Annotated in this window: 162 protein-coding genes and 1 pseudogene; 94 read left to right on the top strand and 69 right to left on the bottom strand. The window is 63.5% G+C overall.

Annotation, left to right across the window (positions count from 1 at the left end; translation table 11 throughout):
- On the top strand, positions 1 to 476 hold a 476-nt coding region (locus FB464_RS19650; protein WP_142206786.1), incomplete at its 5' end, for a VIT1/CCC1 transporter family protein.
- Positions 477 to 795: 319 nt separating this feature from the next.
- On the opposite strand, the gene lgt (FB464_RS19645) is transcribed toward FB464_RS19650, so the two are convergent.
- The 8 genes from lgt (FB464_RS19645) to FB464_RS19610 form a co-directional block, all read right to left on the bottom strand.
- On the bottom strand, positions 796 to 1,722 hold the full coding sequence (gene lgt / locus FB464_RS19645; RefSeq protein WP_246093230.1) for a prolipoprotein diacylglyceryl transferase: 927 nt from the start codon (positions 1,720 to 1,722) through the stop codon (positions 796 to 798).
- Positions 1,723 to 1,727: 5 nt separating this feature from the next.
- Entirely contained in the window at positions 1,728 to 2,177 is a 450-nt protein-coding gene (locus FB464_RS19640; RefSeq protein WP_142206785.1) for a hypothetical protein, read from the bottom strand.
- Between the two features lie 8 nt (positions 2,178 to 2,185).
- Positions 2,186 to 2,644, bottom strand: coding sequence for a MarR family winged helix-turn-helix transcriptional regulator (locus tag FB464_RS19635; protein ID WP_116416882.1), 459 nt, complete (start codon positions 2,642 to 2,644; stop codon positions 2,186 to 2,188).
- Between the two features lie 264 nt (positions 2,645 to 2,908).
- The gene (gene crcB, locus FB464_RS19630) at positions 2,909 to 3,286 is read right to left on the bottom strand and encodes a fluoride efflux transporter CrcB (protein WP_116416881.1); all 378 of its coding nucleotides are present in this window, start codon (positions 3,284 to 3,286) and stop codon (positions 2,909 to 2,911) included.
- A complete protein-coding gene (locus FB464_RS19625) occupies positions 3,283 to 3,786 on the bottom strand; it encodes a fluoride efflux transporter FluC (RefSeq protein ID WP_116416880.1) in 504 nt (167 codons plus the stop codon). The genes crcB and FB464_RS19625 overlap by 4 nt, the downstream gene beginning before the upstream one ends.
- On the bottom strand, positions 3,783 to 5,123 hold the full coding sequence (gene eno, locus FB464_RS19620; RefSeq protein WP_116416879.1) for a phosphopyruvate hydratase: 1,341 nt from the start codon (positions 5,121 to 5,123) through the stop codon (positions 3,783 to 3,785). The genes FB464_RS19625 and eno overlap by 4 nt, the downstream gene beginning before the upstream one ends.
- Entirely contained in the window at positions 5,123 to 5,902 is a 780-nt protein-coding gene (locus FB464_RS19615; protein ID WP_246093229.1) for a 2,3-bisphosphoglycerate-dependent phosphoglycerate mutase, read from the bottom strand. The genes eno and FB464_RS19615 overlap by 1 nt, the downstream gene beginning before the upstream one ends.
- Entirely contained in the window at positions 5,884 to 6,432 is a 549-nt protein-coding gene (locus FB464_RS19610; protein WP_116416878.1) for a universal stress protein, read from the bottom strand. The genes FB464_RS19615 and FB464_RS19610 overlap by 19 nt, the downstream gene beginning before the upstream one ends.
- Before the next feature lie 298 nt (positions 6,433 to 6,730).
- Here FB464_RS19610 and FB464_RS19605 point away from each other — a divergent pair, with 298 nt between their 5' ends.
- On the top strand, positions 6,731 to 7,918 hold the full coding sequence (locus FB464_RS19605; RefSeq protein WP_116416877.1) for a permease: 1,188 nt from the start codon (positions 6,731 to 6,733) through the stop codon (positions 7,916 to 7,918).
- Here the strand turns inward: FB464_RS19605 and FB464_RS19600 are convergent.
- Both FB464_RS19600 and FB464_RS19595 read right to left on the bottom strand, forming a co-directional pair.
- The gene (locus FB464_RS19600) at positions 7,907 to 8,521 is read right to left on the bottom strand and encodes a uracil-DNA glycosylase (RefSeq protein WP_116416876.1); all 615 of its coding nucleotides are present in this window, start codon (positions 8,519 to 8,521) and stop codon (positions 7,907 to 7,909) included. The genes FB464_RS19605 and FB464_RS19600 overlap by 12 nt on opposite strands.
- A complete protein-coding gene (locus FB464_RS19595; protein WP_246093228.1) occupies positions 8,511 to 9,431 on the bottom strand; it encodes a LysR family transcriptional regulator in 921 nt (306 codons plus the stop codon). Before FB464_RS19595 ends, FB464_RS19600 begins: the two co-directional genes overlap by 11 nt.
- 86 nt (positions 9,432 to 9,517) lie before the next feature.
- Here FB464_RS19595 and FB464_RS19590 point away from each other — a divergent pair, with 86 nt between their 5' ends.
- The 7 genes from FB464_RS19590 to FB464_RS19565 all read left to right on the top strand — a co-directional run bounded on the left by FB464_RS19590 (position 9,518) and on the right by FB464_RS19565 (position 15,430).
- Positions 9,518 to 10,666, top strand: coding sequence for a TDT family transporter (locus FB464_RS19590; protein ID WP_116416874.1), 1,149 nt, complete (start codon positions 9,518 to 9,520; stop codon positions 10,664 to 10,666).
- A gap of 43 nt (positions 10,667 to 10,709) precedes the next feature.
- A complete protein-coding gene (locus FB464_RS19585; protein WP_116416873.1) occupies positions 10,710 to 11,216 on the top strand; it encodes a COG4315 family predicted lipoprotein in 507 nt (168 codons plus the stop codon).
- Between the two features lie 129 nt (positions 11,217 to 11,345).
- Positions 11,346 to 12,410 (top strand): sodium:calcium antiporter, encoded by a 1,065-nt coding sequence (locus tag FB464_RS19580; protein ID WP_116416872.1) that lies wholly within the window; start codon positions 11,346 to 11,348, stop codon positions 12,408 to 12,410.
- Between the two features lie 42 nt (positions 12,411 to 12,452).
- Positions 12,453 to 14,096, top strand: coding sequence for an FAD-dependent oxidoreductase (locus FB464_RS19575; RefSeq protein ID WP_116416871.1), 1,644 nt, complete (start codon positions 12,453 to 12,455; stop codon positions 14,094 to 14,096).
- Positions 14,093 to 14,266 carry a rhodanese-like domain-containing protein gene (locus FB464_RS19960; protein WP_170152058.1) on the top strand — a complete coding sequence of 58 codons (174 nt, stop codon included), beginning with the start codon at positions 14,093 to 14,095 and terminating at the stop codon, positions 14,264 to 14,266. Before FB464_RS19575 ends, FB464_RS19960 begins: the two co-directional genes overlap by 4 nt.
- Before the next feature lie 37 nt (positions 14,267 to 14,303).
- Entirely contained in the window at positions 14,304 to 14,594 is a 291-nt protein-coding gene (locus tag FB464_RS19570) for a metal-sensitive transcriptional regulator (RefSeq protein WP_116416870.1), read from the top strand.
- Positions 14,595 to 14,845: 251 nt separating this feature from the next.
- Entirely contained in the window at positions 14,846 to 15,430 is a 585-nt protein-coding gene (locus FB464_RS19565) for a recombinase family protein (protein WP_116416869.1), read from the top strand.
- Between the two features lie 122 nt (positions 15,431 to 15,552).
- Here the strand turns inward: FB464_RS19565 and FB464_RS19560 are convergent, their stop codons facing one another.
- On the bottom strand, positions 15,553 to 15,963 hold the full coding sequence (locus FB464_RS19560; RefSeq protein ID WP_116416868.1) for a heavy metal-responsive transcriptional regulator: 411 nt from the start codon (positions 15,961 to 15,963) through the stop codon (positions 15,553 to 15,555).
- Positions 15,964 to 16,017: 54 nt separating this feature from the next.
- On the opposite strand from FB464_RS19560, the gene FB464_RS19555 reads away from it, so the two are divergent.
- The 3 genes from FB464_RS19555 (at position 16,018) to FB464_RS19545 (ending at position 20,297) form a co-directional block, all read left to right on the top strand.
- Positions 16,018 to 16,317 (top strand): thioredoxin family protein, encoded by a 300-nt coding sequence (locus FB464_RS19555; RefSeq protein WP_116416940.1) that lies wholly within the window; start codon positions 16,018 to 16,020, stop codon positions 16,315 to 16,317.
- A complete protein-coding gene (locus FB464_RS19550) occupies positions 16,314 to 17,666 on the top strand; it encodes a dihydrolipoyl dehydrogenase family protein (RefSeq protein WP_116416867.1) in 1,353 nt (450 codons plus the stop codon). The genes FB464_RS19555 and FB464_RS19550 overlap by 4 nt, the downstream gene beginning before the upstream one ends.
- 522 nt (positions 17,667 to 18,188) lie before the next feature.
- A complete protein-coding gene (locus FB464_RS19545; RefSeq protein WP_425472449.1) occupies positions 18,189 to 20,297 on the top strand; it encodes a heavy metal translocating P-type ATPase in 2,109 nt (702 codons plus the stop codon).
- Positions 20,298 to 20,341: 44 nt separating this feature from the next.
- Here the strand turns inward: FB464_RS19545 and FB464_RS19540 are convergent, their stop codons facing one another.
- The 10 genes from FB464_RS19540 to cmtR (FB464_RS19495) form a co-directional block, all read right to left on the bottom strand.
- On the bottom strand, positions 20,342 to 21,217 hold the full coding sequence (locus FB464_RS19540) for an amidase domain-containing protein (protein ID WP_170152056.1): 876 nt from the start codon (positions 21,215 to 21,217) through the stop codon (positions 20,342 to 20,344).
- Positions 21,218 to 21,430: 213 nt separating this feature from the next.
- Positions 21,431 to 21,958, bottom strand: coding sequence for a DUF305 domain-containing protein (locus FB464_RS19535; protein WP_246093227.1), 528 nt, complete (start codon positions 21,956 to 21,958; stop codon positions 21,431 to 21,433).
- A gap of 158 nt (positions 21,959 to 22,116) precedes the next feature.
- The gene (locus FB464_RS19530) at positions 22,117 to 22,650 is read right to left on the bottom strand and encodes a DUF6153 family protein (RefSeq protein ID WP_116416864.1); all 534 of its coding nucleotides are present in this window, start codon (positions 22,648 to 22,650) and stop codon (positions 22,117 to 22,119) included.
- On the bottom strand, positions 22,647 to 24,884 hold the full coding sequence (locus FB464_RS19525) for a heavy metal translocating P-type ATPase (RefSeq protein ID WP_116416863.1): 2,238 nt from the start codon (positions 24,882 to 24,884) through the stop codon (positions 22,647 to 22,649). Before FB464_RS19525 ends, FB464_RS19530 begins: the two co-directional genes overlap by 4 nt.
- An 8-nt stretch (positions 24,885 to 24,892) precedes the next feature.
- Positions 24,893 to 25,219 carry a heavy-metal-associated domain-containing protein gene (locus tag FB464_RS20490; protein ID WP_342780881.1) on the bottom strand — a complete coding sequence of 109 codons (327 nt, stop codon included), beginning with the start codon at positions 25,217 to 25,219 and terminating at the stop codon, positions 24,893 to 24,895.
- A 29-nt stretch (positions 25,220 to 25,248) separates the two neighbouring features.
- The gene (locus FB464_RS19515) at positions 25,249 to 25,530 is read right to left on the bottom strand and encodes a metal-sensitive transcriptional regulator (RefSeq protein ID WP_116416937.1); all 282 of its coding nucleotides are present in this window, start codon (positions 25,528 to 25,530) and stop codon (positions 25,249 to 25,251) included.
- Positions 25,531 to 25,924: 394 nt separating this feature from the next.
- Positions 25,925 to 26,662 carry a ZIP family metal transporter gene (locus FB464_RS19510; RefSeq protein WP_116416862.1) on the bottom strand — a complete coding sequence of 246 codons (738 nt, stop codon included), beginning with the start codon at positions 26,660 to 26,662 and terminating at the stop codon, positions 25,925 to 25,927.
- A 72-nt stretch (positions 26,663 to 26,734) separates the two neighbouring features.
- Positions 26,735 to 27,265 (bottom strand): signal peptidase II, encoded by a 531-nt coding sequence (lspA, locus tag FB464_RS19505; protein ID WP_281279810.1) that lies wholly within the window; start codon positions 27,263 to 27,265, stop codon positions 26,735 to 26,737.
- Between the two features lie 56 nt (positions 27,266 to 27,321).
- Positions 27,322 to 29,136 (bottom strand): heavy metal translocating P-type ATPase, encoded by a 1,815-nt coding sequence (locus FB464_RS19500; RefSeq protein WP_425472448.1) that lies wholly within the window; start codon positions 29,134 to 29,136, stop codon positions 27,322 to 27,324.
- A gap of 89 nt (positions 29,137 to 29,225) precedes the next feature.
- Complete coding sequence (gene cmtR / locus FB464_RS19495; protein ID WP_116416860.1) at positions 29,226 to 29,585, bottom strand: Cd(II)/Pb(II)-sensing metalloregulatory transcriptional regulator CmtR; 360 nt, start codon at positions 29,583 to 29,585, stop codon at positions 29,226 to 29,228.
- A gap of 177 nt (positions 29,586 to 29,762) precedes the next feature.
- Here cmtR (FB464_RS19495) and FB464_RS19490 point away from each other — a divergent pair, with 177 nt between their 5' ends.
- From FB464_RS19490 to FB464_RS19450, 9 genes are all read left to right on the top strand, one after another.
- Positions 29,763 to 30,164: an ArsR/SmtB family transcription factor gene (locus FB464_RS19490; protein WP_116416859.1), complete on the top strand. Its 402-nt coding sequence runs from the start codon at positions 29,763 to 29,765 to the stop codon at positions 30,162 to 30,164.
- Entirely contained in the window at positions 30,161 to 30,769 is a 609-nt protein-coding gene (locus FB464_RS19485) for a cadmium resistance transporter (RefSeq protein WP_116416858.1), read from the top strand. The genes FB464_RS19490 and FB464_RS19485 overlap by 4 nt, the downstream gene beginning before the upstream one ends.
- Complete coding sequence (locus tag FB464_RS19480; protein WP_116416857.1) at positions 30,769 to 30,990, top strand: hypothetical protein; 222 nt, start codon at positions 30,769 to 30,771, stop codon at positions 30,988 to 30,990. The genes FB464_RS19485 and FB464_RS19480 overlap by 1 nt, the downstream gene beginning before the upstream one ends.
- The gene (lspA, locus tag FB464_RS19475) at positions 30,990 to 31,490 is read left to right on the top strand and encodes a signal peptidase II (protein ID WP_116416856.1); all 501 of its coding nucleotides are present in this window, start codon (positions 30,990 to 30,992) and stop codon (positions 31,488 to 31,490) included. The genes FB464_RS19480 and lspA (FB464_RS19475) overlap by 1 nt, the downstream gene beginning before the upstream one ends.
- A gap of 75 nt (positions 31,491 to 31,565) precedes the next feature.
- A complete protein-coding gene (locus FB464_RS19470; RefSeq protein ID WP_246093226.1) occupies positions 31,566 to 32,258 on the top strand; it encodes a DsbA family protein in 693 nt (230 codons plus the stop codon).
- The gene (locus tag FB464_RS19465) at positions 32,255 to 32,878 is read left to right on the top strand and encodes a TlpA family protein disulfide reductase (RefSeq protein ID WP_246093225.1); all 624 of its coding nucleotides are present in this window, start codon (positions 32,255 to 32,257) and stop codon (positions 32,876 to 32,878) included. Before FB464_RS19470 ends, FB464_RS19465 begins: the two co-directional genes overlap by 4 nt.
- On the top strand, positions 32,875 to 33,615 hold the full coding sequence (locus FB464_RS19460) for a cytochrome c biogenesis CcdA family protein (RefSeq protein WP_116416854.1): 741 nt from the start codon (positions 32,875 to 32,877) through the stop codon (positions 33,613 to 33,615). The genes FB464_RS19465 and FB464_RS19460 overlap by 4 nt, the downstream gene beginning before the upstream one ends.
- Positions 33,612 to 35,513, top strand: coding sequence for a bifunctional copper resistance protein CopD/cytochrome c oxidase assembly protein (locus FB464_RS19455; RefSeq protein WP_170152055.1), 1,902 nt, complete (start codon positions 33,612 to 33,614; stop codon positions 35,511 to 35,513). Before FB464_RS19460 ends, FB464_RS19455 begins: the two co-directional genes overlap by 4 nt.
- A complete protein-coding gene (locus FB464_RS19450; RefSeq protein WP_170152054.1) occupies positions 35,510 to 36,160 on the top strand; it encodes a copper resistance CopC family protein in 651 nt (216 codons plus the stop codon). The genes FB464_RS19455 and FB464_RS19450 overlap by 4 nt, the downstream gene beginning before the upstream one ends.
- Before the next feature lie 109 nt (positions 36,161 to 36,269).
- Here FB464_RS19450 and FB464_RS19445 read toward each other — a convergent pair whose 3' ends face one another.
- From FB464_RS19445 to FB464_RS19430, 4 genes are all read right to left on the bottom strand, one after another.
- Positions 36,270 to 37,247 carry an ABC transporter ATP-binding protein gene (locus tag FB464_RS19445; protein WP_246093224.1) on the bottom strand — a complete coding sequence of 326 codons (978 nt, stop codon included), beginning with the start codon at positions 37,245 to 37,247 and terminating at the stop codon, positions 36,270 to 36,272.
- 62 nt (positions 37,248 to 37,309) lie between these two features.
- Positions 37,310 to 38,830: an ABC transporter permease gene (locus tag FB464_RS19440; RefSeq protein ID WP_116416850.1), complete on the bottom strand. Its 1,521-nt coding sequence runs from the start codon at positions 38,828 to 38,830 to the stop codon at positions 37,310 to 37,312.
- Entirely contained in the window at positions 38,830 to 39,873 is a 1,044-nt protein-coding gene (locus FB464_RS19435) for an iron ABC transporter substrate-binding protein (protein ID WP_116416849.1), read from the bottom strand. The genes FB464_RS19440 and FB464_RS19435 overlap by 1 nt, the downstream gene beginning before the upstream one ends.
- A 211-nt stretch (positions 39,874 to 40,084) precedes the next feature.
- The gene (locus FB464_RS19430; RefSeq protein WP_116416848.1) at positions 40,085 to 41,485 is read right to left on the bottom strand and encodes an FAD-dependent oxidoreductase; all 1,401 of its coding nucleotides are present in this window, start codon (positions 41,483 to 41,485) and stop codon (positions 40,085 to 40,087) included.
- Positions 41,486 to 41,552: 67 nt separating this feature from the next.
- Between FB464_RS19430 and FB464_RS19425 the strand changes: the two genes are divergently transcribed.
- Genes FB464_RS19425 through FB464_RS19415 form a run of 3 tightly spaced genes read left to right on the top strand, consistent with a single transcriptional unit; the run spans position 41,553 to position 43,675 of the window.
- Positions 41,553 to 42,227, top strand: coding sequence for an arsenate reductase/protein-tyrosine-phosphatase family protein (locus tag FB464_RS19425; RefSeq protein ID WP_116416847.1), 675 nt, complete (start codon positions 41,553 to 41,555; stop codon positions 42,225 to 42,227).
- 16 nt (positions 42,228 to 42,243) lie between these two features.
- Positions 42,244 to 42,642 carry an arsenate-mycothiol transferase ArsC gene (locus tag FB464_RS19420; RefSeq protein WP_116416846.1) on the top strand — a complete coding sequence of 133 codons (399 nt, stop codon included), beginning with the start codon at positions 42,244 to 42,246 and terminating at the stop codon, positions 42,640 to 42,642.
- 43 nt (positions 42,643 to 42,685) lie between these two features.
- A complete protein-coding gene (locus tag FB464_RS19415; RefSeq protein ID WP_116416845.1) occupies positions 42,686 to 43,675 on the top strand; it encodes an arsenic resistance protein in 990 nt (329 codons plus the stop codon).
- On the opposite strand, the gene FB464_RS19410 is transcribed toward FB464_RS19415, so the two are convergent.
- Both FB464_RS19410 and FB464_RS19405 read right to left on the bottom strand, forming a co-directional pair.
- Positions 43,648 to 44,865, bottom strand: a complete 1,218-nt coding sequence (locus FB464_RS19410) for an MFS transporter (protein ID WP_170152053.1) — start codon at positions 44,863 to 44,865, stop codon at positions 43,648 to 43,650. The two genes, FB464_RS19415 and FB464_RS19410, sit on opposite strands and share 28 nt — an antisense overlap.
- Positions 44,866 to 44,901: 36 nt before the next feature.
- Positions 44,902 to 46,248, bottom strand: a complete 1,347-nt coding sequence (locus tag FB464_RS19405) for an NAD(P)-binding domain-containing protein (RefSeq protein WP_246093223.1) — start codon at positions 46,246 to 46,248, stop codon at positions 44,902 to 44,904.
- Between the two features lie 71 nt (positions 46,249 to 46,319).
- On the opposite strand from FB464_RS19405, the gene FB464_RS19400 reads away from it, so the two are divergent.
- The 4 genes from FB464_RS19400 (at position 46,320) to FB464_RS19385 (ending at position 49,786) form a co-directional block, all read left to right on the top strand.
- A complete protein-coding gene (locus tag FB464_RS19400; protein WP_211327511.1) occupies positions 46,320 to 46,664 on the top strand; it encodes an ArsR/SmtB family transcription factor in 345 nt (114 codons plus the stop codon).
- Complete coding sequence (locus tag FB464_RS19395; protein WP_116416842.1) at positions 46,661 to 47,167, top strand: GNAT family N-acetyltransferase; 507 nt, start codon at positions 46,661 to 46,663, stop codon at positions 47,165 to 47,167. The genes FB464_RS19400 and FB464_RS19395 overlap by 4 nt, the downstream gene beginning before the upstream one ends.
- 190 nt (positions 47,168 to 47,357) lie before the next feature.
- Positions 47,358 to 47,717 (top strand): Cd(II)/Pb(II)-sensing metalloregulatory transcriptional regulator CmtR, encoded by a 360-nt coding sequence (cmtR, locus tag FB464_RS19390; RefSeq protein WP_116416933.1) that lies wholly within the window; start codon positions 47,358 to 47,360, stop codon positions 47,715 to 47,717.
- Entirely contained in the window at positions 47,714 to 49,786 is a 2,073-nt protein-coding gene (locus FB464_RS19385) for a heavy metal translocating P-type ATPase (RefSeq protein WP_116416841.1), read from the top strand. Before cmtR (FB464_RS19390) ends, FB464_RS19385 begins: the two co-directional genes overlap by 4 nt.
- 115 nt (positions 49,787 to 49,901) lie before the next feature.
- On the opposite strand, the gene FB464_RS19380 is transcribed toward FB464_RS19385, so the two are convergent.
- The 3 genes from FB464_RS19380 to lnt form a co-directional block, all read right to left on the bottom strand.
- Complete coding sequence (locus tag FB464_RS19380; protein WP_142206783.1) at positions 49,902 to 51,167, bottom strand: M23 family metallopeptidase; 1,266 nt, start codon at positions 51,165 to 51,167, stop codon at positions 49,902 to 49,904.
- A gap of 90 nt (positions 51,168 to 51,257) precedes the next feature.
- Positions 51,258 to 51,620: a DUF6804 family protein gene (locus FB464_RS19375; RefSeq protein WP_211327510.1), complete on the bottom strand. Its 363-nt coding sequence runs from the start codon at positions 51,618 to 51,620 to the stop codon at positions 51,258 to 51,260.
- Positions 51,617 to 53,239 (bottom strand): apolipoprotein N-acyltransferase, encoded by a 1,623-nt coding sequence (gene lnt / locus FB464_RS19370; protein WP_170152052.1) that lies wholly within the window; start codon positions 53,237 to 53,239, stop codon positions 51,617 to 51,619. Before lnt ends, FB464_RS19375 begins: the two co-directional genes overlap by 4 nt.
- Positions 53,240 to 53,541: 302 nt before the next feature.
- Between lnt and FB464_RS19365 the strand changes: the two genes are divergently transcribed.
- The 10 genes from FB464_RS19365 to FB464_RS19320 all read left to right on the top strand — a co-directional run bounded on the left by FB464_RS19365 (position 53,542) and on the right by FB464_RS19320 (position 62,171).
- The gene (locus FB464_RS19365; RefSeq protein WP_246093222.1) at positions 53,542 to 54,258 is read left to right on the top strand and encodes a ZIP family metal transporter; all 717 of its coding nucleotides are present in this window, start codon (positions 53,542 to 53,544) and stop codon (positions 54,256 to 54,258) included.
- 197 nt (positions 54,259 to 54,455) lie between these two features.
- Complete coding sequence (locus FB464_RS19360) at positions 54,456 to 54,830, top strand: hypothetical protein (protein WP_116416837.1); 375 nt, start codon at positions 54,456 to 54,458, stop codon at positions 54,828 to 54,830.
- A gap of 516 nt (positions 54,831 to 55,346) precedes the next feature.
- Complete coding sequence (locus FB464_RS20360) at positions 55,347 to 56,039, top strand: M23 family metallopeptidase (protein WP_116416836.1); 693 nt, start codon at positions 55,347 to 55,349, stop codon at positions 56,037 to 56,039.
- Positions 56,039 to 56,539, top strand: coding sequence for a signal peptidase II (lspA, locus tag FB464_RS19350; protein ID WP_116416835.1), 501 nt, complete (start codon positions 56,039 to 56,041; stop codon positions 56,537 to 56,539). Before FB464_RS20360 ends, lspA (FB464_RS19350) begins: the two co-directional genes overlap by 1 nt.
- A 108-nt stretch (positions 56,540 to 56,647) precedes the next feature.
- Positions 56,648 to 57,298: a DsbA family protein gene (locus FB464_RS19345; RefSeq protein WP_116416834.1), complete on the top strand. Its 651-nt coding sequence runs from the start codon at positions 56,648 to 56,650 to the stop codon at positions 57,296 to 57,298.
- On the top strand, positions 57,295 to 57,918 hold the full coding sequence (locus FB464_RS19340) for a TlpA family protein disulfide reductase (protein ID WP_116416833.1): 624 nt from the start codon (positions 57,295 to 57,297) through the stop codon (positions 57,916 to 57,918). Before FB464_RS19345 ends, FB464_RS19340 begins: the two co-directional genes overlap by 4 nt.
- Positions 57,915 to 58,655 (top strand): cytochrome c biogenesis CcdA family protein, encoded by a 741-nt coding sequence (locus tag FB464_RS19335; protein WP_116416832.1) that lies wholly within the window; start codon positions 57,915 to 57,917, stop codon positions 58,653 to 58,655. Before FB464_RS19340 ends, FB464_RS19335 begins: the two co-directional genes overlap by 4 nt.
- The gene (locus tag FB464_RS19330) at positions 58,652 to 60,559 is read left to right on the top strand and encodes a bifunctional copper resistance protein CopD/cytochrome c oxidase assembly protein (protein ID WP_116416831.1); all 1,908 of its coding nucleotides are present in this window, start codon (positions 58,652 to 58,654) and stop codon (positions 60,557 to 60,559) included. Before FB464_RS19335 ends, FB464_RS19330 begins: the two co-directional genes overlap by 4 nt.
- Complete coding sequence (locus FB464_RS19325; RefSeq protein WP_116416830.1) at positions 60,556 to 61,215, top strand: copper resistance CopC family protein; 660 nt, start codon at positions 60,556 to 60,558, stop codon at positions 61,213 to 61,215. Before FB464_RS19330 ends, FB464_RS19325 begins: the two co-directional genes overlap by 4 nt.
- On the top strand, positions 61,215 to 62,171 hold the full coding sequence (locus tag FB464_RS19320; RefSeq protein WP_116416829.1) for a cytochrome c oxidase assembly protein: 957 nt from the start codon (positions 61,215 to 61,217) through the stop codon (positions 62,169 to 62,171). The genes FB464_RS19325 and FB464_RS19320 overlap by 1 nt, the downstream gene beginning before the upstream one ends.
- On the opposite strand, the gene FB464_RS19315 is transcribed toward FB464_RS19320, so the two are convergent.
- A complete protein-coding gene (locus FB464_RS19315) occupies positions 62,162 to 62,509 on the bottom strand; it encodes an ArsR/SmtB family transcription factor (protein ID WP_116416932.1) in 348 nt (115 codons plus the stop codon). The two genes, FB464_RS19320 and FB464_RS19315, sit on opposite strands and share 10 nt — an antisense overlap.
- A 128-nt stretch (positions 62,510 to 62,637) precedes the next feature.
- A complete protein-coding gene (locus tag FB464_RS19310) occupies positions 62,638 to 63,540 on the bottom strand; it encodes a cation diffusion facilitator family transporter (protein WP_116416828.1) in 903 nt (300 codons plus the stop codon).
- A 280-nt stretch (positions 63,541 to 63,820) separates the two neighbouring features.
- Here FB464_RS19310 and FB464_RS19305 point away from each other — a divergent pair, with 280 nt between their 5' ends.
- The 4 genes from FB464_RS19305 to FB464_RS20530 all read left to right on the top strand — a co-directional run bounded on the left by FB464_RS19305 (position 63,821) and on the right by FB464_RS20530 (position 65,636).
- Entirely contained in the window at positions 63,821 to 64,120 is a 300-nt protein-coding gene (locus FB464_RS19305; RefSeq protein WP_116416827.1) for a TFIIB-type zinc ribbon-containing protein, read from the top strand.
- A gap of 175 nt (positions 64,121 to 64,295) precedes the next feature.
- The gene (locus FB464_RS19300; RefSeq protein WP_142206781.1) at positions 64,296 to 64,523 is read left to right on the top strand and encodes a hypothetical protein; all 228 of its coding nucleotides are present in this window, start codon (positions 64,296 to 64,298) and stop codon (positions 64,521 to 64,523) included.
- 54 nt (positions 64,524 to 64,577) lie between these two features.
- A complete protein-coding gene (locus FB464_RS20535; protein WP_342780880.1) occupies positions 64,578 to 65,090 on the top strand; it encodes a calcium:cation antiporter in 513 nt (170 codons plus the stop codon).
- A gap of 111 nt (positions 65,091 to 65,201) precedes the next feature.
- Entirely contained in the window at positions 65,202 to 65,636 is a 435-nt protein-coding gene (locus FB464_RS20530; protein ID WP_342780879.1) for a calcium:cation antiporter, read from the top strand.
- A gap of 98 nt (positions 65,637 to 65,734) precedes the next feature.
- On the opposite strand, the gene FB464_RS19290 is transcribed toward FB464_RS20530, so the two are convergent.
- The 3 genes from FB464_RS19290 to FB464_RS19280 form a co-directional block, all read right to left on the bottom strand.
- Positions 65,735 to 66,193 carry a DUF3093 domain-containing protein gene (locus FB464_RS19290; protein ID WP_116416825.1) on the bottom strand — a complete coding sequence of 153 codons (459 nt, stop codon included), beginning with the start codon at positions 66,191 to 66,193 and terminating at the stop codon, positions 65,735 to 65,737.
- Positions 66,190 to 67,728 carry a cytochrome c biogenesis protein ResB gene (resB, locus tag FB464_RS19285; RefSeq protein WP_170152050.1) on the bottom strand — a complete coding sequence of 513 codons (1,539 nt, stop codon included), beginning with the start codon at positions 67,726 to 67,728 and terminating at the stop codon, positions 66,190 to 66,192. Before resB ends, FB464_RS19290 begins: the two co-directional genes overlap by 4 nt.
- 427 nt (positions 67,729 to 68,155) lie before the next feature.
- Positions 68,156 to 68,545 (bottom strand): hypothetical protein, encoded by a 390-nt coding sequence (locus tag FB464_RS19280; protein ID WP_142206780.1) that lies wholly within the window; start codon positions 68,543 to 68,545, stop codon positions 68,156 to 68,158.
- A gap of 229 nt (positions 68,546 to 68,774) precedes the next feature.
- On the opposite strand from FB464_RS19280, the gene FB464_RS19275 reads away from it, so the two are divergent.
- On the top strand, positions 68,775 to 69,638 hold the full coding sequence (locus tag FB464_RS19275) for a DNA/RNA non-specific endonuclease (RefSeq protein WP_116416822.1): 864 nt from the start codon (positions 68,775 to 68,777) through the stop codon (positions 69,636 to 69,638).
- Between the two features lie 32 nt (positions 69,639 to 69,670).
- On the opposite strand, the gene FB464_RS19270 is transcribed toward FB464_RS19275, so the two are convergent.
- From FB464_RS19270 to FB464_RS19245, 6 genes are all read right to left on the bottom strand, one after another.
- A complete protein-coding gene (locus FB464_RS19270) occupies positions 69,671 to 69,871 on the bottom strand; it encodes a hypothetical protein (RefSeq protein ID WP_116416821.1) in 201 nt (66 codons plus the stop codon).
- Between the two features lie 78 nt (positions 69,872 to 69,949).
- The gene (locus FB464_RS19265) at positions 69,950 to 70,657 is read right to left on the bottom strand and encodes a single-stranded DNA-binding protein (protein ID WP_116416820.1); all 708 of its coding nucleotides are present in this window, start codon (positions 70,655 to 70,657) and stop codon (positions 69,950 to 69,952) included.
- Positions 70,654 to 70,893 carry a glutaredoxin-like protein NrdH gene (gene nrdH / locus FB464_RS19260; protein ID WP_116416819.1) on the bottom strand — a complete coding sequence of 80 codons (240 nt, stop codon included), beginning with the start codon at positions 70,891 to 70,893 and terminating at the stop codon, positions 70,654 to 70,656. The genes FB464_RS19265 and nrdH overlap by 4 nt, the downstream gene beginning before the upstream one ends.
- 218 nt (positions 70,894 to 71,111) lie before the next feature.
- Entirely contained in the window at positions 71,112 to 71,537 is a 426-nt protein-coding gene (locus FB464_RS20050; RefSeq protein WP_211327508.1) for a hypothetical protein, read from the bottom strand.
- Positions 71,524 to 72,195: a ParA family protein gene (locus FB464_RS19250; protein WP_116416818.1), complete on the bottom strand. Its 672-nt coding sequence runs from the start codon at positions 72,193 to 72,195 to the stop codon at positions 71,524 to 71,526. The genes FB464_RS20050 and FB464_RS19250 overlap by 14 nt, the downstream gene beginning before the upstream one ends.
- A gap of 823 nt (positions 72,196 to 73,018) precedes the next feature.
- Positions 73,019 to 75,025: a hypothetical protein gene (locus FB464_RS19245; protein WP_142206779.1), complete on the bottom strand. Its 2,007-nt coding sequence runs from the start codon at positions 75,023 to 75,025 to the stop codon at positions 73,019 to 73,021.
- A 1,018-nt stretch (positions 75,026 to 76,043) separates the two neighbouring features.
- Here FB464_RS19245 and FB464_RS19240 point away from each other — a divergent pair.
- Positions 76,044 to 77,171, top strand: a complete 1,128-nt coding sequence (locus FB464_RS19240) for an alpha/beta hydrolase family protein (protein WP_116416815.1) — start codon at positions 76,044 to 76,046, stop codon at positions 77,169 to 77,171.
- Here the strand turns inward: FB464_RS19240 and FB464_RS19235 are convergent.
- The 3 genes from FB464_RS19235 to FB464_RS19225 form a co-directional block, all read right to left on the bottom strand.
- On the bottom strand, positions 77,137 to 78,069 hold the full coding sequence (locus FB464_RS19235; RefSeq protein ID WP_116416814.1) for a hypothetical protein: 933 nt from the start codon (positions 78,067 to 78,069) through the stop codon (positions 77,137 to 77,139). The genes FB464_RS19240 and FB464_RS19235 overlap by 35 nt on opposite strands.
- A complete protein-coding gene (locus FB464_RS19230) occupies positions 78,066 to 78,593 on the bottom strand; it encodes a hypothetical protein (RefSeq protein WP_142206778.1) in 528 nt (175 codons plus the stop codon). The genes FB464_RS19235 and FB464_RS19230 overlap by 4 nt, the downstream gene beginning before the upstream one ends.
- 80 nt (positions 78,594 to 78,673) lie before the next feature.
- Positions 78,674 to 79,117: a hypothetical protein gene (locus FB464_RS19225; protein WP_116416812.1), complete on the bottom strand. Its 444-nt coding sequence runs from the start codon at positions 79,115 to 79,117 to the stop codon at positions 78,674 to 78,676.
- A gap of 842 nt (positions 79,118 to 79,959) precedes the next feature.
- On the opposite strand from FB464_RS19225, the gene FB464_RS19220 reads away from it, so the two are divergent.
- From FB464_RS19220 to FB464_RS19170, 10 genes are all read left to right on the top strand, one after another.
- A complete protein-coding gene (locus FB464_RS19220; RefSeq protein WP_116416810.1) occupies positions 79,960 to 81,066 on the top strand; it encodes a hypothetical protein in 1,107 nt (368 codons plus the stop codon).
- An 80-nt stretch (positions 81,067 to 81,146) separates the two neighbouring features.
- The gene (locus FB464_RS19215) at positions 81,147 to 81,461 is read left to right on the top strand and encodes a hypothetical protein (protein ID WP_116416809.1); all 315 of its coding nucleotides are present in this window, start codon (positions 81,147 to 81,149) and stop codon (positions 81,459 to 81,461) included.
- A gap of 37 nt (positions 81,462 to 81,498) precedes the next feature.
- Positions 81,499 to 82,224 (top strand): DUF8175 domain-containg protein, encoded by a 726-nt coding sequence (locus FB464_RS19210; protein WP_116416808.1) that lies wholly within the window; start codon positions 81,499 to 81,501, stop codon positions 82,222 to 82,224.
- A gap of 1 nt (position 82,225) precedes the next feature.
- Positions 82,226 to 83,806 (top strand): hypothetical protein, encoded by a 1,581-nt coding sequence (locus tag FB464_RS19205; RefSeq protein ID WP_116416807.1) that lies wholly within the window; start codon positions 82,226 to 82,228, stop codon positions 83,804 to 83,806.
- A gap of 3 nt (positions 83,807 to 83,809) precedes the next feature.
- Positions 83,810 to 85,327, top strand: coding sequence for an SCO6880 family protein (locus FB464_RS19200; RefSeq protein WP_211327507.1), 1,518 nt, complete (start codon positions 83,810 to 83,812; stop codon positions 85,325 to 85,327).
- A gap of 98 nt (positions 85,328 to 85,425) precedes the next feature.
- Entirely contained in the window at positions 85,426 to 87,324 is a 1,899-nt protein-coding gene (locus FB464_RS20045; protein WP_246093220.1) for an ATP/GTP-binding protein, read from the top strand.
- Positions 87,321 to 89,045, top strand: coding sequence for a type IV secretory system conjugative DNA transfer family protein (locus FB464_RS19185; protein WP_116416806.1), 1,725 nt, complete (start codon positions 87,321 to 87,323; stop codon positions 89,043 to 89,045). The genes FB464_RS20045 and FB464_RS19185 overlap by 4 nt, the downstream gene beginning before the upstream one ends.
- 2 nt (positions 89,046 to 89,047) lie before the next feature.
- The gene (locus FB464_RS19180) at positions 89,048 to 89,482 is read left to right on the top strand and encodes a DUF4913 domain-containing protein (protein WP_116416805.1); all 435 of its coding nucleotides are present in this window, start codon (positions 89,048 to 89,050) and stop codon (positions 89,480 to 89,482) included.
- A gap of 88 nt (positions 89,483 to 89,570) precedes the next feature.
- Complete coding sequence (locus FB464_RS19175; protein ID WP_116416804.1) at positions 89,571 to 90,146, top strand: helix-turn-helix domain-containing protein; 576 nt, start codon at positions 89,571 to 89,573, stop codon at positions 90,144 to 90,146.
- Positions 90,146 to 90,718 carry a DUF6036 family nucleotidyltransferase gene (locus FB464_RS19170; RefSeq protein WP_116416803.1) on the top strand — a complete coding sequence of 191 codons (573 nt, stop codon included), beginning with the start codon at positions 90,146 to 90,148 and terminating at the stop codon, positions 90,716 to 90,718. Before FB464_RS19175 ends, FB464_RS19170 begins: the two co-directional genes overlap by 1 nt.
- A gap of 42 nt (positions 90,719 to 90,760) precedes the next feature.
- Here the strand turns inward: FB464_RS19170 and FB464_RS19165 are convergent, their stop codons facing one another.
- From FB464_RS19165 to FB464_RS19155, 3 genes are read right to left on the bottom strand one after another with little or no spacing between them, the layout of a single operon-like run.
- Entirely contained in the window at positions 90,761 to 91,669 is a 909-nt protein-coding gene (locus tag FB464_RS19165; RefSeq protein WP_142206776.1) for a hypothetical protein, read from the bottom strand.
- A 36-nt stretch (positions 91,670 to 91,705) separates the two neighbouring features.
- On the bottom strand, positions 91,706 to 93,352 hold the full coding sequence (locus tag FB464_RS19160) for a relaxase/mobilization nuclease domain-containing protein (protein ID WP_116416801.1): 1,647 nt from the start codon (positions 93,350 to 93,352) through the stop codon (positions 91,706 to 91,708).
- 26 nt (positions 93,353 to 93,378) lie between these two features.
- A complete protein-coding gene (locus tag FB464_RS19155) occupies positions 93,379 to 93,780 on the bottom strand; it encodes a plasmid mobilization protein (protein WP_116416800.1) in 402 nt (133 codons plus the stop codon).
- A gap of 242 nt (positions 93,781 to 94,022) precedes the next feature.
- Between FB464_RS19155 and FB464_RS19150 the strand changes: the two genes are divergently transcribed.
- Complete coding sequence (locus FB464_RS19150) at positions 94,023 to 94,337, top strand: hypothetical protein (RefSeq protein ID WP_142206775.1); 315 nt, start codon at positions 94,023 to 94,025, stop codon at positions 94,335 to 94,337.
- Between the two features lie 355 nt (positions 94,338 to 94,692).
- Here the strand turns inward: FB464_RS19150 and dprA are convergent, their stop codons facing one another.
- Positions 94,693 to 95,610, bottom strand: coding sequence for a DNA-processing protein DprA (gene dprA, locus FB464_RS19145; RefSeq protein ID WP_116416798.1), 918 nt, complete (start codon positions 95,608 to 95,610; stop codon positions 94,693 to 94,695).
- Between the two features lie 434 nt (positions 95,611 to 96,044).
- Between dprA and FB464_RS19140 the strand changes: the two genes are divergently transcribed.
- Entirely contained in the window at positions 96,045 to 96,983 is a 939-nt protein-coding gene (locus FB464_RS19140; protein ID WP_142206774.1) for a hypothetical protein, read from the top strand.
- Between the two features lie 170 nt (positions 96,984 to 97,153).
- On the opposite strand, the gene FB464_RS19135 is transcribed toward FB464_RS19140, so the two are convergent.
- The 6 genes from FB464_RS19135 to FB464_RS19110 all read right to left on the bottom strand — a co-directional run bounded on the left by FB464_RS19135 (position 97,154) and on the right by FB464_RS19110 (position 102,931).
- Positions 97,154 to 98,191, bottom strand: coding sequence for a PDDEXK nuclease domain-containing protein (locus FB464_RS19135; RefSeq protein ID WP_116416796.1), 1,038 nt, complete (start codon positions 98,189 to 98,191; stop codon positions 97,154 to 97,156).
- A 308-nt stretch (positions 98,192 to 98,499) separates the two neighbouring features.
- Positions 98,500 to 99,930, bottom strand: a complete 1,431-nt coding sequence (locus tag FB464_RS19130) for a ParB/RepB/Spo0J family partition protein (RefSeq protein ID WP_170152049.1) — start codon at positions 99,928 to 99,930, stop codon at positions 98,500 to 98,502.
- 92 nt (positions 99,931 to 100,022) lie between these two features.
- Positions 100,023 to 100,394, bottom strand: a complete 372-nt coding sequence (locus FB464_RS19125; protein ID WP_116416794.1) for a DUF3846 domain-containing protein — start codon at positions 100,392 to 100,394, stop codon at positions 100,023 to 100,025.
- Between the two features lie 389 nt (positions 100,395 to 100,783).
- A complete protein-coding gene (locus FB464_RS19120) occupies positions 100,784 to 101,197 on the bottom strand; it encodes a hypothetical protein (protein WP_116416793.1) in 414 nt (137 codons plus the stop codon).
- Positions 101,198 to 101,256: 59 nt separating this feature from the next.
- Positions 101,257 to 102,180 (bottom strand): ArdC-like ssDNA-binding domain-containing protein, encoded by a 924-nt coding sequence (locus FB464_RS19115; protein ID WP_116416792.1) that lies wholly within the window; start codon positions 102,178 to 102,180, stop codon positions 101,257 to 101,259.
- Positions 102,181 to 102,532: 352 nt separating this feature from the next.
- The gene (locus FB464_RS19110; protein ID WP_142206773.1) at positions 102,533 to 102,931 is read right to left on the bottom strand and encodes a hypothetical protein; all 399 of its coding nucleotides are present in this window, start codon (positions 102,929 to 102,931) and stop codon (positions 102,533 to 102,535) included.
- Here FB464_RS19110 and FB464_RS19105 point away from each other — a divergent pair.
- The 6 genes from FB464_RS19105 to FB464_RS19080 all read left to right on the top strand — a co-directional run bounded on the left by FB464_RS19105 (position 102,930) and on the right by FB464_RS19080 (position 116,895).
- Complete coding sequence (locus FB464_RS19105) at positions 102,930 to 103,157, top strand: hypothetical protein (RefSeq protein ID WP_116416790.1); 228 nt, start codon at positions 102,930 to 102,932, stop codon at positions 103,155 to 103,157. The two genes, FB464_RS19110 and FB464_RS19105, sit on opposite strands and share 2 nt — an antisense overlap.
- A gap of 667 nt (positions 103,158 to 103,824) precedes the next feature.
- Complete coding sequence (locus FB464_RS19100; RefSeq protein WP_142206772.1) at positions 103,825 to 104,025, top strand: hypothetical protein; 201 nt, start codon at positions 103,825 to 103,827, stop codon at positions 104,023 to 104,025.
- Complete coding sequence (locus tag FB464_RS19095) at positions 104,018 to 104,968, top strand: replication protein RepA (protein ID WP_116416788.1); 951 nt, start codon at positions 104,018 to 104,020, stop codon at positions 104,966 to 104,968. The genes FB464_RS19100 and FB464_RS19095 overlap by 8 nt, the downstream gene beginning before the upstream one ends.
- A 1,541-nt stretch (positions 104,969 to 106,509) precedes the next feature.
- A complete protein-coding gene (locus FB464_RS19090) occupies positions 106,510 to 112,653 on the top strand; it encodes an ATP-binding protein (RefSeq protein ID WP_116416929.1) in 6,144 nt (2,047 codons plus the stop codon).
- Positions 112,654 to 113,299: 646 nt separating this feature from the next.
- Complete coding sequence (locus FB464_RS19085) at positions 113,300 to 115,240, top strand: ATP-dependent nuclease (RefSeq protein WP_116416928.1); 1,941 nt, start codon at positions 113,300 to 113,302, stop codon at positions 115,238 to 115,240.
- On the top strand, positions 115,237 to 116,895 hold the full coding sequence (locus FB464_RS19080) for a UvrD-helicase domain-containing protein (protein WP_116416927.1): 1,659 nt from the start codon (positions 115,237 to 115,239) through the stop codon (positions 116,893 to 116,895). Before FB464_RS19085 ends, FB464_RS19080 begins: the two co-directional genes overlap by 4 nt.
- Positions 116,896 to 117,123: 228 nt before the next feature.
- Here FB464_RS19080 and FB464_RS19075 read toward each other — a convergent pair whose 3' ends face one another.
- From FB464_RS19075 to FB464_RS19065, 3 genes are all read right to left on the bottom strand, one after another.
- A complete protein-coding gene (locus FB464_RS19075; RefSeq protein ID WP_142206771.1) occupies positions 117,124 to 117,561 on the bottom strand; it encodes a hypothetical protein in 438 nt (145 codons plus the stop codon).
- A 176-nt stretch (positions 117,562 to 117,737) separates the two neighbouring features.
- A complete protein-coding gene (locus tag FB464_RS19070) occupies positions 117,738 to 118,433 on the bottom strand; it encodes a response regulator (RefSeq protein WP_246093219.1) in 696 nt (231 codons plus the stop codon).
- Positions 118,430 to 120,136, bottom strand: coding sequence for a sensor histidine kinase (locus FB464_RS19065; RefSeq protein WP_170152061.1), 1,707 nt, complete (start codon positions 120,134 to 120,136; stop codon positions 118,430 to 118,432). Before FB464_RS19065 ends, FB464_RS19070 begins: the two co-directional genes overlap by 4 nt.
- A 68-nt stretch (positions 120,137 to 120,204) precedes the next feature.
- Between FB464_RS19065 and FB464_RS19060 the strand changes: the two genes are divergently transcribed.
- From FB464_RS19060 to FB464_RS19050, 3 genes are all read left to right on the top strand, one after another.
- On the top strand, positions 120,205 to 121,062 hold the full coding sequence (locus FB464_RS19060) for an ABC transporter ATP-binding protein (protein ID WP_116416924.1): 858 nt from the start codon (positions 120,205 to 120,207) through the stop codon (positions 121,060 to 121,062).
- Entirely contained in the window at positions 121,059 to 121,958 is a 900-nt protein-coding gene (locus tag FB464_RS19055; RefSeq protein ID WP_116416923.1) for an ABC transporter permease, read from the top strand. Before FB464_RS19060 ends, FB464_RS19055 begins: the two co-directional genes overlap by 4 nt.
- A gap of 124 nt (positions 121,959 to 122,082) precedes the next feature.
- A complete protein-coding gene (locus tag FB464_RS19050) occupies positions 122,083 to 123,177 on the top strand; it encodes an ABC transporter substrate-binding protein (RefSeq protein WP_116416922.1) in 1,095 nt (364 codons plus the stop codon).
- Between the two features lie 431 nt (positions 123,178 to 123,608).
- Here the strand turns inward: FB464_RS19050 and FB464_RS19045 are convergent, their stop codons facing one another.
- Positions 123,609 to 123,959, bottom strand: coding sequence for a hypothetical protein (locus FB464_RS19045; protein WP_116416921.1), 351 nt, complete (start codon positions 123,957 to 123,959; stop codon positions 123,609 to 123,611).
- Positions 123,960 to 123,984: 25 nt separating this feature from the next.
- A complete protein-coding gene (locus FB464_RS19040; RefSeq protein ID WP_142206770.1) occupies positions 123,985 to 124,410 on the bottom strand; it encodes a hypothetical protein in 426 nt (141 codons plus the stop codon).
- A gap of 315 nt (positions 124,411 to 124,725) precedes the next feature.
- Here FB464_RS19040 and FB464_RS19035 point away from each other — a divergent pair, with 315 nt between their 5' ends.
- From FB464_RS19035 to FB464_RS19025, 3 genes are all read left to right on the top strand, one after another.
- Positions 124,726 to 126,960 carry a transglycosylase domain-containing protein gene (locus FB464_RS19035; RefSeq protein WP_116416919.1) on the top strand — a complete coding sequence of 745 codons (2,235 nt, stop codon included), beginning with the start codon at positions 124,726 to 124,728 and terminating at the stop codon, positions 126,958 to 126,960.
- A 609-nt stretch (positions 126,961 to 127,569) separates the two neighbouring features.
- Entirely contained in the window at positions 127,570 to 128,532 is a 963-nt protein-coding gene (locus FB464_RS19030; protein ID WP_116416918.1) for an LCP family protein, read from the top strand.
- Between the two features lie 306 nt (positions 128,533 to 128,838).
- Positions 128,839 to 129,447, top strand: a complete 609-nt coding sequence (locus tag FB464_RS19025) for a cation efflux transmembrane domain-containing protein (RefSeq protein ID WP_246093218.1) — start codon at positions 128,839 to 128,841, stop codon at positions 129,445 to 129,447.
- Between the two features lie 382 nt (positions 129,448 to 129,829).
- Here FB464_RS19025 and FB464_RS19020 read toward each other — a convergent pair whose 3' ends face one another.
- Entirely contained in the window at positions 129,830 to 131,074 is a 1,245-nt protein-coding gene (locus tag FB464_RS19020; RefSeq protein ID WP_116416917.1) for a S1C family serine protease, read from the bottom strand.
- Positions 131,075 to 131,281: 207 nt separating this feature from the next.
- Here FB464_RS19020 and FB464_RS20485 point away from each other — a divergent pair, with 207 nt between their 5' ends.
- Complete coding sequence (locus FB464_RS20485) at positions 131,282 to 131,407, top strand: hypothetical protein (RefSeq protein WP_281279807.1); 126 nt, start codon at positions 131,282 to 131,284, stop codon at positions 131,405 to 131,407.
- Positions 131,408 to 132,125: 718 nt separating this feature from the next.
- On the opposite strand, the gene FB464_RS19015 is transcribed toward FB464_RS20485, so the two are convergent.
- A complete protein-coding gene (locus FB464_RS19015) occupies positions 132,126 to 133,424 on the bottom strand; it encodes an alpha/beta hydrolase (RefSeq protein WP_116416915.1) in 1,299 nt (432 codons plus the stop codon).
- Between the two features lie 173 nt (positions 133,425 to 133,597).
- Here FB464_RS19015 and FB464_RS19010 point away from each other — a divergent pair, with 173 nt between their 5' ends.
- From FB464_RS19010 to FB464_RS18975, 8 genes are all read left to right on the top strand, one after another.
- Positions 133,598 to 134,335, top strand: coding sequence for an ABC transporter ATP-binding protein (locus FB464_RS19010; protein ID WP_116416914.1), 738 nt, complete (start codon positions 133,598 to 133,600; stop codon positions 134,333 to 134,335).
- On the top strand, positions 134,332 to 135,228 hold the full coding sequence (locus FB464_RS19005) for an ABC transporter permease (protein ID WP_116416913.1): 897 nt from the start codon (positions 134,332 to 134,334) through the stop codon (positions 135,226 to 135,228). Before FB464_RS19010 ends, FB464_RS19005 begins: the two co-directional genes overlap by 4 nt.
- Positions 135,225 to 136,196 (top strand): ABC transporter permease, encoded by a 972-nt coding sequence (locus FB464_RS19000; RefSeq protein ID WP_116416912.1) that lies wholly within the window; start codon positions 135,225 to 135,227, stop codon positions 136,194 to 136,196. Before FB464_RS19005 ends, FB464_RS19000 begins: the two co-directional genes overlap by 4 nt.
- Entirely contained in the window at positions 136,193 to 136,762 is a 570-nt protein-coding gene (locus FB464_RS18995) for a hypothetical protein (protein ID WP_116416911.1), read from the top strand. The genes FB464_RS19000 and FB464_RS18995 overlap by 4 nt, the downstream gene beginning before the upstream one ends.
- A 42-nt stretch (positions 136,763 to 136,804) precedes the next feature.
- Positions 136,805 to 137,485, top strand: a complete 681-nt coding sequence (locus tag FB464_RS18990; protein ID WP_116416943.1) for a response regulator transcription factor — start codon at positions 136,805 to 136,807, stop codon at positions 137,483 to 137,485.
- Positions 137,482 to 138,444: a sensor histidine kinase gene (locus FB464_RS18985; RefSeq protein WP_116416910.1), complete on the top strand. Its 963-nt coding sequence runs from the start codon at positions 137,482 to 137,484 to the stop codon at positions 138,442 to 138,444. Before FB464_RS18990 ends, FB464_RS18985 begins: the two co-directional genes overlap by 4 nt.
- A 217-nt stretch (positions 138,445 to 138,661) precedes the next feature.
- Positions 138,662 to 141,082 (top strand): bifunctional lysylphosphatidylglycerol flippase/synthetase MprF, encoded by a 2,421-nt coding sequence (locus tag FB464_RS18980; protein ID WP_116416909.1) that lies wholly within the window; start codon positions 138,662 to 138,664, stop codon positions 141,080 to 141,082.
- Between the two features lie 177 nt (positions 141,083 to 141,259).
- Positions 141,260 to 141,547: a hypothetical protein gene (locus tag FB464_RS18975; protein ID WP_116416908.1), complete on the top strand. Its 288-nt coding sequence runs from the start codon at positions 141,260 to 141,262 to the stop codon at positions 141,545 to 141,547.
- 585 nt (positions 141,548 to 142,132) lie between these two features.
- Here FB464_RS18975 and FB464_RS18970 read toward each other — a convergent pair.
- The 3 genes and pseudogenes from FB464_RS18970 to FB464_RS18960 form a co-directional block, all read right to left on the bottom strand.
- A complete protein-coding gene (locus tag FB464_RS18970; RefSeq protein WP_211327512.1) occupies positions 142,133 to 143,173 on the bottom strand; it encodes an ABC transporter ATP-binding protein in 1,041 nt (346 codons plus the stop codon).
- On the bottom strand, positions 143,173 to 144,693 hold the full coding sequence (locus FB464_RS18965; RefSeq protein ID WP_116416907.1) for an ABC transporter permease: 1,521 nt from the start codon (positions 144,691 to 144,693) through the stop codon (positions 143,173 to 143,175). The genes FB464_RS18970 and FB464_RS18965 overlap by 1 nt, the downstream gene beginning before the upstream one ends.
- A gap of 16 nt (positions 144,694 to 144,709) precedes the next feature.
- Positions 144,710 to 145,752 (bottom strand): annotated as a pseudogene (locus tag FB464_RS18960) (iron ABC transporter substrate-binding protein).
- Positions 145,753 to 145,909: 157 nt separating this feature from the next.
- Here FB464_RS18960 and FB464_RS18955 point away from each other — a divergent pair.
- The 16 genes from FB464_RS18955 (at position 145,910) to lgt (FB464_RS18880) (ending at position 159,529) form a co-directional block, all read left to right on the top strand.
- On the top strand, positions 145,910 to 147,115 hold the full coding sequence (locus FB464_RS18955; protein WP_170152060.1) for a sensor histidine kinase: 1,206 nt from the start codon (positions 145,910 to 145,912) through the stop codon (positions 147,113 to 147,115).
- A complete protein-coding gene (locus tag FB464_RS18950) occupies positions 147,112 to 147,780 on the top strand; it encodes a response regulator (protein WP_116416905.1) in 669 nt (222 codons plus the stop codon). Before FB464_RS18955 ends, FB464_RS18950 begins: the two co-directional genes overlap by 4 nt.
- Positions 147,781 to 147,889: 109 nt before the next feature.
- Entirely contained in the window at positions 147,890 to 148,648 is a 759-nt protein-coding gene (locus tag FB464_RS18945) for an ABC transporter ATP-binding protein (protein WP_116416904.1), read from the top strand.
- Positions 148,645 to 150,069 (top strand): ABC transporter permease, encoded by a 1,425-nt coding sequence (locus FB464_RS18940; RefSeq protein ID WP_116416903.1) that lies wholly within the window; start codon positions 148,645 to 148,647, stop codon positions 150,067 to 150,069. The genes FB464_RS18945 and FB464_RS18940 overlap by 4 nt, the downstream gene beginning before the upstream one ends.
- Positions 150,066 to 150,680 (top strand): VTT domain-containing protein, encoded by a 615-nt coding sequence (locus FB464_RS18935; RefSeq protein ID WP_246093217.1) that lies wholly within the window; start codon positions 150,066 to 150,068, stop codon positions 150,678 to 150,680. The genes FB464_RS18940 and FB464_RS18935 overlap by 4 nt, the downstream gene beginning before the upstream one ends.
- Positions 150,681 to 150,688: 8 nt before the next feature.
- Entirely contained in the window at positions 150,689 to 151,465 is a 777-nt protein-coding gene (locus FB464_RS18930) for an ABC transporter permease (protein WP_116416901.1), read from the top strand.
- On the top strand, positions 151,462 to 152,205 hold the full coding sequence (locus FB464_RS18925) for a phosphatase PAP2 family protein (protein WP_116416900.1): 744 nt from the start codon (positions 151,462 to 151,464) through the stop codon (positions 152,203 to 152,205). The genes FB464_RS18930 and FB464_RS18925 overlap by 4 nt, the downstream gene beginning before the upstream one ends.
- On the top strand, positions 152,202 to 153,038 hold the full coding sequence (locus FB464_RS18920) for an undecaprenyl-diphosphate phosphatase (protein ID WP_116416899.1): 837 nt from the start codon (positions 152,202 to 152,204) through the stop codon (positions 153,036 to 153,038). The genes FB464_RS18925 and FB464_RS18920 overlap by 4 nt, the downstream gene beginning before the upstream one ends.
- A gap of 239 nt (positions 153,039 to 153,277) precedes the next feature.
- Positions 153,278 to 153,631: a Cd(II)/Pb(II)-sensing metalloregulatory transcriptional regulator CmtR gene (gene cmtR, locus FB464_RS18915; RefSeq protein WP_116416898.1), complete on the top strand. Its 354-nt coding sequence runs from the start codon at positions 153,278 to 153,280 to the stop codon at positions 153,629 to 153,631.
- The gene (locus FB464_RS18910; RefSeq protein WP_116416897.1) at positions 153,628 to 154,314 is read left to right on the top strand and encodes a cation diffusion facilitator family transporter; all 687 of its coding nucleotides are present in this window, start codon (positions 153,628 to 153,630) and stop codon (positions 154,312 to 154,314) included. Before cmtR (FB464_RS18915) ends, FB464_RS18910 begins: the two co-directional genes overlap by 4 nt.
- A 143-nt stretch (positions 154,315 to 154,457) precedes the next feature.
- Positions 154,458 to 154,826 carry an ArsR/SmtB family transcription factor gene (locus tag FB464_RS18905; RefSeq protein ID WP_142206769.1) on the top strand — a complete coding sequence of 123 codons (369 nt, stop codon included), beginning with the start codon at positions 154,458 to 154,460 and terminating at the stop codon, positions 154,824 to 154,826.
- Positions 154,823 to 155,929, top strand: coding sequence for a cation diffusion facilitator family transporter (locus tag FB464_RS18900; RefSeq protein ID WP_116416895.1), 1,107 nt, complete (start codon positions 154,823 to 154,825; stop codon positions 155,927 to 155,929). Before FB464_RS18905 ends, FB464_RS18900 begins: the two co-directional genes overlap by 4 nt.
- A 188-nt stretch (positions 155,930 to 156,117) precedes the next feature.
- Positions 156,118 to 157,350, top strand: coding sequence for a chloride channel protein (locus FB464_RS18895; RefSeq protein WP_116416894.1), 1,233 nt, complete (start codon positions 156,118 to 156,120; stop codon positions 157,348 to 157,350).
- A 258-nt stretch (positions 157,351 to 157,608) separates the two neighbouring features.
- Positions 157,609 to 158,049 (top strand): MarR family winged helix-turn-helix transcriptional regulator, encoded by a 441-nt coding sequence (locus FB464_RS18890; protein WP_170152059.1) that lies wholly within the window; start codon positions 157,609 to 157,611, stop codon positions 158,047 to 158,049.
- A complete protein-coding gene (locus FB464_RS18885; RefSeq protein ID WP_142206768.1) occupies positions 158,046 to 158,591 on the top strand; it encodes a hypothetical protein in 546 nt (181 codons plus the stop codon). The genes FB464_RS18890 and FB464_RS18885 overlap by 4 nt, the downstream gene beginning before the upstream one ends.
- Positions 158,588 to 159,529: a prolipoprotein diacylglyceryl transferase gene (gene lgt / locus FB464_RS18880; protein ID WP_116416891.1), complete on the top strand. Its 942-nt coding sequence runs from the start codon at positions 158,588 to 158,590 to the stop codon at positions 159,527 to 159,529. The genes FB464_RS18885 and lgt (FB464_RS18880) overlap by 4 nt, the downstream gene beginning before the upstream one ends.
- Before the next feature lie 605 nt (positions 159,530 to 160,134).
- Here lgt (FB464_RS18880) and FB464_RS18875 read toward each other — a convergent pair.
- From FB464_RS18875 to FB464_RS18855, 5 genes are read right to left on the bottom strand one after another with little or no spacing between them, the layout of a single operon-like run.
- Positions 160,135 to 161,358: a sensor histidine kinase gene (locus FB464_RS18875; RefSeq protein ID WP_116416890.1), complete on the bottom strand. Its 1,224-nt coding sequence runs from the start codon at positions 161,356 to 161,358 to the stop codon at positions 160,135 to 160,137.
- Positions 161,355 to 162,023 carry a response regulator transcription factor gene (locus FB464_RS18870; RefSeq protein ID WP_116416889.1) on the bottom strand — a complete coding sequence of 223 codons (669 nt, stop codon included), beginning with the start codon at positions 162,021 to 162,023 and terminating at the stop codon, positions 161,355 to 161,357. Before FB464_RS18870 ends, FB464_RS18875 begins: the two co-directional genes overlap by 4 nt.
- Before the next feature lie 50 nt (positions 162,024 to 162,073).
- Entirely contained in the window at positions 162,074 to 162,823 is a 750-nt protein-coding gene (locus FB464_RS18865; RefSeq protein WP_116416888.1) for an FAD:protein FMN transferase, read from the bottom strand.
- Between the two features lie 2 nt (positions 162,824 to 162,825).
- A complete protein-coding gene (locus tag FB464_RS18860; protein ID WP_116416887.1) occupies positions 162,826 to 163,359 on the bottom strand; it encodes an FMN-binding protein in 534 nt (177 codons plus the stop codon).
- Positions 163,356 to 164,768, bottom strand: a complete 1,413-nt coding sequence (locus FB464_RS18855) for a ferredoxin reductase family protein (RefSeq protein WP_116416886.1) — start codon at positions 164,766 to 164,768, stop codon at positions 163,356 to 163,358. Before FB464_RS18855 ends, FB464_RS18860 begins: the two co-directional genes overlap by 4 nt.
- A 177-nt stretch (positions 164,769 to 164,945) precedes the next feature.
- Here FB464_RS18855 and FB464_RS18850 point away from each other — a divergent pair.
- Positions 164,946 to 165,207, top strand: a 262-nt coding sequence (locus FB464_RS18850; protein ID WP_211347327.1) for a VIT1/CCC1 transporter family protein, incomplete at its 3' end; no start/stop codon positions are given.

Genomic DNA, 165,207 nt, shown 5'->3' with positions numbered 1-165,207 from the left:
ACAGCCAGCGCGCCCTCATAGAGAAGGAACGCACCGAGCTAAAGACCGATCCGGCCGGTGAACTCACCGAGCTCGCCGGACTCTACCGTGAGCGCGGACTCAGCGCAGAGACCGCGCTGCAGGTCGCGACAGAACTCACCGACAATGACGCCCTGCGCGCGCACCTCTCCATGGAACTGAATATCGACGAAGACGACGTCGTCAGCCCCTGGCACGCCGCAGGCGCCTCCGCGCTCGCCTTCCTCATCGGCGGCATCCTGCCACTCCTCGCGATCCTTCTTCCACCCGAAACGGTAAGGGTCCCCATTACGTTCACCGTCGTCCTCATCGCCCTCGCGATCACCGGCATCATCGGCGCGAGACTCGGCGGCAGCCCCGTGGCACGCGCAACCATCCGGGTGGTCATCGGCGGCGCCCTCGCCCTCGCCGCGACCTTTATCGTCGGCACCCTCCTTGGAACAAGCGGAATAGTCTAAGAACTTTTTACGGCTCGGCAACCGCTTCAACTACCGCGGCTGACAACACATCAAACGGTTACGCGGGTGTTCCAGAAAACTAAAGGTTTTGAGACGTCTCAGGTTGAATCTTTCAAGGTGACGGATCGCTCTGAGGGCCTCAAATTCCAGCCCCTTGACCCTCAACATAGTTGTGTCGCTTTGGGTTTATGAGACATGCAAGGCTTGGTCAAGCAGCCGCGATGACAAGACTCAGGATGTTGCAAGGTCCGCGGCGCTGCCGATTCGGTCGGATTCGGTCGACGGCGAGCCTCGATGTGCGTGCGATGATCTGCGCTTCCTAGTTGCCGTGGGAATGGCGTATTTCAGCGACCCGGTCGACGTGGTCTGCTTCGCCATCCGGGCCCGGTGCAGGTGGCATGTGTTTCGAGTTTCTGCCTGGGATATGAGGGCTCCCGGGGTTCGGTGAGTGGCGCTTGGTCTGGATGGTGAACAGCACAACACCGGCGACGGCCAAGAGGAGGGCGGCGATGACGTTGGCTTTCAGGCCGGCGAAGACGAATTCGGTCGGGTCGAGGCGAAGGGATTCGAAGAACGCTCGTCCGATTCCGTACCAGATGAAGTACAGCGCCACGGTTCGGCCGGAGTGCAGCCGGAGGCGGCGTTCGAGGGAGATGATCAGGAACGCGCCGGCGATGTTCCAGATCATTTCGTAGAGGAAGAGCGGGTGAAACAGGGTGCCGGGTGGCAGGCCGGGCGGGAATGCGGCGTTCGTAGCCTCGATCTGCAGGCCCCAGGGCAGCGTCGTTGGCCCGCCGTAGAGTTCGTGGTTGAAGTAGTTGCCGAACCGACCGAACGCCTGGGCGAGGAGAAGACCCGGGATGAGGGCGTCGGTGAACGCCCAGAACCGGAGGCCCCTCCTTCGACAAGCGATGAATGCGCCGATGCTCCCCGCGATGATGGCGCCGAAGATCGCAAGCCCGCCTTCCCAGACGAACAGCACCTTCCAGAGGTCGGCGCCGGGGAAGAAGTAGTCGTTCGGGTGTGTGACGACGTGATAGAGCCGCCCTCCGATGATTCCGAATGGGACAGTCCAGAGGGCTACATCCAGCACGATGCCCTTCTCGGCTCCTTGGCGGCTGAGGCGGCGTTGGGTGAGCGCGACAGCGATGAGAATGCCGGTGAGGATGCAGAGTGCGTAGAAGTGGATCGTGAACGGTCCGATATCAAAAGAGCTGATCGGGGGGCTGGGAATGCTTTCGTGCATGGTGCTCATTTCAGTTGGGCAAGGTCGTCTCGCACCGTATCGATGGCGTGTTGGATCGTCTGCCCGCGGCTTTGGGTGATCAGGGTGCCTGTCCGGCTGCTGAGAAGCTCGGCCAGGTGATTCTGGAGGTCGTCAAGATCCGTCTGGGCTGACCCGTAGGCTCCGTCAGCTGCTTCGCGCGCGATCCCAGCGACGGCGGTCTGCAGCTGTTCGGTGGTGCTCGGGCTGAGATCTGGCGGATTGGGCACCACGCTCTCGAGCAGGGACTGCAGGTCATCCTGAAGCGGCCGCACCATCGGGGGCACAGTCGCTGCCGGAGCGGGGGCAGGCTCTGACACGTCCGACACGACGACGACCGTGAATGCCAGAGCGGCACCTACAAGCAGAGCCAGCACGCCGGCACGAAGTAACAACCACCGCGACGCCACGGCACGAGAGTCGGGGGCAGTACTCATCACACTCATCACAGCCCGATCGTCAGAAGGTCGTGGAGTGGACTCTCCCCTGCTGCGTTTGTGAAGGTGTCGAATGCGGCGGTCAATGCGACCTGCTCCTCTTCGCTGAGTGCTGAGAGGATCCTGGCCAGTTCGGTGCGACGCGACGCGGTGACGTGGTCGACAAGCGCCTGTCCCTTCGTTGTGATCGTGATGACGATCTCCCGACGGCTATCGGGGCTCGGTGTGCGATTCAGCCACCCCGCCGACACCATGCGCTGAACACTGCGGCTGAACGTGGACTGCACCGCACCCATCCGCGCGGCCAGGTCACCGATCCGGATCTGATCGGCACCTGAAACGACGATCAGAACCCGGAACTGCGGCAGCGTGACCTCCATCAATGCCTCGGTCATCGACCGGGCCACAACGCCCAGAAGCGCTCTCGATGCCAACAAAGTCGCGTCGACCAGCTCGATTTCACCCATCCATCCCCCACCATCGTGTGACAATTCACAGACATATGCAGTGATGCATATGAACTGAGTGTACTCAGTGGCAGCGATCGTGGCTCCCGAGATCAGCTGTCAGTACCGGTCTGGGTCGTGGGCTGAAGGGTGAGGGGTGAGGGGTGAGGGGTGAGGGGTGAGGGGTGAGGGGAAGTGTCGTTCCGCGGGCCCTTCCCCTCGTGCCCACCGCGGAGGACGTGGAACCTCTGGGGTGGGCGGTCTATGGGAATGGATGCGGTCAGGTCACAACGCCCCACCGATCGCGAGGCCGGCCAACGCTGCCAGGACGGCGAGCACGAGCATCCCGAACCCGTTCATCAGTGCAGCAACCCAGCGGCGTTCCTGCAGCAGACGAACGGTCTCGAAACTTGCTGTGCTGAACGTCGTGAACCCGCCCATCAGCCCGGTTCCGATAACCAGGTGCCATGACTCCGCGACCACATGGCTGAGGGCCGCACCAGTGATGAGTCCGAGGATGAATGAGCCAGCGACGTTGATGATCGTGGTGCCGAGTGGGTACGCGATCTTCATGCGGGAACGCACGACGCCGTCTGTGAAGAGTCGGAGTGCGGCCCCGACCCCGCCCGCCGCGGAGAGTGCGAGAAAAACCAGGGGTGTCACCCCGCCACCTCCAGCGCAGACGTGCGGTCGCGCCGTCTCCTGACCGCCGTGGCTAGTGCTATGCCGCAGAAAGTCGCTGCAGCGCCCAGCAGCACTGTCATGACGGCGTAGACAATCGCCGCACTGGTGCGGCCGTGGGCGAGCAGGATGCCCGTGTCGGTGGCAAGCGTGCTGTACGTCGTGAACCCCCCGAGCACACCGGTGCCGACCAGCAGACGCACGATGCGGCGGCGTCCGTGGTCAGGCCCGGCACTCACGAGGGTTTCCAGCAGTACGCCGAGTGCGAGGGCCCCGACGATATTGATCGCGATGATCGCGACGGTGATGTCGTCGATCTGGGGTGCGCCGAGTGCGAGCAACTCCCGGATCGCGGTGCCGACCGTACCGCCCACCGCGACCAGGGCGAGGTAGGCGGGCCGGATGTGGACCGGCCGAGGCGCCGCGCCTCTGGCCTGGTCGGTTTCGATGTCGCTGTCGACCGGGAGCTGATCGTCGCTCATGCGAGTCCGTACGGGATGGTGGGGTTCTGTGCCTCGATCTGAGTGAGTCGGTTGTATTTCGCGACGCGTTCTCCTCGTGCGGGTGCACCTGACTTGATCTGGCCGGCCCCGGTACCGACGGCGAGATCGGCGATGAAGGTGTCTTCGGTTTCGCCGGAACGGTGCGACACCATGCAGGCCATTCCGTTGCTGCGGGCGGCCGCAATGGCGTCGAGGGTCTGGCTCACGGTTCCGATCTGGTTCGGTTTGATGAGAGCCGCCGTCGAGTAGTGCTCGTGCGCTCCGTCGAGGATGCGGGCGGCGTCGGTGACGTAGAGGTCGTCTCCGACGAGCTGGATCCGGTCGGCGAGGCGTTCGGAGAGTGCGATCCACCCTTCGTGGTCGTCTTCGGCGAAGCCGTCCTCGATGCTCCGGATCGGGTACGAGTCGACGAGGTTCTCGTAGTAGTCGACGAGCTCGTCGCGGGCCAGTTCCCGGCCCGCGAGACGGTAGCGGCCGCCGCCGAGGGAGAAGCCGTTGGCGGCCGGATCCATCGCGATCGCGATACTGTCGACCCCGGGCGTGTAGCCGGCATCGGTGATCGCGGCCACCAGCAGATCAAGCGCTTCCTCGGCGGAGTCGATCGGTGGCGCGAATCCTCCCTCGTCACCGAGGCCCGCGGCGGCATACTTTTCACGGATGAGCCGGGCGAGGGCGTGGTAGATCTCCGCTCCCGTCTGTACTGCCTCGGCTTCGGTGGCCGCCTGCACGGGTGCGATCATGAATTCCTGGAAGTCGAGGGCGTTTGCTGCATGGGCGCCGCCGTTCAGCACGTTGAAATGCGGCACCGGCATCCGCTCTGCCGAACCCGTCACGAGCGACAACCAGCGGTGAAGCGGCAGCTCTGCCCGGTGCGCGAACGCCCGGGTTGCTGCGATCGAGACCGCGACCACGGCGTTCGCGCCGAGGCGGGCGAGGTTCGGGGTGCCGTCGAGGTCGCGGAGTGCCCGGTCGAGGTCACTGATCGTGTTGTACGAATGGTGCGTCAGGAGCGGGCCGATCTCGGTTCGCACGGCGGTGACCGCGCCCTGCACGCCCAGGCCGCCGTATGCGGAGCCGCCGTCGCGGAGTTCGACGGCCTCGAACGCTCCCGTCGAGGCTCCCGCGGGTGCTGATGCGACCGCCTCGAAACCGTCATCGAGACGAAGCGACACCCGAACAGTCGGGTTGCCGCGCGAGTCGAGAATCTGCTCGGCGGTGACCGTACTGATGGTGAGCGCGTGTCCTGTCGGGTGGCTGACGTATTCGCCTGCGTCGTAGGTGATGGTGCGGTTGTGGTGTCCGGTGTAGTCGTTCATCAGGTTCCTCCTTCGTGTGCCAGCAGCTCGGCGGCGGCGTGGGCGCTTTCTGTGTTCAGGTATGTGCCGGTGCGGGTGCGCACCCGGAGTGTTTCGTCGAACGAATACACGAGCGGATACCCGGTGGGAATGTTCAGCCGTTCGAGTTCGGTGTCGTCAAGGGGTTCGAGCACTCCGCAGAGCGCACGCAGCGAGTTGCCGTGAGCGACGACCAGCACGCAGCCGCCCGCACGCAGCAGAGGAACCAGGTGCTGGGCGAAGAAGGCCCGCACCCTGACCTGCACATCGGTAAGGGACTCCGTGCGGGTCAGCGCCTCGGCGGGCAGTCGCCCGAACAAAGGGCTGCCTGCCAGCGTTTCGTATTGGGCGTCTGTCATCGGTGGCGGGGCTCCGGAAACTGATCGACGCCATCGCAGAAACTGTGCGTCACCGTATTCGGCGCGAACTTCGGCCTTCGACAAGCCGGTCAGGGAGCCGTAGTTGCGTTCGTCGAGGCGCCAGTCGCGAAGCACACGGGCCGGCCAGAGGCGCAGATCATCGACGACCGTCTGAGCCGTGATCGTCGCACGCCTCAGTTCCGAAGCGAACACGGTGTTTGGCTCGATGTGCGCGGCGGAAAGCTGCGCGGCAGCACGGTGCGCTTCGGCGACGCCTGTCTGCGAGAGGCCGACGTCGAGCAGCCCGGTGAAGAGGCCTTCGGCGTTGGCGGTGCTCTGGCCGTGCCTCAGCAGCACCAGGCGGGATGCGCCGGCGTCGCCGGTCATGAGGTCGCCGCCCACGGGAGGGCCTCGTCTGATGCGACCGGTGCCACCGGGATGACAATCACCGGCCGGTGCTGGCGGTGGGCCAGATGCGCGGCAACGGAGCCGTTGAAGAACTCACCGACAGTGGACCGCATGGTGGCGCGGCGGGTTCCGACTACGATCGCCGTCGCGTCCCGCTGCTCCGCGAGCTGCGCGAGAGCATCTGCCGGGTCACCGGCCGACAGCAGGGTCGACCATTGGATACCCACCGAGACCGATGATGCAAGGTGCTCGCGCAGGTCAGCGGGGAACATGCCCGGATCGTCGTCTGCGAGGTCGGGATCGATCGGCGCCGATACAACCTCACCCGTGCCGTTCCGGCCCACGACATACCGGCCGGTATCGACGTACACGAACACCAACTGGGCGCCGAACCGTTCCGCGAAGACGACCGCCTGCGAGACCACGTCGTCAGGCACGCCTGGGAATACGCCGACGACGATGACCGGCGTGCCGCCTACCGCCGAGGGTTCGGGCGGTGACCATGCGGTGGCTGGCTGTGACACGGTGGGCTCCTATCTCGTGGCGCACCGAAGTGCTGAGATAGGGACTGTTGTCGACCTGGGTCGAGGTTGGTTACGGTGAGCCCCACCGCCGTCGCACCGAGGTGCCCTCTCAAGATGCCACAGATGACTTAGTAGCGCAACGGCTGAGACGTCGGCCTTGTGATCGTTTCCACCCGACGGCTGGTGGTTTCCACCCTCGCGTGCATACCCTAGGCGGGTATCAAATGGAGGATGTGCAAATGAGCTTTCGAAGTGCAGAAATCACCACGATGCAGAAGCTACTCGCGGGGTTCTGAGCATGTTCGCCTTTCAGGCCATTGGCGACGCTCTCGCCACCGCCGGGTCGATGGCCTGGCAGATTCTCTGGCCCCTGATTCTGGGCTTCGCGCTCTCCGGCGTCATTCAGGCGCTGATCCGGCGCGAGCAGATCACCCGGCTGATGAACACCGACTCGCCGCGATCCTTGGCCATCGCCAGTGGCCTGGGTGCGGCGTCCTCATCCTGCTCGTATGCCGCCGTCGCGCTGGCGCGGGCTCTCTTTCGGAAGGGCGCCAGCTTTTCTGCTGCAATGGCGTTCGAGATCGCGTCGACCAACTTGGTGGTCGAGCTGGGCCTGATTCTCGCCTTCGTGATGGGTTGGCAGTTCACTCTCGCCGAGTTCGTCGGCGGCCCCATCATGATCATCCTGGTGGCCCTCGGGTTCCGGCTCTGGATGCGTGGCAAGATCACCGACAAAGCCCGCGAGCAGGCAGAGAAAGGCCTCGCCGGCGGGATGGAGGGCCACGCCGGCATGGACATGTCGGTGCAGCGGGGCGGCACCTTCTGGCAGCGACTGTTCTCCGGGCCCGGCATCACCTCGGTGTCGCAGTACTTCGTCATGGACTGGGCCGCGGTACTCAAAGACATCGTCATCGGCCTGCTCATCGCAGGCGCGTTCGCTGCCTGGGTGCCGAAAGCCTGGCTGCAGGCCGTGTTCTTCGTCAACGACCCGACCGTGGCGTTCGTCCTCGGGCCGATCGTCGGCCCGCTGCTCGCGATGATCAGCTTCGTCTGCTCGGTCGGGAACGTGCCGCTGGCCGCAGTGCTGTGGAATGGCGGCATCAGTTTCGGCGGCGTGATCAGCTTCATCTTCGCCGACCTCATCATCATTCCGATCATCCTGATCTACCGGAAGTACTACGGCACGACGGCCGCCCTCCGCATCACCGCGATCTTCTACGGCGCCATGGTGCTCGCCGGGTACGCCGTCGAGCTGATCTTCACCCCGCTCAGCCTTGTTCCGACGAACCGCAACCTCACCATCGTCGACGACGGCATCAGCTGGAACTACACCACCTGGCTCAATATCATCTTCATCCTTCTGGGCGCCGTGCTGGTGATCGTGTTCTACCGAAGCGGCAGCGGGCCCATGCTGAAGATGATGGGCGGCAGCCCCGACGCCGGACACGACCACGACCACAGCGACCACCATCAGTCAGGGCAGTGATCTGCGGAGGGCGTTGACCGCGCGCACGTGGTTCTCGCCGCGTCTGTGCCCGTTCGCGGGTGATGGGTGCGGCGCTGCGAGCACGGGCACGATGACGGGATGATCGTGCAGGGTGTAGTAGCGCATCACCGCGGTCAGCGCTGTCGCCCCGAACGTCACGATCGACGACAGGCCGGGCATCAGCTCAATCACGGCAGCCAGAGCGGGCTGTGCCTCGTCGAGGTCATCGGCGTTCGGTGGGCGGCGTACGCCGGCTGCGTCGAACAGCGGCCAGGGAACCACGTTCCACCGGAGATAGTCTCGACGCGTCATGCCTGCCTCGATGCGGGCCGCCGCGAACGAACGCGACGTCGCGTTCTCGTTGTCCTCCGAGCTGAAGGCCGAGGCACCAGCGCTCACTGTCAGATTCGCCGGGCTCTCGAAAAGCACCAGCACTCGCGCATCCACTCCCCCACTGTCAGGGTCGGCCCACGGCACGACCCGGGGGCTGCCGCCGGTTGTACGCAGCTGTCGAACGAGACCGTTCAGGGCTGCCACATGGCGTTCTTCGAGTCGAGCGAGCTTCGACGGCATCCCCGCGACCCCTGTGGTCTCAGCGTGCATGCGTCAGGGCAATCGAGAGCAGTCGTTCAGCATTCTCCGGCAGCCCGGCTGGGTTCCGCGCCCACACGGCCGTGAGCGGACGTTTCAGTGAGAGCCCCGCAACACGAATTCGAACGAGGCGGCCGAGCGTCACGTCGTCGCGAATCGCAAGCGAACTCAGAACGGCGGGCGCCGGACCCGAAGCGACGGTCGACCGGATCGCCGTCGTCGTGGGTAAGACTGAAGCGGGAGCATCCGGAACCAGCGGTGGCTCGAGCGCGCCGAGCGCGAGTTCGAGCGTGCGTCTGGTGCCCGAACCTTCTTCGCGAACTACCAGAGCGGTCGAGGCGAGCTCGGCTGCGCTGATCGCGCGTCGACGCCGGGCCCACGGGTGGTTCACCGCGACGACGATGACGAGCTCGTCGAACCCGATGACCCGCGACTCGAGGTCGGACGGCACATCAGGGGTCTCGACGAACCCGATGTCGCGGGCACCCGCGCGAACCTGCTCGATGACCGCACGGCTGTTCGCCACAGCGAGGTCGACGGCAGCCGGATGCCCGCTGCCCGTCTGGAACGCAACCAGCCATTGCGGCATGAGGTGTTCGGCGACCGTCAGACTCGCGCCGACACGCAGCTGCGCGTGACTCTCGTCGCGGAGCGCGCTGACCGCGACCTCGAACCGGTCGGCAACATCCAGCACGTCCTTTGCCCACCCGGCCACCAGCAGGCCCGTCGCGGTCAACTGGGAGCCACGGGCCGACCGGGTCACGAGCGCTGACCCGGTGCGGATTTCGAGGGTGCGGATGCGCGACGAGACCGCCTGTTGAGTCACCCCGAGCGCCGCACTGGCCGACGTGAGACTGCCGAACTCGGCAACGGCCGCGAGCGTCTGCAGACTTTTCAGATCAGGTGGTTCAAAGTTACTCACGATCATCCCATCTCCACAAACTCTGCTTGTGACTCCACAACCGTATCGCTCTTCTGCGGCCGTGCCGTGAGGAGAAGGATTGAAGCATGTCAACCGTCCAGGCCCTCCGACCCGCCGCCCCGTCACGGGTGTTTTTGCGCGAGCTCGAACACCCGATGCACATGTTCAAGAACATCACTCCGAACTGGTACGCATCGGTCATGGGCACAGGCATCGTCGCCAACGCCGCAGCCACCCTCCCCCTGCAGTTCCCCGGCCTTCGCGCTGCGGCGACCGTGGTGTGGGTCATTGCCAGCGTGCTGCTCATCGCGCTCACCGCAGCAACGGTCATCCACTGGGTCACGAACCGTGAGACAGCCCGCACCCACCACCTGAACCCCGTGATGGCGCACTTCTACGGCGCACCCGCGATGGCCCTCCTTACCGTCGGGGCCGGCACGATCCTGCTCGGCAAAGACGTTCTCGGCGAACAGACCGCCGTCACCATCGACGCCGTACTCTGGACACTCGGCACGATCATGGGCCTGGCAACCGCCGTCGCGGTGCCGTACCTGACCTTCACGACGTTCACCGTCTCGGCCGACAGCGCGTTCGGCGGCTGGCTGATGCCCATCGTGCCACCCATGGTCTCCGCATCCACCGGCGCCCTGCTCATCCCGTACCTGCCCGAGGGCCAGGCGCGCCTCACGATGCTGCTGGCCTGCTACGGGATGTTCGGCCTCAGCCTCGTCGCGTCGCTCATCGTCATTACCCTCATCTGGTCGAGGCTCACCACCCACAAGATCGGGGCGGCAGCGATGGCGCCCACGCTCTGGATCGTGCTGGGCCCCCTCGGCCAGTCTGTCACCGCCGTGAACCTGCTCGGCGGCAACGCGCACCTCGCCACCACCGCACCCCTCGCCGATGCCCTGCAGGCCTTCGGCGTGATCTATGGCGTACCCGTACTCGGGTTCGCTGCCCTCTGGGCGGCACTCGCCCTCGCGATCACCGTGCGAACCGCGCGCGAACACCTCCCGTTCTCGCTGACCTGGTGGTCCTTCACCTTCCCCGTCGGCACCTGTGTCACCGGCCTGACCGGGGTCGCCCTGCACACCGGATCGGTCGCGTTCCAGGTCGCGGCGGTACTGGCCTTCGCCGCCCTCCTCGGCGCGTGGGCAGTCGTCGCCCTCCGCACTTTCCACGGCAGCGCCCTCACCGGCACGCTCTTCATCCCACCAACAGCAAAAACCTCCTGAAGCACCCCGCACCTCACCTCACCACACCTGAAGAGACTTCCCCATGAAATCGAAGATCGTCCTCACACTCGCGGCAGCCACATTCGCCACTCTCGCACTGGCAGGTTGCTCGGCCAGCAACACCTCCGCCGCCTCGGGCTCCGCACCATCGAGCATCCCCACCTCATCTGCGCCGACAGTGGCAGAGTCGGACGCCGCGACCGCGACAAGCAGCCTCGGCACGGTCATCGTCAACGGCAAAGGACTCACCGCCTACGCTTTCGACACCGACGTACCCAACTCCGGAACCAGCAGCTGCACCGACGTGTGCGCAACCACCTGGCCCGCCATCACCACCACCTCCAACACCCCCACCGTTACCGGAATTACCGGCACCATCAGCACCATCACCGGCGTGAACGGAGCGAAACAGATCACCGTCAACGGCATGCCGATCTACACCTTCTCGAAAGACGCAACCCCCGGCGACGTCAAAGGCCAAGGCGTCAAAGGCACCTGGCACGCCCTCACACCCACCGGAGAGAAAGTAACCACGCCTGCCGCGGGATGACATTCAGCCTTGCGTCAGATCTTCTGCAATCAAGCTCACTTGGCGGCCGACCTTACGGAAGGCTCAGCACAGATTGATGGCTTCTGACAGGGCGTTGCGGCAAACCCACGGGAAGGATTGGCTGGGCTGATGGACTCTCTTCCGTTGTGGCTACTCGCGGTAATCTTTCTCGGTGCGGCCGCGGTGGTGTGGATCGCTGGCATCCAGCTGTCGAAGACCACCGATGTTCTCGATGACAGACTGCACCTCGGAAGCGCGCTCGGCGGGCTGATCGTGCTCGCCGTCGCGACGAACCTCCCCGAGATCGCGATCACGGTCAGTGCCGCCCTGTCCGGCAACCTCGACGTCGCGGTCGGCAACATCCTCGGCGGAATCGCCCTGCAGACCGTCGTTCTGGTCGTTCTCGACGCGGCTGGAAAACGAGGAAAGGGCGTCAACCCTCTGACCTACCGTGCGGCGTCACTGGTGCTCGTCCTTGAAGCCGTGACCGTCGTTGCGGTGCTGTCTGTCGTCATGGCCGGCAGCCAGCTCCCCTCCGGCCTGATCTTCGCGCGCCTCACCCCCGACGTGATCCTGATCGCTGCTCTCTGGATCGTGGGCCTGTTCCTGGTGCGCCGCGCCGGCAAACACCTGCCCTGGCACGAAGACGGACTCGCTCCCGGAGCCACCCCGCACCAGGCCGGTCATCGCCGCCACAAACCACAACCCCCGCACAGCGACCGGCCGACGTGGAAGATCGTTCTCATCTTCACCGTGTCTGCGGTGGCCACCCTAGTGGCCGGTGTTCTCCTGGAACGCGCAGGCGACGCCGCAGCGAACCAGATAGGCCTGTCCGGTGTGCTGTTCGGCGCTACCGTCCTGGCATTGGCGACCTCCCTGCCCGAGATCTCCACCGGCCTGCAAGCCATCAAGCAGGGCGACGACAACCTCGCCATCAGCGACATCTTCGGCGGGAACGCCTTCCTCCCCGTCTTGTTCCTTGTCGCCACCGTCATCTCAGGCAAGGCCGTGCTCCCCGAAGCCAACGCGTCAGACATCTACCTCACCGCACTCGCAGCACTCCTCACCCTGGTGTACATCGTCGGCATCGTCTTCCGATCAACGAAACGGGTCGCCGGGATGGGCATCGACTCCCTCATCGTGCTCATCCTCTACATCGTCGGCATCGCGGGGCTCTTCGCCATCGCAAACTGACACCGAATACCCCCAGGGGTATACTTCCGTTGGGAGGCCAGAATGAAAACGGTCATCATTGGTGGAGTAGCTGGCGGCATGGCCGCGGCCACGAGATTGAGGCGGCTAGACGAAACAGCCGAAATCGTCGTCTTCGAGGCAGGCAGATATGTTTCGTTCTCCAACTGTGGGCTGCCGTACTTCATCGGTGGGGTCATCGAGGATCGCGGCAAGCTTCTCTCACACAGCCCGGAGTCGTTCCGTACCCGGTTCCAGATCGACGTGAACCTCGAACACGAGGTCGTCAGCATCGATCCGGCAGCAAAAGAGGTGACAGTCAGGAACTCTGCCGGCGACAGCGTCCACGCCTACGACCAGCTGATCATCGCGACGGGAGCCCTGGCGAACAATCCGGATGTTCTGCAATCGGATCGCACGTCCTCGCTACGCACCATCGACGACATGGACCGTATTCATGCCACCCTCAACGAACCCAGCACACGCTCAGTCGTCGTCATCGGTGGCGGATACATCGGTCTGGAAGCAGCCGAGAACATCCGTCGACGAAGTTTCACGACAACGCTCGTACAGCGCGGGCCCCGAATCTTTCCGGCATTGGATCCCGAAATGGTGGCGGCCCTGCATGACGAGCTCATCGCACACGGGGTGACAGTGATCACCGGCCGACAGGTGCGCACTGTCGAAAGCGCCACCGTCACTCTCGACGACGGCACAGAACTCGAGGCGGATCTGATCATCGACGCTACAGGCGTCGCTCCCGCCAGTGCTGTTGCGGAGAACGCTGGACTCCGGATCGGCGACAGTGGCGGCATCTGGGTCGACGCGCAGCACCGCACCAGTGACCCGTTCATTTTTGCGGTGGGTGACGCGGCGGAGAAGACCGACGCGATCACCGGCCTACCCACCCTGGTGGCGCTGGCGGGGCTCGCGAACAGGCACGGCCGCGCGACCGCAGATGTCATCGCTGGCACCACTGAAGACGCGGTGCCGGCCCTCGGCACATCGATCATCGGTGTGTTCGGCATCACGGCTGCAGCGACGGGATGGAACGAAACACGTCTTCGCGAGGGGAACCGCCCGCACCGGATCATCCACATCCACCCGCCGTCACACGCCAGCTACTACCCCGGGGCATCCCCGCTAGCGATGAAGCTCCTCATCGACCCCTCCACAGACCTCATCCTCGGCGCCCAGGTCGTCGGGCGAGACGGGGTCGACAAACGCATCGACGTCCTCTCCGTCGCGATCAGCGCAGGAATCACCGCATCAGCACTGAAGAACCTCGAGCTGGCATATGCGCCTCAGTACGGCTCCGCCAAAGACCCCATCAACCTCGCCGGGTACGTTGCCGAGAACACTGCCCCTGGCCAGATGCGAACGGTTCAGTGGCATGAACTCGACGCCCTCTCACGAACCGGCTCGACCATCCTCGACGTGCGAACAACCGAAGAGTTCGACAAAAGCCACATTCCAGGTGCGATCAACATCCCACTGGACGAGATCCGTGACCGGGCAGACGAGATCCCCGACGGTGACGTCATCGTGCACTGCCAAGTGGGTCAGCGCGGCAACACGGCCACCCGCATCCTCGCCCAGACCGGGCACACCGTCGCAAACCTCGACGGCGGATACCTCACCTGGCACGCCGGCATCAGCCAGACCAGCAATTCGAAAGAGCAATCATGAAGCACACCACCGTCACAGAACTTGCCCGCACGGCAGACGCAACCGTCATCGACGTGCGGGAGCCCGACGAACCCACCGAAATGCTCACCCGGCACGGCATCGACGCGATCAACGTCGAGGGTGGCACCAGCGCCTGGATCGCAGCCGGCCTGCCCACTGAGCATTTCTGAGACGGCCCGCAGAAGCCCCACCGCACCGAGGACAGAAATGACCATCACAGGCCCCGAGACCGACACAACCGAAGACCGTAGGGCGCAGCAGCGCAAAATCGTCAATCGGCTCCGCCGCGCAAACGGACAACTGAATGCGGTAATCGCAGCGATCGAATCCGGGGCCGAATGCCAAGACGTCATCATCCAGCTCGCCGCAGTCTCCAAAGCACTGGACCGCGCGGGATTCACGATCGTATCGTCCGCGATGCGCGACTGCATCACCGATCCCGACAGCCAACCAATGACGCCCGACAAGCTCGAGAAACTCTTCCTCACCCTCGCCTGATCATGAGGACCCTGCCAGATCGTTCCCGTCCGCCGTCGCGGTATAACAGTCACCTTCATTGGCCCGCGAACGAGGCCCCTGGAAACACGATGCGCCTCGAAAAGGTAAAGGTTTCTGAGGCACCCCACTCCCCCACGAAATGGTCTGCTGGATCCGCGAGATTCCGCGGTTGCCGGTTGTCTCGAAAACTCATCTCGTAGTCACATGTGTCTCACGCCGGTTTTTAGGAGTTGCTGAGGCATGATGGCCACATGAGACTACTCGGATACACGCGGGTCAGCACCGCCGCGCAGGATGCACAACTGCAGGTCGACGCACTCGTAAAGATCGGGGTGCAGCAGCGGGACATATTCTCCGACGTCACCTCCGGAACAAAGGTCGCCGCGAGCAGACCTGCGATGAGTCGGCTCCTCGAGCACGCCGTCGACGGAGATACCCTCGTGGTCTGGCGGATCGACCGGCTCGGCCGGTCACTGATTGACGTACTGAACACCGTGAAGTCGCTGCAACAAGCCGGAATCAACGTGCGGTCCGTGTCAGACGGCATTGACCCCTCGACGAAGACTGGTCGGATGATGCTCGGCATGCTCGCCACCCTGGCCGAATACGAACGCGAACTGATCGTCGAACGCGTCAACGCCGGCATTGCCGTCGCTCAAGCAGCCGGCACCAAGTTCGGACGACCCACGAGTGACCCGCGAATCATCGCGGAAAAGCTCGAGATCGTTCGCGCCGCTCGAAAGGCCGGAAAAACAGCGGCCGACGCAGCACAGCTCGTTGGATGGTCGCGCGCGACCTTATATAGGTACGAGCTAGCCGCAGGCGTCTCCGAATAGACCGGGACGGCCTCAAAGCCGTAACGCGAAGGTCGCCTGCGTTACAAAGCTTCGGACACTACCCGCGACACACGGTCAACGCCTTCGCGCACCGCTGCCCTGATCGGCTCGTGAACGGTCGTTCATGGACGCGTATGCGGTTTTACGATGATCTGGCACACGCTGCTGGCGGTGCAGTCGGCGGGGTCGAGTTGGCGGCTCGCGTCGAGGGCGTTTTCCAGTTCGGTCTCCAGAAGGGCAAGCTCCCGTTGCCGAGTACGGACGTCTTCGAGCTTGCCAGTAAGTAGGGCGGTGACGTGCTCGCAAGGCACCTCGCCCGCCTGCCGGAGGGCGAGGACGCTGCCGATGTCGGTGAGCGTCAAGCCGGCGGTCTGGGATGCTCGAATGAACCGCAACCGCGTAGCGGCCGCGGCGTTGTACTGCCGGTACCCGTTTGTCTCCCGATCGGGCGAGGGTAGGAGTCCCTGGCGTTCGTAGAACCGGATCGTTTGCGCGCTGACTCCGGTGGCATGGGCAAGGTTTCCGATTCGCATGACCTCATTCCATCACTTGACCTTGCAGTGGGGTGCAGGGTTTACAGTCGGGTCGTGGAGATAACCTTGCAATACTTTGATGGATGCCCGAACTGGACGGTTGCTGCAGCACGTCTCGCGGACCTCGCCCAGGATCGGCCCGGCTTGACCGTGAGACCGTTTCTGGTGGAGACGGTGGAGCAGGCCAGGGCGATTGGTTTCCGAGGGTCGCCGAGCATGTTGGTGAACGGCGCTGACCTTTTCCCCGATCCGGATGCGCTAGTCGGGCTTGCCTGCCGTATATATGTCACACCCGAAGGGCTCGCTGGCGCACCAACGGTGGAGCAACTGCGCTCCGCCCTGGCTGCAGCGTGAGCGCGGAGTTCGACCTGTTCGTCGTTGGTGCCGGGATGGCCGGTACGACGGCCGCGAACAAGTGTGCCGCCGAGGGCTGGCGTGTCGGGATCGTGGACGCCCTTCCCTATGGAGGCACGTGTGCGCTGCGGGGTTGCGATCCGAAGAAGATCCTCCGGCGCGGAGCGGAAGTCATCGACGCGGCCGATCTGATGCGCAGTAAGGGCATCAGCGAGGGCAGGATCTCGATCGACTGGTCGGCTCTGATGGCCCATAAACGAGGGTTCACCGATAGCGTGCCTGAAGGGATAGAGGACGAGCTCGTCGGAAACGGGGTTGTGAGCTTTCACGGCAGCGCCCGCTTCACCGGTCCGAACCGGATTGACGTCGACGAGATGCAGGTCAACGCGAAACGGTTCCTTATTGCCTCCGGTGCACGCCCGCGCTCGTTGGCGTTCCCCGGTCACGAGCACCTGATCGACAGCAGCGATTTCCTCAACCTCAACCGGCTCCCGGAGCGAATCGTGTTCGTTGGCGGCGGGTTCATCTCGTTCGAGTTCGCGCACATCGCCGCCCGCGCCGGAACCAACTGCACAATCATCGATCACGGCGACCGGCCCTTGAAGGAATTTGACCCGGACCTTGTTGATTTGCTCGTGGAACGCACCAAGAAAACGGGCATTTTTGTGCAGCTTGCCACCACGATCCATAGCGTCACTCCCACGGCGGCGGGTCTCGACATCACGCTCGAGCGAGATGGGCAGACCTTCGTGATCGGCGCCGACCTCGTGGTGCACGGCGCAGGCCGGATCCCGAATCTCGACGGCCTGGACCTGAACGCCGCAAACATCGCCTCTACCCCGCGCGGAGTCACCGTCACCGGACACCTGCAGAGCACCACCAACCCCGCCGTCTACGCAGCCGGCGACTGCGCCGACACACCAGGCAGACCCCTCACTCCGGTCGCCGTGTTCGAAGGGAAGGTCGCAGCCTCCAATATGCTCAAGGCCACCACCACGACCCCCGACTACACGGCCGTGCCCACCACCGTGTTCACCATCCCCGAACTCAACCGCGTCGGTGTCCTCGAACAAGACGCGAGAGACAGCGGCGCAGACATCACGGTCCGTCACCTCGACACCAGCGGCTGGTACTCGAACTACCGCGTCGGTGAGACGACTGCAGCTACGAAGATCATCATCGATATGAACACCGACACGATCCTCGGCGCGCACCTCCTCGGGCCCGATTACTCCGAACTGATCAACATCCTCGGTCTAGCCATCAAACTTGGACTCACCACCCGGCAGCTCAAGTCGATGACCGCCACCTACCCCTCTATAGCCTCCGACCTTGGCTCCATGCTCTAGCCGTCCCACACCGCACCCGAGCGGAATGAACCTGTGAGGAGGATGATCGGTAAATGCCTACCACTGATCGGCGAGCTGACTGGCTCGCACCAGCGTTTGACCACACGACTCACACCCGCCCCATTAGCAAAGCGGCCGGTACGGCCATTTCTCATGACTGTTGACACCCGCGTCGTGTGCTCCTGCTGCGGCAAACTCCGCAACAGGCGTCACGTCCACGAACTCGACAGAGGTGCATCGTACGTATGCCGCCGCTGCGGCCTCTGGATAGCCTTGCGCCTACACAACGACCGCCCACGCTAGCCCCCATCTCACGCAAGAAGCTGCTGCCAGAACAGCGCGACCCAGTATGGCGATGAGAAGCCACGCCCATTTTGACAACCTCCGAAGAGAAGCTCTTTGACGGCCGCCTAGGAGCCCAGCCTTGTCTCGACATATACCCCTAGGGGGTATATGGTTCGGTACATGAGTCGAATCGAGCACAGCCACCACCTGACCCCTGAAGCGCCTAATGCTGCCGCCATGGCACATGGCGAGAAGACCGGTCACAGCGGGATGGATCACGCAGCTCACGGGGGCCATGCCGGTCACGGCGATCATGTTGCCCAATTCCGGAGGTTGTTCTGGATCATGCTGGTCATCGCTGTCCCGGTCACATTTTTCAGCAGCATGTTCGCGATGATCCTGGGGTACGCGTTACCGGAAACCCCCGTCACCGAGTGGATTTCTCCGGCGCTTGGAACGGTGATGTATGTGTGGGGTGGGCGGCCGTTCCTGACGGGTGCTGCCACGGAGCTCCGCGCACGGAAGCCAGGAATGATGCTCCTCATCGCACTGGCAATCACAGTCGCCTTCCTCGCATCGTTGGGCGCAAGTTTGGGCCTGCTGGATCACCAACTGGATTTCTGGTGGGAGCTAGCGCTTCTGATCGTGATCATGCTGCTCGGACATTGGATCGAGATGCGCTCCCTCGCGCAGACATCGACCGCGCTGGAATCGCTGGCCGCTCTGCTCCCGGACGAAGCGGAACGTGTCGAGGGTGAGAGCACCGTAAAGGTTCCGCCGTCTGAGCTGGTGGTGGGAGATCTTGTTGTGGTGCGGCCTGGCGGCCGGGTGCCGGCAGATGGGGATATTACGGAAGGTACCGCTGACGTTGACGAGTCGATGATCACGGGTGAGTCCCGGGCAGTGACCAGAAGTGTGGGCTCTCATGTGGTGGCCGGTACTGTCGCGACCGATAACGCTCTCCGGGTGCGGGTGACAGCTGTTGGGGATGACACGGCGTTGGCGGGCATTCAACGCCTTGTCAGTGAGGCCCAGAACTCCACGTCCCGGGCGCAGCGGCTCGCGGACACTGCGGCCGGGTGGTTGTTCTGGTTCGCGCTCGGGTCGGCAGCTCTCACCGCGATCGTTTGGACAGCCCTCGGTGCACCCGATGACGCTGTGATCCGGACGGTCACCGTTCTCGTGATCGCGTGCCCGCACGCGTTGGGTCTGGCAATACCTCTTGTCGTGTCGATCGCAACGGAGCGTGCGGCGAAGGGCGGCGTGCTGATCAAGGACCGCCTCGCTCTTGAGAGCATGCGAACGGTGAACACAGTCCTGTTCGATAAGACCGGAACCCTGACCAAGGGCGAACCGATCGTTTCGACGGTCGCGGTCGTTGACGGGGTCACGGTGGAGGATGTGCTTGGCTGGGCGGCCGCGGTCGAGGCGGATAGCGAGCACCCGCTTGCACAGGCCATCATCACCGCCGCAAAAACCCGTGAACTCCCGACCCATCACGCGACCGAGTTTCAGGCCTCGACCGCGGTCGGCGTCTCAGGAACCGTGGATGGCAGCACCATCAGTGTCGGCGGGCCGAGCATGCTCACCACCCACCACGCTTCACCATTGGCGGAGACGACGGCGTGGGAGAACGACGGTCAGATCATCCTGCACGTACTCCGAGACGGCGCCGTTGTGGGTGCGTTAGGGCTCGCGGACGAGATCCGGCTCGAGTCCCGGCAGGCCGTCGACGCCCTCCACGCACTGGGGATTCAGGTCGTGATGATCACCGGTGATGCCGAAGCCGTCGCGCAGTCTGTCGCCGCGTCGCTCGGGATCGACCGGGTCTTCGCCGGCGTGCACCCGGAGGACAAGGCCCAGAAGGTCGTGCAGCTGCAGGCGGAAGGCCGGAAGGTCGCGATGGTCGGTGATGGCGTGAACGACGCACCCGCCTTGGCGCAGGCCGACGTCGGCATCGCGATCGGTGCCGGCACCGATGTTGCGATCGCATCCGCTGGCGTCATCCTCGCAAGCGACGATCCACGTTCGGTGCTTTCAGTGATCGAGTTGTCGAAAAAGAGCTACCGGAAGATGAAGCAGAACCTGGGGTGGGCCGCCGGCTACAACCTACTCTCCGTGCCCCTCGCCGCCGGCGTTCTCGCGCCCGTCGGGTTCATTCTTCCGATGGCGGTCGGCGCGCTGTTGATGAGCGTGTCGACGGTGGTCGTTGCGCTGAACGCGCAGCTGCTTCGCCGCCTTGACCTCCGACCAGAAGTCAGCGTCGTCTCGCCCGCCGCCGAGCACGATACGGCAGCAATAGGCGGGAGCACCGCAGAGAACGCGTCGGTCACCCTAAGCCGTTGACCCGGCCCCCGGACGCGCCTGGCGAAGGCGGGCCCGGGTTTGGGTTAGGCGATGCTGAGGAAGTGGGCAGTGCCGCCTGGGTGCTCGACAGTGATCCGGTCGTCGAAGTCCCGATATTGGGCGTCGACAGTGTGCCCGGCGAGCTTGATCGCGTTGACACCGTTGGCCTGCGGAATGACAGCTGAGACGATCATGGTGTGGTCAACACCGTTGTCGTTCTCCTGGTCCCAGTCGAACATGACGATGTCACCGATCTTCACTTGGTTACGGGCCTCGAACGGGAGGCGTGTGACTTCGGGTCGGGATTGGAGGTATTCGTCCATTTCGTTGCCGCGTACCCAGCTGAGGCTGAAGTCTCCGGTGGTCGCGTAGTCGCTGAACCAGTCCTCGTTCTGTTCCCAGCCGCGGGCGAGGAGGGTCTGGTTGGCGTAGTTACCGCAGTCGTTGTCCGGCAGCTGGCCCCATTCGGCGAGGTTGTAGTTCTGCCAGTAGGTGAACGCGTACGCCATCTGCTTATCGACCGGTGTGATGACCTGGTACTCGAACACCCTGCCGGCATCAATGGGTTCGCCACTGGTCTGGGTGAGAACGACGGGCACGGCGCCAGGCTGATACTCCGCCGCGTTGGGGGTGGTGAAGGTGACGGTGTCCTGGGTGGCGGTCAGCGCTACAACCGGGCTCCCGCCGACGGTCACGCCGGTGGTGTTGTGCAGGTTAGATCCGGTGACCGTGACGATCGTGCCGCCGATCAGCGGCCCGGACGTCCCTTCCACGTTGGCGACGGTCGCCGTGCCAGGCGGCGCATCATTTTCGACACGTGTGGAATTGGTGGTGGTGCCGGTGCCGGTGCATCCGGCGAGGGCCAGAGCGCCGGTGCCGGCCAGGCCGAGCAGAAATGTTCGTCGGGTTGGGAAAGACAAAGAGGGGTTCCTTACATTCGGGGTAAGAGCGAGAGTCACGGTTCACCGCGCCAGCCAAGGACGGAAGAAGGCATCGTCGCGGCCGGGTTGGGAAGCGTGAGCGTGTGACGGGGATGGTCGCCCGGGTAGGGGCAGACAGAACCGTCCCCGTGGGTGCGGGGGCGGTGTCGGGTGAGCGGGCTCTTTGACCGGCCGGCTCACCCGACGGCTGTGTTACTGGATGGTGTTGAGGAGGTCCGTCATGGTCTGGATCTCTTCGGTCTGGCTGCTGACGATGTTCTTCGCCAGCGCCAAGGCGTCGGGGTCCTGCCCGGAGCTGACTTCCGTGTTGGCCATCCCGATAGCGCCCTCGTGGTGCTGGGTCATCTGGGTCAGGAACAGCTTTGACGCCTCGGTGCCGGTCGCAGCATCAAGGGCTGACATGTCCTCCTCGGACATCATTCCCATGCCGGTACCCATGTCCATGCCCGAAATCCCGGTGCTTTCCGGGACCCCCCAGGTGGTGAGCCACCCGGTCATCGTGTCGATCTCGGGTGCCTGCTCTGCTTTGATCTGTGCCGCCAGAGCGATGACTTTCGGGTCGATGCCGTCCTTCTTCAGGAGGCTGTCGACCATGGTGACCGCCTGGGTGTGGTGCGGGATCATGCCGGTGACGAAGGTGACATCGGCGGTGTTGTTGGTGCCGGCCGTCATCGTGGGCGCAGAACTCATCGCGGCGCCCCCGTGGTTCATGCCGCCCATCGACCCGGTGGACGACGAGCACGCAGCGAGAGTCACCGCGGCCGCGAGAGCGGCCGTGACAGTAAGTGTGGTGCGAAGTTTTGGCATTAGATAGTTATCCATTTCAGTAGAGAAGAAAAAGTGCGTGCGTGTAGCGCCCGGGGTGCGGGCGGACGCAATCATGTTCTCGAAATGGATAGAACATTCAGATCAGGTGGTGCAGGCCCAGGCCGGGCGACTGCCGCATCGACGACCCGCAACAGCACAGGTGCGAGGGGCGTTGAGGTGTAGGTGCTCGCGGGTCTGATCGCGGCGAGGAGAAGGCCGGTGAGCAGAAGCGCGAGGACACAGATCATGCCCGCCATCGTGTGTTCCGGGTCACACATCCCCGAACACTCCGACGAAGTGACGTGCCGGTGTGAACCGCCCATGACGTCGGCGCCCACCACCGTGTCGGTGCCGGGCAGGGTCTCGTCGGCATGGTGCGCGGTGTCACCGATTGCGCTCATCTCGCCCGTGGAGTTCATGGGGACGTTGTGGTTGCCCATCCCGGTCTGCAGGGTGTGCATCGCGAGGAGCCCGAGGACGACAGCGCTGACGACGGCTAAGAGAAGCACCGTCCGCCGGATCGTGTTCGCGCCGAGAACCCGTGCCCGGGTTCGTCCAAGGCTCACCGGTGTGCTGTGCGGCCGGGTCGGCGTGGGCGGGGTCATCGGTGTGCCCTGGTGCCGGGCCGGAAGTTCCTGAGCCGGAGGCTGTTGCTGACGACGAACACGGAGGAGAACGCCATCGCAGCTCCCGCGAACAACGGGTTGAGGAGCCCGAGCATCGCGACAGGGATCGCTGCGACGTTGTACGCGAACGCCCAGAACAGGTTCCCTTTTATCGTGCCGAGGGTCCGCCTGGACAGGCGGATAGCGTCGGCGACGCCGGTGAGGTTGCCGCTGACGATTGTGATGTCGCTGGCCGCGATCGCACTGTCGGTCCCGGTACCCATCGCAACCCCCAGGTCGGCAGCAGCCAACGCGGCAGCGTCGTTGACCCCGTCACCGACCATCGCGACCACCCGGCCCGCCTCCTGCAGCGACCTGATCAGGGCGAGCTTGTCCTTCGGGGTGCTGCTGGCATGCACCTCACTGATACTGACCTGCCGCGCGACGGCATACGCGGATCCAGCGTTGTCCCCGGTGAGCAGGACCGGGCGGAGCCCGAGGGCCACGAACTGGGCGATGGCGTCGGCGCTGGAGGGTTTGACGGTGTCCCCGACGGCGATGATCCCGTAGAACTCCCCGTCCCAGCTGACCGCCATCACGGTCTGGCCGGCGGACTCTGCCTCCTCGATCGCCGGACGGAGGTCGGCGGGTGTCGGGACGGACCAAGAGTCCGAAAGCCACGCCGGCTGGCCGACAATGACAAGGTGCCCATCGACGACGGCCTGGACCCCGTGCCCCGGATGACCTTGGAACGCTTCCACACTCACTCGGTCGAATCCTTGAGCTTCAGAGTGCGCAACGATCGCGCGTCCGATGGGATGTTCTGATCCTTCTTCCGCGGCGGCGGCGAACCGGACAAGCTGCTCCGTGGACGTGCCGATGGTTGCCTCGACACCGGTGACGACCATCTTCCCGGTGGTGATGGTTCCCGTTTTGTCGAGCACGATCGTGTCGACCGTACGGGTCTGCTCGAGGACTTGGGGGCCGCGGATGATGATGCCCAGCTGGGATCCGCGTCCCGTGCCGACCAGCAGCGCGGTCGGGGTCGCGAGGCCCAGCGCGCACGGGCACGCAATGATCAAGGTCGCAACACCTGCCGCGAACGCCGTCTCTACCGACCCGCCAATAACAAGCCAGCCCGCGAACGCGATCAGGGCGAGGGCGATGACGACGGGAACGAACACGGCAGAGACCCGGTCAGCGAGCCGCTGCGCCTGGGCTTTGCCGCTCTGCGCCTCCTCCACCAGCCGGCCCATCCGGGCGAGCTCCGTGTCCGCACCGACCCGGGTCACCTCAACCAGCAACCGTCCGCCGACATTGATCGTCGCACCCACGACCCGGTCCCCGGGATGAACTTCCACCAGGACCGACTCTCCCGTCAGCATGCTCGCATCCACCGCGGAGACACCGTCAGTGATCAGCCCGTCGGCTGCGATCTTCTCCCCCGGCCTGACCACAATCACATCCCCGGGCAGCAACGTGTCGACCGGTACGAGCTCGTCGACATTGGAGCGCCTGCGGGTGGCGTCTTTGGCACCCAACGCCAGAAGTGCCTTCAATGCCGCACCCGACTGCTTCTTCGTGCGCGCCTCGATGTAACGGCCGGCGAGGATGAAGACAGTGACCGCGGACGCGACCTCGAGATACAGCTCAGACATCCCGTTGCCGGCCGCGCCCGTCACCGTGAAACTCATCCGCATCCCGGGATCCCCGGCGTGACCGAAGAACAGGGCGTACAGGGACCACCCAAAAGCTGCGATCACACCGACACTGATGAGGGTGTCCATGGTCGCGGCACCATGCCGGGCGTTCACCGCCGCGGCGCGGTGGAAAGGCCACGCCCCCCACACTACGACCGGCGCCGCGAGCATCAGCGCGAACCACTGCCAGTTCGAGAACTGGAAAACCGGAACCATCGACAACACCACAACCGGCACCGCCAAAACGGAAGAGATCAGTAGCCGCTGCCGAAGACCCACCAGCTCGTCATCAACCGGCTCATCGCCTTCTGGCTCGGTCACCGAAGCAACCGGAGGGAGGGCGGCGGTGTATCCGGCTGCCTCGACCGCAGCGATCAGGTCAGCAGCTTCGACGCCGACCGTCTGCACCCGTGCTTTCTCGGTCGCGTAATTGACTGACGCGGTAACCCCGTCGATGCGGTTGAGTTTCCGCTCAATCCGCGTCGCACAGGAGGCACACGTCATCCCCCCGATATCCAGGCTCACGTCAGTCATGGTCGTGCTTAGCCCGAAACCATCTCGTAGCCGGCCTCGACGATCGCGGCGCGCACGTCATCAACCGGAACCGGGGCAGAGCTGACAACTGTCACCGCGGAAGCACCGCCCACGTTCAAGGCAACACTCACGCTCTCCACCCCGGGGACTGCGCTGAGCTCCCCCGTCACGCTGGCAACGCAGTGGGAGCAGGTCATCCCGGACACCAGGTAATGCGATCGAACCACATCCGAGTTGGGATCGCTCGTGACGGCGCCGTGCCCCGTGTGACCGCAGGCGCACCCGCCATTCTTGTCGGTCAGACCCAAATCAGCGTTCATCGTCGTTTCAGTCATCAGGTTCTACTTTCTCACTGGGTCGAACATCAGGAACGGACAAGACGAGCGATCGCAGCGGACGCTTCCCGAAGCTTCTCCTCAGCCACCGGCCCACCCTCGGCACTCGCCTCAGCGACACAGTGCTTCAGGTGATCATCCAGAAGCGACAACGCAACCGTCTCGAGGGCCTTCGTCGCAGCCGACACCTGCGTCAAAATATCAATGCAGTACGTGTCCTCCTCAACCATCCGGGCAATGCCACGCACCTGCCCCTCCGCACGACTCAGCCGCTTCAAAAGAGCATCCTTGTTATCCGAGTACCCGACCAACACCACACCTCACCATTCATACCCCCTAGGGGTATAAACAGTAAGCCACGGAACGAAACTCAAGTCAAGACGCGTGGCACGCGAACCGCGGAGTTCACCGCGAAGCAATTGAGAACCGGAGGGCTACCGTTGCTGCTCACATGTACCAAAAACGGCTCTTCGTACGACGACACACTCACATCCTGAGTTTGCGAAAAGCCCACGGGAGTAAGAAGCCCTCCGAGCCCGACCGCCAATGAGCATCACCGTGTCATGGGTCATGTCTCTGTTATCCGGACCCAGTCATTCCGGTTTGCGTCCCGGTACTGGTTGCGTTCGAAAATCCGGTAGTCGTCCCTAGTCTGGCGGGCCTTGATCCACGCATAGGGGCGATCAGTAACGCGACTCTTGTGTGTCAGAGTACGCCGAGAATGTAGATCGTGAGGAAGCCGAGGAAGAACATGGCGCCAAGTAGCGTGGTTTCTTCTTGTTCGTGAGCTTCGGTGAGGAGTTCTTCTACGACGAGGTAGAGCAGGGCGGCGCCGCCGAAGGCAAGCACCGCCGCCAGGGTCGCCGACGAAGCACCAGCGAGGAGCGCTGCTCCGAGGATTGCGCCGAGGGCGGTGGTGAAGCCGAGGCTGCTGCTGATGATGACGGAACGACGACGACTGAGCCCTGTTTGATTGAGGGATGTGGTGACGGAGAGCCCGATGAAGAGGATCTCGATCGTGAGAGCGATGGTGATAATGAGCCCCTGTTTACTATCCAGGGTTGAGCTCAGCCCGACCAGGAGTCCGTCGAGGAGCAGGTCGATCCCTACGGCGATGATCAAGCCGAGTGGGACGACGGACGCGGTGTCGTCTTTGGGTTTACTTTCGATTTTGCGTCCGAGGGCGCCGAGGGTGAGCATTACGGCAGTTCCGGCTGTGAAGCCGGCAACTGCCCAGCCCAGATTGCCTTCCTGACGGAGGTCGGGAAGGATTTCGCCTGCTAACGCTGCGAGCACAACGCCGGCGGCGAAGTGTTGGACTGCGCTCGTGAGTCTGGGGCCAGGAGGTCGAAGAACCGAGACTACTGAACCGATGATTGCTGCCGCGACGGGGAAGGAAACCAGCAGAGAGGCCTGGGCTATTGCGCTTCCGGTGCTACCCATCAATGTCCCATTCACCGTGTTGCAGGTCGCAGCGGTTCGATTGTTGCCGCCGAACTCGCTCGATCAGTCCCCTCATCCTCGATTCGGATCTGCGTTTAGGGAAGGGTGCAGTCTCGGTTTGTGACCCGAGAAGAGAAAGATCAAACAAAGTAGGACACCGCTGACGATGAGGATATCGGCGACATTTCCGACGAAGAGGTTGCCATAAGCGATGAAGTCAGTGACGTGCCCTTGCCCGAAGGACGGCGGTTTCAGGAGCCGGTCTGCAAGATTGCCGACCGCGCCACCAAGTATGAGGCCCAGCGCAATGCCCCAGCGGATGCCCCGTAGTCGCACGGCGACGCCGATCATCACGGCCGCGGTGAGGACCCCGATGACCGTGAACACCCACGCGGATCCTGAGCCGACGGAGAACGCGGCTCCTGGATTTCTAACAAGCAACAGTGAGAGAGCGTCTGCGACGAGTGGGACACGGCTGCCCGTTGACAGCTGTGCAATCGCGAGCATCTTCGTGACCTGGTCAAGGATCAGCCCGAGAGCGGTGACGGCGAGAGTGATACCGAGCGCACGATGAGACCTCTTTCTACGCTTGCGACCGGACACGGACTTTTGAGCCTCTTCTGTAGCCGTTTCGGCAGGTGCCCCGGCACCCTGCGTGGTCACGAGATCGTCTTTCGGGTGCGCGCGGCGCGGAGCCCGTTGAGGATCACGATGACTTCCGCGACCTCGTGGACCAATACGACGGCGGCCAGCCCGAGGACGCCGAACAGTGCTAGCGGGAGCAGGGCGGTGATGATCAGCAGCGACAGGACGATGTTTTGGTTGATGATGCGTCGGCCGCGGCGGGCGTGGTCGAATGCGCGCGGGATGAGTCGCAGGTCATACCCGGTGAAGGCGACGTCTGCGGACTCGATCGCGGCGTCCGAACCGGACGCCCCCATTGCAATGCCAATGTCGGCGGCGGCGAGAGCGGGGGCGTCGTTGATGCCGTCGCCGATCATTGCGACCGACCCCGCCCGGGATAGCTCGCCGATCGCGGCGGCCTTGTCCTCGGGTCGGAGTTCGGCGCGGACGTCGCTGATGCCGGCCTGCGCTGCGAGGGTATGCGCGGTACGGGTGTTGTCGCCGGTGAGCATTGTCACACCGACACCTTGGTCGGCGAGGGTGCGGATGACCTCGGGGACCTCGGGGCGCAGTTCGTCGCGGACGCCGATCGCGGCAGCTGGTCTACCGTCGCGGTGAACGATGACGACGGTCATGCCCTGCTCTTCCATGCCGGTGACCTGGCTTCCGAGCTGGCCCGCGTCCAGCCAGCGGGGGCTGCCGACGGTGATCCGAGACGCACCGATCGTACCTTCTATGCCATGGCCTGCCTCTTCAATCACATCAACTGCCGCGGGAACTCCAGGCGCTGCGGCGGTGATCGCCGCAGCTAGCGGGTGGGTGCTGTGTTGTTCCAGCGCGGCCGCCCACTCCAGCGCCTGACGCTCGGTCACACCGTCGGCGGTGAGGACCGCGGTGACGGCCGGTTGGTTGCGGGTTAGCGTGCCGGTCTTGTCTACGGCGACGTGGCGGATCGTACCGAAGCGTTCGAAGGCGGCGCCGGATTTGATAATCACACCGAACTTGCTGGCTGCACCGATCGCGGCGACGACCGTGAGCGGCACCGAGATCGCCAGCGCACAGGGGCTGGCCGCGACCAGAACGACCAGAGCACGGGTGATCCACAGCTCTGGGTCTCCGAACAGGGAGCCGATCAGTGCGACCAGTGCGGCAAGGATCAGCACGCCGGGAACCAGGGGGCGGGCGATCCGGTCCGCAAGACGCGCACGGTCGCCCTTCTCGGCCTGTGCTTGCTCGACCAGTTCCACGATCGTGGTCAGGGAGTTGTCCGTACCCGCCGCGGAGACCTCGACCTCAAGCGCCCCGGCGGTGTTGATCGCGCCGGCTGAGACAGCATGGCCGGGCTCGACTTCGACCGGGATTGACTCGCCGGTGATCGCGGAGGTGTCCAGGCTGGATCGGCCGGAGTGGACGATTCCGTCGGTCGCGATCCGTTCCCCGGGACGAACGAGCATGATCTGCCCAACAGCAAGGTCCTTCGCTGCGATCTCGACCGAGGCCCCGCCACGGCGCACCATCGCAGTGTCGGGGATGAGCTTCAACAGTGCGCGAAGACCACCGCGGGCGCGGTCCATCGCCTTGTCCTCGAGCGCTTCAGCAATCGAGTATAGGAACGCCAGCGCAGCTGCTTCCTCTACGTAGCCGAGGATGACCGCGCCGACAGCGCTGATCGTCATCAGCAGGCTAATGCCGAGCTTGCCCGTGAATAGCTTCCGGATCGCCCCCGGCGTGAATGTCGACGCGCCCAGCAGCAGACCGATCCAGAACAGCACCAGTGCCGGGATCTCTGCACTGGACCACTCACAGATCAGGCCCGAAAGGAACGCGATACCGGAGAACACCGGGACCATGATCCCGCGATCCTTCCACCACGGCCCGTCGTAATCGTCATCGTCGTCGTCGACTACAGTCCCCTCCACCTGGGACTTCTCGACCGCGCTCACGCCCGCGCCTGCGTCCCGCAACATCCGGGCACTGTGCAGGATGTATCCCCGCACGGTGCATTCTCGTCGACAGCCAACGCAACATCCACCAGTGCGGTCAACGCTGCAGCAAGGTGCGGGTCCGAGATCTCGTAGCGCGTCTGCCGGCCCTCTGGTTCAGCGACGACAATCCCGCAATCGCGCAGACACGTCAGATGGTTCGAGACGTTTGAGCGGGTGAGTTCCAGCTCGCGCGAGAGCACAGCCGGGTAGCTTGGCCCGCCGAGTAGTGTCATCAGGATCCGCGAGCGTGTTGGATCCGCCATCGCCCGGCCAAGCCGGTTCATGACGTCGAGACGCGAAGCAATAGTCAGCATGCAATGACCATACAGTAAACAGTGAACTATGCCGTGCCCGCTATTCCGAATGAAGCGGGCTACCAAGAAATTCCTCGGCTACTGGGACCGGTGAGTTCCCGTTACACCCCGATAGCACGGAGGAGATGCCGGTCACCGGCCGTACCTGACATCGAATTCGTACGATATCATCGGTCTATGTCGATTGGTTATGAGCGGGGTGACACGGCTGCTGTGTCACTTTTTCATTCCCTGGCGGATCCGAAGCGGCTCCAGATCGTGCGGCGCCTCCAGCAGGGTGAAGCGCGAGTCAGCGACTTGGTAGCTGAACTGGGACTGGCTCAGTCGACGGTGTCTGAGCATGTCAGCTGTCTGCGTGAGTGCGATCTGGTGGTCGGGCGTGCGCAGGGCCGTCAGGTGTTTTACTCCCTAGCGCGGCCGGAGCTGATGGATCTTCTCGAGGCCGCTGAGGCTTTGTTGAAGGCAACCGGGTACCAAGTCGATCTCTGCCTGACGTACGGCACCGGCTCGAGCGGTGCGGGTGGGGCAGACGCAGCCTCTAGTGGCCTGGGCCGAAGCAACGCCGGGGTGGCGAAGTGATCGGTACAGTCGCCGCCGCGATCGGCCTGTTCGCCGCGACGAATATCGATGACATCGTCGTTCTGACAGTCCTTTTCCTGGCTTCCACGCGCGGCTCGATGCCGGCATGGAAGGTTGTCGTGGGCCAGTACCTTGGTTTTGCAACTCTTGTCGTGATCAGCGTTATCGCGGCCGCGGGTCTGACGATCATCCCCGATCAGTGGGTGGGGCTGCTTGGCTTGATCCCGCTGGGGATCGGAGTGGTCGGATTGATCCGCACCCTACGGAGAGGGGCCGACGACGATGACGATAACGAGAGTTCGATCAGTGCCGTTGGGTTGGTCGGTGTCGCAGGGATCACGATCGCGAACGGCGCGGACAACATCTCCCTCTACACGCCCGTGTTCCGCACCAGCCCTGTTGCTGACACGGTGGTTACGATCATCGTGTTCTTCCTCCTCGTTGCGGTGTGGTGTCTGGTCGCTCGTTCTGTCGGGACGAATAAGACGGTCACCGAGATGCTCGAGAAGGTCGAGCACTGGCTTGTCCCTGCGGTCTTCATTGGTCTCGGACTTTTCATCCTGATCGAATCGAGCGTCTTGCCCCGAGTCTTCCAACTGTTCTGATGGACGCCAAGTACGCGCCCACTTTCCTCGTGACGATGATGGCCACACTGATCGCAAAAGCCTTCACCCGTGATTTCACTACGATGCGGGTGCTAACGGAACTGCATGACGGACGCGTCATTGGGCCTGTTCTCGGAACGCAGCTCGAGCTGGCATCTGAGTTCGGGCTCGCTCTTGGTCTGTGTGCTGCTCTGGGCTTTGCAGCTGAGGTGACCCTGTGATGGGGCCGCCGATTTCCGGTTCGAGACGACCGCAGCTGGTCATCGGAAGTGTTCTTCTGGCCGGTATCGACCTGATCATCAAGGCCGTGGCCTGGTCCATCCTCGCCGACGGCAGAGTCATCCCGCTGGGTGTCATCGAACTGTGGCGGACAACAAACCCGGGTGTCGCTTTCAGTCTCGGTGAAGCATTGCCGTCTTGGGTTATCAGCGTAGGTTCCGGGGTCGTCCTTGCCGCCTTGATAAGCGTCGCTCTTGTCCGCGCCCCGTACCTCAGCGCTGCAGCGAGCTGGGCGGGTGTTTTGGTCATCGGAGGTGCTCTCGGCAATTTCATCGACAGGCTCGACGGGAACGGTGTCGTGGACTACCTGCATAGCAACTGGTTCGCGACCTTCAACCTCGCCGACGTCTTCATCACCGCAGGGGTGGTCGTCTTCTGTCTCGGCATGCTACTGGAACGCCGGCACCGTGCCGCTGACACCAAGACAGCCGCTGAGCGCTAGCGACGTCATGCCGATGAGTCCAAGACGACACGACCGTGCCTGCGCGTGTTTCTACAGGCCGGAATGCGTGTGCCCTTGATTCGTAACTACGATTCCGTCTCACTGAAGGAAGTCATGAAAACCAGTACAAAGTGGAACATCGGTATCGCAGCGACCCTGTTTGTTTGCCTCGCGGTGATTGTGACGGTGTTCGTGTTGCGGCCCTCCGCGAGTGAACGAGCCGATGCGGAAGGCCTGACCGCCGCCGCCGCCGCCAACAGCCACCGGCTGTCCGTCGCGGCGGAAGGCCAACCGGTCTTCGTCGAATTTCTGGATTTTGAGTGCGAGGTCTGCGGGGCCGCGTATCCGGCCATTGAGCAGCTGCGCGAGGAGTACGCCGGGCGGGTAAGTTTCGTGGCTCGGTATTTCCCGATCCCGTCCCATAAGAACTCGATGAACGCGGCGATCGCTGTCGAGGCGGCCGCGCAGCAGGGCCAGTTCGAGGCCATGTACAAGAAGATGTTCGACACCCAGACGCAGTGGGGCGAACAGCAAGACTCCAAAGCGTCCGTGTTCCGCGGTTACGCAGAGGAACTGGGCCTGGATATGGTCGCGTTCGATGATGCCGTCGCGGACCCTGCGACAAAGTCCCGGGTGCAGTCGGACTTCAGCCAAGGCACAGCATTGGGTGTGCAGGGCACACCCACCTTTTTCCTCGACGACGAAAAGCTCGACGTCGGATCGGTCGATGAGATTCGTACGCTCCTTGACCAGGCCCTCACCTCGTGAAACTCGACACCCAGACGCGCCGGCGCGCCAAAATCCTTGGGGCGCTGGTGATTGTCATGACATTGACCGGATGCGCAAGCAACGATCTCGCCGATCAGTACCGTGACGGGACAGGGAAGAACTACGTCTCCGGCAACGGCACCGTCACCGAGATCCCGGCCAGTGAGCGAAGCGAGGCTCCCACGTTCTCAGGCACCCTCGACACGGGACAGAGTGCGTCCTCCGAGAACTACAAAGGCCAGGTCACCGTGGTGAACTTCTGGTACGCCGGCTGCGCACCCTGCCGCGCTGAGGCCCCCGACCTGCAAGCGCTCTACACCCAGTTCCTCCCCGACGGCGTCGCATTCCTCGGTGTCAACGTCCGGGACCAGCTGCCCACGGCCCAAGCCTTCACCAAAACGTATGGGGTCACCTACCCATCCTTTATTGACACCAGCGGTTCCGTTCTTCTCGCCTTCAGCGGGGTCGTCGCCCCGAACGCCGTCCCAACCACCCTTGTCCTCGATCGTGACGGGAAAGTCGCCGCCCGGGTCCTCGGACAAATCCTTGCCCGTTCAACGTTAGAAGCTCTCATTCAAAAGGTGTTAGACGAACCAGGATCCGCAGGAAACACCAGATGAGCAACATCGTCGGCACCGTACTCTACGGGCAGTTGATCTTCGCGATCCCAGTGGCACTGCTGGCCGGGTTCATCTCGTTCGCATCCCCATGCGTGCTGCCCCTGGTCCCCGGATATTTCGCGTACCTCGGCGGAAGTCTTGACCAGGGCACCAGAAAAGCACGACAGCGCCTTGTTCTGGGCACGGTGCTGTTCGTACTCGGGTTCGCGGTGATCTTTATCGCCTATGGGGCTCTGTTTGGAACCTTCGGCGGGTGGCTCATCCGATGGCAGGACCTCATCGTGCGGATCCTCGGCGTGGTCGTCATCATCACCGGTGCGTCCTTCCTCGGCTACATCCCTGTTCTGCAACGAACCCTCAAACTGAACCTCAAGAACACCGGAAGTATCGCCGGCGCGCCGCTGCTGGGAGTGGTCTTCGGGCTGGGCTGGACGCCCTGCCTCGGACCTACCCTGACCGCTATCTCCGCCCTCAGCCTGAACACCGGCTCAGCATGGCGTGGCGCGCTACTCGGACTGATCTACTGCATCGGGCTCGGTCTACCGTTCCTGCTCCTCGCCCTCGGTATCGGATGGGCAAGCAACGCGCTGAAACTCCTCCGGAAACATTCCCGCCTCATCAACCGGATCGGGGGGCTGGGCTTGATCACCATCGGAGTACTGATGCTCACCGGTGTCTGGTCCGCATGGCTTTACCAGCTGCAGGCACTGATGGGATCGGTGATCCTTCCCCTATGACCCACGTACCTACCCCTCCACGTCTAGTGTTTCCTGTACCGGCTCGCGGGCGCTGGCGCCGACTACTCGCCCCGTTCGTTCTGGTCGGCGCAGCACTGATCGTCGTCATGCTGTTGTCCGCGTGGGTACTCGGCAACCGTCCTGCGCTTCTCGTCGACACCGGCGCCGCTGTGACCTTCGGCCTGCCTCTGGTCAAAGTGCTGGCCAATCTTGCAGCCGCCGGAACCATCGGTGGACTCGTGGTTGCCGGGACCTTCCTACCGCAAGAGGGTCCGGCCCACGGCCGAGCGATGGATGTCACAGCCGTCAGCGCCGCCGTCTGGTCAGTCCTGACGGGTATTTACGCGGTCCTCACGTTCATTACCATCGCAGGGCCCATCCGCGCCGGTATTTTCGGCCCCGCCCTCGGCCAGTACCTCACTCAGGTGAGTCTTGGCCAAAGCAGCACCGTCACCATTCTCCTGACAGCCATTATCTCCGTGGGCGCGTTCGCGTCCCGAAGACCTGTCTCTATCCTCATCCTGATGATCGGCGCGTTCGCCGCGTTGATCCCGCTGGCACTTCAAGGCCACGCAGCAGGCGCCGGCGGACATCGAACCGCCGCCGCCGCGCTCTGGCTGCACGTCGGTTTCGCGGGCACGTGGATTGGGACACTGCTCGTGCTGGTGATCACCCACCTCCGCGCCGGGCCGGGTGTTCTGCAACCTTTCTTGCGACGGTTCTCCTTTCTCGCGCTGATCTGTTTAATCGGGGTCAGCCTGAGCGGCGCGATCAGTGCTTCGCTTCGCCTGAACTCCGTCTCGGAGCTGGTATCAACCGACTACGGCGTAATTCTGCTCCTCAAAATAGTTGTATTGACACTACTTGGAGCGGCCGGCTACGGTCACCGCCGCTGGCTGATCAACCGGCTCCCCGTACAGGCGGGGCGATGGAATGCTGTGTGGGTTCGGCTGGTCATATCCGAAGGGTTACTGATGGGAATCGCCTCCGGGGCCGCCGCCGTTCTCGCCCGCACTCCCCCGCCAGCAGGCGAGCTGACGATCGCTGTCACCACAGCCGAAAAACTCACCGGCCAGGCTCTGCCCTCCGCGTTCTCAGCCCCCCGGCTGCTCGACTCGTTCGCCGTCGATCCCATCTGGCTCACCGCCGGAATTTTCGCCATCGGACTATACGCCGCCGGCGTTCACCGCCTGCGCCAGGCCGGCACCTCATGGCCTGTCCGGCGAAGCGCCGCCTGGATCATCGGATGGGCTGCCATCATCTACCTCACCAACGCCGCACCAGCAGCCTACGAAAACTATCTCTTCGCCGCGTACGCGACCAGCCACCTGACCCTCGTCACCCTGGTGGTGGTCGTGATCGGTGCGGGTAAACCCCTGCTTCTCGTCAGCCGAACAATTGACTACAGACACGACGGAACCGACGGTGTCAGAGAGTGGTTGGACTCCGCCGCCGCGACCAAAATCGCGGATCTCATCCGTCACCCCGTCGTCGCTACGACCATCTTCGTCGTGTGTCTGATAACCGCGTTCGCTCCCCCGATGATCATTTGGTCCCTCGATGACCCGGTCGGTCACCAGTGGAACACCAGTCAGCTCTTCCTCGCCGGCTGCCTGCTGGTCTGCACGCTGAACCGGACCCATCCCATCACCCGGGGAACGGTCGCGACAGCGATGGCGGTGCTCGCTGCGGGTGTCGCGGTCCTTGTGCTGCTCGTCGGAGCCGCCCCCGTGGTCCTTCCCGAATGGTACGGCGTGATCGGAGACGGCTGGCAACCGGGCCCCACCCTCGACCACACGGTGGCGATCGTTTCCCTCGCCGCGATCGGAACGATCCTCCTTGCTACCACAAGCATCCGCTTCCTCCGCAGTCCCCGTCAACCAGGAGCCCGTACATGAACCGTCCCCCACACCCCGGCGCCCGAATTACTATCCTCATTGCCTGCATCGCAATCCTCGGCAGCACCCTTCTCTCCTCGCAGAGCGCCTCAGCTCACGACGCCTTAGCCGCATCGACACCAGCTGCCGGAGAGACCGTCACCACAAACCTGGAGAAGGTGTCCCTGACCTTCACCGAAGCGCCGCTGTCAGATTTTGAGACGGCCACCATCATCCGCGTCACCGGGCCAGACGGGGTAGACATCGTGTCCGGAGAGGTCAGCATCGCCGACAACATCATCACCGCCCCCGTCACATTCGAAATAACCGGAGACTACCTGCTGCAATGGCAGACCGTCTCCGTCGACGGTCACCCCATCTCCGGGGAGTTTTCCTTCAGTTACACAGCGCAACCCACGGCAGTCCCCGCTCCGGAAACACCGGCACGAACCGCACCGCCCGAAGCAGCTCGTGTCCCGGACGCGTCTACCTCAAACGCCGCCGAGCAGGACGCTACCGCTCCAGCCACGGCCACCGTCACGGCAGCCGACCTGGGCCAAGGAGTCCTCCCGATCATCGCGCTGGGTGTACTCGGCGCCGGGATAGTGATTATGGGAGTGGCCTTCGCGTTGAGACGGTTCCACAAAACGAAGCCGCCAACACAATAAGTCCAGTCGCGATCAGAACAATGGCGGTGCAAAAGTGGGTGCGATTGCACGACGCCGGAGCTCGGGGATGACACTGGTGTGGACTTGAGCGGCCCAACAGTTCACGAGCTCAGGCCGGGTAGACAACCACCCCTCCGATGAAGTGCACTCGGGCGTGCTGACCCGCCCGAAATCTCTCGGGGGCGGAGGTGATGTAGGAAAGATGTACCGGCTGTTCGTTGGAACCCATTGTGACGGTCAGGTTGAGTTTCGAGCCGACTGACTGCATGTCGATGATTTGCGCGTTGGGCGAGGCGCTTTCACTATCGATCGTGAGCTGCGCTGGCCTGACCAGGGCTTGAGCCGGGCCACCTGCCGTGCGGTGGTCGTGCCGGATGGGATGCGACCCGAGCACGGTATGCGACTCGCCGCCGACCACTTCGCACGGGATGAATATCGCGTCCCCAAGAAATTCGGCGATGCCAGCCGTGTGCGGGTTATCAAAGACCAACGCGGGAGGTCCGGCCTGCGAGATCCTGCCGCCGTCAATAATGGCGATCTGGTCCCCGAACGAGAGGGCCTCCTCCTGGTCGTGGGTAACGAGAATGGTTGTGACCCTGCTTTGCTCGAGAGCGGCGATCACGGCTCTCCGGGTGTATGCGCGTAGTCCTGTGTCGAGTGCGCTGAACGGTTCGTCGAGCAGCACGACTTGCGGTTCCGGCGCCAACGCGCGGGCCAGGGCGACCCTCTGCTGCTGGCCCCCGGAGAGTTCATGCGGGTACCGGCCGAGCAGGTCGGTGCCGATCGCGACCAGCGCGGCAACCTCGGCCACCCGCGCAGACCTGCGCGCCGACCGTGGCAGCCCAAAAACGATGTTCTGCCCGACCGTGAGGTGCGGGAACAGTGCCCCGTCTTGCGCGACGTACCCCACCCCTCTGCGGTGCGCGGGAACGGTCGACACCCCGCCCGCCAGAGGCACGCCTCCAAGGCTGATCTGTCCGGCATCCGGATCATCGAAACCGGCGATGAGCCGCAGCAGGGTGCTCTTGCCACTGCCTGACGCCCCGACGACGGATGTTCGCGAACCGCTCGGGACGGTCAGGGTCACGTTCTGCAGGACCGGTTGTCCGCCGAACTGCTTCGTGACGTCGGTGACGATGAGTGTGGACATCAGCGTGCACGCTTTCGGGTCTGGAGGAAGAGGATGGCCACCGAGGGAAGCGACAACGCGATGAGGAGCAGCGCATAGGGGGCGGCGTCGGAGTAGGCGACGGACGTACTGGCCGACCAGAACTGGGTGGCGAGGGTTCTCGTGCCGCTGGGGGCGAGCAGAAGAGTCGCGGTGAGTTCGTTAGCGGCCCCGAGCCCGACGAGGGCAGCACCTGCGCCGAGGGCGGGGAGGATGAGCGGCAGGGTCACCTGGGCGCGGGCCACCAGGGGTGAGCGTCCGAGCGAACGGGCGGCCTCTTCCAGGGCGACCGGTGCCTGAGCGATGCCGGCGCGGAGGCTCACGAGCGCGCGGGGCAGGAAGATGATGACGTAGGCGAGAACCACGGTGAACACGGATTGGTACAGCGCTGGAACGATCCGGATGGTGATGGTGACGAGCCCTAGGGCGATGATGATGGCCGGCAGGCTGCTGGCGAGATAGTAGGCACTCTCGAGGAGGCGGGGGAGGCGACCCGGGTGTCGGATGGTGAGCCAGGCGATGGGGAGTGCCACGAGCACGGTCACGATCGCGCCGATCACGGCCAGGCCGGCCGTTTGGAGGATGGCACCCGGCAGCTCCCGCTGCGACCAGGGGTCACCGACGCTGAGCCAGCGCACGAGACTGGCGAGGGGCACACCCAGAGCTGCAACGAGCAGTACCACTAGCGCGGCCAGGGCGACCGGTGTCGCCCGGCCGAGTCGCTGCAGGACCGCAGGTCTGGCCGCACCCGAGCCGACCCGGGCGTACCTCGCCGCGCCACGCGTCGTCGATTCGCCCAGGAGCAGGAGGAGGCAGAGCCCGGCGAGCACGATGCCGAGCGCGCTGGCGGCTGGCCCCGCGAAGGTGGACTGGTACTGCACCACGATCGCCGTGGTGAAGGTGTCGAACCGGATCAGCGCGAACGCGCCGTACTCCGACAGCAGGTGCAGGGCGACGACCAGGCCGCCGCCCCAGACGGCGAGCCTCAACTGAGGCAGAACCACGCGGGCGAACACCCGCCACGACCCGAGCCCGAGTGCCCGAGCGGACTCTTCAAGTTCCGGGTCCAGTCGGCGGATCGTCGCGACCGCGGGCAGATAGACCAGAGGGTAATAGGCGAGGGTCGCGACGATCAGGCCGCCGCCGATGCCGCCGATTGAGGGGATGGCGCTGACCCAGCCGTAGCTGCTCACGAACGCCGGGATGGCTAGCGGTGCAGCCAACAGCACGGCCCAGACGCGCCGGCCCGGGAGGGTTGTGCGCTCGACGAGCCACGCACCGCCCACCCCGAGCATGACCGTTACGGGCACACCCAGAACGATGAGCAGCACGGTGTTGACCAGCAGTTCGCCGACCTTCGGCCGGAAGACGAGGGGTGCGAGTGTTGGCCAGCCGACTTGGAAACCGATGGCGACGACGTAGCCGACGGGCAGCAGCATAACTGCGGCCAGCACCGCTACGACGACGAGCAGGAGTGACGGCCGCAGCCGCCCAATGCCCATCAGATGAGGCCGGCCTGGGTCATGAGGTCGGTGACCTCGGTGCTGTTCAGCGTCGACGGGTCGATGGTGGGGGCATCGAGGGTGTCGAGGGGAGGAAGAGCCGGGTTGGGTGTGACGTCGCTGGCGACAGGGTACTCGTAGCTCGCACCGGTCTGCAGGATGGTCTGGCCGGCGGCACCAGTGATGAAGGCGAGGAACGCCTGAGCTGCGGCCTGTTTCTTGCTCGACGCGAGTACTCCCCCGCCCGAGATGCTGACGAACGCGCCGGGGTCTTGGTTCTTGAAGTAATACAGCTTCGTGTTGCCGCTGTTCTCTTTCGTACCGGCCTGGTCGATGGCCCAGTAGTAGTGGTAGATCACACCAGCCGGAACCTGCCCGGCATTGACGGCCTTCATGACCGTGCTGTTCCCCTTGTAGTCAACGTAGTTCGACTTCATCGCTTCAAGCCACGCCAACGTCTGGTCGGAACCCTTCAGGTCGAGGTAGGCCGAGACGATCGCCTGGAAGTCCGCTCCGCCGGGCGATGCTGCCCAACGACCTTTCCAGGCTGGGTCGGCAAGGTCGCTGAGAGATGCAGGGAGATCACCCTCAGTCAGCAACGACGGGTTGTAGACCAGTACCGTAGAGCGGGCCGCGATGCCGGTCCACTTCGCGGTCGACGGCCGGTAGTCACCCGGCACCTGAGCCAGTGTCGACGCGTCGACATCGGCGAAGAGTCCCGCGTTCTCAACCAGCGACATCGCCGGCGAGTTCTCGGTCAAGAACACATCGGCCGGGGAGGCCGCGCCTTCGGCCACGAGCTGGTTCGACAGCTCGGAGTCGTCGCCGTTACGGAGGGTAACTGTCACCCCGGTCTGCGCCGTGAACGCGTCGGCCCACGCTTGGGTGAGCTCTTCGTGCTGAGCGTTGTACACCGTGATCGACGAGCCCGCGAGAGACGTGGAGTCGCCAGAAGCAGTCGGCGTTGACCCCGATACGGCACAGGCGGACAAGGCGAAAGCAACAGCTAAAGAGACGGCAACGATGACAGGCAGGCGTTTCATGGATTCCTTGGACTTCACACTCATATTTACGGGCAAGGTAAGGCTACCCTCACCGACCGGGCTTTGGTGTCAAAACCGCAACGAACACCGCCTACAGTCACCGTGACGAGTGCCCACGAAGTCCACTTCGGAGATACTGCATGGCGGTAAAGTTGCGCCGCGCTAATTCGGTTTGACAAACGACGGCTCGTCACCGGGCGTCAGCAGGCTGCTAAAGAACAGCTGCGACCGCGGACCGTATACGCAGCTCGCTACTCCACGCCTGCGTGGCGACCTGAACTGCGTCCCACGGCGATCCGAGCGGCGGCGTGTACGAGAGGTCGAGGTCGCTCATCGCGTCGACGGTCATCCCGTGATGCAGGGCAACAGCGTAGGTGTCGACGCGTTTGGCGATCTCGGCGCCGCGGGCTCCGACGAGCTGCGCTCCAAGAAGGAGAGCGTTGGTGGTGTTGCCGGTGATGCGGATGCTGAGCGGTTTCGCACCCGGGTAGTACGCCTTGTGGTCATCCGCGATCGCGGTCCCCGACAGCGGCGAGTAGCTTAAAGCTGTGGCTTCGTGGTCGCGGAGCCCAGTTCGCGCGGCGACGAGGTCAAACACCTTCACGACCTGGGTGCCGAGGCTGCCGGCGAACCGGGCGTTCCCGCCGATCGCGTTCTCGCCGGCGACCCGGCCCTGCTTGTGCGCGGTCGTACCGAGCGGCAGATAGGTGATGCCGAGGAGGCGGTGGTGGGTGACGACCCCGTCACCGGCGGCCCACACGTTCGGCAAGCCGGTGCGCATCTGCTCGTCGACGACGACCGCGCCGCCCGCACCTGTGGTCGCGCCGGCATCGGTGAGGAGGCTGGTGTTTGGGCGCACACCGACGACGAGGAGCACCAGGTCCGAGGTACGGGTGAATCCTTCGGCGTTTTCGAAGCCGGTGACGGTGAGGCGGCCGTCGGTGCGGGTGACGCCCTGGACGCGGGCGTTCGTGACGACGTCGACGCCGTGCCGTGTGAGCTCGTCGTGCACCAGGGAGGCGAGCTCTGGGTCGAGGGTCGAGAGGACTTCGGGGCCGCGCTGCAGCTGGGTGACTTTCAGGCCGCGGACGGTGAGCGCTTCCGCCATCTCGAGGCCGACGTAGCCGGCGCCGACGATGATCGCGGTTTCGGGCTGGTGCTCGTCGAGATACCGTTCGAGCGCGAAAGTGTCACCCATCGAATGAAGCACATGCACCCCGTCGTCGGGTCCGAGCCCATCAGGGCCGACACCCGTGATCCCTGCAGTCGACGGGGATGCTCCGGTACCGACCATGAGCTCGTCGTACGCGATCGTCGACTCCTCACCCGTCGCATCCCGGACGGTGAGTCTGCGGTTGTCGACGTCAATTCCGGTTGCGAGGGTGTCGAGGCGGAGCTGCATCCCGGTCGCTTCGAGGTCTGCGTGGGTTCGGTGCGCGAGGGACTGCCACGGGTTCACTTCGCGGGAGAAGTAGTACGGGATCCCGCAGATCGAGAAGTTCGGGTACGAGTCCGCGACGACAATGGTCACGTCAACGGATGGGTCGAGTTCGCGGGCGCGGAGTGCGGTGGAGATTCCGGCGTCGCTTCCGCCGATAGCTACAAGATGCATCAGTCCTCATTCATCTGGATGTCGCCCCATCTTGACCGATCCAGATAGTTCAGTCAATATTGAAGCAATGAACATTGAGCGAAGTGCGGATGTGATGGCTCGGGCTGCGAAGCACGCTGCGCTCAGCGACCCGGCAAGGCTCCAGGTCGTTGACCTGTTGACCGTGGGCGAGCTGGCCCCCTCCGAAATCAGTGACGTCCTGGGGATGCGACCGAATCTGGTCACCCATCATCTGAATGTGCTCGAATCGGTCGGGATGCTCACCCGGCACCGTTCCGAGGCAGACAAGCGACGCAGCTACATCCGACTCACAGACCACGCGCTGGAAGGGCTGGTGCCCGAGATCACGGGTTCAGCCAGACGGGTGCTGTTCGTTTGCACTGCGAATTCGGCGCGTTCCCAGCTCGCCGCCGCGCTATGGAACAAGGTCAGTAGCATCCCCGCTGCGTCCGCTGGCACACACCCGGCCGAACAAATCGCTCCCGGCGCCACGAGGGCCGCGAACCGGCATGCGCTGACCCTGCCGACCGCCCCGCCGCGGAACCTCGTTGATGTGCTCGAGCCTGATGACTACGTGGTGACCGTGTGCGATAACGCGCACGAAGAACTCGGCCCCCGCGGAGGAGCGCACTGGTCGGTCCCCGACCCCGTACGAATCGGCACCGATGCCGCGTTCGATGCCGCCTTCGACGACCTGCAGCACCGCATCGATGACCTTGCTCCCCGCCTGATCGCCTCCTGAACCAGAAAAGACCACCATGAGCTCCACCGCACCGACCGTCTTGTTCATCTGCCAGCACAACGCCGGCCGCTCCCAACTCGGCGCAGCCCTCCTCGACCACCTCGCCGGCGACCGGTTCACCGCCACCTCCGCCGGACTCTCACCGGCCGGTGAAGTGAACCCGGCCGTCGCCGCGACCGTCGCGGAGCTGGGTGTCGACATCTCCGGCAACGTCCCGCGCGCGGTCACGACCGCCGATCTCGAAGACGCGGACATCGTGGTGCTGATGAAGCCCGGACTCGCCCTGCCGTCGACGCCGCGCGGTGAGATCCTCGAATGGTCCTTCCCGAACCCGGAAGCGTGGGACACCGACGCCGTCCGGCCGCTCCGCGACGCTGTCGCCGCGCAGATCCAAACCGACCTCCTATCCCGCTGAGGTGACATCGATCCCGGATTTTGTCCGGGCCTAGGCTGGACGGGTGAAGACGGCGGCGGAGTGGTGGGATCAGCACCAGGTTCCGCTGTACATCGTCGCGATCGGTATCGGGGTCGCAGTGGGATTGGCAGCACCCCAGATCGCGCCGACGCTCGCAGCGTCGATCAACCCGGTCCTCGCCCTGCTGCTGTTCGCAACCTTCCTCGGAGTGCCACTGATCGAGGTCGGTCGAGCATTTCGAGATGTCCGCTTCCTCGGCACCGTTCTCATCGGCAACTTCGTCCTCGTCCCGGCCGTGGTGTTCGGGTTGTCGCGCTTCGTCGCCGATGACCGGGGCCTCCTGCTCGGGCTGCTGCTGGTGCTGCTCACGCCGTGCGTGGACTACGTCATCGTGTTCACCGGACTCGCCGGCGGCGCCCGGGCCCGCCTCCTCGCGGCGGCACCGCTCCTGATGCTGCTGCAGATCCTGCTCCTCCCGATGTACCTGTTTCTGTTCGCGGGCGCTGACGCGGTCGAACTGATCGAGATCGGCCCGTTCGTCGAAGCGTTCCTGGTCCTGATCGCCGTCCCGCTGGCTGCCGCCGCGATCGTTCAAGCCATAGCCCGGCGACACCGGGCCGGCGCTGCAATCGAGAGCGTGATGGCGGCTGGGATGGTTCCGCTGATGATGGCCACCCTCGCCGTGGTGATTGGTTCCCAGATCGCCGCGGTCGGCAGCCAAGCCGGTGCCCTCATCCGCGTGATCCCGCTGTACGCCGCATTCCTGGTCATCATGGTCGCGATCGGCCTCCTTGCTGGCCGAACTGCACGACTGGACGTTCCGGCAACTCGGGCGGTGATGTTCTCCGTGTCGACGAGGAACTCGTTGGTGGTCCTTCCGCTCGCTCTCGCGCTGCCGGCAGCGTTATCGATCGCGCCGCTGGCCGTGGTCACCCAAACTCTCGTGGAACTCGTCGGGATGGTCATCTTGGTTCGCCTCGTCCCGCGCCTGACCCGGAACACCGGTCAGGTATCGGTTGCCGCCAGCCGCTGACCCTCATCCGCTAGCTCGCCTTGGGAGGGGTTACGGGTGGGCCGGGACGACTGCCGATCGGCAAAGAATGCGCAAACGGCACCCGCGACAGCGACACCCGCAAAAACTGCTGCAGCCACCGGGTAGGACGTTAGTCCGGTGGCCAGGGCCGCCCCGGCGACGGGGGCAAGTGCGGTCGCAGCAGTGATCGGAGCGGAGAACACCCCGTTCAGCTCCCCCAGCCGGGCATTGCCCCATCTGGTCGGCACGGCGGTGGCCTGCACCAGCGTGAGCGCACCGCGCGCCGCCCCGGCAAGAAGCGACACGACCGCAATCATCCAGACCGGCCCCGGGATGACCGCGAACAGCGCCAAGGTCACCGCAACGAACACTCCCACAACGAACGGTCTGTGCTGGGGTCGCACTGTTCTTGTCAGCACGGTGAGGCCGATACGGCCGATGACCTGTCCGACGCCTACGAGAGCGAACGCGGTAGCAGCGACCGCCGCGGAATAGCCGCGCTCCACGACGAGGGGCAGCAGGTTCAGAGTGACGGCGTAGGCGCTGAACGTCATCACGGTGATCCCCGCCGCCAGGAACACGAACTGCCGCGATTTCACGACCGGCCCCTGCCGTCCCCGCTCCGGCGCCACGGGTTGAGCCTTAGTGTCTCGGGTTGTCGGGAGCAGCAGGTGAAGGGGGATGGTCACGACAGCGAGGACGCCAGCGAGCACAAGGTAGGTGGTGCGCCAATCCAGCGCGGTAAGAAGACCGAGGGTGATCGGCACGAAGATTGTTGACGCCAAACCGCCGGCGAGGGTGAGGATCAGCATGGGCTTGTCGCGATCGGCGCCGTAATGCCGGGCGATGACGGTGAACGCGGGCTGGTACAGCACCGCTGCCTGGGCGATACCGATGACGAGCCACGCAGCGAGGAACCCGGTAACCGTCGTGGCGTTAGCCAAAGCGAGAAGTCCTGCCGTGGCAAGAACTGACCCTGCGGTCATGACGATGCGCGGCCCCCACCGGTCAAGGATGCGGCCGACGGCCACACCGACGACCGCTGAGACCACCAACCCGGCGGAGAAGCAGGCGGTGATGGTGACGATCGTCCACCCGGTATCGGCGCTGATCGCCCCGACCGCCGCCGGCAGCGAGTAATAGAGACTCCCCCAGCTCACGACCTCCGTGATGCACAGGATCAGCACCACCCGGTCAAGCCCGGACCAGAACCTCATACCGGACCGCTACACGCTGGCGGGTGCGAGACCGATCTGGATGAGCTGCTTCTCCGGCAGCGCGCAGCAGCTCCCACCGATCGCGGTCCCGGTCGAATCGAACAGGCCAGCCCCACCGCAAACGCCGGTGTCGGGCAGCTGCAGTTCGACGCGCATCGCCGCCTCGTGGTCGCCCGCGAGCTCGGCGACGACGGAGCGCACCTGCTCGTACCCGGTCATTGCCAGGAACGTCGGCGCACGCCCATAGGACTTAGCACCTACGAGGTAGAAGTCCGGTTCCGGCTGCGCGAGATCCGAAGCCCCCGTCGCGGCAACAGAACCGCAGGAATGAAGATTCGGGTCCACCTCAGCAGCGATCCGAACCGGGGCCTGCAGTGTCGCGTCGAGCTCCAGGCGAAGCTCGGACAGGAACGACAGATCTGGGCGGAAACCGGTCAACACGGCGACATGGTCTGCGGCGGGCAGGGTGCGGCCGTCTTCGCTGGTGAGCAGCACCCGGTCGCAATCCCGGTCGATCTTCTCGACCCGGAAGCCGGTCACGAGGTTAATGAGGCCGGCGTCGACGAACTCCTTCGCCGTGATGCCGAGCTGGCCACGGGCGGGCAGCTCGTCTGCCGTGCCACCGCCGAACGTGTTCCCGACCGCGCCGCGACGAAGCACCCACGTCACCCTCGTCGACGGGTCCCGGCGAGCAATGCGGCCGAGAGCAATGACGGCCGTGACAGCGGAGTGGCCGGAACCGATGACAACGCTGTGCTTGCCGTCGTACCGAGTGCGCTGACGGTAGTCCGGAATCCGGTACTCGAGCAGCTCAGCCGCAGCACGCTCCCCCAGCGCAGGCAGCCCATCGGCGCCGGCAGGATTCGGAGTCGACCACGTACCGGAGGCGTCAATAACGGCGCGGGCATCGACGCGGAGCTCGTCCCCGTCGCTTGTCTGGATGTGGACGGTGAAGGGCTGCTCCGCGCGGCCAGCGTCAACGAGGCAATCGCGGCCTCGCCGTGAGACGCCAATCACCCGTGAGTCGTAGCGAATACGGTCACCGAGCACGGCGGCGAGCGGGGCAAGGTAGCCGCTGATCCATTGCGCACCAGTCGGAAACCCCGTGATGGGTACCGTCCGTCCGGTGGGCTCGAGCAGGCGGGCGGCGGCTTTGTCGACGAGTTCGCTCCACGCAGAGAACAGACGAACGTGGCCCCACTCGGACACCGCAGCAGCGACGCTCTCCCCCGCCTCGAACACAACCACCAACTGACCGCGGTCGACCAGGTGCGCTGCAGCAGCCAACCCCTGAGGGCCTGCGCCGATGACGACAACGGGAAGCTCGTTCTTCTGCACCATCACTCCTTCACTCATCGACAAGTCTCGATAGGACGACACTGAAGGATGTATCGACAGAAGTCAATACGACGTGCGAGGATCGGACCATGACGATCGCGCTTCCTCTGCTCACAAAGGGTGCTGCCTGCTGCACACCCGTCACCGGCGGAGTCCTCAGCGTCGATGAAGCCGAGCAGCTCGCACGCACCTTCAAGGCGCTCGGTGACCCCACCCGGGTGCGGCTACTCTCCCTCATCGCCGCAAGCGAAGGCGGCGAGGCATGCATCTGCGACCTCACCGAACCCGTCGGCCTTTCCCAGCCCACCGTCTCGCACCACATGAAACAACTCGTCGACGCCGGCCTCGCCGTCCGTGAGCAGCGCGGCCGCTGGGCCTACTTCCGCGTCGTCACCGACGCCCTCGACCAGGCCGCCCAAGCACTCCGCCCATGACCGGACCCGTCCGCATCCGCCCCATGCACGCTGACGACTGGGCGGACGTGGAAGCGATCTACCGGGCCGGGATTGCGACAGGCAATGCCATGTTCGAAGCAGAACCGCCCACTTGGGAACAGTTCAACGCGGGCAAGCTCGACGTCGGCCGGCTTATCGCAACGAGCGACAGCGGCTGCGTTCTCGGCTGGATTGCCGCATCACCCCTCTCCGCACGCCCCATCTATGCAGGGGTGGTCGAGCACTCGGTTTACGTCGACCCGGCTGCCGCCGGTCACGGCATCGGAAGCCAGCTCGTCACGGCGCTGATAAGCGCGACTGCAGACGCTGACATCTGGACAATTCAATCAAACGTCTTTCCCGAGAATCTTGCCAGCCTCGCATTGCACGACCGGGCCGGCTTTCGCCGCATCGGATCACGAGAACGCATCGCCTTCATGACCTACGGGCCGTGGGCCGGCCAGTGGCGAGACACCATTTTGATCGAACACCGCCGGAACTGATGGGCAAAGCGGCCCGCCTTCTCAGAGGGAGTGATGTAGTGCCCGATTATGCGATGGCCCCTCCTGCGTCAAAGACCCTTCGAGCAGTCGCGTACCCCCACTGCCACGACAGCCACCAAGCGCGTACCAATTAGAGGAGAGAGGGCCACGAGCGACTTTTATTGTTCAGCTAATGCTGTATGGTCAGCTTATGCTGACTAAAGCTTCTCGCGTTGACGTGATGAACCGGCTTGGCCGAGCTATGGCTGACCCGACACGCTCTCGCATTCTGCTGAGCCTGCTCGTACAGCCGGGATATCCAGCGGAGCTGACCCGAGAATTGGACCTGACCCGGTCTAACGTTTCGAACCATCTCACCTGCCTCCGAGGATGCGGACTTGTCGTTGCGACCCCCGAGGGTCGCCAGACGAGGTACGAGATCGCCGACCCGCACCTCACCCGTGCTCTCACGGCGATCGTCGACGTGGTTCTGGCCGTCGATGACGGCGCGGGATGCGCGGATGAGAACTGTGATGTGCCGCTCTGCTGCGGAACGGCGGTCAAGGCATGAGCCGCGAATGCTGCGGTCCCGACGAGGAAAACGCGCCCGTAGGAAACCGGAAAACTTTGAACCTGCTCGGCACGCCGTCAGCACCCCTCGCTGAGTTCCACAATCATGACGACGCCGGTACAAACCACGACGACCACGAGCATGATCATGGCAGCGACGAAGGCGAACTGACGTCGTGGTGGCGCGACCGGAGCATTCTGATACCGCTCGCCGCGGGTTTCCTTCTCGTCGTCGGGTACATGTTCGAGTGGACAGGCGTTCCGGTTGCCGGGACCATAATTCTTGCCATCAGCCTCGTGTTCGGCGCCTCGACGTTCGTGCCGGGCGCAATTCGCCGGCTTCGTCGTCGTCGGCTCGGTGTCGGGCTTCTGATGACCATTGCTGCACTTGGTGCCGTTCTGCTCGGGTACATCGGAGAAGCTGCAGCGTTGGCGTTCCTGTTCTCCATCGCCGAGGCGCTCGAGGACCGCGCGATGGACCGGGCACGAGATGGGCTCCGATCACTGTTGTCCTTGATCCCTGAGAAGGCGACAATCTCCCGGCTTTCCGGCGACGTTGAGATCCCGACCTCCGAGATTCAGATGCTCGACATCATGATTGTCCGCGCCGGTGAACGAGTCGCAACCGACGGGGTCATAACGGCCGGCCGGTCAAGTATCGATGCGTCCGCTATCACGGGCGAGTCGATCCCCATAGAAGTCGGGCCCGGAGACGCGGTGCCTGCGGGCGCGATCAACGGCACCGGCGCCCTGCAGGTCGAAGCGACCTCGAACGGCACTGACAATTCTCTGACCACTATCGTCCGGCTCGTCGAGCAGGCGCAGGCACGGAAGGGTCAGCGTGCCCGTCTCGCTGACCGGATCGCGAAACCCCTCGTACCGGCTGTTCTGGTTATCGCCGGCCTCATCATCGTTTTCGGTTTCCTCGTCGGCGACCCTGGCCTGTGGACATCCCGCGCTCTCGTAGTCCTCGTTGCTGCGTCCCCGTGCGCGTTGGCGATCGCTGTGCCGGTGACTGTCATCTCCGCGATCGGCGCGGCCAGCCGGTTCGGCGTTGTCATCAAATCAGGTGAGGCTTTTGAACAGCTCGGTGCCGTGCAACTCGTCGCCTTCGACAAAACCGGAACCCTCACCCGCAACAAACCACAAGTCGTCGCCGTCCAGGCCGCACCCGGCGCCGACCGGGTGGCAGTTCTGGATGCTGCCGCCGCCCTTGAAGCGCGAAGCACCCATCCTCTTGCGGCCGCTCTCGCTGCCGAATACCCTCACCCCTCCGCCGCCAGCAACGTTACGGAGTACCCCGGACAAGGCCTGGCGGGTACCGTCGGTGGCAGAGCCGTTCGCGTTGGAAGCCCGCGCTGGGTGCCCGCCGGTGTCCTCGGTTCGCAGGGGACGTCGATGGAGCACGACGGGATGACGGTAATCGTCGTTGAGGTCGATGGGCAACCCACCGGTTTGATCGGCATCCGTGATGAGCTCAAACCCGAGGCCGCTGCCGCGGTTGCGGAATTGAAGGCACAGGGCATCCGAACTGTGATGCTGACTGGTGACAACCCGCGCACCGCCAACGCCCTAGCCAGCATGGTCGGCATCGTGGATATAAGAGCCGAGCAGATGCCTGCCGACAAGGCGGCCGCCATCGAAACGCTCCGTAAAAACTCTCGGACGGCGATGATCGGAGACGGAATCAACGACGCGCCGGCTTTGGCCGCTGCCGACGTCGGTGTCGCGATGGGCGCCACCGGCTCGGCCGCCGCGATCGAGTCCGCCGATGTCGCCTTCACCGGCACCGACCTCCGACTGATCCCGCAAGCGCTGGCTCACGCCAGGCGTGGGCGCCGGATCATGACCGGCAACATAGCGCTCGCCCTTGCGATCATCGTCGTGCTGTTCCCTTTGGCCCTTTTCGGTGTTCTCGGCCTGGCTGGCGTCGTGCTGATTCACGAGATCGCGGAGGTGATCGTCATCGCGAACGGCATCCGGGCCGCTCGCGGGCGAGCGGTGCTTCCCCAGATGCCCACCAGCTCCGCGGAACCGTCGCCGACACCCTCCTCGCGGCAGAGAAGCTAACCGGTCAGGTAGTGCCTCCTGCGTTTGAGCCGAGTCGTCTCCTCGATTTTGGTGGCTGTCGACCTGGTCTCGCTGATGGCCTGGGGTGTTCGCTCTCAGTGACGCGGAGTTCCGCCTAACCGAGCGGAGCTCCGCGAGCACGCATAAATGCGACAGGGTCGGTGCGTGTGCCGTCGAGGGTGACCTCGTAATGGAGATGGCAGCCGGTAGAGACCCCGGTGGTTCCGGCCAGAGAGATCAGCTGCCCCGCGACCACTGACTGCCCTTCGCTTACGACGAGTTGGCTGTTGTGGGCGTAGCTGGTCTGAACCCCGCCGCCGTGACTGAGCTGCACCCAGTTACCGAGGCCGCCGAACCAGCCCGCGAAGTTGACGGTTCCCGCGGACGCGGCGTAGACGGGGGTACCGCAGCCGGCGCCTAGATCCGCGCCGCGATGATAGGAGCTTGCGCCGGCGGTGGGTGCGACCCGAGGCCCGAACCCGTCCGAAATCCGGCCACCCACCGGGCGGGTCCACCCCTGCCCGGATAGCTGTCCCTGGTCGACCTGCACGCCGCTGCCATCTGACTCCGCAGCGGCAGCGGCAGCGGCAGCGGCAGCTTCTCGGATTTGTTCGCCGCGGGTGTAGTCAGCTTCGGTGGCCTGACGGTTCTCAACGAGAACGGCAAGCTGCGCCTTCAGGGTCTCCGAGTTCCGTTGTTGAAGCTCGAGTTGATACTCGACTTGTCGCGATGCGACGATCGCGGCATCCTTCGCCGCTCGTGCCTCGTCTGCGAGGCGTGCGCGTTCTGTTTCTGCGACGCGTGCCTGATCGGTGAGTGCCCGGGCGGCGTTACCAGCAGACTCGGCGCGCTCGTACAGTTCGCCGATGTTCTGAGATAGCCGCGAGGTGGCGGACAGCCGATACAAGAAGTTGTCCGCCCCGCTGCCGGAGAGAAGCAGTTGGGCGCTGAGTTGATCGCTGCCGCCTGTTTTGGCCATCGAACTGACGAGCTGGCCGGCGGCGTTCCGGGCGGCGGTAGCGGCTTGTTCGGCGGTAGCAGCTTGAGCCCCGAGGTCGCGGGTCTTTTTTTGAGCCAGGTCCGAGGCATCTTGGGCGAGGTCCCAGTTATCGGTGAGGGTCACGGCGAACTGTTGCGCTTGGGCGAGATCCGCATCGATCTGGCTGATGAGTGAGCTGAGTTCGTTGATCTGAGTCTGTTTCGTGGACTCATTCGCGCGGGCGGATTCGACCTCTGACCAGGTCGGGTATTCGTCCGCTGCGGCCCTGACGGGTGCGGCTGCAACGCCCGTCAGGGTTGCCATGATCAGGGCTGCGGAAGCCGCGACGAGGGTTCGTCTGCGGTGTGCGTGCTGACCACTCTTCGGGGTGCAGGAGGTCACGGGTTTCTGCTTTCCAGTCGGAGGGAGGGGGTAGGGCTGAAGCTCCGGGGTGCGTGTTTGCTTCTGAGATGCGGGGTCGGGTGATGAGCTTCAGTGTGTGCTTTTGGGCAGCATGGCGCTGCTGGGATCCTTGGTGCGGAAGAGAACACCGACGGCGATGAAGATGGCTGATCCGAGGAAGGTAAGAATTTGCCACGTCTGGCTGGGGAGTTCGACGGGCCAGGCTGGATTCCAGAGCACGGCTACGGGGATCGCGGGTAGGGCCCACCACCATTTGCGGTACTGGACGGTGAGCACGGCAAAGATCAGTGCCAGGATCCCGATTGCGTACCGCACGTAGAGGTAGAAGTCTGTTCCGATGAGGCCGACTGTGGCGAGCAGCACGATGGCACCCAGCACCGCAGGTAGCATCCCGGGGCGGATCATCGGGGTTCGATTGTGTTGTTTCTTCATCGGTTGGTGTCTTTTCCGGTGTTGTCGTGGATGTGAGACGGTACCCGGGCGGAGGTGCGTCGCAGGAAGGCCAGCGTCAGGAACACAGCACCCGCGCCGCCGAGACCGACGGTGATGATGATGATTTCTATGTCGTTCGCCCAGCGCATCGCGGGGGTCAGAGTCGAGCTGAGGGGTACGTCTTGGACCATCGCCCCTTTGGTGAATGTTGGCAGCCGGTCGGTGACACCTCCGTCGGCGCTGATGATGGCGGACGTGCCGACGGTTGACACGCTCACCAGGCTCCGGCCTGTCTGGATCGCCCGGATGCGTGCGATCGCGAGTTGTTGAACGCTTTCTTCCGAGCGGCCGAAGTCAGCATTGTTGCTCGGGGCGAGGATGATGTTCGCGCCGCCGGCGATCATCTGTTCGATGGCACGGTCGTCGACGATGTCGAAACAGATTGCCAGCCCCGCTCGTGCGTCCGCAACAGAGAACACGTTCGGCCGGGTTCCGATCGACAAGTCGCGTGGGATGAGGGAGAACAGGTCCGGGGCGAGCGGGAACCAGAAGTCCCGGTCGGGGAGGTATTCCGCGAACGGGACCGGGTGAATCTTGTCGTACTGGGCGGTGGGTCCGGCGTCGGGTTCCCACAGAAGCAGACTGTTGAATGTTTCTTGACCGCTTTTTGTGATCGTCCCACCGACCAGGGGCGCCCGCACTCGTGCGGTGATGTTATCGAGAACTTTCGCGGAGCTGGGGTTTCGGAGCGGGTCGAGGTCGATGGAGTTCTCTGGCCAGACGAGGAGGTCGATACCGGTTTTTTCGGTGATCGGCTGCGTCGCAGTCACGTGGTCGGTCAGGATATCCCCGGGCCTGCCGGTTGAGAAAAGTCCGGCGTCGGCGTTGCCCTGAACGGCGGCGACGCGAAGTGAACCATCAGTCTTCACCTGGTACGTCGGCACGGCGAGAAGGAGGACGACCACGCCGGCCGGAACGGCGAACAGGGCAGTCGAAACCCGGCTACCCCGCGCACTGGTCGGGGTTTGGGTCGCATGAAGGACAGCCTCAGCGATGCACGCGCCCACCAGCGCGAGACAGAATGAGACGCCAGAGACCCCGACCCACGCGGTGAGCGGGCCGAAGGGGCTATCCGATTGGGAGAACGTGAGGCGGCCCCAGGAGAACCCGCCGTATGGCCAACTGCTGCTGAGCATCTCCCGGACCGTCCACAGCCCGGCAACGATCGGGGGCACGAACACCATCCGAAGCCAGCTGCGTCCCCCGAGTTTCTCGCTCGCCCGGTAAATGAACGCGATCAGCATGCAGCCGGCCGCAAAGAAGACGGTCTCCAGCACGCTCAACCCGGCCCAGGGCAGCGGGCCCAGATACACCGTCAGCCAGAAAATGTGTACACCCCAGAAAACGCCACCACCCACAAAGCCGGCGGCGAGGATCGTGACGACCCGCTGACCCATCAGAGAGAGGAAGATCAGCGGCAGACCGACGAACACCAGAACCCAGATGTTGGCAGCCGGAAAAGCCAACGCAAGACAGAGCCCGCCCACTCCAGCGACGAACACGGCCAGCCACGGCGGGAAGGGTCGACCCCGACCCGAAATGTCTGCAGACCTGTTCATATGTAGCATTCAATCAGGTATTGTCGTTCCGATCGTTCCAGAATTCTTCTTGCCAGACATTTCCGATCCTGCGAAACAATGCGCAGGTATCCGCGGCTACTGGCAGCTCGACCCAATAACAGTGACCCGTCATCGACCTTGACCGGTGGTGTCAGCGCAAGATCACGGAGGTGCCATGAATCCCCGGTCACCCAATCAAGCACCCACCCACGTCGGCGCCCCTGCGACAGGAAAGAGCAATCCGGCGGGAGCTGTCCGAACGGGCGAGAGTAGGCGTAATGAGTGACGCTGCAGCTGCGGCCGTGCAGGCAGCTTCCCTTGTCGCGTTCCCCATCGGCGCGGCGATCGTTGGGTCTGTGGTGGCCGTCATCCGACCGCCAGGGCCGAGACTGTCCAGTGCCATCCAGCACTTCGCTGCGGGCGTCGTTCTCTCCGCCCTCGCCGGAGAGGTTCTCCCCGACCTCCGAAACGAGGGCCGGCTCGCCTGGGCGGTAACAGGATTCATCGCCGGGACCGCTGTGATGCTGGCCCTCGGCGCTGTTGGTCGGAGCCTGGAACGGCGACGTGATCTATCTACGTCGAGATCCCGGCTCCCGACAGGGCTTCTGATCGCTGTCGGAATCGATCTGCTCCTTGACGGGTTGCTGGTGGGCCTAGGCACCTCGCTTGGAGACAAGCAAGGCCTCATCCTCACCATCGCCCTCTCGATCGAGATCCTCTTCATCGGCCTGTCGGTAACGACCAGGCTCACCGAGGCCGGGTTCAGCAAAACCCGGTCGGTGACCATCTCCACCGCTCTCGGGCTGACCACCGGGGTCGGCGCAATAGGCGGTGCGATTCTGCTGGTCGGGGCAACCCCAGAGGTGCTCGCCCTCGTTCTGGCGTTCGGGGCAGCAGCCCTGCTCTACCTGGTAGTCGAAGAACTCCTCATCGAGGCACATGAGCAGGCGGAAACGATTCTGATTTCTGCGATGTTCTTCCTCGGATTTCTGACGATCTACGTCCTTGCAGCTCTATGACCTACTCAACAGCCACACCCCGGCCGGCTCCCACAGCTGTATCGGAGCGCTCAGAGTCTTCTCCCGGGCAGCACTGTTACTCTGCCTAGGATTCGAAACGTTACCCCGGGTGGCCAGTTTCTGGCGCCCATGATTATCGAGACTTCCTGATGACACCACCACGACCCTCTCGCGGATGGAACCTCCGCCGTGTTTTGGTGACGCTTCTGATCGTCGTCGGCACCACCGTCGCCTTACTCATGGCGCACGCGTTCGAGACCAGCCACGTCGGCAACACCTCAAGCGCTGACGTCGTCTCTGTCCTGAACGCGCAGCCCGCTGCAGCCATCGCCGAGACTGCCGTCACCTCAGACACTTCCCCGGCCAGCACCTCAACCGGCGCGCTGGGCGCATGCATTGTGGGCGTAGCCGGCTGCATCCTCGCCGTCCTTCTTCTGCGCAACGTTCTCTCACGTCGGGCCCGCCCGGGCGAATCGACGACGTCCGTGCCTCCGACACCGGAGCGGCCCATCCGACCTGTCACCGGCCACGGGGCTGTCCCCCCGTTCGCTCTCTGCATCATCCGGGTTTAGAAACTGTTGCGTCCTCGCTGAGGGCACGACAGTTCCCCCGATTTTGTTGGCCGCCTGGCGCGGCGCAACGACAGAGAGTCTTTGATGAACACACCCGATCCGTATACGCAACCAACCCCTCCTCCCCCGTCCCCGGGCACCCGCAGATCACAACGAGAAGCCGCCGACGCCACCGCCGCGCCTGTTGCACTCACCAGGCGTCAGCTCCGAGACGACGAACGCCGCCGCGCAGAGCTCCCCGTCCTTCCGAAACAGTCACCGCCCGCCTCAAGCCCGACACCACCGGCGACAACGCCCGCGCTGGTTGCCGGAGCACCTCACTCACCGACGTCCGTCACTCAAAGCGCCGTTCACGTCCCGGATGACCGAGCCCGGCATGTGGAGGCTGACCCGCGCCTGTCTGTGCCGCCGCCCAAACCCGCTGCTGTCGCCCCGGCGGCGCCAGACACCGTCCGGCCCGAGCGTCGAAGCGCACCGCTTCGATCACGGTGGCGAAACGCCGGAGCTGCCGTGACTATGGTGGCCGTCAGCTTCCTCGTCGTTTCCGTGACGATCCCCGCCTCAGCAGTAGGGGTGGGAGTAGGACCGAACTGGCAAGTAACCCAGACCGGGCAGGCGTTCCTTGATACCCAGACCGTTCAGGTCACCGACGCGGCCGCCCCCGCGGTCCCCCGCGACGAGTACACCAGCGCAGCCCCTCCGCCCCCGCCGCCGCCCCGCGTGATTTTCAGTGCGGCCTCCGCGTTCGCCCGCACCGCCGATACCTTCACCAACAATCCGGCGTCACCGGTTCAGTGGCCGTTCACGTCCGGGGTACCGATCAGTGACGGGTACGGCCCGCGCGTCGCACCATGCTCAGGCTGCTCGAGCAACCACCAGGGTTTGGACATGAACCCCGGCCAGGGCACCCCCATCCAAGCCATGGCTGACGGGGTAGTCATCGAGGCGTCCTCCACAGACAGCTCAAGTCTGGGGGTGTACGCCATCATCGAGCATCAGATCGATGGGGAGACGGTGACCAGCACGTACGGCCACATGCTCCCTGGGTCCCTGCAACTCACCGTCGGACAGCAGGTAGGCGTGGGCGATCAGGTCGGGAACGTCGGCAATACCGGCAACAGCACCGGCGCTCACCTCCACTTCCAGCTGGCGCGGGGCAGCAAAACCTTCGACCCGTACGCCTACCTGCAAGAAAAGGTGGCCCTGTGATGGGGCGGAGAATTCTCCGTTCCAGACGTTTCCAGATCCTTAGCGGGAGCGTCCTGCTGGCCGGTGTGGACCTGATCGTCAAAGCCGTGGCCTGGGCCGCTCTTGCCGATGGCAGGGGCATTCCGCTCGGTGTCATCGAATTGTGGCGGACGACGAACCCGGGTGTCGCGTTCAGTCTCGGCGAAGCGCTGCCGTCGTGGGTCATCACGGCCGGGTCCGGGGTCGTCCTCGCAGCCCTCGCAAGCGCCGCCCTTGTCCGGGCCCCGCGACTGACCCCCGTTGTCACCTGGGCGGGAGCCCTCGTCCTTGGCGGCGCCCTCGGCAACTTCATCGACAGGCTCGACGGGAACGGCGTCGTGGACTACCTGCACAGCGACTGGTTCGCGACCTTCAACCTCGCAGATGTCTTCATCACTGCAGGCGTGGTGGTCTTCTGTCTCAGTGTGCTGCTGAAACGCCCCCAACACAGCAATGCCACCGAATCGCCCGCCCGAATGTAGCAACTCCAATCCCGGCGTCCGCCTGGGCAGCCCTGCCTACCCGCCATTCACAAGCCCGGGATGAGCGCCTCCCATGCCGGACCCCCTCGCATCTCAGTGAAAGAAGTCATGAAAACCAGCACAAAGTGGAATATCAGTATCGCAGTGACCCTGTTTGTCTGCCTCGCGGCGATCGTGACAGTGTTCTTGCTGCGTCCCTCCGCCACCGAACGAGCTGACGCTGAAGGCTTGACCGCCGCCGCGGATAACAGCCACCGGCTCTCCGTGGCGGCGGACGGCCAACCGGTCTTCGTCGAATTCCTGGATTTTGAGTGCGAGGTCTGCGGCGCCGCGTATCCAGCCATTGAACAGCTTCGCCAGGAGTACGCCGGGCGGGTCAGTTTCGTGGCCCGGTACTTCCCCATTCCGTCTCACAAGAACTCGATGAACGCCGCGATCGCCGTTGAGGCAGCCGCGCAGCAGGGCCAGTTCGAGGCCATGTACAAGAAGATGTTCGACACCCAAACGCAGTGGAGCGAACAGCAGGACTCCAAAGCGTCCGTGTTCCGCGGTTACGCAGAGGAACTGGGCCTAGATATGGTCGCGTTCGATGGTGCCGTCGCGGATCCTGCGACCAAGTCCCGGGTGCAGTCGGACTTCAGCCAAGGCACCGCATTGGGTGTGCAGGGCACACCCACCTTCTTCCTCGACGACAAAAAACTCGACATCGGCTCCGTCAACGAGCTCCGCACCCTGTTTGATGCGGCCCTCACCCCATGACAAACCACACGATGATGCGGCGCCGGACAGGCGCCGTTGGGGTGCTGGTTGCCGCCGTGATACTCACCGGATGCGCGAACACCGATCTGGCCGATCAGTACCGTGAAGGCACGGGGAAGAACTACGTCTCAGGCAACGGCACCGTCACCGAGATCCCGGCCAGTGAGCGAGGCGACGCTCCCACGTTCTCAGGCACCCTCGACACCGGACAGAGTGCGTCCTCCGAGAACTACAAAGACCAGGTTACCGTGGTGAACTTCTGGTACGCCGGCTGCGCGCCCTGCCGCGCCGAAGCCCCCGACCTGCAAGCGCTCTACACCCAGTTCCTCCCCGACGGCGTCGCATTTCTCGGTGTCAACGTCCGGGACCAGCTGCCCACCGCGCAGGCATTCTCGAAAACGTACGGTGTCACATACCCGTCCTTCATCGACACCGGAGGGTCGGTACTTCTCGCGTTCAGCGGAGTGGTCGCCCCGAACGCGGTCCCGACCACCCTTGTTCTGGATCGTGACGGGAAGGTCGCCGCCCGGGTCCTCGGCCAAATCCTCGCCCGATCAACGTTGGAGGCGCTCATCCAGAAGGTATTGAACGAACCCGGAACCGCAGGAAACACCACATGAGCGACATCGTCGGCACCGTGCTCTACGGGCAGCTGCTCTTCGCGATCCCGCTGGCTTTACTGGCCGGATTCATCTCGTTCGCCTCCCCGTGCGTACTCCCCTTGGTCCCCGGCTACTTTGCCTACCTCGGCGGGAGCGTTGATGAGGGTACCGGGAAGGCGCGGCGGCGGCTGCTGCTCGGCACGGCGCTGTTCGTCCTCGGATTCGCGGTGATCTTCATCGCCTATGGGGCGCTGTTCGGAACCCTCGGCGGGTGGCTGATCCGGTGGCAGGACCTGATCGTCCGCGTCCTCGGAGTCGTCGTCATCATCACCGGTGCGTCCTTCCTGGGTTACATCCCCGTTCTGCAACGAACTCTGAAACTGAATCTGAAGACCACCGGGAGTCTTGCCGGCGCACCACTGTTGGGTGTGGTCTTTGGTCTGGGCTGGACGCCCTGCCTCGGACCCACTCTGACCGCTATCTCCGCCCTCAGCCTGAATAGCGGCTCCGCGTGGCGGGGCGCGCTCCTCGGACTGATCTACTGCGTCGGACTCGGGTTGCCGTTCCTGCTCCTCGCCTTCGGTGTCGGATGGGCAAGCAGCGCGCTGGGATTCCTCCGGAAACATTCCCGCCTCATCAACCGGGTCGGCGGGCTGGGTCTGATCGGTATTGGAATTCTGATGCTCACCGGTGTCTGGTCCGCATGGCTCTACCAGTTGCAGGCCCTGATGGGGTCGGTGATCCTCCCCCTGTGACCCGCGCACCCGCACCCCACCGCCCCCATTTCCCGGAACCTATTGCCGGACGCCGCCGCCGACTACTCGCCCCGATCGTCCTGGTCGGTGCAGCACTGATCGTCGTCACGCTGTTGTCGGCGTGGGTGTTCGGCAACCGTCCGGCGCTGCTGGTCGATACCGGGGCAGCTGTGACCTACGGGCTGCCGCTGGTGAAAGTCCTCGCCAATCTCGCAGCCGCCGCCACCATCGGCGGCCTCCTGCTGGCAGGATCTTTCCTGTCGGAAGGGGATCCGGCCCGAGGCCGGGCCATGGATCTCTCCGCCGTCAGCGCCGCCGTCTGGTCGGTCCTCACGGGCGTCTACGCCGTGCTGACGTTCATCACCATCGCAGGTCCCGTCCGGGCCGGTATCTTCGGTCCCGCCCTCGGCCAATACCTCACACAGGTGAGCCTTGGACAAAGCAACACCGTCACCATCCTGCTGACCGCTGTCATCTCCGTGGGCGCGTTCGCTTCCCGGAAACCTGTCCCCATCCTCATCCTGACAGTGGTGGCGTTCGCGGCTCTGATCCCGCTGGCACTGCAAGGCCACGCAGCCGGCGCTGGAGGGCATCGAACCGCGGCCGCCGCACTCTGGTTGCACGTCGGTTTCGCAGGCGCCTGGATCGGGACACTGCTCATCCTGGTGATCACCCACCTCCGCGCCGGACCGGATGTTATCCGGCCCCTGTTGCGACGGTTCTCCTTCCTCGCGCTGATCTGTTTCATTGGGGTTACCCTGAGCGGCGCGATCAGCGCGTCGCTCAGGCTGAACTCCGTCTCTGAGCTGGTATCAACCGACTACGGGGTGATCCTCGGGCTGAAGATGGTGGTGTTGGTACTTCTGGGTGCGGCCGGCTACGGTCACCGCCGTTGGCTGATCAGCCGGCTCCCGGCACAGGCGGGGCGGTGGAATGCTGTGTGGGTGCGGCTGGTGATCGCCGAAGGGTTACTGATGGGAGTCGCCTCCGGCGCGGCCGCCGTTCTCGCCCGCACTCCCCCGCCAGCCGGGGAGGTAACAATCGCCGTCACGACGGCCGAGAAACTCACCGGCCAGGCGTTGCCGTTACCGTTCTCGCCGGCCCGGCTGCTTGACTCGTTCGCTGTGGACCCCATCTGGCTGACCGCCGGGATCTTCGTGATCGGGTTATACGCGGCCGGTGTTCACCGTCTCCGCCGGGCAGGCACCGCATGGCCCGCCCGGCGAAGTATCGGGTGGGTCGCCGGGTGGGCTGTCATCATCTATCTCACCAACGCCGCACCGGCAGCGTACGAAAACTATCTGTTCACCGCGTACGCTGCGGGTCACCTTGCCCTCGGCGCCCTGACCACATTTCTGATCATTGCCGGTAGACCTCTGCTCCTGATCAGCCGGACAGCCGATGTCAGAAACGACGGAACCGGCGGGGTCAGAGGGTGGTTGAACGCAGCGGCCACCGCGCGGATCGTTGATCGTCTCCTTCATCCCGTCGTCGCCGCAGCACTCTTCGTGCTGTGTCTGCTGACCGCTTTCACACCGCTTTTGGTCAATTGGTCTCTCACCGACCCGGTCGGTCACCAGTGGAACACCACCCAGCTCTTCCTCGCCGGCTGCCTGCTGGTCTGCGCGCTGAACCGGACCCGGACGCATCCCATCACCCGGGGAACGGCCGCGACAGCGATGGCGGTGCTCGGTGCGGGTGTCGCGGTCCTTGTGCTGCTGGTCGGAGCCGCCCCCGTGTTCCTTCCCGAATGGTACGGCGTGATCGGTGACGGCTGGCAACCGGCGCCGATGATCGACCACACGGTAGCTACTGTGACGTTCTTGACCATCGGGACACTATTTCTCATCACCACCGGCACCCGCCTTATCCGCCGTCCCTCTCAGCCAGGAGTAAAACTATGAACCACCCCCCAGCCCGTCGCCGACGGGTCAGTATCCTGATCGCCTGTATCGCCATCATCGGCAGCACCCTCCTCACCGCACAAAGCGCGTCTGCGCACGACGCTTTGGCCGAGTCGATACCTGCCGCCGGCGAGACCGTGACGACGAAGTTGGATCAGGTGTCACTGACCTTCACCGAAGCACCGTTGTCCGGATTCGAGACAACCACCATCATCCGTGTCACAGGAGCAGACGGGGTGGACGTTGTATCCGGGGAGGTCAGCATCGCCGACAACATCCTCACCGCCTCGGTCTCGTTCGAGCAGCCCGGCGACTACCTTTTGCAATGGCAGACCGTCTCCGTCGACGGGCACCCCATCTCCGGGGAATACTCCTTCACCTATGCGGTCCAGCCCACCACAACCTCCGAACCTGAAACATCTCCCGCACCGGCACCTGCTGCCACAATTCAGGTCACGGTCACACCGAAACCAGAAGGCACAGAACCAGCCCCCTCGACGTCCGGGAGCGCGGCGGTAGGTGCCGGTAGCGCGGCCGCAGATGCGGGACCAGGAGCTGCCCCCATCATCGCGTTGGGTGTTCTCGGGGCCGGGATCGTGGTTGCCGGAGCGTACTTCGCGGTGAGGCGATTCCGTAAAACCCCGCCTCCAGCGTGATGGATGACAGCCCCTTCGGGGACCTTGCCTGGATTCCGGTGCTCCCCCCGAGCCTTGAGCAGTTCCTTGCCCCCAACCTCCAGCCGGTACCCGTCCTGCCGGTGATCGCTGTGGTTCTGGGGATTCTTTACATACTGGGCGCGACCCGCCAGTGGGTGTCCCATCGACCGTGGTCCCTGATCCGGACGCTGTGTTTCGTGGCCGGGTGCGCCCTGACCGCGGTGACGATGGGGGCCGGGCTTGAAGGATACGGGTTCGTCTTGCTGTCGGTGTTCATCTTCCAGCAGCTCACTCTCATGATGGCCGTTCCGGTGCTGCTGGTCCTCGGCTCACCCGGAACGCTGCTGCTGCGGTCGATGCCGCACCGCGGCCCCGGGCGAGTCGTCCTGGTCAGCGCGTTGACGCTGCTGCGGTCGTGGCCGATGCGCGTCGCGGTTCATCCTGCTGTGATGATTCCGCTTTTTCTGGCCGCGTTCTACGGGCTCTACCTCACCGACACTGCCGACGTTCTTCTGCAGACGTTGGGCGGGCATCTGGCGTTGGAGCTCTTCTTCCTCGGCAGCGGGCTTCTGTTCACCGCCCCGCTGATCTCCTCCGACCCGCTGCCTGGCCGCCAATCCCACCTTGGGCGCCTGGTCGACGTGTTCGCCGAGATGCCGCTTCATGCCTTCTTCGGAGTCATCGTGATGACGTCGACGATCCCTCTGGTGTCTTCCTTCGCGTCTGCGGCACGGTGGGGAATCGACCCGCTGAAAGATCAGCAGCTCGCCGGTGGGCTTGCTTGGTCGTATGGTGAACTGCCGTCAGTGATCATCCTGCTCGTTCTCCTAGTGAGATGGGAACGAGACGACACCCGAAAAGCACGCCGGGCAACACTCAAAGCAGATCTCCTCGGCGACACCGAGTTCGACGCGTACAACGCGCACCTGAAACGCCTGAGCGAGCGTCAGGGATGAGACGCAGGAATGCACTGCGCTTCAGGCTCAACGGGAGCTGAATGGATCAGGATCGTGTGTCCGACGTGTTCCAGACCGACCTCGAGCAGGTGCCGAACATGGGCGTCCGCGATTTCGTAGAACGCGACACGGCCTTGTCGTCTGACCTCAACGACCCGATGTGCGCGGAGCAGGCGTAGCGCGTGCGACACAGCGGACTCACTGAGGTGGATGGCAGCAGCAACGTCGCGGACACACATCGGCCCGTCCAGGAGCGCGATCAAAAGCCGGACCCTGTTCGGTTCCCCCAACAACCCAAACACGTCCGCGAGGTCGGTTATGTCGGCGTCGGTAGGCATCGCTGCCTGGACGGACGCCACATGCACGGCGTCCACGGTCCGCGGTGACTGTCCGGCAGCGTCGCCAGAGGGAGCGGTTCGTGAACGAGCTGGTGTGGCCATCACCACAGAGTACTCTGCCTGCGGCATCACACCGGGTTGGTGTGCTCGTCGAACTCGGACGGCTCACATTGAATGGTGGTGTGGTCGATGTGGTATTCATCCCGGAGCACACCGAGCACATCCTCGAGAACGTCGCGGTACTCAAATTCACGTCCGACGACGATGTGACCGCTTGCGCTCTCCATCCCGGACGTGATCGTCCAGACGTGCAGATCATGCACCGCTTCGACACCCGGTACGGCCAGGACTGCTGCGGTCAGCTTTTCCAAATCGATGTGTTTCGGGGCGGCTTCCATCAGAATTCGGAGAGCTTGAGAGGTGAGTTTCCACGTCCGGGGAAGGATGAACAGGCCGATTCCGACGCCGATGATCGGGTCGGCGTACTGCCACCCCGTGGTCACCAGAATGATTGCAGCGACGATGACGCCCAGGGACCCCAGCAGGTCGCCCATCACTTCGAGGTACGCGCCTCGAAGATTCAGGCTCTCTTTCGAACCTGCCATGAGCAGCCGGAAACTGATCAGGTTGATGGTCAACCCGATGATGGCGACGATGAACAGCGGAACACCGGGGACGTCTGGCGGATCGGAGAACCTCATGATCGCTTCATAAAGGACGTATCCCGCGACGGCGAAGAGGAGAATTCCGTTTGCGAGGGCGGCCAGGACCTCCAGTCGGTAGAAACCGTAGGTTCGCTGGGTTGTCGCCGGGCGGGCCGCGAGCGTGATCGCAGTCAGCGCCATGCCCAGGCCGAGAACATCGGTTCCCATATGGGCTGCGTCCGAGATCAAGGCGAGGGAGTTGATGGAGAAACCGACAACAAATTCGACGACCATGTAACTCGCCGTCAACGCAAACGCAATGAACAGCGGCCGGCGGTGACGCCCACCCGCACTGACCGCGGACGTGTGGCTATGTTCAGAACCCACAGGGCCTCGTCCTTTCCCTGGACGACACCCGCCTCAGTATGAATATATGAACAGTCTTGCATATGTTTTTGATAGCTGGCAACACACTCTCTCGAAGATCCGGGGAACCTGCGTGCTTCGTTCGTTCCAGCAAACCGAGAGCTCCCGATCGTTTCGCGACCACCGCCCGGTGGAATATCGGCTGGCGCTCACAGACTCTCCTCTGCATTGGCGGCTAGGGTGCACATATGAACAGTCGTGCAGACAAATTTCTGCACTCTGAACGAAAAGGGGTCGGACGATGCTTTGTCCTGTTGATGGCAGCCAGTTGGTGATGAGTGAACGCTCGGGAGTGGAGATTGACTACTGCCCGTCATGCCGGGGCGTGTGGCTTGATCGCGGTGAGCTCGACAAGATCATCGAGCGTTCCTACAGCCAACCGCCCTCGCAACCCGGAAACGGTGCGAATCGGAATTCTCACGAGGGCCGGGATCGTTCAGGACACGATTCGGGGCGGGACGGACACTCCGCGGGCCGGGACGGACACTCCTCGGGCCGGCCGAGGAAGAAGGAGAGTTGGTTGGGAGATCTTTTTGGATAGCGCGGGTCCGGCGTCCCTAGCAGCTCGATCGTCGATACGGATGAGATCGGGTGCCGTCCTGCTGTTACTCGTCCCGGTTGTCGTGCTCCTGGCCGGCTGCAGCCAGGTCACATCCGCAGTCTCAGACGGTGCAGGCCAGGTCGCCACGAGCGCAGCGGCAGCAGCTGGAGGACAGTTGACGGCGCAAATCTGCGCGCCCGTCGAGGACGGCACCATCACGGCTGACGACCTGAAACTTCTGGAAACCCTGATCGTCGCCGCCGGATCAGGCAATATCGCCCCAACGGTGCGAGTACCACTGCAGCAGGTGGTCGAGGGCGGCGCAACAGTCACTGCCGATGCGTCTGCATCGCTGCGTGCCGCATGCGAAACCTTCTCCGTCGCCCGGACCGAGATTGAGTAACGAAATGGTGAAGTGGTGAACTTGGCGACCGGGAGGACGTTGGCGCCTGTTCTGGTGCCCATTGTCGCGGTGCTGGGGTTGCTGGTGTTATGGGGCCGCGAACTCGACGGCGTGATGGTGGCCGTTGTCGGTGTTCTGCTGGCGGGAACAGTGCTGGTCGCTGTCCACCACGCTGAGGTCATTGCGGCGAAGGTCGGGGAACCGTTCGGGTCGATCGTGCTTGCCGTATCAGTGACAGTGATCGAGGTCGCACTGATCATCACGTTGGTTTCGGCCGGTGGCCCTGAGGCTCAGACGCTTGCCCGGGACACCGTTTTCGCGGCCGTCATGATCACAATGAACGGCATCGTCGGCATCGCCCTTCTCGTTGGGACGTTCCGTCACGGTACGGTCCGGTTCAACGCCGAGGGTTCCGGTTCGGCATTGGCGACGGTTGCGGCCCTCGCGACCCTCGGGTTGGTCCTTCCTACCTTCACCTCAGCCAGCGGCCCCGTCTTCACACCCAGCCAGCTCGCGTTCGTCGCGGTCGCCGCGCTAGTGCTTTACGGCATGTTCATCGCCAATTAGACGGGAGCGCACAAAGACCTGTTCGCCCCCGTCACAGCGTCCCCCTCTCAGACCGTGCCAGCCGAACACTCTGAAGGGAAGTCGCCCTCCGCACGACAGACGCTGGTCAGTGTGGGTCTGCTTCTGCTGGCGTTGGTTGGCGTCGTGGGTCTGGCGAAGCTGGAGTCCCCCTCGATTGAAGCGGGTGTGGCTGCCGCCGGGTTCCCGCCAGCGTTCGTCGGGGTGGTGATCGCGTTGCTGATCTTGCTCCCCGAGGCGATCGCCGCCGTCCGTGCGGCACGGCGGAATGAGATGCAGACCAGCTTCAACCTTGCCCTCGGCTCGGCGATGGCAAGCATCGGGCTGACGATCCCGGCCATAGCTGTCGTGTCGTTGCTGTTCGGTGGGCCGCTGTCCTTGGGGCTCGGCTCAACCCAAATCGTCCTTTTTGTCCTGATGATCGTGGTGAGTATCTTGACACTGGTCCCGGGAAAAGCGACCCGACTGCAAGGCGGCGTTCATCTGGTGATCTTCTCCACCTTTATTTTCCTCTCCATAGCCCCCTGACCGGCTCCATGCGGTGATCAGGAGTGCCGCGACCGGATACACATGTCTGGACCGTGAGCTGGGGCCGGGGTGCCGCCGCCGGGCAGCCACGGCACCGGTCATCTGTCCGCTGGCGCGCCGGTTTTGGCTTCCGCGAGGGCGGCCTCGAGCCGGTCGGGATGTCGTGACGAGAGAAGCCAGTACGGGACAGGGTCCGCCGGGTCGGTGACTGTAACTTTCACCACCGGGGAGATCCATCCTCTGATCACCAGCCAGGCTCGCGCGTCGAGGTGGACCCCCCGCTCGAGCACGGCTTCGCCCGCCAGGAACGATCGCGTTTCGCCGGTGAATTCGACCGGGATGGCCGCCTGCCCGGCCCGGAGCGTCTCGTGGGTGACGCTGATGATCGGTGACGTCAGGGAGAGGAACAGGACAATTCCGACATAGAGGACTCCTGCGGTGATGTATCCGGCGAGGGGGTTGATGGGCAGGAAGACTAGGATGCTGGCTGGGATGACGAGTGCGGTGATGACGAATATCCAGGGTGTCGGCCACATTCGTTCGTAGTAGAGCGTCATTTTGTGCTTTCGGTTAGGTCAGGTTCGCCGGTTGGGCCGGTTCGTGACGCGGATGAGTAGTGTTCCCGGTGTTCTTTCTGTAGCGCAGCGACCGCGTCGTGGAGGTGCGGGTCGTCGCCGCGGACCAGTCCCGCGTATTCGATCGTTCGGGTTCCGTCTTTGTGGGTGAGGATCTTCACCCACAGGCGTCGGCGGGGGATGAAGAGAGAGGTGAGCAGTCCGACCGTTGCCAGCACCGCGAAGACGAGGACCGCATCTTGGGCTGGGTCGGAGGACATGTCAAACGAGGCGAACCGGCGGACGCCGTCCAAGCTGATCGTGCCCATCTGGTTGGGTAGGTCGGCGGACTCTCCGATTTTCAGTTGGATCGACTCCGCACCGGACGCCCCGCCCGTGAGCTGGGTCAGGTTACTGGTGTCGAGGGAGTAGGCGGAGATCGGGCTGCCGTTGTTCACCCCGAGATCTCCCTCGAAAACGTTCAGTGTCATGACCGGGTAGATGAGGTCAGGGAACGATGAATACTTCGCCCCTGTATCACTCGTCGCCTCGGTGGGGTAGAAGAAACCGATCAGCCCGAGCTGGCTGGGTAGGCCGTCCAGAATTTTCACTACACCGAGGGAGGTGAGGTTACTGTCCTGAGGTAGGAACGCGACAGGTTCTGAGAAGATCACCGCGCCAGTGTTGTCGCGGACGGTGATCTCCGGTGCGTACCCGTTACCCAGCAGGAACACATCGTTCGCGCCCTGCTCCAACGGCCGGTTCACCTTGATCACATCCGAGGACGTAGATCCGGTATCCGGGTCGTTGACTGTCACAGCAGCCTGATACTCCAGCGGTTGGCCTAGCGCCCCCTCGTTCCGTGTTTCGTAGTCCACCGTGAACTCATCAAGGGTCAGGGTGTATGGGTCGAGGGTCGCCGGGTCGAACCAGCGCCCAGGCGTGAACGAGTCGTACGACGCCTGCGCGTTCGCGAACCCGGTCCCCTCGATCACGACCCGCTGACCGGCGTAACCGAACAGCCCACCGACCGCGACCGCAGCGAGAAGACCGACCAGGGAGACATGAAACACAAGATTCCCGGTTTCTCGGAGATATCCCCGTTCCGCGGACACGGACCTTTCCTGGGCGGATTGGAAAGTCGCTACTCGGTACCCGCGCCGGCGGAGGACAGCCTTCGCGCTGACATGTAGCTGCTCATCCGAGACAGCGTCCGGGGCGGCGACGGTATCAAATGCTGGCAACCGGCCTAAGCGGGACGGTGTCCGTGGCGGTTGAGCGCGAATCGCGCGGTAGTGGTGTGTGGCGCGCGGGATCACACACCCGATGAGAGAGACGAACAGCAGAATGTAGATCCCCGAGAACCAAAAAGACGAGTACGCGTCAAACGCCTGCACAGTATCCAGAAGGGGTGCGATCTGCGGGTTGTCGGCGAAGTACTGGATGACGCCGTTAGGGTCCGCCGTCCGCTGCGGAACAAGAGAACCAGGGATCGAAGCCAACGCGAGAAGCAGAAGAAGAAAGAGCGCGGTTCGCATGCTCGTAAGTTGCCGCCACGCCCACCGAAACCAACTCGAAGGCCCCGTCCACCCAGGCCCCGCAACGATCAGATCGGAATCGACGTGGTCCTGGGGGCGGCGGGGACTGGTGTCTGACCGAACAGATGTCATCTCAAACCCCTGCCCTCACCCGTTCTCAGCGCGCGTCGACGAGCAAGGCCCAGGTCAGGCCAAAAGTGGTCGGTGGGCGCAGCTTTGGGCAGGCTCTGAGGGTTGTCTGGGGGGAGCCGCTCTGTCTCGCAACGGGCGAAGAGCGCGCTGAGGGAGTGCCCCGTTGTAGGACGATGATTAAATGCGCGGCGACAAGTGCCGTTTGTTTTGAGAGCCCTGGCGGGCATAGTTATGCTGCTTTCCAATACGTCGAGGAGCCCCGCTCACGTGGGCGGGAATGACGGGAAAGCGGATCTTATCTGCGGAGCACCCCGGTCATGGCGGGCGTATTGACGGGATATTCAACACCGTCCTGAAGGACCAAAGTGTCGGTTCGCGGTTCCCTCAGTAAGCGAAAAGTCCTCGCCGCGGCCGCTGCGAGCGACGCGAAAAGCACAACGACCGCCATGCAGAACATCTCGACACTCAAACACTCAAGGAGACCATCGGCCACCCCCGTCACCAGATCCTGAGCGCTGGCCTGTGAGCCGGCGGCCTGATCGACGTGACCGATGTCGACGCTCACCGAGGAAGCGACTGGCTCAGCGGCGCTGGTGTGCAGAACGACAAGAGCGATCGCAGCGAAGACGACAAAGAAACTCGCGAGCAGTACTCGAAGGGGGCGACGGGAAGTCCGCTGCTTCACGTACACGCCCCTCCCTCATCTCATTGCGTCCGTAGTTGGACCCTCATCCTCTCAGATCCTCCTTGGAGCCGTGCCAACTCAGGACCTGGACCGGAATTGTCCGCGGGGAATTGTGCCTGACGAGACGGATACACGTGAATCGAAAACGTTCATCTCGCCACCCCACACAATCCCGCGTGTTCACCACAACAGTCGTCCGAGAGCCCGTGGTCGGTGATTTACTGAGCGCATGGTCACCACGCCCGCCGGCTACTCCCCCACATTCCTTCCCATCCCTCTGCCGTTCCCGACCTTGCCCGCAGGCCGAGACGTGCGGGTGCTGCCCTATGTTCACTTCACCGTTCTGCAGGACCCAGTAAGGCGCCTGCCGGCGGCGACCGGGGTGAACATCGACGGGAAGCAGCTGCTCGATATCGAGCGGGGTGATGACTGGCACCTCGACCCCCGCATCCCGGCGTCTGAACAGACAGGGCCCGCGGTGTACGCGAACAACGACCTCGACCGCGGCCACCAGGTCCGCCGCCGTGACCCGGTCTGGGGAGACACCGCCACCGCGACGGCGGCGAACCTGTCGACGTTCGCGTACACGAACTGCGCCCCGCAGGCCGGCGAGTTCAACCAGTCCAAGGAGCTCTGGGCGGGCCTTGAGGACTACGTCCTCGACTACGCCCGCGTGTACGAACAGAAGATCAGCGTGTTCACCGGACCCGTCCTTGACCCAGGCGACCCGGTCTACCGGGGCACCGGGATCCCCCGACAGTTCTGGAAGATCGCCGCCTGGACTATCGCAGCCGATGACGGCCAGTTCGAGTTGCAGGCGACCGGGTACGTCCTCGACCAGACACCAGAACTCACGAGCACCGATCTGACCGAGAAGGCGATAGCTGCGGGGAACCCGCCGCCTCTTGGCCCGTACAAGACCTACCAGGTCTCCATCCGCGACATAGCCGCACTCACCACCCTGAACCTCGACCAGCTCGCCGCAGCAGACCAACTCGTCCCCGTCCCCGCAGCGCGCGCTGAGGAACCTCGGGCGGGGTGGGTGCCGCTTGTGTCACGCACCGATATTCGCCTCGACCACGCAGCCGACTGAACACGGAACGTGGTGCTGCCCGGGTGTGAGGGTCAGGCCTCGAGCTGCTGCTCGATCTCAGCCATCAAGGCCCGGGCGGTGGCGGCGTCCCGCTTGAAGCCGGTCTCGGTGTAGCTGCCGGGTTCGCGGTCGTGCTCGTCGTCGGCCTGGTGCTCGAGCGTGGTCGCGTAATCCGCCAACGCGTTCACTAACACCGCGTAGCGGGCATCCTGCTCTGACGTCAGGTCGAGCACAACAACACTATTCCTACCTGCATCCTCCCAGTCATCGAAGGCAGCGGCCAGACCCGGCACACACCAGCCCCTCCCCCACTACCGGTCGCCGCCGTCTCGGGTGACTTTTCGGACGTCGGCTGTGGCGCGGCTGAGGTCCACACCGACATGATCAGCCTCGACCACACGCCCGTAACTCTTCGCACCTTCTGGTCCCCAGCTGGCGGTGTGCTCACGTCCGACGACGATGACCGCGTCACCCTTCCGCAGGGTCGCTGCCGTGTTCTCTCCGAGCTCGAACTTCGCCTCAACGAAATGGGTTGTCGCATCCGGGTGCGGCAGGTACTTCCCACCCCGCCACCCCCCGGTGTCCTCGATCACCCGAAGCTTCGTGATCTTCACCCGGCCGGCCTGCACGACCTCCGGGTCGACCGCGAGATTACCGATGATCGTTCTACTACTCACAGGGCGCCTCCTGGCTGTCCGAGTCGTTCTCGCCGGCGGGTCTTCGCCGGCAGTGGGTGTGGGTGCCTGATCGCTCTCGGCGGCAGGGGTGTCGTTGGTGAGGCCCCAGGAGGCCAGGGCGGCCGCCCGGGTGACCTCGATGGGTGGTTCGGCGAGTTGGCGGCGCTGCTCGAGCTCCGCGCGGGTGACAGTGTCGGCGGGTATGCGGCGTTCGTCGCCGTACGCCTTCCGGTAGTACCGGTCAGCGAGGTCCTCGAGCGTGTCGATCTCGGCCTGCCGGTCCGTGTACCCGGCAATAAACCCCGCCCGGTAGTCGTCACTTCCGGTGTCTGGGGTGTTCATGGGGTGTGGGCCACAATCTTGTCGGGCCGGAACCCTGCCCAATGGTCATTGTCATCGACCACCACCACCGGCGCCTGGCTGTAACCCAGCTCCTGGGTGATGTACTCCAACGCCGCAGCACTCTCAGTCACGTCAATCACCCGGTACCGAATGCCCCGGCTGTCCAACGCCCGATACGTCGCCCGGCACGCAGGACAATCCGGCTTGCTATAGACCACCACCGTTGCCTCGCCCATGGTTCTCGCTCCTTCCACCACCAATATTTTGTGCCTGTCTGGCAGAAGGTAACGTTTGCGAACGGGAGCGCCGGAAGTGCCAGGACGTGGAATACCGGACGAGCACCGCGAGGGAGGATATGCCGCGAACGCCTTGCACGGAAGGCGCGAGAGTGAGCTACGGTCATCGGCCAGACAGGTAACGGCCCTGCAAGTTGCATCACCCAGCCCAGAGCATACTAACTTACAGACTTACGAAGTTCCTCCTCGTTGGAGCCCTGGAGCTTGTCTGCACGCTCCAGTAGTAAATCGATGGCGACACGAATGAGGGTGTTTTCCGTGATCCGTTCGCCTCCCTCGTTCTTAGCCCGACTCAGAGCTCGGGAGTATTCTGTGAGTCTCGCGTACTGGTCGGAGCGCAGGCGCGTCTCTTTACGTTCGAGTCGCATGTAGAGCGGACCGGTCGGCTGCTTGGGATCTTTGCTTCGGGCACTGGCAGCACCCTCGGAAAGTTGAGGGTCTGAGTTACTGCGAGCAGACTTCTTCTTCACCGATTTGGGGCCAGCCTGCTCTGTCGGCGGCTCCTCCCCCTGCACACCACTGTCGATGATCGAATCGTCTTCCCCGAGCCGACCTAGCATTGCGGACAAATCAGCTCTTGCCATTAGCAGGCCCTTCTTTCGGGACTTCGTTAGACCAAATTGCCATGAGCTCCATAGCAACATGGGTGTAATCAAAAATTGCGTTAGCGTTCTGGCGGGTGTCCGCGTACTGGGTCACGACGCGGCCCTCCAAGGGAGCGTCTGCATGAGCCGCATAAAGCCGAACGTACTGCCGGAATCGCGGCAGTTTCAGACCTTCGTCTATGAGGTGCTCCCAATCGTCTAGCTGACCGGCGCGGCGACGGTCGATCTTGCTGAGAAGGACCCGAAAGGGAAGATTGCGTGGAGCAATATGCTGCTTGATCGTCCTGACCATTGCAGGAGTGTTAAGTGGCTCAGGATTTAGGGGCAAGATGACGAAGTCCGAAGCGTCAAGGACGGCGGCCAGAACTCGCGTGTCTTCCAAACTACCGGGGGTGTCGACAAAGATGGTGTCGTACGGAAGCTCGCGAAGCCTTGCTAGATTTCCTGGATCTACGTCCGCCGCAAAATCAAACGGGAGGTTATCTCCTGCATTCTCAGCCCACCATGTCGTCGACTTCTGAGGGTCAACGTCGACTACAAGGACCCGGGAGTGCTTTGACATCACGGCGGCCAGATTCATTGTGGTCGTGGTCTTTCCGACCCCACCCTTCTGACCGACAAGGCAGACAATACGCATGAGACCATTCAACTCGGCACGCCTTCAATTCGTGTGCGATAAGACGGCGTGTCGAAGTCTGTAACTCACTGAGTCACGAACTTAGTAACTTACAGGCTTACGGAGTTACGCAGTTACTGACTCCCAGAGTTACGAACTCCCGGACTCTGGGACTCCCGGACTCCCGGACTCCCGGACTCCCGGACTCCCGGACTCCCAGAGTTACGGAGTTACGGAGTTACGGAGTTACGGAGTTACGGAGTTACGGAGTTACGGAGTTACGGAGTTACGGAGTTACGGAGTTACGGAGTTACGACTACAGACCGATAGCACACGAGCCTGCCGACCTGCGGATTCAGGATCCGAGGGTCACTACTGACAGAGTCACGAGTTGCTGCATCGGGACCGATAGAAGTACTGGCGAGCTATTTGGTCGAACCCCAAATGACGAGGCATCAGATTCGAAAGGCCACGCAGGGGAGACGCACAACAGGGCTTAGACCTTCCCTGCGGAGTAACAAAGGCCCGGACGGATCACTAACTGCGGCACTAGCAGATAGCAAGCCCCTGTGACCAACTACTTGAGTGGATCCTCAACTCTGTAACTTACCGAGTTCGGAAGTTGCTAAGCAAGAACTTCAAACCATGCCTAGAACAGAGAACAGGCAACTCGCTGCAAAATGAGCACCAATGGAAACGCGCCCAAATGCCTCCTGACTGTTAGTCACTCAATCCCGAAGCAACATAGCAATCAACCATCGCACTCTCAATTCAGGGCCCGCTCGGACGGCCCGTAGCGATCCGCAAAACACCTCGCCTCACGAAAACACCTCCAATCCTCGCCTCACGCGGCGCTTGAGTACCAGAGCGATCCTGGTTCCAACATCCCGTTGCTAGCCCAGTAGCGTGCCTCCCTGTGATCGCCTCGACCGTCCGCAGCTCGTGGGTAGCGGGGCCATTGACGTTCGCCCGGAAGGTCGTCGACAAACTGAAGGGTGCGGCTCGACACATGGGGTCTTCTGGTTCGGCGCGTCGGCGCGGAGTTCATCTGGTTCACTTCGGCCAACCACCATGCCCATACCTCGCGTTCATTCCGGTAGCGGTTCGCCCGATCACGGAGAAGGCCCGTGACACCGATCAGCCGGGCTGCGTGGTCTCTGAGGTCTCTCTTTGACCTTGCCCAGCCGTCAGGATGTCGGATGATCAGCTTGTAGTGGCGTAGCCGGCTCAAAACGGTGATGGTATGTCTAGTCGAGACACCGAGCAAGCGTGCAGCGGAGTCGACAGTCAGCGCGGGAGAGTGGCGCAGCAATGCGTAGACCTTCCCTGCGAGGTGGCCGAGGCCGGCGCGCGTGAACAAGTCGTGTCGTTGGTCGGTAAGCAACTGCTCGAGCGTTGCTACCTGATCGGCTCTGGTATTGAAAAGTTCGGTAGGGGGGCGGGGGTTATGTAGTGGTTGTGACCGGACGGTTCCTGATGCTGTGGAAAACTCCGGGGTTAGCCGCCATTCGGCGGCGTTGCCGCCATCGCTGGTACTGATCCGGGCCAGCAGGTCCTGCCCTGCAAGGGCGGTGAGGGCGGTGGCTGCGGTTGTCCGGCCGAGCCCTGTCATCAGGGCGAGGTCGCGGATGGAGGCGGCGACGACGCGTTTCCCGGTCTGCAGGGACAGGTACGCAACAGCGGCGAGGATCGAGCGCTGCGACTGCGCCGCTTCCGACGTGTCCCATCGGCCGGGGGCGGCCTGAAAGGAGCTCAGGACGGCGTCCACGGCCCGGACGATGCCCTCCAGCTCGGTGAGGTCGGCGGGGGTTCGGCCGGCCTGGGGGAGAGGGCGCTGGATCGCGGCGTACTGCTGCGCCTTCTCCCACTGCCGACCCAACCGCTCCGCAGCCTCCGCCACGCTTCGGGTACGGCGGCCACCACGGCCGGTGTTCTTGCTCCGATAATGCTCCATCCCTGGCGCGGTCTTCGCGGCGTGCTGCACATCGGCGTACTGCCAACTTGCGTGCGCGGCCGCGAGGAGGCACATGAACCCCGTCCACGACGGATTGCTGCCGCCTCCGATCGTGGCCATATGCGCAGTCCCGGAGGCGCCCAGCGGCCGGTGCGCGCTGTGCCGGGCATCGACCGGGCCAGAGGGCACCGACTCGGCCGACCGAACCGCCGGCTTCCGTACGTCCAGCACCCGCGCAAGATCCGCCACCATGCCTGCAGTTGTGGACGGAGCAAGGAGAACATCGATCCGGCCGCGGAGCACGCTCGAGGCGGAACCGTCCCGGTGCGGAGAAAGCGGGGGACGTGCGGCACCGGTCCGGGCGTTGTGCAACATCCCATGGTCCAAGGTCCGATAGTTCGCCCGCGCCGCACGGCCGAGGACCGCGACCTCGTCAGCGGAAATGCCGGCGGTCAGGGCGACCCAGATGTGCCGGCCGCCCGTCCCGGAGGACTGGCACACCACATGCTCGATCGACAACTCAGCCAACACGCCAGAAAGCGCGTCGCACTCATCGTGCGCGAGCTCCATCAAATCCGGATCAACACCGTGCTTGTCCTTGCCATCGAAGTCAAAACACAACAACCAGAACAGCCCGGCATCATCAGCGAGATTCAGACACCACGGCGTCAACGGCGCAACCGGCCCCACCAAATGCGTGCTCGGGTAACTGTTCTCATCCAGACGCCCGTACGCATCACGCTTCATCACACGCACCGCGCCTCGCGGACTCAACCGCCGCGTCACCTCCCAAGCGCGCCACGTCTCATCCGCGTCTTCAGCGGTCGCTGGGGTCGACGACACGCCGACACGGCGCTCGGGCAATGCGCCCGCGGCCTGGGGTAATCTTTTGGGCATAGAGAAGCCTCCCGTAAGGGCAGGTGGATTGAATTAGCTCGAACCCCCCGCCTGCAAGCAAGACGGTTCGAACTACATGACTTGGGAATAGCCCGCCGGTGGTACGGCGGGCTATTTTCGTTAACCGGTCGCCGTAAGGAGCTCCCGTCGGGGATAGGTGCGCGAGGGAACGAGAGCAGATTTGCTCATCGTGAGCTTGTGGGCCGGCGCGAAGGCGAAGCGACGTTGCTCAGCCTGACGATCTGGCGCCCGTGCGGGGTCGTACGACACGCCCGCAAAGAAGCTGGTGTACTTTTCAGTCGATGTTGCTATAGTGACGGACATAGAGAAGCCTCCCTTTTGGGCTGGTGATCTGGATTAGCTCTAACCTGTTGGCCGGCAAGCGAAGAGGGTTTGAGCTACGAAACTTTGAGTGGCCCGTCGTTGACGCGACGGGCCCTTCGTTTTTAAGCGACCTGGTCGATGGGCAGCTCCTCCAGTTGCGGACGGATCTCAAAGATGGGAAGACGTCCGCTTTCGGCGAGATCTCTCTTGAGAAGACTTTCGAGGTAGAACGCAAGCGAGACGCCGCTGGCAGCGGCAGCGGCGGAGACTTCGTCCCGAATGTCGGGCGAAACGCGGGCTTGCAATAGCACTGTAGGAACGTTGTCTGGACGTCGAACTCTGCCTCGGTTTGCGCTCATACCCGCAATGCTCCCGTTAATGTATGCATACACGGCGAAGGGCGGGCGGCGTGTCTCATCCGAAGTGCGTCCAAGCGTCTCGCAACTCAAATCAGGGCGAAGTGGACGCGGTTCAGCCATGCCGTTGATTCGGTTTGCATAGGCACCCGTTCCCATGACTTCGGAGCAATAGCCTTGAGTCAGCTGGGGAGACTTACCACGAGCAGAATGCCTGCTTGTGTAACTAGTTGGCAACTTCGCACTGACCACCGTCTAACCATATACGAAATGACCCGGGCAATATAGAATTTGCCTAGCCTCTCACGAGGTCGCGATGAGTGGATAGTCTCGTAAGTATGGGGTTCATCAAGTTGTTGTTCGGCCCGGTCATGCTGGCGGTATTGGCTTGGGTTGGACTACGCGTTTCTGCAGGAATGGTGGTCCTGCCCTGGAAACCAAAAACAGTGGGATGCCTGAGTCGTAACGGAGATTTCGCTACATTCGAGCAAACACCTGCCACAACTGCTCCGGGCCTATATGCGTGCTGGACAAACAAGCGAAGAAACCACGCGGTGATTGGTGAGGTGGTCCGCTTGGATCCCCGAGCCCGCACGGTCACGCGCCGAATCCTTTCTGAGAAGGGGGGCCGCTTGGAAATGGGCTCTGCTGAGTGGATCGGAATAGTTTGGACCTCGCCAGAGGATGTTGATCTTCCGTGGTCACCGGTAATCATCGAATCGTCAGCTGGTAACTGTCCGGCTTGGTTGTTTCCTGGTTCCACCCAAAGCGAACACTGGGTCATCCATGTGCACGGATTGCGAGTTGTGCGGGATTCGCCGCTACGGGGAGTTGTCGCTGCTTCTGCCGCCGGGGTGACTTCCTTGGTTGTGTCATATCGGGGCGACGGGGTGGGGCCCGCTGTGCCGAAAAATGCAAGCATGCTTGGGCAGACTGAGTGGCCGGATGTGGATGCTGCAGTTGAGTTTGCGCTCGAACATGGGGCGGAACGTGTAACACTGATGGGCTGGTCGAAAGGAGGCGGTATTGCCTTAAGGGTGGCCGATCAATCCCTGAATCGCGGTCGGATCTCGGATCTTGTACTGGTCGGTCCCGTGACCGATTGGGCGGAGGTCATTACCTTCGGAGCGAAGATCGCACGAATACCACGGTGGGTCTCTGCCGCGGTCATCTCGGCGCTGGGTTGGCGCCCTTTCGCACGATCTATTGGCTTACCCGCAGCAATCGACTTCGACGCCCTGAATTGGACATCACGCCGAAAGCTGTCGGTGCCGGCGTTGATTATTCACTCCTCCGATGATGACGAGGTTCCAATCGAGCTCAGTCGTCGAATGCGGGATGTGAATCCAGATCTCGTGACCTTGGTCGAGTTCACGGGCGCTCTCCACACGATGGAGTGGAACGTCGACCGTCCCCGGTTTGAGAAGCTAGTTACCGAACGCCTGCTGTTAGATCCGCGGCGCTGAGATCTTGGAAGCGCGACTCGAGTCGAGCCACCGCGCGCTCCTGCCGGTAATTGAGCGGGATCTGTGTGTGAATCTCGTGATTGCGAATCTGGATTGACAGAGCGTAGGCGAGCTCGTCAGGCTTCTTGCTCCGGAACGCCCGAAGGGCAGACGGGATGGAACGTTTGAGCAGAAACGCGACCTGTGCGGACCTGATCTTCCACAGGATGCGGTCGAGGACAGCTCTTTCACGAACCATTGCCGTTGTCCATGCGATCGCGACGATCGACACTCCAACGTAGAAGAGGGGGTAGAAGGCGTCTGCGAGCAGCTGAGCTCCGCCCCAGTACGGTGACAGGTGGGCCGTTACGACGTAGGCGATCTCCACGGCGCATGCGGCCGGAATAGGGATGAGTCCGATCAGAAAGACGGTCTGAATCTTGTCGGCGGGACGCCGGAGAAGGTGGATGAGATCAAGAACGATCACCGCCACTGCGAGCATGTAGACGGTGTTGTACAGAACGTTGCCGAGTTGGTCGACATGGTCGGCCATGAACGTGTTTGAGGTCGGTCCGCGGTCGTGTATGAACAGGAATGGGACGGCCATCGCGATCACTATGAAGAGGAGCGTCCACCGCGAGCGGAGCTTTGGCTTCTGGTAGAACGTGCTCACCGCGTCTCGGAAGAACCAGAAAGCGGTCACGGTCAGGAAGCTCTGCGCAAGATTGATGAGGTTGGTACCGCCTAGTACCTCGTCTACGAGGGGGAGTGGGAAGACGGCGCCGATGGAGATGATGGCTAGGCAGCCAAAAAAGGTAGCGAGCCAGGCGGGGCGGGCGGAGGGTCGTTTGAGCGAAGAGAGGCGCGTGAGAAGCAGGACGAGGAGGATCGCGAAAGCGATGACCGCGAACTGTTTCAAGCGAAGACCTCGCCCATGCGCGAGAGGGGCCGTTCGCGGATTCGGGCTGCGAGGGCGTATGCGAAGTTCTCAACCATCTCTTCAGCTGCTTCGAAGTCTCGCGCTGCCGGCGTCAGTCTGGTGCGGTCGATTTCGTGGAGGTCGAAGTTGCGTGGGGCAATGGTCTCGGTTGGATTCAGTTTGCGCGCGTAGGCCGTGATGACGCCCTCGATGGGGATCGAGAGAGCGCTCATTTCTGCTTTGGAAATGTGTCGGCATTCTGTCTGCAGAAGGACGTGACCAAGCTCGTGGTAGATGCAGTGCAGTTGGTACACCAGGGAGCGGTGGGGTGCGTAGAAGAGCGATATGTGGCGCTCGTGGAACGCCATCGCTGCGGTGAGCGCTGAGCCGGTCCACTCGTGCATCGGCCGCTCCAAGCGCAGCGGCATGCCGACGACTGCCTGGACTTTCCGAAGGACTGTCTCGAGGTCGTCGCCGGGTGCGGCGCCGACCTGGTCGAGCACTTTTTCAACATGCTTGTCCATGGTTTTCCTCTCACCTCTCCGCAACTGTGCGGGAGGGCTGCAAATGGGTCGAGCGTCAGAACTCCAGCGTCTCGCGTTGGCTAATCCATCGGGTCGAGGGTTTTGCGCGACTCGCTAGGATCGGCGCTTTCCTCAATAGCTCGGACGAGTGATTCCGCAAGCTCCGGGTCGAGCTGCCCGAGCGCTCGTGTCGCGACTTTCGCGACATTTGCGCGGCGCAGCCGGATGACGTGATCGATGCGCCGTTGCAGCTCGTCACCGGGCGGGGATGAGAGGTCCAATAGGAATTCCGAATCAGCCCCGAAGAACTTCGCGATTGCTTCCAGCAATGCCGGATCTTTCACCGCGAACCCTGAACCAGTCTTGATGTAGGACCATCGTTGCCGGCTGATGGAGACGCCGACCTCATCGAGAGCAGTTTGGACCGTAGCGAATTTGAGGGATGACTCTGTCTCGAATTCGTAGACAACCACGAGGGCGTTGACGCGCTTCGCAAGCTCTTTCCGGTACTCGAAGCTGTCCATTCGACTAAGTTACCGATTTTCCAGGCTGCAGAGGGTGACGTTCCACCCCAGGATGCGTCGGCCGAAGGCACCTATTCCGCGGCCACCATCCCTGTGCAGCGCCGACTTGCGCCGTTTCGTGGGGATCCGGCCGCTATTTCGATGGCCTATGTCGTCTAGAGACTGTGCGTGGACATTCACAAATTGCCACCTATAATCAAACTGGATGTGTAGGGCAATTCTTTATTGCCTAGGTCAAAAAGGGATAGACAGGCTCATATTGGTTTTTGCCCATCTGAGCTCAAGTTGTTCGCCGTACGTAGAAGGGACCGACAAATGCTTCGAAATCGGGTTGGTCGGTTGGTTGCTGTGGGCGTTCTTGCGTCCCTACTGTTGGGATGCACTTCCCAAGCGGGGGAGCGGACGGCGAACACCCCCGGGATTGCGTCGGAGGCACAGGGACAGCCGCACTCGGCACCCGCGTCCGTCTCGCCATCAGCGTCTGTCCCGCACGACGCGGACCAGCCGCCGACGTCTCCTGAGGTCGGGGCTGAAGCAATCTCGATCGCATCTGCCGTCGTAACGGCGTTCTGCCGCCCAGCCCTCGATCGCGAGACGTGGATCAATAACCTCTACCCGTTCCTCAGTCAGACGGCTGCGGTGGCTTACGGAACCGTTGACCCGGCAAGGGTGCCCTGCAGGGCCGTGACCGGAGACGCGCGGGTACGTGACGGTGACGGCGCATTCACCATTCGGGTTATCGTCCCGACGGACAGTGGTGACTACTCCGTGTACGTCAACCGCCCAGAGGTGACCGACCCGTGGCTGGTAGAGCAGGTCATTCCGTTAGCTGGTGACTGATAGTGGCCGCCGGTAAGGGGGGCATCGGGATTCTCGCCGTCGTCCTCGTCCCAGTCCTAGTCGTCATGCTGTCGATGTGGGTGCTCTTCTTCGGTGGCGATTCCGCGTCTGCCTGCACGGTCGGTTCGGGCACTCAGATCAACGTTGACGGGATCGCGGCCGACGCTGCGGTTGGTGCGTACACGCATGACCAGCTCGTGAATGCTGCACTGATCGCGAACGCGGCCGTCACTCTGGGCCTGCCGGCGGCCGCGCAAACCATCGGTGTCCAGGCGGCGATAGGGGAGTCAACCCTCCGGAACCTCGACTACGGCGACGGGGCGATCAACCCTGACGGGTCGGTCGCTGACTCGATCGGCCTGTTCCAGCAGCAGAGCTTCTGGGGGAGTGTCGCAGAGCGGATGGACCCGACCAGCTCGGCGTCCCTCTTCTTTGCCCGCCTCCCCGGTGTCGCCGGGTGGGAGAGCATGGACCCGTCTTTGACGATCAACGCTGTGCAGGGCAACGCAGACCCGAACTACTACACACAGTTCCGCGCCGACGCGGTAGCAATTATGACCTTCCTGACCGGCGGTAGTCCGGCCGGTGCCGGGGGAGGGGGCTGCGCTGTCTCCGGTGACGCGAAAGCCCTCGCCGTGAACCTAGTTGCGGCGATGGGCGCAGGGAAGCTCGTTCTCGCAGAAGACCGGTACGCCGCCGAGATACGCGGGGTCGCTGACGGGTCCGCCTCGAGCATCTGCGGTATCGACGTGCGCATCCTGCAGGTCATCACCATCGCGCTGAACAATTTCGGTCAGGTCGGCGTCTCGGACCTTAACCGGCAATGCACCGGCTCCATCGAAGGCGCAGGCACCGAGTCCGCGCACTGGATCAACGGCGGCGGGCACGCCGTGGACTTCTACTCCCTAAACGGCCACGGCCTCACCGGGTGCGACACGGACTCCATGAAACTGCTCTCGATCCTCGACCCGCTCGTGCCTGCCGGATCTCGTGCGGGGCAGGCGCAATGCCGGACGGCGACGTACAGCCACATCACCCAATTCCAAGACACCACCAACCATCTGCACTTCGACGTCGGCTTCACCGACGGCCCCGTCGCCAACCCATAACACCCAAGCCTCGGGGCCCTACATTCTTCACCCCGCGACCGCGGTGGTGGACAACCAAAAATACAGAAACGGAACTACTCATGTCTCTTCTGGTAGCTGCAGGCGACATCATCACCACCGCGGGCGCCCTGGTCACCGTCCACGGCGCAGTACCCGACCCCGGCGCCGGCACCATGCCCCCCGGGTTCGAGGCGTTCACCACGATCATGGGCTGGGCCAAATGGCTCGGCCTCGGCGTCGCCGTCGTCGGCCTCATCATCCTCGGCGTCACCATGACCGTCTCCGCCAGACGTGGTGAAGGCGGAGAAATCGGAGGCTGGCTCGGCCGACTCCTCGTCGGCGTGATCATCATCTCCGCCGCGTTCACCATCGTCGGCTTCCTCATGGGCGCCTAACCGCACACCCCACCCCCACACACAGGAAAGGCACGTCATGAGCGACGCAGAACCGCGAAACCCATTCACCCGCAAAGGATTCATCTTCGGCGCGATCACGGTCGGCGCCCTCGCGGGCGCGGCTGTTCTGCTCGCATTCACCTCCCAGGGTGGAGGCGGCGACCAAAACAACCCGGTCGCCGCCTCCACACCGGGCGTCACCGCCACCGCGACGATCGACCCGGCCGCGGCAAGCGTGTGCGGGCTGGCCGGCTACGAGACGGCGCCGACCCTGACCTCCGCACCGACAACAAAGTGGAGCATCATCGGGACGGTCGCTGCACCGAACGCACCAGACGCCGGTCCGGGTGTGACAGGCGCTGACGGTGTCCGGTCTTGCTACTCGCACACCTCGGAAGGTGCGCTGTTCGCTATTGCAAACTGGTGGGCGCTCGGCACCGACGCCCGGATCGCGAAAGCCGCGATTGAGCAGCTCGCAGAACCCGGCCCCGGCCGGGACGCAGCTCTTGCGAAGACGTCGACATCAGCGACCAGGGGACTGAGCGCGCAGATCGCTGGCTTCAAAGTCCTCTCCTACGACGGGTCGGCAGTCACTGTCGATCTCGCGTGGCGGACAAACACCGGTCAGCTGGTCTCAGTCCCCGCGGCCGCCGTATGGCTGGACGGCGACTGGAAAATCTCATCTGCCGACGACGGCACTTCACCTTTCCCTCCTTCCGCGCTGCAGAGCCTCGGCGGATACACACCGTGGGCGGGCATCTGACATGGCATGCGATTTCGGCGACATCCTCTGCGGAGTCGGAGAAGGAGTCGGAGATGTCATCTCCAAAGCCTCCAACGACGCACTGCAACAGTTCGTGAACAACATCTTCGAAGGGTTCGGGAAAGCTCTCGCGTCTCTTGGCACCCTGTGGGTGCGGGTCCCGTCCCCGGTGACGGTCGTTGACGGCGGCGGAAGCTCAGACGGCGGCGGGGTCCCTGCCGGGTCGGCGGCGTTCGAACAGATCCTCGGCTACGTCACTTGGGTGGGGGCGGGTATCGCGGTTGTGTCGCTGATCGCGGCAGGCGTGATGATGGCAAGCCGCCGCCGGCACGGGGATGGCGAAGCCCACCTCGGCAGGCTCGGGATCATCCTGATAGCCGTCGTGCTGCTCTCCTCCGCCTCCGCCCTGGTCGCCGGGTTCCTGCCCCAAGCCATGCGCGGCAGCAACGCCTCCTCGATCGTCGGCTGGGTGCAACAACACCTGGAGTGGTACACCGCGGGCCTTGCGATTCTGTCGATCCTGATTGCTGCCGCACGGATGGCGTGGACGCAACGCGCCACCCCGCTGAAGGAACTCATGGGCGGGATCTTCACCCTGATCGCCGTCGCGGGTGCTGGGCTGGTCGTGATCCGGTTGGCAACGGTCGCAGGGGATGAGTTCTCCGTTTCGATCCTCAACAGCGCAACGAACTGTGATGTGACGAACGGGGAATCGAACTGCTTCGGCACCAACGTCGCCGCCATGATCGGCCTGACGACCCTTTCACCTATCGGCCTGATCGGCCTGTTCCTGATGGGGCTTCTCGCTGTGCTGATGACGTACATCCAGATCGCTCTGATGGTGTTCCGCGGTGCGATGCTCGTCCTCCTCGCAGGGATCTTCCCGATCGCGGCGTCGTTCACGAACACCGAAATCGGCCGGCAATGGTTCAAGAAGGTGCTGGCGTGGACGATCGCGTTCATCCTCTACAAACCCGCCGCCGCGATCGTCTACGCGACCGCGTTCCGGATGACCGGCACGGACCTGTTCAAATCCGACGGGACGGGTCTGTTCCAGATCGTCACCGGGCTCGCGCTCATGCTCATCGCCCTCATCGCTCTACCGGCGCTGATGCGGTTCATGATCCCCGCCGTCTCCTCCGTTGGCAGTGGCGGGGGAGGGGGAGCCGGGCTGCTACTCGGTGCGGCAGCGATCGGTGGGGCCGGTGAGCTGGCCACCGGTGCTATCCGCGCAAGCAACAGCGGCGGTAGCAGCAGTGGCGGTGCCGGCAATACGGATGGCCCTTCGGGTAGCGGTGCGTCCGCCGCCGGTGCGAAGGGTGGCTTCTCGCCGGCCACCGGGTCGGGTGGCGCTGCGGCTGGTGGCGGTTCGGTCGCGAGCGGCGCTGCAAGTAGCGGCTCAGCCGCTGGCGGCGGAGCCGCGGCCGGGGGCGCGGCTGCCGGTGGCGCTGCGGCGGCGGCTGGGCCGGTAGGTATCGGCGTCGCGGCTGCTGGAAAAGTCGCGGACGGCGCGAAAGCGGCAGCGGGCGCTGTGAAAGCGGCGACCGCTGACGCGACAGGCAGTAACGAGAACGGGAGCTAACCCATGACCACAACAACAGCCACCCCGCCGGTCACCGCACCACGCACCTACGGCAACTGGCGGAAACCCCAAACCGCAGGATTGGGCGGGCTGGGCCAGTTGGCCACGATCGTCATGTTCGTAGGCATAGTCGCCGCGATCGTCGCGTCCATGTTCGCAGGGCTCGGCCCGGCGCTCATGGTCGCAGGCATCTTCGGCGCGGTGCTGCTCACCGTTTCAGTGAAAGACAAACACGGGCAATCAGCCCTGGGAAGGACGGTCGTCCGGGTGAATTGGCTACGCACCAAATTCAAAGGAGCAAACGTCTACCGATCCGGCCCCGTCGGCCGGGCGAAGTGGGGCACGTTCCAACTCCCTGGCCTTGCCGCCGCATCGCAGCTCACCGAGTGGGACGACTCACACGGCCGCCGGTTCGCGCTGATCAGCACCCCCGCGACCCGGCACTTCACGATCGTTCTCGCAACCGAGCCGGACGGTGCCGCTTTGGTGGATCAGGAGCAGGTCAACAACCAGGTCGCGGAATACGGCATTTGGCTCTCGAACCTCGGCGACGAACCCGGGATCGAGGCGGCATCGGTCACGATCGAGACCGCACCCGACACCGGAACCCGGCTCCGCGGAGAAGTGGAAGGGTCCATGGACCCTGACGCACCCGAGTTCGCCCGGGCGATGCTTACGGAAGTGATGCAGTCCTACCCGGTCGGGTCCGCCACGATCCGCGCCTACATCGCACTTACGTTCTCGGCAACGTCACGGATCGGTGGGAAAAGGCGAAACGCCGCAGAAGTAGCGACCGATCTCGCCGCCCGCATCCCCGGGCTCACGTCCAGTCTTGCGTCCACCGGTGCCGGTGCTGCCCGGCCGCTCGGGGCGCAGGAGCTCTGCGAAGTCATCCGGGTGGCATACGACCCGGCCGCGGCGTTGCTGATCGATCAGGCGAAAGCGGCGGGAGATACCGCGGACCTGACGTGGACGGATGTCGGGCCCGCCTCGGCAGAGGCGCACTGGGACTCGTACCGGCATGACGGGGCGGTGTCGACGTCGTGGACGATGACGAGCCCGCCTCGAGGTGTCGTGCAGTCCGGGATCCTCGCCCGCCTCCTGGCGCCGCACCGTGACATTGCGCGCAAACGCGTGACACTGCTGTACCGACCTATCGACCCGGCCCGCGCTGCAGCCTTGGTAGAGGCGGATCTGAATGCGGCGCAGTTCAACAGCACCGCCTCAACCAAACCCACCGCACGCTCGACACTCTCTACCCGCTCCGCTCAGGCGACGGCTTCGGAGGAGGCGTCTGGGGCGGGGCTGATGAACTTCGGCCTCATCGTCACCGCAACCACGACCGACCAGGCGCACGAGGCGGACGCACGCGCGGCGATTGACTCCCTGACCGCGGCGGCAAGGCTTCGGATGCGGCCAGCATTCGGGTCGCAAGACTCCGCGTTCGCGGCCGCACTCCCACTTGGGCTGATCCTGCCGCGGCATCTGCGGATCCCGAACGAAGTCAGGGAAGCGCTCTGACCGGCGCCCCTTATCCTCCGGCACCGTCGCTCACGAGCCCGGTGCCGGTGGGCGGTCAACCACATCTTCACCGGACAACGCCTTGTTGGAGGCTCACTATGAACGACACATCCAAAACCCGCACCCACCACGACCACCACATGTCCGTAGAAGGTTTCCCGGACGGCTTTGTTCCGGCGGAGCCTGACCCCCTGAGCGGTGTCCTGCCGCCTGAGGACTCAACCGGGGCGAGGGCTGTAGCAAAAGGTGAGACGGCGACTGCCCGAGCCACTCTGGTGGCTTGTTCCCCGTTGGCGCGGGAGAAGGTCACGAAGCGGGTGAAGAAGGCGCGCCGGATTCCGCACGCGGGCGGCAAGAAAAAGGCCGTCCGGAAGGCCTCGCCGAAGCGGCCGCTTCGGCCGACGGCCACGGGATGGCTGGGTCGTGGTGGCGGGCAGGCTGTGAGCATTCAACCGGCGGATGAGTTCCGGGCGACGACGGTGCAGGTGTGCGGGCTGTACCCGTTCTCCGTCGGCACCGGAACGCCGATGATCGGCGTACCCTTGGGCAAGAATTTGGCCACGGGGGCGTCGGTGTGCTGCGACCCGATCTCGTGGTTTAGGCGCGCGCGCCTAATTTCCAACCCTTCCATGTTCGTGCTCAGCCTGCCCGGTCTCGGAAAATCCTCCCTCACCCGCCGGATGGCTGCTGGGCTTGCCGGGTACGGCACTCTGCCGCTTGTACTCGGGGACTTGAAACCGGACTACGTGGACCTCATCCGGGCGCTCGACGGGCAGGTCATCACCCTTGGCCGTGGCCGGGGGTATCTGAACATCCTTGACCCTGGCGAAGCGCACCACGCCGCCGCCCGACTCGCAACCGCCAGCAAGGATGCTCTCCTCCTGTCTGACGCGCTGATAGCTCAGGCCACCTCCGGGACCAGCCCTGCAGAGACCCACCGGCTGCTGGGGGAGGCAACCGGGGAACGTGTGCGTGCAGCGAAGCTGCAACGCCTCGCCAACCAGGTCCTCGCGGACGCGCACGGCCGCCGACACACCATGATCGCCGCACTCCTCACCATCCTGAGGTCGGAGCCGCCAACCGACCGGGAGGAAACGATCATCGACCGGGCGTTGAAATACCTCGATGAAACCCACGACGGTGTTCCCGTGCTCGCTGACCTGCTCCGGGTCATCCAGGAGGCCCCGGACCAGATCCGACAGGTGGCCCTGGACCGCGGCGACCTCACCCGGTACAAAGCCATCACCGAGAACCTCGAAGCGTCCCTTATCGGACTCACGACCGGCGGGCGGCTGGGGGAAGTGTTCTCCCAGCAGACCACGACACCCATGCGCAGGGACCGGCCTGTTGTGTATGACGTGTCCTCGATCGATGACTCCGAAGGCGACCTGCAAGCCGCGATCCTGCTCGCCTGCTGGTCGGCGGGGTTCGGAACCGTGAACGTCGCCGCCGCGCTAGCGGACGCCGGTCTGGAACCGAGACGGCACTACTTCGTGATCCTGGACGAGCTCTGGCGCGCCCTCCGCGCAGGACGTGGCATGGTCGACCGCGTCGATGCCCTCACCCGGCTGAACCGTGCTCGCGGGGTTGGGCTCGCGATGATCTCGCACACCATGTCCGACCTTCTCTCGTTGGCGTCGACGGAGGATCAGATGAAGGCCAAGGGGTTCGTGGAACGCTCCGGGATGGTCGTCTGCGGCGGCCTACCGGGCGCGGAAATGCCCCTGCTCACCTCCGCCGTACCTCTTTCCTTGGCGGAGCAGTCGATGCTTACGTCCTGGCAGGACCCACCCGCATGGGACCCGGTCTCCGGGCACGAGGCAGAGCCTCCCGGCCGCGGCCGGTTCCTGATCAAAGTCGGCGGCCGGCCCGGTATCCCTATCCGGGTGGAACTGACGCAGGCGGAGATGGAGGTCAACGACACCAACAAACTCTGGCACACCGCCTCCCGCGCCGGACGCACCACCGACCCGGTGAACGTGGAGATCTTGCCATGAGCGTCGCCAACAACCGGCGCCTAGAACCCGGGAAATCCAACAACGCCCTCCTGCTCGGTTTCGCGTTCACCGCATTCACCGCGGTCGGCGTCATCTGGATCTCGGTGGCCGTCGGGTCAAAAGCAGACGGCCTGAACCCGGGGTTGCCTTCGGACCCGTTCGCGATCATCAGCGGCCTACTCCGCGACACCATCACCTGGCCACCCACCGGAACCCTCATCGCTAGCGTCCTGGTTGGCCTGATGATCGGTGTCGGAGGTTTCTGTTTGTGGGTGCGCGCCGCTGGTCGGAAGGGGCGCACCAGCGTTGACCATGCTGCCCGGTACATGGCCCGGGCCCGGGATCTCGACGGCCTGCAGTCCAAGCTGGCGCGGAAGAAGTCTGCGCGTCTCGGCGTGGCAGACTCCGCCGGGATCCCCATCGGGAAGCTGCTGCTCGGCGCGCGAACGGTATACGCGTCGTTTGAGGACATGATGATCCTCATCGCTGGCCCCCGTGTCGGGAAATCGACCTCGTTAGTGATCCCGGCCATCACCGCGGCGCCCGGCGCGGTCGTGACGACGTCGAACAAGCGGGACGTTCTTGATGCGACCCGTGACCCGCGCGGCACGGTAGGGCCGGTGTGGGTGTTCGATCCGCAACGCGTCGCGTTGGAGGAGCCCACGTGGTGGTGGAACCCGCTGTCCTACGTCATTGATGACACGAAGGCGGCGAAGATGGCGCAGCACTTCGCCTCCGGCACTACCCTGCCGGGGGCTAAGACGGATGCGTACTTCGATGGGAAAGGGCAGAACCTCCTCGCCGCGTTCCTCCTCGCAGCTGCTGTCGGTGGCCGGCCGGTCACCGATGTGTATGAGTGGTTGACGAACGTCAGCCGCACCCAGGCTGTCACCTACCTTGAACGCGCCGGGTACCAGCGTCTCGCGGAAAGCGTCAGCGCCGTGCAGCAGGCCACTGAGAAACAACGGGACGGTATTTATTCGTCCGCGGAACGGATGGCTGCGTGCCTGAACAACACCGGCATCGAACGATGGGTGAACCCTGACCCCTCCCCGCTCATTCCGAGACCAGAGTTCGATCCGCACGAGTTCGTGAAGGGCACTGGCACCCTTTACAGCCTGTCCAAGGAAGGCGCCGGCACCGCAGGGCCCCTCGTCACTGCTCTCACCGCTGCCACGATCGAGGCGGCCGAAGAGTTGGCATCGAACTCACCCGGCGGCCGGCTGCAGACGCCGTTGCTGGGGTTGCTGGATGAGGCGGCGAACGTCTGCCGGTGGACAGACCTGCCTGACCTGTACTCCCACTTCGGGTCCCGGGGGATTCCGATCATGAGCGTGTTCCAGTCCTACAGTCAGGGCATCGCGGTGTTCGGGCAAGACGGTATGCGAAAGCTCTGGTCTGCGTCCAACGTCAAGATCTATGCCGGCGGCGTCTCCGAGCCCGCATTCCTAGGCGAAATGTCGGACCTGATCGGCACCTACGACCGGGAGACCACCTCCGTCAGCCTCAACCGCGGCATCCGCTCCACCTCGTCCGCATTGAAGCGGGAGAAGATCCTCGAGGTGCAGGAACTCGCAGACATGCCCCGCGGCCGCGCCGTGATGTTCTCCTCCGGAAATCGTGCAGCGCTCCTTCGAACCCTGCCCTGGTTCACCGGTAGTAAGAACACGGTCGCGGCGATCACAGCGTCCATCGCCGCCCACGAACCCGGCCGATCGTAACAATGGGAAGCAGCTACGACTTCGACGACGAACCCGACAACGCAGAAGAGGACGGGGAGGCGGAGAAATTCGTACCGACACTGTTCTACGGGTCGGCGGACGAGTTCGTGCGGAAGCAGCTGCGCTACAAATACCGGCGCCAGATCACCCGCCCGGGACGTGGGAACTTCCGGTGGCGGGCGTCCTGGTGGAAAAGCGAAGAAGCCATCAGCCGCATCGAAGCCCTCTGGCGGGCGTGGGAGAAAGCCCGCCAAGACCCAGCTGCAATGAGCGACTGGTGGCTCACCCACTGCGACCGGCAGATGGCCGTGCTGCTCTCCCCGGACGGCCCCTTCGCCGGCTCCGAAGACGAAAGCAAACCCGGTGACCTGTTGCCCTACGTAGCCCCGCCGGACGGCTACTTCGCCCCAGATCACCAGTCGAATGCTCTTATGTGAGACCAGGCTGTGTCTACCCGAACGACGGCAACCAGCGGATGCGATGAGGCTCCCTGATATGCTTTTACTAACTAGTAAAGGCGGAGTCATGGCAGCGAACGTTCTGGCTCGGTCGGCGAGAGCGGCGAGCGGGCTCAGCCAGAGCGATCTCTCGAGCCGTTCCGGCGTTGCAGGTTCATCGTTGTCTTTGATCGAGCACGGAAAGCGCGAACCGTTGGTGACCACGCTGGACGCGCTTCTCCGCGCGACCAGGCACTCCATTGTCACGGTGCCGACTGTGCGTAGCGATGCAGCCCACATCGCGTCTGAAATCAGCGACGCCACTGAGGCGTCGGATGATGCGGTGGCGTTCCGTCGCTTCCTGCAGCTCGCCGACAACCTCGCCGCCGAGCGCGGCGCCACGCGGGTCGGCCTGACCCTCACCGAGCCTGCCCCGACCGGGTCCGGGCACTGGGACGCTGCGATCGCGGCGCTCTGCGAATACCGGCTGACCTCGGACGACTTGCCCGTTCCGGATTGGGTTGCCGCCAGAACAGGCAACCCAGAAGACTCCTGGGCCCCCCGCTCGAGCGTCTACGACATTCCGGCTGATCCGGCGCGGGTGCCGGCTGCGTTCCTTCGACGCGGCATCCTCATCGAGTCCGCGACGCTGGAGAGTGTCTGATGCCGGGTGACCAGCTCGACAGGGCTGACCTCATCCGCGGTATCAACGCGGTCATCGAAATACTCCGCACCCGCGGCCAGCCCGCCGGTATCCGCATCGTTGGAGGAGCGGCCCTCGCCCTTCGCTACTTCGATCGCCGCACCACCGCCGACGTCGACGCGGTCCTCTACCCAGAGCAGCCCATCCTCGACGCTGCGATCGACGTCGCTAACGAGAATGGGTGGCCGGACGACTGGCTGAACAGCAACGCTGCGCTGTTCGTCCCCGCATACGGCGCAGACCCCGGGTGGGAAAGTCTCTACGCGGACGAGAACATCACCGTCGAAGTCGCCTCACCCCGGGCTCTGCTGGCGATGAAGATGAACGCGTCTCGACCCGGCCGTGATGTGCAAGACATCGCCAACCTCCTCGCGATCTGCAACATCCACGACATCGACGCCGCCGAAGATCTGTTGGCAACCTTCTACCCAGGCGATGGTCTACCCGACAAGGCGCTGCGCATCCTGAACCCGATCTTCCGGCAGGGCGTGCCCGCCGTTCCGGAGACACCACCCCCAGCCCAGCTGGGCTGATACCGAAGCGACTGGGTAATGGACCCGGCTCGGCCCCCGTGGTTAGCGGCTGCGGTCGCCGCGCTGCCTCTGCCGGCCGGCCGGAGTCCCGGACGGTGACTTCACCCGGGACGCACGGGCTGGCGAGGTGAGTACTTCGTGGGCGGGGCGTGCGTGGTCAACGTCTGCGCGGAGGCGCGCTTTGATGTCCTCTGAACTGACACCTCTGCTTTCGAGGTCCGCCGCGAACGCGTCGCGCCGGGCAGCGCTGTCGTAGTTGTCGTCGGCATCCGTGCGTGCCGTGTCAGCGACCGGCGATGGGGCGGCGGCTTCTCTGGTGGTGTGGTGCAGTTGTGCTTGGGCGCGGGCGTCTGAGGCGAGTTCGCGGAGCTCGTCGGGGGTCTTGCCGTCCTCCCCGCCCCGGGCGGCCGCGTCATCGTAGGAACGCGCCTGCGCCTCGAGGTCCGCGACAACATCTGCCGGTATCTCGCCGGCAGCGGCCTGGTTGTTGGTGTTGCGGTCGAGCCGGTCTGCTTCCGCGATGAGCAGCGCAGCCTCAGCACGCTCTTCGCCCGCCGTCCGGCGCTCGGACGTTGGCAGCGAGTTGACGTCGACGCCGTACCGTTCCTGCACTTCCCGGCCGATGGTGTCCGCCGCTGCGGCGGCGCGGTCGTCTAGGCCTCGCCAGGTCTGGGCGGTTTCTGCGACGCGAGCGACATCGGCTCTGCTGGCGTTCTCCCACCAGGTGGGCTGGTCGACGACCACGAGCTCTGCCCGGGCAGCTGCTCGTTCCGCATCGAACCTGCTCGCGAGCTCGCGGGCAACGGCGGTGTCGCGGCGCTCGGCTTGGCGTGCCATCTCTTCCCGGACCCGGGCGAATCGTTCGCCCATCTGCAGGGCGACCGTCAGCGCGGTCCGGGTAGCGGCATGCATTTGCTCTTCGACCCCGCCGTCTGCATCATGCTCAGTCATCTGTGGCTCCTGTTCATCCGGTTCGTGCGTGAGGGGTTAGCGGCCGCGGTCGTCGTCGCGTCCGCGCTGCGGTGCCCCGTCTGTGGCCCAGTCGGGTGCGCGTTTGGTCAGCGGCGCAGGGAGGGGTGTGCCGTCGGCCCAGCCGCGTTCGGCTGCCATCCGCGCCCGGACCTGCTGCTGCTCCGCCGTCAACGTCTGAACTACGGTCGCCCCAATTCCCGAGTCGGGGATGTGTGGCATTTGCTGGGAGACGGTGTGGAGGCGGTGTTGCATCATGTTGCGGACGTCGCTGGCGCGGCTGGCGTCGCCGGCAGCGCGGTGCATGTCGTGGACGGCGCGGCTGAGCTTCTCGAGCTCACGCAGCACCAACGCCAACGCGAGGGTCGGTTTCCCGGTCTGGGCGACCTGCATGAGCACCATCGCGTTGCCGGCGGCCGACGCCCACGCCACCGGTCGCGCCTTCGTCTCATGCGCCCGCAGATGCGCCGACCGGGCGAGGCTTCGTGATGCTTCGGCGAGGGGCCCGGGGGTGGTTTCGACGCGTTGCGACCAGGCCGCAAACGCACCCGACGTCTCCCGGGCGACGCGCGCCCACGCGTCCCGATCCGACGCTGGCACGGCACGCATCTTCTCGCGAAGCGCGCTGAGTTCGCGGGCGTACTTCGTCCAGAGGCCGGGGGAGGGTTCACGGGTTTCCCGGCCCGGGTTCGCGGGTGTGTACCGCCATGGGTTCTTCGACGTGGCCCGCCATTCCTGGACGGCGGCGGTTGCGGTTTCGGGGCGGTCCGGCCACCCTTTCCGGAGTTCGGGCAGGGTGAGGTCGCGGGCGAGTTTCCCACCACCGTGCCAGATCACCGGCTGCCCTTTCTCTGGTCGTAGTGCGACGGAGTAGCCGGCGACGACGTCGTCGCGTCCGGCGGCGAATCGAGGCCGGATCAGGACGCCGGCCTGCCGCATCCGCCGCACGAACTCACCCTCATCGACCGATGACACGGCGGCGGCGCGGATGGCGCGCTCGAGGCGGTGCATGTCGGGTTCTTTCTGTCCGCGACGGTTCGCGGATTCGCGGGCGCCGGGCCGGATGCCGCGTTCGCCGTATTCGCGTTCGGGCTGGGTGTAGACCTGCAACCCGTAGTCGCGTTCCAGTTCTTGGCTGATCTTCTGGGACCGGTTGTAGTCGTTGTTCACGTCCGCTTTCGTCCCGTCCTCACGGACCAACGAAACAGCGATGTGGACGTGGTCGTTGCCGTTCTTCGACAGCCCGTGACGGACGGCAACCCACCGGCAGTTCGCCTTCCCGAGGTCGTCGCCGGCGAACCCCATCCGGTCAACGAAGTCGGTTGAGATCTGCCCCCATTTCTCGTCCGTCAGCTGACCTTCTTCCGCAGCCAACGACAAGGAGCAGTGCCACACGTCGGCCTGGACGCGTTCCTTCACTACAGCGCCGGCGGCGTCTCGGAGGGCGACACCGTCGTCGCCTTTCTGCACAGCGAGGCGGGTCACTTCGACGCCGAAGAATTTCCTCGGCCGGTCGAGGCTCTTCGCGATCTCAAGCGCGGTTGTATGGTCAAGGACCGCGTCGCCGTGCATCGCCATGATCGCCGGATCCCCAGCAACAAGGTGTTGTTCGGTGTGCTCGTTCGACTTCCCGCCGCCCGCGAGATACGACATGAGCCCGGACATTTGCGACCCGCGGGTGATGTTCGTTCTCACTGGCCCGCCAGCCTGTCGATCGTCGCCTCGAGCTTCGGCAGCAACCGGCGGTACTCCGCGTACACGTCCTCTGCTTCGGCCGGGAAGCGGCCTTCCGAGTTAGCGAACTTCGCGAGCTGGTTCATGTTGTCCGACACCGACTTCATCAACCTCGACACCCGGAACAGTTCAGCGCCGACGAGCTTCCATTCCGTGTCCGTCCGGACCTGCGCGTTCATCGCGGACTCGAACAACAGGCGCGGCACCGTCACCTCCAGCACCTCCGCCCGGGCCCGCAGGTGCGCATCCTCCATCGGGCTGACGGACACCTCGTAGCGTTTCGACCGCCTCTGCTCGGTCGGTACGTTCGCACGCCGACGCCGCCCGAACAGGCGACCCTCACGCGACGAATCCGACACAACCCAATCCTTCCAAGGCCCAGCGCAGCGAACCCGCCCCCAGGCGGGGACCATACGACAAGTATGCCCCGCACCGGCCGCGCGGCGGAAGGGGCACAAGCAGATTACCCCGGGTAAACTTATAGCTTGCTCTCAAAATATTTCTCAGCTCACGCCCTGACCGCCCATGGTGGGGTGTGAGGATCCGGCGGGGCCGGGTCAGGGGTGGCGATCGCGGTGTGAATCCGGTTAATCTGATCGGCATGACAGATCAGAAACTCGACCCAGAGGCGGCCGTTCGCGTTGCCCGCGAACTCCTCCACGAAACCACCGAACGCCGCGTCAACGCCGTCCGTACACTCGTCGACGCGACGAACACTGTCGACGCCGCCGAGCAAGGTGTCAAGGACGCCCGCGATGCACATGGCCGGGCGTGGGCGGATGCGATCACCTCCGGGTGGAGCGACAAAGAACTCCGCGCGACCGGAGCACGTCCGCCTGTGAAGACCGCCGCGGCTCCTCGGCTGCGACGCAGCAGTCGGTCCAGTGCGTCATCGTTAGATGGCGCCGGCGAGTAGAGCACACACCACGGTGTGTTCCGTAACCCCCTGTCCACCTGTGGACAGCACGAGCTCTTTCCTCCGGGCTCATCCTGCCCACAGGTGGACAGCGGGACCCCAACCTCCCGCCCGCACCCAGGCCACACCGTCACGTCTTGTCTGCACGTCACGGACCGTGTGGTGTGACCCGGGCACGGCCTCCTATCCGGGTTCACGGGTTGGGCATCACGCACAACCTAGTGGGACTGCACGTCGCGCTCAGCGGCGTTCCGTTTCCGCCGCATAGCGCCACATTGGTCGGAGGGGGAGTGCGAGGGGGAACGGCGGGTTCCCCCTCGCGGGCCAGCCCGGAAGGCTGGCCCGCCCACCATTTTTAGAGCTCGTGGGCCTCGTCAGCGGTGGTGATGAGGGTGGCGCCGTGTTCGCGGATGAGGCGGTGGCATCCCGCGCTGGCGACGCTCGTCACCGGGCCGGGGACGGCGCCGACCGGGCGGCCGATCGCCAACGCGTGACCGGCGGTGTTCAGCGACCCGGAACGGTGCCCGGCCTCGACGACGATGGTTTTCTGCGCTATCGCGGCGATGATCCTGTTTCGCTGCAGGAACCGCCACTTCGTCGGCGCCACCCCCGCCGGCATCTCAGACACGATCGCGCCCTCTTCCGCGATGCGCCCAAGCAGGCCGTCGTTCCCCGACGGGTAGAACCGGTCAACGCCACCAGCGAGAACAGCGACCGTGTTGCCGCGGCAGGCCAGTGCGGCGCGGTGCGCCATCCCATCGATCCCGTATGCCGCACCTGACACGATCGTCCACCCGTGATCGATGAGGCCTTCGGTGAGAGTCATCGTGACGTTCTCCCCGTACCCGGTCGCCGCCCGCGCACCCACAATCGCGATCGACGGCGTGCCGAGCAGGGCGGCGTCACCGCGTACCCACAGGCAGACCGGTTCGGTGTCGCCGAGGTCCGCGAGAACGGCCGGCCAGTGCTCGCTCGACGGCGTCAGGATCTGAAACCCCTGCGCCTTAGTACGGGCGATCGTGGTGGCGATGACGTCAGCGTTGAACCGCTCCCGGACACGTTCCCGCAAAGTCACGGCGTCGTCATCTGCGGGCTGGTCGCCGAGGGTGAGGCGGAGCGCTTCGGCGGCGCCGTGGGTGGTGATGAGTGCGCCGCGGGTTGTGTCTCCGGGTTCGGTGATGCACGCCCACGCGACGCGGGCGAGGAAGTCCTCATCCTGCGTGGTGGTGCGGGTGGTGAGTGCGGTGATCGGGTCGGTGTGCGTGGTAGCCATGGGGGTTCTCCTTCAGTGTTCGGCCAACATTGTTTTTGGCCTTTCCGGCGAGAGAATCGATAGCGAGCGAGAGCCCCGGGAGTACCGGCCCGGGTGGGCGAAATAAGGGAACGAAGTGACCGCGTCCACCCGGGCCGATGCGGGAGGGGCGAAGCGAGCTACGATCGGCAGCCGGAAAGGTCACAATCAACCGAAAGAACTGCGCCGCCCAGAGGGCGGCCCCGCTGCGTGGCTTCGGCGGAAAACGTGAGGGGTCTCCGTGAACTGCGCCCCTGAAAGTCGGACACACTGCTGAAATCGGAGTCGTTATTCCACCATTGACGCGTCCGGAGATAGGTCTTGGCCTTGGCCCGATCGGGGAGGCACGGATGAGTCAATCGTGAACGGGCAGTCTGGGCACCGCAAGCGTCGCTGGCTGCAGAGATACTAGAGAAATGCCGTCAGAAGATTCTCGGACCGATACTGACTACGACGACGATTCGTCGAACGAGATGGGTAGTTGGTCAAGGGAGCATCCGAACATGGAAGCTTTACGAGCGGCCGAGACCGAGTACAACGAACACCCGGGTACAGCCTTGGTTCGTAGGCTCGGGGATCTCGAGAGGATCTTCAACGCGTGGTCGGGTTTTTCCCTAAGCCTTCGGAAGCTGCTCGAGCAGTGCGAAAACCACGAGCCCACAATTGTCGAGCTCGTAATTCGGAACGTCGGTGACACATCGCCGAGAGAGCGTATCCGCCTGATGCTGGACCAGGCGACCGTTGCTTATGTTGCCGGCTTGGGAGCACTTATTGACCACAACCGCATCGTATTGAAGGCCCAAAGTTCTGGGCTCCGCGAGGAGTACGCCACGCGACTGGCAACGATTACGGAAACAGTGCCTGGCGCTCTATTCCTAGCGAAACTCCGTAACTATGTTCTGCACTATGTTGTGGCACCTTGGGAATTCAGCGCTAAGCAGGCCGGCGAGACAATGACCGCCGAAGTTCTGTTGAACGCGGGGGCTCTTTTGGAATTCAGGTGGGACGCCGCCGTCCAAAGCTTCATTCAATCCGGCGGTGAGCAGATTCAGTTGTCGCCGCTGCTCGGACCGTACCAGAAGGCGATGCACGATTTGACTGATTGGTTTCTCCAACGGTGTTGGAATGATAACGCAGAGTTAGTTGCTGAACTGAACAACCTCATTACGAAACGGAATTTGATTTTGTCCGGCGGAATAACCGATGGACATGATTGGGAGAAGCGGGTAGGCCACATGCAGGAAAATCATCTTCGCGCAGAGCGCGGTGAGCCGCAGACCGACTTCCGAACTGGCAAACCCATAGACAAGCAAGCCGATCGTGAACCGTCAGCGCCTCGTGGCCCGCTCAGTTGATCTGAGCTACATAGCTGAACCGAGTTGACGAACTTCGTCTGGTGACTGCAGTGTGAGCGCTGATAAGGGCGGTCATTGACTCACCCTCCGCCTCGCGCGCCTAAAGGTACCGAATCCGGTCTCGCACAATCCCTCCTCATCTCAGTTGTAGGCCGTGATGAGCGCCTTACTCAGTTGGCGTCTGGGTTCCAGTCGAGTGCGGCTGCGATTTGTTCTGCGGTGGGGAGGATTCGTTGTTCGTCGGCTGGCAGGGAGTCGTAGGTGTAGCTTGCGACGGCCATGGGGGAGTGGGTTTGGCCGAGTGCGTAGCGGACGGTGTGGTTGTTCTGTCCGCCGCAGATGAGGATTCCGACAGTTGGGCGGTGGAAGTCGCGGCGCATTTTGTCGTCGACGACGGCGATGTAGAAGCCGAGCTGGCCGGTGTAGGCGGGTTCAAATTTCCCCGTCTTCAGTTCGATGACAATGTAGCGGAGCTGCTCGGTGTGGAAGAAGAGCAGGTCGACATAGAAGTCGTCTCCTCCGACATCGAAGTGCACTTGCCTGCCGACGAACGCGAAACCGGGGCCGAGCTCTCGGAGGGTTTCGACGATCCTGTCCATCAGAGCCTGTTCGAGGTCGCGTTCTGCGACCTCGTCGGTGAGGTCGAGGAAGTCGAAGACGTAGGGGTCTTTCGCGAGCTGCGCGGCGAGGTCGGAGTCTGTGGGTGCGAGTTGTCCGGCAAAATTTGAGGGTGCGGCGCCGGTTCGTTCCAGCGTGCGGTTCATGATCTGGTTCATGAGGACGTTTCGTGACCAGCCGTGCGTGGCGGCTTTTTCCGCGTACCAGTCACGGTCGGTTTGGCGGTCGAGCTTGTCGAGGAGCACCATGATGTGGCCCCACGGTAATAGTCCAGCAGCTTGCTGGACTACTTGCTCACGGTCAGGCCACGCCTGCGCAAAACCTCGCATGTAGAACAGATTCGATCTCGAGAACCCCTTCATCGCTGGGAACTCCGCCCTCAGGTCTTCGGCGAGGCGGGCGACGACCTGGGCACCCCATTCCTGGTCGTTTTGTCGTTGCAGGATGGTGTCGCCGATGCTCCAGTACAAGGTGATCAGTTCGGTGTTCACGCGTCGCTGCGCTGTGAGCCTGGCGGAACGGACTCGCGTCTTCAGATCGTTGAGGACTGCGGCGTAATCGGCGGGCAGCGGTCGGATCTCGGAAGCCATCCGTCCAGACTACTGATCCGGGCAAATAGTCCAGCAGGCTGCTGGACTATTTCAATCACCACCCGGTGAGCCGATTCCGATTCCCTTTCCGCAAGCCTGAGTGGCCCTGAAACAGGTAGCGAAATTGCGCAACGGCTCGTTGCGCAATTGGGTGGTTTCTCCCTGGGTGGGGAGTGTGAGGGGTCGCCGAGATCCCTCACCGCCGGCCCCGGGAGGGCCGGCGACCGCACCACCCGCACAGCCGAGCACATTCTGCGGATGGTGGGGGAGGGGCGGGCCGCTTGTGCGCGGTCCGCCCCTCGGTGGTGTTACTCCGCGTCCGGTGCGGTGTGGCCTGCGGCGATTCGTTCGACGTCGGTGAGGTGGTGGCCCCATTTCTCGAGCTGCAGCAGGTACGCCTCATCAGAGGCGTTCGGGTTCCGCCACGACTCGCGGCTCGTCCGGTTCTCCCGCGCCGACAGTGCGACCGCGAGACTCACATACCCGGCCTTCGTCGGGGATGTTTCGACCATCGCGGCGAGGGCTTCGCGTGCGGCATACCCTTCGTGGCCGAGGAACACGGCTGCGCCGCCGCTGTTGTCACCAGCCACGTCGTAGGAGTGCCGGGTGAGGGTCACGGCGACGAACGCGGCTGCGTCGGTGGGGAGTTTCTTCCGGGCCAGGAGCGCGGTGATCCAGTCTTTCCGGACGGTTTCGGCGGTGTCCCATGCTTTGTTGTTCGCGATCAGGGTTCGCCGTTCGGCGCGCTTCGCTTCGGCCTGGGCGTCGGCTTCCTCCTCCGACAGTTCCACCGGCTCCGCGACCGGCGAACGATACCCCCGGTAGATGCTCTGGTGCAGTTCCGGCTTCGTGCAGAGCGGCACCGTCTCGGTGTCGTCCTCGCCGAGCCCGTTCACCGTCAGGAACACGGCGTGACCTTCACAACTGGTGTGCGCCCCCGCGTCCAGTGGAGGCCGTTCGGTGTCGTCGTCTGCGGCGTCGGTGAGGCGTGAGAGGTGCGCCATGGTCGAGTAGTTCCATGCCGTGACAACGGTCAGGCCGTCTGCTTCCAGCGTGGTCACGATCTCGGCCTGCCGGACAAGGCGGGCATTCTCGTCGCGGCACTCCTGCGCGACATAGGCGAGGTCTTCGTCATCGCAGTCCGTGACGGCGGCGATTGCCTCGTCGTCGCCTTCGAACTCGGCGATCAGCAGCAACCGGTCGAAGGAGACGGTGCCGTACGCGGCGTAGGTCGTCGCGGCTTTGCTCTTCCCAATGGTGAGCGCCCCGGTGACGGTGGCTTTGTCGGCTCCTGCGGACTTCGCGATTTTCTCCACGCTGATGCCGTCGAGAGCCAGAGCTTCATAGGCGGCGATCCGGTCGGTCAGCGTGAGTTCGGCGCGGGCGAAGGTGCAGAGCTGGTCAAGGATTCGGCCTGATTCGGTGCCGGTGGTGTCGGCGATACCGAACACGGCGAGCATCGATGTGAGGCCTGCTTCGCGGGCGGCGAGGAGTCGGCGCTGTCCGTCGTAGACGTAGGTGATGCCGTCCTCTCCTCGGCGGGCGAGGACCGGCTCGCGGACTCCCTCGGCGCGGATGGAGTCCACGAACTCAGGGAGCAGGACCGGGTTGGTCCTGATGTTCGGGTCAAGCTGCACGGCCTGCGGGTTAATGCGCTCGATGGTCACCGTTCCCGCTGCGAGGCTCGCAGCAAGGTCAGGCGCGGTGGCGGTTGCGGGGGTGGCGTTGTTCTTGGTCACGATGTTCTTCCTTAGATAGTGTTGGGCTACTCGGTCGGGAACCGAGGCATTAGGAGTGCTTCGGTCCCCGACCTTTGTTATGGGTTGGGGTGTTACTGGACGGGCAGGATCGCGTTTGCGGTCTGCCACCACCCGATGACGGTGACGGTCTGCTCCTCGGTCAGGCCGCGCGTGTCGCCCTCACCGTCCGTGGTCAGGAATAGGCCCGGACCGGACAGGTGCGTCTGGCACGGGCGGGTGATCCGGATCATGGCGGTGAGTGTCGGGTTAGGGTCCTGCGTGTACAGGCCTTCGTCGTCCACCCACACGTCGATGCCACCTTCGAGGCCGACGACGTCGACGGTCGTGCAGCCGATGTGCCGGTACATGCCCAACAGGTGCGTGTGGGTGTTTGTGTCGTCGATGCTGACGGTGGACAAGACCCCGTCGTTGTCGATCCGGATCCCGGTGATGTGTTCGGTCATTTCTTTCTTCCCTTTCGTTGTTTTGCCGTGAAGGCGGTTTACCGCCGCTAGGGACAGGCCGTGCAGTGCAACCCGCCAGGGCGGTGGGGGAGAGAATTCCGGCACGAAATAAGGGAGCGCAGCGACCGCGTGCCGGAAATGTCGGAGGAACCGGCAGCCGACGGCTGCTTGCGCGGAACGGACAGGCCCGTACGCTTCCGAAGGATTCACGGCACAACAACAAGCCCCAGGCCCTGGGGCGACACAGCGCCGCGCAGCGGCTCCGCTCAGACAGGACAGTCGACGGCAGCGCCGTTGGGCCGCTGCCTGCACTCTCCCGGCGGTTGGCACAGGACAGCCCCGCCCGGTGTTCCCGGGCGGGGCTGCTTCTTATCTGAGGGATCGCGTGTTCAGGTGGTGGATACCGTGATCTGGATGTCGTCGGCGTCGCCTTCCCAGAACAGGTCAAGGATCGCGGTCCGGATCTTCTCGGCGTCGACGCCGCCCGCTCGGTCAGGAAACGACACCGTGACGGTGTGTACGAGTGCGGCGTTGTCGGTGACTTCGGCGGTCTGGTCTTCGTCGGCGTATTGGTAGGTCCAGGCGATCGCGACGGCGCCGTCGGGGCCGTCGCCGTCCCGGTCGTACGCGGCACGGTGTTCGTCCTCTCCGGGGTGTGGCGCTCGGGTGCAACGCCATTCCGTCCCGTCGGTGTCGATGGTTTCGGCTCCGCACTCGGAGCCATTGATGCTTTGGGCGGCGTCGGGCGCTTCTGGGTCGAGGTTGTGGCCGATGGTGTCGGGGCGCTGGTAGGTGATGATCATGAGCGTTTCTCTTCCGGGGTTGGGCGGGGGCGGCGGCGGCCGCCCCCGCGGAGGTGAGGTCAGGCTGCGGTTTCCTCGGCGGGGGTGTCGGTTGCGTCGTCTTCGGGGGTGAGGATTCCGGCGATCTGGTGCGCGGTGCGGAGTACCCGGGCGGCGGTGGACCTGATCAGATCGGTGTCGGCGTTCGCCCATCCGGCGATGTAACCCACCGAGTACGCGGACGTGTCGAACCCGACCAGGCCGGCGACGACGTAAGCGACGCTCTCGGCCTCGGTCTCCATCAGCCCGCGGTGCTGGGCGTACTCGGCCAAGTCATCGATGTGGCCCAATAGGATGTGCGCGCACTCGTGAATCATCGTCTTCGCCGCCGCCTCCGGCGACAGATCCGAGTCGATAACCACCGTCATCTCTGCGGGCCGGGTGACACCGTTCATACTTCCCGGCAGGGGACGACGCTCAACGTTCCAGCCCTCACCAATGAGGTAGGTGCTGAGGGCGTCGACGATGCCGTGATCATCCGATCCCGTAAGAAGCGTGGTGAGGGTGCTGGGGTCGCCCAGGGCGGGGTCGATGAGGTCCGTTTGGCTGACATCGAATACCGACAGGATCGGGAACCGGGAGATCTTCTTCTCTACCTCGTCACCGTTCGCGTCCTCCTCGGTCACCTTTTTGGTCGAGTACCCGAAAATTCGGATGGCCTTCGAGCCCTTCCGGACCTGACGGTTCAGGGCCTGCCACTTCCGGAACCCCGCCACCCGGGACGCCTCGGGCATCTGCGACAGAATCAGCAGCACATTGTTCAGCGAGTACGCGTGGAACGCCTGCGCGAAATTCAGAAACGCCTCCCACCGGCCGGAATCGCGGAGCGCCTCCACCTGATCGGTGATCGACTGGTGCAGCGCCTCGCCCTGCGCTTTCTTCTCCTCAGCCGTTTTGGCGGGGGTGCGGGTCTTGCTGGTACGGGTGGCGGTTGCGGTGCTCATGGTCTGTTCTCCTTCTTCCCTCCCTCACGTTGTTTTGCCGTGAAGGCGGTTTACCGCCGCTAGGGACAGGCCGCGGAGCGCCACCCGGAGGGCGGTAGAGGAGAGATATGCGGCGCGAAATAAGAGAGCCCGAAGGGTGAACGCGTGCCGGATATCTCGGAGGAGCCGGCAGCGCAGCTGCTTGCGCGGAACGGACAGGCCCGTACGCTTCCGAAGGATTCACGGCCAAATCAACAAGCCCCACCACCTGGGGCGGCTACAGCGCCGCGCAGCGGCTCCGATCAGAGAAGAGAGAGCAACGGCGGAGCCGTTGGGCCGCCGCTTCGGCTGCCGGCTCTCGGGGCCGAGCGTTTTAGAGCTCGACCCAGGGCGTGTTCTCGACGGCCGGCTGCCATACCCACGCCTCTTGCCGGGTCTTCTCCCCGTTCACCCATCTCACCCGGACGCAGTTGCGAGTCCAGGCGAGGACGTAGACGTTGACCTTCATCGGCCGGCCGGCGTACCTCACCCAGGCGCGGGCCTTTTTCGGTTTCGGGTCATAGGTCACGAGCTCGTTGTCGAGATCCAACTCGAACGGGGTGAGCGTTTCCGGTTCCCCGACCATGTCGCGGAGGTTCATCTTCGCAAGCGACTGCCGCTCCACCGAGTCCGCATACCGCCTATTCGACCCCACGAGCTCACCCTCCAGCGTTGGCTGGCCGACCGGATGGCCGTGGACAATTCGCAGCCGACGGTGAGATCGTGGGCTCATGCAGAAACGGGGAAGTCTCGCGAAGACCGCGCTGGCCGCGAACGTCTTGGTCTGGGGCGGGGCAGCCGTGTTCCTGTTCGCACTCGCCGGCGAGAACACCTACGCCGCGTTTCATGGCCAGTGGTACAACATCGTCGGATGGGCGCTGATCTGCGCCGTCGCTTCAGCCATCACCATCATCGGGATCCGGGAAGTACGACGCCTCCATTCCCGCCTCCCCGGCTAAGGAGAACACCGGCGGCGCCGCTTGCTGAGGCACCGAAGCAAGACCGTCCATCCCAACAGAATAGAACATATGTTCGAATGTGAGCGGGTTGGTTTCTTGCGCAACGGTCTGATCACCAGGCGCCTACCGGGCTAGTCTTCAGGCATGGAAGCGACGCCATGCCTGATGAGCGACTGCGCTGTGCGTGCGGAATCAGAGCTCACGGTGAACGACAACGGTCTATTGACCGTCTACGCGGTCTGCGCCCCTCACCTCGAGGCGGTCCAAAACGGCGGCATGTTCCCTCAGCCGGCCGACCCAACCCGCGGCCTCATCGGACTTCGCCAGGCATGACGCAGGCGCTGCGGCCTCCAAGGAGGGCGCAGCCGCCCGCCAACTGGTCAGAAGATCTTCTCCCTGGACGCGATGGCCGACTGAAGAGCGGCGCTCCCTGGCAGTTCTGTGCCTCTCCGATCTCGACTTCGTTTCCCAGCAGCTGCTGTGAGCGAACCGGGCAGCGAATACGCTCTTCCTTCGTCGCCCGACAGGGGACCTGAGCATCGGTCGAGCCGTTGTGCGTCCCTTCTGCGGCTTCGACACGCCGCAAGATGAGCAGTTCTCCATCTCCCATTCCGGGGAGACTCGAAGCGTGCTAGCTAGCTCGCACGCTCACCGTTCGGAGATCACCATGACAGCTGTTGAGAACAAGCCGGCGAGACACACGCGACGCACGCGGGAGCTGGTCGTCCAGCTGAACACGCGGGTGTCGCTGGAGAGCCGAGACCTGATCGACGAGATCGCCTCCCGCGAAGGGTTGAGTATTCGCTCTGTCGTGGAACAGGCGATCGAGGCCCAGTGGGGGCACTTGAGGACTAACAGCGATGACTGAGGCAACTGCAAGGGCAAAAGGGAACGCCCTGGAACCCATCAAGATCCCTCGGGACCGCCTGAAGGCACTCAACTTCGCGTCTGCGCAAGAGTCCGGCGAGAGCGATCCGATGGTCGGGTATAGCGCTCGTGTCTGGGCGCAGGTTTCACTGCCGTACCGAGATCCAGGGAACGTCCCGTTCTGGGAGCGGCAGAACGGAGCGGTATCACTGACGATGCGTCCTGCGTTGCTGACCAGGCCGGACGGGACCCGTTTCGAGGCGTACGCGTACGGTCTGCTACCGCGCCATGCGCTGACGTGGATAGCGACCGAAGCTGTCCGGACGGACAGTCCGGTCCTCGAGCTCGGTCAGAGCATGAACGCTTTCATGCAGAAGATCGGACTCGCGAAGGGCGGCCGTGACGCGAAGCGTCTGACCGAACAGTTGCAACGGCTGTTCGGCTCCCAGCTGAGCGTCCGCGGTTTGGCTTCCAATGAGTCTGGCTACGGAGAACAAACGAAATACATCCAGATTGCTGATCAGGTGCAGCTGTGGTTTGCGAAGGGAGAGCGAACCGACGGCGACAACCGCGGACTATGGACCTCCACCGTCACCCTCTCGCAAGAATTCTTTCGATCCATCGTGGAAGCACCCGTTCCTGTGAACCTCGAAGCCATGAGAGCTCTCGGCGCGTCACCAATGCGGTTAGACATCTACCTTTGGGCAACATATCGAGTGTTCAATCTGTCCCGCCCCACCAGGATCAAGTGGGCAGACCTCGGAGCACAATTCGGCGGACAGTACGAAACGCTTCGACAATTCAAGGCCCAATTCATCAAAAACCTCACCGAGGTCAAGCTGGTCTATCCAGAACTCAACCTCGACGTAGAGAAGGACTTCCTCGTCCTCCGCCCGTCCCCACCCCACGTGAAACCAACCAAGCGCCGCGCGCAACTTATCTAAGCCTTGGCGCAGTGTCACTAGATACCCACGCGCCATAATCCGCTTGGGCCATCGCCCGAAGGTCATCACCCCTGCTGTCACCAGATACCCACGAGACGTCGACGCGATTGCCAACGATTCTGGCTCGCCACCAAACTTCTATGAGTCGGCGAGGGTCTAGGCGTCACTAAATACCCACAGCGCTTCGCATGCACGCGTCACTGGATACCCACTTCTCGAAACTCCGTAGGCGTCACCAAATACCCACCAACCACTGATCCCGTTCCGTCACTAGATACCCACAAAATATGGTTCGAGTTTCGTCACCAAATACCCACACCGCTGATTTGAGATCATCACGCCAGAAACACCGATCCTGCCGTCTGAACAGCCTTGAGCACCCATCCGCCTTATCCACGGACATAATTGCGTTAGCCGGCCGCACACAGCTGATCAAACTACCTCGGACACATCAGGGGAGCTGAACTCGTCGCACACCAGGCTTCGTGCGCCTACTTGAATCCCAGAGTTACATCGCAGGGATCGCTATTTCGAGAAATGGACTTCAGCCTCTTGTGGTCACCTCTGAAACTGAAGTCTTCTAACTGGTCATCTACAGGTTTAACTACCTGAGAGATAGAAGTCAGAGGGACTTTCTCCAGTCATGGAGCGGAAGTTATCCCTTCGAGACCGGATCGAGGGTCACCAGATACCCACGCCGCCGTCACCAAACACCCATAACCGCGTCATCAGACACCCACGGTCGTCATCAGATACCCACGAAATATCTGTGGGTATCTGATGACGCATCACTCGATGGAACGAAGGAGGCGGTCTGCGTCATCAAATACCCACCCAAGACGTTTGAAATGTGCTTATCAACGTCACCAGATACCCACAACTCGCGCCATCACCCGCGTCACCAGACACCCACCACCCCGAACTGCAGGAGGCGGCTTAATGCGACGTCGGCCTGATCGTGTCGTTTGAGGTGGTCCGATTGGCCGATCGCAGCGCACAGGCCTGGATCAAAGAAAGTGAGAGTCCGGCTAAATGATGATGGATCGTCTCGCAGGTGATTTGGCGAAGCTCCAGATGATATGAAATACCGTCTCGTAGCGGCTGGGTCTCGAGACAGTTGAGTTCCGCGACATCGGAACCTTCGGGAAGTTCCACGCAGGTGCCTGCTAGACGATCGTCTGACGGGCATAGCTGGCCGTGCCGATACCGAGGTCCATGGCGGCACGGAGGCGGCCTCGCTGCTTCTCCTTCTTCAGCTCGCGTCGCATTGTGGCGTTAGCCTCATCGATGCGCTGCTGTGCCCAGTCGGGGACGAGTGACCGGGCCGTCCTGGGTCACCTCGCATCAGAGAATGCCTGTTGAGGGGTATATAGCTTAGCTAGGTGATCTACTTTGGAAAGGTGGAGCGTCGGCGCACAGGCTGGAAAGCCTTGCTGTTTGTCCGGGAGTTCGACCAGCATGCCGTGGTTGTGCCTGATAATCGGGATACCTTCTGGGTGAGCAAATGCCAGAAAGGCGTCTAGGCAGGAGGGACTGGGGAGTTGAATACGACCGGCCTCGCCCATGCTCACCGCGGGTATCAGTACCAGGATCTCATCTCGGCGATCGCACTTGTCGATGTCCTCCTGCAGCGAAACGTCGACACGGTCATCGACCGGAAGCTCTTTCCGGGCGATTTGTTCGACGACTTGACGATCTCGGCAGCGAGCGGCCGTCAACGACTTCAACTCAAGCACTCGAGCGATCCGACCGCCGAACTCAAACTAGCGACCTTCAGCGGCAACTCCCGCGGCGTGCGACTCGATCTCGTGATCTCCACACTTCTCAAGGAGCGCGCGGCCTTCCCAGAAAGCGCTGAGACGACGCTGTATCGGCTGGTGTTCACCGAGAAGCTTCCAGGATCTGGAGATCTGAACGATCTTCTTTACCCCGTGACCTTGAGCATCGACTCACCGCTGTTGGGGCTGGGAAGTACCCTTCGACATTTCGATCCGGTTCAGCTCTGGCAGCTGAGGGCAAAGGGATCAGCCGGTGGCGATCTCGCGGGCGTCTTGTTCGATCTCAATTCTCTTACGCAGGACGATCTCCAGTGGGCATGCGACCACCTGATCATCGAGACCTCTGCTCTCCGCTTCAGCGGCGATCTGCGTGCACCTGGGCCTGCCGAAGAGTTCCTTCTGAATCGTGTTCGCGATGAAGTAGGAGCTGGCTCGTTCCCGAACGCCGACCTCACTGCGATCGATGTCGCCGCCCAGTTAATCCTGTCTGCCGTGTCGGCGCGCACGGGCCTCGACGACACGACCTTTGCGACCCTCATTCGGCGAACTAGGCTCCGAACCGACTTCGGCGCTGTGACGGCCGCAACCCCGGTGGTCCCGGGTCGAGAAGTCAGCCGGGACGCGCTCGTCGCTGACATAGTCGCTCAGATCGAATCGCAAAGCCCACCCGGAGGCGTGCGCATCATCGCGGGACCTCCGGGCCAGGGAAAGTCCTGGGTCAGTGAACAGGTCGGCTCGCGTCTCAAGTCGAATGGGTGGCTCGTCGCTGAGCACTACTGTTTCCTCGGAGAGGCTGACCACGAGCGCGACGATCGTGTGCTCTTGGATGCCATCTTCGGCAGCCTGATCGCTCGGTTGGCTGACCGCGACGGGAAGTTCGTTCTCGATAACATTCCGCGGTTCGCCGCCGATCGCAACACCCTCCAACAGTCGCTCCGCACCGCGACTCGCGACGGCAAGCGCAAAGTGGCGCTTCTTGTCGACGGGCTGGATCACGTCTCTCGTGTAATGAGGGCCCATCGGTCGAGCAATCCGTCACTGGTCGTTTGTGAGGCGCTCGCGCAGCTGGAACTCCCCGAGAACGTCGTGCTCGTAGTCCTAAGCCAGCCCGGCGAACATCTCGCACCGTTCGCGGAAGCTAAGCGCTCGGAACTTCCTGGCATGACCCGCGACGAGCTCGAGGAACTGAGCGACCTTCTCCTGGGGGCGACGACGGACGACGAGGCATTGCGGGGGCACTACCTGGACGAGCTCGGTGGCCGGTCGGGCGGCAATGCGCTGTACGCGACCTACCTGGTGTTCGAATCATCCCGACGCGACCTCGACCGGTACCCGACCCGCGCTGACCTGATCTCCGCTCTGCCTCCATTCGACGGAACGTTAAAGAGCTACTACGAGTACCTGTATGCCGAGCTCGATGCTGAGGGCTGGGTCGTGGCCGAAGAACTCGCGATCGCGAACTTCGCGATGACGCGAGAAGAGCTTGAGCAGTTGCGAAACCCCGCTCGCGTCGAGAACGCACTTCGGGTATTGGCGCCGGTGCTCAGAGTGCAGGTCAGCTCCGGAATCAGGTTTTACCACGAGTCGTTCGGACGATTCGTTCGAGAGCGTCTTGCCGAGCATCCCACTGAGGTTGCTGCGTTGCTTGAGACGATCAGCGCCTGGCTTATGAGGCAGGGCATCTTTGACGACTCACGGGCGTATCGCTGGTTGCTCCCGACACTGGCTGAGCAAGAGCGGCACAATGAGCTGGTCGCCCTGATCGACGACAACTTCGTCGAATCCTCGATCGCGAACGCTTTCCCTGCCCGGTCGATTAATGCCAATCTCGCACGTGCGTCGGAATCGGCAGCGATTCGCTCGGATTGGCCCGGAGTTGTTCGCCTGATTCAGATGGCCGCAGCCGTCCACACATTCGACTTGGATCGTTTCGAGACGCTCGTAGAATTCTCCGATGTGCAGGCGGGATTCGTCGACCCTCAGCACATCGCCGATCGGCTCAGCGACGGTGATCGTCTGGTCGTGAGCGGGAGGCAGGGTGTGCTGCGGTGCGCGGCGCTCGACGCGGCCGGCGCTGTCGCGCCTTGGTCAGATTGCTTAGCTGCCTTCGAACGAGATGACCACAACACTCAACGAGGTGCTGCGGATGACCAGCACGTCGCCCTGGCTTTGCTCCGAGGACGTCTCCGCCTTGCGACGTCGGATCGATCGGCCGAAGGGCTCAAGTGGAAAAGGATCGCAAAATACGTTGATCCTATCGGGGCGCCTGTGTCGGGAGTCGTAGACGTGATCAGCGATGTCGTCGGGCTCAAGCACGTCCCGGCCCTAGCGAAGCACTCAAAAAATGGCACACGTCTCCTGATCGAGCTCGCGGAGCGACTCTCTGACTATCGCGAGAGCGCATTGGCGCGGTTTCGGAAGACGCCCAAGGGGCGCACTGGGTTGGCTCACAGGGCACTGGCCTTCGGCCTGGATCCGACGGAGATGTGGCCGCAAACATCGAAGCTCCGCGACCACCTTCTTGAACTCACGAGGAACGTGATCGACGGGAGATCAACTTCGCAACTCGGCCACCTTGATAGTTGGCTGGACTCCTGCGCGTACGCCGCGAGACTCGATCCCGTCGGACTAGCAGCAGCCGAGGCGCTCGTGGGTGGGGATGGTTGGTACCGATGCTGGCTCGAGTTCGCTATCGCGCTAGTCAGAGCCGAGTACGCAGACCCAGACCTGCGTGGCGCCCTTGCATTGGACGCAATTCGGATCCTCGAAAACGAGACAAATCCCTTCAAGGGAAAACCGCGGGCCACCGACCTCTACTCAGCACATGAGACGATCGCCGCCACAATCACCCGAGCACTCGATCTCGTCGCCGCGGACCAATTGGGTGACGCGCTCGACACCCTTGGTCGTGTGAGCACCAACACCACGACGATCGGGATGGGATTTCAAGGAGGGCCGCTACTCGCGGAAGTTCTCGCAAGCATCGCTGAGAATGTCTCGCCCGAGGACGGGCGCGACATCCTGCGAACTCATCTTCTGAAGGCGGTCGCCGACGTCGGTGCGGACGTCATGTATCCCGAAGTGGCCGTATACCACCTCCGTCTCGCACGCCTTGAGTTGCGAGAGGGAGCGATGGCCGCAGCGGGGGAGCACTGGCGGCAGGGGTTGTCTCTCCTGACGGCGTATGGATCGCACAAAGATCCGACGGTCTACGAGCTGACCGAACCGCTCGAGAGCCTGATCGAGTTTGACCGATCGGCGGTGCGGGAATGCCTTCAACGACTTCAGACAATCACTCTCGCCGTCGAGCATCACACCGACGGCCGTGGTACGAGCCGGACCCACTCGGACTGGTGGAAAGATGTGGCGCGCGCTGACCCCACATGGTTGATCGACCTGGCGCTGCCTGAACTCGCTGACCACGTCAACTCGTCACACTGGGCTCTACATCGCGCGGTCGAGGAAGTCTGGACATTCCACCACGGCAAGGCTGACCCGCGAATCTCCGCGGCCGTTCGAATCGCGGTTGAGACAGCCCTCATCGACATAGACCCGGCCGACCTTTCGACGTACCTTGACAGCGGACTTCTTGAGGAGCCTGGCGGTCTAGACCTCATCAAGGCGATCCTGGCGCGATTCGACGAACGCGCCACTTCGTCGATGTACACCAATGGTCAGGAGATCCTGGACGCGAGCGAGCGACTGGCTGGTCGAGCTAACGACGCTGTCGCTGGGACCCCGCTCCCGCTCGTTTCCAAGGTCCGACCAGGACCTCCCGTGCAGGAGGAGGAGGACGACGACCGATGGGGTGTGAAATCGCGGCGTCAGAGCGAGCCGTTGATCGTCGACCGGTCTCGCGCGCAGCCTTTTGCTCCGGGCCTGCCTGGCGTGTACGAGGTCATCCAGTCCATTCGACATCGACGCCGCGATTCCGAAGGCAGCGGGCTCGGACCGGATGGGTTTCAGAACGCGCTCGGGTTCCGGCTTCTGGAGCTCGATGAGACAGGGCGCGGGGGTGATGCCGAACAGGCTCTACTCGAGTTGGCCGACGCTCTGCCGTTCGGCGAGAGTCCGGTGCTGCTCATGTCCCTCAGCGACGGGTTTCAGCGATTTGGTCGAGCCAGGCTCACCGCGACGGCGGGGGTGCTCGCCTGGACCCGCACGCGCCAACGGGGCGGATGGGGGGCGTTCGGAGCCGAAGCGAACCTGGACTACCTCACGGGTGCATTCGCGGCGGATGCAACCGTCGCCGGTGAGGTCCTCGGTCGCGAAGTGGCGCGCACCGCGATCACATCAGGTTCATCGGGGCCTTCGCAGGCTTTAATCCAGGCAGCCAAAGCGGGCGCACTTCCGTGGTCCAGCGGGCCGGGAGACGCCGCCATCCTATGTTGGTCGGCGGCGTGCGACGTCATTGATAGGCGTACACCGCGGTTTCCGCTATCCGATGTCCCTGAGTTTCCATACGTCCCGACCGCCGACGCCGAAATTTCCAAAGCTGAATTGGATCGCTGCGTCGCGGCTGTGGCACTTGCGCGTGTATGCGTATCGAGTCGTGAATCGAAACGCCGAGCGCTTATCGCCCTTGGCGATCTCCTAGAGTTCCGATCTGAATCGATCGTGCGCGATCTGGATCAGATCGTTGGACGGCTCAGCGATCCGATCACTCAACATGCCGTGCTGTCGGCTGCCCTTGGGATAGTCGGGGTTCCCGACAAGCTGCAACGTGCTCTGACAGAGATTGCAGGGTCCGAACTCCTGGCCATCCGGAGCGTCGCTCGCGAGTACATCGAAGTTCTGCCCGAGCTCCCGGCAAGCCGTCCTCCGGACGAATTGTTGGCAGCGTTACGGGACACGGGCTTCAATGCGACACCGAGCCGGGAGGCACAGCATCTCGTGGAAGAGTTCCTCGCTCGCCGCATCGCGCAAACCGAATGGCTTATGCCTGAGTTGGGGGACGCCATCTTGGGTCGGCTGTCGGACAAGGACATCTCCGCAGCCTTGATGAAGCAGGTCCAGTCTCAACTTGATGCCTTGGCGAGTCGTTCTCGCTTGCGATGGCCGGACGCCATTCTTTTTCATGAGGAGGAGGCAGAACGCCAATTTCAATCTCTCGCGGGATCTGCGCGCCTGGCCCGCATCGTCATAGGCGACCCCATCCCTGAGCCCGCCGCTTGGGAGCAGGCTGTTGGGACACGCTTGGAACCCAACGTTCGAACCGCCTTAGCCATAGAGGCCGCTCGGATCCCTCGACCTGACATCGACGCCGCTCCCCATCCCTTGGAGTCCGGCTGGGTTGGCGACGTTGTCGGCGAACGGAGCACGATCCGTTCGAACGGTGATCTTCACAATCTCGAAATCGACGGATGGATCTGTGTTGCATTGATTGAGCGACGAGAGTACGAAGGCTCGCGCTCTGACAAGAACAGCCGAACGAGTTTGACGATCGCCGGTGTACACGCTGGGGAGCCCAGCTTGGGCAATATTCCTCTAGCCGGCGGAAGCGTTCGATGGTGGGATGAGTCAGGGGCAGACGGCCCGCTCTCTCCCCAACCATTCCCCCTGGTCGCGATGACTGAAGACGGTCCAGGTCCGAACGGACTCGGCGCACCTCGCTTCATACTCGCCCCGACCCCGTCCCTGCGCAGCGCCCTCGGCCTCCGACCGACCGACCGCAAGTTCTCAATGACAGATGAGTCCGGTGATGTGGTCGCTCGGCTGGTCGTGTGGCGTGCCGAATACGAGGCCAGCGACTACGAACTCACCTACCCCCGCGTCCAAGGCCAAGCTCTTCTTATCCGACCCGATCAAATGGCGAAGCTCGCCGAGGCGATGCCGTTCGAGTTGACCTCCCTGATGATCCGAACGCTTTTCGCGGAGAACTACGCCGACGTCGAGTCGGACGACTGACGCACTTCCGGAACTCCACAAAGGGGTGTCCTTTGCGCACGTGACGGACATTAAACCTGCACAAGCACGGACCCTGCTGTCTATCATCACGGCCGTCCGACGGGGCGATGGTCTTCACTGAGATGTTTGCGCTCGCGCAGATGAAGTTGGACACTGCAGCTGTAGATCCTGGCCACCCGTACGGATCCGCGTTTACCCAAAAGCCTCAAGCGGTCAACACGTCCCATAAACCCATCAGATTGTCGGCGAGACACGCTGATCGGTCAGATGACTTTTGAGACGCACGCTTCCTGCGAAGTCCAGGCCTGCCTTGGTAAGCAGGCGGGCGCAGTGGTCACGTCTCACCAAGCCGTTGTTTTCGAGACGCGCACCACTTAGGCGTGCCCGGCTTTTTCGCAACTGCTAGTTCGAGCCCGTCGCCGAATGCAGGACAGGGTTGCTCCTACGTTGGCGAGGCGAGTGCCCCACAAATATAGGCACGCGGCACAATGGGGCAAAGCAGGTCCCGCTCATCAATGAGAAATGACTCAATGAATTCACTATCGCTACCCGTCACGGCTTGTCCGCGCGTTCTCCCTGTGGGCCGAGAGTCTCTAGGTTTTTTTCCTAGTAGTGACTCCGGGCCGCGTGGTGGGCGACGGTAGACATGCGCATTACCAAGCTCCGCCTGTCTGGCTTCCAGTCTTTCGGCTCGACCCCGACGACGATCAACCTCGCGAGCCTAACCTATGTTCTTGGCCCCAACGGCGCGGGAAAGACGGCGGTACTCGAAGCGCTCTCTCGACTCTTCAGCCCGCTTCCGGGCCAGCGCAAGATTCGGCTGGCGGATTTTCATATCCCGATGTCGTCGACCGCTGCGAGCGTGCACCTTGCCGGCCCAGCGCTGTGGATCGAAGCTGAGATCGAGATACCGGAGGCGGGAGAAGACGGTCAGCACGCCTCGGTGCCCGCCAACTTTGCTCATATGCGCATCGAGACCGAAGACGGTGTCCCGCGCATCCGGGTACGACTTACAGCGGTGCTTGCTCCGGACGGCGTAGTTGAGGAAAAAATTCAGTACGTTCTGTCGGTTGATGCCAAAAACGAACCCACATCGACGGTCGATATGTCTCGCTTTGACCGAGGCAGCATCGAAGTCCATTATCTTCCCGCTCGCCGTGATCCGGCGGACCATATCTCCTACACGACCGCGTCCTTGATCGGTCGAACCTTACGTGCAGCTGATTGGGCCGCCGAAAAAGAAACGCTCATTGATCTCTCGACGCAGGTTACGGAGGCGCTGACCGCAAACGCAGCCGTCAAGAGTATCGGCGTCCGGCTCTCCGCAGAGTGGAGCGCGCTTCACACTGGTGAGTTCTTCAAGAACCCAACGATTGCTTTTGGTCGCGGGGATCTCGACGGTGTTCTGCGTCAACTCACAGTCTCCTTCTCCCCGTCCCATGAAGGGTCACCGCTTCCATTCGAACGTCTTTCAGACGGACAGAAGTCGCTCCTGTACATCTCACTGGTACTGGCCTGGCAGGCGCTCTCGCGACGAGTGTTGAGTGGCGAGGAGACGTCACTCGACGAGCATCGGCTACGTCCACCAGTTCACACCGTGATTGCTCTCGAAGAACCAGAGAACAGCCTCGCGCCGCAGTACCTCGGTCGCATCGTCCGCCAGCTTCGGACGGCGGCCGGTGCTGGCGACGTCCAGTCCGTCATTGCCACGCATTCCCCTGCCCTCCTACGGCGGGTGGAACCCGAGTCCATCTGTTTTTTGCGTCTCGACGCTGATCGGCAGTCCCAAGTTCGGCGCATCGTCCTGCCTGCAGATGGAACTGAGGCGGGTAAATATGTCCGCGAGGCGGTCCTGGCGTACCCGGAACTCTACTTCTCACGGCTCGTCGTGCTCGGCGAAGGTGACAGCGAGCAAGTCGTCTTGCCGCGGGTTCTTTCGGCCTTTGGTGTCGCCGAGGATGATGCCTCGGTGTCGGTGGTGCCGCTCGGGGGACGTCACGTCAATCATTTCTGGAGGCTTCTAAACGAACTCGATATCCCGCACGTCACTCTGCTCGACCTTGATTCGGCTCGGTTCGGCGGCGGTTGGGGACGCATTTCCAACGCCCTGGAGCAATACAACAAATATGTCCCGGGCACTTTCACGAAAGTGCAGCTCGACGGCATTCCGAAGTGGAACGACGATATTGAATTCCCACGCCTGGACCACCCCAAATGGGATAGCGGCAATGGCCCAAGCGAAAGCCTCGAGAAGGTGAACGTCTTCTTCTCGCATCTCGTGGACCTCGATCTCATGATGATGGAGGCGTATCCCGTGGCGTATGAAACCACTCCATCTGGCCCGTCCGACGACAAGACAGTCATCGCCGTACTTGGAAAGAAGCATGTCCACCAGGACAAGCTCGGCACCTCCACGCTCGCGCTGCTCGACGATTACCATCACAAGTTCAATTTGAGTAGCAAGCCGTCCACCCACCTCAAGGCACTGGCTTCACTCACTGACGAGGACCTCGTCGCCGGACTTCCAGCTGTCCTGAAGCGGCTGGTCGAAAACGTCCGATCGCGCATTGAGGCGCTCCCCGAGTGATCCGTGCTGAAGATTGGGTGCCTGTCGGCGGGTTGAGCTTGGAACCAAACGCGCTGGCAGCGGTGACTGAGACCTCAGAGAATGTCGTGGTCGCCGCCGGACCGGGCGCGGGAAAGACCGAGCTCCTTGCACAGCGCGCTGATTTCCTGTTCCGGACTGGATCCACGCGTTACCCACGTCGAATCTTGGCGATCTCATTTAAAGTCGACGCCGCGCGCAACCTTCAGTCCCGGGTCCGGCTTCGGTCTGGATCGCAATACGCCGAACGTTTCGACAGCTTCACCTTCCACGCGTTCGCGAAACGACTCATCGACAACTATCGTCCCGCGTTGACTGGACAGAATACGCTCGAGCCGGACTACCGCGTAGACGCTGATACTCGAATCCAGGGTGAGCAAATCACCTTCAATGAGTTCGTGCCGTTCGCCTTGGAGATTCTCCAGAACAACGTCTACGCACGTGGAGCGCTCCGGCAAACCTATAGCCATGTCTTCCTCGATGAATTCCAGGATGCGACAAAGGAGCAGTACGCGTTCCTAAAGGCCGCATTTATGGGAGGCGATGCGCAGTTGACCGCAGTAGGTGACGTGAAGCAGCGCATCATGACGTGGGCCGGCGCTCTCGAGGGCGTCATGGACACATTCATGGCTGACTTCACGGCCAAGCCGCTCCCGCTGTACCAAAACTTTCGGTCAAATCCGCGCCTGCGCCGGATGCAGAACCGCATGATTCTGGACATGGACCCGTCCGCAGCCAGTCCGGACAGCGATCTGATGGGAGATGCAGGGACGATTACGGTGTTGCGTTTTTCGTCGGCAGAGGATGAAGCAATTGGGGTGGCAGAGCAGATAACCGAATGGCTAGCGGCTGCAACGCCTCCAAGCGAAATTGCCGTTCTCATTCGAAACCAGGTAAGTCTGGTGGGCGCCTCCCTCGGTGCGGAGCTCGCAGCCCGAGGTATTGCCTACCGCAACGAACATGACTCGCAAGATCTCACCGCTGAGCCTGCCGCAGCCCTCGTCCTCAACTACCTCCGGGTCGTGGCCGATGAGCGACGACCCGACGCGTACGCAGAGCTCATGCGAATGGCCAGCCGAACGAGTGATGTGGACTCGCAAGGTGAAGTGCTCGACAGCAGGTTGCGGAGGGTGTTGTCCCAAGCGCGGAGCGCCGCTCGCGCCGAGAGCTTTGACCGAACATCATTTGCGTCTTGGATGCCTCTGATCCGCACTTTCCTGAAGTTCATCTCCAGGCCTGTGCTCAACGCCCTCTCGCCGTCATACCAGCAAGGATCTCGGCTGGATGACGTGCTCAAGGCAGTTCTGAACTCGTTCAACAAAGAACTCGCGCTCGACGGCAACCCGGTCGCCGCACTGAACCGACTTTCCGAAGAGGACGCGGTTCGACTCATCACTATTCACAAGTGCAAGGGAATGGAGTTCGAGAAGGTCGTCGTGCTCGGAGTTGAGGCTGATCTGTTTTTCGGTAAGCCCGCCGACGCCATGTCGGAGTACTTCGTTGCAATATCTCGAGCAAAAGACGACCTCGTTGTCACCTGCGCAGCCACACGAACAAAGCCCCCGGGTGCGAACTCGAGGTGGTCTGAAAAGCGCACTCCCTACGAGTCGCTACTCGCCTACACAGACGAGATTTGACGATGCGCTCGGACGAGTTCGCTGATCTACGAAGGCTGGGTGGCCCGCGCGGGCGGGAAGTAACTCCGCCTGTTTTCACGCCGAACGACCGCTCTCCAGCGCATCCGCGAATTTATCGATAACGAATATTTCGTCAAGTACCGTTCGGCCAGAGCGCGGTGACACGACGGGGATGAGTGGAATCGCTTTGATCAGTCTGCTGTCGTAGTCCCTGCCGACTGCCAATGCCTATGCGGTCCAGTGCGCTCCACCCTGCAGAGCGAGTGAGGCGCCTCTATGGTCAACGCTTGAGCCAGCATTGACGAAGGCGCGTGCGGCCGCCAGGACGTCGCGGACGTGGCCGGCGGCGATCTCTTCCGCCGGCGACTCGTCATCCAGCTGCGGGTTCATCCCGATGAACCACGCCCGGGTGACCTCAGGACCCTCGACCTCAGTCAGGATCTCAACGACTTGAAGAGTGTTACGGAGCAGTTGCTGATCGTGTGCGGCCGGACTCGCGTCCCCAGAGATCCACCGAGTCACGGTACGCGGCTGCTTGTCAGTGATAACCGACACGACGTCGCGCCCTAATACCTCCTGAAGTCGCGCAACGACAACGGCGGCCGACGATCGCACTGACCGCGCATGTGCGACGCGGTCCACCGAGCGAACAACAGAATCTGTCATGCCACAAGTATGACGTTTTGACGTGGCTAACGCATCTGAGATGACACTCAATCTGTCACCCAATAACGCTGATAATGAACCTTATGTCAAGTAAAAGATCGGGTATTCGCACTGGTTGCGAATAGATGACTCCCTCCCGGCCCTGGCCGTCAGCGCCCTGAACAAACTTCTGGGGTTCAGCGCCGGCGGACTGAGTACCGGTGCTCCGGTCGGCCGGTCTGTCCGTACCGGAGCTCGAGGGAGACAGCTCCCATGTCCTCGAGCTGAGAGAGGTAGCGTTGCGCCGTGGCACGGCTGATACCGACCTGCGCTGCGACCTCGGACGCCGAGAGGCCCGGTCTGGTGTTACCGATCGACTTGTAGACAAGCTGCAGGGTGGGCGAGAGGTGCTCAAGTTCCGGAGTGTCCCCATCAGACCGTGTTGGGCGGAGCAAGTCGAAGAGGTGATCGATGTTTTCCTGACTGGCATCGGGTGGCCACTCTGCGATCTGGGCGCGCGCAGCACGCACCGCGCCCAGGCGCTCGGCCAGTGCAGTGAGGCCGAAGGGTTTGATGAGGTAGTGAACCACGCCAAGCTGGATTGCGGTGCGCACGGCCTCGACGTCTGTTGCGGCAGAGATAACGATCACGACGGGCACGTCGGTTCCGCCGAGAAGAGTGCGTGTCACGTCGAGTCCATCTCCGTCGGGGAGATAGACGTCCATGAGTACCAGATCTGGCTGCAACCGGTCAGCCATTTCCAAAGCCTCGGTCGCCGTGTGCGCTTGGCCGACCACGCGGAACCCCGGCACCTTCTCGACAAAGCCCTGGTGAACGGAAGCGACGCGAAAGTCGTCATCGACGACGAGGACCGTCAGCACGTCGTCGATCACGATCTCACCTCAGCTGCCGGGCTGGGTACCGCTGATCGCGGAAGCACGATCAGGAACGTGGCGCCAGGCGCCACGTTCACGGAGATCGTCCCGCCGAGATTGAGCACGGTGCGCTCGACGAGTGAGAGACCCAGCCCACTGTGACGCACGAGTGAGCCGCGCTTGGTGGTGAATCCGTTGCGGAACAGCTGAGACACATCTGTCTCGGCAATGCCCGGGCCGTTGTCATTCACGAGGATCCGCAGTTCGTCAGCCGTTTCCACGATGCTGATCAGCACGCGTCGTGGTGCTGGATGTGCGGCTACCGCATCGAACGCGTTGTCGATCAGATTCCCGAGGATCGTCGTCAGAGCCTGCACGCGGTCTGGTACCGCCCCGACAGACGTAGCCGGATCGATTGTCAGTTGGATTCCGCGCTCGTTGGCCTCTGCCGCTTTCCCGAGCATCAGGCCGATCAGTTGCGGCGCAGCGATGCGGGTGCGGAGGGTCTGGTCGAGATCCGCCGCTGTGCCCTGAATCTCATGGACATACTCGAGCGCTTCTTCGGCCCTCCCGAGTTCCAGGAGGCCGGCAATGCCGTGGATCCGGTTGCTGAACTCGTGCTGCTGGGCGCGCATCGATTCCGTCAGGCTGCGTTCGCCGTCGAGTTCCACCGTCAGGGCCTCCACGATTGTCCGATCCTGGAGGGTCACGACCACACCGTGTGGGTGACCCGAGATGGTCACCGGCATCCTGTTCACGACGAGCCAATAGTCATCGGTGAGCACGATCTGATCGGTAACGACGCTTGTCCCAGTTAGCGCGTCGCGCACCGGGCCTGGCGGTAGCACGTCTTCGACCCGATGACCGACGACGTTGTCGGCGAGATGCAGCAGCCGCTGGGCCTCGTCGTTGTTGACACTGATCCGGCCGTTCGGATCGATCGCAATGACGCCCTCACGTATTCCGTGCAGCGTCGCCTCTCTCTCCTGCAAGAGCCGGGCGATCTCATCGAGCTCCAGTCCAAAGGTCCGCTTTTTCAACAGTGCCGACAACCCGAAGGAAGCCATCCCACCCAGAAGCAGCATCACGATGAACCAGACGCCGTACGAAGGCAGCTGTGCCAGCAAGGCGCTGGAGACCGAATCTTCCCTTATACCCACCGAGACTTCTCCGATGAACACACGCTCCGCGGAGTAGAGAGGTGCGATCGCGTTGGCGGTGGTCCCTGTCGCCCCATTGTCGACTCGGAGGTGCACCTGACCATCGGTCGCAACAAGTGGTTCTGACACGGGCTTGCCGATGAGCGCCTGGTTGGGATGAGAGACACGAACCGAATTCGCGTCGATGACGACAACGAACGCAGAGCCCGTTTCGGCGGCGGTGACCATGGCGAGTTCTTGAACGTGCGCATCGCACTTCTGATCGCGCGAGTCGAGACAGGACTGAACCGAGTCATCCTGCGCGAAAGTCTCTGCGATGGACGCCGCTCTGGCCTGGTATTCGTCGTCGAGATGCCCTCGCGCCGTCGCGGTGAATAGAAGGAAGCCGATAGCCGTGGAGGCGGTGAGGATCGCCAGATGTGCGAGAAACATCTGGGTTGAGAGCTTTCTGATCCGCCTTCGCATCATTCTCTGATTGTTGCACTGGATGGCACGAGCAATATGCGCAGAACTGTCACCTAATGCGCACAACGGGCGGATGGCGCAGAAGAGAGACAGCACCCGGATGCTGCTGCGAGCATCATGCCCCAGAGGCATTGAAGCGTTGCACTGACAGAGAGGTCAAGCACATGGGTGACAACACCCCTAAGCGCACACCGGTGGCCCCCGGCGTGGCTGATGAGGGAGCAAGAATCGATATCGTCGGATTGACGAAGCGGTTTCTCACGCCGAAGGGCGAACCCTTCACGGCGATCCGGGACGTGTCCCTGTCCGTGGAGCCGGGCCAGTTCTGCGCAATCGTCGGGCCGACCGGATGCGGTAAATCGACAACCCTCGCGCAAGTCTCCGGGCTGGAACGGCCAAGCGGCGGTTCGGTGCAGGTCGGCGGCCATATCGTTGACGGCATCACCGACGGGGTCAGCTACATGTTCCAGGCAGACTCGCTCTTCCCCTGGAAGACCGTTCTGCAGAACGTCATGATCGGCCCCATCCTCCTGGGAACATCGAAGAAGGAGGCGATGGTCCTCGCGCTGGACTGGTTGCGGCGGGTTGGCCTGAGCGGCTTCGAGGACCGCTACCCGCACCAGCTCTCAGGCGGTATGCGCAAACGCGTCGCGTTGGCGGCGGCGCTGATCAACAACCCGCGCATCCTACTGATGGACGAGCCGTTCGGCGCGCTCGATGTGCAGACCAAAGCGATCATGCAGACCGAGCTCCTCGGGCTGTGGGAGGAACTTCGCCCGTCAGTCCTCTTCATCACGCACGATCTCGACGAGGCCGTCGCGCTGTCTGACCGTGTCGTGATCATGACCACCAGCCCCGGAACCGTGAAAGACGTGTTCGACATCGATCTGCCTCGCCCGCGCGGAGACGTTCAAACGCTCCGGCACGAAAAACGATTCATCGAGTTGCAGACACAGATCTGGGAATCCCTGCGGGACGAAGTACAACGAGCGTACGAACGCACAACAGGAGTCGCAGCATGAGCGCAACAATCCAGCGCCGGACCGCCCCCACACCAGTGGACAGCGCCACGGTTAGGCCTCAGACCGAAGCGGAGCTGCAGGCATCAGCCCGACGTGCACGGAGCCGAAACCAAACCTGGGTATGGACCGGCCGTATCGCTGTCGCCGTCATCTTCATCGGCGGATGGCAACTCCTCGCGCAGAACAGAGTACTCGACCCGTTTTTCTACGGCGAACCAACCCTCATCTGGGACTCGCTCGTCACCCTCTTCACCGTCGGCACCGCGTTCGGTTCGATTTGGGACCAGCTCTGGGTGACCGTGCAGGAGGCTCTCTTCGGGTTTCTTCTCGGAACAGTCGCAGGCGTCATCTTCGGAATCCTCCTCGGCTCGAACCGGTACCTCTCCAACGTGTTCAACCCCTACATCAAGGTGCTGAATTCGATTCCCCGCATCGTGCTCGGCTCGATCTTCATCGTCGCCTTCGGGTTGGGGATCTTCCCGAAGATCTTGCTCGCGGCCGTACTGGTGTTCTTCGCAGTGTTCTTCAACGCCTACCAGGGAGTGCGGGAGGTAGACCAGAACCTGATCGCGAACGTGCGGGTGCTCGGGGCGTCACCCTTGCAGGTGGCCCGCCATGTCACCATCCCCTCAGCCATGACCTGGATCATCGCCAGTCTGCACACTGCGTTCGGTTTCGCCATCATCGGCGCCCTCGTCGCCGAGGTACTCGGCGCGCAGAAAGGCATCGGTCTCATCATCAGCCAATCCCAAGGCCGATTCGACCCCAACACCGTGTTCGCCTGCATGGTGATCATGGCCATCGTCACCCTCGGAGCGGAATACCTCATAACCCTTCTCGAACGTTCGGTGCTGAAGTGGCGCCCGCCGGTGCGGTCCGATACGCAGGCGATCTGACCCAGAGAAACCCACTTCACCGGGTCGGCGACGCGGGCCGCTTAGCCCCCACCGTCCAGCCAGCCCCACACAACCTCGCCGCGTGCATCCGTGCACGGCGATACCGAAAGGAAACATACACAAGATGAAAAAGCGCAGCATCATCGCTGTCGCATCCGCAGTAGCAGCATTGTCGCTGGTACTCGCAGGCTGCAGCGGCAACGGCACCCCTACCGCAACAGGCTCCGATGGAGCCGCCCTGCCCACCGTCTCCATGATGGTCGGCGGCATCGACAAGCAGATCTACCTGCCCTACCAACTTGCCGAAAGCCTCGGCTACTACAAGAAGTACGGCGTCAACATGCAACTGTCGACCGAGCAGAACGGTGGCGTCGGGGCAGAGGAAGCCATGGTCTCCGGCCAAGTCAACTTCTCTGGCGCTTGGTATATTCACGCACCCGACTTCCAGTCCAAAGGCAAAAACATCATCAACCTGGTGCAATTGGCGGGTGCCCCCGGAGAACGGATCATGTGCACACCCGCAGCAAACGTGAAGACACCCGCCGACATCCGCGGCAAGAAGATGGGCGTGACCGACCTAGGGTCTGGCACCGACCAGCTCACCCAATTCGTCGCATCCAAGGGCGGCGTATCGAAGTCGGACTACACAACCGTCGCCGTGCACGCCGGCGCGACCGCGATCGCTGCCCTACAACGCGGTGAAGCGGACTGCGTCATGACAACGCAGCCGACGGTCGCTGCTCTCGAATCGCAAGGCATCGCCGTCTCAGCACTCGACCTGGCCACGACCGAAGGAGCGCAGCAGAACCTCGGCGGCGCATGGCCCGCAGCCGGTCTGCTCGCCGATGCTGACTGGGTGAGCAAAAACCAAGACACGGTGCAGAAAGTCGTTACCGCCCTGGTGGCCACGATGGACTGGATGCACACGCACACCGCGAAGGATGTTGCAGACGCGCTGCCCCAGGACTTCGTCCAGAACAGCACCGTGTCAAAGGATCAGTACATTGCAGCCCTCCAAGCAGACTACGGGCAGTTCCTCCCGGACGGTCTGATGCCTGCTGGAGGCCCAACAACAATCTTCTCAATGGAGAACGCCATCGGCACCGACGTCAGCAAAGTGCCATTCGCATCGACCTTTACCCAGCAGTACGCCCAAGCCGCGCTCAAACAACTCGGGATCACACCAACGACAAAAGCCGCCGACACCACAACCGGCTGAGTTGAGAGCAGCAATGGGTCCATGTAAAGCACCACATGGATCCGTTACTGCTGCTCACGCTCTCATCGTGGTTTACGGATCTACCCGTAGCTTCCCAGATCTGAGGACTCACACCGATTGTCGAATGAGGTAGTTTTCCTTGAAGGGGTCCCTCAGGCGGGACCACTGCGTCTTTTGACGCCGCCCCTTGATCCTCGGCGGCGGCGTCCTCGCTATCCCGACACAGGTCACTACACCCGCCCCGAAATGTCTGAGAACAAGCGCAGACTGAGGAGCTGGATGGCCCATCGGTCGGTAAGCCCCCCAGACCGGGTAGACAACCACCCCGCGGGTGAAACTCACCCGGGCATCCTGCCCCGCCCTGTACCGTTCAGGTGCGAAGGTCACCGAGCGAACACCCACAAGCTCCCTGTCTGCACCGATCGCGGCGGTTACGTCGAGTTTCGAGCCGACCGACTGCACGTATCGGCACGGAGGCTCACCAGTGCACGGGGCAGGAAAATGATGACGTAGGCGAGCACCACGGTGAAGACGGACAGGTACAGCGCCGGAACGATCCGGATGGTGATGGGGACGAGGCCCAGCGCGATGATGATGGCCGGCAGGCTACCAACGAGGCACTGAGCGCGTTCGAGGAATCGGGGAAAGCGCCCCGGGTGGCGAACCGTCAACCCGGTGATGGACAGGGCCACGAGCACGGTCACACCGGCACCGATCGCGGCCAGACCGGCCGTCTGCAGGATGGCACCCGGCAGTTCGTGCTGCGACCAGGGTTCGCCCATGCTGACGCCGGCCGGTAGGAATTCCTTATGGGGTGAGAGATGTAACTATGGTCTGCGCGGCGGCAAAGAATGCTGTGTAGTGATTTGGGTCAGCGTTGACCTGCACCGCATGGGCTGCCGCGGTAGGCGCGAGGTCCGCCCAGCCGGGGATGGCGGTGAGTGCGGCGAAGAAGTTCGTTGCCGCGGTGAAGGGATTTATCCGATCACTGAGGGTGCCCCAGGCGCCGTTGTCCCGTTGCTGGAAGAGACCTCTGCTGTCCACCCCTGCTTGATCGCCGTAGGTGAGGTTGACGAGCCCAGATTCGCCTATAGCCGTCATCACCCCTATGGCTTGTGTGTGTGGTCCTAGCCCCAGGTTGAGGGCTGCGTTCATGATGTGCGCAGCGTTGACGAGCTCTGGTTGGCAGTACCCGGCAATGGGGCCGGAAGGGACAGTAATCGCACCGATCATGACAGGATCGGCAGACGGGCAGGCCGGCGCGGGTGAAGAAGACGAAGAGGTCGCGGATAGCAGAACCGGCGCAGCCGCGATTGCTCCGGTAACGAGAACGGCCGAGGCCCCGATCACGGCGAAGAGCGCCCTCATTCCCGACACAATTTTCCTCTCGTTGAGGGTCAGCGACTCACTCCCCTGCTCGCTGTCGACCCTATGTACCGAATATCTGCAGCGATCCTGAGGGGGCTGTCAGCTCCCTGAGCCTCTCATCGTGGTCTCATTCGTTCGCCCCTAGGTTCAGGAAAGAATTTGAACCATTCGAGGAGAACGATGAGCAGACGTGACGGAAACCGAACGCTCGGAGGAGTGGCCGCCGGATTGCTCGGAATGATCGGTCTCAGTGTCATCGCCGGGGTGCTGGTCACGGCCATGGTCACTCCCGTGTTGGCCGTCGTCGGGCAGGCTGCGAACAGCAGCATCGGTGTCTTCGAAGCACTCCCTGCGGATCTGAAGCCAGATCAGCTCTCCCAGACCTCGTACGTGTACGGCCGAAATACCGATGGTTCACCCGTACTTCTCGCCGCCTTCTACGATCAGAACCGCCAGAATGTGGCGTGGAACCAGATCTCGCAATACGTCAAAGACGCTCTCATATCGACAGAGGATCCGCGTTTCTACACCCATGGAGGGATCGACATTCAATCGAGCCTCAGGGCTGCCGCCGGAAACATCATTTCCGGCGGGGTAACAAGCGGGGCGTCTACCATCTCGCAGCAGTATGTGAAGAACATCCTGGTGCAACGCGCAGAAGCGATCACCGACCCGGCCGGTCAGGCCGCCGCGTATGCCGAAGCGACGAAGACGACCCTTGACCGCAAGCTAAAGGAGATGAAACTGGCGATTGGCTTGGAGAAGTCGTACAGCAAGGACGACATCCTGCTCGGCTACCTCAACATCGCGCTTTTTGGCGGGCGCGTCTACGGCATCCAGGCGGCCGCCCAATATTACTTCGGCGTCAATGCGGACGCCGTGACGCTCGAACAGGCCGCGAGCCTCGTGGCTATGGTGAACGCCCCAGACGCGCTGCGGATCGACGTCGCAGCGAACATTCCGCAGAACCTCGACAGGCGCAATACCGTCGTGCTCGCTTCAATGCTGAAAGACCACACGATCACCCAGGCCCAGTACCAGCAGGCAATCGCGGTGCCGGTGACACCGAACATCACGCAACCCTCAACGGGCTGCCAAACAGCCGTCAACGCGGCGGGGTTCTTCTGCGACTACGTCACAAAGATCATCGAGCAAGATCCGACCTTCGGCGCCGACGCCGCGTCACGGGCCCACGCACTCGCCACAGGCGGATACAAGATCTACACCACGCTCAACATGCAATTGCAGCAACAAGCCGATGCGGTCACGAAGAACTACATCCCGTACAGCACCGCGAACCTCGACCTCGGCAGCTCCATCGTGACCGTCGAACCCGGAACGGGGAGAGTCGTCGCCATGGCCCAGAATAAGAACTACAGCCAAGACCCCGCCGCGGGCCCTGACGCTACGGCCGTGAATTATTCGACCGATCAAGCCTACGGCGGGTCCACCGGCTTCTCTGTCGGTTCGACCTACAAACTTTTCGACCTCATCGCCTGGTTGCAGGCCGGTCATACCTTGGGCGATATCGTGAACGGCGCGAATAATCTCACGTTTGATCTCTCGACCTTTAAAAACACCTGCGGAGGGGGCCAGATGGGCACATACAAAGCGGGAAATGACGCCGGCGAGGCCGGTTCAAGAATTTCAGTGCTGAACCAGTTCGAGCTCTCCGTCAACGCGGCGTTCATCAGCATGGCTCAGCAACTCGATCAGTGCGCGATTCGTGACGTGGCGTCATCTCTCGGTGTCCACCGGGCCGATGGCCAACCTCTCGAGACCAACGTCTTCGCAGCCCTCGGTGGCAATACAATCGCGCCGCTCACAATGGCGGCCGCCTACGCTGGCGTCATCGCCAACGGCATGTTCTGCACCCCTGTCGCGATCGACAGCATCACCGATGCGAATGGTCAGCCGGTCTCCGTGCCGCAATCGACCTGTGGCCAGGCTATCGACCCGAAGATCGCTGCGGCAGCCGTTTACGCCATGCAGGGCGTGATCACCAGCGGCACAGCCATTCCTGCAAACCCGCACGACGCCACAGCCCACGTGGGCAAAACCGGAACATCGCAGAACGAGGAAAGTGTTTGGCTTGTCGGCGGCTCCACAAAATTGGTCACAGCATCGTGGACCGGCAACGTCACTGGGCACGTGTCGATTCGCTCGACTCCCATCATCGGGCCGGGAAGCGGGAAGGTCACCGGAGGACTCTCCCGGCTCTACATGTGGCGGGACTTCTACCGAGACACGGCCGACGCGTTCGGCGGCGCAACATCAGTGCCCCTACCAGAACATCGGTACCTTGCTGCGGCCGGCGCGGGGAGCGCATCCGGCCGCTCCGGCACATCGACACCAAAGCCGACACCGGCCCCGACACCGCCAGTCCCGCTGCCCACCCCAACAGTCACCCCCTGACTCCCGCGATGATGGCGGCTCTGACATCGCTTCGTTCTCAGGCAGCCAACCGGCCTGACCGAAGCGCAGCACGAATCTCACCGAGGTCCTGACAGTCGGCTGACCGTCTCATCTTCGTCTCACAGAGCTCTTCATACGGTTGGAACGTGCATCGACTTTGCGAATCTCTCCCCCACACAACATCCCGGCCGGCCGCGGAACTACAACATCTCACGCCTGCTGACCGCGTCTTGTTGCCGTTAATGGTGCTAAAAAGCGTTCGGGAGCGTTCGCTTCTTCTCATGATTCGGGAGGCGGCGCGATGAGGGGCTCCCAACAGTCGAGATCATTCGTGCCCACCATGCACGCAGACAGCGTGGCAGAGCCAAGTCGATCCTGCGCATTTTGTTAGTTTGTGTCACCGTATTTGCCGTCAGCACCACGTCCGTGGTCGCGATCGCCGTGTGGCAGACCGCCTCGAAAATTGGAACGGGCATTCAACTCTCACAGCTACCCGGACACGCTGCCCTCCCCCCAGCACTCGGGGCGACAGAGGGTGAGGTGAACCTTCTTTTGGTCGGAACCGACACCCGCACCGGGCAAGGCGGTGGATTTTCTAGCGCCGATAATATGGCCGCCAGTTCCGGCGCCGGGAGCAACGACGTGACCATGCTTTTGCACATCTCGAAAGATCACACGAATGCGACCGTCGTGAGCTTCCCACGCGACCTCATGGTCGCCGTACCCCGCTGTCTCAAGCCGGACGGCTCAACCTCAGCGGCGGCCGACAGCGTTATGTTCAACACGACGCTCGCCACAGGTGGCCTGCCCTGCGTCGTCCTGACCGTTGAGCAGTTGGCCGGCATCGTCATCCCGTACGCTGCGGAAATCAGTTTCGACGGGGTCATTGCCATGTCTAACGCCGTTGGCGGGGTCCCGGTCTGTCTCGCGACCGCTGTTGACGACAATTACACCGGGCTGCACCTCGCTGCCGGCCAGCAGACGCTTTTGGGCTCCGACGCGCTGGCATTCGTGCGAAGCCGCCATGGTGTTGGCGACGGAAGCGACTTGGGGCGTATCAGTAATCAGCAAGTGTTCCTCTCAGCACTCATGCGTACCATCACCGGGGCCGGCGTTCTCGCCAATCCTGTGGCCCTATATTCGCTCGCGAACGCAGCTCTGGCGAACATGCAACTCTCCGACACTCTCTCCAACGTGTCGGCACCCGTTTCGATCGCCCTTGCCCTCAAAGCTGTCTCTCTACCCCGCATGGTCTTCCTGCAGTACCCGACAACCCCCGATCCCAAGGATCCGAACCGGGTGGTGGCAGATACCGGCCCGGCGCAACAAATCGCGTCGGCTCTGCAGGCTGATGAGCCCGTGCAACTCACCGGAGGGGTAGGCCGCGCAGCGGTCGCCGCTCCAGCCGGCCAACCGGCAGGAACTACCACCCCGGCGGCGTCCCCGGATACCGCGACACCAAACCTGCCACAGGCCAGCGCACCACCAACAGCTTCGTCCGGTGTGTCGCTGCCACCGTCGGTGACGGGGCAGACCGCAGCCGACGCGACCTGCACCAAGGGCAACAACTAGAGCAGAGACCGCCGCCACTACTGCGGCATAGTGACGCCGCGGTGGCCCGTGCTTGGGCGAATCGCTCCCTCCGACTAACTGTGTTGGCCGCAATGTTTGTCGCAAGCTTTGGACCGGTGTGGTCCGTATGACACGTGTATGCGAACGAATCGTGCTAGCTCACCCTGGGTGCCAGCTGGCCGGGGGTGCGGCGTAGCCGCCCCAATTGCGCAGACGGCCGCGTGGCGATGCCAACTCGAATCAGGACCGGGGTGACGGCTTGATCGGTGCCCACCTGTTGGGTGCGGCGGGCTGAGAGAATCGGGGGTGACTTCTCGTTCTGTGGCTTCGGCTGATGTCTTGATGCGTCGTGGCCGTGCTTTCGAGATCTTCACGCTGGGGTGGAATGTGGTCGGGGTCGTAGTCCTCGCGATCCTCGCTTCTACCTCGTCGTCGGTCGCCTTGCTGGGATTCGGTCTGGACAGCCTTATAGAGATCGTTGCGAGCACCGTGGTGTTGTGGGAGTTAGCGGGCACTGGTGAGGCACGGCAACGTGTGGCGTTGCGGCTCATCGGTGTCGCGTTCCTTCTTCTTGCCGCGTATCTGCTCGTGCAGTCATCGGTGGCTTTACTGAGCGGGCATCACGCTACGCCGAGCGTGGCTGGGATCGTGTGGACCGGGGTGACAGCGCTGGTGATGTTCATCCTCGCCGCGGGTAAAGCACGCACCGGGCGAGCATTGGGGAACCCGGTGCTTGTCACGGAGGGCCGGGTCACATTCATCGACGGTGTCCTGGCCGTCACGGTACTGCTGGGGGTCGTGTTCGATTTGGGGTTTGGTTGGTGGTGGGCTGACCCGATCGCTGGATACGTGATCGTGTACTACGCGATCCGTGAAGCGGTACACGTTTTCCGCCCTGGCGAAGTGGCGCCATGACAGAGTGGTGGCAGGTCTACCCGTAACCCCATCACTGACCTCGATTAAGGCGTCATGATCAACCGGCGAGTTGAAAGTCGGGCACGACACGTGCCGTCCTGTTGGTCTGCAATCAAGGTGCCGCAAACAGCCGCGCCAACTCCATGACACAGCCGCGGCGGACCAATCGATTCGCCGTTCCGCGACAGCTCGTTCACGACGCGCTGCGAGTCGCGAGAAGTAGACGACTGGGACGGCACGCCATTCTTCGGTGAACCGAGACAAGCCGTGAAGCGGGGCATGCATCCTCTGTAGCAGGCAATCACGGTTCGTCCCTCATGGGCTTTCGGAGACGCTCCTTATCAAGCCCCCGTCTTGTCCCCGATGTCCGGGGCAGCCCTAGCTACCCTGCGAATGCCGCCAACGTGACGGTTGTCTGAGCGGTGGCAGCAGCCCTCACATAGGTGACAGCCACGGTGGCGCCGGCTGGTAACGCCCGGATCTCGGCCGTCAGGTCTGACGCCGAAGCGACCTTTGTGCTTCCGACTGCAGTAACGATATCGCCGACGACAAGACCTGCCATTTCGGCGGGACCTCCTGCAGCTATCGCGGCGAGAGGAGCTCCTGCGGCGGAAGACGATGCCGTTGGTGGTGTCGTGCCTACGGAAACGCCGAGTAGTCCGTGCGTTGCAGAACCTGACGCGATGATTTCATTTGCCACTCGCCGAGCCTCGTTCGCTGGGATCGAAAATCCCACCCCGATATTGCCTGCCGATCCGGTCGGTGAGGAGCTTGCCCCAGCTGACGCGATGGCGACATTAATGCCGATCAGCTTTCCGGCAGCATTCAGGAGCGGCCCGCCAGAATTTCCGGGGTTGATGGCGGCGTCGGTCTGTATGACTGCGAGTACGCTCGTCGCGGACATTCCTTGCGCGGCCGCAATGCCCGGTTTTGGTGCTGCGGAGCTGGGCACCGTGATGCTTCGGTCAAGTGCGCTCACAATCCCTGTGGTGACGGTGCCCGACAGGCCAAGCGGTGCACCGATCGCCGTGGCTGGTTCCCCGACTTGAAGGGTTGAGGAATCACCGAACGCTAGCGGCGTCAGTCCGCTGGCACCTGCGAGTCTGATTACTGCTAAGTCGGCGACCGGATCTGTGCCGACGATTTCGGCGGAGTACTTCTTGCCATTTGCCGCTATTGCCGAGACGACCGGGGTGCCGGTCGCACCATCGAGGGTCACCACGTGGGTGTTCGTCAGGACCAGGCCCGCAGGCGACAATACAACCCCGGATCCGGTGCCTGACGTGCCAGCCCCGTCTGTCACAGAGATGGTCATTACGCTCGGCATGGCCTTCGCAGCAATCGCGGCTATTGCATTGGCCGTACCCGACCCGGAGATGGTGATCGTCTGCGGGTTCGCGATCGTCTGCGTTCCAGTGGCTGGTCCGAGCGCGGATACGGTCAGCCCAGCAGCTCCCCCTCCGGCCAGCACGGCTCCGAGTGCGAGACACCCGAGAAGGGTCAGCCGTCGCTGCGGCGAGTTGGCCTGGGCGACACGTGATTCCATGAGCGGCGGCGATGAAACCGGTGACGCTTCGGGACGCAACTGCGGTCCGAAAACGGGTTGCTCTGAGGGTGGGGTGTCCATGGGTCTTCCGTTCGTCGAGTGTGGAGAGCGTGGTACAGGGTATGAACTCCTCACTGAGGCCACCGTGAGAGCGGCAGCGAGTTCTCAGCAGACTCATCGAACTGCGGCGCATCCCCACAAAGGTGTACAGCGAACGTCGTCCCTTTGGCCGACGCGCCTGACGTTCGCATTACATAGCGTTACGGGTGGATAGGAAGAGGGCACACCATGACCGACCGGCTACTGGACATCATTCAAGGGGGCGCTGCCGCCATCGCGCTCTGGTCGGCGATCTCGTTGCCGGTCGCGATCGGACTGGGCAGGATCATCAGACGCCGCGAGACCGCCGGCTAGTGAATCAGGCCGGGTAGACCATGACACACCTCGGCCGGCTCGCCTTGGACGTCGCATCCGATTAAAACTGACCGGCTTGCTTGTCGAATGCGGCGTGCCTGTCCGGGAGGTTCGGCAGGTGGCCTGCAGAACGAGATCACCTCGCGAACCGAGCTGTCGCGCTTGACAGCGTGTTCGGCGAGTGACGGCACCTACCACGGGGCCTTGCCGCTGCGGTTGTGTCGCGGAGCAGGGTCCAAGTGCCGAGCGGGCGCCCCTCAATTGGGCAGGTGAACACAACGGCCTCGCCAAGAATTTGAGCCATACCGGCAGGCGGATCCTGAGTACGGCCGAGGATAGACCCGCCGACACTGATCGTTTCGCCACCAATGACGGCCATCTGGTCACCGAACGGCAATGCCTCCTCTTGGTCGTGTATGAAAACGTTCAGGGTGAGCGCACTGCGCTCGAGCGCGTCAATGACGGACTGTCGAGTCGAGATGACCGTAGCCCCCGTGCCGAGCGCGCTGAAAGGTTCGTCGGGCACAGTGCCTGCGCTGCGTGACCGTGGGTGCGGACGACTCTTTGCCGTTGTCCACCGGGTAGCTCGTGCAGGAACCCGGCGAGCAGTGTGGGGGTGTTGAGCACAACGAGCGCTGCGCGCTCACTCGGCTCGGCGGGGCGGCAACAGTTCGTCGACCGGCCTGCGGGTTCCGGGTTGGCCTTGGACCTTTTTCCTTTAAGGCGTGGAGGTGCTGAGACCTAGGCGTGGGTAGAGGAGTTTGAAGCCGGCCGTCAGTCCCCCGTCTAAGGCTGTGACGCCGTGGTCTGCGCCGGGGATGGTGACGTAGTGCGTGGTGATTCCGGCGGAGCTCGCAGCGTGGGCCATTCTTTGCTGCACGTCAACGAGTGCAGCATCTTTCTCGCCAGCGGTGTAGATGGCAGTGCTGTCGGCGTAACGGGTCGCTGCCATGATGTGTGCCGGTTTCACGGCGTCATAGGCTTGCTGGTTGCCGGCGAAAATCTGTTTGAGGACGGTGGTGCTTTGTTCGGCGCCGGCGTATTCAATGCCCGACACGTCGAGGATGTTGCCCCATAGTGCGGGGTATTTGGCGCCGAAGTAGTTGGCGCACTGGCCGCCGTTTGAATACCCGGCGATTGTCCAGGCGGCCGGGTTTGGCAAGATGTTGAGGTGGCTGCGCGCCCAGCTGGTGACGTCTTTCATTAGGTAGGTTTCGGCTTTCCCGAGCGCGGTGTCAAGACATAGTGGGTCTTTTGTTGGGTCGCTGAGCTGGTCGGCGACGATGACGATGGGGGCGAGGCCGTGATGGTTGGCCGCTATTTGATCCAGGACGGCTGCGATGTTCTTTGCGGTCGGGTCGCCGGGTTGCCCCATCATCATGAGCAGGAAAGGAAGAGCGGGCGGGTTTTTCACTAGCGCAGCTGGCGGATAGTAGATTTCAGCGTTTCGGGCGGGGAACCCGGATGCCGGATTCGGGATTGCATTCGCGTCGGCGAGCTGCCCGGTTGTGCCGTGGGCTGGCATGTCCGGCGGTGGGCTCCAGCTAGAAAGAGGAGGCTGCGTTTGCGCTGAAGTAGCCGGTGGGTTTGCAGCGACGAGAGCTGCTGCGGGGTCTGTGTTGATGTGCAAGAACGCCGCGACCGTCGGGTTCAGGCCATACGTCGCGTTGATGGCGAGCGTGAGGGTGAGGGCGATGATTAGCGCCCCGCCGAGGCTTCCGGCCTTTCTCGGCCACCGGGATTTGTACAGGCCGCTCAGGGTCATCCCGAGCGCACCGCACCCGATAATGAACAGCGCGGTGACGGTTTCAGAGACGGGGCCTCCGAAGAGATTAAGGCCGTCGACGAGCAGCAATTTCATTGCGGTCCCCAGGAGAACACCGCCGAGCAATCCGGTGACGGCTGGGCGCAGATATCCGCGCAGGGGACGCCGGCTGAGGACGAAAAAGAGGCTCAGCGCGGAGAGGATGTACAGCCCCAGCACCACAGGGCCATCGAGGATGTTGAGGTTCAACATCGCAGTTGGAGTATTCATGGGCCTAAAGACTTCCTGCCACCTGCCGCCTCCCGGGGGCGTTCCGGGTGCGTTGTTGGGCGTGGACGAGAGTAGGCCGCGGACTATGAGAAGAAAGTGAGAACGGTGGGGGCTCTCTCACCGTCATCTCACTTGCCGCTGAATACCTTGCAGGCATGTCGAACCCAGCTATTGTCACCCAGGCCCTCACCCGGAAGTACGGTCCGAAAACTGCTGTCAACAGTCTCGACCTCTCGGTGGAGCAGGGCGAGATCTTCGGACTGCTCGGCCACAACGGTGCCGGCAAAACCACCACCGTCACCTTGTTGACCACCCTTCTGGAACCAACGTCGGGAAGTGCCACGGTAGCGGGAATCGATGTGAGGTCGGCACCGCACACGGTACGGACGAAGATCGGGTACCTCCCTGAGAATGTGCGGCTGTACGACAACTTGACGATGCGAGAGAACCTTCGATTCTTCGGACGTCTCTCTGGGGTCATGAACGTGGACCGGAGGATTAGTGACACTCTCGATTTTCTGGAGTTCACTGGGCACGAGGACGAGCGGCTTTCCACCTTCAGCAAAGGGATGCGGCAGCGCGTTGGCATTGCGCAGGCGATCTTGCACCAGCCGTCGGTGCTATTCCTCGACGAACCAACATCCGGTCTTGACCCGCAAGGCGTCAAGATTCTCCGCGAAACGATCGTGCGAATGAATCGCGAGCTCGGCATGACGATCTTCATGAACACGCACCTGCTGTCTGAGGTCACAAAGACCTGCACCTCTATCGGTGTGCTCCGGAATGGTCACCTCGTCTACCAGGCGTCCCTCGCCGATGCCGTCACAGCGTTCCCTGGTGAAGACTCCCTCGAGCAGGTCTACCTCACGCTCGGATCACAGGGCGACGAATGAGCGGCATGTTCGCCGTCGGACGGCACGAGATGCTCAGCGCCCTGCGGGACCGGCTCCCCCGCACGTTACTGATTGTTTTCCTAGGAATGATCGCGGCGTCAAGCCTGATCGGATGGTTGACGAACCAAACGGTCACCGCGGTGTACAACCAGCTCCTCACCGACGGGCTGACCAAAGCCCCGAACCCATTCACGGGTGTGTCACCTCTCCGATACATGAGCAATACGGTCATCTACATCATCCTGATCGGCGCGCTTCTCGCGACCGTCGCTGGTGTTCAAGCATCGCTTCGCGATCGGAAAACGAACACCGCCGATCTTGTCCTCAGCCGACCCGTTTCGACAATCGGATACCTGACGGGCAAACTCCTCGGCCAGGGGGTGTGGTTGGCGATGATCCTAAGCATCTCAGCCGTCACGAATTGGATCTCGATCAGCGCCATCACTGGAACCGTTCTCAGCGCCACACAAGCTGCACAGATCGCACTGTTTTACAGCACTGGGTGGGTATTCCTGATGGGTTTTTTGAGCATTGGGATGATCAGTGGTCTGCGCAGCAGAACTGAAGCAACAGCGTTACTGGGCCCGATCTTGTTCTGGGCGGTACTCGTTTTCGTCGTCCCCCAACTCGGAACAGCAGCCCATCCCGTTTCACTGCTGAACCCGGTCGCATCACCACCTTCCCAAGGCGGGTTCTTTCAACTCATGAACGCTGCGCTCGGACCGTTGGCTATCGGGGAACACTTCAAAACAGCAAGCTCGTTCGTTCTCGGCATGAACTCATCGGACGCATCACCGGGATTGAGTTTCGCCGTGATCGTCCTCTTCGCAGTAACGACTATCGCAGCCCTGCTGGCGACCCCGAGAACTGTTCTGAGGAGCACCCTGACATGAACAGCCTCCGGCATATTCTCGGCAAAGAGCTCACCGACATTCGTCGGGACCGTTTCTTCATGCTGCTGCTCGGGTTCCTTACAGCAATCATGCTCCTCTCCGTGGTCATCGCTGCATTGGACTTCCGCACAAAGATGGGTGAGTACACGCTCTACCTCGACACTCTGACGAAGACCGGCAGCACGACCATACCGCCCGCACCGCAGCTCTACCCGCTGCAGCTGCTGCGCGGAAGTATCGAGTACCTCGAGCTACTCGGCGCCCTCTTCGCGATCATCCTCGGCTACCAGATGATCGCCAAAGACAAGGGCAGCGGAACCATCCCGCTGGTCTTCACTCGCCCGCACTCCCGATACTCCATAAGCGGCGCCAAACTCGTCGCACTCGCCGCGATCTGGGGTGCACTCACCGCGGCAGTCTTCGCCGTGATGGTCGCCTCTCTTCTGCTCGTCGGAAACGCCTCTCTCACCGCGGAGGACTACAGCCGGCTCGCACTGTCGGCCCTGTATGCCTGGATGTACCTGATGTTCTGGAGCGCCCTCAGCATGGGGCTTGTCGCGATCCTCCGAAGACTCAGCGCCGGACTCATCGCAGCACTCGTCATCTGGCTGGTCATCGTTCTTGTCATCCCCCAGATCGGCGACACCATGGATCCCGACAATCAGGTACCCGGCGGCCTGTTCAAAAGCCTCCAAGTCGGAAAGGCCGACGAAATCGCGGTCACCGCACACTTCTCCGGCTTCGAAACCGTACGGGACCAAATCGAAATCTCCTCGATCACTAAACACTACGAACGCACCACGTTCGCGTTCCTCGGAATCAAAGATCAATACAACCAACAGCCACTCAACGACGTCTGGCTAGCGCTCCTGCCCAACACCATCACCCTCACCCTTGGCTTCCTCGGTGCTACTGCTTTCGCACTATTAGCGACCGTAAAGAAAACCCTCCTTCGGAAAGAATCATGAACCCCAAAAAACTGATCCCTGTCATCGTCATTGCCGCAGCTGTGATCGCCGGCCTCGTTTTCTGGCAGGTATCCACTGCCGGCACATCGGCTCCGTCGTCGCAATCCCAGCCGACCGGCGCAGCCGCAGTCCTACCTGTGACCACTAACCCGATACAGAACACCAGCACCGCGCCCGGCCTCACCATTGTCACTGCAGCAGTCCAGGACAACACCGACCCACAAACGCAGGCGGCCATCAGCGATCGACTTCAAATCACGGTCAAAAATACTGGAACTGCCGCTCTGACAGGGTTTGAGGTGTTCTACACGATGAAGGACACTGTCACGAATGCCGCCGAGTCGTACTACCAGAAACTCGACGAAGCACCGCTCATGCCTGGCGCCTCGACGACAATCAATTTCGACAACCAAAGCGGACCCGGGCACTATCCGGAAAACATGTTCAGCTTGTACCGGAGCTCAAAGAATAAAGTGGAATTCTCGATCGAAGTAAGCGCATCTGGCGCGGCCACCGCGCACGCCACCGCCGTGAAAGACGCAGGCAACGGCGAAAAAAGTGACTGACGCTCCCACCGCAGGGTTTCCGTGCTGCTGGTACGGTGCGATATGAGAATCCTGGTAGTAGAGGACGAATTGCGGATCGCTGACCTCATCCGACGGGCGTTCGTTGAAGCCGGGTACGCCGTCGACCTGGCGCACGCGACCGGTCCAGCGCAACAGGCGTTCGAGGTGGGCTCGTATGACCTTGTCGTACTCGACCTTCTCCTTCCGGGAATTCCAGGCGGCGGAATGGCGTTGTGCCACCGATTCCGCGCCTTCAACAGCGACGTACCGATCCTGATGCTGACGGCGCTTGACTCACCGCAGAACCGGGTCCAAGGCCTGGATGCCGGCGCGGACGACTACCTCAGCAAACCGTTCCACCTCCAAGAACTCCTCGCAAGAGTACGTGCGCTGCTGCGGCGATCGCCGAAGGCAGATCACCCCATCATCACGGTCCGAGACGTCAGCTTGGACCCCGCTACACGGACGGCGACGAGAGCAGGCCGGGACATCATCCTGACCAGCAAGGAATTTGCCGTCCTCGAATATTTGATGAGGAACGCCGGCAGCATCGTCAGCACAACCCAGCTGATCGATCACGCCTGGGACGAGAACTACGAGGGGTACAGCAACGTTGTGCAGACCTACATCCGATACCTTCGACAAAAACTGAACGCCGACGGTGAACCCGACTTCATCACCACGCATCGCGGGATGGGCTACCTGATCGAACCGGGCGCATGATCTTCCGCCAGGCAACCAGACGACTCACCGCAGCCTTCACCGCAATCCTGTTGCTCCTGTTCGGTGCGTTCGCGCTCGGAATCTATTTCTTCGTCACCGGGACATTCGATTACGACACTGTTGCCGGCAACGGGGCGGAAGCCGTGGACGCCGCCGAACAGGGCTTCGTCACCCTCCGGACGGCGATCGTTGTCTGCTACCTCGTACTGCTGGTCATCGTTCCTGTCATGAGCTACATCATGGCCAGGCTGGTGCTGGCTCCCGTTCGCCGAAGTTATGAGAAGCAGCAGGCATTCGTCGACGACGCCTCTCACGAGTTCCGCACCCCGCTTGCGATCATCCAGGGCGAGCTGGAACTCGCGATCAGCCGGCCCCGCACACCCCTTGAGTACGAAAGAGCGATCGTCACAACTTTGGAGGAGGTTGAACATCTCACCACGCTCACCGGAGACCTTCTCCTGCTGACCCGCGGGAGCGAAGCCGAACTGCAGTCAGCTTTTACCCCGGTCGACATCAGCGAAGTCACGCGGAAGGCCGTCCGAAGCTCAGCTGCAGCCGCGCAGATCAGCATCGAGGGCGGTGTGCAACATTCGGTGCTCGGCTCGGAGCATCTCCTGATTCGGGCTCTCGGAAATGTACTCGACAACGCCACCAAATTCGCCGACACCGGAACACCCATCGAGGTCAAGGTCGGTGCTCGTGGGGACAAAATACAGATCACCATCCGCGATCATGGGCCGGGGATGACCCCTGAGACCCTCAATCATGTCTTCGACCGCTTCTGGCGGGCAGAAGAATCCCGTTCGCTGCCCGGTCACGGACTCGGCCTGGCGCTCGTCCGGCAAATCTGCGTCGCCCATCACGGTTCGATCAGCATCGAATCGGTCCCCGGACACGGCACAACAGTCTCCGTCGTGTTGCCCGCCATCCGAAAGCCGAGCGATGGGGACGGCACGTAGTGGCCTATTGCCGCCCACGAGAAGCGTCGAGGACGACGCGTCATCACCACAGCTGGTCGTCGAACAGCAGCGCCCACCCTGTCGCCCATCACCGAGGTGATGAAGGCTATAAAGGTCGTCTCATCGTGGTCTCATGAACACACATCTAGCGTTGGCGGGAAGGATCAGGACGGCCTGCTGGCCGGTTCCTGGCACCTACCTACACTGAGAACGAGCAATGGCATCCACCACCCCTCTCGCACACCGAACCACCACTGTTGGGGCGAGGATCCGCGCCTTGGCTGTGATGGTGTCGAGGGGGGCGCGGAAGCTTCCCGTGACCTGGTCCGTGATCGTCGTCTTCGGTGCGGCCGCTGCCCTGAAAGCGACCTTCTTCGCCACAGCTGGCCTCGGGACAGGCCTTGATTCATTGCTCGTTCAGCACGACTGGGCCGCCGCAGGGACATCGGTGTTGTTCGTTGAGAAACCCGTCTACCTCACCGGCGTAGTTGTTGTGACTTTGGGATTGTTGGGAATTGCTGAGACCCGATTGGGATCCGTCCGGTCCCTCATAGCGTTTCTCGTCGTGACGGTCTTCGGAATCGCTCTCGGTATCGGCCTGCAGAGCGCGGGAGTCCTGCTGGACAACCCGGCGGCCGAATCGACCCGCGGCCAGCACATGTCCGACCCGCTCATTCCGGTAATCGGCACATTCCTTGCCTCCACCGCTTACCTGCGTCCCGTCATCGGAGCGCGCGTGCGGGTCATCAGCTTCGCGGTGCTCCTAGTCTTTGTTCTCTACTCCGGCCAACCCTCCGACCTCTACCGACTTGGCGGCGCGGTCAGCGGCCTCCTTCTCGGGTTTGTTTTCACCAAAACTCGCCCGAGACCAGGGAAACGGTCATTCAGCGATACGCGGACGCTGCTCGCGGCGGTGGTGACGGTGACAGCTATCGGGCCGCTTGTCAGCGCGCTGGCACCCGCCCGAGTGGGCCTGTTTGAACCCCTCGGAGCCTTGTTTAGAGACTCAGCCACAACCGGTGACGCGATCCAGGGGGCCGCCGACACCGCCGGCGCGATCTTGGTCAGCGTCTTACCTCTTGTCTTGCAACTTTTGGCCGCTGCCGCGATCTACCGGGGGCAACGGTTGGGACTCTGGCTAGCCGTCAGCGTCAACGGAGCATTGAGCGTCATGGCGGCGATTTACTTCGGCGCCGCCCCCACAATCACCCCGCCAGCCGGGGCTTCCCCGGCCGCCGCCGATGACACGTTATGGTCAGTTGTCGTCGCCATCGGAGTACCTGCCATCGTCGCTATCGGGGCTTTCAGCTGCCTGAAATCCTTTCCACCTAACCCTGGCCACGCTCCCAGCCACCGGTTCTTTGTACGGGCAGCACTTGTGACCGTGGCCGTCACCGCGGTCTACATTGGCACGGTCGTCCTCAGGGCCGGGGCCTCCCCCGCAACATCGGTCCAGACGATCGTGACTGATCTGGTGGAACGGCTCGTCCCGGAAGGGTTCTTGGCTTTCGAACAACCCGCCCCTGTTCCGACTGACGTTCTGGGCCGGATCATGTACGACTGGATCGGGGCTGTGTTCTGGCTGTGCATCGTCGCACTCGCCGTTGCCGGCATGCTTCGCCGTCGCCTCGATGCGCCGGCGACAGTGTCGTCTGGAACGCGAGCCTTTCTGAAGATGGGATGGGCAGAGGGGCCCCTCGCCTGGATGACGACCTGGCGCGGGAACCTGTACTGGTATGCACCCCATGACACAGGCGCTGTCGCATACCGGGTCGTCAACGGCGTCGCCGTGACTACCGGTGAACCGCTCTGCGAGCCCCGCAACATGGCCGAGGTGGTCCGGGGGTTTGTGACCTTCTGCGAGGACCGAGGGTGGGTGCCCGTGTTCTACGGCGCAACCGAGACGCTCCGGGTACACCTCTCAGGGCAGGCCTGGTACTCGATGAAAGTCGCCGAGGACACCCTCGTTGACACCACGACCTGGTCACTCGGCGGCAAGAAGATGCAGAACATCAGAACGTCCCTCACCCGGGCGACGAAAACGGGCGTCCGCTTCGAATGGACAACCTACAGCGAGTTGACGTCGACGAAGAAAGCTCAGATTGAGGACATTTCTCGCGAATGGGTGGCCGAGAAGTCGCTTCCCGAGATGGGGTTTACGCTCGGCGGGGTACGGGAGCTCAAAGACTCCGATGTGTCGCTGATGCTGGCGATCACGGCGGACGGTGACATCGACGCCGTCACCAGCTGGCTGCCCACGTTCCGAAACGGGATTGTGACCGGGTTGACGCTCGACTTCATGCGCCGCCGGACCGGCAGCATGCCGGGGCTGATGGACGCCGTCATCGCGGAAACGATCACCGAAGCGCGGCGGACAGGTGTTCAGACGGTGAGCCTGTCGGCGGCACCCCTGGCTGACAGTGGTCTCCCCTGGCTTAGCCGTGCCCTGGAACCGGCGTACGGGTTCCAGTCCCTGCACCGCTACAAAAACAAGTTCCAGCCAGAAATTAGACCCGTTTTTCTGTTGTACAAAAATCCGTTCAACCTCCCAGCCGTCGGCTTGGGACTTGCCAAAGCGTACGTGCCCGACATGTCCCTCAACCAGGCCATCCGAATCCTCACCCCCGCCCGTGCTTAACGGCGACTACCCACCCGACGTCGCTACAGCGTCCACGTCCGACGCGACTGAAGTATCGGAACGGGCTTTGGGTAGGTCGCGCTGGGTATCTGGTGGTTCTCATTCTGGTCTCATGGGCTGGTCCGTAGCGTTCAGGTATCAGGTACTCCCACCCGATACGAAACGAAGGAACTGATCATGAAAAAGCCCATCAAATGGACCCTCGGGACCTTGGGTGCCGGAGCGTTGATTGTCGGAGGCGGGCTTGCCCTCGCCATCCCCGCGCAGGCCTCCACACCCGCCCCAGCGCCCACGTCGAGCACCAGCGTCGATCAGGGTGGAGCCGCTGATACCGAGACCGCTGACGGCACGGACGTCGGAGCGGCGAACGACACCGAGACCGCCGACGACACCACCGGGATCGAAGACGGCACGAACGACGGCGAGACCGCCGACGACGCTGCTCCCGCCACACCCGGCCAGTAGGAGCACCAGAAGGGGGCCGGCTGACTCATCCGTCAGCCGGCCCCCTTTCTTTTACGCTTCCAGCATTTGCCGGTTCTGCAATGCGAGGACGGCACGCGTGCGCGTACACCTTGCGAATGAACGGGCGAATCGTTGCCGGGTCCGTCGCCTAGCCTCCGTACTCCTGCGGCTCGTTCGGTCTGCCGTGAACGGTCGTGAGGGTGGACTCGATGACCATGTCATCAAGCTTCGGAAGGTCCTGTCCAAGCTGATGACGGGCCCCACAACGACAGCGTCGACTTTCTCTAGGGCCATCACGGGGAGTTGGTCGGAGGCGGCGCCTGCCACCGGTGGCCAACCCACCGCAGCCGCAATCGCAATCACAGCACCTTGAGAACACCGGTAGTCGCGACAAGATCTCCTTCCGCACTCTGGAGTGATTGAAGGTCGACGTTATCCCTAGAGGATTTGCGATTCGGTAGCACAGAGAAGGGCAGATGCGATGACCGCGGACTAGAGCGTGACATCACGTGGCGCTCGATTACAGTAGCTATTCGGGTGGCGCGGGTCACTGGCAACTGCATCCCGTGCTTGCGATCGACTGCATCAGCTCGCGTAGATGACGACCCCGCCGACAACGCTCACCTGCACTGTGTGGCCAGTTCTGTAACTCTGGGGGGCGGCGGTTACGACAGGCAGGCGGATCATCTCACGGGTGGATCCGATCTTGAGCAAAACGTCCTGCTTCGCGCCGATCGTCTGCACGTCGATTATGACCGCATTGGGTGTCGGGCTTTCCGTGTCGATCATCAACTGGGCGGGCCTGACCAGGGCCTTCGACACGTCACCACTCCCCCGGTGGTCGTGCTTGATCACGTGCGAACCGAAGGCGGTGTGCGCCACATCATCCCGGACGACGCAGGGTACGAGGATCGCGTCTCCGAGGAACTCAGCGATGTCGGCCGTGTGCGGGTTGTCAAAAACTTCCGCGGGCGGCCCAGCCTGCGAAATGCGGCCGCCGTCGATGATGGCGACCTGGTCACCAAACGAGAGGGCCTCTTCCTGATCGTGGGTGACAAGGATCGTTGTGACACCGCTCTGCTCGAGGGCCTCGATGACTGCTCTCCGGGTCGATGCCCGGAGCCCAGTGTCGAGCGCGCTGAACGGTTCGTCGAGCAGCACGACCTGAGGCGACGGTGCCAGAGCCCGTGCGAGGGCGACGCGTTGCTGCTGGCCCCCGGAGAGTTCGTGCGGGTACCGGCCGAGCAGGTTGCTGCCGATAGCCACTAGGGCCGCGGCCTCCGCGACCCGGGTAGATCTCCGCGCAGATCGGGACAGTCCGAAGCGGATGTTCTGCTCGACCGTGAGGTGCGGGAATAAGGCCCCGTCTTGCGCAACGTACCCCACTCCCCTTCGATGCGCGGGCACGGTCGACGCCCCGCCCGCCAGAAGGGTATCGCCGAGGCTTATCTGTCCGGCATCCGGAATGTCGAAGCCGGCGATGAGGCGGAGCAGGGTGCTCTTGCCGCTGCCGGATGCGCCGACGACGGATGTTCGTGAGCCACTCGGGACGGTCAGGGTCACGCTCCGCAGAACCGGTCGCCCGCCGAGGTACTTCGTGATGTCGGTGAGCACGAGTGTAGACATCAGCGAACGCGCTTTCGGGTCTGTAGGAAGAGGATGGCTACCGATGGAAGCGACAACGCGATGAGCAGCAGCGCATAGGGAGCGGCGTCGGAGTAGGCGACAGACGTACTGGCCGACCAGAACTGGGTGGCGAGGGTTCTCGTGCCGCTGGGGGCGAGCAAAAGTGTTGCGGTGAGTTCGTTGGCGGCGCCGAGCCCGACGAGGGCTGCCCCCGCACCGAGTGCAGGGAGGATGAGCGGCAGGGTCACTCGCGCACGAGCGGCAAGGGGTGAGTGGCCGAGCGACCGGGCGGCCTCTTCGAGGGCGACCGGGGCCTGGGCGATGCCGGTGCGGAGGCTCACGAGCGCGCGAGGTAGGAAGATGATGACGTAGGCGAGCACCACGGTGAACACGGATTGATACAGTGCTGGGACGATCCGGATGGTGATGGTGACGAGTCCCAGGGCGATGATGATGGCCGGCAAGCTGCTGGCGAGATAGTAGGCACTCTCGAGGAGGCGGGGGAGGCGACCCGGGTGTCGGATGGTGAGCCAGGCGATGGGGAGTGCCACGAGCACGGTCACGATCGCGCCGATCACGGCCAGGCCGGCCGTCTGGAGGATGGCGGTGTGCAGCTCGCGCTGCGCCCAGGGGTCGCCGACGCTGAGCCAGCGTACGAGGCTGGCGATGGGCACACCCAGAGCCGCGAAAAGCACTACCACCAGCCCGGCCATTGCGAGCGGCGTCGCCCAACCGAGCTGCTCCAGGACTGCAGGCCTGGCCGCACCCGAGCCGACCCGGGAGTATCTCGCTGTGCCGCGTGTCGCCGATTCGCCGAGCAGCAGGAGAAGGCAAAGCCCGGCTAGCACGATGCCGAGCGCGCTGGCGGCAGGGCCCGCGAAGGTGGACTGGTACTGCACCACGATCGCGGTGGTGAAGGTGTCGAACCGGATCAGCGCGAACGCGCCGTACTCGGAAAGCAGGTGCAGGGCGACGACCAGGCCGCCGCCCCAGACGGCGAGCCTGAGCTGCGGCAGAACTACGCGGGCGAAGACGCGCCACGATCCCAGCCCGAGTGATCGGGCCGACTCTTCGAGCGCGGGGTCCAGCCGGCGGATCGTGGTGACCGCGGGCAGGTAAACCAAGGGGTAGTAGGCGAGGGTCGCGACGAGGAGGCCGCCGCCGATGCCGCCGATCGAGGGGATGGCGCTGACCCAGCCGTAGCTGCTCACGAAGGCCGGAATGGCCAGCGGCGCAGCCAGGAGTACCGCCCAGATGCGCCGGCCCGGGAGGGTAGTGCGCTCGACGAGCCACGCACCGCCCACCCCGAGCACGACGGTCACGGGCACACCCAGAACGACGAGCAGCACGGTGTTGACCAGCAGTTCGCCGACCTTCGGTCGGAAGACCAGGGGGGCGAGTGTCGGCCAGCCGACCTGAAACCCGATGGCGACGACGTAGCCGACGGGAAGCAGCATGACGGCGGCCAGCACCACCACCACGACGACGAGGAGCGGCGACCGTAGCCACCTACCGGCCATCAGATCGGGCCGATCATCAGATGAGGCCGGCCTGGGTCATGAGGTCGGTGACCTGGGTACTGTTCAGCGTCGACGGGTCGATGGTGGGGGCATCGAGGGTATCGAGACCAGGCAAGACCGGATTCGGTGTGACCTCGCTGGCGACGGGGTATTCGAAGCTCGTTCCGGTCTGCAGGATGGTCTGCCCTGCGGTGCCGGTGATGAACGCGAGGAACGCCTGAGCTGCGGCCTGTTTCTTGCTCGACGCGAGTACTCCCCCCCTGAGATGCTGACGAACGCGCCCGGATCCTGGTTCTTGAAGTAGTACAGCTTCGTGTTGCCGCTGTTCTCCTTCGTACCGGCCTGGTCGATGGCCCAGTAGTAGTGGTAGATCACACCGGCTGGCACTTGCCCGGCGTTGACGGCCTTCATGACCGTGCTGTTGCCCTTGTAGTCGACGTAGTTCGTCTTCATCGCCTTCAGCCACGCCAGCGCCTGGTCGGTACCCTTGAGGTCAAGGTAGGCCGAGACAATCGCCTGGAAGTCCGCTCCGCCGGGGGATGCGGCCCACCGCCCTTTCCATGCCGGGTCGGCGAGGTCGCTGAGGGAGGTGGGCAGGTCCGCCTCGGGCAGCAGCGACGGGTTGTAGACCAGCACCGTGGAGCGGGCGGCTATGCCGGTCCACTTCGCGGTCGACGGCCGGTAGGCATCTGGAACCCCTGCCAGTGTCGATGCGTCGACGTTGGTGAAGAGTCCCGCGTTCTCGACCAGCGACATCGCCGGTGAGTTCTCGGTCAGAAACACGTCGGCAGGAGAGGCCGCGCCTTCGGCAACGAGCTGGTTCGACAGTTCGGAGTCGTCGCCATTGCGGAGGGTCACCGTGACACCGGTCTGCGCGGTGAACGCGTCAGCCCAGGCCTGGGTGAGTTCTTCGTGCTGGGCGTTGTAAACCGTGATCGACGTGCCCGAAAGAGACGACGGGTCGCCCGATGCTGCGGGCGTCGATGCAGGGCCGGCGCAGGCGGATAGGGCGAGCGCGGCTGCTACGGAGACAGCGACGAGGATGTGGAGGCGTTTCATGGGTCCTCAGGCTTCGACAATCATTTCGGGCAAGGTAAGGCTACCCTCAGTGTGGCGGTGCGGCGTCATCACAGCGAGGTACAGCGCCTGTCATCACAACGACTGATGTTCACCCGAGCCTGCCGGGGGAATGCGGCTCGCGGTTAGAGTTACGCGTGTGTTGGTCTGGTTTGAGAAACACCCGCGCGTCACCGACGCGGGCATCGCGTTAGCGGCGTTCGTCCTTTTTGGTGCGGCGGATTTTGTGCGCGACGGTGCCGCCGGGATGCTGATCGATATCGTGTTTGCGCTCTCTCTCGCTTTCTGGCGGCGGATGCCCGGCCTGGGTCTTGCGATCGCATGGGTGGGTGCGCTGGTGCAGGTGGCCACGGTCGATGGCCTGCTGCTCGGTGACATCCTCATCCTCGCCACCGTGTTCGCGACAGGGTTGGCGGAGAACCGTGTTGTGCGGTGGGCGGGCCTGGTGTCGAGCGTGATCGGGGGAGGTATCGCCGGCGCTCGTCTCGTGCTGTTCGCTCCCCCGACTGGCGACGGCGCCGCCATCCCGACCGACCCGGTGTCCCGGGGCATCTACTTCGTGATCGCGAGCGGGGTGATAGCGGCGGCCCTCGCCCTGTTCTGGGCGCTCGGGGTGTTGGTACGAAACCGGCGGGCATCAGCCGCCGCACGGGCCGATCGTGAACGCGACCGCATCCTCGCCGAGGCGCGCCTCACTCAGGAACGCGAGCGTGCCCTCCTCAGCCGGGAGATGCATGACCTCATCGGCCACGCCCTTGCCGTTGTCATCGCCCAATCCGATGGGGCCCGCTATGCGAAGGCGACCAACCCGCAGGCTGAGACGACCGCCCTAGAGACGATCAACCGCACCGCCCGATCTGCGCTCGATGACGTGCACGAACTGCTCAGCGTGCTGAGAGAACCCGGCGACGCGACGACCGCAGGCATCCGTACAGGTGACCTCGACCTGCTCGTTGACAGTGTGAGGCAGGCCGGCCTCGAGGTGACTGTGCAGGAGACGGGCATCCGGATACCACTGACCGCAGCCCACGACCTGACCATGTTCCGCGTGCTACAGGAGTCGCTCACCAACGCCATCAAGCACGGCGGACGAGGAACAGCAGTGACCGTGAGCCTCGACTGGGGCCTGAATCACGTGTGTTTCGGCGTCACGACAGAGGAGATATCCGGCGGCCACCCGCAGGCCACCGGCCGGATCTCGCAGCCCGGCCAGGGACTCATCGGCATGCGAGAACGGATGCGGCTCCTGGACGGAACCGTCGAGGCCGGTCCCCGGACCGACGGGTCGCCCGGGTTCCGGGTGGATGCTCGCCTGCCTTATCGGGGCACCGGAGCACTGCAGTGACCGCGTCGATCCGGGTAGGACTGGCGGATGATCAGCCCCTCTTCCGCGCCGGGATAGCAATGGTCGTGAACTCGCAGCCAGACCTCACCGTCGAATGGGAAGCGTCGAACGGTATCGAAGCGGTCGAGCTCGCTAGCTCGACACCCGTAGACGTCGTGCTGATGGATCTCGAGATGCCCCAGATGGGCGGCATCGAAGCAATCACCCGCGTGCTGGCCTCGCCGCCGGAAACCGGCGCACCGCCCCGATTCATCGTGCTGACGACCTTCGATCTCGATGACCGCACCTTCGAGGCCATCAACGCCGGGGCCAGCGGGTTCCTCCTGAAATCCACCGACCCCGAGTTTCTGCTCGCGGCCATCCGTACCGTGCACTCCGGTAGCGCCGTGCTCGCGCCAAGCGCTACCGCGAACCTCATCCGGCGATTCGCCGCCCCGCAGAGCGCCAACCGCTCACAAGCGCTCAACTCCCTCACCCCTCGCGAACACGACCTCTTCGACCTCGTCGCATCGGGGCTGAGCAACGCCGAAATCGCATCGTCACTGCACCTCAGCGACACGACCGTAAAGACCCACGTAAGCCGCATCCTCACCAAGCTGGGCCTCCGGGACAGGGTGCAGCTCGTGATCTTCGCCTACGAGAACGGTCTGATCGGCACCGACTGAGAGCTGGGCGTCATCACAGCGATGTATGCCGAAGATGCTCCGCTGTGCTGATTCGCCGGGCCAGCACATCTCCTTAGCGTGAAACTATCCCACGAGAAGGAGTCTTTCGATGAGCGACGTGTCCATCACCCGGGTTGCTGCGGCAGCGGTCGGCGTCAGCAAGGTCTACGGCAGCGGCACCTCCGCCACGACGGCGCTAGACGCCATCGACCTCGAGATCTCCAGCGGCAACCTGACCGCGATCATGGGTCCGAGCGGTTCGGGCAAATCGACCCTAATGCACGTGTTCGCCGGGCTCGACACGGCCAGCAGCGGACGGGTCAGCATCGGTGACACCGACATCACCCACCTCGACGACAACGCCCTCACCCTCCTCCGCCGTCGCAGTCTCGGGTTCGTGTTCCAGGCCTTCAACCTCGTGCCCACCCTCTCAGTGCTGGGCAACGTCACCCTCCCGTTCGAGCTCGACGGCCGAAAGCCCACGACCGACGAGATGGCCTGGGTGCGGCTGCTGCTCAGCCGGCTCGGCATCGGAACGCTCGAAGCGCGCCGCCCGCACGAACTCTCCGGTGGCCAGCAGCAGCGCGTCGCGATCGCCCGCGCCCTCGCGATGCGCCCTCAGCTGATCTTCGCCGACGAGCCGACCGGTAACCTCGACTCCCGTTCCAGCCGCGAAGTGCTCGGACTGCTCGGCGACCTGACCCGAGAGTTTCAGCAAACCGTCGTGCTCGTAACCCACGACCCGGTCGCTGCCTCGCACGCCGACCGGGTGATCTTCATCGCCGATGGCCGTGTGGTTCAGGATGTCGCGAAGAGCGACGCGAAGACCCTCTCCGACATCATCCTGAGCCTCGAGGTCGCGGCGTGATCGCCCTCGCCTTCCGGGAGCTCTGGCACGGCGGCCGCCAGCACACCTCGAGCCTGCTCGTCGCGTTCATCACCTCGGTGTTCGCCACGATGATGATCGAGATGGACATCGTGCTGCGCGTGCAGTCCATCGGCGGCCAATTCATTCAACACGGTTATGTTGTGGCGCTGCTCGACGTGCTCGACCTGCTGTTCTTCTTCATCGCCGTGTTCGTCGCCTGCATCGTCACCTCGAACACGTTCGGCATCATCATGGCCGGTCGCGCCAAGCACATTGCGCTCATGCGCCTCCTCGGCGCGTCAGCAAGCACCCTCCGCGGGGCGATTGCGATTGAAGGCGCTGTCGTCGGGCTCGTCGGTAGCGTGCTCGGGCTCGTTGTGGGCCTGCTCGTGACGCAGATCACGTACGGCGCCCTGGTCTCGTCGGGCACCTTCGTGAACGTGTCGATCGGCACTCTGTCGCCTCTTCTCGTCGCCCCGGTTCTGGTCGGCGTGATCAGCACCACGGGGGCAGCCTGGTTCGGCTCCCGGAAGATTCTGAACGTCTCCCCCATCGAAGCGACCGGCGCGACCCAGGAGCCGAAGGCCGTCACCGCCAGCGAGATGCCCCGCCGGCTCCGCACCCTCGTGACCGCTGCCTTCGTCGGCGGCATCGTGCTTCTCATCGCAGGGGTCGCTGTCGGGCTGAAGAGCCCGCTCGGACTGCTCATCGCGGCCCCCGGCGGCGCGCTGAGCTTCGTCGGGTTCGTTCTCGGATCGTCGTTCTTCATCCCCGCGATGCTGAAAGCCGCCGGGCGTCTCACCGGCCGGTCCACACCGAGCGTGCTCGCCAGCGCCAACGCCCTCCGTTACCCCGCGCGGTCTTCGCGATCGACGATCGGGCTCGTCATCGGGGTGACGCTCGTCACCATGTTCACCGTCGCCGGGCAGTCGTTCCTCGCCGAGAGCGGCCCCGTCGCCGCCGCCGCAGACCCCGCCGAAGCGGCCGGCGACCAGGCCTTCCTCCAGCTCACCACCGGCATCCTCGCGGTACTCATCGGATTCTCCCTCGTGATCGCCGCCATCGGGCTCGTCAACTCGCTCTCGCTCAGCGTCATCCAGCGCCGCCGCGAGATCGGGCTGCTACGTGCCCTCGGGTTCACGAAGAGGCAGGTTCGCACGATGATCCTGGCCGAGAGCATCCAGCTCACCGTCGTCGGCGGGGCCACCGGGCTCGTACTCGGCGTGTTCTACGGCTGGGCCGGCGTGCTCACCGCGATCGCCAGCGACCACCACATCGGCGGATTCTTCGCCCCCACCATCCCGCCGTGGATCATCCTCAGCATCATCGCCGGCGCCATCATCCTTGCCGTGGTCGCCTCCGCCGTTCCCGCCCGTTCCGCAGTACGGGTCTCCCCCGTCAGAGCATTGGCCATCGAGTGATCCACATCCACACAGCGAGCCTCCTCGACCCCACACCCCTGCTCGAAGGAGTCGGCCCGTGGGCCTTAGTTGTCGTGATGGCCATCGTGTTCATCGAGACCGGGCTGCTGTTCCCGTTCTTGCCCGGCGACACCCTCGTCTTCACTGCCGCGCTGCTCGCCGGGCCACTCGGCCTGCCACTGCCACTGCTGGTCGTCGGGGTCGCGGCCGCAGCCATCCTCGGCGACCAGACCGGGTACCACATCGGCAAACGGTTCGGGCCGAGACTGTTCAAACCGGACGCGCGGATCTTCAAAACGAAGTATCGCGACCAGGCCGACGAGTTCTTTACCCACTACGGCGGCCGCGCCCTCGTGCTGGCCCGCTTCGTCCCTCTGGTGCGCACGTTCGTGCCGCCGGTCGTCGGGATGTCGAAGATGCCGTTCCGCTCCTTCCTTCTCTGGAACGGCGTCGGCGGCATCGGCTGGGCGCTCATCCTCACCCTCGCCGGCTACTTCCTCGGCGGGATCCCTTTCGTCAAAGACAATATCGAGGTCATCGCCGTGCTCATCGTGATCGTCTCGGTACTGCCGATCGTGATCGACATCCTCCGCCGCCGTCGCAGGGCCTGACGGCCATAGTGGATGTTCTCGGCGGGTTGGTGCCGACCCTCGTCGCGGTGCTCCTGCTTGCCGCGATCGCGCTTATCGGGCTCACGGCGGCGCACGTGCCGCAGGCCACGGCACCACTCTGGGCGATCCTCCGCGGTGCCGCTCAACTCGCCGCCCTGAGCCTGGTACTGGCCGGAATCCTTGGCAACCCACTGCTCGTCACCGTGGGACTGATCGTCATGTTCGCTGCAGCCGTCTACACGGTCGCACGGCGCATCCACGCCAACCGGCGACAGACCGCGGCTATCGGCGCGGCGATGCTCATCGGCAACATCGCGGTGCTCATCATCGTCTTCAGCACCGGTGCGATCGAGTTCTCGCCGCGCTACGCCCTCGCGATCGGCGGGATCGTTACCGGTAACTCCATGAGCATCGCAACCCTCACAGGGCGTACCTTCCACTCCTCTGTGCGTGACCACTGGGACGAGGTTGAAGGGTGGCTCGCTCTTGGCGCCCGCCCGCTCGAATCGACCCGGCTGCTCGCACGCACCGCCATCCACTCAGCACTCGTTCCCTCCATCGACCAAACCAAGACGACCGGCGTCGTCGTCCTCCCCGGAGCATTCGTCGGCGCCATCTTTGGCGGCGCATCCCCACTGGAAGCGGGCCGGTTCCAGATCGTCGTGCTCGCCAGCATCCTGGCAGCCGGCACCATTACCGCCACCCTCCTCCTTCGCCTCATCGGCGCCGTCTCCCAGAAACCAGCCCCCGAGAACTTCACCACCCGGAAAGCGCGCACCACATGACACACTTCAGGGCGTTCCTCGCCCGCCTCAGTCCCACCGCCACCCTCGTCGTCATCCTCACCGTTGGCCTGCTCATCGCCGTTCTCCTCAGCGCCGCCGTCGCACAGGTCTACGACTCGATCACCGACACCGACGGTGTCTCCGGCCTTGACCAACCCATCCTCGACTGGGTCATCACCCTCCGCTCCCCAGGCCTCGACGCAGCTGTGACGGCCTACACGAACGTGGCCGGGCCGATCGGGATGCCGATCATCGCCGTCGTGGCCCTCGTTGCACTGGGTCTCCGGTGGAGATCGTGGACCCCGGTCATCCTGATCGTTGCAGCAGGTGGCGGTTCTCTGCTCCTCACCGTCTCAGGCAAAGACCTGATCGGCCGGGTTCGCCCGCCGCTCAACGAAGCCGTTCCGCCCTACGAATACTCGCCCTCCTTCCCCAGCGGCCACACCCTGAACGCGGTCGTCGTCGCGGGCACCATCGCCTACCTCCTCGTGCTGCACCAAACCTCGACGCTCGCCCGCACTCTGACGATCGGCATCGCGACAGTCTTCGCCGTCACCATCGGTCTCAGCCGGGTCTTCCTCGGACACCACTGGTTCACCGACGTCCTCGCCGGATTCATCCTCGGGCTGGCGTGGCTCGCGATCATCATCACCGCACACCGCCTCATGCATATCCTGCGCGCGCGCCGCCGCACCCTCAGACGCCCCGCCGACTTGACCCCAGAATCGAGCATCCTGTGAACCTCTTGTACGCCATCATCCTCGGCATCGTGGAGGGACTCACCGAATTCCTCCCTGTCTCCAGCACCGGCCACCTCACCCTCGTCGAAAAGCTCCTGGGACTATCGATCGACGATCCGGGGGTCACGGCGTTCACCGCGATCATCCAATTCGGTGCGATTATCGCCGTGATCATCTACTTCCGCTCCGACATCGCCCGCCTGATCGCCGCCTGGTGGCGAGGCCTCTTCAACGCCGACGCACGCCGAAACCCCGACTACCGATTCGCCTGGTACGTCATCGCCGGCTCCCTCCCCATCGGCATCGTCGGGTTCGCCGCCAAAGACCTGGTCTCAGGGGCCCTCCGGAACCTCTGGGTCGTCGTCGCAGGCCTCATCCTGTGGAGCGCCGTGATGTTCATCGCCGAACGAATCGGCCGGAGGTCCCGCCCCGAAGAGAACCTCACCCTCAAGGACGCACTCATCATCGGCCTGTTCCAGTGCATCGCGCTTGTCCCGGGAGTCTCCCGGTCGGGCGCGACGATCAGCGCGGGCCTCCTCCGGAACCTCGACCGTGTTGCAGCAACCAGGCTTTCTTTCTTTCTCGCCATCCCGGCACTCATCGGCGCCGGTGCTTACGAAAGCGCCAGCCAAGCCTCCGCAGTCAACGCCACCGTCGGCTGGGGAGCCGTCGCCGTCGGCACCCTCGTCAGCTTCATCGTCGCCTACGCATCCATCGCCTGGCTCCTCCGATTTGTGGCACGCCACCCGATCACCGTATTCATCTGGTACCGCATCGCACTTGGGCTCGTCCTCGCTGTGCTTCTCACCACCGGCGTAATCGCTGCCACCTGACCCGGTAACCCTGTATCGACCGAAACGGATCAGTCGCGCCTCGAAAACCGAAAGGTCTCGCGACGTCTCAGATCAAACGGGTTAGGGAGTAGACGTGGGTCTCTGCCTGTATTTTCAGTAGTGCTTACGCCAGCCGGAGGCCGTGATCAGGGTCTCAAAACTATGCTCGCTCACTCAATCAACTACCTGCCCTCGAATCCAGATTTTATTAGTACAGCCCTCACTGTATTAATGGATGCATGCTCACTCTCAGCACCCGGCTCGACGTCGTGAACCGGATCGGCCGCGCCATGGCCGATCCGACCCGTTCGCGCATTCTCTTGATGCTGCTCGAGGAGCCCGCCTATCCTGCCGGTATCGCCGATGCGCTCGGCCTCACGAGGCAGAACGTCTCGAACCACCTGACGTGCCTGCGGGATTGCGGCATCGTCATCGCCGAACCGGAAGGCCGGCAGAACCGGTACGAGATCGCCGACGCACACCTCGCGAAAGCCTTGAACGACCTCGTCGGGGTGGTGCTCGCCGTCGACGCCGACGCGCCGTGCAACAACCCGGCCTGCTCCATCGCCGGCTGCTGCGAGGCCGGCAAGTGACCGCCGCGACCGCGCGCCCGCCCGTTCAGCGCAAAGCGGTTCTGCAGAAGCGCATCCGACTGATCGTCGCGATCACGATCGGCTACAACCTCATCGAAGCCGTCGTCGCGATCGCAGCAGGCGCGGCCGCATCATCCGGAGCGCTGATCGGCTTCGGACTCGACTCGACCATCGAAGTGCTCTCCGCCGCGGCCGTCGCCTGGCAGTTCACCCGCAGGGATCCCGAGCGGTGGGAGAAGGGGACCCTCCGCGTTATCGCGGTCGCGTTCTTCCTCCTTGCGCTCTACGTCGGCGTGAACTCCGTACTCACCCTCACTCGGGCAGCAGACGTGCAGCACAGCACCGTCGGCATCGTGCTCACTGCCCTGAGTGTCGTCATCATGCCCTTTCTCTCCCTGGCCGAGCGACGCACGGGGAAGGAGCTCGGCTCGGCGACCGCGATCGCTGACTCGAAGCAGACGCTCATCTGCACCTACCTCTCGGCCGCCGTCCTCATCGGGCTACTCCTCAACACGCTCTTCGGCTGGTGGTGGGCCGACCCAATCGCCGCCCTCCTCATCGTCGTCTTCGCGGTACGCGAGGGCATCGAAGCGTGGAAAGGCGATGCCTGCGCAACCTCGGTCGGCATGCTCCTCGACGACGATGACGACCATGACGAAGACCACGACCACCATAACTGCTGACCATTTTGGGTACACCGCAACGCTGACAGCCGTCCCAAAGGACGATCAAAACAGCAAGACCTGCCCGTGTCGAACCCTCCACGAGATCACCTACGTCGACGGCGTAGCTTCCTGCACGGTCGACAATATGACACAATCTGCGTATGGATGCAGATAGACAGGTTTGTGGCCGTAACCCGGACAGCCAATATGTCGAGCTGGCTGTGGAGATCTTCGGGATGCTCGCCGACGCGACCCGCGTCCGCATCATCCTTGCCCTTCGGGACCAGGAGCTGTCGGTGAACAATCTCGCCGACGTCCTCGACAAGACTCCCGCCTCGGTGTCCCAGCATCTCGCGAAGCTTCGTCTCGCACGCATTGTGTCGACCCGGCAGGATGGCACCCGCGTCTTCTATAGCCTGGCCAATGAACATGCCAGCCAGCTCGTCAGCGACGCCATCTTCCAAGCTGAACACAGCCTCGGCGGCTCCCCCCGGCACCACCACGCCATCGACAGGGAGGCCTCCGAATGAGCACCCACCACGACCACCCACACAACTCCCCCACCCACGACCACGATGACCACAACCATCCGCACGACCACGACCACGACCACGACCACGACCACGACCACGATGGACACGACCACCCGCATGATCATGATGGGCACGGCCACTCCCATCCGACCGGGATCAAAGGCTTCTTCTATAGTCTGTTCGTGCCTCACACCCACGACGCCGCCGACTCGATCGATGACGCTCTCGAGGCCAGCACCCAGGGTGTCAGGGCGCTAAAGATCAGTCTCTTCATCCTGCTCGGCACCACCATCCTGCAGTTCCTGATTTTTCTGATCAGCGGCTCCGTGGCGCTCCTAGCCGACACGATCCACAACTTCTCCGACGCCCTCACCGCGGTGCCATTATGGATCGCGTTCATTCTCGGCCGCCGTGTCGCGACCCGGCACTACACCTACGGTTTCGGCCGGGCAGAGGACCTCGCCGGCCTCTTCATCGTCGCGGTCGTCGCGCTGTCTGCAGTTGTCGCCGCGTGGGAATCCATCAACCGCCTGTTCCACCCCCAAGATCTCCAGAACCTCTGGTTCGTCGCCGCAGCCGGCCTCATCGGCTTCGCCGGCAACGAGATCGTCGCGATCTATCGCATCCGGGTCGGTCAGAAGATCGGCTCTGCCGCCCTCGTCGCAGACGGCGTTCATGCGCGTCTCGACGGGTTCACCTCCCTCGCCGTCGTTCTCGGTGCGGTTGGGGTGATGCTGGGCTTTCCGCTCGCCGACCCGATCATCGGCATCATCATTTCCGCCGCGATCATCGTGCTGCTCTGGGGCACCATCAAAAGCATCGGGCGACGCCTGATGGACGGCATCGAACCCGACCTCGTCGACCGCGCCCGCCACGCACTCGAAGACACTCCGGGCGTGCTCGCCGTGCCCCGGATACAACTCCGCTGGGTCGGGCACCGCCTCCACGGGGCAGCGACCGTGCACGTCGCCGACACGACGCTTTCCACTGTCGAGCAGATACTCCACGAGGCCGAACACAACACGGAACATGCCCTACCGAATCTCGACGACTTCACCGTCCGCGCGGTCACCACGTTGCAACCACACGACCACCACTAGGAAGCCATCGGGACGGGAGACTCAGGTGCGGGGTCACATCACAGCTCCCGGAAGACAATGGCGGTCCCACGTCCTCCGTCTAAGAGGGCCATGTCTGCCGCGCTCGGAAGGAACACCCTAACGGGTCCGGCTGCTACGGCGCGAGCGTAGGTGGTTACGATCAGAGCGTGGACGGGAGCAGGAACGCGATGAAGGCGTCCTGGGTACTGCGGCTAGTCGTTGTCACGGCGCTCGTCGGGGTGGGCGGTGGTCTCAGCGGGTTGGTTGTCACTGTCGCGCTGCGTGCCATTCAGCACTTGGCGTACTCGTATGACACCGGAACGTTCTTGGACGCCGTCAGCGCCAGCGCACCCGGTCAAAGAGTTCTAGCGCTCCTTGTCGCTGGCATCATCGGTGGTGCCGGCTGGTGGGGTCTTCGCCGGTGGGCAAAGCCGGTGGTGTCTGTTGAGCGGAGCGTCCACGGTGAACGGATGCCGCCCCTGGCCACCGTGGTCAACGTGGGGCTTCAGATCATCATCGTGGGCCTCGGTGCGTCCATCGGTCGTGAAGTCGCCCCGCGGGAACTCGGGGCGCTGTTCGCCGGCTGGTTGAGCGAGAAAGCCCGCGTCACAGCACGAGAGCGCCGCATCCTCGTCGCCTGCGGCGCGGGCGCCGGTCTCGCAGCCGTGTACAACGTCCCTCTCAGCGGCGCGCTTTTCGCTATCGAGGTCCTTCTCGCGGAACTCAGCTTCGCAACAGCGCTGCCTGCGTTGGCGACCTCCGCAATCGCGACGATCGTCGCCCGCGCCGTGGTCCCTGACGTGCCGCTCTACAACCTGCCCCAGTTCGAGCTGAGCCCATCGATCTTCGTCTGGGCCGTTCTCGCCGGTCCACTACTGGGCACCGGGGCCCTCGGGTTTGTACGGCTGGTCGGTTTCGCATCAAAGATCCGGCCGAAATCGTGGTGGATCCTCGTCCTGATGCCCGTCGTGTTCACCGGCGTCGGGGTTCTCTCGATTCCGTTCCCCTCGATCCTCGGGAACGGCAAATCACTCGGCGAAGTAGCCTTCGCAGGGACCGCGTCGATCGGGTTGCTTGCCGCCCTCGCGCTCGTGAAGGTTCTCACCACGACAGGCACGATCGCCGTCGGCGCGGCCGGCGGGACGCTGACACCCGCGCTAGCTGTGGGCGCCGCTTTTGGCGGCGCGCTCGGCGGACTGTGGAGCCTCCTGTGGCCAGGGACCCCGTTGGCAGCGTTCGTGTTCGTCGCCGCCGCGGCATTTCTTGCGTCGTCGCTTCGCGCCCCCTTCACCGCACTGGTATTGGTGGTCGAGTTCACCAACCAGGGGCCCGGGCTCCTGGTCCCGACCATGATCGCGATCGCCGGATCGGTCGCCGTCGCGTACCTGTTCGGCCGGCGACGCGTCGCAGGCATACCCTGACCACTGGAAGAACCTCCGGCTCTGGGTGGGCACCCGGTGTGCGTGTCTCAGTAGAGCCCGGCATGCACCGCGCAGTTCGCGCCGCGCTTCCGCAACATCATCGTTGTACGGACCCGAGGTCAGTGAGACCGGTGTGGAAAGCCCCCTTCCTTCGTCCAAGACTGCGCGGGCTTAGGTACACTGAAATTCGTATGCTGCTATGCATGCCTCTGTGAGGAGTCACACGATTGGTAAACGCGGGTGGGTGAGACAGCGGTAGTGGAGGCCACGTTGGTGGCGTCCCGGGCGCTCCTCGGCGTGGTCGCCCGTTCGGTTGCTGATGCGCTCACACACGTCACCTTGCCCCAGTTCCGTGTTCTCGTCATCGTCAGCGGGACCGGTCCGATCCGGATCGGTAAGCTCGCGGCGCGGATGAACGCCGTTCAGTCGACTTTCAGCCGGACCGTTCAGCGCATGGTCTTGATGGGATGGCTGCACCGGGCTCCAAGTTCCGACAGCCGCCGCGAGATCGTCGTCACCGTCACTGCGAAAGGCCAGGCACTTGTCGATCAGGTCACTGCCGCGAGGCGTGCCGAACTGGCCCGCATCCTCTCAGCGCTGAGCGAAGAGGAACAGGCTGCGCTGACAAGGGCGTTCGATACGTTCGCGAACGCTGCCGGGGAACCACCCCTCCAGGACCTGTTGACTCTAGGACTATGAGCACCGTGACAGAGGGCGAGAACATGAAAAGGCCAACGACGAGCACAACGAACCCTGGCCAGTCCGGCCCTGCCACTAACCCGCCAACCACCGCCGTGGCAACGTCCACCTCTGAAAGTGCGGCCAGGCGGTGGCTGGGATTACGTATCGGCGTTCTTGCCGTGCTTGTTGTGGGCGCGGTGGCGTTCAGCGCCGCTGTCGTCTCGGACGTCTCGCAACCCGCCACCGCACCGATGGCTACCGTCCCGCCGATGGTGCAGCCCCTTCAGGATGATCTTCAGACCCTCCTCGAGAGCGTGAAGCCGAACCCGCCGGACCTCAGCCCAAGCACAACCGATCAGCTACAGGCCGCCGTAACCGAGATGGCCGGGCACGCCGCCGACGAAGACTACGCAGCAACCGAATCCGACCTCGACGATCTGCAAAATCACCTCGCTGAGCTCCTCGACAGCCCCACCGGGACCCAGATCTCTCAAAACCGCGGTAAGACCGTCCAACGGGCGATTGACACGGTGCGGGACGATCTCGCCGAACTGAAATGAGCATCATGCACGCCAGCATCCCGAGCCCCCCGACCAGCTCCTTTGACGTCGGGCCGTTCACGATCCACTTCTACGCGCTCTGCATCCTCACCGGCATCATCATCGCCGTAGCCCTCACCCAACGCCGGCTTAGCAGGCAAGGCGCCGAGAAAGGCGTCGTGCTCGATATTGCGCTCTGGACGGTGCCGTTCGGAATCATCGGCGGCCGGCTCTACCACGTCGTGACGCACCCGAATGATTACTTCTTCCCCGGCGCCGACCTCTGGAAAGTCCTGTTCGTCTGGGAGGGCGGGCTCGCGATCTTCGGCGCCATCATCGCCGGAAGCATCGGCGCGCTGATCGCCTGCCGCCGGCGGGGTTTACGATTCTGGGCCTTCACCGACGCCCTCATCCCCGGCCTCCTCCTCGCCCAGGCGTTCGGCCGGTTCGGGAACTACTTCAACCACGAACTCTACGGCGGACCGACCACCCTCCCCTGGGGCCTGCAGATCGAATCCACCAACGCCGCATTCCCACCCGGCCTGCCAGCAGGCACCCTGTTCCACCCCCTGTTCCTCTACGAAATGATCTGGAACATCATCGGCGCGTTCCTCATCATCTACATCGAACGACGCCTGCGGTTGCACTCCGGCCGAACCGTCGCAATGTACTTCATCTGGTACGGCATCGGACGGGCGTTCTTCGAATCCCTCCGCCTAGACCCGACCGAGTTCGTCTTCGCCGGCCTGAAGGCCAACGTCATCGCCGCCCTCCTCCTCGCCATCGCCGGCGTCATCTTGTTCGCCATTCAAACCAGACGACACCTCCCCGACCCGGGCAGCCCCTACCTCCCAGGCAGCGCACGTGTCCGGACGCCGCAGCCCACCACGGCGGCACGCGGCGAGCCTGCCGAAAAGATGCGTCAGGGCACTGAGCTGGGAAACTCACATCGTGGCTAAAAGGCGTCGCGGCACGTACGGGCCGATCATCCGGCCTGCCATTGTAATGATCGCGGCCCTCGTCGCCGCTCTCATCATCGGGCAGGGCCCTTGGCTGCCCATCGCGTTGGTCGTTGCAGTCCTCGCGGCTACCTTTGTCGTCCTGGCGGTCATCCAGAACATCCCTGGGAAACGTAAATAGAGGACAAGACGGCGACCACTACCGGTCGCGACACAGTATTCCCGTCGCCTGTTTGCAACGTAGAAAGGGGGCGAGCGGCCCTGAAGGGATCATTCGCCCGCCGGCCCCACCTACCGAGGTGTTGGTGGGGGTGTGTTAGTGGAGGGTATTGAGGATGTTCTGGGTCCCCATTCATCCCGAGGACGAGTCGTTCTTGAGTTTGTGAGTCATTCAAGCGTACGGAGGTGAGAGGCCGTTTGTTTTGCTGTTGCTATGACCCCCCTACGACAGCCCGCCGGGTGCCCGATGCTGCGTTCGATATGTAGTGGCTGAGGTAGCTTCCTCGGTATAACTGGCGCGATACCTACCTTGGCTCGTCGGGCGTCGCAAGTGAAGCCAGTGTGATGAGCCCGGTGAGAACCATCACGGCCACTCGTTTGACCTGCTATCTGCTGAGCGGAAGACGCACGACGACGGTAGCGCCCGACGGTGCAGGACTCTCTATGGTGGCGGTGCCGTGATGACGCCGTGTTATTTCGGCGACGAGCGCCAGACCGAGGCCATAGTGCAAATCTCCGTCGCTTGGAGTTCCGCTTCGAGTGCTGGCGAATCGGTCGAAGGCTCTATCGACAATCGCGGGGTCGAATCCGGGTCCGTCGTCTGTGACCTTGATGACCGCGTCGCGTTTGTTGGTTGCGATGTGCACGCGCACCTCCTTCTCGGCATGGTCGAGAGCGTTCGCGATGAGCGCGCGGAAGAGCCGGAGGAGGGCCGACTCCGAGCCGAGAATTTTCACCTCTGCTTCGCCCGTGAGGAGGAGGGTGATGGTGCGCCGTGCCGCCGTATCCCGGAATGCGGTGATGGCTACGGCCGCGACGGCCTCCACATCGATGGGAACCAGCACTGTGGCGGAGCGCGTGTCGGCGGCGGCCAGCAGGTCGTCCAGGATCGCCGTGAGCGTTTTCGCATCATCTACCATGTCGTGCACCGCGGCCGAGACGTCCGCTGACACATCCTTGGGGACTCGACGCTGAAGGATCTGCGCCCGCGTGCTCAGGATGGTCAGCGGGGTTCGCAGCTCGTGGCTTGCATCGGCGACGAATTGGCGTTGCCGGGTAAGTGCTTCGGAGAGCGGACGGATGGCGCGTCTGGCCATGATGTACGAGGCGACCGCCGCCGCCGCGAGGGCGATGAGACTCGCCGCGGCGAGTGCTTCGGCGAGGCGTCTGAGTTCCTCGCTCCCTTCCGAGAGGTTCACCGCGACCTGCACGACGCGGTCGCCGTGCCGGGAGGTACTGATCAGGTAAGTCTGACCATCGACGGTTCGCTGGCCCTGCGTACCGGCCCCTCCGCTGGGACTTCCCCCGTCACCGGATGCGGCCTCCGCCCCGAGGGCACCCGTGTCGATGAGCCCGTCGGGAATTCCCTGGGAGGACTGCTGCCGGCCGTGCTCAAGCACCGTGATGAACGTGCCGGACGGTGTCTCCTGAACGTTGTCTAGCTGGGATGCCACGGCTAGAGAGCGTTGGTTGGATTCTCTGACGTCATTGCTGACAATCGCAAAGACCACGCCCGCCACGATGAGCAGGACAACGAATATGACAGCGATGAACTGCACCGTCAGGCGCAGGGCGGATCGTTGGAGGGTCCTGTCTTCGTCGATTGTCATGTCCTAGACCCCAATCGGTAGCCGATACCGCGGATGGTGGCGATCACTCCGCGGCCGAGCTTCTTACGGAGGTAGTGCACGTAGGTGTCGACGACCCCAAGGTCATCGGCGTCGGGGAACACCATCGCGAGCAAATCGCTCCGTTCGAAGACCTGGCCGGGCCGTCGGGCGAGGCGCTCCAGCAGGTCGGCTTCCCGTTCGGAAAGTACGATCTGAATTCCGGTGTTCGAGGTGACGGTGCGGGAACCGGCGTCGAGGGTGCCGCCGGGTATCCGGATGACCGGCACCACGCTCTGGTGCCGGCGGAGCAGGGCCCGGATGCGCGCCAGGAGTTCGTCGATGTCGAAGGGTTTGCCGAGGTAGTCCTCGGCTCCCCGATCGAGTCCCTCTACACGGTCGGCGGGGTTTCCGAGGGCCGAGAGAATGAGGGCCGGCGCGAGAACACCGCGGTCGCGGAGACGCTGCAGCACGTCGAGGCCCTCCATGACCGGCAGGCCCCGGTCTAGTACGAGAACGTCGAAGGCCTGGGTGAGGCCCTCATGCAGGGCGCGTTGTCCGTCGCGCGCGACGACCACCTCGTACCCCTCGCTCTGAAGGAGTTGTTCGAGCATCCCGGAGAGCTGTCGGTCGTCTTCGACGAGGAGGAGGCGGGGATGCTCAGGCATGCTCGAAGTCTAGGTCGGCGCCGAGACGGTGCGGCTTGGCACCGGGGGTCTCAGAGCGCGGCGAAACCGTCGGCACGACGCATCCTCTCCGAGGCGGTCACGCGACCCCCTGTGTCGACCGCGATGACGTCCACGCCGTGCTCGTCGACCGCTAGGTCGAGAGTGGATGGGCCGCCGGCGAGGATGGCGGTGGCCCACACATCGGCCGTGATGATGTCGTCTGCCACCACGGTCACCTGACGATAGGCACTCTCAGACCGTGAACGCCAGACGTGCTCGCCCCGCTCGGCTGTGCCCGAGGATGCGAGGGCTGTGCGGCCGGGGTCGAGCGCGATGGCGCAGAGCAGGTGCAGCCGGTCATCCGGGTCGACAATTCCCAACCGCCAGGGCTCTCCACTGTTGCTGCCGTTGATCACCACGTCGCCGCCGACATTGAGCAACCAATCTGCGGTTCCGTTCGCGCGCAGCAACAACACGGCAGCGGCCATGGCCTGCGCTTTCACAATGCCCGTGAGATCGATGACTCCATCGGGCCGGTGGGGCGTGAAGGTGTCGTGGGTGACGCTTCGCCAGTGCAACGCTTCGACGTAGCTGGCTCGAACGACCTCACTGGCCTTCGGCAGTGCGAGCTCGCCCCGGGCGAGGCGGCTGAGCTCGGAGTCGGCGCGATACAGGCTGAACCGCGCATCGAACCCGGCGAAGCCCTCCTCGAGAGCATCCAGAACCGATTGTGCAGGCGACTCTCCGGCGAACCGGATGCTCGCCGTGGTGCCCATCGTGGCGAAGACGTGGGTGCTCACGATCAGAGCCCAGCCTGGTCGAGGGCGGACTGGAGTGAGGTGAGGTAGCCGTCGCTGGTGTAGGTGGCGCCGGACACGCTCTGCACCTTCGCCGACTGTGCCGAGAGCACCTCCTTGCGAAGCACGGGCGCGGCCCGGTTGCTGATCGAGACCGAACGGTTGTCGTCATCGGTGAGTTTCAGGGCGACGACGTCGGTGATGGATCCGTCGGCGACCACGATCTGAACCTGCACGCTGCCGTACCGGGTCGAGACGCCCGATCCGGTGAAGGTACCCGAGACGCCGGTCGGGGCGGTGGATGCCAGCGGGGCAGTGGTCGCCGGGGCGGTGGTGGTCGACGGGGCGGTGGTGGTCGACGGGGCGGTGGTCGACGTGGCGGTCGAGGAGCCGGCAGAAGTCTCCGGTGTCGAAGATGTGCCCGCGGCATCCGTCGCCGTGGTGCTCGTCGGGGTGGCCGATTCATAACCGAGCTGCCAGCCGGCAGCAAGGACAACACCGGAGGAGAGCACGCTCCAGACGATCGCGCGTCGCCTCACCAGTCGAACCTCTCCACGTGGATCTGGGTCTCGGCGAGCCCGGCGACCCGGGCATCCCGCACTACCAGTTCGGTCCAGGATGCCGGCCCGCAGACGTACAGGTCGGAGTCCGACAGGTGCGGAAACGCCGACGTGAGGGTGACGCCGCGGTTCAGCGCCTCGGCCGAGAGCCAGGTCGCCACTCCGGGCGGCCGGGGGCCCGTCATGCTGTACACCGTGTTGCCCTGCATGCCCGGCAGGTTCTGGATCTCGTCCCAGAGGTACTGCTGGCTCGCATCCGTCGCCCGTAGCAGCACCGTCGCCTCGCCGGATGAGAGGCGGGCCCCCTCGAGAAGCGAGCGCACCGGGGTGATACCGATGCCCGCAGCGACGACAGCCACGCGGTTCGTCATTCGCGCAGCATCGGTGAAGATGCCGTAGGGGCCTTCGATCGACACCCGGGTACCGGGAAGCACCCGAGAGATCGCCGAGCTGCCCCTGCCGAGATCACGCACCGTGATGCGGGCCGAATGCGCGGAAGGCACCGCTGAGAACGAGATCGGGTGGGCATGCCACCACGTCTTCGCCGACCAGAACCGCCAGATCGCATACTGGCCACCCTCGGTCTGCAACCGTTCCAGATCGCGTCCACGGAGGTGGATGGACACCACACCCGGCGCGAGAGCTTCGACACCGGCGACGGTGATCCCGTGACGAGCGCTTCGCACCAACGGAACAGCGAACCGGAACGCCGCGACAGACCCGAACGCCAGCACATACAGACCGATCCAATAGACCCGCTGCCAGGTTCCGCCTGCAAGCACCGCGCCGGCCGAGAGCTGGTGCGGAACCGCGACCAGCACCGCCGCGTAGCTCAGCAGGTGGATCACGTGCCAAGCCTCATAGGAGAAGCGCCGCCGAACGGCGACCACCGAGGACAGAACCACGAAGACCAACAACCCGAGGCCGGCATACGCCAGCACGAAGTCGGAGCCGCTGAAGAATCCGACCGTCTCGGAGATCACGTTCGAGCCGTCCTGCAGGGCGTAGCCGGTCGTCAGGAGCACCCCGTGGCCAAGAAGGAGGTAGAGGGCCGGTTTGCCGAGGCGCCGGTGGAAGGCCATCGCGACGTCCTGTCCGACGGCGCGGTCGACGAGCGGGATACGGGCGGCCAGAACGAGCATCACGAGGATGAGATTGGTACCGATCAGCCCTACGACGATGCCGAGCGCTGTCACCGCGGAGGCGACATCCACCACCTGCAGCAGCCCACCAGAGGCGAGGTAAAGCGACACCGCCGCCGCCACGGATGACCAGCAGACCATCACCAGAAGGTCTGCCCATCGCAGCCGCCGCCGCGCACGGGCCAGTCGCGGCCGGTCGATCCCCTGCGAGGTGGCCCTCCGCGGTGGGGCCAGGTGCGTGGTCATGTCGTCTCCTGAGGCGTAGGGGTTCGGCCTACCCTTCAAGAATCCCGCCACATTCTTCCAGCTTTCTTAGGAGCATGCGCTTCGAAGCGCTGACCGCACCCCGTGGGGCGATTCTCGGGGCTAAGGCAAGGCTCTCCACGCTGGTAACCCGACGGCCATCGTGCCTATGGTGATCGCATGACCTCCCCCACCGCGGATTCGGCGTTCGCGAACCAGCCCGACGAGCCGCACGCCGGAAGCCTCGCCGGCCGTCTGAACTGGCTGCGCGCCGGTGTACTCGGTGCGAACGACGGCATCGTCTCTGTTGCCGCCATCGTCGTCGGAGTGGCAGGCGCCAGCTCCGCCTCCCCTGCAATCCTCGCAGCCGGCACGGCCGCCCTCCTCGGCGGCGCCATCTCGATGGCTCTCGGCGAATACGTCTCCGTCAGTAGCCAACGGG

This window comes from Subtercola boreus (assembly GCF_006716115.1).
In the GTDB taxonomy this organism is placed as follows: domain Bacteria; phylum Actinomycetota; class Actinomycetes; order Actinomycetales; family Microbacteriaceae; genus Subtercola; species Subtercola boreus.
The sequence above is the reverse complement of the archived record's forward strand: the minus strand, read 5'-3'. Positions and strand labels throughout refer to the sequence as shown.

Coding starts and splice junctions, on each gene's coding strand:
- lgt (WP_246093230.1), bottom strand. CDS start 1,722: ATGCACGAAAGCATTCCCAGCCCCCCGATCAGCTCTTTTGATATCGGA.
- FB464_RS19640 (WP_142206785.1), bottom strand. CDS start 2,177: ATGAGTACTGCCCCCGACTCTCGTGCCGTGGCGTCGCGGTGGTTGTTA.
- FB464_RS19635 (WP_116416882.1), bottom strand. CDS start 2,644: ATGGGTGAAATCGAGCTGGTCGACGCGACTTTGTTGGCATCGAGAGCG.
- FB464_RS19625 (WP_116416880.1), bottom strand. CDS start 3,786: ATGAGCGACGATCAGCTCCCGGTCGACAGCGACATCGAAACCGACCAG.
- eno (WP_116416879.1), bottom strand. CDS start 5,123: ATGAACGACTACACCGGACACCACAACCGCACCATCACCTACGACGCA.
- FB464_RS19605 (WP_116416877.1), top strand. CDS start 6,731: ATGTTCGCCTTTCAGGCCATTGGCGACGCTCTCGCCACCGCCGGGTCG.
- FB464_RS19600 (WP_116416876.1), bottom strand. CDS start 8,521: ATGCACGCTGAGACCACAGGGGTCGCGGGGATGCCGTCGAAGCTCGCT.
- FB464_RS19590 (WP_116416874.1), top strand. CDS start 9,518: ATGTCAACCGTCCAGGCCCTCCGACCCGCCGCCCCGTCACGGGTGTTT.
- FB464_RS19585 (WP_116416873.1), top strand. CDS start 10,710: ATGAAATCGAAGATCGTCCTCACACTCGCGGCAGCCACATTCGCCACT.
- FB464_RS19580 (WP_116416872.1), top strand. CDS start 11,346: ATGGACTCTCTTCCGTTGTGGCTACTCGCGGTAATCTTTCTCGGTGCG.
- FB464_RS19575 (WP_116416871.1), top strand. CDS start 12,453: ATGAAAACGGTCATCATTGGTGGAGTAGCTGGCGGCATGGCCGCGGCC.
- FB464_RS19960 (WP_170152058.1), top strand. CDS start 14,093: ATGAAGCACACCACCGTCACAGAACTTGCCCGCACGGCAGACGCAACC.
- FB464_RS19570 (WP_116416870.1), top strand. CDS start 14,304: ATGACCATCACAGGCCCCGAGACCGACACAACCGAAGACCGTAGGGCG.
- FB464_RS19565 (WP_116416869.1), top strand. CDS start 14,846: ATGAGACTACTCGGATACACGCGGGTCAGCACCGCCGCGCAGGATGCA.
- FB464_RS19560 (WP_116416868.1), bottom strand. CDS start 15,963: ATGCGAATCGGAAACCTTGCCCATGCCACCGGAGTCAGCGCGCAAACG.
- FB464_RS19545 (WP_425472449.1), top strand. CDS start 18,189: ATGGCACATGGCGAGAAGACCGGTCACAGCGGGATGGATCACGCAGCT.
- FB464_RS19535 (WP_246093227.1), bottom strand. CDS start 21,958: ATGGGCGGCATGAACCACGGGGGCGCCGCGATGAGTTCTGCGCCCACG.
- FB464_RS19530 (WP_116416864.1), bottom strand. CDS start 22,650: ATGACCCCGCCCACGCCGACCCGGCCGCACAGCACACCGGTGAGCCTT.
- FB464_RS19525 (WP_116416863.1), bottom strand. CDS start 24,884: ATGACTGACGTGAGCCTGGATATCGGGGGGATGACGTGTGCCTCCTGT.
- FB464_RS20490 (WP_342780881.1), bottom strand. CDS start 25,219: ATGACTGAAACGACGATGAACGCTGATTTGGGTCTGACCGACAAGAAT.
- FB464_RS19510 (WP_116416862.1), bottom strand. CDS start 26,662: ATGGGTAGCACCGGAAGCGCAATAGCCCAGGCCTCTCTGCTGGTTTCC.
- FB464_RS19500 (WP_425472448.1), bottom strand. CDS start 29,136: ATGGTCCCGGTGTTCTCCGGTATCGCGTTCCTTTCGGGCCTGATCTGT.
- cmtR (WP_116416860.1), bottom strand. CDS start 29,585: ATGCTGACTATTGCTTCGCGTCTCGACGTCATGAACCGGCTTGGCCGG.
- FB464_RS19490 (WP_116416859.1), top strand. CDS start 29,763: ATGTCGATTGGTTATGAGCGGGGTGACACGGCTGCTGTGTCACTTTTT.
- FB464_RS19480 (WP_116416857.1), top strand. CDS start 30,769: ATGGACGCCAAGTACGCGCCCACTTTCCTCGTGACGATGATGGCCACA.
- lspA (WP_116416856.1), top strand. CDS start 30,990: ATGGGGCCGCCGATTTCCGGTTCGAGACGACCGCAGCTGGTCATCGGA.
- FB464_RS19460 (WP_116416854.1), top strand. CDS start 32,875: ATGAGCAACATCGTCGGCACCGTACTCTACGGGCAGTTGATCTTCGCG.
- FB464_RS19455 (WP_170152055.1), top strand. CDS start 33,612: ATGACCCACGTACCTACCCCTCCACGTCTAGTGTTTCCTGTACCGGCT.
- FB464_RS19450 (WP_170152054.1), top strand. CDS start 35,510: ATGAACCGTCCCCCACACCCCGGCGCCCGAATTACTATCCTCATTGCC.
- FB464_RS19440 (WP_116416850.1), bottom strand. CDS start 38,830: ATGGGCATTGGGCGGCTGCGGCCGTCACTCCTGCTCGTCGTCGTAGCG.
- FB464_RS19435 (WP_116416849.1), bottom strand. CDS start 39,873: ATGAAACGCCTGCCTGTCATCGTTGCCGTCTCTTTAGCTGTTGCTTTC.
- FB464_RS19430 (WP_116416848.1), bottom strand. CDS start 41,485: ATGCATCTTGTAGCTATCGGCGGAAGCGACGCCGGAATCTCCACCGCA.
- FB464_RS19425 (WP_116416847.1), top strand. CDS start 41,553: ATGAACATTGAGCGAAGTGCGGATGTGATGGCTCGGGCTGCGAAGCAC.
- FB464_RS19420 (WP_116416846.1), top strand. CDS start 42,244: ATGAGCTCCACCGCACCGACCGTCTTGTTCATCTGCCAGCACAACGCC.
- FB464_RS19405 (WP_246093223.1), bottom strand. CDS start 46,248: ATGAGTGAAGGAGTGATGGTGCAGAAGAACGAGCTTCCCGTTGTCGTC.
- FB464_RS19400 (WP_211327511.1), top strand. CDS start 46,320: ATGACGATCGCGCTTCCTCTGCTCACAAAGGGTGCTGCCTGCTGCACA.
- FB464_RS19395 (WP_116416842.1), top strand. CDS start 46,661: ATGACCGGACCCGTCCGCATCCGCCCCATGCACGCTGACGACTGGGCG.
- cmtR (WP_116416933.1), top strand. CDS start 47,358: ATGCTGACTAAAGCTTCTCGCGTTGACGTGATGAACCGGCTTGGCCGA.
- FB464_RS19385 (WP_116416841.1), top strand. CDS start 47,714: ATGAGCCGCGAATGCTGCGGTCCCGACGAGGAAAACGCGCCCGTAGGA.
- FB464_RS19375 (WP_211327510.1), bottom strand. CDS start 51,620: ATGAAGAAACAACACAATCGAACCCCGATGATCCGCCCCGGGATGCTA.
- lnt (WP_170152052.1), bottom strand. CDS start 53,239: ATGAACAGGTCTGCAGACATTTCGGGTCGGGGTCGACCCTTCCCGCCG.
- FB464_RS20360 (WP_116416836.1), top strand. CDS start 55,347: ATGGTGGCCGTCAGCTTCCTCGTCGTTTCCGTGACGATCCCCGCCTCA.
- lspA (WP_116416835.1), top strand. CDS start 56,039: ATGGGGCGGAGAATTCTCCGTTCCAGACGTTTCCAGATCCTTAGCGGG.
- FB464_RS19345 (WP_116416834.1), top strand. CDS start 56,648: ATGAAAACCAGCACAAAGTGGAATATCAGTATCGCAGTGACCCTGTTT.
- FB464_RS19340 (WP_116416833.1), top strand. CDS start 57,295: ATGACAAACCACACGATGATGCGGCGCCGGACAGGCGCCGTTGGGGTG.
- FB464_RS19335 (WP_116416832.1), top strand. CDS start 57,915: ATGAGCGACATCGTCGGCACCGTGCTCTACGGGCAGCTGCTCTTCGCG.
- FB464_RS19325 (WP_116416830.1), top strand. CDS start 60,556: ATGAACCACCCCCCAGCCCGTCGCCGACGGGTCAGTATCCTGATCGCC.
- FB464_RS19320 (WP_116416829.1), top strand. CDS start 61,215: ATGGATGACAGCCCCTTCGGGGACCTTGCCTGGATTCCGGTGCTCCCC.
- FB464_RS19315 (WP_116416932.1), bottom strand. CDS start 62,509: ATGCCTACCGACGCCGACATAACCGACCTCGCGGACGTGTTTGGGTTG.
- FB464_RS19305 (WP_116416827.1), top strand. CDS start 63,821: ATGCTTTGTCCTGTTGATGGCAGCCAGTTGGTGATGAGTGAACGCTCG.
- FB464_RS19290 (WP_116416825.1), bottom strand. CDS start 66,193: ATGACGCTCTACTACGAACGAATGTGGCCGACACCCTGGATATTCGTC.
- resB (WP_170152050.1), bottom strand. CDS start 67,728: ATGCGAACCGCGCTCTTTCTTCTTCTGCTTCTCGCGTTGGCTTCGATC.
- FB464_RS19275 (WP_116416822.1), top strand. CDS start 68,775: ATGGTCACCACGCCCGCCGGCTACTCCCCCACATTCCTTCCCATCCCT.
- FB464_RS19265 (WP_116416820.1), bottom strand. CDS start 70,657: ATGAACACCCCAGACACCGGAAGTGACGACTACCGGGCGGGGTTTATT.
- nrdH (WP_116416819.1), bottom strand. CDS start 70,893: ATGGGCGAGGCAACGGTGGTGGTCTATAGCAAGCCGGATTGTCCTGCG.
- FB464_RS20050 (WP_211327508.1), bottom strand. CDS start 71,537: ATGGCAAGAGCTGATTTGTCCGCAATGCTAGGTCGGCTCGGGGAAGAC.
- FB464_RS19250 (WP_116416818.1), bottom strand. CDS start 72,195: ATGCGTATTGTCTGCCTTGTCGGTCAGAAGGGTGGGGTCGGAAAGACC.
- FB464_RS19245 (WP_142206779.1), bottom strand. CDS start 75,025: ATGCCCAAAAGATTACCCCAGGCCGCGGGCGCATTGCCCGAGCGCCGT.
- FB464_RS19240 (WP_116416815.1), top strand. CDS start 76,044: ATGGGGTTCATCAAGTTGTTGTTCGGCCCGGTCATGCTGGCGGTATTG.
- FB464_RS19230 (WP_142206778.1), bottom strand. CDS start 78,593: ATGGACAAGCATGTTGAAAAAGTGCTCGACCAGGTCGGCGCCGCACCC.
- FB464_RS19225 (WP_116416812.1), bottom strand. CDS start 79,117: ATGGACAGCTTCGAGTACCGGAAAGAGCTTGCGAAGCGCGTCAACGCC.
- FB464_RS19215 (WP_116416809.1), top strand. CDS start 81,147: ATGTCTCTTCTGGTAGCTGCAGGCGACATCATCACCACCGCGGGCGCC.
- FB464_RS19210 (WP_116416808.1), top strand. CDS start 81,499: ATGAGCGACGCAGAACCGCGAAACCCATTCACCCGCAAAGGATTCATC.
- FB464_RS19205 (WP_116416807.1), top strand. CDS start 82,226: ATGGCATGCGATTTCGGCGACATCCTCTGCGGAGTCGGAGAAGGAGTC.
- FB464_RS19200 (WP_211327507.1), top strand. CDS start 83,810: ATGACCACAACAACAGCCACCCCGCCGGTCACCGCACCACGCACCTAC.
- FB464_RS20045 (WP_246093220.1), top strand. CDS start 85,426: ATGAACGACACATCCAAAACCCGCACCCACCACGACCACCACATGTCC.
- FB464_RS19185 (WP_116416806.1), top strand. CDS start 87,321: ATGAGCGTCGCCAACAACCGGCGCCTAGAACCCGGGAAATCCAACAAC.
- FB464_RS19180 (WP_116416805.1), top strand. CDS start 89,048: ATGGGAAGCAGCTACGACTTCGACGACGAACCCGACAACGCAGAAGAG.
- FB464_RS19175 (WP_116416804.1), top strand. CDS start 89,571: ATGGCAGCGAACGTTCTGGCTCGGTCGGCGAGAGCGGCGAGCGGGCTC.
- FB464_RS19170 (WP_116416803.1), top strand. CDS start 90,146: ATGCCGGGTGACCAGCTCGACAGGGCTGACCTCATCCGCGGTATCAAC.
- FB464_RS19165 (WP_142206776.1), bottom strand. CDS start 91,669: ATGACTGAGCATGATGCAGACGGCGGGGTCGAAGAGCAAATGCATGCC.
- FB464_RS19160 (WP_116416801.1), bottom strand. CDS start 93,352: ATGTCCGGGCTCATGTCGTATCTCGCGGGCGGCGGGAAGTCGAACGAG.
- FB464_RS19150 (WP_142206775.1), top strand. CDS start 94,023: ATGACAGATCAGAAACTCGACCCAGAGGCGGCCGTTCGCGTTGCCCGC.
- dprA (WP_116416798.1), bottom strand. CDS start 95,610: ATGGCTACCACGCACACCGACCCGATCACCGCACTCACCACCCGCACC.
- FB464_RS19140 (WP_142206774.1), top strand. CDS start 96,045: ATGCCGTCAGAAGATTCTCGGACCGATACTGACTACGACGACGATTCG.
- FB464_RS19135 (WP_116416796.1), bottom strand. CDS start 98,191: ATGGCTTCCGAGATCCGACCGCTGCCCGCCGATTACGCCGCAGTCCTC.
- FB464_RS19125 (WP_116416794.1), bottom strand. CDS start 100,394: ATGACCGAACACATCACCGGGATCCGGATCGACAACGACGGGGTCTTG.
- FB464_RS19120 (WP_116416793.1), bottom strand. CDS start 101,197: ATGATCATCACCTACCAGCGCCCCGACACCATCGGCCACAACCTCGAC.
- FB464_RS19115 (WP_116416792.1), bottom strand. CDS start 102,180: ATGAGCACCGCAACCGCCACCCGTACCAGCAAGACCCGCACCCCCGCC.
- FB464_RS19105 (WP_116416790.1), top strand. CDS start 102,930: ATGCAGAAACGGGGAAGTCTCGCGAAGACCGCGCTGGCCGCGAACGTC.
- FB464_RS19110 (WP_142206773.1), bottom strand. CDS start 102,931: ATGAGCCCACGATCTCACCGTCGGCTGCGAATTGTCCACGGCCATCCG.
- FB464_RS19100 (WP_142206772.1), top strand. CDS start 103,825: ATGACAGCTGTTGAGAACAAGCCGGCGAGACACACGCGACGCACGCGG.
- FB464_RS19095 (WP_116416788.1), top strand. CDS start 104,018: ATGACTGAGGCAACTGCAAGGGCAAAAGGGAACGCCCTGGAACCCATC.
- FB464_RS19085 (WP_116416928.1), top strand. CDS start 113,300: ATGCGCATTACCAAGCTCCGCCTGTCTGGCTTCCAGTCTTTCGGCTCG.
- FB464_RS19075 (WP_142206771.1), bottom strand. CDS start 117,561: ATGACAGATTCTGTTGTTCGCTCGGTGGACCGCGTCGCACATGCGCGG.
- FB464_RS19060 (WP_116416924.1), top strand. CDS start 120,205: ATGGGTGACAACACCCCTAAGCGCACACCGGTGGCCCCCGGCGTGGCT.
- FB464_RS19055 (WP_116416923.1), top strand. CDS start 121,059: ATGAGCGCAACAATCCAGCGCCGGACCGCCCCCACACCAGTGGACAGC.
- FB464_RS19050 (WP_116416922.1), top strand. CDS start 122,083: ATGAAAAAGCGCAGCATCATCGCTGTCGCATCCGCAGTAGCAGCATTG.
- FB464_RS19045 (WP_116416921.1), bottom strand. CDS start 123,959: ATGGGCGAACCCTGGTCGCAGCACGAACTGCCGGGTGCCATCCTGCAG.
- FB464_RS19040 (WP_142206770.1), bottom strand. CDS start 124,410: ATGATCGGTGCGATTACTGTCCCTTCCGGCCCCATTGCCGGGTACTGC.
- FB464_RS19035 (WP_116416919.1), top strand. CDS start 124,726: ATGAGCAGACGTGACGGAAACCGAACGCTCGGAGGAGTGGCCGCCGGA.
- FB464_RS19030 (WP_116416918.1), top strand. CDS start 127,570: ATGGCCGCCAGTTCCGGCGCCGGGAGCAACGACGTGACCATGCTTTTG.
- FB464_RS19020 (WP_116416917.1), bottom strand. CDS start 131,074: ATGGACACCCCACCCTCAGAGCAACCCGTTTTCGGACCGCAGTTGCGT.
- FB464_RS20485 (WP_281279807.1), top strand. CDS start 131,282: ATGACCGACCGGCTACTGGACATCATTCAAGGGGGCGCTGCCGCCATC.
- FB464_RS19015 (WP_116416915.1), bottom strand. CDS start 133,424: ATGTTGAACCTCAACATCCTCGATGGCCCTGTGGTGCTGGGGCTGTAC.
- FB464_RS19010 (WP_116416914.1), top strand. CDS start 133,598: ATGTCGAACCCAGCTATTGTCACCCAGGCCCTCACCCGGAAGTACGGT.
- FB464_RS19005 (WP_116416913.1), top strand. CDS start 134,332: ATGAGCGGCATGTTCGCCGTCGGACGGCACGAGATGCTCAGCGCCCTG.
- FB464_RS19000 (WP_116416912.1), top strand. CDS start 135,225: ATGAACAGCCTCCGGCATATTCTCGGCAAAGAGCTCACCGACATTCGT.
- FB464_RS18995 (WP_116416911.1), top strand. CDS start 136,193: ATGAACCCCAAAAAACTGATCCCTGTCATCGTCATTGCCGCAGCTGTG.
- FB464_RS18990 (WP_116416943.1), top strand. CDS start 136,805: ATGAGAATCCTGGTAGTAGAGGACGAATTGCGGATCGCTGACCTCATC.
- FB464_RS18985 (WP_116416910.1), top strand. CDS start 137,482: ATGATCTTCCGCCAGGCAACCAGACGACTCACCGCAGCCTTCACCGCA.
- FB464_RS18980 (WP_116416909.1), top strand. CDS start 138,662: ATGGCATCCACCACCCCTCTCGCACACCGAACCACCACTGTTGGGGCG.
- FB464_RS18975 (WP_116416908.1), top strand. CDS start 141,260: ATGAAAAAGCCCATCAAATGGACCCTCGGGACCTTGGGTGCCGGAGCG.
- FB464_RS18970 (WP_211327512.1), bottom strand. CDS start 143,173: ATGTCTACACTCGTGCTCACCGACATCACGAAGTACCTCGGCGGGCGA.
- FB464_RS18965 (WP_116416907.1), bottom strand. CDS start 144,693: ATGGCCGGTAGGTGGCTACGGTCGCCGCTCCTCGTCGTCGTGGTGGTG.
- FB464_RS18945 (WP_116416904.1), top strand. CDS start 147,890: ATGAGCGACGTGTCCATCACCCGGGTTGCTGCGGCAGCGGTCGGCGTC.
- FB464_RS18925 (WP_116416900.1), top strand. CDS start 151,462: ATGACACACTTCAGGGCGTTCCTCGCCCGCCTCAGTCCCACCGCCACC.
- cmtR (WP_116416898.1), top strand. CDS start 153,278: ATGCTCACTCTCAGCACCCGGCTCGACGTCGTGAACCGGATCGGCCGC.
- FB464_RS18905 (WP_142206769.1), top strand. CDS start 154,458: ATGGATGCAGATAGACAGGTTTGTGGCCGTAACCCGGACAGCCAATAT.
- FB464_RS18900 (WP_116416895.1), top strand. CDS start 154,823: ATGAGCACCCACCACGACCACCCACACAACTCCCCCACCCACGACCAC.
- FB464_RS18895 (WP_116416894.1), top strand. CDS start 156,118: ATGAAGGCGTCCTGGGTACTGCGGCTAGTCGTTGTCACGGCGCTCGTC.
- FB464_RS18885 (WP_142206768.1), top strand. CDS start 158,046: ATGAGCACCGTGACAGAGGGCGAGAACATGAAAAGGCCAACGACGAGC.
- lgt (WP_116416891.1), top strand. CDS start 158,588: ATGAGCATCATGCACGCCAGCATCCCGAGCCCCCCGACCAGCTCCTTT.
- FB464_RS18875 (WP_116416890.1), bottom strand. CDS start 161,358: ATGACAATCGACGAAGACAGGACCCTCCAACGATCCGCCCTGCGCCTG.
- FB464_RS18870 (WP_116416889.1), bottom strand. CDS start 162,023: ATGCCTGAGCATCCCCGCCTCCTCCTCGTCGAAGACGACCGACAGCTC.
- FB464_RS18855 (WP_116416886.1), bottom strand. CDS start 164,768: ATGACCACGCACCTGGCCCCACCGCGGAGGGCCACCTCGCAGGGGATC.